This window comes from Enterobacter mori (genome assembly GCF_025244905.1).
Lineage (GTDB): Bacteria > Pseudomonadota > Gammaproteobacteria > Enterobacterales > Enterobacteriaceae > Enterobacter > Enterobacter mori_A.
In genome coordinates, this window is sequence record NZ_CP104285.1 from 3,449,398 (window position 1) to 3,680,083 (window position 230,686).

Consider the following 230,686-nt stretch of genomic DNA (forward strand, 5'->3'; position numbering starts at 1 on the left):
GCGCAGCGCAAAGCGCGCCAGAGAGCGGCAGTCCTGCACCAGTTCGCGTTCGCCTTGCATCACGTGGATGGACATCGCGGTCTGGCCGTCTTTGAAGGTGGTGAACTCCTGCGCACGCGCCACCGGAATGGTGGTGTTACGCGGGATCACTTTCTCCACCAGGCCGCCCATGGTTTCTAAACCCAGCGACAGCGGGATCACGTCCAGCAGCAGCATTTCACTGTCCGGCTTGTTCCCGACCAGAATGTCGGCCTGGATTGCGGCGCCCACGGCAACCACTTTATCCGGGTCGATGGAGGTCAGCGGCGTGCGGTCAAAGAACTCGCCCACGCGCTCGCGCACCAGCGGCACGCGGGTCGAACCGCCCACCATGACCACTTCCAGCACCTCGTTCGCCTCAACGCCCGCGTCTTTCAATGCGCGACGGCAGGCCAGCAGGGTGCGTTTCACCAGCGGGGCAATCAGATCGTTGAACTGGTCGCGGGTGATATCACCCTGCCAGCCCGCAACATTGACGGTAACCGTCTGCGCATCGCTCAGGGCGATTTTGGCGTCGATGGCAGCATCCAGCAGTTCGCGCTGTACGCGCGCATCGCTGCGATCGCTGATGCCCGCCTGCTCGCGAATGTAATCTGCCAGCAGATGGTCGAAGTCATCGCCGCCGAGCGCGGAATCCCCGCCGGTCGCCAGCACTTCAAACACCCCGCGGCTCAGGCGCAGGATAGAGATATCAAAGGTGCCGCCGCCGAGATCGTAAACCGCTATCACCCCTTCCTGACCGGAATCAAGACCGTAGGCAATGGCCGCCGCAGTGGGTTCATTCAGCAGACGCAGCACGTGCAGGCCAGCCAGACGCGCGGCGTCTTTGGTGCCCTGACGCTGTGCATCGTCAAAATAGGCCGGAACGGTGATCACCACGCCGTCTAAATCGCCGCCGAGCGTTGCCGTAGCGCGCTCAGCCAGCGCTTTGAGGATGTCGGAGGAAACACGAATCGGGTTCAGCAAACCGGCCGCGGTCGCGATCATCGGCAGGCCGTTTTCACTGGCCTGGAGCTGATACGGCAGATGCGGGTAGCGGGTCTGAATATCGGTCAGCGAGCGGCCCATCATGCGCTTGACGGAGCTGATGGTGTTGGCCGGATCGCGCGCGGCGTTGGCGCGAGCGTCATAGCCGACCGCGTGACCCTGCTGCTGGTAGTGGACCACGGAAGGCAGCAGATGGCGGCCCTGCTCGTCGGCCAGCGTTTCCGCCTGGCCGCTGCGCACGGTCGCCACGAGGGAATTGGTGGTGCCCAGATCAATACCCACCGCCAGACGACGCTGGTGCGGTGCGGCACTTAAGCCAGGCTCACTAATTTGTAATAAGGCCATAATTGCTTCCGAAATTAAAAATCGAGCAGCTTTTCTTCGAGTTGTTCAGCACTGCTTCGCAGTTTATCGAGAAAACGGAGTTTGCGCACAGTGTCTGCCGCCACGTCCCAGGTCTCGTTGTTCAGTTGCTCCACCATCTGCTGATGGCGGGTATCGAACATGCCCTTCACGCGCGTGATAAAACTTTCCAGACGCGCTTCGTCTTTGGCCTGTTCAATCTCATCCAGCTCTTCGCGAAGCTCCAGCTGTTCCATCAGAAACGCGGTGTCGCGCACGGTATGCTGTTCACTCGCCAGGTCGAAACCGTGCAGTGAAAGCAGGTACTCGGCACGGCTCAGCGGATGGCGCAGCGTCTGCCAGGCCTGGTTGATAGTCGCGGATTGCGACACCGCAGCCAGTTGCTCTGCCTGAGTACCACTGGCGAATTTATCCGGATGGTACTGCCGCTGCAGATCCTGAAAACGGATCGTCAGCGCCTGAAGATCGATCGGGTATTGAGCGGGTAGTCCGAAGAGAGTGAAGTAATCCATAACAATCTCAGGGGTAGCCTGTTAGAACAAACCCCACGCGTAGCGGGTAACGCCACGGTGGGGTTTCGGATGACGCGCGGTTAAACGTGGAAGCTTTCGCCGCAACCACACTCGTCTTTGACGTTCGGGTTCGTGAATTTGAACCCTTCGTTCAGGCCTTCTTTGACGAAGTCCAGCTGAGTGCCGTTGAGGAATTGCAGGCTTTTGCCATCGACCACCACCTTCACGCCCTTGTCTTCAAACACGGTGTCGTCAGACGCCGGTTCATCAACAAACTCCAGTACGTAAGCCATACCAGAACAGCCGGAGGTACGTACGCCCAGTCGCAGGCCAAAGCCTTTACCACGGTTCGCCAGAAAAGAGCTTACTCGCGCGGCAGCGCTGTCGCTAAGGGTAATCGACATACTCAAACCTCAATTATTTTGCTTCACGTTTGCTTTTGTAATCCGCAATGGCGGCTTTGATCGCGTCTTCTGCCAGAATTGAGCAGTGAATTTTCACCGGTGGCAGTTCGAGTTCTTCAGCAATATCCGTGTTCTTGATTGCCTGTGCTTCGTCCAGAGACTTGCCCTTCACCCACTCGGTGACCAGGGAGCTGGACGCGATAGCAGAACCGCAGCCGTAGGTCTTGAAGCGCGCGTCTTCAATGATACCTTCATTGTTGACTTTAATCTGCAACTTCATCACGTCGCCACACGCCGGTGCGCCAACCATGCCGCTACCGACAGATTCGTCGCTGTTGTCAAATGAGCCAACGTTGCGCGGGTTCTCGTAATGATCGATGACTTTTTCGCTGTATGCCATGATTGAATTCTCCTTATGTACCGATTAGTGATGTGACCATTCAATGCTGTTCAGATCCACGCCCTGCTTGAACATTTCCCACAGCGGAGAAAGGTCGCGCAGACGGCCGATGGAGTTGCGAACCAGCTTGATGGTGTAGTCAATCTCTTCTTCGGTAGTGAAACGACCTAAAGAGAAACGGATAGAGCTATGTGCCAGCTCGTCGGTCATACCCAGCGCGCGCAGCACGTAGGATGGCTCCAGGCTTGCAGACGTACAGGCAGAACCGGAAGAAACGGCCAGGTCTTTCAGCGCCATGATCAGCGATTCGCCTTCAACATAGTTGAAGCTGACGTTGAGGATATTTGGTGCGCCCTGCTCGAGATCGCCGTTCAGATACACTTCTTCCATATCTTTCACGCCGTCCCACAGACGGTTACGCAGCGTGCGCAGGCGCGCCATCTCGGTTTCCATCTCTTCTTTCGCAATGCGGTACGCTTCGCCCATGCCCACGATCTGGTGAACAGGCAGCGTACCGGAACGCATGCCGCGCTCGTGACCGCCGCCGTGCATCTGTGCTTCGATGCGAATACGTGGCTTACGACGAACGTACAGCGCGCCGATCCCTTTCGGGCCATAGATTTTGTGGCCGGAGAAGGACATCAGGTCCACTTTCAGCTGGCTCAGGTCGATAGGCAGTTTGCCCACGCTCTGGGTCGCATCAACGTGGTAGATGATGCCGCGCGCACGGCACATTTCGCCGATGGTCGCGATGTCCTGAACAACGCCGATTTCGTTGTTAACGTGCATGATGGAGACCAGAATGGTGTCATCACGCATCGCCGCTTCGAGCTCTTTCAGGTCGATGATCCCGTTGCTCTGCGGCGCCAGGTAAGTCACGTCGAACCCTTCACGCTCCAGCTGACGGCAGGTGTCCAGCACGGCTTTGTGTTCGGTTTTGCTGGTGATGATGTGCTTGCCTTTTTTCTGATAAAAGTTGGCTGCACCTTTGATCGCCAGGTTGTCGGATTCGGTCGCACCGGAGGTGAAAACAATTTCACGCGGGTCGGCACCGACCAGGTCAGCAATCTGATTACGGGCGATATCAACCGCCTCTTCAGCATGCCAGCCAAAACGGTGTGAACGGGAAGCTGGGTTACCAAAGTTTCCGTCCAGGGTCAGACACTGCATCATTTTCTCGGCAACACGCGGGTCCACCGGCGTGGTTGCGGAGTAGTCGAGATAAATCGGTAATTTCATTGCTCTTTAAACTCCGTACATCGCTTCAATGCAAGGAATCAGGCAACCGGCTGGATGTACGACCGAGTACACGGGGCGTGACCGCCCCGGCCTGATTCTGAAATACTTATCTTTTTATTACGCGCGCAGTTTGACGTCGATAGCGTCCTGCGCGCGGGTGCTGCGTTGTGATTCATGGCTTTGCTGACGACCCGACACGTCCAGAACTTCCTGGTTATTCACCAGTTCACCCAGGGTGATATTGTTCAGGAAGCCGGTCAGACGGTCGCTCAGATCGCGCCACAGCGCGTGGGTCAGGCACTTATCGCCGCCCTGGCAGCCGCCTTTACCCTGGCAACGGGTCGCGTCAACGGATTCGTCAACGGCGCTGATCACTTCGCCAACTGCAATACTGCCCGCGTCTTTACCCAGCAGATAGCCGCCGCCTGGGCCACGAACGCTGGAAACCAGTCCATTTTTACGCAGTCTGGAGAACAGCTGTTCCAGATAAGAGAGGGAGATCCCCTGTCGTTCAGAAATATCAGCCAACGGAACCGGGCCCGCTTCGGAGTTGAGCGCAACGTCCAGCATCGCGGTCACGGCATAACGCCCTTTAGATGTCAGTCTCATGTCTTACTTAACCTCAAACTCGCCCCTGCCCGGGGTTTTTTATTGTAAAATGGGGGTATTGCATAGCAGGGCCAAGTCTGACATTCCTGACTAAAATGGTCAACTATTTACTTGACTGTTTTAGTCAGGTATTTAACCTTCTGTGCCGTTTATTGTCGGGTGGCGCTTCGCTTACCCGACCTACGGTTTTGTAGGCCGGGTAAGCGAAGCGCCACCCGGCGAACAGACGACACTACTCTTTATTCTTCTGCTCAATCGACGCCAGGATCCCGCGCAGGATGTTCAGCTCCTGGCTTTCCGGGCGCGCACGGGTAAACATACGGCGCAGCTTATTCATCACCTGTCCCGGGTGACCTTCGCGGATAAAGCCGGTTGAGAGCAGCGTCTGCTCCAGGTGACCGTAGAAGCGCTCAAGGTCGTCCACCAGCGGATAGGCGCTCTCTTCCTGAGGTTCGGTACGCTCTTTCTCCTGCGTCGCCAGCCACGCCATACGCACTTCATAGGCAATCACCTGCACCGCCATCGCCAGGTTCAGCGAGCTGTATTCCGGGTTCGCCGCGATGGCGACGTGATAGTGGCACTTCTGCAGCTCATCGTTGGTCAGGCCAACGCGCTCGCGCCCGAACACCAGCGCAACCGGTGCCTGTTCCGCTTCTGAGACACTTTTCAGGCCGCATTCGCGCGGGTCCAGCATCGGCCACGGCAACGTGCGGGAGCGCGCGCTTGTGCCGACAACGAGGCTGCAACCGGCCAGGGCTTCATCAAGGGTATCGACGATCTGGGCGTTGCCGATCACGTCGCTGGCACCGGCCGCCAGGGCGATGGCCTGCGAGTCTGGTTTCACCAGCGGGTTAACCAGCCACAGGTTCGTTAAGCCCATGGTTTTCATAGCGCGGGCAACGGAGCCCATGTTGCCGGTGTGCGATGTTTCGACCAGCACGATTCGAATGTTTTGCAGCATAATTTTAGATGTCTGGATTCTGTGTCTGAAGAATATTCGGGCATATTATCATAAACGGGAGACATAATCCGATCCCGCTGCTATACTCTGCGCCGATTTTCCTGTTCTTTAACATCCAGTGAGAGAGACCGATGCATCCGATGCTGACCATCGCCGTGCGCGCAGCGCGCAAGGCGGGTAATGTAATTGCCAAACACTACGAAACCCCAGACTCCGTAGAAACCAGCCAGAAAGGCAGCAATGATTTCGTGACTAACGTCGATAAAGCCGCAGAAGCGATTATTATCGAAACAATCCGCAAATCTTACCCACAGCACACCATCATCACCGAAGAAAGCGGTGAACATGAAGGTACCGATCAGGATGTTCAATGGGTTATCGATCCACTGGATGGCACCACCAACTTTGTCAAACGCCTGCCACACTTCTCTGTGTCTATCGCTGTACGCATTAAAGGCCGTACTGAAGTCGCCGTTGTCTACGATCCAATGCGTAACGAACTGTTCACCGCTACCCGCGGTCAGGGCGCTCAGCTGAACGGCTACCGTCTGCGCTGCAGCAACGCACGCGATCTGGACGGCACCATCCTGGCGACCGGTTTCCCGTTCAAGGCGAAACAGCACGCAACTACCTATATGAATATCCTGGGCAAACTGTTCACCGAATGCGCAGATTTCCGTCGCACCGGTTCTGCTGCGCTGGATCTGGCCTACGTTGCGACCGGTCGCGTTGACGGTTACTTCGAACTGTCACTGAAGCCGTGGGACTTTGCTGCGGGCGAGCTGATTGCACGTGAAGCAGGCGCGATCGTTTGCGACTTCACCGGCGGCCACAACTACATGACCACCGGCAACATCGTTGCAGGTAACCCACGCGTTGTTAAAGCCATGCTGGCAAACATGCGTGAAGAACTGAGCGATGCGCTGAAACGCTAATCCAGCGTGTTATGCCCGGTGGCGCTACGCTTACCGGGCCTACAAATTCCCTCAGGTACGGCTAAAAAGGCCTTAATCCCCGCCCCACCGGCACCGCGCTCATCCACATCGTTACCGCTGCCACCAGCAGAATCACCCCGCCCGCCAGCGCGAGCGTAGTCCACCCTACCTGTCGCCACAGCACCGGCGTTTTGTTGCCGCTGAGTTTCACCGCCAGCTGACGGAAGCTGTGTACCAGCAGCGCTAAAGACGAAATGGTGAGAGACGTTCCTGCCGCCATCGCCAGCGCGGACAGCATTCCCCAGCCAAACACGCCGATTACCTTACTGAACAGCAGCACCATGATCGCCCCCGAGCACGGACGCATACCCATCGAAAGCACAATCATCAGCCGCGCGCGCCAGTCGTCGCCGTTCTGTAATTGTTCCTGCGTGGGCAGATGCTGATGCCCGCATCCGCAGTTTTCATCATGAACGTGGTGCGGCGTAAAGGTCTTAAATTTCGGCTTTTGCAGCAGCACGCGCAGCTTTTTGAGCGCCCGCCAGCAGAGGATTAGCCCCAGCACGCCTACCAGCGCATAGCTCCCTTTTTCCAGCCAGAAGCTGCTCATGTGTAGCTGACGGGCAGGCAGCTGTAAGAGTGAAAGGACTATCACGACGAGCGCAATCGCCACGCCGCCCTGCAGCAGCGAGGAGGCCAGCGTCAGGCCAATGCTCGATCTCAACTTCGACGGATGGGTAGCAAGCCAGGTGGTAATGACGATTTTGCCGTGCCCCGGCCCCAGCGCGTGCAGAACGCCATAGATAAAGCTGAACGCCAGCAGGGAACCGCCCGCTTTGGTCGGGTTCTCCGCTACCGCCTTCAGCAGCCCGCTCATCTGTTGATTGACTTCACGCTGCCAGATAATGCTTTTCATCATCACCTGCGGCCAGGCCTGCCACAGCCAGAGCGAACCGCAAACGGCGAGCAGGAGAAAGAGCGCCAGCGGCCAGAGATGAAGCCAGCGACGCGGTTTTTGGTGCGAAGAGGAGATCACTGACATTGTAACGTCACCTCCTGCGCAAACTGTTTACCCAACTCCATGTCCTCCGGTGGCGCATCTTCTTTGTCGAGAGAGACCGCAAAGTTCAGCGTCTCTTCGCTGGGCTTTGGCGTGTGGACGGTAAGCTTGCAGGTTTTTTGCAGGGCAGCCGGTAACGTTACGTCGCTGTCCTCGGCATAGCTCATATCAACATAGTAAGTTGGGTCAAAGGTGGAAAAGGTGTATTTCTGCCCCGCCAGCGGCTGGGGGTGCGCCAGCGGGAGGATAAACGTCAGCACCGCCTGGTGACCGTCGCGCGTCATACCATACTCCGTGGGACGGTTAAGGAATTTTACCTTCTGCCCGTTATGCCAGAACTCGGTGAAGTAGTGCTGACCGAGCACGTTGGCCATCACTTCTGCCGCCAGCTTTTTCCAGATCTCATCGCCGGGCTTTGCGTTTCCCGCATCATAGAGCAGATCCGCCGAGGTGATTTCATCCATCGTCCAGCGCATTTTCAGGCCGCTAAGCTGCGTGCCGTCCGTCACAAGCTCGGTTTTCAGACTGATAAAACTGTGAGGATGTGCGCTGGCGGTAAAGGTGATAACCGCCAAAAATAACGCCACCGCGCTTTGTTTAACTATTTGCATCAATTCCTCACGTCAAAAATTCTGTGATGTTCCCCAGCAATCCTGAGTGAAAGGCCTGCCGGTGCGCTTTTCAGCATCCATCCTTTAGCTATTCTTATCAAACATTCACACTGGATACCCGACAGATGATGACGACGCTTGAAATTCCATCTGTGCTTTCCAGTTCGCAGCGCCGCTGCCAGGTGCTTTTAATGCTTTACCTGCCCGATGCTGCCGTCACCGCACAGAGCATAATCGCTGCCAATGGCGTGGACGACGCAATGGCACGGCAAGATATAGCCGAGACGCGCGATGAAATCCAGCGCTATCATCGGCTTGATATTGTCACGCACCTCGACGGCTGCTACCGAATTGAAGGTTCTGTCCTGAATCAGCGTTTATGCCTGCTGCACTGGCTGCGCAGGGCGCTCCGGCTTTGCCCGCAGTTCGTCTCGCACCAGTTTACTCCCGCGCTTAAAACCGCACTTAAACAGCAGGGCATCGCCCGACCACTCTATGACGACACCAACCTGCGAGCATTGATCAACTTCTGTTCGCGAAAGCTTCAGCGTCCGTTTGACTGCCGCGACGTACAGTTTTTACAGCTGTTTTTGCAATACTGTCTTATCCAGCATCATCTGGGCAATACGCCACAGTTTTCCCACGTTCAGCGCAGCTGGACGCAATCGAGAGGGGAATATTTCACGGCGCAGGAAATCGTGCGCCACTGGAAACGGCGCGTTCCGCAGGGAACGCACAGCGATGAACAGCTGTTCCTCGCGCTGCTGTTTATGATGCTGCGCACCCCCGATCCGGTTCTGGACAGACATCAGCAGGATCAACGCCTGCGTCGTACCATAGTGCGGATGATCGCGCGCTTTCGGGCCCAAACCGGGATGAATTTTAGCGATGAACAGGGGCTGACCGATCAGCTTTATATCCATCTTGCTCAGGCGTTAGATCGCTCACTGTTTGAAATCGGCATCGATAACAGCCTGCCGGAAGAGATCCATCGTCTCTATCCCCGGCTGCTACGCACCACCAAAGAGGCGCTGTTTGAGCTGGAAGCGGAGTTCGAGCTGCGTTTTTCCGATGAAGAGATGAGCCTGGTGGCGGTGATTTTTGGTGCCTGGCTGATGCAGGAGACCGACCTGCATGAAAAACAAGTTGTACTGCTGACCGGGGAAGATAAAGCATGTGAAGCGTTGATTGAGCAGCAGCTGCGCGAGCTGACGCTGTTGCCGCTCAATATTCGTTATCTGACCCTGCACGCGTTTCAGAAAGAAGGTGCTCCCCGTGAAGCGGCGCTGGTGATCACCCCTTACCCAACCGCCCTGCCGTTGTTCTCGCCGCCGCTGATCCATGCCGTTGAGACATTGAACGCGCAGCAGCAAGAACATATTCGCGCGATGCTGGAATCCTAGTTACGCGCGTGCCGTCACGTTGGGGCGAACGATCATTGCGGGTAGCGCAACGAGCGCCATCACCCAGAATACGCCGTGCCCCAGGTGCTGATACAGGAAGCCTGCAAAGACCGTCATCACGGCTATACTGCCGCCCATTGCCACCGCAGAGTAGACCGCCTGCAGCCGAATCACATCCCCACCCTCACGCGCAGAGATGTAGCGCATCGCCGCCAGGTGGCACACGGTAAAGGTACCGCAGTGCAGAATCTGCGCCACAATCAGCCACGGCAGTTCGGTCGTCCAACCCATAATTCCCCATCGTGCCACGCCGCACACGGCAGAGAGCAGCAGGAGGTCTCGCGCGCCGAAGCGACGGAACAGCTTTTTACTGAGCGCAAAGATGATCACTTCCGCCACTACGCCGAGCGACCACAGGTAGCCTACCGCAGAAGCAGAGTAGCCCGCCCCCTGCCAGTAGATGGCGCTGAACCCATAGTACGCCGCATGCGCCCCCTGAAGCAGACAGACGCATGCCAGAAAACGCCAGCTTTGTGCCACCAGGCTCCGCCAGGCTGGCCAGCCTGCGCTCTCCTGGTGACGGCTTTCACCCTGCGGCATTACCGACGGACGCAGCAGCATCCCCAGCAGCATGGAGGCAATACCCACGCTCAGTAACGCAAGGATGGCGTGATAGTCGTACAGGCTGACCAGCTTACCCACCAGCGCCGAGCCGATCACGAACGCAATCGATCCCCACAGACGCACGCGGCCATAGTCCATGGTGATCTGCTTTTGCCAGGTGTTCGCCAGGGCATCCGTCAGCGGCACCAGCGGTGAGAAGAACAGGTTGAAGCCAACCATCACCACCATCAGCCAGGCAAACTGCTGGCTCACCCAGAAGCAGGCAACAAAGACCAGAGTGAGCAGCGCAAGTATGCGCACGGCCTTGATCAGTAAGGAGGGATCGCTGACGCGCGGCGCAATCAGCAGACTGCCAAGGAAACGCGCCACCAGTCCTGCGCCAAGCAGAACGCCGATGGTCTCAGGCGTGAGACCAATTCCCTTGAGCCAGACGCTCCAGAAAGGCAGAAAAATACCGTAGCTAAAGAAGTAGGTGAAGTAGCTGAGCGCCAGCCAGCGCGTGGAATGCAAGACCATGAATCCCTCCCGAAATGGAGGCGATAGTCTGGCGTTTATCCTGCACTTTAGCAAGTCGTTAGCGCGCTATAAATTAACGATAAATTAACATCATGGACAGCCGGTCGGCGTATGGCGAGAGCGGCAAAATTGTATTACGTTTAAAGAACATCGCCTGAAGAGGTCGTTTGCCATGAACAGCTTACGTTATTTCGATTTCGGCTCCTCACGTTCTTTCCTGCTTTTGATTGCCCGTATTGCTATCGTTGTCCTGTTTATTATTTTTGGTTATCCCAAACTCACGGGGTTTAGCGGCACCGTTCAGTATATGACGTCCCTCGGCGCCCCCATGCCCATGCTGGCCGCGATTATTGCGGTGGTGATGGAGGTTCCCGCGGCAATTCTGATCGTGCTGGGCTTTTTCACCCGCCCCATCGCGGTGCTCTTTGTCTTTTATACGCTGGGAACGGCGGTGATAGGCCACCATTACTGGGATATGACCGGTGATGCGGTTGTGCCGAACATGATTAACTTCTATAAGAATGTGAGTATTGCTGGCGCGTTTATTTTGCTGGCGATTGTGGGGCCGGGTGCCATATCTCTTGACCGACGTTAGCCCATAAAAAAAAGGCCGCAAACGCGGCCTTTTTTATTTCTGCAAAGCAGTGGAATTATGCATATACCGGGAAGCGTGCGCAGATATCCAGAACTTTACCTTTGACGCGCTCGATAACCGCTTCGTCATTGATGTTGTCCAGAACGTCACACATCCAGCCAGCCAACTCTTTCACTTCCGCTTCTTTGAAGCCGCGGCGAGTCACGGCCGGAGAACCGATACGGATCCCGGAGGTCACGAACGGGCTCTTCGGATCGTTTGGCACGCTATTTTTGTTCACGGTGATGTTGGCGCGGCCCAGGGCTGCGTCCGCTTCTTTACCGGTCAGATTCTTATCAACCAGATCCAGCAGGAACAGGTGGTTCTCAGTACCGCCAGACACCACTTTGTAGCCACGTCTCAGGAACACTTCCACCATCGCTTTGGCGTTCTTAGCAACCTGCTGCTGATAAACTTTGAACTCTGGCTCCATCGCTTCTTTCAGCGCTACCGCTTTTGCCGCGATAACGTGCATCAGCGGGCCGCCCTGCGCGCTTGGGAACACGGCAGAGTTCAGTTTCTTATACAGATCTTCGTCACCGCCCTTCGCCAGGATCAGGCCACCGCGTGGACCCGCAAGGGTTTTGTGGGTGGTGGTGGTCACAACGTGAGCGTGTGGAACCGGGTTCGGGTAAACGCCTGCCGCGATCAGACCCGCAACGTGCGCCATATCAACGAACAGGTAAGCACCGATGCTGTCTGCGATTTCGCGCATTTTTGCCCAGTCAACGATACCGGAGTAAGCAGAGAAGCCACCGATGATCATCTTCGGTTTGTGCTCTTTGGCCTGCTTCGCCATGTCTTCGTAGTCAATTTTACCGGACTCATCAATACCGTAAGGGATGATGTTGTACAGTTTGCCGGAGAAGTTAACCGGGGAGCCGTGAGTCAGGTGGCCGCCCTGCGCCAGGTTCATACCCAGAACGGTATCGCCCGGCTGCAGCAGCGCGGTGTAGACCGCGAAGTTAGCCTGAGAGCCAGAGTGCGGCTGTACGTTCGCGTAGTCTGCGCCAAAGAGTTCTTTCGCACGGTCAATCGCCAGTTGCTCAACGATATCAACGTACTCGCAACCGCCGTAGTAGCGCTTGCCCGGATAACCTTCAGCGTATTTGTTGGTCAGCTGAGAACCCTGCGCCTGCATCACGCGCGGGCTGGTGTAGTTTTCGGAGGCGATCAGTTCGATGTGCTCTTCCTGACGTACTTTTTCCTGCTCCATAGCCTGCCACAGTTCGGCATCATAATCGGCAATGTTCATTTCACGCTTTAACATCCGCATCTCCTGACTCAGCTAACAAGTAAATTTTGGCCTGAAAAGGCAGTCCTGTTGGACGACGGGCAACAGTATAACTGAATAGTTCTGCGATAACAGGTCTTGACAAACGATTTTACGCAAACGTTTCCCTCCACGCCACGCAAGGGTTTGAGGAATAAAGCTCTCATCATTTTCAGCGGATTTCTTTTCAGGTTTGTGATGCATATTTTTCATCTTGCAAAGAACCATTTACAACGCAGGGTTATTTTTTATAAGATGCATTTAAAATACATCATTAAATGTGACATCAGAAGGACGCGCTCATGCTCGACGCTCAAACCATCGCTACCGTTAAATCCACCATTCCCCTGCTGGTCGAAACCGGCCCTAAACTCACCGCGCATTTCTACGATCGCATGTTCTCGCACAACCCGGAGCTCAAAGAAATTTTCAACATGAGCAACCAGCGCAACGGCGACCAGCGTGAAGCGTTGTTTAACGCCATCGCGGCGTACGCCAGCAACATTGAAAACCTGCCAGCGTTGTTGCCTGCGGTAGAAAAGATTGCGCAGAAACATACCAGCTTCCAGATCCAGCCAGAGCAGTACAATATCGTTGGCGGCCACCTGCTGGCCACGCTGGACGAAATGTTCAGCCCGGGCCAGGAAGTACTGGACGCGTGGGGTAAAGCCTACGGCGTGCTGGCGAACGTATTCATCAACCGTGAAGCGCAAATCTACAGCGAAAACGCCTGCAAAAATGGCGGCTGGGAAGGCACGCGCGCGTTCCGCATCGTTGAGAAAACACCGCGCAGCGCGCTGATTACCAGCTTTGAATTTGAGCCGGTGGACGGTAACCCCGTGGCCGACTATCAACCGGGCCAGTATCTGGGCGTGTGGCTGAAGCCTGAAGGTTTCCCGCATCAGGAAATTCGCCAGTATTCCCTCACCCGCAAACCAAACGGTAAAGGCTATCGCATTGCGGTGAAACGCGAAGATGGCGGTCAGGTCTCAACCTGGCTGCACAACGAAGCCAGCGTAGGCGATGTGGTTCATCTGGCCGCGCCGGCGGGCGATTTCTTTATGGCCGTTGACGGCAATACGCCAGTGACGCTGATCTCTGCGGGTGTGGGCCAAACGCCAATGCTGGCGATGCTCGATACGCTGGCAAAAGCAAACCATGGCGCGCAGGTTAACTGGTTCCACGCCGCAGAAAACGGCGACGTGCACGCCTTTGCGGAGGAAGTGAAAACGCTCGGGGCGCCCCTGCCGCGTTTCACCGCGCACACCTGGTATCGTCTGCCGACTGACGCAGACCGCGCAGCCGCACGCTTCGACAGCGAGGGTCTGATGAATTTGAGCCAGCATGAAGGGGCGTTTAGCACGCCGGACATGCAGTTCTACGTCTGCGGGCCGGTGGCGTTTATGCAGTATGCCGCGAAGCAGCTGGTGGAGCTGGGCGTGAACAAAGACAACATTCATTACGAATGTTTCGGGCCGCATAAGGTGCTGTAATGAAAAAGCCCCTCGTTTGAGGGGCTTTTTTTCGCCGGGTGGCGGCTGCGCCTTACCCGGCCTACAAAACCGTTGGCAATGTTAAATCGCGGCGTCGTCTTCTTCGCCGGTACGGATACGGATCACGCGCGCCACGTCAAAGACGAAGATTTTCCCGTCGCCAATTTTGCCCGTCTGCGCGGTACGGATGATGGTATCTACGCAGGTATCCACGATATCGTCGCTGACCACGATTTCAATTTTCACTTTCGGCAGAAAGTCGACCATGTACTCCGCGCCACGGTAAAGCTCGGTGTGGCCCTTCTGACGACCAAAACCCTTCACTTCCGTTACTGTCATCCCGGTGATGCCGACTTCCGCCAGCGCTTCACGTACATCATCCAGTTTGAAAGGTTTAATAATCGCATCAATCTTTTTCATGGTGGGTCCTTAAACTCTTGCCTGTAAGCTGCCTCGTAATCGATTGCTCACAGTACCATACGGCATTACTCTTTAAAATCGTTTGCTTCCAGCTCGTGGCGCGACAGCAGCTTGTAGAACTCGGTGCGGTTGCGTCCGGCCATGCGCGCCGCGTGGGTCACGTTACCCTTAGTAATCTGCAGCAGTTTGCGCAGATAGTTCAGTTCGAACTGGTTACGCGCTTCGGCAAAGGTCGGCAACGCCGTGTTTTCCCCTTCCAGCGCCTGCTCCACCAGCGCGTCGCTGATAACGGGCGACGACGTCAGCGCCACGCACTGCTCAATCACGTTGACCAGCTGGCGCACGTTGCCAGGCCACCCGGCGGTCATTAGCCTTTTCATTGCATCAGTGGAAAACGCGCGCACGAAGGGTTTATGGCGATCCGCGGACTGGCGCAGCAGATGGTTTGCTAGCAGTGGAATATCTTCCGCACGCTCGGCCAACGCAGGAATTTTCAGGTTCACCACGTTCAGGCGGTAGTAGAGATCTTCACGAAACTCGTTGCGCGCCATCACTTTTGGCAGATCCCGGTGGGTGGCTGAAATAATACGCACGTTAATGTCGATATCGCGGTTGCTGCCGAGCGGACGTACCTTTCTCTCCTGCAACACGCGGAGCAGTTTCACCTGCAACGGCGCAGGCATATCGCCAATCTCGTCGAGGAACAGCGTGCCGCCTTCCGCCGCCTGGAACAGCCCTTCCCGGCTGCTCACCGCGCCGGTGAAGGCGCCCCGAGCGTGACCAAAGAGCTCGGATTCGAGCAGTTGCTCCGGAAGCGCACCGCAGTTAATGGCGATAAACGCATTTTTACTGCGCGGGCTGGCGTTGTGGATCGCCTGCGCCAGGATCTCTTTCCCGGTACCGCTCTGGCCGTTGATCAAAACGCTGACGTCAGATTGCGCCACCATTCGCGCCTGCTCAAGCAGACGCAGCATGACAGGGCTTCGCGTCACGATGGACTCCCGCCAGGCATCATCACCAGAAGGCGCTGCATGCTCCAGCGCGCTGTCGATGGCTTTATAGAGCGCGTCTTTGTCCACCGGTTTGGTGAGGAAGCTGAACACCCCTTGCTGGGTTGCCGCGACCGCATCCGGGATCGAGCCGTGGGCGGTCAGGATGATAACCGGCATGCCGGGCTGCTGTTTTTGGATTTCGGCAAAAAGCTGCAGGCCATCCATTTCGTCCATCCGCAGGTCGCTGATCACCAGATCAATCTTCTCGCGACTGAGCACTTTCAGCCCCTCCTGCCCGCTTTCCGCCGTCACAACGCTGTAGCCTTCACTGACCAGGCGCATACCCAGCAGCTTTAACAGCCCGGGATCGTCATCGACCAGTAAGAGATGGGCAGGTTTACGGCTTGTCATGGCTTCACATCCTCTTCTTTCTGCGCGTCACCGTCCGGCGACACTGCAGAATTTCCTTTCGACGGATCGGGCAGATAGCTGCCTGCAGGTTTACGCGTCGACAGTTGCCTTTCAATATCGGTCAGATTTTCAAGCTTGCGCGTGGTGGTTTCAAGCTGGGTGCGTAGATAATTCTGCTGCTGGCGAAGCGTATCAAGTTCGCCGTCCGTTGACTGCTGTAATTTGCTGTAGCGGGAACGCTCTTCAGACAGCTGAAGCTGTAATGCCTGGCCGTCCCGCCAGAGTTGATATATCGGCCGCACCTGCGCAGGAATGTTGGCGCTGAACGTGTCCAGACGCGTGATATTCGTGCGACGCTCCACGGGCGTGATTTTGGCATCGCCAAGCAGAATGGCACGTTTAAAGGTCGCCTGCCATGCGTTGTCGCCCCACATCGTGGCTTGCGCCCGTGCCTCAACGGGTTCCAGACGCTGCGCACAATCGATGCCACGTAGCCAAAACAGCGGGTTGGTATCAACGTCATGTCCTGATAAGTGCCAGATGCCCTCGCAGGGGGTGGTCAGGAAATCCGCCAGCTGATTTTCAGGCCATTTTTCTTCCGGTTTTTCACTGATTGCGCTCTTCGGGGCATGAGTAACACACCCTGCCAGCAGTAAACACGGCAGGCTCAGACGTACGGTATTGCGGGAAAACATCGCGCGTGCGGCGCGGAAAAAAACGTGTGACATACTCACCAGACTTAGATTCATTTTATTGATTTTCCGGCTTAAGAGGCAGTTCGATACGAAAGCACACATCCGACCGTTCATCACTGACGATATTAAGTTCGCCGTGCATGCGTCGTATGCCGTCGCGGGCAATACTGAGACCCAGACCACTTCCTTTTACCGCACCTTTTCGCTGATGACTGCCCTGGAAAAAGGGTTCAAAAATCATCGTTTTTTCTTCATCCGGAATTGGGGTGCCCGTATTCGCTACATCGATAAACACCCGGGAACCCGCCCTGTAGCTTCGGATATAAATGTTACCGGATTCAGTACCATAGTGCACCGCATTGGAATAAAGATTATCCAGAACGCTCATAAACAGCATGGGCTCTGCAAGACAAGCGGGCTCGCTAAGATCGACCTGGGTATGCATCATTTTAGCTCTTGCTGGCAGGCTATGGGCGGAGATCACCATATCCACTATCGGTGCAATCTCCACATTCTCCAGTACCACTGCCCCGTCCGCCAGCTTACGGTTGTAGTCCAGCAGTTGCTCAATCAGCTTTTGCAGATTGCGGCTGCTGTCATCGAGGATCTCGACAATCTCTTTTTGCTCAGAGGTCAGCGGGCCAGCCACTTCGTCCGCCAGCAGCTCCGTGCCTTCGCGCATGCTGGCAAGCGGCGTTTTAAGTTCATGGGAAATGTGACGCAGGAACTGATGGCGCTGTGTTTCCAGCCACGCCAGACGTTCGGAAAGCCAGATGATCCGCTGACCAACTGAACGCAGCTCGCGCGGCCCGGTGAAAACAACCGTATCACCGAGAGACTTCCCCTCACCCAGACGGTTAATCATCCGCTGTATGCCCTTAACCGGACCGATAATCATGCGGGTGAACAGCAGAACCAGAGCAAGACTGACCAGGAACAGGACCAGCGCCTGCCAACCGAAGAATTGACCGCGCTCGGCGATTTCCTGTTGCAGCTGCTGACCGCGAGAAAAGATCACCGTGCGTGTAGACTGGACCATTTCCGTATTGGCATTAGCAAAAGCTTCCAGCCGCGCGGCGGCGGCGGCATCCGGGCCGCTATTTTTACACTGTAACTGAGCCAGATCGTTCAGGTCCTGACGTAATGCCTGGTAGAGTTTGTCGTCCGGCAGCACGCCCGCGTGGGCATCCAGCATTTCGCTGTAGCGTTTACGCTGATTCTGGTAAACCCGCTCCAGGGTGCGATCGTCCAGCACGCAATACTGGCGATAGCTACGCTCCATCTCCAGCGCGGCGTTAGTCATTGCTTCGCTTCGCCTTGCATCAATGAGCGTCGTGCGATTCGTCAATGCCGCCTGCGCGCTTAGCGCATTAAGACTTTGCCAGGCCTGCCACGCCAGTATCAGTAAAGGGAGCAGGATCAGCAGGAATGCCATCATGACGAGCTGTCGCAGGGAGCGAGGGAAAACAGACCAGCGTTTCAACGCATTACTCTCTTAATGGGGGTTTACGCAGAGCGTAACTGAGTCTGCCCTTCAGATACAACAAAGCCGGGTAAAAACCCGGCTTTGTTGTGGAATGAGGCGGTGCCTAACTCGACGTTTCGCCCTGTCCTGATAAAGCATCGCTATGATCAGTAGTTGGACGGCAGGCACCTTTTTGTGCGTCATTCTAAGTTTATGTAGCGCGTCCCGAAGGGGCTGACATAAGAAGGTGAATGAGCCACTGATTAATATTATGCAACAGCCGTGCCAGTTTGAAAAACAATAAATTAACATGATGAATTAAAAAGATTTTATACATTCAACCTATTACTTGTTGGCAGAATGATTTCCAGGCTAAGTGTCGCTATTTAACAACACCTTTAGACCACGATTTTTCTACCCATATAAATCAACAAATTAAGTGTCACCTTTTGGAGACGCCTGCAGGGCAGGATTGTCGCAATTTTGCGACACGCATAAAAAAGCCCGGTGGCGCTTACGCTTACCGGGCCTACAAGGGTCAGGGTACTAAAACTTAACCCAGCTGCTTACGCGCGTTGCGGAAGATGCGCATCCACGGGCTGTCTTCGCCCCAGTTTTCCGGGTGCCAGGAGTTGCTCACGGTGCGGAACACGCGTTCCGGATGCGGCATCATGATGGTCGCACGACCGCTTTCGCTGGTCACCGCCGTAATACCGTTTGCCGAACCGTTCGGGTTAGCCGGGTAGGTTTCTGTCACCTTGCCGAAGTTATCAACAAAGCGCAGCGCCACCAGACCTTTGCTCTCCAGCTGAGCCAGATGGGCAGCATCACGTACTTCAACCTGACCTTCACCGTGGGAAACGGCGATTGGCATCTGAGAACCCACCATCCCCTGCAGCAGCAGCGACGGGCTTTGGGTCACTTCCACCAGGCTGAAGCGCGCTTCGAAGCGGTCAGACTGGTTGCGCACAAAGCGCGGCCAGGCTTCGCTGCCCGGGATCAGCTCGCGCAGATTAGACATCATCTGGCAGCCGTTACACACGCCCAGCGCCAGCGTTTGCGGACGGTGGAAGAAGGTTTCGAACTCATCACGCACGCGGCTGTTGAACAGGATGGACTTCGCCCAGCCTTCGCCCGCGCCAAGCACGTCGCCGTAGGAGAAACCGCCGCACGCCACCAGCGCCTGGAAATCGTCCAGACCGGTACGTCCGGCCAGCAGGTCGCTCATGTGGACGTCGATGGCGTCAAAGCCCGCACGGTGGAAGGCAGCCGCCATCTCAACGTGGGAGTTAACGCCCTGCTCGCGCAGCACGGCTACCTTTGGACGCGCACCTGTCGCAATGTACGGCGCGGCAATGTCTTCGTTGATGTCGAAGGAGAGCTTCACGTTCAGGCCGGGATCGTTGTCGTTAGCCTTGGCGTTGTGTTCCTGGTCAGCACATTCCGGGTTATCACGCAGGCGCTGCATCTGCCAGGTGGTTTCAGCCCACCACATACGCAGAGTGGTACGGCTTTCGCTGAACACCGCGTGGCCGTCTGCTTCAATGACGAAGCGGTCGCCCTGAACGGCTTTGCCCAGATAGTGGACGCAGTCTGCCAGACCGTGCTTCGCCAGAATCGCTTCAACCGCATCGCGATCCGCCGCACGTACCTGAATGACCGCGCCTAGCTCTTCGTTAAACAGCGCCGCCAGACGGTCTTCACCAAGCGTTGCAATGTTCGCTTCAACGCCGCAGTGGCCGGTGAAGGCCATCTCTGCCAGCGTCACCAGCAGGCCGCCGTCAGAACGGTCATGGTAGGCCAGCAGCTTACGCTGCGCCACCAGCGCCTGAATCGCGTCGTAGAAGCCCTTTAACTGCGCCACGTCGCGCACGTCGGCTGGCTTGTCGCCGAGCTGGCGGTAAACCTGCGCCAGCGCGGTGGCACCCAGCGCGTTGTGGCCTTTACCCAGGTCAATCAGCAGCAGGGCGTTGTCTTCGATAGAAAGCTGCGGCGTAACGGTGTGGCGCACGTCTTCCACGCGCGCAAACGCGGTGATCACCAGCGACAGTGGAGAGGTCATCTCGCGCTGCTCGCTGCCTTCCTGCCAGCGGGTTTTCATCGACATGGAGTCTTTACCCACCGGAATGGTCAGGCCGAGGGCAGGACACAGCTCCTCGCCCACCGCTTTCACGGCTTCATACAGGCCAGCATCTTCGCCCGGGTGACCTGCTGCGGCCATCCAGTTTGCGGAGAGCTTGATACGTTTGATATCGCCAATCTGCGTCGCGGCGATATTGGTCAGCGCTTCACCGACCGCCAGACGGGCAGAGGCCGCAAAGTCCAGCAGCGCCACCGGGGTGCGTTCGCCGAGAGCCATCGCTTCGCCGTAGTAGCTGTCGAGGCTCGCGGTGGTCACGGCGCAGTTAGCGACCGGGATCTGCCACGGACCGACCATCTGATCGCGCGATACCATACCGGTCACGGTGCGGTCGCCGATGGTCACGAGGAAGGTTTTCTCTGCCACAGCAGGCAGGTGCAGCACGCGGTTGACCGCTTCTGCCACGGTGATGCCCTGACGATCCAGCGCTTTGCCCGCCGCTTTGCGGGTTGTCACGTCGCGGGTCATCTTCGGCGTTTTACCGAGCAGGACGTCCAGCGGCAGATCGATCGGCTGATTGTCAAAGTGAGTGTCGCTCAGGGAGAGGTGCTGCTCTTCGGTCGCCTCACCGATGACGGCATACGGCGCACGCTCGCGGCGGCACAGCTCGTCAAACAGCGGCAGCTGATCCGCGGCAACCGCCAGCACGTAGCGCTCCTGGGATTCATTACACCAGATTTCCAGCGGGCTCATGCCCGGCTCATCGCTCAGGATATCGCGCAGGTTGAAGCGGCCACCGCGGCCACCGTCACTCACCAGCTCCGGCATGGCGTTGGACAGACCGCCCGCGCCCACGTCGTGGATGAAAAGGATCGGGTTGGCATCGCCCAGCTGCCAGCAGCGGTCGATCACTTCCTGGCAGCGACGCTCCATCTCAGGGTTGTCACGCTGCACGGAAGCAAAATCGAGGTCCGCATCAGACTGGCCGGAGGCCATAGATGAAGCCGCCCCGCCGCCCAGGCCGATGTTCATCGCCGGACCACCGAGCACGATCAGCTTCGCGCCGACGACGATCTCGCCTTTCTGCACGTGATCGGCACGAATGTTGCCGATCCCGCCCGCCAGCATGATCGGTTTGTGGTAACCGCGCAGCTCTTCGCCGTTGTGGCTGTCCACTTTTTCTTCATAGGTGCGGAAGTAACCGTTCAGCGCCGGACGACCAAACTCGTTGTTAAACGCCGCGCCGCCCAGCGGGCCTTCGGTCATGATATCCAGCGCGGTCACGATGCGCTCTGGCTTGCCGAAATCTTCTTCCCACGGCTGTTCAAAGCCCGGGATGCGAAGGTTGGAGACGGAGAAACCGACCAGACCCGCTTTTGGTTTCGCGCCGCGACCGGTCGCACCTTCGTCACGGATTTCACCGCCGGAGCCGGTCGCCGCACCCGGCCACGGAGAAATCGCCGTCGGGTGGTTGTGGGTTTCCACTTTCATCAGAATATGCGCGGGCTCCTGATGGTAGTCATAGCGCCCTGCTTCGCGATCGGCGAAGAAGCGGCCCACCTCGGAACCTTCCATTACCGCGGCGTTGTCTTTATAGGCAGACAGCACGTGGTCAGGGGTTTGCTCCATGGTGTTTTTGATCATTTTGAACAGCGACTTCGGCTGCTGTTCGCCGTCGATAATCCAGTCGGCGTTGAAAATCTTGTGGCGGCAGTGCTCAGAGTTAGCCTGCGCGAACATGTAGAGTTCGATGTCGTTCGGGTTACGGTTGAGCTTAACAAACGCATCCTGCAGGTAGTCGATTTCATCTTCAGCCAGCGCCAGGCCGAGACGCAGGTTAGCGTCAATCAGCGCCTGACGGCCCTGCCCCAGCAGGTCTACGCTCTGTACCGGCGCAGGCTGATGGTGTGAGAACAGCTTCTGCGCGTCGTCGAGAGAGGCGAATACGCTCTCCATCATGCGGTCGTGCAGCTCAGCCGCAACCGCCTGCCACTGTGCGTCGCTCAGGGTGGAGGCTTCAACATAGTACGCTACGCCGCGCTCCAGACGGTTAATCTGGCTTAGACCACAGTTATGGGCAATGTCGGTGGCTTTGGAAGACCAGGGGGAGATGGTGCCCGGACGCGGCGTCGCGAGGATCAGTTTGCCGGTTGGCGTATGGCTGCTCAGGCTTGGACCATACTTGAGCAGGCGTTCCAGCTGTACGCGCTCCTCTGCATTCAGGGGGGCATTCAGGTCAGCAAAATGGACATACTCAGCGTAAATATTGCTTACCGGAAGGTCGGCCGCCTGAAAACGTGCCAGCAGTTTGGTAATACGGAAGGCAGACAGTGCAGGCGAACCACGCAGAATTTCCATCATAAGTCTCTCGTCTTCGAAGCGCCGGGGCGCTTACAGTGTGCGCAAGGGGGGAAAACGGGCGTCATTATAGAGAATCCTGAGCGCCGACGAAACCGTTTGCGTCGAAATAAAATTTGCACGGCGGTTTAACAATAGGTGTGACCTGTCTCTCTAATTTGTTGCCAAGTGGCGTAACTTTGCGCAAAATGCCGCTCATTCAATGGCAAACCTTATTCTTAACATGGCTACAGCATACTGAGGCAACCGGCGTCGCAGAGAATTAACTAATTGAAAAAATTAAAGATTAATTATCTGCTCATCGGCATTGTTACGTTGCTGCTGGCAGTGGCCCTCTGGCCTTCTATCCCCTGGTTCGGTAAAGCCGAAAACCGTATCGCCGCCATTCAGGAGCGGGGGGAATTGCGCGTCAGTACCCTCTCCTCTCCGCTGATTTACAGCGACATCAACGGCAAAACCATTGGTCTGGATTATGAACTGGCCCAGCAGTTTGCCGACTATCTGGGTGTTAAGCTCAAAATTACCGTGCGTCAGAACATCAGCCAATTGTTCGATGACCTGGATAACGATGACGCCGATATCCTTGCCGCCGGGCTGGTGTACAACAGCGAGCGCAGCAAGAACTACCAGCCAGGCCCGACCTACTACTCTGTTTCCCAGCAGTTGGTTTACCGCGTGGGAAGCGTGCGCCCTCGATCGCTCGCCACCATTAATGAGCAACAGCTGACAATTGCCCCCGGCCATGTCGTGATTGACGACCTGCGCGCCCTCAAAGAGAAAAAGTATCCTGACCTGAGCTGGACGGTTGACCCAAAACTGGGCACGACAGAACTGCTTGATCGGGTTAAAGACAAAAAGCTGGCCTATACCATTGCGGATTCGGTGGCGATCAGCCTTTTCCAGCGCGTGCACCCTGAAATCGCCGTGGCGCTGGATGTGACTGACGAACAGCCTGTGACCTGGTTTACCCAACTGGATAACGATCAGACCCTCTCTGCGGCCATGCTCGATTTCTATAACGCCATCAATGAAGACGGCACGCTGGCGCGCCTGGAAGAAAAATACCTCGGCCATGGTGATGACTTCGATTATGTCGACACCCGAAGCTTCCTGCGTGCAGTTGATAGCGTCCTGCCGGACCTGCAGCCGTTGTTCGAAAAATACGCCCAGGAGATTGACTGGAAGCTACTGGCGGCAATCTCGTATCAGGAATCCCACTGGGATACTCAGGCTACTTCTCCAACCGGTGTGCGTGGTCTCATGATGCTGACGAAAAATACCGCGCTGAGCCTGGGCGTCAATGACCGTACCGATGCGGAGCAAAGCATCAGCGGCGGCGCGCAGTATTTACAGGATATGATGGCCAAAGTACCGGAGACCGTGCCGGAAGAAGAGCGGATTTGGTTCGCACTGGCCGCCTACAACATGGGTTATGCGCATATGCTGGACGCGCGCGCGCTGACGGCAAAAACCAAAGGTAACCCGGACAGCTGGTCTGATGTAAAACAGCGTCTGCCGCTGCTGAGCCAGAAACCGTGGTACAACAAGCTGACCTACGGTTATGCGCGCGGGCATGAAGCCTACGCTTACGTGGAAAATATTCGTAAGTATCAGATAAGCCTGGTGGGATACCTGCTGGAGAAAGAGAAAGAAGCGGCGGAAGCTAAACAGCTGGCTCAGAGCTACCCGGTGGTTGCACCGGACGAACTTAATCGTCCACCTGCTTCAATTCTGCCTTTTGTTGCTTTTTCTGCTGCCGGCGCATTCGAAAGAAGTCACTCAGCAGACCCGAACACTCTGGTGCAAGTACCCCACCGATAGTCTGCACCTGGTGGTTCATCCCTGGATGGCCCAGCACGTCCATTAGCGAACCGGCCGCGCCTGTTTTTTCATCCCGCGCACCAAACACCAGCGTACCGATACGGCTGTGCACCATCGCGCCGGAACACATGACGCAGGGTTCAAGGGTGACGTACAAAGTGGTATCGAGCAGACGATAGTTTTGCAGTACCAGCCCCCCCTGGCGAAGCGCCATGATTTCGGCGTGCGCGGTAGGATCGTGGCGGCCAATCGGACGGTTCCACCCTTCGCCAATCACCTGATTATTATGAACCAACACCGCGCCCACGGGCACTTCGCCCTCATCCCAGGCACGTTGAGCCAGCGTGAGCGCGTGGCGCATCCAGTATTCATGATTGTATTCAGGGTTGGACAAGGGCTGATACTCCAGTCGAAAAGCGGGCGGCATTATACACGCCCGTTTTAGAGAAGACTATTCGAGTTGCTGAAGTTCACCTGATGGCGTGACGCGCCAGCGGTGCTGGCAAAAATAGAGCAGCGGGTTGTCCTGCTTGCTATCGCTGTAGCCGCTGTACAGGCGCAGCGGTGTGCCGATGCGCTTCTCCAGCTGGACCACCTTCTCGTGCCCCAAACAGCGCATAGTCAGCACCCAACCGCCGTAAGCGCGGGAAATTTGCGTGGCGATAAGATTTACGCGCGGCAGCCATGGCGTATCAAAATAAACTTGCTCTACCAGCGTCTGTGGGGAGCCGGTAATCAGCCAGATGTCGGCATCGTTGGCGTCGAGGTAGCTGGTGAGACGCGCCTGCACCACGGGAAACGCGGCGACATGGCCGCGAAACCAGTGCGCAAAATCCTGTTCGAGCTGTTTAAGCCGTGCTTCGCTGTGACCAAAGGTGCATCCCCAAAGCAGCAGGCTCATCGGCCAGCGCGCTGCACGGCCTTTTACCAGCAGCGCGATGCCAATCACGGGTAAGAGCGGTAAGACGAGCAGCGCATTCAGAGGCTGACGCCGCAGCAGGTAGCGCATAAACGTGCCAAACATATCCTGCTGGTGCAGCGTTCCATCCAGGTCGAAAAAGACAACGCGACGCGCGTGATTTGCCAAACCTTACTCCTCTGGGTCGTTGAATCCTAACAGCCAGGTAAACAGGAACCCGGCGATTACCGCTACTAAATAGCCTAACAGATAGAGCATCACTTTTCCGGTCACGATGGTTAATGCCAGCGGTAAACCGGAAAGTCCAAAGGTGATCACCGTCGCCACTTTCCAGTAGCTAATGAGCGCCCCGCCCACCGCGCCCCCCAGGCAGGCTGCGAGGAAAGGTTTACCCAGCGGCAGCGTAACGCCGAAAATCAGCGGCTCGCCGATGCCGAGCAGTCCGACCGGAAGTGCGCCTTTAATCACTTTTTTCAGTCGCGCGTTGCGGGTTTTCATCAGTACGGCAATCGCCGCGCCGACCTGCCCCACGCCCGCCATCGACAGGATAGGCAGCAGCGCGTTATAGCCGTGCGCCTGCACCAGCTCGACGTGGATCGGCACCAGCCCCTGATGCAGGCCGGTCAGCACCAGCGGCAGGAAGGTACCAGAGAGCACCGCGCCCACCAGCAGGCCACCACGGTCGATAGCCAGAGACGCACCGTGGGCGATGGCGTCAGAGATCCACCCGCCTAACGGCTGAAGAACCACAATCGCTACGCTACCGGTAATCAACGTGGTCAGCAGCGGGTTGAGAATCAGCTCAATCGAACCGGGCAGAACCGCACGGAGTCTTTTCTCGATCCAGCACATCAGGATGACCACCAGCAGCACGGCGATCACCCCACCGCGTCCAGGCTGGAGCGCCTCACCAAACAGCGTGATCTGCGCCAGCTGCGGGCTGGACAAGATGCCCGCCATTACCCCGCCCATGGCCAGCGATCCGCCAAACACCTTCGCGGTATTCACCCCGACCAGAATGTTCATGATGGCGAACACTGCGCTGCCGAAGATCCCGAGGATCCCCAGCAGGTTTGGATACTGCGTGGCAAAATCCCCGACGATATCCGGCCGCTTGAGAATATTGATGATACCGGTGATCAAACCCGAAGCAATAAACGCCGGGATCAGCGGGATAAAGACGTTTGCCAGCTGTCGCAGCGCGTCGCTCATTGGCGCCTTGTATTTGGCTTTTGCCTGCGCTTTGGTGCTTTCGGCATCGTCAAATGAGGCCGTCGCCTCACCGCCCACCATCAACGCGCGCATGGCATCAACAACCTGCGCCGCTTTCCCCGGCCCGACGATGAGCTGGTGCTGCTGCCCCTGTTTGACGTATCCACTTACGCCGGGGAGTTGCTTCAGGCGCGGTAGATCAAGATCGTCGTCGTTATGCACCTCGACGCGCACGCGCGTCATGCAGTTTTCCAGACGCTGGATATTCTTTTCTCCGCCGATCCCCTGCAGGATACCGCTGGCGAGCGCTGCTGTTTTTTCCATACACGCCTCTGTTAGTTTTCCAATGCAGCCCGTAAGAACCCATTATGCGCATCGAGTCTGGCTCTCGCCGCCGCGGCGTCCAGCCCGCTTAAGATCATCAGAATGGCCGGTTTAACATCATGATCGGTTTGTTTCAGGACCGCTTCCGCCTCTTCACGGTCTGCGCCTGTCGCCTCCATCACCATGCGGCAGGCTCTGTCCACCAGCTTGACGTTGGTGGCCTGCATATCGACCATCAGATTCTGATAGACCTTGCCAAACTTCACCATCGCGCCGGTGGAGATCATATTGAGCACCAGCTTTTGCGCGGTCCCGGATTTCAGACGCGTGGAGCCGGTCAGCGCTTCCGGCCCGACAACCGGAGAGATAGCGATAGCGGCCACCTGCGCAATCGGCGAGCCCGGGTTGCAGGAGATGGCAATTGTCGTGCAGCCTGTCTGGTTGGCGTATTCCAGGCCGCCAATGACGTACGGCGTGCGCCCGGATGCCGCCAGCCCAACTACCAAATCTTGCGCGGTCAGGTTCAGGGCTTTGAGATCATCTTCACCGAGCTGTTTATTGTCTTCCGCCCCTTCTACCGCTTTCAGCAACGCACCTGGACCACCGGCAATCAGCCCGATCACCAGACCGTGCGGAACGCCAAAGGTTGGCGGACATTCGGAGGCATCCAGAACCCCCAAACGTCCGCTGGTGCCCGCGCCCATGTATATAATGCGTCCACCGGCCTTTAACGCAGCAGCGGCCGCATCAACCGCTTTCGCCACCTCAGGTAATGTCTCTTTCACTGCCTGCGCGACCAGCGTATCCTGTTGATTAAAGCGGTTAACCAGCTCCAGCGTGGAGAGTGCGTCAAGATCCATGGTTTGCGGGTTACGCGTTTCAGAAACAAGTGAGCCAAGATTCATTTTTGTACCTCAAGAATTTTTAATTCATAATAATCACACTATAGTGGAATATAAAATTCATTCAGGCGAGCAAAATTCGTATTTGAGCAGATAATCACATTTTCGCCAGGAGACCGTATGAACTGTTTAATTCGCATTCGCCAGCGTTATGCAGGCTTTGCCCAAAGCGACAAGAAGCTGGCGGATTTTCTCCTTTCTCAACCCGACCACGCGCGCCATCTTAGCTCGCAACAGCTGGCGAGTGAGGCAGGTGTGAGCCAGTCCAGCGTGGTGAAGTTTGCCCAGAAGATTGGGTTTAAGGGCTTTCCGGCCCTCAAGCTTGCGATCAGCGAAGCGCTGGTGAGTAACCCCAATCCGCAGTCGATGCCGGTGCATAATCAGATCCGGGGCGATGACCCGATGCGTCTGGTGGGCGAAAAGCTGATCAAAGAGAACGTGGCTGCCATGCATGCGACGCTTGATGTGAATACCGAAGAGAAGCTGCTGGAAAGCGTGGCGATGCTGCGCGCGGCACGGCGCATTATTCTGACCGGGATAGGTGCATCCGGGCTAGTGGCGCGTAACTTTGGCTGGAAGCTAACGAAGATCGGTTACAACGCGATAGTGGAGCAGGACATGCACGCCCTGCTCGCCACCGTTCAGGCAATGGATCCTGACGATTTGCTGCTGGCGATCTCTTATTCCGGTGAACGTCGAGAGATCAATATGGCGACCGATGAAGCGCTGCGCGTCGGCGGTAAAATTCTGGCGATCACCGGTTTTACGCCAAATGCGCTCCAGCAGCGGGCAACGCGCTGTTTATATACCATTGCCGAAGAGCAGGCCACGCGCAGCGCGGCTATTTCGTCCACCAGCGCGCAAATGATGCTGACGGATCTGCTGTTTATGGCGCTGGTGCAGCAGGATCTTGAGCACGCGCCAGAGCGCATTCGTCACAGCGAAGAACTGGTAAAGAAGCTGGTTTGACGCGTATAATGCCCGCCCAGTTTGTGTTGTTTCTGAGAATTTCCTGATGGCGCTGTTAATTACCAAAAAATGTATCAATTGCGATATGTGCGAGCCCGAATGCCCTAACCAGGCTATTTCGATGGGCGACAGCATTTATGAGATTAACAGCGACCGCTGCACCGAATGCATCGGCCACTATGAAACGCCGACCTGTCAGAAAGTGTGCCCGATCCCGAATACTATCCTGAAGGATCCGGCCCACGTCGAGAACGAAGAGCAGCTATGGGATAAGTTTGTCCTGATGCATCATGCAGACAAACTCTAGCTTTCAATGATCACCGTCGCGCACGCGTAGTAGCGTTCATCGGCGAGCGTCACGTGCATGTGATTTACACCCAGCTTCTCTGCCAGCTTTTGCGCCTCGCCCCATAAACGCAGGCGCGGCTTACCCAGCTCATCGTTAAACACTTCAAACTGGTTAAACGCCAGGCCGTTGCGAATTCCGGTTCCGAAGGCTTTAGCAGCCGCCTCTTTAACCGCAAAGCGCTTCGCCAGAAAACGCACCGGCTGCTGATGCGCTTCCCAGATAGCCCACTCGTTATCGCTCAGCACGCGTCTTGCGAGGCGATCGCCGCTCCGGGCGATCACCGCTTCAATGCGGGCTATTTCAACGATATCGGTGCCTAAGCCCAGAATAGCCATTACTGACGCGCTTCCAGCATCAGGCGTTTCATCTCAGAGACCGCCTCTTTCAGGCCGCTCATCACCGCACGGCCAATAATGGCGTGGCCGATGTTCAGCTCGTGCATTTCCGGCAGCGCGGCAATAGCTTTCACGTTGTGGTAGGTCAGGCCATGACCGGCATTGACCTTCAGGCCCAGGCTTGAGGCATACGTGGCCGCTTTGGCAATGCGATCCAGCTCTTTGGCCTGTTCGGCATCATTTTTGGCATCGGCATAGCAGCCGGTGTGAATTTCGATATAGGGTGCGCCCACGTCGGCCGCCGCTTTAATTTGGGCGAAATCGGCGTCGATAAACAGAGAAACCAGAATACCGGCATCCGCCAGACGTTTGCAGGCATCGCGCATTTTGTCGAGCTGCCCGGCCACATCCAGACCGCCTTCGGTGGTCACTTCCTGGCGTTTTTCCGGCACCAGACAGCAGAAATGCGGTTGAGTCTCGCAGGCAATAGCGAGCATTTCTTCAGTGACCGCCATTTCCAGATTCATACGGGTGTCCAGCGTCTGGCGCAGAATGCGCACGTCGCGGTCAGTAATATGGCGGCGGTCTTCACGCAGGTGAACGGTAATGCCGTCAGCGCCAGCCTGTTCAGCGATAAACGCCGCCTGAACCGGATCGGGATACGCCGTGCCGCGCGCATTACGCAGCGTGGCGATATGATCAATGTTGACGCCTAACAGTAATTCAGCCATGACAATCCTCGGTATTTTGGTTCATTTCTCTTCCCCCTCTCCCTCCGGGAGAGGGCTGGGGTGAGGGGTAAAACGTTAGCGTTTCGGCACAAACTGCCTGAATAATTCGCGGCTCTTTAAGGGCTTGCCGCCAAGATACGGCTTGAGGGCAATCCGGGTAAAGCGTTTTGCTGCGCGCAGGGTGTCCTGATCGGGAAATTCGCGCTCATACAGCGCCCGGAGCTGGCGACCGGTAAAGGTGCTGTTGTCTATCACGATACTGGCAATGAAGCCCTTTTCCTCGCGGTAGCGGTAGGTCATGGTGTCTTCCACTTCGTCACCGCTACCCGCACAGTGCAGAAAATCTACGCCGTACCCGAGATGGCCCAGCAGCGCCAGTTCGAAGCGGCGCAGCGCAGGCTCGGGCGTGCCCGTTGCGCCAGCAAGTGCCTGGATACAGTGCAGATAATCGAAGAAAAGTTCCGAGAAGCGAGTCTCATGTTCAAGGACGCGAGAAATGAGTTCGTTGACATACAGACCGCTGTAGAGCGTGATGCCAGAAAGAGGAAGTGCCAGGGAGACGGCTTCAGCGCTGCGCAGAGTTTTGACTTCGCCTCTCCCGCCAAAGCGGACCAGCAGCGGGGTGAAAGGCTGCAGAGCGCCTTTCAGATTAGAGCGTTTGGAACGTGCGCCTTTCGCAACAAGGCGCACGCGGCCCGACTCTTCCGTGAAGACGTCCAGCATAAGGCTGGTTTCGCTCCAGGGACGACTATGGAGAACGAAGGCGCGCTGCCAACCTTCCATTATACTCGTCGTCTTGAGTTACTGATCTTCGCCGTAACCGAGGCTGCGCAGAGCACGCTCATCATCGGCCCAGCCAGATTTCACTTTCACCCACAGTTCGAGGTGAACCGGTGCTTCAAACATCTCCATCATGTCCTTACGGGCTTCGATACCGATGGTTTTGATCTTGGCCCCTTTGTTGCCGATCACCATCTTCTTCTGCCCTTCACGCTCAACGAGGATCAGGCCGTTGATGTCGTAGCCACCGCGCTCGTTGGTCTGGAAACGCTCGATCTCCACCGTCACAGAGTACGGCAGTTCAGCGCCCAGGAAACGCATCAGCTTTTCACGGATGATTTCAGACGCCATAAAGCGCTGAGAGCGATCGGTGATGTAATCTTCCGGGAAGTGATGAATCGCTTCCGGCAGATGCTTACGCACGATCCCCGCGATGGTATCAACGTTCAGGCCGGTCTCAGCAGACAGCGGAACAATGTCGAGGAAGTTCATCTGGCTACCGAGCCACTGCAGATGCGGCAGCAGGTCGGCTTTTTCCTGTACGTTGTCAACTTTGTTGACCGCGAGGATAACCGGCGTTTTACCGTCACGCAGCTTGTTCAGCACCATCTCGTCGTCCGGCGTCCAGCGGGTGCCTTCCACAACGAAAATCACCAGCTCAACGTCGCCAATGGAGCTGCTCGCCGCCTTGTTCATCAGACGGTTAATCGCACGCTTCTCTTCCATGTGCAGGCCGGGGGTATCGACGTAGATCGCCTGATATGCGCCTTCAGTATGGATGCCGACGATGCGGTGACGCGTGGTTTGCGCCTTACGCGAGGTGATTGAAATCTTCTGCCCGAGCAGATTATTCAGCAGGGTGGATTTGCCGACGTTCGGACGTCCGACGATGGCAATAAATCCGCAATAGGTCTTTTCTTCGCTCATTCCAGCTCCAGCATTTTCAACGCCTGTTCGGCGGCAGCCTGTTCAGCCTTACGACGGCTTGAACCTGTGCCCACCACCGGTTCACTCAGGCCACTGACCTGGCAATGGATGGTAAATTCCTGATCGTGCGCTTCGCCACGTACCTGCACCACCAGATAGGACGGCAGCGGCAGATGACGACCCTGCAAATATTCCTGCAGACGCGTTTTCGGATCTTTTTGTTTATCGCCCGGGCTGATTTCGTCCAGACGGGTCTGATACCAGTTGAGGATCAGCTTTTCTACGGTCTGGATATCGCTGTCCAGGAACACACCACCAATTAATGCTTCGACCGTATCGGCAAGAATAGATTCACGACGGAAGCCGCCGCTTTTCAATTCACCCGGTCCAAGACGCAGACATTCGCCCAGTTCAAATTCACGCGCGATTTCCGCAAGGGTATTACCCCGAACCAGCGTGGCACGCATGCGGCTCATATCACCCTCGTCCACACGCGGGAAACGATGATAAAGCGCATTCGCAATCACGAAACTTAAAATAGAGTCACCTAAAAACTCGAGGCGCTCATTATGTTTGCTGCTGGCACTGCGGTGGGTTAATGCCTGTTGCAACAACTCCTGATGATGAAAAGTGTAGCCCAGCTTCCGTTGAAGCCGATTAATTACGATGGGGTTCATGCGATACCAATAAATGAATGCGTCAAAAATGCAGCACACGAAACCGACCTGAGAAAACCAACGCGGTTTCGTGTGCCGTGGCTCCCTTGCAGGGCCAACCTTAAACTTCGGGGGAATATTCTATACGCAACGACAAGGGATGTCGTTAGTTCGAAGAGATTTATCGCTTAAATAATTCACGTAGCCGCAAAATAACGCGGCTACGTGTTCTTTATGTGAGAATTAATGAATTCCGCCAATACGATTCAGGCGTACCCCGGTCGGCCATTCGCCTTCCTGCTTCTCAAAACTCATCCAGATCGCAGTCGCTTTACCCACCAGATTCGCTTCCGGCACAAAGCCCCAGTAGCGGCTATCGGCAGAGTTATCGCGGTTATCGCCCATCATGAAGTAATGACCTGGCGGTACGATCCAGCTGGCAAGCTGCTGACCCGGCTGCTGGTAATACATACCCACTTGATCCTGCGCGATTGGCACTGTCAGGATACGATGGGTGACATCACCCAGCGTCTCTTTACGCTCAACCAGGCGGATACCGTTCTCTTTGGTCTCGCCTTTCGGTACCTGGAAGAAGCCGCTGGTCGCTTCGCCGCCGTTACGACGGGCAAAGGTCTGCACAAAATCACTTGGCTCAACGTTTGAGTAGGTGATGGGCAGCGCGTTTTCACATGCGGTACCGGAGCTGCATCCAGGCTGAACGGTGACTTCCTTCGTGGCCGGATCGTAGGTGACTTTATCACCCGGCAGACCCACCGCGCGCTTGATGTAGTCCAGGCGCGGATCTTCCGGATATTTGAACACCACGATGTCGCCACGTTTCGGATGACCGGTTTCGATCAGCGTTTTCTGGTAGATCGGATCTTTAATGCCGTAGGCAAACTTCTCAACCAGAATAAAATCGCCAATCAGCAGCGTTGGCATCATTGAACCTGATGGGATCTGGAACGGTTCGTAAATAAACGAACGTACCACCAGCACAATCGCCAGCACCGGAAACACCGAGGCGCCGGTTTCCAGCCAGCCCGGTTTCGGGCCAACTTTCTTCAGGGTTTTCGCATCAATAGCATCGCCAGTGGCTGCCTGTGCGGCAGCCTGACGTTCACGGCGTTTTGGGGCGAAGATAAACTTATCCAGACACCACAGCAGACCTGTCACCAGGGTAGCGATGACCAGGATCAGGGCAAACATGTTCGCCATGCCAACTCCTTAAGGGTTATTTGCCGTCTTTACCAACATGAAGAATGGCAAGGAATGCTTCCTGCGGCAGCTCAACGTTACCGACCTGCTTCATACGCTTCTTACCGTCTTTCTGCTTCTGCAGCAGCTTTTTCTTACGGCTGACGTCACCGCCGTAGCATTTCGCCAGAACGTTTTTACGCAGCTGTTTCACGGTTGAACGCGCGATGATGTGGTTACCAATAGCCGCCTGAATCGCGATGTCAAATTGCTGACGTGGGATCAGCTCTTTCATCTTCTCAACCAGCTCGCGGCCACGGTATGGCGCGTTGTCGTTGTGGGTGATCAGCGCCAGTGCATCGACGCGCTCGCTGTTGATCAGCACGTCCACACGCACCATGTTAGAGGCCTGGAAGCGCTTGAAGTTATAATCCAGTGACGCATAGCCACGGGAGGTCGACTTCAGACGGTCGAAGAAGTCGAGTACCACTTCCGCCATCGGGATTTCGTAGGTCAGCGCCACCTGGTTACCGTGGTAAACCATGTTGGTCTGCACGCCACGCTTCTCAATACACAGCGTGATGACGTTGCCCAGGAACTCCTGCGGCAGCAGCATGTGACACTCAGCAATAGGCTCACGCAATTCGTGAATATTGTTCAGCGGCGGCAGCTTGGACGGGCTGTCGACGTAGATCACTTCTTTCGAGGTGGTTTCCACTTCATACACAACGGTCGGTGCGGTGGTGATCAGATCCAGGTCGTATTCACGCTCCAGACGTTCCTGAATGATCTCCATGTGCAGCAGGCCGAGGAAGCCACAGCGGAAGCCGAAGCCCAGCGCCGTTGAACTTTCTGGTTCGTAGAACAGGGAAGCATCGTTCAGGCTCAATTTACCGAGCGCATCGCGGAAGTTTTCGTAGTCGTCAGAGCTGACCGGGAACAGACCCGCGTAGACCTGCGGTTTTACCTTTTTGAAGCCTGGCAGCGCTTTGTCCGCCGGGTTACGCGCCAGCGTCAGCGTATCGCCCACCGGGGCACCGAGGATGTCTTTAATGGCGCATACCAGCCAGCCTACCTCGCCGCATTTCAGCTCGGTACGGTCAACCTGTTTTGGCGTAAAGATACCCAGACGGTCAGCGTTGTAGACCTGGCCGGTACTCATCACCTTGATTTTGTCGCCTTTCCGCATGGTGCCGTTTTTAATACGCACCAGCGAAACAACGCCCAGGTAGTTATCGAACCAGGAGTCGATGATCAGCGCCTGCAGCGGCGCTTCCGGGTCACCTTCCGGTGGCGGAATATCACGTACCAGACGTTCCAGCACATCTGGTACACCGACGCCGGTTTTCGCCGAGCAGCGTACCGCGTCGGTCGCATCAATGCCGACGATGTCTTCAATCTCTTCCGCTACGCGCTCAGGATCGGCGGCAGGCAGGTCAATTTTGTTCAGAACCGGCACGACCTCGAGATCCATTTCCATCGCGGTGTAGCAGTTCGCCAGGGTCTGGGCTTCTACGCCCTGCCCGGCATCGACCACCAGCAGCGCGCCTTCACAGGCCGCCAGCGAGCGTGAAACTTCATAGGAGAAGTCAACGTGGCCAGGGGTGTCGATAAAGTTCAGTTGGTAGGTTTCACCGTCGGTCGCTTTATAGTCGAGCGTCACGCTCTGCGCTTTAATGGTGATACCGCGTTCGCGTTCCAGGTCCATGGAGTCCAGTACCTGGGCTGCCATTTCACGATCAGACAGGCCACCGCAAATCTGGATAATACGGTCAGACAGCGTCGACTTACCGTGGTCAATGTGAGCAATGATCGAAAAGTTACGTATGTTCTTCATATAGTTAAATAATTATGCCTTACGAATTCCTGGAGGCCGCTGTTCTTAGCCTGACGTTTTTCAGTGCGAAAACGCAGCATTCTACACTACATCCCCGCAACCTGGAAATGCACTTAGAGCCAAGCATAGCGCGAAGAAACGGCGTTTTCTTTTTTGAGATGTAAATAATGATAAAGCCCGGTGGATCACCGGGCTTCAGAAGAGAGCGTCTCGACACGAAGCTGGTCAGGCGCGAGCGCAACATTGAGGATAACGGGTTGCCACTCTTCACGTGCAGCAAGCTTTGGCGACAGGCCTTTGGCAAGCCAGAATCCGCCTACACCACCCAGTGCAGCACCACACATGGCAGCCACATCGGTGCCAAACAACATCTGGAAAATACCGCCCATGGCAAACAAACCAACCAGTGGGGAGAGATAAACCAGCATCGCGGAGGTCAGCAGACTGCCTTCTGCAATGCCCAGTTCCACCTTCTGCCCTGCCACCAGCGGCTGTTCGCTCGGAACGGCGATCGTATGCGACGTCTGCGGCCCCAGCTTGTTGAGCACGCGACTGCCGCAACCCGCTCTGGACGCGCAGCTGTTGCAGGATGCCTTCACGTCACAGCTCACCAGCGCAACGCCATCCTGCCACGATACGACCGTAGCCCACTCTTTAATCATTGCGCAGCCCTGAATTTAATGCTGTCGGAAATGCGCTTCGCCGTTTGCGGCGGCAATTCCCCGACGATGGTGATCTCGGCGTTATCACGTACCGTGGTACTCACCGTGCGGCGCCCGGTACGAAGCATTTGTTCTGAACTGTTTGCCGTTGCACGGTTGATGTTCACCGAGAAGCTGAACAACCCATCGGAATAAAGACGCGATTCGACCGGCGTTTCAATGGTCGGCAACTGGCGACGGCTACTGGAGACTTCGCTAAATCCTTGCGGGATCCAGGAAGGAACCCAGTTGAAGTTCACAGAATCACCGGCAGGAACAGAAAGCAGCGGCGGCAGGCTGGCTTTGGCCAGATTTTGCATGCTATTGCCCACCTGATTATTCACGCTGAAGGAGATGACGCGGAACTGTTCCAGCGTTTCACCGTCACGGTCGAGCAGGTCAACGCGCATTGGCAGCTTGGTTTCTGCATCAATCCAGACGATGTAGCTGTAACGCGTACCGTCTCTGGCAACAACGCGGATAACCTCGCAGAGTCTGTCGGCAATACGGGTTTTACCCACCGCGATAAAATCGTAGAAAGGGGCAAGTCGCTTGAAATCGGTATAGATAAGCGATGGCAAAGAATCAACGATGTAGTCGCCATTCAGAGTGAAAGGTTCCAGGCCAGGCTCAAAGTAGCTGATTTCGTTGCCACGCTGAACCACTTCCCGACGTGGACCATCCATCTGTAAAAGCTGGGCGAGCGGCTGGTTATCAAGACGGGCGTGGCGATAGCGTAACGATTCGACGCCCTGCTTATTAATGCTGATAAATGCCAACTCGTAATTGAGTGACTGGCTGGCCAGATTCATTTGCTGCAACAACGCCCCGGATGAAACATCAGCCGAGGCGTTGGCAGAGAAGAACAGGCTACCTGTCATCAGAGACATGGCGAACCAAAGTTGCTTCATTACTGCGATTGCGTTCCTAAAGTTTGGTTTCCGGGCACTTGCACAGCAGCCTGCTGGGTTTGTGCCTGCTCAAACTGAAGCTGTTCGGAGTGCAGACGACGCTGCAACTCATAATCCTGCAACATCGCATTGATGCGACGGCGCTGCTCTTGTACCTGCTGTTGCTGACCGCCGCTTGCGGAAGCATCTGCCGGTACGCCCAGGCTAACCGGGCTGGCTTTGCCCATCATCGGCAGTGTATTAAACACTGGCGCTTCAGGCTGCTGATTGGCTTCAGACTGAGTGTTATAGTGCTGGACGCCAACGATAACTGCAAGCGATACGCAAGCAGCCACACCCATTTGGGTAAGCTGGCTGGCCCACGGACGCACCTTTTGCCAGAACGGCATTTTCTGCCACTGGTGAGGCGCGGGCTGAGCTTCAGGAATCAGCGGAGTGGTCTGATGTACTGGCTCGTTCTCGATGGCCGCCATGACGCGAGCCGAGATATCGAAATGGAGAACCTCGCCGGTATCACCACGTAGGGTGTCACGGATGAGATGATAGCTCTCCCAGGTCTCTTGCATTTCGGGAGAATGAGACAGCTCATTGAGCAGCTCACTATCCAGCGTTTCACCATCCATTAAAGCGGAAAGTTGTTCTTTCTGCATGCCTAATACCTTTTCCAGTATCCCGCTATCGTCAACGCCTGATAAGCGGTTGAACTTTATTATCAATTGCTTCTCGCGCACGGAAAATTCGTGAACGAACCGTGCCGACCGGACAATCCATAATGGCCGCTATCTCTTCATAGCTTAGGCCATCCAGCTCCCGTAACGTAATTGCCATGCGTAAATCTTCCGGGAGCGACTCGATCGTGCGAAAAACGATTTGTCTCAGTTCTTCTGACAACATTAAGTTCTCAGGGTTCGAAATTTCTTTCAACGCGCCGCCACTTTCGAAGTTTTCGGCGTCGATTGCGTCCACATCACTAGAAGGCGGACGACGTCCCTGAGCGACCAGATAATTTTTTGCTGTATTCACGGCAATGCGATACAGCCAGGTATAAAAAGCACTATCTCCCCGGAATGAATCCAGCGCACGATAGGCCTTAATAAAAGACTCTTGTACCACATCAGGAACGTCTCCCGAGGGTACATAGCGAGAAACCAGACTCGCCACCTTATGCTGGTAGCGAACCACCAGTAGGTTAAAGGCTTTCTGATCTCCCTTTTGGACCCGTTCAACCAGGACCTGGTCCGTTAACTGCTCGCTCATCCGAGGTAATGTCTCCCCAAACCTAAATTCCACGCGCTATCGAAACGCCACTCTAACAGCATTGTACTTTGAGCAAGCACTGGCTTAGAGCGTCTATTCTTCAATAAGTTCCGTCACGCTTTTGTTTTTGTTCATCGCGCCGCAGACCGATCATTTTCTCTCATTATAAGTCTGATCACGATACGCACCCACTTTCTGACAAGAATCATCAACTTTATCGCCTGAAGAGTAACGCAACACTGGCTTTATTTCACCACAAAATCTGAAGCTAACGATCTGCTTCGCAAAATATTTTCGTTCATTTACCTCTCGTTTACGCCGCGCGTTAAGTTTAGCCACCATAACAGCAGATAAAAAAAACGTGCGAAACCTCTCAGTCGGGTGCTATTCTGGCCAAACACTGTTTAGTAAATTAAACAAACATCATGAACACAACGCCAGAACTTCATTGTGATGTACTGATCATCGGCAGCGGTGCTGCTGGTCTCTCCCTTGCGCTGCGCCTTGCTGAGCATCAGAACGTGATCGTCTTGAGTAAAGGCCCGATGAGCGAAGGTTCAACTTTCTATGCGCAAGGCGGGATTGCGGCCGTGTTTGACGAAACGGACAGCATTGCCTCACACGTTGAAGACACCCTCATTGCCGGGGCGGGGATTGTAGATGAACATGCCGCAGAGTTTGTCGCCAGCAACGCCCGTCACTGCGTCCAGTGGCTTATCGATCAAGGGGTGCTGTTTGATACCCATGTCCAGCCTAACGGTGAAGAGAGCTACCATCTAACCCGTGAAGGCGGACATAGCCATCGTCGGATCCTTCATGCGGCAGACGCGACCGGAAAAGCGGTTGAAACCACACTGGTCAGTAAAGCGCTTAGCCATCCTAATATTCGCGTCCTTGAGCGTAGCAATGCGGTTGACCTGATTATCTCCGATAAAATTGGTCTACCGGGCACGCGACGCGTTGTCGGCGCCTGGGTGTGGAATCGTAATAAAGAGAAGGTGGAAACCTGTCGGGCAAAAGCGGTCGTGCTGGCGACAGGCGGAGCCTCTAAGGTGTATCAGTACACGACAAACCCGGACATTGCCTCCGGGGACGGTATAGCCATGGCCTGGCGTGCCGGTTGTCGCGTGGCGAACCTTGAGTTCAATCAGTTCCATCCAACAGCCCTGTTCCACCCTCAGGCGCGTAATTTCCTGCTGACGGAAGCCCTGCGCGGAGAAGGCGCTTACCTGAAGCGTCCCGACGGCTCCCGCTTTATGCCTGACTTTGACGTCAGGGGCGAACTGGCCCCGCGCGATATTGTCGCTCGCGCAATCGACCATGAAATGAAACGCCTTGGCGTGGATTGCATGTATCTGGATATCAGCCATAAGCCAGCTGAATTCATTCGTCAGCACTTCCCGATGATTTATGAAAAACTGCTTGGCCTGGGCATCGATTTAACCCGCGATCCGGTGCCCATTGTACCCGCAGCCCACTATACCTGTGGTGGCGTGATGGTTGACGATCACGGCCGCACCGACGTGGACGGCCTGTACGCCATTGGAGAAGTGAGTTATACCGGCCTGCACGGCGCGAACCGCATGGCATCAAACTCGCTGCTGGAGTGTCTGGTATACGGATGGTCTGCGGCAGAGGATATTACCCGCCGTATGCCGTATGCCCGTGAAACAGAGCGTTTGCCGGCCTGGGATGAAAGTCGTGTAGAGAATCCGGACGAACTGGTTGTTATCCAGCATAACTGGCACGAATTGCGGCTGTTTATGTGGGACTACGTTGGGATTGTACGGACGACAAAACGTCTTGAACGCGCTTTGCGCCGCATCACGATGCTACAGCAGGAGATTGATGAGTATTACGCCAATTTCCGCGTCTCCAATAACCTGCTGGAACTGCGCAACCTGGTACAAGTTGCGGAGCTTATCGTTCGCTGCGCAATGATGCGTAAAGAGAGCCGCGGGCTGCACTACACCCTGGACTATCCCGATCAGCTGGAAGCGTCCGGCCCGTCGGTCTTGTCTCCTCACGCTCACATAAACAGATAGAACGCCTGGGTCAGAGCAGTGTAATCTTCGGAGTAACGCTGGTCTGGCCCACGGATGACCATTCTGTCATTGAAACACTCCCCTTCTTTCGGTGAGAGTGCCAACAACACACGATGCGGCAACCGCCCTTCAGTGTCCGAAATGTCGGTGCGCAAACGCAGACTCCAGCCAATCTCCCGGGCAATCTCAATAAAGTTATTGCCGGTACTTTCTGGCAGCACCACGCAGAAAAAACCTTCTTCAGAGATCAGCTCAGCCGCACTGGTTAACAGCGCCTTATGATCGAGTGAGCCGGTATAACGAGCCCGTTCGCGCTCGGGCGTACCGCACTCCACGCCGGGTTCGTAGTAAGGAGGGTTGCTGACGATGAGATCGTAACGTGAAGTTTGCTCAGGCGCCCAGGCAAGAATATCCGCACACTCAACGGAAAGGCGTGGCGCCCAGGGGGATTCCGCAGCATTTTCACTCGCCTGCCCTGCGGCTTGCGCATCCAGTTCGACGGCATCAATGGTGACATGTTCTTCCGTGCGCTGCGCCAGCATCAACGCCACCAGCCCGCTGCCCGTACCGATATCAAGAATACGCTTAACACCTGCGACAGGTGCCCAGGCACCAAGTAAAATACCGTCTGTACCGACTTTCATCGCACAGCGATCGTGCGCCACAAAAAACTGCTTAAACGTAAAACCATCGCGGCGCAGCTGCGCTTTGAGTTGAGACATGTCAGGGCAACCTTCTAAGTGAAACTGGAGTAGCATAGGGGAAAGCGAAGTGGTCGAAAAGCGATATCCATACAAACAGATGAAGATTACAGCCGTAACGTCTATAATCAGCGCCCCACACAGAGGTAGAACATGACTGTAACGACTTTTTCCGAACTTGAACTCGATGAAAGCCTGCTCAATGCACTTGAGAGCAAAGGCTTTACACGCCCGACCGCCATTCAGGCCGCGGCCATTCCGCCTGCGCTTGAGGGCCGCGATGTGCTCGGTTCTGCGCCAACCGGCACGGGGAAAACAGCAGCCTACTTGCTGCCTGTCTTGCAGCACCTGCTCGATTTCCCACGTAAAAAATCAGGCCCACCGCGTATTTTAATTCTGACGCCTACGCGCGAACTGGCAATGCAGGTTGCCGATCACGCGCGTGAACTCGCGGCAAATACTCATCTGGATATCGCCACCATAACCGGCGGCGTTGCGTACATGAACCACGCCGAAGTGTTCAGCGAAAACCAGGACATCGTCGTTGCGACGACCGGCCGTCTGCTGCAGTACATCAAAGAAGAGAACTTCGACTGCCGCGCGGTTGAAACGCTGATCCTCGACGAAGCCGACCGCATGCTGGACATGGGCTTCGCGCAGGATATTGAACACATTGCGGGTGAAACGCGCTGGCGTAACCAAACAATGCTGTTCTCTGCCACTCTCGAAGGGGAAGCGATCAAAGACTTCGCGGAGCGTCTGCTGGAAGATCCGGCGGAAGTCTCGGCGACGCCGTCCACCCGTGAGCGTAAGAAGATCCACCAGTGGTACTACCGCGCGGACAACCTCGAGCACAAAGTTGAATTGCTGAAACACCTGCTGAAGCAGGAAGACGCTTTGCGCACAATCGTGTTTGTGCGTAAGCGCGAGCGCGTGCACGAGCTGGCTGAAATGCTGCGTAACGCCGGGATCAACAACTGCTATCTTGAAGGCGAGATGGCGCAGATCAAGCGTACTGAAGGTATTAAGCGTCTGACCGACGGTCGCGTAAACGTGCTGGTTGCGACTGACGTTGCCGCACGCGGGATCGACATCCCTGACGTCAGCCACGTCATTAACTTCGATATGCCGCGCAGCGGAGATACCTATCTGCACCGTATTGGCCGTACCGGTCGCGCGGGCCGTAAAGGGATTGCTATTTCACTTGTTGAGGCGCATGACTACCTGCTGCTGCAGAAGATTGGCCGCTATGTTGATGAGCCGCTGAAAGCGCGCGTCATTGATGAGCTTCGCCCGACCACCCGTGCGCCGAGCGAAAAAATGACGGGCAAGCCGTCCAAAAAAGCGCTCGCGAAACGTGCTGAGAGAAAAGAGAAAGAAAAAGAGAAGCCGCGCGTTAAGCAACGCCACCGCGACACCAAAAATATTGGTAAACGTCGCAAGCCAAGCGCTGCCGCGCCAGAAACGAAAACTGAAGAGTAAAAAAAAGCCGGGAAATTTCCCGGCTTTTTTATTCCACCCCCGTGGCTGAAACCCTTACAGGCTTTCAGTGAACGTACGCGCAATCACGTCACGCTGCTGTTCTGGGGTCAGAGAGTTGAAGCGTACCGCATAGCCAGAAACACGAATGGTCAGCTGCGGGTATTTTTCAGGGTGCTCAACGGCATCCATCAGCGTTTCGCGACGCAGCACGTTAACGTTCAGGTGCTGACCACCTTCAACGCGCACTTCTGGTTTCACTTCCATTGGGATTTCACGGTATTCGATTTCGCCCAGCTTGCTCACCGGAACGATTTCGTCTTCTGCAAAACCCGCTTTCGCTACGACACAGCGCGCTTCGTTTTTCTCGCTGTCCAGCAGCCAGAAAGAGTTGAGCAGATCGTCATTTGCAGCTTTAGTAATCTGGATACCTGTAATCATGTGTTGCCTCCCTTAGGCTACATTAACTGATGTCGGCCTCTCACGGCCAATTGGTAAAACCATTGTTTCTTGTGTGTATATATATCATTCACACCCCGGTGATTTATTGATTTAAATCAACAAAAACACCAACCACATAAAGAGTGTGGTTTGAGTTTATTGTTTTAGATCAATTTCACACCTTTACCAATTCAACTTATTCAGTATGTTTTCAAAACAAATTTAGCCACTTAGCGCTCTTTTCAGCGTGTAATTTTGCTCACCGGTGTTAAACGGGTAAGCTAGTCACAGATTGAGATTCGCAGGAGAGCGAGATGACAACACCTTTAACCTGGCATGACGTGCTGGCAGAAGAAAAGCAGCAGCCTTATTTTATCAATACGCTCAGCACTGTTGCTGCTGAGCGCCAGTCCGGACAGACGATTTACCCGCCGCAGAAAGATGTGTTCAACGCCTTTCGCTATACCGAACTGAGCGATGTAAAAGTGGTTATTTTGGGCCAGGATCCCTATCACGGCCCAGGACAGGCGCATGGACTGGCGTTTTCCGTACGTCCGGGCGTGGCTATCCCCCCTTCTCTGCTCAACATGTATAAAGAGCTGGAGGGAACCGTGCCCGGGTTTACCCGGCCAAACCACGGCTACCTGGAAAGCTGGGCGCATCAAGGTGTGCTGCTGCTGAATACCGTCCTGACCGTACGCGCGGGTCAGGCCCACTCGCACGCCAGCCTTGGCTGGGAGACCTTTACCGATAAAGTCATCAGCCTGATCAACGAGCATCGTGAAGGTGTGGTGTTTTTACTCTGGGGTTCTCACGCGCAGAAGAAAGGGGCGATTATCGATCGTCAGCGCCACCACGTGTTGAAAGCACCGCACCCGTCACCGCTGTCTGCACATCGCGGTTTCTTTGGCAGTAATCATTTTGTTCTGGCGAATGAATGGCTGGAAAAACGTGGCGAAACGCCGATTGACTGGATGCCGGTGTTACCGGCAGAGAGCGAGTAGGATTTGAATGTGCCGGGCCAGGCCCGGCACATAAGAGGCTTATGCCTTATTCTGACGCCACCATTCAGCCAGCAGCACGCCGGTTGCAACGGATACGTTCAGACTCTCCACATTGCCTGTCCCGTCAATAGAGACGCTCAGATCCGCACTGGAGAGCGCCGCATCAGACAGACCATCGCATTCCTGACCTAATACCAGCACCATCTTGCGTGGCAACGTCGCTTTAAACAGCGGCGTACCGGCGTGGCTCGAGGTGGTCACGATGGCGTATCCCGCTTTACGGAACTGCTCAAGGGCATCCAGAACGCTGTCGCCAGTGATCGGCTGTACGTGCTCGGCTCCGCCTTCCGCAGTACGGATCGCGGCGCCGGATTCCAGCAGCGCGGCATCCTGCAACAGTACGCCTTTCACGCCAAAGTGCGCGCAGCTACGCATCATCGCCCCCAGATTGTGCGGGTTGCCCACGTCTTCCAGCGCCAGCACGCAGTCATCGGCATCCGCCTGGCTGACCCACTGCTGCACGGTCGTGCCATTACGTTTTTTGATCAGGAAGCAGACGCCACCGTGGTGTTCGGTACCAGACGCTTTGGTCAGCTCGGCATCATCCACGACGTGGTAGGCTTTACGGTTCGCGGCCATCCAGCGCAGCGCTTCTTTGAAGCGCGGAGTCACGCTCTGGATAAACCAGGCGCGGACGATACAGTCAGGACGGCTCTGGAACAGGGCCTGGCAGGCGTTCTCGCCATACACGCGGGTCTCTTCCGCACGCTGACGGCGCAGCACTTCCGGATCGATAAAGCTTTTACCGCTGATACCGCCGTGATCGGCTTTTTCCGGGGTCTCATCGCCAGGGGCGCGAGAAACGGTGCGCCACGGTGAGGCGTTATCACGTGAGAAGTCATCACGCGGACGGTCATTACGTGGGCGGTCGGAACGCGGACGGTCATCACGTTTGCGGTCATCACCGCGGTTATTTCTGTCATCGCGGGCGGGGCGACGGCCACCGTCTGCACGAGAAGACGCCGGACGCCCGCCACCTTTTCCGGTACGCGGATTTTGGGTGCGTTTATCAGAGTCATCATCACTGCGGACATACATCACTTTGACCTTGCCGCTTTTGTTTTTCATTTCGTCGTTCATGCTTTTCTCCACCAGCGCTGCGCGAAGCGCGCAGATTACCCGATGTGCCAGCGCATAGCCATAATTTCGTACAAAAGCCTGTGACTATTGTTCTCATTGAATAAAACGCATTGTTGTTTCAAACAGGCTCATTGATAATATGTAACATATTAGAAACATTATCGGCGTTCTGCCGCTGTCCCACGGCTCTATCAGAGGTTAGTTATGAATACCGTATGTGCCAACTGTCAGGCTCTTAATCGCATTCCGGACGATCGGATGGAAGATGGTGCGAAATGCGGACGTTGTGGCCATGAATTGTTTGATGGCGATGTCATTAACGCGACGGGTGCTACGCTGGACAAACTCCTCAAGGACGATCTTCCTGTGGTGGTCGATTTCTGGGCACCGTGGTGCGGCCCCTGCCGCAGCTTTGCGCCGATCTTCGAAGATGTGGCCGAAGAACGCAGCGGAAAAATGCGTTTCGTTAAGGTGAACACCGAAGCCGAGCGCGAACTGAGCGCACGTTTCCGCATTCGCAGCATCCCGACCATTATGATTTTCAAAAATGGTGAAGTGATCGACATGCTCAACGGCGCAGTGCCGAAGGCACCATTTGAAAGCTGGTTAAACGAGTCGCTGTAACAATCGCGGGGCACATCTTGTGCCCCGTTCTCGCCTCTGCGAAAATAGGGTTTTTCCTGCATTTCGCCCATGACTGATAACGCTGTTCTCCAATTACGCGCCGAACGCCTTGCGCGCGCCACGCGCCCGTTTCTTGCCCGCGGCAACCGTGTCCGCCGCTGTCAGCGCTGCCTGCTGCCGCTGAAGGTTTGCCTCTGCGAGACGCTTACCCCCAGTACGGCGGAAAGCCGTTTTTGTCTCGTCATGTTCGATACCGAGCCGATGAAGCCCAGCAATACGGGGCGTCTTATCGCCGATATTTTGCCGAATACCGCCGCGTTTCAATGGTCTCGTACAGAACCCCCTCAGGCGTTGCTCGATTTAGTCACAAACCCTGACTATCAGCCAATGGTGGTTTTCCCGGCCTCCTACGCGGGAGAGCAGCGTCAGGTTCTTTCTGCGCCGCCATCCGGTAAACCGCCGCTGTTTATTATGCTGGACGGCACCTGGACCGAAGCGCGAAAAATGTTCCGCAAAAGCCCCTATCTGGATGCTTTACCGGTGATTTCGGTCGATTTGTCTCGCGTCTCGGCCTATCGTCTGCGTGAAGCCCATGCTGACGGGCAATATTGCACAGCGGAAGTGGCAATTGCGCTACTGGATCTGGCCGGAGATACCCTGGCTGCCAGCGCGTTAGGCAGCCATTTTTCCTGTTTCCGCGAGCGTTACCTGGCAGGAAAAACCGTTCATAAGGGCAGCGTCACAGCAGCCGAGGCAGAAAGCGTTTAAAATCATCAGGCCGCTTGCATTCACAGGAGAGTTGCATGAGCCAGCGAGGGTTAGAAGCGCTACTACGACCTAAATCCATTGCCGTTATTGGCGCCTCCATGAAACCGGATCGTGCGGGTTACCTGATGATGCGTAACCTGCTGGCTGGCGGATTTAATGGCCCTGTTATGCCCGTCACCCCTGCTTATAAGGCCGTTCAGGGAGTGCTTGCGTGGCCAGATGTTCAGAGCCTGCCGTTCGTTCCCGACCTCGCCATCATCTGTACACATGCGAAACGGAATCTGGACTTACTGGAGTCGCTTGGCCAAAAAGGGTGTAAAACCTGCATTATCCTCTCCTCTCCTCCTGAACAGCAGCCAGAACTCCTGGCCTGTGCCGGTCGCTTTCAGATGCGTATTCTGGGGCCAAACAGTCTGGGACTACTCGCACCATGGCAAGGACTGAATGCCAGCTTCTCCCCGGTGCCTATCCGTAAAGGTAAACTCGCCTTTATCTCGCAGTCGGCAGCCGTATCGAACACCATTCTCGACTGGGCGCAGCAGCGTGAGATGGGATTCTCCTACTTCATCGCTCTGGGTGATAGCCTCGATATCGACGTAGATGAGCTACTGGATTTCCTGGCCAGAGACAGTAAAACCAGCGCGATTCTTCTCTACCTTGAGCACTTAAGCGATGCCCGTCGTTTTGTGTCAGCTTCGCGTAGCGCATCGCGCAATAAACCGATCCTGGTCATCAAAAGTGGACGTAGCCCGGCGGCGCAGCGTCTGCTGAATTCGCATTCAGGTATGGATCCCGCGTGGGATGCCGCGATCCAGCGTGCCGGTTTACTTCGGGTGCAGGATACGCACGAGCTTTTTTCCGCCGTTGAAACGCTGAGCCATATGCGTCCGTTACGCGGTGAAAAGCTAATGATTGTCAGCAATGGCGCGGCACCTGCAGCGCTGGCACTGGATGAGCTCTGGCTACGCAACGGTAAGCTGGCTACGCTCGGCGAAGAGACACTGCAGCGCCTGCGTGAGGTATTACCCGTCAGCGTCGCACCAGGCAACCCGCTGGATTTACGCGATGATGCCAGCAGCGAGCGCTATATAAAGGCCATTTCAATTTTGCTGGACAGCCAGGATTTCGACGCGCTCATGATCATCCACTCGCCCAGTGCGGTTGCGCCTGGTACTGAAAGCGCGCGGGCGCTCATTGATGCTGTGCGTAATCATCCGCGCGGCAAATACGTTACCGTACTCACCAACTGGTGCGGTGAATTTTCCTCGCAGGAGGCACGACGGCTGTTTAGTGAAGCCGGGTTGCCGACGTATCGCACACCAGAAGGCACTATCACCGCATTTATGCATATGGTGGAATACCGTCGTAACCAAAAGCAACTGCGTGAAACCCCGGCTTTACCGGGTAATCTGACTGCGAATGCCGTCGACGTCCACCGACTGCTGCAGCAGGCTATCGAAGAGGGGGCGACCTCGCTCGACACGCATGAGGTACAGCCCGTTCTCGGCAGTTACGGCATTCAAACGCTGCCGACATGGATTGCCAGCGACAGCGCGGAGGCCGTCCATATCGCTGAGCAAATTGGCTACCCGGTTGCCCTGAAGCTTCGCTCGCCGGATATCCCACATAAGTCGGATGTTCAAGGCGTAATGTTGTACTTACGCACGGCAGCGGAAGTGCAGCAAGCAGCAGATGCCATTTTCGACCGCGTCAAAATGGCCTGGCCGCAGGCCAGGATCCACGGTCTTCTCGTGCAAAGCATGGCTAACCGAGCAGGCGCCCAGGAGCTACGCGTGGTGGTTGAGCACGATCCGGTCTTTGGGCCGCTGATTATGCTGGGTGAAGGCGGTGTGGACTGGCGACCTGAAGAGCAGGTGGTGGTGGCATTACCGCCATTGAATATGAATCTGGCACGCTATCTGATAATCCAGGCGATAAAGAGCAAAAAAATCCGTGGCCGGAGCGCCCTGCGCCCGCTTGATATTGCCGGACTAAGCCAGTTCCTGGTGCAGGTGTCTAACCTGATTGTGGATTGTGCGGAGATTCAGCGGCTGGATATTCACCCGCTGCTCGCCTCCGGCAATGAGTTTATCGCGCTGGATGTAACGCTGGATATTGCGCCATTCACAGGAGACAGAGAGAGCCGTCTGGCGATCCGCCCTTATCCTTTACACCTCGAAGAATGGGTGGAGATGAAAAACGGCGAACGCGCGCTCTTTCGCCCTATTTTGCCGGAAGATGAGCCGCAGCTGCGCACGTTCATTTCTCAGGTGACCAAAGAAGATCTTTACTACCGCTACTTTAGCGAGATCAATGAATTCACTCATGATGATTTAGCCAATATGACGCAGATCGACTACGATCGAGAAATGGCGTTTGTGGCCGTACGGCGTTCCGGGCAGAGTGATGAGATCCTCGGCGTGACGCGTGCTATTTCAGATCCGGATAATATCGATGCGGAGTTTGCCGTGCTGGTACGCTCTGATCTGAAAGGCCTGGGCCTGGGGAGACGGCTGCTGGAAAAACTCATCAGTTATACGCGAGATCACGGATTGTTACGCCTGAATGGCATTACTATGCCCAACAATCGCGGTATGGTCACTCTGGCGCGCAAACTTGGTTTTGACGTGGATATTCAGCTGGACGAAGGGATCGTGGCCTTATCGCTCCCCCTGATATCAGCAGATAAACAAGAGTAACCTACTGGAAATGTTACCCACTTTTGATAGCACTGGGGTATCATTGTCCGCTTATGTTGTTTGCATGCTACAGACAACCCTTCAATGAACAGAGAAGAAACGCACTGTGATGTTGTCAAAATTCAAGCGTAATAAACATCAACAACACCTTGCTCAACTACCGAAGATTTCTCAGTCAGTTGATGATGTAGAGTTCTTTTACGCTCCCGCTCATTTTCGGGAGACGATCCTGGAAAAGATCGCCAGCGCTACGCGACGTATTTGTATTGTGGCGCTGTATCTTGAACAAGATGAAGGCGGGCGCGCGATCCTGAACGCGCTCTATGAAGCTAAGCGTCAACGTCCGGAGCTGGATGTTCGCGTTCTGGTTGACTGGCACCGTGCGCAGCGCGGCCGCATTGGTGCGGCCGCGTCTAACACGAATGCTGACTGGTATTGCCGCACGGCGCAGGAGAACCCTGGCGTCGATGTGCCGGTTTATGGCGTACCGGTCAATACACGTGAAGCACTCGGCGTTCTGCATTTCAAAGGCTTCATTATTGATGATAGCGTCCTCTACAGCGGCGCGAGTCTGAATGACGTTTACCTCCATCAGCTCGATAAATATCGATATGACCGCTACCATCTGATTCGCAATGCGCAGATGGCGGATATCATGTTTAACTGGGTTGATAGACACCTGGTCCATGGCCGTGGCGTGAACCGTCTCGACGATCCCCATCGGCCTAAAAGCCCCGAAATCAAAAACGATGTTCGCTCTTTCCGCCAGGAGCTGCGCGATGCGGTGTATCATTTTCAGGGCGATGCCAATAACGAAGAGCTTTCCGTTACGCCATTAGTCGGTTTAGGAAAATCGAGCCTGCTGAACAAGACCATTTTCCATTTGATGCCGTGTGCGGAGCAGAAACTGACCATCTGCACGCCGTACTTTAACCTTCCCGCGGTGCTGGTACGCAATATTATCCAGCTGCTGCGTGATGGTAAAAAAGTGGAAATCATTGTCGGGGATAAAACGGCAAACGACTTCTTTATTCCGGAAGATCAGCCGTTCAAGATTATCGGCGCGTTACCTTATCTCTATGAGATCAACCTGCGTCGATTCCTGAGCCGTTTGCAGTATTATGTGAATACCGACCAACTGGTTGTGCGTCTCTGGAAAGATGAAGACAACAGCTATCACCTTAAAGGTATGTGGGTCGACGATGAGTGGATGCTGCTGACAGGCAATAATCTTAACCCACGCGCCTGGCGCCTGGATCTGGAAAATGCCATTTTGATCCACGATCCGCAGCACGAATTAGCCGCGAAACGCGAGCGCGAGCTGGAATTGATTCGTACTCATACCACCGTCGTTCGCCATTACCGCGATCTGCAGAGCATTGCCGATTATCCTGTGAAAGTCCGTAAACTTATTCGTCGTTTACGTCGGATCCGGATAGACCGCCTTATCAGCCGTATTCTGTAATGTTCAGGCCCTGTCATTAACAGGGCTTTTTTATGGAGTTCGTTAATGCGTATCCCTCTCTTATTCGCCCTCTTTTGCCTGACAGGATGTAGCCACACGGCTAACGATAGCTGGTCAGGTCAGGATAAAGCCCAACACTTTATCGCTTCTGCCATGTTGTCCGCTGCCGGTAATGAGTATGCGCAACATCAGGGATACAGCAGGGATCGGAGTGCGGCAATCGGCCTGATGTTCTCAGTAGGCCTGGGGGCATCAAAAGAGCTTTGGGACAGCCGCCCCGCAGGGAGCGGCTGGAGCTGGAAAGATTTCGCCTGGGATGTAGCCGGCGCAACGACCGGCTTTGCCGTGTGGCAGATGGCGCATTATTAAAGTCGAATACCTTTGCCCTTGCGGTGCAACATCAGGGACACGATGAAAGCCAGAGCCCCCATCACCGTGACATACCAGAAAAACGTTGTTTCACTGCCCCATGATTTAAGCGACAGGGCAACGTATTCCGCAGACCCGCCAAAAATCGCATTCGCCACTGCATACGAAAGCCCAACTCCCAGCGCACGAACCTGAGCCGGGAACATTTCTGCCTTGAGTATGCCGCTGATCGAGGTGTAGAAACTGACGATCACCATCGCCACCATCACCAGCGCAAATGCCGCATACGGTGAGGAAACATGCTGAAGCGCAGTCAAAATGGGGACGGTACATAATGCAGATAATCCGCCAAAAATGAGCATTGACGTACGTCGACCTATCTTATCCGAGAGCGCTCCGATTAGCGGTTGTATGAGCATAAAGACAAATAAAGCCACTGTCATGACAACGCTGGCGACATTCGCATGCATACCTGTAGTGTTCACCAGATACTTCTGCATATAAGTGGTGAAAGTGTAAAAACTGAGAGAACCGCCCGCAGTAAAGCCCAGCACCATTAGAAAAGCTTTGCGGTTACGCCATAACCCTTTGAACGTTCCCGCCTCCTTCAGCGTTCTGACTTCCTTCTGAGAGGTCTCATCTAACTGACGACGCAGCCAAAGTGCTACGACAGCTAGTACAGCGCCCATGGCGAAAGGGATCCGCCATCCCCAGGTGTGAAGCTGTTCATCCGTCAAAATCTGCTGCAGGATCACCACGACAAGGATGGCCAACAGTTGGCCACCAATTAGCGTGACGTACTGGAATGAGGCGTAAAAACCTTTACGGCCCTCCAGTGCAATCTCACTCATGTAGGTCGCACTGGTACCATATTCCCCGCCGACAGATAGTCCCTGGAATAAGCGAGCCAGCAAAAGTAGCGCCGGTGCCCATGTACCAATCGTTTCATACCCTGGCAAGCAGGCGATCACCAGCGAACCAAAGCACATCATACAAACCGATATCAGCATGGATGCCTTACGACCACGACGATCCGCAATGCGGCCGAACAGCCAGCCACCGATTGGTCGCATTAAGAATCCTGCAGCGAATACCCCTGCCGTTTGTAGCAACTGTGTTGTGGTGTTTCCCGAAGGAAAGAAGATATGTGCGAAATAAAGTGAACAGAATGAGTAGACGTAAAAGTCGAACCATTCAACCAGGTTCCCTGAAGAGGCACTGACAATTGCCCATACCCTTCTGCGGGTATCACTGTTAGCCAGCGTCCCGTTTGATGCAATGCTTTCTGTCATTGTGATTATGCTCCAGCTTTAAACAGCGGCGTGTTGAGTCCAGAAAGACTCGAACGCCTCGTAAATGAAATGTTATAATTTTGTTATAACTGACATTGCGATGAAGATCACACATTCCATTAGCAGGATAAGCGATTTGGGGAAAGGCGAATGAAGAGAAAATCCAAAAGCAAAAAACCCCGCACCTTACGGTACGGGGTTCTTCTAATTGATGCCTGGCAGTTCCCTACTCTCACATGGGGAGACCCCACACTACCATCGGCGCTACGGCGTTTCACTTCTGAGTTCGGCATGGGGTCAGGTGGGACCACCGCGCTAAAGCCGCCAGGCAAATTCTGTTAATCTGTATCAGGCTGAAAATCGTGTCTGTCTCTTCGCCAAAACACCTTCGGCGTTGTAAGGTTAAGCCTCACGGTTCATTAGTATCGGTTAGCTCAACGCATCGCTGCGCTTACACACCCGACCTATCAACGTCGTCGTCTTCAACGTTCCTTCAGGAGACTTAAAGTCTCAGGGAGAACTCATCTCGGGGCAAGTTTCGTGCTTAGATGCTTTCAGCACTTATCTTTTCCGCATTTAGCTACCGGGCAATGCCATTGGCATGACAACCCGAACACCAGTGATGCGTCCACTCCGGTCCTCTCGTACTAGGAGCAGCCCCCCTCAATTCTCCAGCGCCCACGGCAGATAGGGACCGAACTGTCTCACGACGTTCTAAACCCAGCTCGCGTACCACTTTAAATGGCGAACAGCCATACCCTTGGGACCTACTTCAGCCCCAGGATGTGATGAGCCGACATCGAGGTGCCAAACACCGCCGTCGATATGAACTCTTGGGCGGTATCAGCCTGTTATCCCCGGAGTACCTTTTATCCGTTGAGCGATGGCCCTTCCATTCAGAACCACCGGATCACTATGACCTGCTTTCGCACCTGCTCGAGCCGTCACTCTCGCAGTCAAGCTAGCTTATGCCATTGCACTAACCTCCTGATGTCCGACCAGGATTAGCTAACCTTCGTGCTCCTCCGTTACTCTTTGGGAGGAGACCGCCCCAGTCAAACTACCCACCAGACACTGTCCGCAACCCGGATCACGGGTCTACGTTAGAACACCAGCCATTAAAGGGTGGTATTTCAAGGATGGCTCCACGCAGACTGGCGTCCACGCTTCAAAGCCTCCCACCTATCCTACACATCAAGGACCAGTGTTCAGTGTCAAGCTATAGTAAAGGTTCACGGGGTCTTTCCGTCTTGCCGCGGGTACACTGCATCTTCACAGCGAGTTCAATTTCACTGAGTCTCGGGTGGAGACAGCCTGGCCATCATTACGCCATTCGTGCAGGTCGGAACTTACCCGACAAGGAATTTCGCTACCTTAGGACCGTTATAGTTACGGCCGCCGTTTACCGGGGCTTCGATCAAGAGCTTCGCGTTGCCGCTAACCCCATCAATTAACCTTCCGGCACCGGGCAGGCGTCACACCGTATACGTCCACTTTCGTGTTTGCACAGTGCTGTGTTTTTAATAAACAGTTGCAGCCAGCTGGTATCTTCGACTGATTTCAGCTCCACCCGCAGGGGCTTCACCTACATATCAGCGTGCCTTCTCCCGAAGTTACGGCACCATTTTGCCTAGTTCCTTCACCCGAGTTCTCTCAAGCGCCTTGGTATTCTCTACCTGACCACCTGTGTCGGTTTGGGGTACGATTTGATGTTACCTGATGCTTAGAGGCTTTTCCTGGAAGCAGGGCATTTGTTACTTCAGCACCGTAGTGCCTCGTCATCACACCTCAGCGTTAATAAGGTACCGGATTTACCTGGAACCTCCGCCTACATGCTTAAACCGGGACAACCGTCGCCCGGCTAACATAGCCTTCTCCGTCCCCCCTTCGCAGTAACACCAAGTACAGGAATATTAACCTGTTTCCCATCGACTACGCCTTTCGGCCTCGCCTTAGGGGTCGACTCACCCTGCCCCGATTAACGTTGGACAGGAACCCTTGGTCTTCCGGCGTGCGGGCTTTTCACCCGCATTATCGTTACTTATGTCAGCATTCGCACTTCTGATACCTCCAGCAACCCTCACAGGCCACCTTCAACGGCTTACAGAACGCTCCCCTACCCAACAACGCATAAGCGTCGCTGCCGCAGCTTCGGTGCATGGTTTAGCCCCGTTACATCTTCCGCGCAGGCCGACTCGACCAGTGAGCTATTACGCTTTCTTTAAATGATGGCTGCTTCTAAGCCAACATCCTGGCTGTCTGTGCCTTCCCACATCGTTTCCCACTTAACCATGACTTTGGGACCTTAGCTGGCGGTCTGGGTTGTTTCCCTCTTCACGACGGACGTTAGCACCCGCCGTGTGTCTCCCGTGATAACATTCTTCGGTATTCGTAGTTTGCATCGGGTTGGTAAGCCGGGATGGCCCCCTAGCCGAAACAGTGCTCTACCCCCGAAGATGAGTTCACGAGGCGCTACCTAAATAGCTTTCGGGGAGAACCAGCTATCTCCCGGTTTGATTGGCCTTTCACCCCCAGCCACAAGTCATCCGCTAATTTTTCAACATTAGTCGGTTCGGTCCTCCAGTTAGTGTTACCCAACCTTCAACCTGCCCATGGCTAGATCACCGGGTTTCGGGTCTATACCCTGCAACTTAACGCCCAGTTAAGACTCGGTTTCCCTTCGGCTCCCCTATACGGTTAACCTTGCTACAGAATATAAGTCGCTGACCCATTATACAAAAGGTACGCAGTCACACCACGAAGGTGCTCCCACTGCTTGTACGTACACGGTTTCAGGTTCTTTTTCACTCCCCTCGCCGGGGTTCTTTTCGCCTTTCCCTCACGGTACTGGTTCACTATCGGTCAGTCAGGAGTATTTAGCCTTGGAGGATGGTCCCCCCATATTCAGACAGGATACCACGTGTCCCGCCCTACTCTTCGAGTTCACAGCAAGTGTGCTTTCGTGTACGGGACTATCACCCTGTACCGTCGGACTTTCCAGACCGTTCCACTAACACACAAGCTGATTCAGACTCTGGGCTGCTCCCCGTTCGCTCGCCGCTACTGGGGGAATCTCGGTTGATTTCTTTTCCTCGGGGTACTTAGATGTTTCAGTTCCCCCGGTTCGCCTCGTTAACCTATGTATTCAGTTAACGATAGTGTGTCGGAACACACTGGGTTTCCCCATTCGGACATCGCCGGGTCAAAGGTTCATATCACCTCGCCGGCGCTTTTCGCAGATTAGCACGTCCTTCATCGCCTCTGACTGCCAGGGCATCCACCGTGTACGCTTAGTCGCTTAACCTCACAACCCGAAGATGTTTCACTTCTGATTGCGAAAATTTGAGAGACTCGAACACACATAACATGTGTGTCGTTTCAATTTTCAGCTTGATCCAGATTTTTAAAGAGCAAATATCTCAAACATGACTCGCAAGTCAGTTTTGAGATATGACGGCAGGTGACTTTCACTCACGAACCAGCAAGTGGCGTCCCCTAGGGGATTCGAACCCCTGTTACCGCCGTGAAAGGGCGGTGTCCTGGGCCTCTAGACGAAGGGGACGTGTCAGTCTCAATCGCAAGACGCCTTGCTATTTACTTTTCATCAGACAATCTGTGTGGACACTACAAAGGCAGGTTCTTTAAGGTAAGGAGGTGATCCAACCGCAGGTTCCCCTACGGTTACCTTGTTACGACTTCACCCCAGTCATGAATCACAAAGTGGTAAGCGCCCTCCCGAAGGTTAAGCTACCTACTTCTTTTGCAACCCACTCCCATGGTGTGACGGGCGGTGTGTACAAGGCCCGGGAACGTATTCACCGTAGCATTCTGATCTACGATTACTAGCGATTCCGACTTCATGGAGTCGAGTTGCAGACTCCAATCCGGACTACGACGCACTTTATGAGGTCCGCTTGCTCTCGCGAGGTCGCTTCTCTTTGTATGCGCCATTGTAGCACGTGTGTAGCCCTACTCGTAAGGGCCATGATGACTTGACGTCATCCCCACCTTCCTCCAGTTTATCACTGGCAGTCTCCTTTGAGTTCCCGGCCGGACCGCTGGCAACAAAGGATAAGGGTTGCGCTCGTTGCGGGACTTAACCCAACATTTCACAACACGAGCTGACGACAGCCATGCAGCACCTGTCTCAGAGTTCCCGAAGGCACCAATCCATCTCTGGAAAGTTCTCTGGATGTCAAGAGTAGGTAAGGTTCTTCGCGTTGCATCGAATTAAACCACATGCTCCACCGCTTGTGCGGGCCCCCGTCAATTCATTTGAGTTTTAACCTTGCGGCCGTACTCCCCAGGCGGTCGACTTAACGCGTTAGCTCCGGAAGCCACGCCTCAAGGGCACAACCTCCAAGTCGACATCGTTTACGGCGTGGACTACCAGGGTATCTAATCCTGTTTGCTCCCCACGCTTTCGCACCTGAGCGTCAGTCTTTGTCCAGGGGGCCGCCTTCGCCACCGGTATTCCTCCAGATCTCTACGCATTTCACCGCTACACCTGGAATTCTACCCCCCTCTACAAGACTCTAGCCTGCCAGTTTCGAATGCAGTTCCCAGGTTGAGCCCGGGGATTTCACATCCGACTTGACAGACCGCCTGCGTGCGCTTTACGCCCAGTAATTCCGATTAACGCTTGCACCCTCCGTATTACCGCGGCTGCTGGCACGGAGTTAGCCGGTGCTTCTTCTGCGGGTAACGTCAATTGCTGAGGTTATTAACCTCAACACCTTCCTCCCCGCTGAAAGTACTTTACAACCCGAAGGCCTTCTTCATACACGCGGCATGGCTGCATCAGGCTTGCGCCCATTGTGCAATATTCCCCACTGCTGCCTCCCGTAGGAGTCTGGACCGTGTCTCAGTTCCAGTGTGGCTGGTCATCCTCTCAGACCAGCTAGGGATCGTCGCCTAGGTGAGCCGTTACCCCACCTACTAGCTAATCCCATCTGGGCACATCTGATGGCAAGAGGCCCGAAGGTCCCCCTCTTTGGTCTTGCGACGTTATGCGGTATTAGCTACCGTTTCCAGTAGTTACCCCCCTCCATCAGGCAGTTTCCCAGACATTACTCACCCGTCCGCCACTCGTCACCCGAGAGCAAGCTCTCTGTGCTACCGTTCGACTTGCATGTGTTAGGCCTGCCGCCAGCGTTCAATCTGAGCCATGATCAAACTCTTCAATTTAAGTTTGATGCTCGTGAATTAAACTTCGTAATGAATTACGCATGTTCACTCAGAGACTTGGTATTCATTTTTCGTCTTGCGACGTTAAGAATCCATGTCACTTTGAGTGCCCACACAGATTGTCTGATAAATTGTTAAAGAGCAGTGCCGCTTCGTTTTCGCTGCGGCGCGGGGTGTGCATATTACGCTTTCCCGCTTCAGAGTCAAGCGTTTATTTCGCTATTCTCTGCTGACCCGGCGGCGTGTGTGCCGTTGTTCCGTGTCAGTGGAGGCGCATTATAGGGAGTAATTCCGAAGCTGCAAGGATAAAGTGAAAATTATTTACTGACTGCTCACTTTCCAGGCAAAACGCATCCCAGACCTCAATTTTCGCCTGGTTTTTAAACAAAAACGAGCCGCAAGCGGCTCGTTTTTGCGTTTTGTGACTTACTGCACTGCAACAATACGATCGTCGTTGGCTTCAAGACGGATAACTTTGCCCGGAATCAGTTCTCCGGAGAGGATCTGCTGCGCCAGCGGGTTTTCGATCTGCTGCTGAATAGCACGTTTCAGTGGACGCGCACCATAAACCGGATCGTAACCATTCTCGCTCAGCAGCTTCAGCGCATCGTCGGAGATGTGAATTTCATATCCACGCTCTTCCAGACGTTTGTACAGACGCTGCAGCTGGATCTGCGCAATCGACGCAATGTGTTTCTCACCCAGAGGATGGAATACCACCACTTCGTCAATACGGTTAATGAACTCCGGACGGAAGTTATGGCTCACCACACCGAGCACCAGATCCTTCATATGGCTGTAGTCCAGCTCACCGAAACGTTCCTGAATCAAATCGGAACCCAGGTTCGAGGTCATGATGACGACCGTATTACGGAAATCGACCGTTCTCCCCTGCCCGTCCGTCAGACGACCATCATCCAGCACCTGAAGCAGGATGTTGAACACATCCGGATGCGCTTTTTCCACCTCATCCAGCAGGATGACGGAATAAGGACGCCGGCGCACCGCTTCGGTCAGATAGCCGCCCTCTTCATAACCAACATATCCCGGAGGCGCACCGACCAGGCGCGAGACGGAGTGTTTCTCCATGAACTCGGACATGTCGATACGCACCATCGCATCGTCGCTGTCGAACATAAAGTTTGCCAGCGCTTTACACAGTTCGGTTTTACCGACACCGGTCGGCCCCAGGAACAGGAACGAACCGATCGGGCGATTTGGATCGGACAGCCCAGCACGGCTACGGCGAATAGCGTTGGAGACCGCTTCAACCGCCTCGTCCTGACCAATCACCCGCTGATGCAGATCCTGCTCCATACGCAGCAGCTTATCGCGTTCGCTTTCCATCATGCGCGCCACCGGAATACCGGTCCAGCGAGCGAGCACTTCGGCAATTTCGGCATCCGTCACTTTATTACGTAACAGACGCATGGTTTTGCCTTCAGACTGCGTGGCGATCTCAAGCTGTTTCTCCAGCTCAGGGATTTTGCCGTACTGCAGTTCAGACATACGTGCCAGGTCACCCACACGGCGAGCCTGCTCAATGGCAATTTTGGCCTGTTCGAGTTCCGCTTTAATGGTCTGCGTGCCAGAGAGGGAGGCCTTCTCGGCTTTCCACTCTTCTTCCAGCTCAGAATACTGGCGCTCTTTATCGTCCAGCTCTTCATTGAGCATATCCAGGCGTTTCTTACTGGCTTCATCAGACTCTTTTTTCAGCGCCTGCTGTTCCAGCTTGAGCTGAATGATGCGGCGGTCGAGTCGGTCCAGTTCTTCCGGCTTCGAGTCAATCTGCATACGAATGCTCGACGCCGCTTCATCGATCAGGTCGATTGCTTTATCAGGCAACTGACGATCGGCGATATACCGATGCGAAAGCGTCGCCGCCGCAACGATGGCCGGGTCAGTAATCTGTACATGGTGGTGCAGTTCATAACGCTCTTTCAGACCACGCAGGATCGCGATGGTATCTTCAACGCTTGGCTCAGCAACAAACACTTTCTGGAAGCGACGTTCCAGAGCGGCATCTTTCTCAATGTACTGACGATACTCATCAAGCGTAGTGGCACCGACACAGTGAAGTTCACCACGCGCCAGGGCAGGTTTCAGCATGTTCCCGGCATCCATTGCGCCGTCAGCTTTACCGGCCCCGACCATGGTGTGCAGTTCGTCGATAAACAGAATGACGTTGCCTTCCTGTTTCGCCAGGTCGTTCAGCACGCCTTTCAAACGCTCTTCAAACTCACCGCGGTATTTCGCACCGGCCACCAGCGCGCCCATATCCAGCGCCAGTACGCGGCGGCCTTTCAACCCTTCCGGCACTTCACCGTTTACGATACGCTGCGCAAGCCCTTCAACGATGGCGGTTTTACCGACCCCCGGCTCACCAATCAGTACCGGGTTGTTTTTGGTACGACGCTGCAGTACCTGAATCGTACGACGGATCTCTTCGTCACGGCCGATAACCGGGTCAAGTTTGCCCTGCTCGGCACGTTCGGTCAGATCGACCGTAAATTTCTTCAAAGCCTGACGTTGGTCTTCGGCTCCCTGATCGTTCACGCTTTCACCTCCGCGCATTTTCTCAATCGCCTGAGTCACATTGGCGGTGGTTGCACCGGCAGATTTCAGCAGGTCGGTCAAGGTACCGCGTGATTCAAGCGCTGCCAGAACAAACAGTTCTGACGAAATAAAGTTGTCCCCACGTTTTTGCGCCAGCTTGTCGCAAAGGTTCAGCACGCGCACCAGATCCTGCGACGGTTGAACGTCGCCGCCGGTACCTTCTACCTGCGGTAAACGGCTCAGCGCCTGATCGATAGCGGTGCGTAACTGGCCAGCATTAATGCCAGCAGACGTTAATAAAGGACGTACCGATCCCCCTTCCTGATTCAGCAAGGCGCTCATTAAATGAAGAGGTTCGATGAATTGGTTGTCGTGCCCCAGTGCAAGGGACTGGGCATCGGCGAGAGCAAGCTGGAATTTATTAGTAAGACGATCCAGACGCATAACTCCTCCCATAACAGGTCAAATTTGCTACTGGAGATTAAATGAGGTCATCCCTCAATTATTCAAGGTTAATGACCTGAATTATGTGAAAAGAAAACGGCACGTGCCGGATCGTCTTGATTCTTTAGGTTATATCAGCCAAATGAAACTTGCCATACGACCCGTCGTCTTGTCGCGGCGATAGGAGAAAAAATCACCCTTTTCGGTGAACGTACAGCGATCGCCGCCGAAGATCTGCGTTACGCCAATATTATTCAGACGCTGGCGGGCAAGCTGGTAAATATCCGCCAGATATTTTTCCCCGGCAGGCAGGAAGGCCTCAATGGCTTGCGGATCTTTTTCCATGAATGCTTCGCGAACCTCCGGCCCCACTTCAAAAGCACGAGGGCCAATCGCCGGACCTAGCCAGGCCATGATATTGGCGGGATCATCATTGAAGCAGGCGACGGTCTCTTCCAGCACGCCCTCGCATAAGCCACGCCAGCCCGCGTGCGCTGCTGCCACCTCCGTACCGGCACGGTTACAAAACAGAACCGGCAGACAATCGGCGGTCATTACGGCACAAACCGTGCCCGGCGTATTACTGTAAGAAGCATCGGCGCGTTTGGAAGCGTAAGGTTCTCCCGTCAGCTTCAGTACCGCTTTGCCGTGAACCTGCTCCAGCCAAACCGGCTTCGACGGCAGATTTCCCGCAGCAAACAGACGCGTGCGGTTCTCTTCAACGTGTTCCAGGCTGTCGCCGCAGTGTGCGCCGAGGTTTAAAGACTCCCACGCGCCCTGGCTCACGCCGCCAATACGGGTCGAACTACAGGCGGCCACGCCTGCAGGCAGCGGCCACTCCGGGACAATCAGTTTGGTCATAACCAGTCCACTTGATCCTTATGTTCTTCGAAATCGGCACGCATGGCATCAATGAGTTCCACCATATCCTGCGGGATAGGCGCATGCCATTCCATCTGGATACCACTGATTGGGTGATAAAGACGCAGCATGGTCGCGTGCAGCGCCTGACGATCGAATTTACGCAATACGCTGATGAACTCATCCGACGCGCCTTTTGGCGGACGCGGACGACCGCCGTACACCTGATCCCCCACCAGCGGATGGGTAATGTGCGCCATGTGAACGCGGATCTGGTGAGTACGACCGGTTTCCAGGCGCAGGCGCAGGCGGGTATGAATACGGAAGTGCTCCATAATGCGATAGTGCGTCACAGCCGGTTTACCCATCGGATGCACCGACATATGGGTACGTTTCGTCGGGTGACGGCTGATCGGCTCTTCTACCGTGCCGCCAGCGGTCATGTGTCCAATCGCCACCGCTTCATATTCGCGAGTAATCTCACGCAGCTGCAGCGACTCCACCAGACGGGTCTGAGCGGGAACGGTCTTCGCCACCACCATCAGGCCGGTAGTGTCTTTATCCAGACGGTGAACGATGCCTGCACGTGGGACATCCGCAATCGGCGGATAATAATGAAGAAGTGCGTTAAGTACCGTGCCGTCTGGATTCCCCGCGCCCGGATGAACAACCAGGTCGCGCGGCTTGTTGATCACCAGAATGTCATCATCTTCATAGACGATGTCCAGTGGGATATCCTGCGGCTCGAAGCGGATTTCCTCTTCAATTTCAGCATTGATGGCGACAGCTTCCCCACCTAACACTTTCTCTTTTGGTTTGTCCCAGATCTTGCCGTTTACCATCACGCGCTGGTCAAGGATCCATTCTTTTATGCGTGAACGCGAATAATCAGGGAACAATTCGGCCAAAGCCTGATCTAAGCGTTGACCGAGCTGATTTTCGGAGACTGTTGCGGTGAGTTCTACTCGTTGTGCCATAAACTGCTTCTTCGTTTAACGTTGGGTTTTACGGCTTTGCCGTTTAATATAGTGTGCTATTGTAGCTGGTCTTAATCGGGAGCAGGAACAGAGTTTCTCCCGGACAAACATTTGAGGAAAGTCAAAACGTCATGACGCGCATGAAATATCTGGTGGCAGCGGCCACGTTGAGCCTGGCTTTGGTGGGCTGCTCCGGTTCAAATGAACAGGTCCCTGACAATCCGCCGAATGAAATCTATGCGACTGCACAACAAAAGTTGCAGGACGGTAACTGGAAACAGGCGATAACGCAACTGGAAGCGTTGGATAATCGCTATCCATTTGGTCCCTATTCACAGCAGGTACAGTTAGATCTTATCTACGCGTACTATAAAAATGCCGATCTACCGCTGGCTCAGGCCACCATCGATCGCTTCATGCGTCTGAACCCAACTCATCCTAACATCGATTATGTCATGTATATGCGCGGACTGACCAACATGGCGTTGGATGACAGTGCGCTACAGGGCTTCTTCGGCGTGGATCGTTCTGACCGTGACCCGCAGCACGCGCGTGATGCCTTCAATGACTTCTCCAAGCTGGTGCGCGGCTACCCGAACAGTCAGTACATTACCGATGCCACCAAACGTCTGGTGTTCCTGAAAGATCGTCTGGCGAAATATGAATACTCCGTGGCGGAATATTATACGCGCCGTGGCGCATGGGTTGCCGTGGTTAACCGTGTTGAAGGCATGCTGCGTGACTACCCGGACACTCAGGCAACGCGCGATGGCCTGAAGCTGATGGAAAATGCGTATCGTCAGATGCAGATGACTTCGCAGGCTGAAAAGGTCGCGAAAATCATCGCCGCGAACAGCAGCAACACCTGACAGAAGCGTCAATGCAAATCGGCAGCCTCAGGGCTGCCGATTTTTTATTCATTCTGTAACACGCTGAAGCGCTTTAGCCTCAACACATCCAGTCAACTATGGCCTCAATTTTTATCTTCGACAAGGTAAATCTCACCTCTTCCTGCCCTGCCTCACAAAAAAGATTCCCTGACAAAAACCGACAAAATAACGTGATATAAATCACACATTTTGACATTAGGTTGGGTATGCTGGAATCACCAAGACGGAAAGACAAGAGGTAAAATTTATGACAATGAACATTACCAGTAAACAAATGGAAATTACTCCGGCAATCCGCCAGCACGTCGCAGACCGTCTCGCCAAACTGGATAAATGGCAAACACATTTGATTAACCCACATATCATTCTGTCCAAGGAACCGCAGGGTTTCATCGCTGACGCAACTATCAATACTCCAAACGGCCATCTGGTCGCCAGCGCAAAACATGAAGATATGTACACCGCTATTAACGATTTGATCAACAAGCTGGAACGGCAGCTCAATAAAGTGCAACACAAAGGTGAAGCCCGTCGCGCCGCAACATCGGTGAAAGACGCCAGCTTCGCGGAAGAAGTTGAAGAAGAGTAATCCTTTAAATTGAGTGTACCGCCAACGCGCCTTCGGGCGCGTTTTTTATTGACAGGGTGAAAACAGTACGGGTACTTTAACGGTATCAATCACAGGATGACTTTATGAAACACACGCAGTTCTTCTTCGCATTCTTTTTTACCTTCCCCTGACTGGGAGGCGTTTCGTCGTGTGATAAAGAATGCGAAGACGAACAACAAGGCCTCCCACAGCGGGAGGCCTTTTTTATTGATAACGATAAAACGAGACAGGCAACACTATGACACCGGAAAACCCGTTACTGGATCTGCGCGTAAAAATCAGCGCGCTGGACGAGAAATTACTGGCGCTGCTGGCAGAACGCCGCGCCCTCGCCGTCGAGGTGGGTAAAGCCAAGCTGGACTCTCACCGTCCCGTGCGGGATATCGACCGCGAGCGCGATTTACTGGAACGGTTGATTCAGCTCGGGAAAGCGCATCATCTTGATGCCCACTACATCACCCGTCTGTTCCAGCTCATCATTGAAGACTCCGTTCTCACCCAGCAAGCGTTACTCCAGCAGCATTTGAACAAAACCAACCCGCACTCTGCACGCGTCGCGTTCCTTGGTCCAAAAGGCTCCTATTCCCACCTGGCTGCGCGCCAGTACGCAGCCCGCCATTTTGAAGAGTTCATTGAGAGCGGCTGTGCGAAGTTTGCTGATATTTTCAACCAGGTAGAAACCGGCCAGGCGGATTACGCCGTGGTGCCTATTGAGAACACCAGTTCCGGCGCCATTAATGATGTCTACGATCTGCTCCAGCACACCAGCCTGTCGCTGGTTGGCGAGCTGACAATCCCAATCGACCACTGCGTGCTGGTCTCCGGCTCAACGGATTTAAGCAAAATTGAGACGGTTTACAGCCATCCTCAACCGTTCCAGCAGTGCAGCCAGTTCCTGAACCGCTATCCGAACTGGAAAATTGAGTACACCGAAAGCACCTCAGCGGCGATGGAAAAAGTGGCGCAGGCTAACTCCCCAACCGTCGCCGCGCTCGGCAGCGAAGCGGGTGGTGCGCTGTATGGGCTGCAGGTGCTTGAACGCAATCTGGCAAACCAGACGCAAAACATCACCCGTTTCGTGGTGCTGGCGCGTAAAGCTATTGATGTCTCTGATCAGGTTCCGGCAAAAACGACCCTGCTCATGGCCACCGGCCAGCAGGCAGGCGCACTGGTTGAAGCGCTACTGGTACTGCGCAATCACAACCTGATCATGACGAAGCTGGAATCACGTCCGATCCACGGTAATCCGTGGGAAGAGATGTTCTACCTCGATATCCAGGCCAATCTGGAATCTGCATCCATGCAGAAAGCCCTTCGCGAACTCGGCGAGATCACGCGCTCCATGAAAGTGCTGGGCTGCTATCCGAGCGAAAACGTCGTCCCGGTCGATCCGATCTAACGTTCGATAAACCGACTTTTCTTCATCCCTGCCACGCTGACAGGCAGGGTGAAGATGGCACCGGAGAGGGGGTACTTTGCCACCTCCTCCGCATCCATATTTTCCCGCGTGGTGGTAATAAACAACGTTTTCATGTCATCACCGCCAAAACAAACCATCGTCGGGCAACGTACCGGCATGCGGTATTCTTCCAGCTGCTCCCCTTGCGGTGAAAAACGAGCAATACGCCAGCCGTCAAACAGCGCGCTCCAGTAGCAGCCTTCTTCATCCATTGCCGCACCGTCGGGTATACCTTCCCCCTCGTTAAACCGACGAAACGCCTCGCGCCTGCCGGGTTCGCCCTGTTCATCAAGCGGCGTACGGTAGATCACGCCGTTTGGGGTGTCTGAGGTAAACATCCACTGCTTGTCCGGACTAAACGCTAAACCGTTATGCCCGTGAATATCACACTGGATCACTTTCGGCGTCAGGTCGTTATCGATACGCATCAGCATGGCACCGTTATAATCTCCCGGGCCCCAGAAGGTGCCTGCATAAAACCGTCCCTGATGGTCGGTGCCCCCGTCATTAAAACGAGCAAGCTGCGGGTTGGACGGGTTATCGCACACCTTGCGCCGGAGCAGGCCATGTTTATCGGTCAGCCAGATCCCCGTACGCATCGCCACAATAAACCCGCCACGCTCGCGCAGCGCGAAACAGCCCACCTCTTCGTGAAAAGAGAGCACGGTGTGTTCTGCCGTGGGCAGATGATAACGATGGATCTCCCCTTCCAGAATATCCGCCCAGTAGAGTGCATTCTCTTCCGCACTCCACGTCGGGCACTCTGGCAAATGTCCGGTGTAATTCAACAGCAGCTGCGGTTCAGCCATGACAGGTCCTCAAAATGAAAAAGCCAGCAATGCTGGCTTTCAGTATATACATCATCGCATTACTGGCGACTGTCATTTGCCTGACGCAACAGCGTCCGGCTTTCACTCTGGAAACGCGTGGCGTAATCGCCGAACCAGTGCTCTACCTTACGGAAGCTGTCAATAAACGCCTGCTTGTCGCCGTGCTCCAGCAGCGTAATCGCTTCGCCAAAGCGCTGATAGTAGCGCTTGATCAGCGCCAGGTTGTTTTCGGAGGACATAATAATGTCCGCGTAAAGCTGTGGATCCTGAGCAAACAGGCGCCCGACCATCGCCAGTTCCAGACGATAGATAGGTGACGAGAGCGCCAGCAGCTGCTCTAACTGCACGTTCTCTTCCGCCAGATGCAGACCGTAAGCAAAGGTCGCAAAGTGGCGCAGCGCCTGAATGAAGGCCATATTCTGGTCGTGCTCAACCGCGCTAATGCGGTGAAGTCGCGCACCCCACACCTGAATCTGTTCCAGGAACCACTGGTATGCCTCCGGCTGACGCCCATCACAGTAGACGACTACCTGCTTCGCCAGGCTGCCGCTGTCCGGGCCAAACATCGGGTGCAGACCCAGTACCGGGCCCGTATGCGCAGCCAGCATTGCCTGCAGCGGACCATTTTTGACGGAAGCCAGATCCACCAGGATGCAATCATCCGGTAAAGCAGGAAGCTTTCCGATGATCTGCTCCGTCACGTGGATCGGGACACTGACAATAACCATTCCGGCATCTTTCATGAGTTCCGGGGCATGCCCCCAGCCCTCTTTTTCCAGAATGCGTACCTGGTAGCCAGAAAGCGTCAGCATTTTTTCAAACAGACGGCCCATCTGACCGCCGCCGCCGACAATCACCACGGGGCGCAGGGAAGGACAAAGGGTTTTGAAGCCTTTGTCATTTTCGCTTGAGTAAGATTCGCGCATCACGCGGCGCAGGACATCTTCAATCAAATCAGGAGAAACGCCCAGCGCCTGAGCCTCTTTGCGGCGGGAGGCCAGCATAGAGGCTTCGCGCTCCGGGACGTAAATCGGCAGGCCGTATTTGCTTTTGACCTCACCGACTTCGGCGACCAGCGCCATGCGGCGCGCCAGCAGGTCCAGCAGCGCCTTATCCACTTCATCAATTTGATCGCGTAATGCGGTCAATTCAGCAACCATAACTACCCTCTTAAGCCAGACGCGTCGCCAGCTGGCCGTTCAAATCTTTGTGGATCTCACGCAGCAGCGCATCGGTGGTTTCCCAACTGATGCAGGCATCCGTTACGGAAACGCCATGCTTCATTGCGCTACGCGGTTGTTCCGATGACTGATTGCCTTCATGAATATTACTCTCAATCATCAGACCGATAATGGAACGGTTGCCATCTTTAATCTGCGCGATCACCGATTCCGCAACCGCAGGCTGGCGACGGTAATCTTTATTCGAATTACCATGACTGCAATCTACCATCAGCGCCGGGCGCAGTCCTGCCTGTTCCATCTCTTTTTCACACTGCGCGACATCCGCCGGGCTGTAGTTTGGCGCTTTACCGCCACGCAGGATCACATGGCCATCGGGGTTGCCTTGCGTTTGCAGCAGGCACACCTGGCCCGCCTGGTTGATACCGACAAAACGGTGCGGCATTGCGGCAGCGCGCATCGCGTTAATCGCCGTCGCCAGGCTGCCATCGGTACCGTTTTTAAAACCGACCGGCATCGACAGGCCAGACGCCATCTCGCGGTGAGTTTGTGATTCCGTGGTACGCGCACCAATCGCAGACCAACTGAACAGATCGCCCAGGTACTGCGGACTATTCGGATCCAGCGCTTCGGTAGCCAGCGGCAGCCCCATACTCACCAGTTCCACCAGCAGGCGACGCGCAATCTTCAGGCCTGCTTCCACATCAAACGAGCCATCCATGTGCGGATCGTTAATCAACCCTTTCCAGCCGACGGTAGTACGTGGCTTCTCAAAATAGACGCGCATCACGAGATAGAGGCTATCGCTGACCTCCTCCGCTAATGCTTTAAATCGACGAGCGTACTCAATGGCGGTTTCAGGATCGTGAATGGAGCAAGGACCGCAAACCACCAGCAGACGCGGATCGCGGCCAGCGATGATGTCAGAAATGGTCTGACGCGAGTGCTCGATTTGAGCTTCCTGCGCAATGCTCAGCGGGAATTCCGCTTTCAGCTGATCCGGAGTGATTAAAACCTGTTCGTCAGTGATATGTACGTTGTTCAGCGCGTCTTTTTGCATGATGGCGATCCTGTCAAGCTCGTTTGCGATAGTTGTTTTCCTCGAAGAGGTGAAACCACCATACCATAAAAAGTAAACATTTCAATCCAAAATACGTACACAATTGTTTACACTGGTAGATTAACTGCAAAAATCACCCTATAAAAACGTAAACTTTAAATTACACACAGACTTTCTCTAGCCAGGCTATGCTGAAGAAAAAGGAGAATGGCTATGCGTTCAATTGCTCTCACGCTGTTGTCACTGTTTTTATCAGGCTGCCAGATCAATCCTTACACCTTCCAGCCTGACTGGACCAGCCCGAGTTGGTTTGATGCAGGTAAAGAAGACGCCATGAATGGCCTGCCGGTTAAAGATAATCAAACCCTGGCCGATAGTTTTAACGACCCCCATGTCGACCGGAGTGAATATCTCCGGGGTTATACTGACGGTCAGAAGAAAGTATGTGAAGAGGGTTTTATTCACGCATGGGGATTAGCAGGAAAATCTTTTCCTGCCAGTTGTGATACTGCCGAAAATGCAGCAAAACTGCATGAGTCATGGCAAAAAGGGATGGATGAAAGTATGAGTACCAGCAGACTTAATTGAGTCTAGCTTTTGATGTCCAAATATAAGCAATTGTAGGATTTCGCTTAAGTCTGGCTTGCGATTTTTCTGACATAATGACGGCGTTGATAAACAATGGTATTCTGCCAACAAACCTTAAGGACAACTATTTCCAGAGCAGTGTGGCGGAATCTGGTGAGAAATTTATTCTTGATCTCTTTGTTCCGATTCACTCTGGTGATAATGCTGCTCTTTACGGCAGGTCCCGCGACGGCAGCGCCGTTCACAGATACCGATAAATCGGTACGTTCGATTGTTTCCGGTATTGTGAGCTATACCCGATGGCCTTCTCTCTCAGGGCAGCCTAAACTCTGTATTTATGCTTCATCTCACTTTACGCAAGTACTCAGCAGTGAAGATGCGCAAAACCAGTTACCTTATACTCCTGTTATTGTACGTAACGATCGGGAAGCACTCTCCGCGACGTGCGATGCTATTTATTTCGGGGCTGAATCGCCTGCAAAACAACTTGAATTAATTAGTCAATATCAGGGCCGAGCGTTGCTATTAATCTCAGAGCAAAATCCTGAATGTGTTATTGGCAGTGCGTTTTGCCTGATAACAGAACAGAACCAGGTCAGATTTTCCGTCAATCTGGATGCACTGACGCGCAGTGGCGTACGCGTCAATCCAGATGTATTAATGCTCGCACGGAATAAAAAGCATGAATAAGGATTTCGCCTCTACACCGCGTCCGACGTTTAAAAGAACGTTGCGCCGGATCAGCATGATAAGCGTCATTATTACAATGACATTTATATGGTTGTTGCTGTGTTTCGCTTCCGTGGTGACATTAAAGCAATACGCGCAAAAGAATCTCGAACTCACCGGCGCCACCATGAGCCACAGCCTTGAAGCCTCGCTGGTTTTCAATGATTCACTCGCGGCCAATGAAACACTCGCCACCCTGGGTAAACAGGGGCAATTTGCCGTGGCGGAGGTTCTCAATGCCCACCAAAAACGATTCGCTTACTGGTCATGGGATCCGGAAGACAACACCGACACCCTGGGTGCGCTGGTCAGCCGCTGGCTGTTTCCGGTCCCTGTTGCACAACCGATCATGCATAACGGTACGGTGATCGGCGAAATTCGCCTGACCGCACGAGACAGCCTTATCAGCCACTTTATCTGGCTGTCGTTTGCTGTCCTGACCGGCTGCATTCTGTTTGCTTCTGCCGTTGCGCTCACCATTACACGTTCCCTGCATCACGGCATGGTTACGGAGATGCAGAATATTACCGACGTCGTCCATGACGTGCGCGCCAACCGTAATTTCTCCCGTCGGGTGACGGAAGGCCGTATTGAGGAATTCCACCAGTTTGGCGAAGACTTCAACAGCCTGCTGGATGAGATGGAAGAGTGGCAGCTTAAGCTCCAGGCGAAGAATGCCCAGTTACTGCGTACTGCCATGCACGACCCTTTAACCGGGCTGGCTAACCGCGCCGCGTTTCGTAATAGCATTGCGGCACTGATGAATGATTCATCGGCAAAGGCAAACTCGGCCCTGCTTTTCCTCGATGGGGATAACTTCAAGTTCATCAACGATACCTGGGGACATGCGGCAGGCGATGGCGTGCTGATAGAAGTCGCCAGCAGGATGGTTGAGTTTGGTGATAAACGTCATCAGTCATACCGCCTCGGCGGCGACGAGTTCGCCATGGTGCTGTACGGCGTCCATTCTGAGCGTGAAGTTCAACATATTTGTGCTGCGCTGTCTCAGCAGTTTATCCGTCCGTTTGATCTGCATAACGGGCAAACCGCATCATTGTCACTCAGCATTGGCTTCGCTCTGGCGTGGGAAAATGCCTCCGTGGAAGCATTACTGGAGCAAGCCGACCGCAATATGTACCTGGTCAAGAATCAGCGTACAAAAACAATAACTTAAAAAGGAATGTAATATGTTAAAGCGATATATCGCGCCCTTGTTACTTGGATCGCTCGCCCTGGCAGGCTGCCAGACACCGCCGGGTAAATTTACACCAGAACAAGTTGCGGCGATGAAGTCTTACGGCTTTAACGAACTGAATGGCGACTGGTCCCTGGGGCTGTCGGATAAAATCTTATTTGATAAAAATGACGCAAGACTGCGCCCGGAGAGCGAAACACAGATTCAGACCATGGCCTCGCGTCTGGCGGCAACCGGACTGAACCACGCCCGGATGGACGGTCACACGGATAATTATGGTGAGGATAGCTATAACGAAACGCTCTCGTTAAAACGCGCGAATGCCGTTGCAGACACCTGGGCGAAAGGGGCAAACATCCCACGCAGTAACCTCACCACGCGGGGGTTAGGCAAAAAATATCCCATTGCCAGCAACAGCACCGCGCAAGGGCGCGCTGAAAACCGTCGGGTTGCGGTGGTTATCAGCACGCCATAAGTTATTTAACGGAGGATTCGGCGAGCGACGCGACTGAAGCCGCTCGCCAGCGCAGCCAGTCGACAAGTACAAACAATGCCAGACTGATGCCCATCACCGGTAACGCCAGCCCCAGCAGAACGCTGACCATCACTGTGACCATTCTTCCCCAGGATGACAACGCCAGCCAGCTCTGACAAAGCGTTTGCACCGGGTTCGTTGCAGACTTCGCCGGACGACGCATCCACCACATCCGATACCCCCAGATAATGAGCACGCAAAGGGCAAGTCCGAACGCAACAAGCAGCAGTTGATTCACCAGCCCGAATAAGATCCCCATATGGAAATCCACGCCCCAGCGCGTCAGTTTTGCCATTAACGGGAAATCCTCAAAGCGGGTTCTGTCCATAACCTGCATCGTATTGGGATCAACCGCAACGGCATCAACCTGCGTTGGCCAACTGCGATCGATTTCCGTTACCGTCCAGGCTCGATCGGACGTACTGGCGGGGCGGATCTCAAGCTTGTTCGCATCAATTCCCGCCTTTCGCGCAGCGCTCAGCACGCCATCAAACTGCGTCAGATCCATCGCCATCTCCGGCATGATCATTCCCCTATGATGACCGCGATGTTCGGCGTGTTCGTCCATGACCATTGGCGTACCGGAGAGCATTGTATTAACCTGCGGCGTCAGCCAGTTCATCTCAGCACGCAGCTTATCAACGTTACCTCCGGCCCACTGAGACCAGGTCAGGCCGGTTGCTGAGAATAACAACATTCCGCCCAGCAGCGTCCAGCCTAACGCCACATGCACTCGACGTCGGTTCTGAAAAGGGTTGTTAATGCGCCGTTTGGGTCGGGTATAAAACCACAGGGCGATGCCACCCAGCGCGGCGACCCACATCCACGATGCCGCCAGCTCGCTGTATAGCCGCCCGACATCGCCCAGCATCAGCGACGTGTGCAGGTAATCAATATTTTGGCGCAGCGGTAAAATCCCGCTGGTGCCGTACACCGTCATATCCCCCAGCACCGTCAGGCTTATCGGATCGACAAAGATAGCCCGATGTTCCGATGGACCCAGCGACGGATCAGCAAACATCACGCGGGTGGTTTCACCTTCAACCAGCCCCGGACGCACGGCGTGCAAACGTAGACCTGATCCAACGGTTTTTTCCGCTACGGCAATTTGTTCCGCCAGCGGCTGCCGTTCGCCCAGGCTATCCGTGTGGAGGGCGTGTCGGTACAGTGCATTTTCCAGCTGCGGAGTCGCCACATACAGCGTACCGGTCAGCGCGGCGAAGAAGATAAACGGGCCTACAAACAGCCCGACGTAGAAATGAAGGCGACGCAGCAGGTTTCCCCATGCCGCGCGCGGAGTGCAGGTAGTCATACTTTTCCTTTCTAAGGCAAAAAGTTATCGGTTTAGTTTTAAAGGGAAAAAGCAGACTGCCGCGGTGGCGCGCGGGTATCAGGGTAAAGCCAGGGGAAAAAGTGCCAGTGGCTGACCGCCTGACGCGGCGGCTTAACGCGAAGCCTTTGCAGCACCGCACTGAGCAGGACGATCAGCGCCAGCATCACGCCAGGAACATGCGCTAACAGCACGCAGTAGCCGCAGGCTTCCGCATGGTCAACAGGCATGGAATGCTGCATATCACCATGATGGTCATCCATCGACATCATGCTCATATCATGATGCATGCCCGGCATGGCGCTCATGGGAACTTTTTGCAGCGAGACAGAGATAAGCGGCGCGACCACGATCAGCAGGATCGCAAACAGCGCGGTCAATGCCGCTGCGCGTTTCCCATTATGCTGGTGCAGTACGTTATCCACTTCCCCTCCATTCAAGAGCAAGCATTGTAAATGATTTATGACGAAAGGGTTAACGCGAGAGGTACGATGGAATAAAAAAAGGGCCAGCCTTTCGGCCAGCCCTTTCTAACAGGATGTCGCTTAAGCGAATCTTAGTTCAGACGCTCTTTAATACGAGCTGACTTACCAGTACGCTCACGCAGGTAGTACAGTTTAGCTTTACGTACAGCACCACGACGTTTAACAGCAATGCTGTCAACTACCGGAGAGTGAGTCTGGAAGACACGCTCAACGCCTTCGCCGTTGGAAATTTTACGAACAGTGAATGCAGAGTGCAGACCGCGGTTACGAATAGCGATAACCACGCCCTCGAATGCCTGCAGACGTTTTTTGGAACCTTCAACAACCCATACTTTCACTTCCACGGTGTCACCTGGACGGAAGGAAGGTACGTCCTGCTTCATCTGCTCTTGTTCAAGTTGCTTAATAATGTTGCTCATAATTTAATCTCTTATCCTGGGTAAACTGATATTCGGGAGCGTATTACGCATTCCCATCATGTTCATGTTGCTGGTGCGCATGTTCAGTTTTGAACTCGGCCAGCAACTTTGCTTGCTCTTCAGTCAGAGCCAGGTTTTCCAGAAGTTCAGGTCTTCTAAGCCAGGTTCGGCCCAGCGACTGCTTCAAACGCCAGCGACGTATCTCGGCATGGTTTCCAGACAGTAACACTGCCGGGACGTCCATCCCTTCTAACACTTCAGGACGAGTATAGTGTGGACAGTCCAGCAATCCATCGGCAAAGGAATCTTCCGTTGCCGAAGCTTCATGGCCCAGAACACCCGGAATAAACCGGGCGACAGAGTCAATCAGCGTCATTGCCGGTAACTCACCACCGCTGAGAACGTAATCGCCGATAGACCATTCTTCGTCAATCTCGGTTTGAATTACGCGCTCATCTATCCCTTCGTAGCGACCACAGACCAGAATCAGCTTTTGATTCGTCGCCAGTTCGCTCACGCCCGCTTGATCAAGCTTGCGTCCCTGAGGTGACAGATAAATCACCTTTGCGCCTTCACCTGCCGCGGCTTTTGCTGTGTGAATGGCGTCCCGTAAGGGTTGCACCATCATTAACATCCCCGGTCCGCCGCCGTAAGGACGATCGTCCACGGTACGGTGCCGGTCATGAGTGAAGTCACGAGGACTCCAGCTCTGGATGTTCAGCAGGCCATTTTTTACTGCCCGGCCAGTTACCCCGTAATCGGTAATCGCGCGGAACATTTCAGGAAACAGGCTAATTATGCCAATCCACATAGCGCCGTCTTTTACCGTTTATCCGGAGAATTTAAAAACCAGGATCCCAATCTACTTCAATGGTTTGAGTAGTGAGATCGACTTTCTTGATAACCTGTCCATCGAGGAACGGAACCAACCGCTCCTTGATGCCAAATGCATCTTTCAGGTTTGCCTTAATGACGAGAACGTCATTTGACCCGGTTTCCATCATATCGATGACTTTCCCCAGGCTGTAGCCTTCGGTAGTGACTACCTGGCAACCCATAAGGTCTTTCCAGTAGTAGTCGCCCTCTTCCAGCTGTGGCAACTGCGACGAATCCACGACAATTTCACAATTAGTCAGGGCATTCGCGGCATCACGATCGTCAACGCCTTTCAGCTTGATGATGATGTCCTGATTGTGGTGACGCCAGCTTTCCAGCTCGACCTCTTCCCACTTACCGCCTTTCTGGATAAACCAGGGCTGGTAATTAAAAATGCTATCAGCGTCTTCAGTGGAGGAAAACACTCTGAGCCAACCACGGATACCGTAGCAAGAACCCATTTTTCCCAATACGATCGGTTCAACAGGTGCTTTATTGCTCATCATGACCACCGTGACAGATTAAGCTGCTTTGTTTGCTGCTTTGATCAGCGTAGCAACGCGATCGGAAACAGTAGCGCCCTGGCCAACCCAGTGAGCGATACGATCCAGATCCAGACGAGTTTCTTCTTCTGCGCCAGCGGCCAGTGGGTTGAAGAAACCAACGCGCTCGATGAAGCGACCGTTGCGTGCATTACGGCTGTCAGTCACAACAACCTGGTAGAACGGACGCTTTTTAGCGCCGTGACGAGCTAAACGAATAGTAACCATAACATCCTCTTGTGTGAATAAAACAACCGGGCCCCATCGAGGAACGGAGCCCGGGTGTCATATTAAAAGCCCGAAAATTTTACTCATTTTCGGGCAAAAAGCAATCTCAAAAGCGATTAACGCCCTGGAAAACCGGGTGGCATCATCCCTTTCATGCCGCGCATCATCTTCGCCATGCCGCCTTTCTTCATTTTCTTCATCATGCGCTGCATGTCGTCGAACTGTTTCAGAAGGCGGTTTACGTCCTGCACCTGCATGCCGCAACCGGCCGCGATACGGCGTTTACGGGAACCTTTGATGATTTCTGGCTTCGCACGCTCTTTCAGCGTCATCGAGTTGATGATCGCCTCCATACGGACCAGCACCTTGTCATCCATCTGGGATTTTACGTTGTCAGGGATCTGGCCCATGCCCGGCAGTTTGCCCATCAGGCTGGCCATGCCGCCCATGTTTTTCATCTGACGCAGCTGCTCAAGGAAGTCGGTCAGGTCGAAACCGTCGCCTTTTTTCAGCTTGCTGGCGAGCTTTTCAGCCTGCGCACGGTCAACCTTGCTTTCGATATCTTCGATCAGCGACAGCACGTCGCCCATGCCAAGAATTCGGGAGGCAATACGGTCCGGATGGAACGGCTCCAGCGCTTCGGTCTTCTCACCGACGCCGAGGAACTTGATTGGCTTACCGGTAATATGACGAATGGAGAGCGCCGCACCGCCGCGGGCGTCGCCGTCCACTTTGGTCAGCACCACGCCGGTTAACGGCAGCGCTTCGTTGAAGGCTTTCGCGGTATTCGCCGCATCCTGACCGGTCATGGCGTCAACAACAAACAGGGTCTCTACCGGGTTGATAGAGGCATGAACCTGCTTGATCTCGTCCATCATCGCTTCGTCGACGTGCAGACGACCGGCGGTATCCACCAGCAGCACGTCGTAGAATTTCAGCTTCGCTTCTTTCAGCGCCGCGTTAACGATGTCGACTGGCTTCTGCGCCACGTCTGACGGGAAGAAATCCACGCCAACCTGCTCTGCCAGTGTTTCCAGCTGTTTGATCGCCGCCGGACGATAGACGTCCGCAGACACCACCAGCACTTTTTTCTTGTGCTTTTCGCGCAGGAATTTACCCAGCTTTCCAACGCTGGTCGTTTTACCCGCCCCCTGCAGGCCCGCCATCAGCACCACGGCCGGAGGCTGAGCCGCCAGGTTAAGCACCTGGTTCTCTTCGCCCATCGCCGAAACCAGCTCGTTACGAACGATTTTGACGAACTCCTGACCCGGGGTCAGGCTCTTGTTAACTTCATGTCCAACCGCTTTTTCTTTTACGCGGTTGATAAAATCACGCACGACCGGTAACGCAACGTCTGCTTCGAGCAGCGCCATGCGCACTTCGCGCAGCGTTTCCTTGATATTCTCTTCGGTGAGGCGTCCGCGGCCGCTGATGTTGCGCAGCGTGCGCGACAAACGATCGGTTAAATTATCAAACATTGTCTTTCGCCTGGGGTAGAAACGTTGGGTCGCATAAGCGACACATACACAGAATTTTGCCGGAGTATAACATGAAGGCAGCTTTGTTGTTATGCAACGGTTGGAGCACGCGTCACGTAACGTTATACTGCTTATCTTTCTTATTAAGACAACTGTCGACGCCTATATGCCTGTTTTCGCACTGATCGCCCTTGTTGCCTACTCTGTCAGCCTCGCGCTGATCATTCCTGGCCTGCTGCAAAAAAACAGCGGCTGGCGGCGCATGGCTGTTCTCTCGGCGGTGATAGCACTGATAAGCCACGCCTTTGCGCTGGAATCTCGCATTATTCCTGGCGACGGCAGCGTGCAAAACCTGAGCGTATTGAATGTCGGCTCACTGGTCAGCCTGATGATTTGTACGGTGATGACCATTGTTGCGTCCAAAAACCGCGGCTGGCTTCTGCTCCCGATTGTTTATGCCTTCGCGCTAATCAATCTGGCGTTAGCCACGTTTATGCCCAATGAGTTCATTACCCATCTGGAAGCGACGCCGGGGATGCTTGTGCATATCGGCCTGTCGCTGTTTGCCTACGCGACGCTGATTATTGCGGCGCTTTACGCCATGCAGCTCGCCTGGATTGATTACCAGTTGAAGAACAAAAAGCTGGCCTTTAATCACGAAATGCCGCCGCTGATGGTCATTGAGCGTAAGATGTTCCACATCACTCAGGTCGGCGTGGTGCTGCTCACGCTCACGCTCTGCACCGGTCTGTTTTACATGAAGAACCTGTTCAGCGTGGAGAATATCGATAAAGCGGTGCTCTCCATCATCGCGTGGTTTGTCTATATTGTCCTGTTATGGGGCCATTATCATGAAGGCTGGCGCGGTCGTCGCGTAGTCTGGTTCAACGTCGCGGGCGCGGGCATTCTTACCCTTGCCTATTTTGGAAGTCGCTTCATACAGCAATTTGCTGGCTAAGTAACAAAGGAGTTCCCCCTGGAACACATCTCCACCACCACGCTGATCGTCACCCTGATCATCATGGTGGTCATCTCCGCCTATTTCTCAGGCTCGGAAACCGGCATGATGACGCTCAACCGCTACCGGTTACGTCATCGCGCCAAACAGGGTAACCGTGCCGCCCGTCGTGTCGAAAAGCTGCTGCGTAAACCGGATCGCCTGATTAGCCTTGTGCTTATCGGTAACAACCTCGTCAACATTCTCGCCTCGGCACTGGGCACCATTGTCGGCATGCGCCTGTATGGCAACGCTGGCGTCGCGATTGCCACCGGGGTACTAACGTTCGTCGTGCTGGTGTTTGCTGAAGTACTGCCCAAAACCATTGCCGCACTTTACCCGGAGAAGGTCGCCTACCCGAGCAGCTTCCTGCTGGCACCGCTGTTGATCCTGATGATGCCGCTGGTCTGGCTGCTGAATATGGTGACTCGCCTGCTGATGCGCATGGTCGGCATCAAAGCAGACGTCACCATCAGCAGCGCGCTCAGCAAAGACGAGTTGCGCACCATCGTGAATGAATCCCGCTCGCAGATCTCCCGGCGCAATCAGGACATGCTGTTATCGGTACTTGATCTGGAAAAAGTCAGCGTGGACGACATCATGGTGCCGCGTAACGAAATCGTTGGGATTGATATCAACGACGACTGGAAAGCCATCGTCCGACAGCTGACGCACTCCCCGCACGGGCGCATCGTGCTGTATCGCGATTCTCTGGATGACGCCATCAGCATGCTGCGCGTGCGTGAGGCGTATCGTCTGATGACCGAGAAAAAAGAGTTCACTAAAGAGGTGATGCTACGCGCCGCAGATGAAATTTACTACGTGCCGGAAGGGACACCGCTCAGCATACAGCTGGTGAAGTTCCAGCGTAACAAGAAGAAAGTCGGTCTGGTGGTTGATGAGTACGGCGATATTCAGGGATTAGTGACGGTCGAAGATATTCTGGAAGAGATTGTCGGTGACTTTACCACATCCATGTCGCCTTCCCTTGCCGAAGAAGTCACCCCGCAAAATGACGGCTCGGTGCTGATCGACGGCAGTGCGAACATCCGTGAACTCAATAAAGCTTTCAACTGGCATTTACCGGAAGATGAAGCGCGAACCGTAAATGGAATGATTCTGGAAGCGCTGGAAGAGATCCCAGCAGCAGGAACGCGTGTGCGTATTGAACAATATGATATCGATATACTGGACGTGCAGGACAATATGATTAAGCAGGTGAAAGTCCTGCCCGTTAAGCCTCTACGCGAAAGTATCGCCGAATAAAATGTAGGCCGGGTAAGGCGAACGCCGCCACCCGGCACTACAGGCAGCACATTACGCTTTCGCTTTCGCCACGGTCACCATTGCCGCACGAATGGTACGGCCGTTCAGGGTATAACCTTTCTGCATCACACCCAGCACCTTACCGGCTTCAATCTCTTCAGATTCCACCATTGCGATCGCCTGGTGTACGTTCGGATCCAGCGGTACATTGGTATCGGCAATCACTTCCACGCCAAACTTACGCACCACGTCCAGCATCGACTTCAACGTCAGTTCGATACCTTCGATCATTGGCGCGTTATCCGGATTCGCTTTGTCAGCCACTTCCAGCGCACGATCCAGGCTATCGATGACCGGCAGCAGTTCATTGACGAATTTTTCCAGCGCAAATTTGTGCGCTTTCTCAACGTCCAGCTCGGTACGACGACGCAGGTTTTCCATTTCCGCTTTGATACGCAGCACGCCATCGCGTTCGCGATTTTGCGCTTCTACCAGCTGGGCTTCCAGGTTGGCAATTTTTTCATCGCGCGGGTCCACCTGCTCAGCAGACGCTTCTGGCTCTACAGCCTCAACTTCATCGTGCTGTTCCGTGATAATTTCTTCAGGGGCTTGCCCCTCAGGCGTTTTCTGTTCTTTACTACTCATGAATTTCTCCGCGTTTTTCTGCATTCATCTCGCTAACTTCGCTTATTATGGGGATCAGTTTCCGGGATTCAAGGGAACAAGACAGATTGTCATCATTCATCAGGCACAAGGACCTCCAGAAAATGAATAATCATTTCAGGTGTATTGGGATCGTCGGGCATCCGCGTCACCCTACCGCATTGACGACACATGAAATGTTGTATCGCTGGCTGTGTGGCAAAGGCTATGAAGTGATGGTCGAGCAGCAGATTGCTCAGGAGCTGCTGCTGAAGGGCGTTAAAACCGGCACGCTGGCGGAAATTGGTCAGCAGGCGGATCTCGCCGTGGTGGTGGGCGGCGACGGCAACATGCTTGGCGCGGCCCGCACGCTGGCACGTTATGATATTAAGGTCATCGGCATCAACCGTGGCAATCTCGGGTTTTTGACCGATCTCGACCCGGATAACGCCCAGCAGCAGCTGGCTGACGTGCTTGAAGGGCACTACATCAGCGAAAAACGTTTTTTACTGGAAGCACAGGTGTGCCAGCAGGACTGCCAGAAGCGCATCAGCACCGCGATCAACGAGGTGGTTCTGCACCCAGGTAAAGTGGCGCACATGATTGAGTTCGAAGTGTATATCGACGAAATCTTTGCCTTTTCGCAGCGCTCTGATGGGCTGATTATCTCAACACCGACAGGCTCTACCGCCTACTCGCTTTCCGCTGGTGGCCCAATCCTGACGCCATCACTGGATGCCATTACCCTGGTGCCGATGTTCCCGCACACGCTCTCCGCCCGCCCGCTGGTTATCAACGGCGACAGCACGATTCGTCTGCGTTTCTCACACCGCCGTAACGATCTGGAGATCAGCTGCGACAGCCAGATAGCGCTGCCGATCCAGGAAGGTGAAGATGTCCTCATTCGTCGATGTGATTACCACCTGAATCTGATTCATCCAAAAGATTACAGCTATTTCAACACATTAAGCTCGAAGCTTGGCTGGTCAAAAAAATTGTTCTGATTTTGCATCCAGGACTTTACTGTATATAAAACCAGTTTATACTGTATGAAAACACAGTTATGGTTTTTCATACAGGAAAACAATTATGCTGGCACAACTGACCATCAGCAACTTTGCCATTGTTCGTGAACTTGAGATCGATTTCCACAGCGGCATGACGGCGATCACCGGGGAAACCGGTGCAGGTAAATCTATTGCCATTGATGCCCTCGGCTTGTGCCTTGGGGGCCGCGCAGAGGGTGATATGGTGCGCCGGGGCGCAACCCGTGCCGACCTGTGCGCCCGCTTCGCCCTGAAAGACACCCCTGCAGCCCTGCGCTGGCTGGAAGCGAACCAGCTCGAAGACGGACGTGAGTGTTTACTCCGCCGTGTCATCAGCTGCGACGGTCGTTCCCGCGGTTTTATCAACGGTACAGCGGTCCCCCTCTCCCAGCTTCGCGAGCTTGGTCAACTGCTTATCCAGATCCACGGTCAGCACGCGCATCAGCAGTTAATTAAACACGAGCAGCAGAAAGCCCTTCTTGATGGCTACGCTGGTGAGTACGCGCTTACTCAGCTTATGACAGAGCACTATCGCCAGTGGCACCAGAGCTGCCGTGAACTCGCTCAGCACCAGCAGCAAAGCCAGGAGCGCGCCGCCCGTGCGGAACTGCTGGCGTACCAGCTTAAAGAGCTGAACGAATTCAACCCGCAGGCGGGTGAGTTTGAGCAAATCGACGAAGAGTACAAACGTCTGGCGAACAGCGGCCATTTACTTTCAACCAGCCAAAACGCGCTCAACATGCTGGCAGATGGCGAAGACGTAAATCTGCAGAGCCAGTTGTATAACGTCCGTCAACTGGTTACCGAACTGGTCGGGATGGACAGTAAACTCTCTGGCGTCCTGGATATGCTGGAAGAAGCGGCCATTCAGATCTCCGAAGCGGGTGATGAACTGCGCCACTACTGTGAACGTCTGGATCTCGACCCGAACCGTTTGTTTGAGCTTGAGCAGCGTATATCCCGTCAGATCTCACTGGCACGTAAGCACCACGTCACGCCGGAGGAGCTGCCAGCCTTTTATCAGTCTCTCCTTGATGAACAACACCAGCTCGACGATCAGGCTGATTCACTGGAAACGCTGTCTCTGGCGGTAAACCTGCATCATCAGCAGGCGCTGGCAACGGCGAAACAGCTGCATGATATCCGTCAGCACTATGCGCAGGAGTTAAGCCAGCACATCACCGACAGCATGCACACCCTGGCGATGCCGCACGGCGTGTTCAGTATTGATGTTCGCTTCGAAGAGAGCCACCTGACTGCGGAAGGCGCGGATCGCATCGAATTCCGCGTCACCACGAACCCAGGTCAGCCACTGCAGGCCATCTCTAAAGTCGCCTCCGGCGGCGAACTGTCGCGTATTGCACTGGCGATTCAGGTGATTACCGCGCGTAAAATGGAAACTCCGGCGCTGATTTTCGATGAAGTGGATGTAGGGATCAGTGGTCCGACAGCTGCCGTTGTAGGCAAACTGTTGCGCCAGCTGGGCGAATCAACTCAGGTGATGTGTGTCACCCACCTTCCACAGGTAGCTGGCTGTGGTCATCATCACTTTATCGTCAGCAAAGAGACGGATGGTGAAATGACCGAAACACACATGAAACCGCTCGATAAACGCGCGCGTCTGCAGGAGCTGGCGCGCCTGCTCGGTGGTAGCGAAGTCACCCGCAACACGCTCGCGAATGCGAAAGAACTGCTGGCGGCATAAACTTTTTCGGGATCTCAGAGTCATAGAGAACAACAAAAACGCCGCCAGACCGGTTTCAAAGTGGGGCAAGGTCTATTATCATCGGCATATTACATATGAGCCGCGTTCTGCTCGGGCCCGAAAAGGAATCAAATCACTATGCGTTGTAAAATGCTGACCGCTGCCGCAGCGGTTCTTCTGATGTTGACCGCAGGCTGTTCCACTCTGGAGAAAGTGGTTTACCGTCCTGACATCAACCAGGGGAACTACCTTACCCCTAACGATGTGTCCAAAATCCGCGTGGGGATGACACAACAGCAGGTCGCTTATGCACTGGGAACCCCGATGATGTCCGATCCGTTCGGTACTAACACCTGGTTCTATGTATTCCGTCAGCAGCCAGGCCACGAAGACGTGACCCAGCAAACCCTGACGTTGACCTTCAGCAGCGCCGGTGTCTTAACCAACATCGACAACAAGCCTGCCCTGACCAAGTAATCAGGTGTCAGAAATGCAAAAAGGTGCTCATTGAGCACCTTTTTGTATCTGAGTTCTTACGAAGAATCGTAGCCCCGGTAAGCACAGCGCCACCGGGGAAGAAAGTGCTACTTACCCGATTTCTCCGCACGCTGACGACGCAGCTCTTTCGGGTCAGCAATCAGCGGGCGATAAATCTCTACCCGGTCGCCCTCTTTCAATACGTCGCCAAGTTTCACCGGACGACTGTAAATCCCGACCTTATTCTTCGCCAGGTCGATATCGCTGCGAAGCTCAAGGATGCCGGAAGCGCGAATAGCCGCCTCGACGGTGGCCCCCTCTTCCAGCGTCACGCGCTGCAGATACTGCTTTTCCGGCAGCGCATACACCACTTCCACCGCAATCTTATGCGACACTGTAAACCTCTTTGGCGCGGGTCGTGAACGCCTGAACCATGTTAGATGCCAGCTCTTTGAAGATGCGGCCAAACGCCAGCTCAATAAGCTTATTGGTAAATTCGAAATCCAGCTGGAATTCGATGCGACAGGCATCTGCGCTCAGCGGCGTAAACTTCCAGCCGCCCATCAGGGTCTTAAACGGACCATCCACCAGATGCATCAAAATACTCTGATTATCGGTCAGCGTATTGCGGGTGGTGAACGTCTTGCTGATCCCCGCTTTGGAGACATCCACCGCCGCCGTCATCTGCGTTGGGCCGGATTCCAGAACACGACTCCCGGTGCACCCGGGGATAAATTCAGGATAAGACTGAACGTCGTTCACTAACTGGTACATTTGTTCCGCGCTGTAAGGCACAAGCGCAGTACGGCTAATCTGAGGCATAGCATTTTCCATGGTCACACAACGGACAAATAATAACATTTATCACCTGTTAAAAAAACGCTAAGCCTCATCTCGTGCTAATATAGCGCGTTAGACCTCACAGGACGCAATGAGGTGACTTTTTGAAATCAGATTACCGACGGCTTTACGACACTTATGACGAAGAAAAAAGCACATAAACCAGGATCGGCGACCATTGCGCAAAACAAGCGTGCTCGCCACGAGTATTTCATTGAAGAAGAATTCGAAGCAGGCCTTGCACTGCAGGGCTGGGAAGTAAAATCGCTGCGCGCGGGTAAAGCGAACATTGGCGACAGCTACGTGATCCTGAAAGACGGCGAAGCTTTCCTGTTCGGTGCGAACTTTACGCCGCTGACCGTCGCCTCTTCACACTACGTATGCGACCCAACGCGTACGCGTAAACTGCTGCTGAACAAGCGTGAGCTGGAATCTCTTTACGGGCGTATCAACCGTGAAGGCTTTACCGTTGTTGCGCTCTCTATGTACTGGAAAAATGCCTGGTGCAAAGTGAAAATCGGCGTGGCGAAAGGTAAAAAACAGCACGACAAACGTACTGACCTGAAAGAGCGCGAATGGCAGTTGGATAAAGCGCGTATCATGAAAAACGCAGGACGTTGATTCTGCACACTTATTGTACTATTCAATAAGTTAGCGTTTCGGGCTGGTATCCAGTAAGTGAAATCTGGTATACTCAGTCTAACACTATTGGGGCTGATTCTGGATTCGACGGGATTTGCGAAACCCAAGGTGCATGCCGAGGGGCGGTTTGCCTCGTAAAAAGCCGCAAAAAAATAGTCGCAAACGACGAAAACTACGCTTTAGCAGCTTAATAACCTGCTAAGAGCCCTCTCTCCCTAGCTTCCGCTCTTAAGACGGGGATAAAGAGAGGTCAAACCCAAAAGAGATCGCGCGGATGCCCTGCCTGGGGTTGAAGTGCTAAAACTAATCAGGCTAGTTCGTTAGTGGCGTGTCTGTCCGCAGCTGGCGTGCGAATGTAAAGACAAACTAAGCATGTAGTACCGAGGATGTAGAAATTTCGGACGCGGGTTCAACTCCCGCCAGCTCCACCAAAATTCTCCATCGGCGATCACCAGAGTCGACTGATGAAGTCCTGAAAGCCCGCACGGCGCAAGCCCTGCGGGCTTTTTTGTGTCTGCAGTTACTCTGGATTGATGGTTTACCTTACGAAAAAGAACCTGCCACCTGCGTATGTTACGAAAGCATTCAGGTAGAAGTAGCCTGCTATTTACTTGTGATAAAACAATCTACTTCATCCATAACACCATCACTTCGTGGCAGACCGGTTTTGATGCCAGACCGTTCTACTACCGACCCGAAGGTCGGTAGATGTTATTACTCCCATTACCACGCGTAAGCTTCAGGTGCTTCCCCGCCCGGTCCTGGCCAGATGGCATCCAGTTTTTTCAGCGTTTCAGGGGTCAAGGTTACGCAAAGCGCATTGAGATTCTGGCGAAGCTGTTCAACCGTGCGTGGCCCGCTGAGCACGCTGGTGACGACCGGATTTTGAAGTAACCAGGCAAGCGCAACGTCAGGCGGTGTTTCACCTATTTCATCGCAAAGCTGCTCCCAGGCTTCCAGCTGCGGCCGCAGATGATTGATTCGCGCCTGCATATGCGGTGCGGCCCTGCGCCCCTCCGCCATTTTACGCAGTACGCCGCCCAGCATCCCCATCCCTACCGGGCTCCAGGGAATCAAGCCAATGCCGTAATGGCGCAGTGCCGGAATGACCTCCAGCTCAACCGTGCGCTGGGTCAGATTGTACAGGCTCTGCTCAGATGCCAGCCCCAGCAGGTTACGTGCGTCAGCCTTACATTGTGCGGTAGCAATGTCCCAGCCAGCAAAGTTACTGCTGCCCACGTAGCTGATTTTTCCCTCGCGGATCAACTGTTCCATAGCCTGCCAGATCTCCTCCCAGGGGGTGTTCCGGTCGATATGGTGCATCTGGTAGAGATCGATATGATCTGTTTTGAGCCTTTTCAGGCTGGCTTCACATGCCCGGCGAATATGGTAAGCGGACAGATATTTATCGTTCGGGCCCGTATCCATCGGCTGATAAACTTTTGTAGCCAGCACGATCCGGTCACGCTGGCCGCCGCGCGCCAGCCAGTTGCCGATGATCTCTTCGGATGTCCCGTACCCCTTTGCCATATCCGGCGACTGCGGCCCGCCGTAAACATCGGCGGTATCGAAAAAGTTGATACCCGCATCCACAGCCTCATCCATGATCCTGAAACTGGTTGGCTCATCCGTCAGTTCACCGAAGTTCATGGTCCCGAGACCGATGCGGCTCACCCGCAGGCCAGTTCGGCCCAGATGTTTATAGTTCATGTCGCATACTCCTTAACTGAACGTGTTATTTCAGGTTCTTACGGAAAAAGTCTGTCAGTTTGTCGAAGGGGATCACGTCCGTGCGGTCATACAGATCGACGTGCCCTGCCCCCGGGACGACATACAGTTCTTTAGGCTGAGCAGCGCGTTTGTAAGCGTCCTCGCTGAATTCTTTCGAATGGGCCTGCTCGCCGGTAATAAAGAGCATCGGACGCGGTGAAATGGTTTCAATATCGTTAAACGGGTAGAAGTTCATAAACTTGCCGATACTGCTCAGCATCGGTTTTGTCGTGAGTTCTTCTTTCTCGCCCTGCGGGGTGTAGCCGCCGCGTTCAGTGCGGTAGAAATCAAAGAACTCACGTTGAATTTCCGGCGTGGAAGCGTCCAGTTTGTTCACGGTGCCCGGAATGTACGCAGTCTCTCCCCTCTTAAACTCGGCAAACCGCTGCTCAATGGCCGACTGGATGAAGGCCTTACGCTGTTCCAGCGTCTGGGAATGGTTAAGGCCGTTACGGAACGCGGATCCCATGTCATACATGCTGACGGTGGCGATGGCTTTCATACGCGGGTCAATTTTTGCGGCGCTGACAACGAAGCTCCCACTGCCGCAGATGCCCAGCACGCCGATGTTCTTCGGATCAACAAACGGTTGTGTACTGAGGAAATCAACCGCCGCGCTGAAATCATCTGCGTAAATCTCCGGTGAAATCAGGTGCCCCGGCTTGCCTTCACTTTCTCCCCAGAACGAGAGATCGATAGCCAGCGTGACAAAACCCTGCTCCGCCAGCTTCTGCGCATACAGGTTTGAACTCTGTTCTTTGACCGCGCCCATCGGGTGGCCCACGACGATCGCCGGGGTTTTGGCGTTCTGATCGATCGTTTTCGGGATAAACAAATTGCCGACCACGTTCATCTGATACTGGTTTTTAAAGGCGACTTTCTGCTGCGTCACCTTTTCGCTTTTATAAAAGTTATCCGCGCCTCTGGACATATCCGCCGCGGAGGCGGCAAATGCACTGATGAGCATCCCCAGGGCTAACGAAAATTTATTCATGATGGTTTCCTTGTCAGGACGAGTGTGATGAATGGCCACCGGCAGACGCGTCTGCTCGTGAGGTCAGGAAAATCAATACGGTTGCGGTAATCAGCATCCCTGCGCTGGCCAGGAAGGTACTCTGGTAGCCGTGATGGTCGAAAAGCAGGCCGCCCACCGTCGAACCCAGCGCAATGGAAAGTTGCACCATCGCCACCATCAGCCCGCCGCCCGCTTCGGCATCCTGGGGGAACGTGCGTGGAACCCATGCCCACCATCCCACGGGCGCGGCGGTTGAAATCAGCCCCCACAGCCCGAGCAACGCCGTTACGATGACCGCCTGGCTGCCGAAGGCGATCAGGGCCAGCGCGACGATCGCCATTAGCACCGGGATCGCCATCAGGGTCGGGTAGAATCCGCGCGTCAACACCCGGCCAATCAGCGTCGTGCCGATGAAGCCCCCAATGCCGATGACCAGCAGGATGAGGGTCACCGCTGAGGCGTCCACCTTCGTAATCGCCTCAAGGAAAGGCCGGATATAGGTAAAGAGCGTGAATTGCCCCATAAAGAAGATCCCAACGCCCATCATGCCCAGCGTGACCACCCGGCGGCGAAACAGCGTGAAGACGTTGCCAGTCCCCAGAGGCCGTCGGGTAACCGGCATGGAGGGCAGGCTGAGCAATTGCCAGATAAACGCGACGATGGCTACGGGCAACAGGCAGAAGAAGGCTCCCCGCCAGCCGATGACCGAACCCAGCCAGCTGCCCAAAGGGGCTGCCACAACGGTTGCCAGCGCATTGCCGCCGTTGAAAATAGCCAGCGCCAGCGGAACGCGATGTACCGGCACCAGACGCATAGCCGTCGCCGCCGACATCGACCAGAACCCGCCGACCACAATGCCAATCAGGGCCCGGCCCGTCATATAGGTCAGGTAGTTGTGTGCCAGCGCAATGACGGCTCCGGAAAGCGCCATGATGCACGTCAGGCCGAGCAGCAGAGTTTTCCGGTTAAGCGTGCCAGCCAGCCGGGATATGAACAGGCTGGTCACCACCGCAAACGCGCCGGAAATAGCGATCCCCTGCCCGGCCAAGCCTTCGGTGACGTTCAGGGACTGCGCCATCGGCGTCAGGAGACTGACCGGCATAAATTCGGAGGCGATCAGGACGAAGACGCACAGCGTCATAGCAAACACGCCGCTCCAGTGAGCCTGTTGTTTTTCACTTACTCCGTTTTTGATTCCGGTTTCGGTTTTCTGATTACGCATTTAGCCTTTCTTTTCTGTTGGTAGTGCGATGCCCTCCCCGGGACTCCAGGGATCAGGAACGTCGTAAAATGGAAACGATCGTTATGGCATCAACGGCGCTTCACGATGCATGCTTTGCCTGTCGTTTAGCGTTGACTTTTTCATCGCATAATTGTTACCAATAGGTAGCGGCGAAACTAGCTAATGAATGCTTAATAGCCTTATAAGTAAAATTTATAAATTGACCGGAAACAAACATGGCCAGACGCAACCTCAACGATTTACTCTCTTTCGTCACCGTGGCGCGGGAAGGCAGTTTTACGCGTGCCGCCGCGCAGCTTGGCGTGACGCAGCCCGCGCTGAGCCAGGCAATTTCCGGGCTGGAAGAGCGAATGCAAATCCGCCTGCTGACGCGGACCACTCGCAGCGTCTCCCCGACGGCCGCAGGCGAGCGCCTGCTGCAGTCGGTGGGCCATCGTATTGACGAGATAGAGGCTGAGCTGGACATGCTGACCGAACTGCGGGACAAACCCGCGGGGACGGTGCGCATCACCTGCGGGCCGAACGTGCTGAAAACGACTCTGCTGCCCAAGCTGACGCCGCTACTGCGCGAATATCCGGATATCCATATCGAGTTCGATGCTAACCACGGGTTCCGGGACATCGTGGCGGATCGGTTTGATGCGGGCGTGCGGCTTGGCGATACGATCGATAAAGATATGATAGCGATGCCCATCGGCCCGAAACTGCGTATGGCGGCGGCGGCCTCGCCAGATTATTTCGAGCGATACCCGGTGCCGCAAACGCCTCATGATCTAACGCAGCATCAGTGTATTAATATGCGCATGGTCCGCTCCGGTGGGATTTACGTCTGGGAATTTGATCATAAGGGAGGAGAGCTGAACGTCCGGGTTAACGGACAGCTGACGTTTAATACGTCGGAACATGTTGTCGACGCCGCGCTGGCAGGGTTAGGCATCGCCTTTTTACCCGAAGAGGAGTTCGGCCCACACATCAAAGAGGGCCGTCTCGTACGCGTGCTTGAGTCCTGGTGTCATCCATTTCCGGGCTACTATCTTTATTATCCCAGCCGCAAGCAGCCTTCCCCGGCCTTTTCACTTGTTGTTGATGCGCTGCGCATTAAGCGGAAAAGCTTATTCACTTAACTATTTTTCTTAAAATCTTCTGCAATAAGCTTCGGAATAAATTCACGTACGTCATACCGTGCAAAACCGGGATAATAGCAGTCTTCCTCCAGAATGGACTGTAATTCATCCTTACCGCTTACCTGAGCGAAAATAACCCCCGCATGAGCGTCAGTGTCAATATAGGGGCCAAGCATCAGAAATTTTCCATTATTAAAATATTTTTCCAGCCATCTTACGTGAGCCGGAAACATTTCATTCTGAGTTTGTTCGGTTACATCAGAATTCACCGTGATATTAATTATAAACATTAGTAACCCTTATAAGCTGTCAGTACAGAATTGTTCGAACCGGATCAGGCAATGTTGCTTCTGATAGCCTCAAGCAGGCGGGCAGCATGTTCACGAGCAGAATGTCTTTGGGCAGACCGTTTTTCTTCATCTTCCCGGCCTGTGTAACTCACGCCATGCGTATAGATAGCGCCCGCATAATCAAGATTGCACAGTGCTGCCGTTGTCTCAAACTGGGACAAATATTCTTCAATTGTATGGCCAAAGAAACCGGACGCAGCGTAGGCCACTTCCGGCGCGCCAGTTGTGAAAGAAAGCAGAAGCTTTTTACCGCCAAGCTTTGCCGTTGAGCCGTGTGCAAACCCGTGAACAAATACTTCATCCACCCATAACTTCATAATACCGGGCAGTGAATACCATGAGAAAGGGAACTGCCAGACAATCAAATCGGCGTCTAATAACGCCTGCTGTTCGGCATTAATATCAAACTGGTAGGCAGGATAAAGCGCATCGAGACGTCGAATATTTACGTCCGGTAATGCCCTGGCGACCTCATCAAGGATCGTAGCATTCGCCAGGGAGGCGTTAAGATTCGGATGACCTGAAACAATAAGCACATTTTTCATTAGATTGTTACCTGTAATATGCTGAATAAATACTGAAACCACCGTCCACGGTGATATCAGAACCCGTGATGAAGCAAGCTTCATCGGATGCCTGGCAGGCCACCGCAGGGGCAATATCCTGCGGAGTCCCAAAATGTCCGAGCGGCGCCGGTAGCCAATATAGATAGTTCACGAAAGCGCGAGTAGACTGCATTAGTCACCTAAACTATTAACCAGAAGTTAATAATGGATAACGCAACTTACGGTCAGCTGACCATCTTTCACGTTATTGCCCGCGAGGGGAGCATTTCTGCTGCAGCACGAAAGCTGAGCGTGACGACGCCTTCCGTCAGTAAGTCACTGAGGCTTCTTGAAGCTAAAACCGGCGTTCCGTTATTTACGCGTACCACACGGAGAATCAGTCTTACTGAAGCAGGAAGGAATCTGTTACTGAAAACAAAAGATGCGATCGCCACGCTAGATCTGGCGATGGAAGACATCCAGAGTCTGGGTGAAATTCCTGCAGGGCCAGTCAGGATCACGCTCTCTCGCTTCGCCTACCAACTCATCGTAAAACCCCGACTTGCCGAATTCACCCTGGCCTATCCGGACATACAACTGGAGCTATCCATTAATGACGGCGCGGTCAGTCTTGTTGAGGAGGGCTTCGATCTGGGGGTTCGTTTTGGGGATACGGTCAGCGAAGGGATGGTCGTGAAAAAAATCCATCCGGCATTCAAAATGGGCCTTTACGCTTCAGAAGCTTATCTCAGACAATATGGCCTGCCTGAACAGCCTGGCGATCTCACTGACCACCGGTTAATCACCTACAGGTTTACCACCTCGAATCGCCTTTCACCCTTACAGCTCGTTGAAGATGGCCTGTCCATAACCCCTGAGATCGCGCCAGTGATGATCTGTAACGACATTGACGCCGTATGCGATGCAGTCAGGGCCGGCATTGGTATTGGTCGTATTTTTGAACCCCTGCATGCCGGTATGGCGGACTCCCGGGATCTTAAACCCATACTGCAGGAATACTGGCCAATGTATCCGGCGGTGTATTTTTACTATCTGCAGAATACACAGCGAGTGAAGCGGGTGCAGGCAGTTATCAACTTCTTTGATTGCGCTAAAAAAAATCAGTAAGTATTTCGTCCTGGTACCAGGGGGTTATCATCTGAAAGAAAGTGACATTCAATATCAAATCTGGCACGCAGCATACGACCTACATGAGCCAGGGCCCGAGCGGAAGTTCAATCTTTTTTGTCAGCCCCTCGGGGATTATTTCCGCTGTCCCGAAGATAATAGCGCCTTCGCGGCATCCATTCTTTTACAGTTTTTTCCTAAAGCCGCTTCGCTTCATCTGTGACATGCTGAATCACGCTCATAACCGATAACGTTAAATGAGGATATTATGAAAAAAACAATTATTGCATTATCTGCTGTTCTGCTGGCTTCCCCAGTTTTTGCTGCGACCACACATGCAACTGACGACACTGTCGCTGCGGCGAAAGCGAACGCCAACGACGCGAAGCAAAAACTGCACGAAGAGCAGAACAAAGGTGAAGAACTGAAGCTGAAACAGAAGCATGCTGCGGAAGGTAAAAGCGAAAGCGTTGGCAGCAAGGTCAGCGAAGACACCCAGAAAGCCTGGCATAAAACCAAAGAAGGCACAGAGAAGGGGTGGGATGCCACCAAAGAGGGTGCTGAGAAAGGCTGGAATAAAACCAAAGAAGGTGCCAGCGCTCTTGAAAAAAAAGTGACTGAGTAATTGTCACTCCCACGATAAGGCCGCTTTTGCGGCCTTTTTTATTTACCCCTGTTCCTCTCTGATAATTCACTACGTCGATAGCAGAATTTCAATAAAACACCAGAAAATATTTCCCCGCCTCTTCAGACATAATATATCTTATATCAAAGATGTTACCCTATCTTAAATAACCTTTAAGCATCCATAAATAACCCTGTCAAAATAACTAAATCACACATGACCTATCATTATTTATATGCGAAATAAAAACCGAATAATAAAAGATAAAAAACAAATTAAAAAACAACAAGTTACACAACAAAAAGCATAATAACAAGCACTGAAATAATACTTACCTCACAGACTTTACCTGTATTTAAGGAAGCATGGTTTGCATATCTTTCTTTTTCTGACTATATCATTTTCATGCGTCGAGGATTAAATCCTCTATTAATTACAGGGTTATATAGATTACGAAATACAAATAAACAAGATTCTCTTGAAAATAATTACACTCGCTCTGATGTTGCCACTCTGATCCCTGGCGGGCATCGTACGCGCTAAAAATATTACGGTGAGGGCTGTTTAAACAACATCCACTCCGCCGGGGCGCGTTTCACCCTCCACAGAGAGATGGCTCGTCTTTCACGCGTTCACGACAACTCTGCTGGAGTAATCATTAAATGAGCCAAATCTCTGTTATATCGAAACTTACTGGTGTGGAAACCACCACAGAGGGGTCTCAGGTTACACTGAACCATTCCTCTATCGTTGAGCTTCACGTAGAGCGAGCCAATGTTTCTCATTTCACCCGCAGCGGCAACGATCTGGTGATCACGCTGCACTCTGGCGAGGTCATTACCCTTAAGAATTTCTACGTATCGGATGCTCAGGGAGCAAGCCAGCTGGTCCTTGAGGAGAGTGACGGCGCGTTGTGGTGGATTGAAGACCCTACCGGGGCCGCCACATACGAATCAATCGCCTCCACGGACGTTTTACTTGCCGCGTCAGGGAGTGATGCAGGCGGTGCCGCCGTCTGGCCATGGGTGCTGGGTGGTCTTGCGGTAGCAGGTGGGATTGCCATCGCGGCGGGCACCGGCGGAGGAGGAGGCGGTGACGATGATGACAACAGCAACCCCGGCAATCCGGGCACGCCGACGGATCCCGATACCACGGCGCCCACAGCGCCAACCAACTTACAGTTCTCCTACGATGGCAAAACCGTCACGGGTACCGCGGAGCCGGGCAGCACCGTCACGCTAAAAGATGCCGACGGTAACGTAGTCGGCACCGGAAAAACGGGCAATGACGGCAAATTTACCATCGTGCTGGATAAGCCCCTGACCAACGGCGAGGTGATCACTGCCACCGCGACGGATTCATCCGGTAATACCAGCCAGGCCGGGCACGTCACCGCGCCCGATACCACCGCACCGGATGCGCCCACCAATCTGCAGGTATCGGATGACGGCACCACCGTCACGGGTCGCGCTGAACCGGGCAGCACCGTCACGTTAAAAGATGCCGACGGTAACGTGGTCGGCACCGGGAAAGCGGGCAGCGATGGCGCGTTCACCATCGAGCTGGGTAAACCGCTGACCAACGGCGAGCAGCTTACCGCCACCGCGACGGACACGGCGGGCAACACCAGCCAGCCTGGTCAGGTCACCGCTCCAGACTCCACCGCGCCGGATGCGCCAAACCTTCTCATCGTAAACGATAACGTCGGCACGGAAACGGGCCCACTGGACAATGGCCAGCGCACTGACGACGCCCGCCCTACCCTCAGCGGCATTGGCGAGGCCGGAACCACCCTCACCATTTACGATAACGGCACCCAGATCGGTACCACCAAAGTGGATGCTAACGGCAACTGGAGCTTTACCCCAGCAGGCAATCTCGCCAACGGAAGCCACACCATCACGACCACGGCAACCGATGCGGCGGGCAACACCAGCGCGCCATCGACCGCCGTGACCTTTATCGTCGATACCGTCGCCCCGACGGCGCCGGTCGTCATCAGCGTTGTTGATGATGTCGCCCCCATTACCGGTACGCTGGGCAATGGCAGCAGTACCAACGATCCGCGGCCACAGCTCACCGGTACCGCAGAAGCAGGCTCAACCGTCACCATTTATGACAACGGTATCGCGATCGGTACCGCCTTGGTAGCCGCTAACGGAAGCTGGACGTTTACGCCATCCGTGAACCTCAGCGAAGGCAGCCATCAGCTCACCGTGCGCGCCACCGACGTTGCAGGCAACACCGGCCCAGCCTCCCCTGCGTTTACCCTTACCGTGGATCTCACCGCCCCATCAACGCCGTCTGCATTCGTGGTTAATGATGATACCGGAAGCCTCAAAGGTGCCATCAGCGCAGGACAATTTACGGATGCCTCACAGCCGCGTCTGACGGGCAGAGGTGAACCTGGCAGCACCATTACCGTTTACGATAACGGCGCGCTCGTAGGGACTGCCACGGTGCAGCCTAACGGCACCTGGAGCCTGACCCCGACATCCCCTCTTGCAGAAGGCGCGCACTCGATTACGGTGCGTGAAACCGATGCGGCAGGCAACCAGAGCGGCCTGTCTCAGCCAATTAATTTCATCGTTGACACCACGCCGCCGGATCAACCCGTCATTTCTCTGAATCCAGCAGGCACACAGATTACCGGCACCGCCGAGCCCAACAGCAGCATTGTGATCACCAACAGCGACGGAGACGTCATTGGCCGTACAACCACGGACGGCAACGGTAACTTTGTTGCCACGCTTACCCCTGCGCAAACCAACGGCCAGCTGATCTCCGTGGTGGCGTCTGACGCCGCAGGTAACCAGAGCACGCCAGCGATCGCTACCGCGGCCGATACCACCCCACCAGCCCTGCCCGGCAACCTCGTGGTGTCCGACGATGGTCAAAGCGTCAGCGGGACAGCAGAACCGGGCAGTACCGTGACCATTAAAGCCCCCGATGGCACAGTCATCGGCGAAACGACAGCCAATGGCGACGGGACCTTTAGCACACCAATCAGCCCGGCCCAGACAAATGGCGAAGTGCTGACGGTTATCGCAACCGATGACAGCGGCAACGTTAGCCTGCCGGCTACGGCCACTGCACCTGATTCGACGCCACCTCTCGCGCCGGATAACGTCGTCGTGTCCGGCGACGGCACAACGGTCACGGGCACCGCTGAACCGGGCAGTACGGTGACTATTCGTGAAGGTAACGTCACGGTGGGTCAAGGCAAAGCCAATGATGACGGTAGCTTCAGCGTCACGCTCACGCCGCCAAAAGCCAACGGCGAAAGTTTGACCGCAGATGCCACCGACGCCGCAGGCAACACGGGGCCAACAACCCCTACCGTTGCGCCGGACATCACGCCTGCGCAAACGCCGGTGATTATTTCCGTGGTGGGTGATGTGCAGGCCACCGCGGGTCCTGTCGCACAGAATGGCCTCACTAACGACCGGACGCCCACCATCAACGGGACGGGTGAACCCGGTACAACCATTACCGTTACCAGCGGCAGCACCGTCATCGGTACCGTGACCGTTCCGGCCTCCGGCGAATGGAGCATTACCCCAACGGCACCGCTGCCTGATGGCGGTCACGTCCTGACGGCAACGGCGGTCGATGGAGCAGGTAACCCGAGCGGATCCTCAAATACCTGGAGCATCACCGTTGATGGCACTGCGCCGGTCGCACCGGTCATTACGCAGGTCGTGGATGATGCCCCTGGACGCACCGGCCCGCTCGATGCCGGTGAAACGACAAACGACGCCACCCCGACGCTCAACGGTACCGCCGAGCCAGGTTCAACGGTCACCATTCGTCTTGATGGCAACGCTATTGGTACTGCGCTGGTCGACAGCAGCGGTGCGTGGACCTTCACGCCCACAACGCCGTTGAGCGAGGGGCCGCATACCCTGACCGCCGTCACAACCGACGCGGCGGGTAACACCAGCCCGGCATCCGGCGGCTTTACGCTGACGGTCGACGTTACGCCACCGGCGGCGGCCACCATTGAGACGGCGCTGGATAACGTGGGTCCGGTGCAGAACCCGCTTCAAGACGGTGACACAACGGACGACACCCAGCCTCAGCTGCAGGGGACGGCACCGGCGGACACCATCATTACACTTTATGACGGTAATACCCTGCTCGGCACGGCGACTGTAACGGGGGGAACATGGACCTTTACGCCAACCACCCCGTTAACCAACGGCCCACACTCCCTGACGGTGCACGCCACGGATGATGCAGGTAACACGACGATCTCGCCTCCGTTCGTGCTCACCATTGATACCCTCGCGCCTGATACACCGGCGATACCGGATATCACCGTAAACCCGGACGGCAGCACGCCGGGCACCGCACTGAACCCGGGTGAAACGACCCGCGATACCACGCCAACCCTGAGCGGTACGGGCAACCCGGGTGACGTGGTGAATATTTATGATGGCACGACCAAAATCGGCGAATCTCTGGTGGACGGTGACGGCAACTGGACCTGGACGCCGAACCCACCGCTGGGTAACGGGACCTACGATCTCTCCCTGACGGTCACCAATCAGGATGGCGCAGGCAACGAAAGCGCCCCGTCCACCCCGGTGACGATCACCATTGATACTGAAGCCCCTCTGGCCCCAACGGTGCCGGTTGTGACCGACAGCGTGAGCCAGATCACCGGCCCCGTAGCCGACGGCGAAACCACCAACGATCCGCGCCCGGTATTGAGCGGAACGGGTACGCCAAACGATGTGATCACCATCTATGACAGCCGCGATGGCGGCACAACGACGACAGCCGTAGGCACGGTGACGGTAGACGGAAACGGCAACTGGAGCTGGCGCCCTGAGAGCAACATTGGGGAAGGCACGCATGAATATACCGCCACGGCCACCGATGAGGCGGGCAACGAATCAGATCCGTCAACCGGCATCACCATTACGGTAGACACGCTCGCGCCCGATACACCGGCGATCTCGGCCATCGGTGGTGCACAAAACGGTGGATCTACGACGGATAACACCCCAACGATCGGCGGAACCGGTCCTGACGGTGAAACGGCGATCATTTACAACAACGGTGTTGAACTGGCGCGCGTTGATATCGTCAATGGCGAATGGTCATACACGCTTCCGACGGCCCAAACGGACGGCCCGCTGAATATTACCGTTGCGGCAGTGGATAACGCAGGTAACGTCAGTGCGCCAGGCCCTGTCTTTACCGTGACGATCGATACGCAGGCTCCCGCGACGCCAGCTATCGACGCGGTTTCTGATAGCCAGCTGACAAACGGTACCCTCTATACGCGCGACGGCACCCCGGCTCTCAGCGGTACCGGCGAGCCGGGCTCAACAATCATCGTTTCAGTGGATGGGACGCCATCAACCATTACCGTAACGGTTCCTCAAAACGGAATCTGGACGTGGACCGCCGACAACACCTTACCTGATGGCCCGCACACCTTCTCGGTCTCATCCCGCGATCCCGCAGGCAATATTTCGGGTAGCTCTCCGAACCTGGCGGTAACCGTCGATACGGGTATCCCGGCAGACCCAGCCAACCTCGCCCTTGCTCAGCAAGGCACCCCGCTTACCGGGACCGCTGAAGCGGGAGCCACCATCACCGTGTATGCCGCAGACGGTACGACTGTCCTCGGCACCGGCGTTGCCACCGGTGGCAATTTCTCCATTGCGCTCAGCCCGGCACAGCTGGATGCCACCACGCTGAAGGTGACCGCCACGGATGCCGCGGGGAATACCAGTCCTGGTGCAAGCTATGTCGTCACCGACTCGCCGCTGGACCTTCCGGACGTACCGGTTATTACGGCTATTACCGATAACGTTGGTCCGGTCACGGGTAATGTGAAAGACAAAACCTCTGATGACACCTCGCCTACGCTGACCGGGACAGCAGAACCTAACGCCGTCATCACGATTTATCAGGATGGCATACTGGCAGTGCCGCCAACCGTGGTTGCGGATGGAAGCGGCAACTGGAGTTACACCCCGCTCTTCCCGTTGACAGCAGGTCCACATACCTTTGAAGTCACCGCGACGGATATTGTTAGCGGCGAAACCAGCGGACGCTCTCCTGCCGCAACCGTCACCATTGACCTGACCGCCCCCGACACACCGGCTATCGGCTCCATCATCGATGACGTTGGTCCGGGCATTGGGCCATTGAGCGACGGCCAGACCACCAACGATAACCGCCCAACGCTGAACGGCGTGGGGAACGTGGGTGATACGATTACCATTTACAATAACGGTACTCCGTTAGGCAGCGTGGTCGTCGGCTCAACCGGCACATGGACCTACACCCCGCCAGCGCTGAATGATGGCGATCATACCCTGACGGTCCGGGCCACCGATCCGGCGGGCAACGCGAGCGGACTCTCTGCGGGCATCACCATCACCGTTGACACCGTCTCCACGACGCCGGTGATCACCAGCGTGACCGACGACGCGGGGAATGCCGCGACCGTAGTACCTAACGGTGCGCCAACCAACGACGCCACGCCAACCCTGACCGGGACGGCGGAAGCGGGCAGTGTCGTCGTTATTTATGATGGCACAACGCAGATCGGTATCGTGGCGGCAGACAGCGTCACCGGCGCATGGATCTTTACGCCTGAAACCGCCCTCGTGGAAGGCTCGCACTCCTTCACCGTCAAAGCCACCGATCCGCAGGGCAACGTGAGCCAGACCTCCAACGCCTGGAGCGTTGACATCGACCTGACGGCGCCAACGGTGCCGACGCTCGATACGGTTAACGACAACGTGGCGGGCGGCGTGACCGGTAATCTGACCGCCGGCCAGGTCACCAACGACAATACGCCGACGCTGAGCGGGACAGGTGCGCTGGGCAGTACAATCCACATTTTGAATAATGGGGTGGAGATTGGTACCACCACGGTAGACAGCAACGGCAACTGGACCTTTACGCCTGGCACTGCGCTTGGCGATGGCAACTATAACATTCGCGTCAACGCCACGGATGCCGTAGGCAACGTCTCGGCTAACTCTCCGGTATTCGCCTTCACCGTGGATACCGCAGGCCCTGACGCGCCGGTTGTAACGACTGTCATTGACGATGTCGGGCCGGTCACCGGGACGCTCCTCACCGACAACAGCACCAACGATGCACGCCCAACCTTCAACGGCACGGGCGAAATCGGTGCGACGGTTCACGTGATTGTGGATGGCACTGAAATCGGCACCGCCGTGGTGAACGCTCAGGGGAACTGGACCTTTACCCCGGGCACGGCGCTCGGTGAAGGGCTGCACGCCATCACCTTCAACGCCACCGATACGGCGGGTAACACCGGCGCCACCTCGCCAGCGTTTAACCTGACGGTGGATACCGTCGCACCGCTGGCACCGGTCTTTACGCCAGCAACGGATAACCAGGGTACCGTTCTCAACCCACTCACCTCGGGGCAAAGTACCGACGACACTACGCCAACGCTGAACGGAACCGCAGCGGCTAACGCCACTATCACCCTTTATGAAAATGGTCAGCAGATCGGTACCGCTCAGGCCAACGGCAGTGGCGTATGGAGCTTCACGCCTGCTAACCCGCTCAGCAGCGGCAGCCATACCTGGACCGCCACGGCAACCGACGCGGCAGGCAACGTCAGCCCGGCTTCACCGGCCTTTACGCTGATTGTCGATATCACTCCACCGAACGCACCGGTTATCTCGCAGGCTATCGATGATGTCGGCACGGTGACGGGCGCGCTTGGCTCAGGGCAAAGCACCGACGACACCGTACCGCGTCTTGTGGGCACCAGCGAGCCGTTTGCTACGGTGAACATCTATGAAGGCACAACGCTTGTCGGCACGGGCACTGCAGACGCCAGCGGCAACTGGAGTATCTTGCTCAACACGACGCTGGCGACTGGCCCGCACAGCTTTACGGCACAAGCTACCGATGCGGCTGGCAATACCAGCGCGTCATCAGCCACCTTCACGCTGACCATCGATACCACGCCGCCAGGGCTGCCTGTGCTGACAAGCATCACGGATGACGTCGGTAACGCCGCCACGCCAATCGCCAACGGTGGCTTAACCAACGATGCGCAGCCGACGCTCACGGGCACGGCAGAAGCGGGCTCGACGGTGAAAATCTTCGATAACGGCGTGCAGATAGGCAGCGTCGTTGCGACCGGCGGAAACTGGAGCTTTACTCCTTCTCCGGCGCTAGGCGACGGCTCGCACAGCCTGACCTTCTCGGCGACCGATCCGGTAGGTAACGCCAGTGCGCAAACCCCTGGATATGTGATTAACGTTGACGCAACCGCGCCAACCGCGCCGGTTATCAGCTCTGTTGTCGATGACGTGGGCACCGTCACCGGTCCGGTGACGGGCAGCAACCCGACCAACGACACGCGCCCTACGCTCAACGGCACCGCGGAAGCCAACGCCACCGTTCGCATCTATGACGGTACGACGCTCGTGGGTACCGTGACGGCCGATGCCAACGGGAACTGGACGCTACCGCAAACCAGCACCACGCTGGCGGAGGGGCAACATAACTTCACCGCCACGGCGACCGATGCGGCAGGCAACACCAGCGCACCATCGTCGGTCACCACCATCACCGTTGACCTGACGCCGCCAGCGGTTCCTTCCGGCCTGGCGGTGATCACCAACGGGACGCACGTTACCGGCACCGCCGAAGCGGGCAGCACGGTTACCATCACCACCAGCACCGGTACGGTCCTCGGTACGGCGGTAGCGGACGGTAGCGGCAACTTTAACGCCACGATCTCCCCCGCGCAGACGGGAGGAGAGTCGCTGGTGGTCTACGCCACCGATAAAGCCGGAAACGCCGGTGTGAGCGCATCGGTTACCGCGCCGTTCACGACGCTGCCGATCGCGCCGGTAATCGCCACCATTACCGATAACGTCGGTACCGTCACCGGTAATCTGACCAACGGCAAAACGACCGATGACACCACCCCAACCCTCAGCGGAACGGCGCAGCCTAACGCCACCGTCACGCTCTACAACAACGGCGTCGCAATGGGCAGCGTTGTCGCCGACGGATCGGGCAACTGGACCTTCACCACTCCGGCGATGAGCGAAGGCTCCCATGCGTTTACTGCCACCGCGAGTAACGGCTCGGGAACCGGTCCGTTCTCTTCCGCCACGACGGTGATTGTCGACCTCACCGCGCCAAACACGCCAACCGGAAGCTTTAACGCCGACGGTAGCGTCCTGACGGGTAACGCCGAAGCGGGCAGCACCGTCACCATCCGTCTGGCAGATGGCAGCACGGTGACCACAACGGCAGGCAGCAACGGTACCTACAGCTATACCTTCCTCAATAAACAGACCGAAGGTCAGACGCTGCAGGTCACCGCGACCGATGCTGCAGGTAACGTTTCGCAGCCAGGATCGGCCCTCGCCCCGGTCGTGCCGCTGTCGGCCAGCAGCAACGTTGAAGAGTTGGACCTCACCACAACCGCAACGGTCACCAACTCGCAGTACAGCGATTACGGCTTCCTGCTGGTGGGCGCGCTGGGCAACGCGCTGACGCTGCTCGGCAATGACACCGCGCAGGTCGGCTTTACGGTGGGCAGCGGCGGCAGCGCGGACATCACCGTCAACGCCAACGCCACGGGTGCGGTGCTGTCGCTGCTCAATACCCTTGAACTGGTGGTGCAGCGGTTCGACAGCGTCAACAACACCTGGACAACGGTGGTGGATACCGGCCAGCCGCAGTTTGCCGATCTGCTCACGCTCGGGGCGACCGGCGTTTCGCTGAACCTGAACGGCCTGGCCAACGGTCAGTATCGCGTCCTGAGTTACAACACCAACCTGCTGGCGACGGGCTCTTACACCAGCATTGATGTGGGCGTGAAAGAGACCAGCGCCGGCACCGTCACCGGCGAAACCAGCCTGGGCGGCAACGTCATCCTCGACGTTGACCCGACCACCGGTAGCGATAACGCCCCGGCGGGCACCACGGTTACCGCCGTCACTAACGCGCTGGGGGTAACCACCAGCGTCACCGCCGACGGCACGGCAATTCAGGGGCAGTACGGTACGCTGACCATCAACCGCGACGGCAGCTACACCTATACCCTGACGAATACCAGCGCCTCGGTGATTGGCCGTACGGAGAACTTCACCTACACCATCTCCCACAACGGAACCAGCGCCTCGGCGAACCTGGTGCTGTCGCTGGGAACAGGCACGGCCACCAGCGGCATCGTGGCCGTGGATGACACCGCATCGCTGACCTTCGACACCACGGTGAGCGCCATCAACAACGGCACCTCGTCGCAGGGCGGCTTTACGGTGGTCGGGATTAATCTCGGTAATACCCTGGGCCTGAATCTGCTGGATGATTTGAGCAATCCGATCATTTACAGCGTGGAGGAAGGCACCACCCGCACCATGACCATTCAGGCCTCCGTGGGGGGCGTCGCGCTGGCATCGGTGTTTGACCTGTACATCTATAAGTTCAACGACGCGACCCAGACCTTCGAGCAGATGCGCGTTCAGCCGGGCTGGCTGCGCGCGCCGCTGCTGGGCGGCACCTCGTCCACGCTGACGCTGAATCTGCCGTCTGGGGAGTACCTCTTCCTCCTGAACACGGCGGCGGGGATCACCGCGCTGACGGCCTACACGCTGAACGTGCTGGAAGACCACGTCTATAGCGTGGCAAGCGTCGGTACCAGCACCACCGGGGATGTGCTGGCGGATGACGTCGCGCCATCCGGCACGCTGGTGACGGAAGTAAACGGCGTGGCGGTAAACAGCAGCGGCCTCACCACCATCGTGGGGGAATACGGCACGCTCTCCATTAACGCGTCCGGTCAGTACACCTACACCCTGAAGAGCGGCGTAGGCGCTGACCACATCAGCACGCCGGATACCTTCGTCTACACCATTACCGCGCCGAACGGTGCCAAAGACACGGCCTCGCTCAACATCACCCCAACCGCGCGGGCGATGGATGCGGTGAACGATGTCAGCACCGCGATGGACGTGACCTCTGTACACCATACGACGGCCTACTCGGATACAACCGTAGGGACGGCGAGCTGGAACGCCGCGCTGTTGGCATCAACCCAGGGTAGCGGAAACGGTACCTTCGTGGTGGATCCGAATACGGCCCTGCACAACGTGGTCTTGACCTTTAACGTCGCATCGCTCCTTTCTCTGGGCGGGTTGACGGTGGACTGGACGATTACCAATGGCGCGACCACCGTAAGAAGTGGTTCATTCAACGGCGGGCTGCTGCTGGGCGGCACAGCCACCATCAACCTGACGGGACTGGATCTGGATGCCGGTACCTATACGCTCAGCTACACCGGCAAAATGGGTCCACTGGCTGCGGGGAATATCACCATTACCCCAAGCGTCAGCGGCACCTCCTACTCCCTGACCCAGTTCGACTCCACCAGCGGTCACACCGTCAACGGCAATATCTTCGACGGCACCGACTCCGCCGGGGCAATGGATCAGCTGCACTCCGTTGATACGCGTCTGAGCATTACCGGCTACAACGGCGTGACCACCACCCTGGATCCGTATACCGGTAGCGCCACAGTCAACGTTGTCGGGCACTACGGCACGCTGGCTATTGGTGCGGACGGTCACTACACCTACACCCTGAATACTGGGGTGTCGCTCTCATCCATCACCTCGAAGGAGGTCTTTAACTACACCCTGACCGATGCCGCCGGGAAAACGGACAGCGCCACGCTGACCATCAACATGGCGCCGCAGTTCATCAGCTCTGAACATAACGACGTCATTAGCGGTACGGCCTACGGCGACACGCTGATTTACCAGGTGCTGAACAGCACCGCTGGCAACGCCACCGCAGGCAACGTCAGCAGTACAGCTGGCGATCACTGGACCAACTTCTCGCTGGCGCAGGGAGACAAAATTGACATCGGCGATCTGCTGGTGGGCTGGAACGGTAGCGCTTCTACGTTGGGTAATTATCTGCATGTTACTCAAAGCGGTAGCAACACTGTGATCTCCATCGACCGTGATGGTTCAGGCACCACCTACACTAATACCACGCTCGTTACGCTTGATGGCGTTCAGACCACCTACGACGAGCTTGTTAACCAGCAGCACATCATTACCTGATAGCAAACCAAATGACCCGGGCGCGCAGCAGCGCCCGGGCAAAATAAAGCAGTACTCTTTTATTAGGGATAAGACATGGGAAAGAAGATGCCTTACTGGTGGCTCTCGTGCTGCCTGATATCTGTGCCCGCCGTCGCAGCCAGTCCGGCGGCGACGATCAATACTGAGCAACTCAGCGAAACGCAGGAACTCCCCTCTCTGAACGGCCGCGTGGCCCCTGTCGCCAGCAAAGCCGCGCCCGGCACGCTGCAACTGGATGACGCGGTTAACCGTGCGGTGACCTGGCACCCGGCCATCAGCGAAGCGGTAGGCAAACTCTACCAGCAGAGCGAAAATGTCGACGTCGCCAAATCGAAATACTATCCGCAAATTAATGCTGGCGCGGAGAACGGTTATACCCACGACGGCGACGATAACGGCTTCACGCCGTCGCTGGTGCTCTCCCTCTCGCAAATGCTCTACGACTTCGGCAAAGTGGCGAGCCAGGTGCGGGCCGAAAGCGCGGGCGTCGCCCAGCAGCAGGCTAACGTGCTGGTCAGCATCGACACCATCGCCCACGATACCGCCATCGCCATGGTGCAGGTGCAGACCTGGCAACAGATGGTAGACACCGCCAGAGAACAACTTGATGCCCTCTCCTCCATTGGAAAACTGACGAAACAACGCAATGACGAAGGGGCCACGTCCCTCTCTGACGTGGTGCAGACCGATGCCCGTATCGAAGGCGCGCGCGCGCAGCTGATGCAGTATCAGGCCAGCCTCGACAGCGCCCGCGCCACGCTGATGAGCTTTCTCGGCTGGGACAGTCTGAACACGGTCAGCAACGATTTCCCACAAAGTCTGGCTCGCAGCTGCGACATCGCCGAGCCGGACGATCGCCTGGTGCCCGCCGTATTAGCCGCCTGGGCGCAGGCCAACGTCGCGCAGGCCAACCTTGACTATGCCAACGCGCAGATGACGCCGACCATTTCACTTGAACCGGAAGTGCGCCATTACCTCAACGACCGCTATGCGGGCAACGAAACGCGGGATCGCACCCAGTATTCCGCCTGGGTAAAAGTGCAGATGCCGCTCTATCAGGGCGGTGGTCTGACGGCACGGCGTAACGCCGCCGGACACGCGGTGGAGTCGGCCCAATCCACCATCCAGCGCACGCGCCTCGACGTGCGGCAAAAACTGCTTGAGGCCCGCAGCCAGGTGATGAGCCTGATGACCACGCTGCAAATTCAGGGGCGTCAGGAAGCGCTCAGCGCCCGCACCCGCGAGCTGTATCAACAGCAGTATCTCGACCTCGGCTCGCGTCCGCTGCTCGACGTGTTAAACGCCGAACAGGAGGTTTACCAGGCGCGTTTCACCCAGCAGCAAACCGCCGGACAGCTGCATCAGCTTCAGCTCAACTGCCTGTACAACACCGGGCGCTTACGCCACGCGTTCGAACTTGATAACCGCACCATCCAGACTGTGGAGATCCAGCCATGAAGCAACGCGATATCCCACAGGGTGAAAACATGACGGATGATGCGCTGGAACAGTGGGCGCAGGCGTTTGGCTACGTGGCAACGCGTTATCGCGTAGCCTGTTCACCCGGCGCGCTGATGGCGGGTGCGCCGTGGCTGAAAGGTAAACCGATGGTGCCTGCCCTCACCCAGCTTGCGCGCGAGGCCGGACTGTCATTTCAGCTGCTGACGGCAGATCGGCAGTCCATCAATAGCTGGCGCTTGCCCGTCGTGGTGGAGCTGAGTGAGGGGAAAATCGGCGTCATTGAACATTTTGACGGCGAGGACACCCTGGAGGTCAGCTTTTTCGACGGCACAACGCATACCAACCGCCTGTCGATGACGGCGATGCTGCCGGGTATCCGCCACGTCATCGCCCTGCGTCCCCTGGCCGCCCTGAAAGACAGCCGGGTGGATGCCTACATTTCCAAATATCGCCCGGACTGGCTCTACAGGCTGGTGATGCGCGACCTGCGCCCCTACAGCTGGGTCATGCTCGCCGCGCTGTTTATCAACCTGCTGTCGCTTTCGGGGATCGTTTTTTCCATGCAGGTGTATGACCGGGTGATCCCCGCCCAGTCTTACCCGACGCTCTACGTCCTGACCATCGGGGTGCTGATCGCCACGCTGTTTGGTTTTGTGCTGCGCGTGGCGCGCGGGCACATTATGGATCTGCTGGGCAAGCGCTCGGATCTGCGCGTGTCGGATCGTGTCTTTGGCCATGCGCTACGCCTGCGCAACAGCGCCATCCCCCGCTCCACCGGCAGCTTCATTTCCCAGTTGCGCGAACTGGAGCAGATCCGAGAAATGGTCACCTCTTCTACTATCTCAACGATTGTTGACCTGCCCTTCTTCCTCCTGTTTGTGGTGGTGCTGGCGATCATCGCGCCGCAGCTGGCGTGGATCGCCCCGGTCGCTGCGGTGATCATGGTGCTGCCCGGCCTGCTGCTGCAAAAGCGGCTGGCGGAGCTGGCGAAGCAGTCGGCGCATGAATCCACCCTGCGCAACGCGGTGCTGGTGGAGAGCGTGCAGGGGCTGGAGGACATCAAATTGATGCAGGCGGAAAACCGCTTTTTGCAGCAGTGGAACAGCTACATCCAGATCACCGCCGAGTCCGGCCTGCGCACACGCGAGCTGACCCAGAACCTGATCAACTGGGGGATGACCATTCAAAGCCTGGTATACGCAGGCGTCATCGTGGTCGGCGCGCCGATGGTGATCGACGGGACGCTCACCACCGGTTCAGTGGTGGCCGCCTCGATGCTGGCCTCACGCATGATCGCTCCGATGGCGACCCTCTGCGGCGTGCTGGCCCGCTGGCAACAGGTGAAGGCCGCCAAAGAGGGGCTGGACAGCATCATGCAGCTGCCGACCGAGAACCAGCGCGAAGAGACGCCGATCCGCCAGGACGTGCTGCGCGGCCATTACCTGTTTGAGCAGGCGCAGTTCCGCTATCACCCGGAAGATCCCCGCATGGCGCTGCGCATTAACCGTCTGGAGATCAAACCGGGCGAGAAAGTGGCGATCCTCGGGCGCAACGGCGCGGGTAAATCAACCCTGCTGCAGGCGATGGCGGGCGGGATGGATCTGGCGGGCGGCGAGCTGCGGCTCGACAACTTCAGCCTGCCCCATCTCGACGTGGCGGACGTGCGGCGCAACGTCGGCTTTATGACCCAGAACGCGCGGCTGTTTTACGGCACCCTGCGCGAAAACATCACGCTGGGTATGCCGCGCGCCACCGATGAAGAGATTTTTGAGGCGCTGGAGATGTGCGGCGCGGCGAGCTTTGTGCAGAAGCTGCCGAAGGGGCTGGACTACCCGATTATGGAAAATGGCGTGGGGCTGTCCGGCGGACAGCGGCAGTCCATTCTGCTGGCGCGCATGCTTCTGCGCGATCCGAATATCGTGCTGATGGACGAACCCACGGCGTCGCTTGACGAGCACACCGAGCGGGAATTTATCCAGCGCCTCAACGCCTGGCTTGGCAACCGTACCCTGATTGTCGCCACCCACCGCGTCCCGGTGCTGGAGCTGGTGGAGCGCGTGGTGGTGTTGAAAGAAGGGATGCTGGTGATGGATGCGCCAAAAGCGCAGGCGCTGAGCAACAGCCGTATGCAGCAACAGCAGCAGGCAACCGGACGGGAGTGGAAAAATGAAAATCAGTCAGCGTGACGTTGCCGCAATGGACGATCTGGATAACGCCCTCGACTCCGAAAGCGGTTATACCGGAGCCCGACGCATTGTTTTCTTCTCCCTGCTGATGTTTGTGGTGCTCGGCGTCTGGGCGTGGTTTGGGATGCTGGACGAAGTGTCCACCGGAACCGGCAAAGTGATCCCCAGCTCGCGCGAGCAGGTTTTACAGTCGCTGGACGGCGGGATCCTGACGGAGCTGAACGTGCACGAAGGGGATCAGGTTCAGGCGGGACAGGTGCTGGCGCGACTCGATCCAACGCGATCGGAATCAAACGTCGGCGAAAGTGCGGCGCGTTACCGGGCATCGCTCGCCTCCAGCGTCCGGTTGTATGCCGAAGTGAACGATCTGCCGCTGAAGTTCCCGCCTTCGCTGGCGAAATGGACGGATCTGATCGGGGCCGAAACGCGTCTCTATAACTCACGTCGCGCACAGCTTGAAGATACCCAGCGGGAACTGCGCTCGGCGTTAGATCTCGCCAATAAAGAGCTGGCGATCACCCAGCGGCTGGTGAAAACCGGCGCCGCCAGCCACGTGGAAGTGCTGCGTCTGCAGCGGCAGAAAAGCGATCTGGAACTCAAGCTGACCGACGTGCGCTCGCAGTATTACGTGCAGGCGCGCGAGGCGTTATCCAAGGCCAACGCCGAAGTGGATATGGTCTCGGCCATCCTCAAAGGGCGTGAAGATTCCGTGACGCGCCTGACGGTTAAATCCCCGGTGCGCGGTATTGTGAAAAACATAAAAGTTACCACCATCGGCGGCGTGATCCCGCCCAACGGCGAGCTGATGGAGATTGTGCCCGTGGACGATCACCTGCTGATCGAAACCCGCCTGTCGCCGCGCGATATCGCCTTTATCCACCCGAACCAGGAGGCGCTGGTCAAAATCACCGCCTATGACTACGCCATTTACGGCGGGCTGCATGGCGTGGTGGAGACCATTTCCCCGGATACCATCCAGGACGAAGCCAAACCGGAAGTGTTCTATTACCGGGTGTTTATCCGCACCAGCCAGGATTACCTGGTCAATAAGGCGGGCAGGCATTTCTCGATTGTGCCGGGGATGATTGCGACGGTGGACATTAAGACCGGGGAGAAAACGGTGCTGGACTATATGATCAAACCGTTTAACCGGGCGAAGGAGGCGCTGAGGGAGCGGTAGTCAAACGCCGGGTGGCGGCTTCGCCTGACCCGGCCAACATTCCCGTAGGCCCGTGCAAGCGCAGCGCCGCCGGGCATCAAACCGCACGCCAGAACTGGAAGTCATCTCGGAGAATTAAGCTTTAGCCATACATTCCCCTTCTCTTCGGACATCGCCCTGATAATATTAACGGCAGACATAAATGCACTTGCGCACAGTGCGGGAGTGCACTATCATTCACTCAGCTTCATGGACTGGAGCTCACCAGCAATATGATTAATCATTTTCGGGATCAATGGCTTGAGGATTTTTTTCTTTACGGTAGATCGAGCAATGTTATTCCTGTAAATCTGGAAACAGCGCTTGCGAGAAAGCTCGACATCATCAACTCGGCAACCTCGCACAGGGATTTGCGATCGCCGCCGGGCAACATGTATGAAGCATTGAATCCACCGCTAAAGGGCTATTCCTCGATTCGGGTGAACAGACAATACCGGCTCGTCTTTCGCTGGACAGAGGGTAGGGCAGACGATCTCTACCTCTCGCCACACAAGTACACGCACCACAAATGAGGCATCATTTATGACACTCCAACAGGCACTGCGCAAACCCACCACGCCGGGGGACGTGTTGCAGTATGAATATCTTGAACCGCTCAATCTGAAAATCAGCGATCTGGCGGAGATGCTTAATGTACACCGCAATACCATCAGCGCGCTGGTAAATAACAACCGTAAACTTACTGCCGATATGGCGATCAAGCTGGCGAAAGCCTTTGATACCACTATTGAATTTTGGCTGAACTTACAGCTCAACGTCGATATCTGGGAAGCGCAATCTAGCTCCAGAACGCAGGAGGAGTTGAGCCGTATAAAAACGGTTGCGGATATCATGGCAAAGCGTAAATCCGGTCGACCGGATGTTGCCTGATTCGGCCACGCGCATTACCTTCACCCAAAAGGGGCTTCTTTCATCGCCCACTGCCCCGGCGTTTTACCGGTCCATGCTCTGAAAACCTCAATAAATGCGCTGACGCTGCTGTAGCCGCAGGACAGCGCAATCCACCCTACCGGCTTCCCCGCAGCCAGCCACTCCATTGCCTGCATAACCCGCGCCAGTTGCCGCCAGTTAACGAAGTTCATTCCGGTCTGGGCACTAAACCGACGGTTGAACGTACGTACGCTCATACCCGCCCGGCGAGCATGACTCTCAACCGTCTGGTTATCATCGACAAATTGCAGCAAATGCCTGACCACGTCCTTCAGACGCGGATCCGTCGGCACGGGCAGAGAAAAGTGCACCTGGGGCGCCAGGGCAAGCTCATCCAGCAGCAGGGTAAGCTTTCGCGGATCGTACCCGTTTTCTGCAACGCTTAAGCGGGAAAACAGTGCATGGGTAAGATCGTCGGGCTCAAATAGCGCGGGCACATCAGGAAGCCTTGCGCAGCAGGCGGGGTCAAGATAGATGGCGCAGCCTTCTATCGCGCTTTCAGAAAAGGCAGCGTGCTGATGGCCTGGCGGGATCCAGCCAATGTGTTTTGCCGGTACGACCGAGCGCCCTCGCTGCGACTCAATCACCAGCAGACCCGCTGCAATGCGCCACAGCTGGCCGGCGCGATGACTGTGCCACGGGGTATGGTAGCCGCCGGGATGAGCCAGCCTCTCGATGGTGAACATGCTTTTGACCGAAAATCGTTATTCTTCGGCTTATTACAGAAACTACGCCTTTCGCTGTCAAGCGATAATAGTGGCTCAACGTTAAGAGGAGCCACCATGACTATCATCACGTCCCTGATCAACCATCCCGACAACACCGCGCAGCGCGAGCAGATGGCCCGTCTGTTATCCCGCCTGTTCAAAGGCGAATTAGATCCGGCGGAGATGTTTACGCCTGATTACCAGCAGATCACGGATGGCCACGCGCTGGATTATCAGGGATTTGTGCAGCATCTGAACCACGTCCGTTCGCAGATCCGCGAGATCGCATTCAGGGTAGACGAGCTGGCTTGCCACGAAAACCTTATGGCAGACCGGCACTGGGTTACGGTGACGTATCCCGATGGTCGTCGGGCAGATATCGAGGTGTATATGTTTGCCGCGTTGCGGGAGGGGAAAATTTGTCGGATCCATGAAGTTACGCAGGCGATCGGCGGTCATGCATCTGACCGCGCGCTCGCCCACGCCACACAATAAGCCCCGGTTACAGGGAGATTTTCAGACGTCGTACCGCCTCTTTAAGCTGCTCATCCGTTGGCGTCACAAACGACATGCGCAGCGTTGTCTGGTCCGGCTCGTTGCAGTAGAAAAACTCACCCGGTACAAACACCACGCCGTTGCTCAACGTTTTTTCCAGCCAGCGCGTGGTATTCATGCCGTTGTTCATTTTCGCCCACAGGAACATGCCGCCTTTAGGCTTGTGGAACGACATCACATCGCCCAGTTCGGCCTCCAGCTCAGTTGCGAACGTCTGATATTTCTGGCGATAGGCTTCGCGGATCATTTGAATCTGCCCTGCCAGACGGCCGGTTTTCAGATACTCATACGTCATCAGCTGCGACAGCGTGCTGGTATGCAGATCGGTGGTTTGCTTCAGATTAACCACTGCACGTTTCAGCCACTCGGGGACCAGCACCCAGCCCACGCGGGTTCCCGGCGCGAGGATTTTAGAGAAGGTGGAGGTGTAGACCACGTTCTCTTCATTGCCGATATCTTTGGCGTGAGCAATCAGCGGGCGGAACACGTCGTCGGTGTAATTGATTTCGCTGTACGGGTCGTCTTCGATAATCACGAAATCATAACGCTTTGATAATTCCACCAGCTGTTTACGGCGCGCTTCGGAAAGCGTCACGCCGCCGGGGTTACCAAAGGTCGGCACGATATAAACCGCTTTGATGGTTTTCTTTGCCACCAATGCCTCAAGTTCATCGACCTTCATGCCGTCGCCGTCGGTGCCAACGGATTCAAAGTTGGCCTGCGCCAGGCCAAAAACCTGTAACGCGGCGAGATAGGTTGGACGCTCAACGACGACGGTATCGCCTGGGTTAATTAACGCACGCGCCAGCACGTCGAGAGACTGTTGTGAACCGGACGTCACCACCACATCATCAGCTTTACAGGCGATACCGCGCCCCTCGCAGATGCGTTTAATTTCCTCACGCAGCCCCGGTACGCCTTCCGTCAGGCCGTACTGGAACGCCTCGCCAAAATGCTGTGATAAGACGGCATCGGCGGCAATTTTAAGCCCTTCGTGATCGAACAGATCGGGATTAGGAATACCACCGCCCAGCGAAATCACCCCTGCCATTTTGCTATGTTTTAATAATTCACGGATGGCAGATGATTGCAGGCCCTGCGCGCTGCTGGCGAGTTTGTTTGCAGACATTCTTTGATTACCTTCTTTTTTTATATTGTGCCCAATCTTAGCAGAATATGGGCGATAAATTCCGTAAGCTTAGGCAGTTGACGTAAATCCTGACGCCACAATAAATGCACCGGCCTTGGCGCGGGCGTGTACTGTTCCAGCACCCGCACCAGCCTGCCGCTTGCCAGCTCTTCCGCCACCAGCACCTCCGGTTGCAGCAGTAATCCTGCGCCAGCCCGCGCCGCCATGCGTAATCCGTAGCCATCGTTGCATCTTAAAATCGCATCGCGCTTCCAGCGCACTTCTCCTTCCATACCCGGTAGTCGCCACTCGTTACGCGCGGTCCACACCGTGTGTGAAAGACAGAGATGATTCACCAGATCGGCAGGCGTCTGCGGCGTGCCGTAGCGCGCTAAATAGGCCGGCGCGGCGCAGATAACCATGTTGTAGGGGCAGAGATACTTCGCCACCAGATCGTCGTTTTGAATGTCGCCAATACGAATGGCCAGATCGACCCCCTCTTCCACCAGGTCGACCATCCGGTTGGTGAGATCCAGTTCGATGCGCACCTCCGGGTAGCGCTGCAAAAAGGTTGCCGTCAGCGGGGCAATCACGCAGCCACCAAACGACGTGGGTGCCGTGACGCGCAACGTTCCGGCAGGTGCAGCACGCAGCCGCTCGACTGCATTTTCAGCAATGGAGACCTGCTCCAGCACCCGCTTCGCCTCGTCGAAGTAAACGCGTCCGGCGTCGGTCAAACTTTGACGGCGCGTGTTACGCTCCAGCAGGCGGGTACCAAGCTGTGATTCCAGCAGCGCAACGTACTTGCCCACCATCACCGCCGACATCTCCAGCCGTGATGCTGCTCCGGTAAAGCTGCCGCTTTCCACCACCGCAATAAACGTCTCCATACCGCGAAGCTTATCCATATTCCGAACCTCTGGTTAGTAATCTTCTAACATTAGCCCAGTTTATCTGACTTTTGATTTATTAAAGAATGAAGGCTCACAACATAAGGAGTCGGCTATGAAAATCGTCATTATTGGTGCCAGCGGTACGGTCGGTCGTGCAGTCACAGAAGAGCTGAGCCGTCGCCACGAGGTGATCCGCGTGGGTCGCACGCAGGGCGACCATCAGGTGGATATCACCTCACAGGCGAGCGTCCAGGCGCTGTTTGAGAAAATCGGACCGGTGGATGCCATTGTCTCCGCCAGCGGTGGTCTTTACTTTGGCCCGCTCGCGACCATGAAGGACAGCGACTTCAACCTGGGCCTGCAGGATAAGCTGCTCGGGCAGGTGCGCCTGGCGCTGGCTGGCCAGCATTATCTTAACGAAGGCGGTTCGATTACGCTGATAAGCGGGATAGTGGCGCACGAGCCGATTGCGCAGGGCGTGAATGCCACCACGGTGAATGCGGCGCTGGAAGGGTTTGTCCGCGCCGCAGCCTGCGAGCTGCCGCGCGGGATCCGCATCAACCTGATTAGCCCGACGGTACTCACCGAATCCGCCGAAGCGTATGACGGGTTCTTCCCCGGCTTTGAAAGCGTTCCCGCCGCGACCGTGGCGCAGGCCTACCGCCGCAGCGTGGAGGGCGTGCAGACCGGGCGGGTATACAAGGTAGGCTACTGAGCCTTGCGGGCGGCGATCAGCACCAGCATCGGGCGCTCCGCCTCTTCGGCCAGCGCGGGCCAGGCGTCAACCTGCGCCTGCGTTGGCCCCCATTCGTTGACCTCGCTAATCGTTAATCCGGCCTCGATCAGCGCATTAAGCGTAGTGCCCAGCGTGCGGTGGTATTTAATCACCCCGTCCGCCAGCCAGTTGCTGACGCGCTGGCTCTCGTCCTGATAATGGTTCACGCCCCAGAACCGCTCGCCGCTGTCGTCGGTCAGCCAGCCCTGACGCGAGGCGCAGGTGTAAATCGGATGCTCCATCGAAAAGACCAGGCTGCCGCCGGGTTTAAGCGCGCGCTGAACGTGGGCAAATAAAGTATTCAGTTCCGGCAGATAGTGCAGCGCCAGCGAGCTGTAGACCAGATCGAGGCTGTTTTCACGAAGCTGAAGCGACTCCAGATCGCTACGCTGATAGTGAATCTGCGGGTCATTCGTCAGTTCAGCCGCGCGGGCGAGCATCTTTTCCGAGATATCGACCCCCGTGACGTCAGCTGCGCCCAGCTCGCGCGCCGCGCGGCAGAACCAGCCGTAGCCGCAGCCGAGATCGACAACCGATTTGCCGGTTAAATCCGGCAGCATGCTTTTTAGCGCCGGCCACTCCGGCGCGCCGTCCAGCCCCTGCACCGAGCGCGGAAGCTGAGCGTAGCCTTCGAAAAATGCCGGGTTATCGTAGATATTTTGTGCCATAACGGACTCCTGTATTGCAACAGAGGCGAGGGTAAAGCAGCCCTCGCCCGTTGACAACGTATCCGTCTGATAAATCAGAGCCTGCGCCGGATTTTCTCCACCAGAGCGGCGGTCGAAATCCCGTAGCGGTCGTGCAGGGTGGGCAGCGCGCCGGCGTCCAGGAACGCGTCCGGCAGTGCGACGGTATCGAAATCCACGTTCACGCGGTGGCGCATCAACAGCGACGCGACAGCTTCACACAGCCCGCCAACGCTGCTGTGGTTTTCCGCCACCAGCACCAGACGCCCCGGCTTCGCGGCCTGGGCCAGGATCGTCTCTTCATCCAGCGGCTTAATGGTGGGGGAATGCAGCACCGCCACGCTGACGTTATCCTTACGCAGTTGCTTCGCTGCCTCCAGCGCGCGCATGGTCATCAGCCCTGAGGCGATAATCAGAACGTCGCTCCCCTCCTCCAGCAGCGCGGCTTTGCCAATTCTGAACCGGTAGTCGTACTGGTCCAGCACCACCGGCACCTTGCCGCGCAGCAGCCGCATATAAACCGGACCATCGTGCGCCGCCATCGCCGGTACCGCCTGTTCGGTGTCTATCGCGTCGCAGGGATCGATAATCGTCATCCCCGGAATACCGCGCATAATGGCGATATCTTCCGTTGCCTGGTGGCTCGGCCCGTAGCCGGTGGTGAGCCCCGGCAGCGCCGCGCAGATCTTCACGTTGAGATGCTCCTCAGCAATCACCTGATGGATAAAATCGTAGGCGCGGCGGGTGGCGAAGACGGCATAGGTGGTGGCGAAAGGAATAAAGCCCTCTTTTGCCATGCCGCCCGCGGCCCCCATCAACAGCTGCTCCGCCATGCCCATCTGGAAGAAACGTTCCGGATACGCCTGGGCAAAGATATGCAGATCGGTGTACTTCGACAGATCCGCCGTCATGCCGACAATGTCCGGACGCTGTTCCGCCAGCCTGACCAGCGCGTGGCCGAACGGTGCGGCGCGCGTCGCCTGGCCTTCTTCCGCGATAGAGGCAATCATGGCCGACGTGGTTAAACGCGGTTTTTTCTCCGTGGTCTGGCTCATTACAGCACTCCTTCAGGTTTGTTCGCATCCAGCACGGCGAGCGCCTTTTGCCACTCGTCAGCATCCACGCGAATAAAATGGTTCTTGTCACGCTGTTCGAGGAACGGCACGCCCTTGCCCATCAGCGTATCGCACAAAATCACGCGCGGCTGGTTTTCCGGATAGCGTTTGGCGTTATCAAACGCCGTCACCAGGGCAGAAACATCGTTGCCGTTTACGCGCTGTACGTACCAGCCGAAGGAGGTCCATTTATCCTCCAGCGGCTCAAAGCCAAGGATTGTGTGCGAATTACCGTCTGCCTGCTGGCGGTTAATATCCACCAGCACGATCAGGTTCGACAGCCCATGGTGCGCCGCCGACATCGCCGCTTCCCAGGTGGATCCTTCGTCCAGCTCACCGTCCGACATAGAGTTAACGACCCAGGCTGTGCTCTGCTTATGCTTCAGCCCCAGCGCCATGCCGACCCCAATGCTTAAGCCCTGCCCCAGCGAACCGCCGGAGATCTCCATGCCCGGCGTGTAGGTTGCCATGCCGGACATCGGCAGGCGGCTGTCGTCAGCGCCGTAGGTCTCCAGCTCCTCCTCAGGAACGATCCCCGCTTCAATCAGTGCCGCATAACAGGCAATGGCGTAATGACCGTGGGAGAGCAGAAAACGGTCGCGCGCTTCCCACTCCGGCTCGCCCGGTTTGAGGTTCATCCCATGGGCAAACGCGGTGGCCAGCACGTCGGCATAGCCCAGCGCCTGCCCGATGTAGCCCTGCCCCTGCACTTCGCCCATTCGCAGGGCGTAGCGGCGAATGCGCCAGGCCGCCGCGGCAACCTGTTGAACTGTGGTATCCGTCATCTTCGGGCTCCTTAATGGATCAGCATGCCGCCGTTCACGTCGAGCGTGATACCGGTGGAGTAAGACGAAAGATCGCTGCCGAGGAACAGCGCGGCGCGGGCAACATCCTGCGCGTCGCCAAGGCGATTAAGCGGAATACCCGCCAGGATAGAGGTTTTCATCTCATCGCTCAGCTTGCCGGCGGTGATGTCCGTCTGGATAAGGCCCGGCGTGATGCAGTTCACCCGCACGTTATCCGGCCCCAGCTCGCGGGCCATCGCTTTCGCCAGGCCCAGCACGCCCGCTTTTGCGGCGCTGTAGTGGGGGCCCCCAAAGATGCCGCCGCCGCGCTGGGCGGACACCGACGAAATGCAGACGATGCTGCCCGACTTCTGCGCGCGCATGGTGGGAATAACCGCCTGGGACATCAGCAGCGTGCCGCGCAGGCTCACGTCCAGCACCGCATCGTAGTTCTCCCGTTTAATCTCCATCAGCCCGATCGGCTGGGTAATGCCGGCGTTATTCACCAGAATATCGATGCGCCCGTATTTCCCCAGCACCTGCTCAACCGCAGCATTGACCTGTAGTTCATGGCTGACGTTCGCCGCCAGGCCCAGATGCTCCTCGCCCAGGCTCGCCGCCGCGGCACGGCTGGCTTCGGCATCTAAATCGATAATCACCACCTTCGCGCCCTGTTCAGCATATAATTTCGCCGTGGCGAAGCCTAAACCGCGTGCGGAAGCCGCGCCGGTAATAACGGCGACTTTATCTTTCAGTAGCATATATTTACTCCATTCTTACAAGAGGGATTTTTATTATTTCGGCTCTTCCAGCAGCATAATCATCATTAAGCCAATGGCCGCGCAAATACCGAAATAAATAAACACAGAATTAAAGCTGCCGGTTTTATCCAGCAGATAACCTGCCAGCATGGGTGAAACAAATCCGCCGAGATTACCGCCGCTGTTAATAATGGAGGCGGCAATGGGATAGGTTTTACCGTCTGCAACCGCCATGCCGTAGGCGGTAAATGCAGGCCAGCCGATATTCAGACAGAGGCCGACAAAAAACAGCCCCACGCAAACCGCAACGGTACTTTGCGGAATATTGAGCATAATGAGCATCATCAACACGGTGCTGATGGCGGTAAACATCATGGTCGGTTTACGGCGACGGCCGAGCAGTTTGTCGGATACATAACCGCCAAAGATCGCCCCGATAAATCCGCCGATGCACGGCATGCTGGCGACCAGCCCCATGCTCATAAACGTAAAGCCTTTCTCTTTCACCAGATAGAGCGGGATCCACGTCAGCAGGCCGTAAAGCACGCTGACCATCATGAAATAGGCCAGACAGTCACCGAGAATATTCTTCGAGGTAAACAGGCCTTTCACCGTGTTCACCGGGGCTAACTCCCGCACGCGGATCAGTCGGTCAAGGCGCGCAAAGCGCGGTGAAATGACGATATTTTCCCGTCTGGCGTCCGGCGTCTCCTGACCGGCAGAAATGGTTTCCAGCTCGGCTCTGGAGACGAATGCGCTCTCGGACGGTTTTGTGCGCACCAGCAGATACCACAGAACGGCAATGACCAGCCCGGGGATCGCAAAGGAGAAGAAGACCCAGCGCCAGCCCCAGGTCATGGCAATCCACACCGCCAGCGGCGGCACGAGGATCGGCGCAAACATGGTGGCAGCAATGTAGACGCCGGTAGCCGTGGCTTTCTCCTTTGGCGGAAACCAGTTATTGATGGTGGAGGCCAGCCCGACGGGACACGGCCCCTCCGTTAACCCCAGCCCCAGGCGGATAAACTTCAGACCCAGAACGGAGGTCGCGGTGCCCATCAGCCAGGTAAACGCGGAGAAGCCGAATATCGACAGCGCCACCATGCCGCGTATGCCCTTTTTAGCGATAAAAAAGCCCGCCGGAATTTGGCTCAGGGCGTATCCCAAAAAGAACATGCTGGCGATAGCGCCGGCTTCGAAATTATTGATATGAAATTCGTCAATGATAAACGGGAGTACGGCGCCAATATTTGTTCTGTCGGCATAGTTAATGGCATAAACAATAAAAATTAATGCCAGCACAACGAAACGGTAATTGGTTTTTTTCGTCTTTATGTAGGGGACAGCTTGTTCTATACGAGACATAACTTACCTCATTATTCGAACAACGTGGGTCGTTTTTATTTTGCGTTCAACGTCAATATATCGGCTCATAAATGAAACACCATGCAATAAAACTCATTTATTGCTGAGATAAATTTGATTCGCGATGTAGCTCAAAAAAATAACATCGGGATAAAATTGCCCGCACGTAATCTCAATGGTATGTTTTTTATCAATAAACCTGAAAGGAGTAGGCTATGCCCGCGCAGGATCGCCAGACGCTATCGCTGCCCTCGCTCAGAAATTTGCAGGCGTTTATCGCCGTTGCTAACGCCTTGAGCATCCATCAGGCGGCAGAGCAGCTCAACGTGACCCCCTCCGCGGTGAGTCATCAGATCGCGTCGCTGGAATCGTGGATGGGCAAAAAACTCTTCATCCGCAGCGGGAAGGGCGTTCAGCTTACCCCGACGGGAGAGAAGTATCTGCGGGAGGTTTCAGCGGCGATGAGCGCCATCGGGCGAGCCACCGATCAGATCATCAAAGAGAAAGAGAATGCCGTACTTCGCGTGCACTCTTCGCCCACCTTCGGCCTGTCATGGCTGTTGCGGCGTCTGGGCAAGTTTCGCGCCGAATATCCCGATATCACCATCAATCTCACCTGCTCGTATGAAAACCTGCAATTCGCCAGAGACAATATTGATATTGATATCCGCCACGGCATCCCGGACTGGGATGCTTACCGGGTAATGACCATCAAAAATGACGCGCTGGTGGTGTTGGCCTCACCAGAGTATGTGGAAAAACATCCCATCGGTACCCCCGCCGATCTGCTGCACCAGTCGCTTATCTCGTCCACCAGCACCCTCGTGAACTGGGAAAAATGGTTCGCCTGGCACAATATCGACAGGCCGTGGCTTAACTTCAGCCTCAGCTTCGATCGCTCCTATATGAGTTTTGAAGCGGCGCGCATGGGGCTGGGGTTTATTCTGGAGAGCAAAATGATGGCCACCGATCACCTGAAGGAGGGTTCGCTGGTGCAGGTACTGCCGGATGAGATGGGGATCGCCATTAATGCGCATCATCTGGTGATGCCGCACATGAACGAGCGCGCCTGGAAGATCCAGCAGTTTGTCGAGTGGATTGACAGAGAGCTGCGATTGTCGGGGTATCACCTGTAACGTCGGGTGGCGGCTTCGCCTTACCCGGTCGACAGACGTGCGGCCTGATGCCCTCACCCCAACCCTCTCCCACCGGGAGAGGGAGAAATGCACCTCAGCCCACCGTCCCCCAGACCAGATTACCCTTATGGAACGTCGCGCTGCGCGGTGAAATGCGCGCCACCGCTTCGGCTGAACAGGAGGCATCCACCAGCACGAAGCTGGCGTCGTCCTGCGCTTTTGGCCACACGCGTTCGCCTTTGTCGTTCAGCGGCAGCACGTCGCCGGTGGCGATGCCGAGCGCGCGGGAGAGCGTCTGCTCGTTCGGGCGGATGTAGAGCTGCGCATAAAGATTCGCTTTTTCCAGCATGTCCCCCAGACCGTACGGCGACCAGTGGTCGATCACGCTGTCGGTGCCCGTCATCACGAACACACCCTTCTCACGCAGCTGCTTCAGCGGCATGTGCAGGGTACCAATCGGTACGGTGGAGGCGATGGTCACCTGCTGCGCCGCCATGCGGGTTGCAATCTCATCCACCTGCTGCTCGTTGAGCGTCGCCAGCGCGAAGGCGTGGCTGATGGTCAGCTTGCCCTTCAGCGCCGGCGCTTTCTCCACGGTTTCGACCATATAGTTCACCGCCGCCACGCCCGCCGGGCTGGTTTCGTGCAGGTGAATATCCACCCCTTTGCCGTAGTCCAGCGCAATCTGAAACATCAGATCGAGAGATTTCTCCATCGCGCCGTCAACGTTGGTCGGGTCCAGCCCGCCCACGTAGCGCGCTCCCGCCTGCATCGCCTCGCGCATCAGCGTTTCAGAATTAGACAGCAGCAGGCCGTGCTGCGGGAAGGCAACGATTTCGCAGTCAAAACCCGCTTTGCGGCGCGCCAGTACCGCCTGCAAATTTTCCAGGTTTTTCAGGCCGGAAACCGGCTCAATATTGCAGTGGCTGCGGGCGATGGTAGAGCCTTTCGACTGGATCAGGTCGATAAGCGCCTCCGCGCGTTCCTGGGTGTAGGGCTGTAGCTCCGGCAGCATTTTTTGTTCCAGGCGGATCATGTCCTGAATCGTGGTGCCCGCCGGGCGGTTCAGGGAGCGCCACGGGCCGCCGTAGAAGGTTTTATCCAGGTGGATGTGCATGTCGCGCATCGCCGGGAGCATCAGCTTTTTGCCCGCGTCGAAGTGCGGCAGGGTCGCGTCGGCGTGGCTGTTGTTGTCGCGCAGGGCGACGATTTTCCCGTCTTTGATTTCCAGCGTTTTCAGCTCGGTGCGGGTGCTGGTCGCCACGCTGCCGTCAAAGTTGAATCCGGCCTCCAGCAGCACGTTATCCAGGTAGTAATGTTTCGCGGTGATGTTCATTGGTTTGCCGGTCTCGCAGGTTGGCTTTGCCGAGTCAGCAGCATACGCGACGGATCCGGTCGCGCCAAACAGCGCGCAGGCGGTAACCATTTTGCCGCTCTGGCTAATAAACTCGCGACGGCTTTTGTTTTCACTCATCTTATCTTCCTTCATTAACGATATGGGTGCCGGTTTCTCCGCGCAGCGCCGCGGGCAGGCAGTCCGGCGAGGTGATGATCACCCGCCTGCCGCCGTGTTTTAAAAATTCCAGCGAGGCGACGATTTTCGGCAGCATGCTGCCCGCCGGGAAGTGGCCTTCATCCATATAACGCGTCATCTGCGCCACGTTGACGTGGTCCAGCGCCTGCTGGTTTGGCTTGCCGAAGTTAATGCACACCTTCTCCACGCCGGTGGTGATCACCAGCACGTCGGCGCGGATCTCGCGCGCCAGCAGCGCGGTGGAGAGATCTTTATCAATCACCGCGTCGACGCTCTGGTAGTCGCCCTGCTCACTGCGAACCACGGGAATGCCTCCGCCACCCGCGCCGATCACCACGAAGCCTTTTTGCGTCAGCGTTTTGATGGCGTCGGCCTCAACGATGCGTAGCGGCTGGGGTGAAGCCACCACGCGACGATATCCCCGGCCTGAGTCCTCAACAAAATGCCAGTCCGGGTGCGCTTGCTGCAACTCGTCGCGCTGCGCCTCGCTGAAGAACGCGCCGATCGGTTTCGTGGGGTGCGTAAAGCCGGGATCGTTTTTATCGACTTCGACCTGCGTGACGACCGTGACCGCTTTTTGCTCACCGCGTGCGGCCAGCCGGTTATTGAGCGCCTGCTGGATCAGGTAACCGATGCCGCCCTGCGTATCCGCCACGCAGTTTGCCAGCGGGGTCAGCGGCAGCCCTTCCCGCTCGTGGGCGATTTCGGCACGGCGCAGATCCAGCCCCACCTGAGGGCCGTTGCCGTGGGTGAGCACGATGTCATAGTCGGAGGCCAGCATTTCCAGCACGGAGTCTGCCACCGCTTTCACCGCCTGCGCCTGATGTTCAACCGACTGGCTGGCGTTGTCTTTGATAATGCTGTTGCCGCCGATGGCGACGACCATGAGCTCTTTCATACGTTTTCCTTCGCAACAGTAATTTCAGCGCTCGCCGCTTCCCGGCTATCGAGGAAATGCTTCACCACAAACATGCCGCCCATCATCAGGTAGGCCGTCATGAACATCAGCGAACTGCCTTCGGCAAAGCCCACCACCGGCGCATGGATCACACCAAACAGCGCCAGCAGCGCCCCACCGGCAGCAGCGATAGCCCCGCGCAGCGGTTTGTTAATAATGGCGAAGATGGCGATACAGCCCCAGAGCATGCTGGCGAGCGGTGCACCGTTACCGAGATGCATCAGCCCTTCGTAGTAGATCCCTTTGCTGTGCAGCACGTCGGTGCCGATTTTCCCCGCGCTGGTGCCTGCGGCGCTCATCACGCTGTTCATCATGGTCAGCGCCCAGTTGGCGATCCACGGGAACAGGCAAATAAAGATCACAGGCACCTCCACTTTGGGCGTTTCCCTCACCACCTGGTTGGCGGTGACGACGCCGATAAACACCAGAATCGGCACGATGGCGGTCATCGGAATGATGGCGAGCATAAAGGCTCCCAGCCCGAACAGCGGCACGATGAACATGGTCACGCCGGAAGCCAGCGTGTAGCCGATGCTGGCGCCCATCGCTTTCCAGCCAGGATGACCGACATAGACGGTGACCGGGAACGGGTTCCCCATCAGGCAGCCGAGCATGGAGGCCAGACCGTTCGCCAGCATGACCTTGCGGGTCGGGTACTCATCCCCCGCCGCGTGGGCGCTTTCGATGTTCTCCAGGTCAAAGATGTAGTTCGCCAGCCCCAGCGGTACGGCAGAGGCCAGATACGGCAGCGCGTGCGGCAGCCCCTGCATAAAGCTGTCCACGTGCACTTCCGGCGGGTTAAAGCCGAAGGAGGACATGGACGCTTTAATCGCATCCGGGCTTTGCAGGCCGGAGATCCACGCTAATGCCGTACCGGCAATCAGCAACAGCAGGCCGGTCGGGATACGGGCGAAGATCGGCTTTTTACCGAACCAGTTAATGAAGATCAGCAGCAGGACGATAAACGACACGGTGGGCGCTTCGAACGCCTGCAGCATGGGGTTCATCGCCAGCAGCAGCAGGCCCAGGCCGGAGAGGCACGACAGCAGCACGGTGCGCGGGATCATCTTGCGGATGGTTTCCCCTAAAAACGAACCGCCAGCGAGGATCATCGCCTCCACGAAGCACCACACCAGGCCAATCTGGATCGCGAAATCCGCATCGCCCGTTTGCTGATAAACCGGCATTAAGACCAGGAAGGTCACGGTAAAAATTGACGGCGCGCTCGGGCCGGACGGCAGCGCGGTGACGTCCGTTCGTCCGGTGGCGCGCGCCATTTGCAGGCCAAACCACGTATAGCAAAGACTCGCCACCAGCACCGCCAGCCCGAAGGCCGGTGCAATGCGTCCATAAACAATCTCCTTCGGGATGCCGACGACAAAAATGAGCAACCCCATCATGGTCAGCAAATTGGTCAGGTTGTTGGTCATCAACCCGAAATACGCCGCCCAGTCACCTCTTTTCCACTCCAGTTTCATGTTTTTCATGGATGCTTGCCTTATAAAAAGTAGCGATCGCGGAAGGTCAACAGCGCCTTTTCAAAACAGCTAAACGGCGGGTGAACGATGCCCGCCCCAATCATGCCGATGCCCGCGTCTTTGTGGGCAATGGCGGTGTTAATCACCGGCAGAATGCCGCTGCCCGCGACTTTGGTAATGTCGATGGCGGTCGGAATGCCCATGAACGACAGCAGCGGAATGGTGACGTTCGGGTTTTCGCCGAGGGTGATTTCGCGCATCTGGCGAGAAAAATCGATAGCTTCATCCACCGTCCCCCCCACCAGCGCAACAATCGCCGGAGCCGTCGCCATCGCAAAGCCGCCGATGCCGTAGGTCTCGGTGATGGCGCTGTCGCCGATGTCCAGGCCGGAGTCCTCCGGCCTGTAGCCCGCGAACATCGGGCCAATCACCTGCTGCGCCGGGCCGGTGAACCATTGTCCCGGCAGGCCGGAAATGCGCAGGCCGAACTCGTAGCCGTTGCGCGCCATGGTGGTGACGACGGTGCTGTACTCAATGCCGTGAGCGGCATCCAGCGCGGCCTTACACATCGCCATCCACGTCGGGCCGGAGAAGTAGTCGCTGCTGGCGACAAACTCAAACACCTCGCGCTGCTGCGCCACCGGGTAGCCCGCCTGGATCAGCCCCGGCGTCAGCGCCTGAATAAGAAGCGTGGTGCCCGCGTTGTTGCGGTTGTGGCACTCGTCGCCCATGTGCAGCGCCTGGGCCAGCATCAGGCGCAGGTCGATTTCACCGATGATCTTCATCGCATCGCGGAGCATCGGGCCGAGCACGTCGCGCATCCAGTTCAGCCGGTCAATCACGCTCTGGTCGTTAGCGCCCATGCGCAGGATCTTCGCCATCTGCTCGCTGAGATTGGTGAACGCCCGGTTGCCGTAGGTTTTGTTTTCAACGATGTGCATAAACATCGACGCGGAGGTCACACCCGCCATCGAGCCGACGCAGTCGTGCTCGTGGCACGGCGAGAAGGTGATGTCGCCTGAAGCCGCCAGCCTTGCCGCGTCGTCCAGATCTTTCGCCAGCCCTTCAAACACCAGCGCCCCGGTGACCGCGCCCTTCATGGCGCCGCACATGTTTTCCCAGGAGACAGGCGGACCGGCGTGCAGAATGGTGGTGCGGGTCATCCCCGGCACAACGTTAATGGCCTGGTCATAGCCCACCAGCACCGGATGGGACTGAATAATGCGCTCAAGGGCGATCTTGTTGGCGGCGGCGATCTTCTCCGCCAGCGGTTTTTCCGCCAGCTGGTCGAGCGCCTCAACGACCTGCATATTGCCCTGCCCCGGCGGCGTCCAGTCGAGTTGGGTCACGGGTACGTGCTGTTTTTTAAGATCGTCGCTGAACATCGCAATGCCGACGTTAATGACGTTCAGCGGCTGGTTGAATAAGGTCGTCATTATGCTTTCTCCCCTTTGCAGACAAATTCGCGTGCCAGTAATCCGGTGTTGGTGCTGCTGCTGGCCCAGATGACGCCTGCGTCGGTCAGCCGCTGGCACTGCTGCGCCAGCGACTGCGGATCCTGGTCGGTGCCGAGCACGTAGCCGAGGATCTCAAGCGGACGGTTATCGGCCTTCGCGATCGCCTGCGCCTCATGGATAGCGTCGAGCATGACGCCCACCGGATCCTCATGTGCGCCAAAGCCCAGCACGAAGTCCATCACGATAACGCCCACCTCCGGATCGCGCGCCTCCTGCAGCAGGCGGCTGATGCGGTTGGTCGGGTCGATCATCGGGTGCGGCTTGCCGTTGGTGAAGTCGTCGTCGCCAAAGTCGAGGAAGGTATGGGCTTTACTGACGTTGATGTCGCTCAGGCGCCTGGCCGGATCCGGCTGAATGTTGCTGTAGACGTCGTCGAATTTCTCCAGCGCCGCGAACATCGCCTCATCGCACAGGGTGCCGCCGCAGAACAGGCCGCGAATGTACTTTTGCTGCGAAGTCAGGCGGGTGCGCACCTCTTCAATCAAAGGCCAGTTGAGCGGATGCAGATCGAGGGACTCTTTTTTGATGCCGGTGAGCAGGACCGCCTTCAGGGCCGCCTCTTTGGTGCCGCGGGCAAACTGCAGGCCGTCTTCATCAGCGGGCGGTTCGCTGCGGCCGAGGAAGCAGACGACCACCGGTTTACGGCAGGCGCGGGCGCGGGCCAGCACTTTCTCCGCCACGGCGGGGGCCGGTGGCTTGGAGATGAGTGCAATCACCTGGGTACCCTCGTCGGCTTCCAGCATCTCAATGGCGTCGAGCATCATCAGGCCACCGATTTTCTCGCTCAGATCGCGCCCACCGGTGCCAATCAGCTGCGACACGCCGCCGCCGAATTCATGAATGCGCACGCTCAACTCCTGGCTGCCGGTGCCGGAAGCGCCGATGATGCCAATCGGGCCGCGGCGCACCGCGTTAGCAAAGCACAGTCCGGCGCCGTTGATGATGGCGGTGCCGCAATCCGGCCCCATCATCAGCAGCCCTTTCTGGTGCGCGAGCTGCTTCAGCGCCAGCTCGTCGTCAAGTGATACGTTATCGGAAAACAGCATCACGTTAAGATCGTTTTCCAGCGCCTGGCGCGCTTCGCGGGCGGCGAAAGTACCGTTCACGGAAATCACCGCGAGGTTTGCGTCAGGACGATGGGTTTTGGCGCTGGCAATGGTGGCGTAGCGCGCTTCATGGGAGCCCGTGCTCTCTTTACGGGTGAACAGCGCTTCGATGGCCGCCAGCGTTTCATCATTCGCCGCGTCGCCTTTAATCACGATCATCAGGTCGCCGTTTTTGGCTTCCGCTAATTCCGGCGTTAATAGCCCGAGGTTTTTTAATACGCCTTTGTTCATTTCCGTTGCCATGGCGACAAAGGCCTGCTCGACGCCCGGCAATTTATTGGCTTTGGTGGAAACCGACATGAGGGAAACCGAATCGAAATACGTATTCTTTTTTATGACGATTTTCGTTGGCATTATTTTCTCCTGAACGCGGATAAAAGGGGGCCGCCGTCGTGCAAAATGCACGTCGGTAAAAATACTTTTTGAATTAACGGCCAGCCGGAAAAAGCTGGCCGAATGCGTTATGCGCCTGCCGCCAGCAGCAGGCCGGCTATCGCATCGAAGCCTTTTTCACGCGCCAGCTCGAGCGGGGTTTTGCCGTATTTGTCGGTCATGTGCGGGTTTGCACCGTTGTCCAGCAGCAGCTTGACGATCTCCTGCTGCTTTGCGCCGCCGTCGTTGAGCACAATCGCTTCCAGCAGCGGCGTCCAGCCGACAAAATTGGTGTGGTTGACATTGATATCGGTTTTTTCCAGCAGCTCGCGCACAATCTCCACGTGGCCCTTTTCGCTGGCAGGCGTAATGCCCACCCCGCCGAAGCGCGTCAGGCGGTCGAGATCGGGATTCGCCGGAAGCACAATGCGCAGCAGGGTTAAATCGTTGGTCAGGCAGCTAATCAGGAAGGGGTTAAAGCAGGTCTGATCCTGCTTATCAATATCCGCCCCGGCGGCAATTAATAACTCCACACAGGAATAGTGCTTTTTCAGGCTGGCAATAATAACCGCAGTTCTTTTCTGACGGTTGGTGGCGTTAATATCCACGCCTTTCTCCAGACAGGCTTTTAGCGCATTGCTATTGCCCTCTTCTGCCGCCAGCAGAAATTCAGTAACGAGTTCGTTCGCAGACATATTCAGACTCCCGATGTTTTTATTTCTGTTGACCTGAGAATAGCAACAGCCTGGTCATAAAAGAATCCGCTTAAAAATGATTCATCGACAGTCAATTCATTGTTGAAGTAAATTCAACAGTCCGGCTAAAACGTGCGTCTGTGCAACCTTTTTCTTATGTTTCACCGCTTTTTAGCGCGCCATACTGCATTATGCTTATGCCTGATAAAGCCTTGCTGAGTGCGGCTTGTAGCAAATAGTCAGAACTGTGACCGGCTTCAAATACGTTGTAACGGCGCTGTTAAAATATGTTCAAAACTGATGGCTGAAGGACGTGAGATATGAATTCCATCTTTACTGAAGAGAACCTGCTGGCCTTCACCACCGCGGCGCGCTTCGGCAGCTTCAGCAAAGCCGCCGCCGAGCTGGGCGTGACAACCTCCGCTATCAGTTACACCATTAAGCGCATGGAGACCGGGCTGGACGTTGTGCTGTTTGTCCGCAACACGCGCAGCATCGAGCTGACCGAGTCCGGCTTTTACTTTTACCGTAAGGCCACCGACCTGCTAAACGACTTTCACGCCATCAAGCGCGGGATTGATACCATTTCACAGGGCATTGAGGCGAGGGTGCGCATCTGTATCAATCAGCTTTTGTACACGCCTCGCCACACCGCCCGACTGCTGCAGGTGCTGAAAAAACAGTTTCCCACCTGTCAGATCACCGTCACCACCGAGGTGTATAACGGCGTTTGGGATTCAATCATTAATAACCAGGCCAATATCGCGATTGGCGCGCCGGACACGCTGCTGGACGGCGGCGGGATTGATTACACCGAAATTGGGGCTATTCGCTGGGTCTTTGCCATCGCGCCGGAACATCCGCTCGCCTTTGTTCCTGAACCAATAGCGGAGAGCCAGCTGCGCCTGTATCCCAACATCATGGTGGAAGATACCGCGCATACCATTAACAAAAAGGTTGGCTGGCTGCTGCACGGGCAGGAGGCGATTCTGGTCCCGGATTTCAACACCAAATGCCAGTGTCAGATCCTGGGGGAAGGGATTGGCTTTTTGCCGGAATACATGGCGAGAGAGGCGGTGGAGGATGGACTCCTGGTGACGCGACGTATTAACAACCCACGTCAGGATTCACGCATGCTGCTTGCCACGCAGCATGCGGCAACCGGTCAGGTCACGCGCTGGATCAAACAGCAGTTTGGACCAGCAGGTGTGCTGACCGGGATCTACAGCGACTTACTCTGGCGCGCTTAGCTTTTGGTTTGCACCCAAAACGCGTGAATAAGACCCGGGAAGTAGCCCAGCAGGGTCAAAAGGATATTAATAATAAACGCCCAGCCAAAACCTTTACCCAGTAATACGCCCAGCGGCGGAAGGATGATCGTAAAAACAACACGCCAAAAACCCATAAGAACTCCGTGCAAGCTAACCAATTGAAAATAAAAAAGAGACTATCTCTAAGCATAGTCAGTTTACCGTTTGCCGCCACGCTGCTCTCGCGCTTTTACCTGCCTTTACCCTCTTTACACTGGCTTAAGCGATCCCCACTCGGGGGTAGAAAGAGGAAAGTATTTGTGCCCCGTACCGGACGTGGACTATGGTGAAGATCGTTAAACGATGAGGAGGTACTATGTTTTCTGTCGGTGATTATGTGCAACCGCGCCAGGGCGGTCCGAAACTGAAAGTGCTCGACGTGAAGGACGACAGCATTGTGGTCGTGCAGGCCAGCAATGAACAGGGCGAGACATTTACCCTGAAAGCCGCAGATGTGACGTTATATACCGAAGCGGGTGATTTCGGCGTCTGCTGATCGTGTAACCGGGCGGATACGTCCGCCCGGCTCAAGGCTTAAATCAGGAAATCATCCAGTGTTTTACCATTTGCCAGCGCATTGGCAATTGGCTTTGGCGTGCGGCCCTGGCCGGTCCACGTTTTCTCTTCGCCATTCATATCAATAAAGCGATATTTCGCTTCACGCACTTTGCGTTTTTTCGCCGGTTTGCCCGCCTGCACGCGTTCAGTACCGAGCAGATCGGAAGGTGAAATACCGTCGGCTTTCATCCGTTCCAGCAACGCATTAATTTTATCCTGCTGCTCTGCACGTTGCTGCTCCAATTCCGACTGTTCGTGTTGTTTTTCTTCAACAACGATCCTGACCTTCTCCAGCATTTCTTCAAGAATGTCGACGGATAATTCACGTGCCATTGCACGCAGCGTACGGATATTATTAAGATTCTGTAACGTCAAAGACATAATAATTAAAAACCTTTTCTTTGGAGTAAACCGGAAATCAGCCGACAGAATAATTCATTTTGCACGCAATATCTACCCATCAGCGCGACAGGACAATTTTGTAAATATTTTAAAATAAATAATTTATATTTCTGCCGAGAGAGCGCATGCGTCTCAGGTATTAATTGCCGCATCAAAATATACGGTTACCTTTGAGCCAAATTGAAGAATATCACGCGGTTCTCAGAGAAGCGGTTACGGCCCTTGAAAGGATTACACATAACCAATTGATTTTTAAATACAAAAACAGATCAAGGAGAGAAAATAACGAAGCGAGCAAAAAACAGGCAGGTTTAGAGCATTTCGTGGAAAAAACGCCATTAAATAAAAATTTATCACTAGTTGCTAGCTCAAAGCCAGAGATATACGCTATACGCGTCAAACAAACCAATCTAAATCACTAAGATTTACCGATAAAACATCACCTTTTGTGCTTCTCAAGGAGTTCAGACATGTTCTCACCGCAATCACGCCTGCGCCATGCGGTAGCGGATACCTTCGCGATGGTAGTCTACTGTTCCGTCGTCAACATGCTGATTGAAATATTCCTCTCCGGAATGACCTTCGAGCAGTCACTTTCATCTCGTCTGGTGGCCATCCCGGTCAACATCGTTATTGCCTGGCCTTACGGATTATATCGCGATGTGATTATGCGCTTTGCCCGTCGCATTAGCCCGGCAGGTTGGGTTAAAAATCTGGCCGACGTGCTGGCGTATGTCACATTCCAGTCCCCGGTTTATGTGGCTATTCTGCTGACTGTGGGCGCAGACTGGCATCAAATCGCGGCGGCGGTCAGCTCAAATATCGTTGTTTCGATGTTGATGGGTGCGGTCTACGGCTACTTTCTCGACTACTGCCGCCGTCTGTTTAAAGTCAGCCAGTACAGCCAGGCGAAAGCATGAGGTGGGGCGACTGGCTCATGCCAGTCGCAGACTTACTGAATGTCGCCAAACAGTCCCTTCAGAAAACGCTCCAGCGCCATACGTGAACTGAAACCGTGCGGAATACCATAATGCTCATGCGTCTCACCGCCTAAATAGAGCGGAAATTGCTGATAATGATCGCAGGTTTTAATATCCGAGGCAGGCTCAGCAAAGGACAAACTTCTGTCTTTCAGGGTCGGGTGAATAATGAGAGCGGTGCGCCCCATTCTCGCTTCACGGTTCACGTAAACATAATTCTCGCCACGGCGATATCCATACGCTTTAGATGTCACCTCATCCATGGTGAATCCCTCTTTTTCAAGAACGCGCGCCACCTCATCGGGTCGTAAATACATATCTCTTCCTCGTTATCTTTTCCTGCCCGGCAACCTTACAGTATTCAGCATTAGCAGGGCTTTCAGAATATTCCATAAACTGTTCAATAAGCCGTGACTCGCTTCAGATATTAAATTTCTGAACTAGACTGAACGGGAACACAAAATTAAGGAGGATCCTATGTTTAACAGACCGAACCGAAACGATATTAATGATGATGCGCAGGACATTCGTAATGATGTCAGCCAATTAGCGGACACGCTAGAGGAAGTGCTGAAGTCCTGGGGAAGTGACGCGAAGGATGAAGCAGATGCCGCAAAACGTAAGGCTCAGTCTCTGTTGCGTGAAACGCGTGCCCGGATGCATGGTCGCTCTCGCGCCACGCAGGCTGCCTGCGACGCGGTGAGCTGTGCCAATACCTTCGTCCGTGAAAAACCACTTTGTGCACTGGGTACGGTTGCCGCCGTCGGTATTTTTGTGGGTGCCCTGCTCAGCCTGCGTAAGTAAACACGACTTATCAGCTCCGGTTGCCTCAGGCGCCGGGGCTTTTCTTTGTCCGAACGCCTGTAAAACCCGTAAAGCACGCCCTGCCCCGTTGTGCTCATCACCCGGGCATTATCAATCTAAATTTCCCATATCTTGTATGGTTGATAATTATCACAACTACATCTAGTATTCCTTTAGCAACAGAGACACAACCTGACGCGTTCAATCGCGCCGTTTTCTTATTCTAAATGGAAATACGAATCATGAGCATTATTATTTACACTCGTAACGATTGTGTTCAATGCCACGCAACCAAACGTGCAATGGAGAGCCGTGGCGTGGCGTTTGAGATGGTGAATATCGACCTGGTGCCCGATGCCGCCGATACCCTGCGTGCGCAAGGTTTCCGGCAGCTTCCGGTGGTCGTTGCCGGAGAGACCAGCTGGTCTGGCTTTCGCCCGGACATGATTAACCGCCTGAGCGCGCAGGCCACCCGGGCATGAGTGGGCTGGTCTACTTTTCCAGCAGTTCGGAAAACACGCTCCGCTTTATCGAGCGCCTCGGGCTGCCTGCGGTGCGCATTCCACTTAACGAGCGGGAGCGAATTCAGGTAGACGAACCTTACATACTGGTGGTGCCCAGCTATGGCGGCGGGGGTACGGCGGGGGCAGTTCCCCGTCAGGTGATCCGCTTTCTCAACGATCAGCGTAACCGGGCGCTGATCCGCGGCGTTATTGCGGCGGGGAATCGTAATTTTGGCGATGCCTTTGGTCGCGCCGGGGATGTCATCTCTCAAAAATGCGGCGTGCCGTATCTCTATCGCTTTGAGCTGATGGGGACACAGCAGGACGTAGAAAACGTGCGTAAAGGAGTGAACGAATTTTGGCAACGACAACCGCAGAACGCGTAATGCAGACAACGCCTGATTACCACGCATTAAATGCGATGCTCAACCTCTATGACCGCGAGGGGCGCATCCAGTTTGGCAAAGACCATGATGCGGTGGACGCCTTTTTTGCCGCCCACGTCCAGCCTAACACAGTGATGTTTGGCAGCCAGCATGAGCGTCTCGACTATCTGGTCAAAGAAGGCTACTACGAAGAACGCGTGCTGACCCGCTATGACCGCGCCTTTGTGGTGAAGCTGTTTGAACGCGCTCATGCCAGCGGTTTTCGATTCCAGACGTTTCTTGGCGCGTGGAAATACTACACCAGCTATACCCTCAAGACCTTTGACGGCAAACGCTACTTAGAGAGCTTTGAGGATCGCACCGTGATGGTGGCTCTGACGCTCGCCCAGGGCGATGAAGCGCTGGCGGAGCAGCTAACCGATGAGATCCTCTCCGGACGCTTCCAGCCCGCCACGCCGACCTTCCTCAACTGCGGTAAAGCCCAGCGCGGCGAGCTGGTTTCCTGCTTCCTGCTGCGTATCGAAGACAATATGGAGTCGATTGGCCGCGCGGTGAACTCGGCGCTGCAGCTTTCCAAGCGCGGCGGCGGCGTGGCGTTTCTGCTCTCGAACCTGCGTGAAGCGGGCGCGCCGATCAAGCGCATCGAAAATCAGTCTTCCGGCGTCATCCCGGTGATGAAGATGCTGGAGGATGCCTTCTCCTATGCCAACCAGCTTGGTGCGCGTCAGGGCGCGGGCGCGGTTTATCTGCATGCCCACCACCCTGATATTCTGCGCTTTCTGGATACCAAGCGCGAAAACGCCGACGAAAAAATTCGCATAAAAACCCTGTCGCTCGGCGTGACGATCCCGGATATCACCTTTAAGCTCGCTAAAGAGAATGCCGACATGGCGCTCTTCTCGCCGTATGACATCGAGCGTATTTACGGCAAAGCCTTTGGCGACGTGGCGATAAACGACCTGTACAACGAGCTGGTTGCCGACGATCGCATTCGCAAGACGTACATCAACGCCCGCGATTTCTTCCAGCGGCTTGCGGAAATTCAGTTTGAGTCCGGCTATCCGTACATCATGTTTGAGGATACGGTGAACCGCTCGAACCCGATTGCCGGGCGCATCAACATGAGCAACCTGTGCTCGGAGATTTTGCAGGTCAACAGCGCCTCCACCTACGACGAAAACCTGGACTACGCGGACATCGGGAAAGATATCTCCTGCAATCTCGGGTCGCTGAATATTGCCCATACCATGGATTCTCCTGACTTTGGCAGCACGGTGGAGACCGCCATTCGCGGGCTGACGGCGGTGTCCGACATGAGCCACATCCGCAGCGTGCCGTCCATTGAGGCGGGCAACGCCGCGTCCCACGCCATCGGCCTTGGGCAGATGAACCTGCACGGGTATCTGGCGCGGGAAGGCATCGCTTACGGCAGTCCGGAAGGGCTGGATTTCACCAACCTCTATTTCTACACCATCACCTGGCACGCGCTGCATACCTCGATGATGCTGGCGCGCGAGCGCAACCAGCGGTTCGCAGGCTTTGAGCAGTCGCGCTACGCCAGCGGAGAGTATTTTAGCCAGTACCTAGAAGGCGACTGGCAGCCGAAAACCGAAAAAGTGCGCGAACTGTTTGCCCGCGCGGGGATCACCCTGCCGACGCGCGAGATGTGGCAGCAACTGCGTGATGACGTGATGCGCTACGGCATTTATAACCAGAACCTGCAGGCCGTCCCGCCGACCGGATCGATTTCCTACATCAACCACGCCACGTCGAGCATTCACCCGATCGTGTCGAAAATCGAAATTCGTAAGGAAGGCAAAACCGGGCGCGTTTACTATCCGGCTCCGTTTATGACCAATGAGAACCTGGCGCTCTATCAGGATGCGTATGAGATCGGTCCGGAAAAAATCATCGATACCTACGCGGAGGCAACAAAACACGTGGATCAGGGGCTGTCGCTGACGCTGTTCTTCCCGGACACCGCCACCACGCGGGATATCAACAGAGCGCAGATCTACGCCTGGAAGAAAGGCATCAAAACGCTCTACTACATTCGCCTGCGCCAGCTTGCGCTGGAAGGCACCGAAATTGAAGGCTGCGTGTCCTGCGCGCTGTAAGGAGAAAGGATGAAACTGTCACGCGTGAGTGCCGTTAACTGGAACAAGATCCAGGACGACAAAGACCTGGAGGTGTGGAACCGCCTGACCAGCAACTTCTGGCTGCCGGAAAAGGTGCCACTCTCAAACGATATTCCGGCCTGGCAAACGCTGAGTCACGCCGAGCAGCAGCTGACGATCCGTGTCTTTACCGGCCTGACGCTGCTGGACACCATTCAGAATACCGTCGGTGCGCCAGCGCTGATGAGCGACGCGCTGACGCCGCACGAAGAGGCGGTGATGTCGAACATCAGCTTTATGGAAGCGGTGCATGCCCGTTCCTACAGCTCGATTTTCTCGACGCTGTGCCAGACCAAAGACGTGGACGCCGCCTACACCTGGAGCGAAGAGAGCGACTCATTACAGCGCAAGGCCGAATTGGTGCTGGCGTATTACCGCGCCGACGAGCCGCTGAAGAAGAAGATCGCCAGCGTATTCCTTGAATCCTTCCTCTTCTATTCCGGCTTCTGGCTGCCGATGTACTGGTCGAGCCGGGGCAAGCTCACCAACACCGCCGATTTGATTCGTCTCATCATTCGTGATGAAGCGGTACACGGGTATTACATCGGCTATAAGTACCAGAAAGGGCTGGAGAAAGTCAGCGAGGCGAAGCGCGAGGAACTCAAAGGTTTTGCCCTCGATTTGCTGATGGATCTGTACGACAACGAGCTGAGCTATACCGAAGAGCTGTACGCCGGAACGGGCTGGGAGGACGACGTGAAGGCGTTCCTCTGCTACAACGCCAACAAGGCGCTGATGAACCTCGGTTACGAGGCATTATTCCCACCGGAGATGGCGGAGGTGAATCCGGCTATCCTCGCGGCGCTGTCGCCCAATGCCGACGAAAACCACGATTTCTTCTCAGGATCTGGCTCATCGTACGTCATGGGTAAGGCGGTAGAGACCGAAGATGAGGATTGGGATTTTTAATAAACGATAACGTTCGTTAATTTAATATAAATCCCACAATTTCCGCTCTGATATTTACAAAGCAACTACACTGTAATTTCCACGTCATATTCGCCTGAATCACTCCGATTCAGGCGAAATTTCCCGATGCAGCAGCAAAAAATTGAGAAAAATTCAAACTGCCCGCAGCCCTTTATTCATGGGAAATTCAGCCGTTTCGTTTGCGTCAAAATTCCAGCATTAGCTCGACTCAGGGTTGTCTCAGATTCTCAGTATGTTAGGGTTATGCCCGTTAACAATTTACCATGGTAATCATATCGACATAAACAAATAACAGGACACTCTCTATTGCATGGCAATTAAATTAGAAGTGAAAAATCTTTATAAAGTATTTGGCGAGCATCCGCAGCGCGCATTCAAATATATTGAGAAAGGCCTTTCGAAAGAGCAAATTCTGGAAAAAACCGGGCTATCGCTTGGCGTTAAAAACGCCAGTCTGGCCATTGAAGAAGGCGAGATTTTTGTCATCATGGGGTTATCCGGTTCGGGTAAATCCACTATGGTTCGCCTTCTCAATCGCCTGATTGAACCCACCCGCGGGCAGGTGCTGATTGACGGCGTGGATATCGCCAGAATATCAGACGCTGAACTTCGCGAGGTGCGCAGAAAGAAGATCGCGATGGTGTTTCAGTCTTTCGCACTGATGCCGCATATGACGGTGCTGGATAATGCCGCCTTCGGTATGGAATTAGCCGGTACGCCCGCTCAGGAACGGCAGGAAAAAGCCCTCGACGCACTGCGTCAGGTTGGGCTGGAAAATTATGCCCACGCGTATCCGGATGAACTTTCCGGCGGTATGCGTCAGCGTGTAGGATTAGCCCGCGCGTTAGCCATTAATCCAGACATATTATTAATGGATGAAGCCTTCTCGGCGCTCGATCCGTTAATTCGCACCGAGATGCAGGATGAGCTGGTAAAATTACAGGCTAAACATCAACGTACCATTGTCTTTATTTCCCACGACCTCGATGAAGCCATGCGTATTGGCGACCGTATTGCCATTATGCAAAACGGGGAAGTGGTACAAGTCGGCACACCGGATGAAATTCTCAATAATCCGGCGAATGATTATGTCCGCACCTTCTTCCGCGGCGTGGATATTAGCCAGGTGTTTAGTGCCAAAGATATTGCCCGTCGAACCCCGAACGGCATTATCCGTAAAACGCCAGGCTTCGGCCCGCGCTCGGCGCTGAAGCTGCTGCAGGACGAAGACCGTGAATACGGTTATCTGGTTGAACGCGGCAATAAATTTGTCGGCGTTGTCTCCATCGACTCCCTGAAAACGGCGCTCACTGAGAACCAGGGAATCGATGCGGCGTTAATCGACGCTCCGCTTGCCGTGGACGCCGAAACGCCGCTCAGCGAGTTGCTCTCTCACGTGGGCCAGGCGCCGTGCGCCGTGCCGGTCGTCGGAGAGGAACAACAGTACGTCGGCATCATCTCAAAACGGATGCTGCTGCAGGCTTTAGATCGCGAGGGGGCAAACAATGGCTGATCAATCTAACCCGTGGGGCACCACTGAAGCAGCGGACAGCGCGGCGCAATCTGCTGACGCGTGGGGTTCTACGCCAGCGCCAACCGATGGCGGTGGTGCCGCAGACTGGCTGAACAGCGCACCCGCGCCTGCGCCAGAACATTTCAATATTATGGATCCGTTCCACAAAACGTTGATCCCACTCGACAGCTGGGTTACGGAGGGGATCGACTGGGTGGTCACCCACTTCCGTCCGGTCTTCCAGGGGATCCGCGTCCCGGTGGATTACATCCTGAACGGCTTCCAGCAGCTGATGCTGGGCATGCCGGCACCGGTGGCGATTATTCTGTTCTCGCTGATCGCCTGGCAGTTCGGCAGCGCGGGAATGGGGGTTGCCACGCTGATCTCGCTGATTGCCATTGGCGCGATTGGCGCGTGGTCGCAGGCAATGATCACCCTGGCACTGGTGCTGACCGCCCTGCTCTTCTGCGTTGTCATCGGCTTACCGATGGGGATCTGGCTGGCGCGCAGTCCGCGGGCCGCGAAGATAATTCGCCCGCTGCTGGATGCGATGCAGACCACACCCGCGTTCGTCTATCTGGTGCCTATCGTGATGCTGTTCGGCATCGGTAACGTGCCGGGGGTGGTAGTGACCATTATCTTCGCCCTGCCGCCGATTATCCGTTTGACTATTCTGGGGATTAACCAGGTGCCAGCGGATCTGATCGAAGCCTCACGTTCCTTCGGCGCCAGCCCGCGTCAGATGCTGTTCAAAGTTCAGCTTCCGCTGGCGATGCCGACCATCATGGCGGGCGTTAACCAGACGCTGATGCTGGCCCTGTCGATGGTGGTGATCGCCTCGATGATCGCCGTTGGCGGACTGGGCCAGATGGTGCTGCGCGGTATTGGCCGTCTCGACATGGGGCTGGCTACCGTCGGCGGCGTCGGGATTGTGATCCTCGCTATTATTCTTGACCGCCTGACCCAGGCCGTCGGTCGTGATTCACGCAGTCGCGGCAACCGTCGCTGGTATACCACCGGCCCTGTCGGGTTACTCACCCGCCCTTTCACGAAATCAAAATAAGGAACAACGATGCGACATAACGTACTTTTTGCCACAGCGTTTGCCACCCTTGTCTCCACCAGCACGTTTGCGGCTGAGCTGCCTGGCAAAGGCATTACCGTACAGCCGGTGCAGAGCACCATTTCGGAAGAGAGCTTCCAGACGCAGATCGTCAGCCGCGCGCTGGAGAAGCTGGGCTATACGGTCAACACGCCGAGTGAAGTGGATTACAACGTGGGCTACACCTCGATTGCCTCCGGTGACGCCACCTTTACCGCAGTGAACTGGCAACCGCTGCACGACGACATGTATGCCGCCGCCGGTGGTGACAAGAAATTCTACCGCGAAGGCACCTTCGTGACGGGCGCAGCGCAGGGGTATCTGATCGACAAGAAAACCGCCGACCAGTACCACATCACCAATATTGAACAGCTGAAAGATCCGAAGATCGCCAAACTGTTCGACACCAACGGTGACGGTAAAGCCGACATGATGGGCTGCTCGCCGGGCTGGGGCTGTGAAGCGGTGATTAACCACCAGAACAAAGCCTTCGATCTGGCGAAAACCGTCGACGTGAGCCACGGCAACTATTCCGCGATGATGGCCGATACCATTGCCCGCTTTAAGGAAGGCAAACCGGTGATCTACTACACCTGGACGCCATACTGGGTGAGCGACGTGCTTAAACCGGGTAAAGACGTGGTGTGGCTGCAGGTGCCGTTCTCCTCTCTGCCGGGCGAGCAGAAAGATATCGACACCAAACTGCCGAACGGCATGAACTATGGCTTCCCGGTGAACACCATGCACATCGTGGCGAACAAAGCCTGGGCCGAGAAGAACCCGGCGGCGGCGAAGCTGTTCTCGGTGATGAAACTGCCGCTGGCGGACATCAACGCCCAGAACGCCATGATGCATGAGGGCAAATCGTCTGAAGCCGATGTGAAAGGCCACGTGGACGGCTGGATCAAAGCCCACCAGCAGCAGTTTGACGGCTGGGTGAAAGAGGCGCTTGCGGCGCAGAAGTAAAAACAGAAGCCTTACCCCTCACCCTAACCCTCTCCCCAAAGGGGAGAGGGCCGGAGTGAGGGGCCTAAACCACACAAACCCACACATAACAATCCCCCAACTTTCACAATCATTAGCTATTATGGTTTCCGGAAAAATAATCACTCAATTAACGATTCCTGAAACTAATGACAAAAACCACTCAAGGGCTTAGCCCGGCACTCATTCTTTTAATGTCCGTGGCAACGGGTCTGGCCGTCGCCAGCAACTATTACGCACAACCACTTCTCGACACCATCGCCCGCGCGTTCAACCTTTCTGCCAGCTCCGCAGGCTTTATCGTCACCGCTGCACAGTTAGGCTATGCCGCCGGGCTGCTGTTCCTGGTGCCGCTCGGCGATATGTTTGAACGCCGGATGCTGATCGTCTCCATGACCCTGCTGGCGGCAGGTGGGATGTTGATCACCGCCAGCAGCCAGTCGCTGACGATGATGATTATCGGTACCGCCCTGACGGGGCTGTTTTCCGTGGTGGCGCAAATTCTGGTGCCGCTGGCGGCAACGCTCGCTTCACCGGAAAAGCGCGGCAAAGTGGTAGGCACCATCATGAGCGGCCTGCTGCTGGGGATTTTACTGGCGCGAACCGTCGCTGGGCTGCTGGCTAGCCTCGGCGGCTGGCGTACCGTTTATTGGGTGGCGAGCGTGTTGATGGTAGTGATGGCACTGGCGCTGTGGCGCGGGCTGCCGAAAGTGAAGCAAGAGAACCATCTTAACTACCCTCAGCTTCTGGCCTCCGTGTTCAGCCTGTTCACGCAGGATAAACTGCTGCGCACCCGCGCTCTGCTGGGGTGCTTCACCTTCGCCAACTTCAGCATTCTCTGGACGTCGATGGCCTTTCTGCTGGCCGCACCGCCGTTTAACTATTCCGAAGGGGTGATTGGTCTGTTTGGTCTTGCCGGTGCGGCGGGCGCGCTGGGCGCACGTCCGGCGGGTGGACTGGCTGACAAAGGCAAATCACACATGACCACGACTGCCGGGCTGGTATTACTTCTGCTCTCCTGGGCGGCTATCTGGTATGGGCACGTCTCCGTGCTGGCGCTGATCGTCGGTATTCTGGTGCTCGATCTGACCGTTCAGGGCGTGCATATCACCAACCAGACCGTCATTTACCGCGTGAAGCCAGAAGCGCGAAACCGCCTCACGGCCGGGTACATGACTAGCTACTTTATCGGTGGCGCTGCAGGTTCGTTAATTTCTGCTTCCGCATGGCAACATGCGGGCTGGACAGGCGTGTGCGCCATCGGCGCCATCATGGCGATACTGAATCTGCTAGTCTGGCGGCGTGGCTATCACCGCCAGGAGGCAATTCACTAACATTTACACTGCTTTAGGCCTCCTGGGGTGTAAAGGGGGCCTGCATCTGTTAATGTTAACGCAATCATTTATTCCAGAAATTTTAATGTGGGTGACATATTTACAATCAGTATGAATAGTTCAGACCCCCACCCTCACATCCCCTCTTCAGCGGGTTCATACCCTACGCTTTCTGTGCTCACCGGGTCACGGACTTACCCGGCGCTTTCTGACGGTGACATACGTTTGGCGGATATAACCGCACAAATAATTCATTTACATTATTTGTCACTGTCGTTACTATATCGGCTGTAATTAATGAGGTTATGCCCAAAATGGATAGTTCGTTTACGCCCATTGAACAAATGCTTAAATTCCGCGCCAGTCGTCATGAGGACTTCCCTTATCAGGAAATCTTGCTGACTCGCCTGTGCATGCATATGCAGGGTAAGTTGCTGGAAAACCGTAATAAAATGCTGAAAGCTCAAGGGATTAACGAGACGTTGTTTATGGCGTTAATTACGCTGCAGTCTCAGGAAAACCACAGCATTCAGCCGTCTGAGCTGAGCTGCGCGCTGGGTTCATCCCGCACCAATGCGACCCGTATCGCTGATGAGCTGGAAAAACGCGGCTGGATTGAGCGCCGTGAAAGCGACAATGACCGCCGCTGTCTGCATCTGCAACTGACCGATAAAGGTCACGAATTCCTGCGTGAGGTGCTGCCACCTCAGCACAATTGCCTTCACAAACTCTGGTCTGTCCTCAGCACTGCCGAGCGCGACCAGCTTGAGCACATCACTCGCAAGCTGCTTACCCGTCTGGACCAGATGGATGAAGACGGTGCCATTCTTGAGGCGCTGCGCTAACGCGACGACACGCTCGAACATCCTGATTTAAAAAAGAAAACTGACAGGCCAGCACGTCACACTGCTGGCCTTTCTGACAACAGGTCGGCTCAGCCGATGTGAAAATAAGAAGATCGTGGAGAACAACAATGAGCGCAAATGCGGAGAATACCAACCCGCAGCAACCGGCCAACAAGAAAGGCAAACGTAAGAGCGCCCTTCTTCTGTTGACCTTGCTCTTTATTATTATTGCCGTGGCATATGGGATCTATTGGTTTTTAGTATTGCGTCATGCTGAAGAGACTGACGATGCATACGTGGCAGGGAACCAGGTTCAAATTATGGCGCAGGTGTCGGGCAGCGTGACGAAAGTCTGGGCTGACAATACCGACTTTGTGCAAAAAGGGGATGTGCTGGTCACGCTCGATCCGACTGACGCCCAACAGGCATTCGAAAAAGCACAGACAGAGCTGGCCTCCAGCGTCCGTCAAACTCGCCAGCTGATGATCAACAGCAAACAGCTTCAGGCCAGCATCGACGTGCAGAAAACCGCACTGGCGCAGGCGCAGAGCGACCTCAATCGTCGTGTTCCTCTCGGCACCGCCAACCTGATTGGCCGAGAAGAGCTGCAGCACGCCCGCGACGCCGTTGCCAGCGCGCAGGCTCAGCTGGACGTGGCGATCCAACAGTACAACGCGAACCAGGCGATGGTGCTGGGCACCAGTCTGGAAAACCAGCCAGCCGTTAAGCAGGCGGCGACCGAAGTGCGTAACGCCTGGCTTGCCCTGCAGCGTACCAAAATCGTCAGCCCGATGACCGGCTACGTCTCCCGTCGTTCCGTGCAGCCAGGTGCGCAGATTGGTACCACGACGCCACTGATGGCGGTCGTTCCCGCGAACAATCTGTGGGTGGATGCGAACTTCAAAGAGACGCAGCTTGCGCATATGCGTATCGGCCAGACCGCGACCGTTATCAGCGACATCTACGGCGATGACGTGAAGTACACCGGTAAAGTGGTCGGTCTGGATATGGGGACCGGCAGCGCCTTCTCCCTGCTGCCTGCGCAGAACGCCACCGGTAACTGGATCAAAGTGGTTCAGCGTCTGCCGGTGCGTATTGAGCTGGATGCTAAACAGCTGGCGGATCACCCGCTGCGTATCGGTCTTTCTACGCTGGTGACGGTCGATACCGCCAACCGCGACGGTCAGATCCTCGCAAGCCAGGTGCGCAGCAGCCCGGCTTATGAAAGTAACGCCCGTGAAATTAGCCTCGATCCGGTCAACAAGCTGATCGATGACATCGTGAAGGCAAACGCCGGTTAATCCGAAGGTGAGCGTTATGCAACAGCAAAAGCCGCAAAAACCGCTGGAAGGCGCGCAGCTGGTCATTATGACCATTGCGCTGTCGCTGGCGACATTCATGCAGGTGCTGGACTCCACCATCGCAAACGTGGCGATCCCGACTATCGCCGGGAACCTTGGCTCATCGCTGAGCCAGGGAACCTGGGTCATTACCTCGTTCGGGGTGGCAAACGCCATCTCCATTCCAATCACCGGCTGGCTGGCGAAGCGCGTCGGTGAAGTGAAGCTGTTCCTGTGGTCAACGGTATTGTTTGTTCTCGCCTCCTGGGCGTGCGGCATGTCCAACAGCCTGACGATGCTGATTTTCTTCCGCGTCATTCAGGGGATTGTGGCAGGGCCGTTGATTCCGCTGTCGCAGAGTTTACTGCTGAACAACTACCCGCCCGCCAAACGCTCCATTGCGCTGGCGCTGTGGTCAATGACCGTGATTGTCGCGCCGATTTGTGGACCGATTCTCGGTGGCTACATCAGCGATAACTACCACTGGGGCTGGATCTTCTTTATCAACGTACCCATTGGTGCGCTGGTCGTGTTGATGACCCTGCAGTCTCTGCGCGGTCGCGAAACGCGTACCGAGCAGCGGCGAATTGATGGCGTGGGGCTGGCGTTGCTGGTCGTCGGCATTGGTAGCCTGCAGATCATGCTCGACCGGGGTAAAGAGCTGGACTGGTTTGCCTCGTCGGAAATCATCGTCCTCACGGTAGTTGCCGTGGTCGCTATCAGCTTCCTGATTGTGTGGGAACTGACGGACGACAACCCGATAGTCGATCTCTCGCTGTTTAAATCGCGAAACTTCACCATTGGCTGTCTGTGTATCAGCCTTGCCTATATGCTCTACTTCGGCGCGATCGTTCTGCTGCCTCAGCTATTGCAGGAGGTGTACGGCTACACCGCGACCTGGGCGGGGCTGGCCTCTGCACCTGTGGGGTTAATACCGGTTCTGCTGTCGCCCATTATTGGCCGCTTTGCTCACAAGCTCGACATGCGCAGGCTGGTAACGTTCAGCTTCATCATGTATGCCGTCTGCTTCTACTGGCGTGCATATACCTTTGAACCGGGGATGGACTTTGGTGCCTCCGCATGGCCGCAGTTTATTCAGGGCTTTGCCGTGGCGTGCTTCTTTATGCCACTGACCACCATTACGCTTTCCGGCTTGCCGCCTGAGCGCATGGCGGCGGCATCAAGCCTGTCGAACTTTACTCGAACGCTGGCAGGCTCGATTGGGACATCCATCACCACCACGCTATGGACCAACCGGGAATCACTGCACCATGCGCAGTTGTCCGAAGCGGTGAACCCGTTCAACCCAAATTCTCAGCAGATGTACAATCAGCTTCAGGGCATGGGGATGACGGAGCAGCAGGCGTCAGGCTGGATTGCTCAGCAGATCACCAACCAGGGGCTGATTATCTCGGCAAACGAGATTTTCTGGATATCGGCGGGGATCTTTATTGTTCTGCTGGGGCTGGTGTGGTTCGCCAAACCACCGTTTGGTGCCGGTAGCGGAGGTGGGGGGGCGCACTAACCCTCTGCAACGGTTGCCCGGTGGCGCTACGCTTACCGGTCCTACGAACGTAGGCCGGATAAGGCGTAGCCGCCATCCGGCAAAACACCGCACTGTGTCCAAAACGCAACAGCGATTGTCCGTTCCGATAAAGCAGCGCGCCTGAAATCGATTCACGATAGTGAAAAGACAACAGGAGCGCATCATGCTGAACACACCCGCCGACAAATACCAACCTTATCCCACCGTTTCGTTGCCCGACCGCCGCTGGCCGGAGCAACGCATCACCCGCGCACCGCGCTGGCTCTCAACCGACTTACGCGACGGCAACCAGGCGCTTGCCGAGCCGATGGACAGCGCACGCAAGCTGCAGTTCTGGAACCTGCTGCTAGGCTGCGGATTCAAAGAAATTGAGGTGGCCTTCCCTTCCGCCTCCCAGACCGACTTCAACTTTGTGCGTCAGCTGATTGAAGAGAATCGCATTCCGGATGACGTCACGATTCAGGTGTTAACCCAGGCGCGGGAAGATCTCATCCGCCGCACTTTCGAATCCCTGCGCGGCGCGAAACAGGCCACCGTCCATCTGTATAACGCCACCGCCCCGCTGTTCCGCCGCCTGGTGTTCGGCATGGAGAAAGCGCAAATCGTCGAGCTGGCAACGCGCGCCACGCGCCTTATTCGTCAGCTGTGTGAAGAGAACCCGGATACCCGCTGGCAGTACGAGTACTCTCCGGAAACCTTCTGCTTTACCGAGCCGGAGTTTGCGCTGGAGATTTGTGAAGCGGTGGCGGAGATCTGGCAGCCGTGCGATGCGCGGCCAATGGTGATCAATTTACCCGCTACCGTCGAAGTGAGCACGCCGAACGTCTACGCCGATCAGATCGAGTATTTCTGCCGCCACTTCAGCCGCCGCCGCGATGTCTGCATCAGCGTGCATCCGCATAACGACCGCGGCACCGGCGTCGCCAGCGCGGAGCTGGCCGTGATGGCGGGCGCAGACCGCGTGGAGGGCTGCCTGTTTGGCAACGGCGAGCGCACGGGCAACGTCTGCCTGGTGACGCTGGCGATGAACCTCTACAGCCAGGGCGTTAGCCCGAATCTGGACTTTAGCGATATGAACCGGGTGGTGGAAGTGGTGGAAACCTGTAACCAGTTGCCTGTGCACCCGCGCCATCCGTGGGCGGGTCGGCTGGCGTACACCGCCTTCTCCGGCTCGCACCAGGACGCAATCAAAAAAGGCTTTGATGCCCGTAAGCCTGGCGAGCGCTGGGAGATGCCCTATCTGCCCGTCGACCCGCAGGATATCGGCTGTACCTATGAAGCGGTGATCCGCGTGAACAGCCAGTCGGGCAAAAGCGGCAGCGCGTGGCTCATCGAACAGAACCATGGCCTGAAATTACCCCGCGCCCTGCAGCAGGATTTCAGCCAGCACGTTCAGCAGGAAACCGATCGCCACGGAAAAGAGATGACGCAAAATGCACTGTGGCAGCTGTTCCGCACCCGCTACGGCCTGATAGCGACACCGCAGTATGCGCTGCAATCCTACCGCAGCGACAGCCAGCATGATGGCCAACTGCACTTAACGGCAAGCGTCGCCACGCAGGGAGGAACGCGCAAGCTGGAGGGTCAGGGTAACGGTCTGCTTTCTGCTGCAGCTCAGGGTCTGAGCCGCTGGGTTAGTACACCGTTTGTGATTAAGGACTATCACGAGCATACCCTGGGCGAGCGCAGCGACAGCCGTTCGGTGACGTATATCCGCTGCCTGTTCCAGGACGGGAGCAGCCGCTGGGGCGTGGGCATTGACAGTGACGTGGCGCGCGCGTCGCTTCAGGCGCTCTTTAACGCCGTCAGTCGTTCCTGAAGTAATCGCTGGGTGAGATGCCCATCACCCGGCGAAACATTGCCGTAAAGGCGCTATGGCTGCCGTACCCCAGATCCAGGGCAACCCGCAGTACCGGCTGGCCCTGCGCCAGCCGTACTAAGGCTTCCAGCAGGCGCGCCCTTCTCAACCACTCGCCGTAGCTTAATCCCGTCTGCTGCTGAAAATGGCGATTCAGCGTGCGCTCGCTCATCCCTACCGTGCTCGCTGCCTGCGCGCTGCTCCAGCTTTCCCCCGCATGTTGCCGGATTTGCAGACACAGATGACGTAATGCCTCACTTTCTGGCTCCGGCAGATGAAACGGTAATACCGGCATCATGCGGATTTCATCGAGGATCAGCTCATAGACCCGTTCATCGCGGCTGCCAGGTGCGTAGGATTCCGGCAGCGTCAGGGAAGTGAGGATCAGCTCGCGCAACAGCGGTGAGATCTGCACGATCTGACAGGTTGCCGGGAGATCGGCGCGCGCCAGCGGGTCAATAAACAGCGTGCGGGCGGCAACGTTGCCAGTGATGCGCAGGGCGTGCTGCGTACCCGCAGGTAGCCAGACGCCGCGACCGGGCGGCACCACCCAGTAGCCGGATGCGGTATCGACCCGCACCACACCAGTCAGGCTGTGCAGGAGCTGCGCGCAGTCGTGCTGGTGCCACGGCTCACTGTCGCCGTGAACGTAATCATGGGCAAACGGAACGAGGGGACGATGGGTAAAGGAGAAGGCTGCGGTTGTGGTCATGGCATTAAACAACCCTCACCCTACCCTCTCCCTGAGGGAGAGGGAAAAGGTGCACTAGATGTGCAGTTCCTGCAGTTTTTCTTTTGGCAGGGCCAGCTCGTCGTTGCTGTTCACACGAACGTCGCGTTCGATGATGTGACGCGCGATCTCCTGCGCTTCTTCCAGAGAGTGCATCTGGTAAGTCCCGCACTGGTAAACGTTTAGCTCAGGGATCTGGTTCTGCTCTTTCACCTTTAGCACGTCTTCCATCGCCGCTTTCCACGCATCTGCGACGCGTTTCTCTTCAGGCTGACCAATCAGGCTCATGTAGAAACCGGTACGGCAGCCCATCGGAGAGATATCGATGATCTCAACGCCGTTGCCGTTCAGGTGGTCACGCATGAAACCAGCGAACAGGTGCTCCAGCGTATGAATGCCTTTCTCCGGCATCACTTCTTTGTTTGGCACGCAGAAACGCAGATCGAAGACGGTGATCGTGTCGCCGTGCGGGGTGTGCATGGTCTTCGCCACGCGGACTGCAGGTGCTTCCATACGGGTATGGTCGACAGTAAAGCTATCTAATAACGGCATACGTCACCTCCGACAGTGATTTTTTTTAAAATAAACTGAACTCTTCTACAGAATGCGCGTCTGAGTATATGAAAGACGCGCATTTGTTATCATCATCCCTGAATTCAGAGATGTATATTTTGGCCACAGCGATGTGGCCTTTTTCTTTTTCAGCTCAAGCCTGCTTCGCCAGAAACGCCTCAAACGGCTCGGTATCCGCCGCTTCAACCTCTTTCTGACGCACAACGGACGCATCGCGTTCCGCTACAAAATCCGCTTCGCTCAGCACTTCTAACGGCTCCTGCATCAGCATCTCACGGTACTCCGCTGAGAGTGAACGCCCCGTGCCGCCAATGCCCTGATCAATCATAGAACGCAGAATGCGTGCTGAGAACGTCAGTTCAGGATTATCAAAGCTTTCAACCAGCTGGTCGCAAACGGCCTGATACGCGTTACCACCGTATACGCTGTCCATCGTCTGGGCCACGCGCTTCAGGTCGTGGAACAGATCTTTACCCACTTTAGCCAGCGGGAACTGTGCCGTTTCACAGCCGATGCCTAACGTCAGGCCAGGCTTGCGCCCTTCCAGAATCACGCGATTCCAGTTGGTACGGGTACAAAGCAGTTCGTCTGAACTCATTTCCGGCGCATCCGCCAGCACGCACCAGACCATAAACAGATCGAGGAAGCGAACCTGCTGCTCGTCAACGCCAATCGGCGAGAACGGGTTGATATCCAGCGAGCGTACTTCAATGTATTCAATCCCGCCGCGCTGCAGAGCGTCCGACGGCGTTTCACCGCTGCGGGTAACGCGTTTCGGACGAATCGGCGCATACAGCTCGTTTTCAATCTGCAGCACATTGCTGTTGATTTGCAGACGCTTGCCGTCTTTTTCGAGGCCGATTTTCTCGTACTCTTCCGACGGGGTTTTGATCGCCCGCTTCAATCCTGCCACATACTCGTGCAAATCGTTAAACGTAATACCGAGATTGCTTTGCGATTTATTGGTATAGCCAAGGTCGCTCAGGCGCAGAGAGGTCGCGTACGGCAGGTAATACATTCCGCACTCGGTCTTCTCGAACGGCAGCGTGGTCGGTTTTCCCTGCAGGAAGGAAGAACAGATCGCCGGAGAGGCACCAAACAGATACGGAATGATCCAGCCAAAACGATAGTAGTTGCGGATCAGGCGGAAGTAGCCCGCTGAGATCGCGTCTTTATCGGTTTCACCGCATTTTGCCTGCCAGAACGCCATTGGCAGTGAGAAGTTGTAATGCACGCCTGAAATCGTCTGCATCAACGCGCCGTAGCGGTTTTTCAACCCTTCGCGATAAAGCGTCTTCAGTTGGCCGATATTTGACGTGCCATATTGTGCCAGCTCAATCTCCTGCCCTTGCTCGATATAGCACGGCATGCTGAGCGGCCACATGCGCTCGTCGCCCATGTTACGGGCAGTAAAGCGATGGATGTCACGCAAAATGGAAAGCATATGATCAACATCACCTTCCACCGGCGTGATGAATTCCAGCAGCGCCTCAGCAAAATCGGTTGTGATCCATTTATGTGTCAGCGCCGAGCCTAACGCCTTCGGGTGACCCGTCGTCGCTAAGCTACCGTCCGCGTTAACGCGCAGCGTTTCACGCTCAAGACCACGCTGAATACCCTTCAGAGCCTGAGGGTGGTTTTCCAGCCAGGCCAGCGCCTGAGATACGTCCGGGATCAAATTGACCTCCCGCCTGTCAAAGTAATGTTACTCAGCATAATTGTAATGGTTGACGATTGAAGGTCGCGTATTCATTCCACCAATTAGTGCCACCACGTCATACCCTGTAGTGTTGCCCACGCCACGAGAACATAGCGCAACGCCTTGCCAAGGCACAAAAAAAAGAGCACTGGTCCCCAGGAGATGCGCATCCATCCCGCCAGCAGACACAGTAAATCGCCTATTACAGGCATCCAGCTTAATAACAGCGTGGCAGCGCCATAGCGTTTTAGCCAGCCGACTGCCTTTTCCTGCCAGCGCGATTTTTCGCGCAGCGGAAAGAAACGCCCAAGAATAACGTTAGTCAGCCCTCCAAGGCTATTACCCATTGTTGCTATTAATACCAACAGCCAGGGCTGACTCACGCCGGACAACAGCATCGCCACCAGCACCACCTCCGAATTTCCCGGTAACAGCGTGGCGCTTAAAAAACTGCTGGCGAATAATGAGGCGAGTGACAGCGCGTCACTCACAGTAAGCGCACATCCACCGCATCCATTCCGGCATCACGCGCGGCCTGGATGCCGAAATCGGCATCTTCAAACACGACGCATTTTACCGCCGGGACGCCCATTAATTCTGCGCAGAGCAGGAAGGTGTCCGGTGCGGGCTTGTGATGTTTAACATGATCGGCGGCGACCACGGCAGAAAAATAGTGGCGCAGGCCAAGGTGGTTGAGTAGCGCTTCAGCAATCGCGCTCTCGCTGCCCGTACCGACAGACATAGGACGACACCCGTGCCACTCTTTTACCACATCAATCAGCGGCAGAGGACGTACGGTATCTAAAAGCATGGCTTTTACCGCATCGGTTTTTTCGCGCGCGAGCAGGTGCGGGTCGAGATCGGCCTTATTCAGTTCAATCACGGCCTGTGCAATACGCCAGGTGGGGGATCCATTGAGGGCAATCATCGCCTGAAGGTCGAAACGCATACCGTAGCGGCCCAGAACGTCAGTCCAGGCTTGACGATGCGTAGGTTCGGTATCCAGGAGGGTGCCATCCATATCGAAGATCAAACCGTCATACTGTGCGTACATCGTGCTCTCGCTAACCGATTAACAAAGCATTACTTTATCGTAAATGGTGGTTTTTGTCGCTGATTGCGAAGTGATAACTACGAGAGTGATTAAGAACTAAACATTGAAGGGAAAGACAGAAGAGATGGTGCATCCGGGAGGATTCGAACCTCCGACCGCTCGGTTCGTAGCCGAGTACTCTATCCAGCTGAGCTACGGATGCATCGGGAAATGCTTTTAGAAACAGTAAATGGTGCATCCGGGAGGATTACTCGGCTGCGCCTCGCCCTTCGGGCCGTTGCTAAAGCAACGTTATCCTCCCTGGTGCTTGCGATTAACTCGCAGACCTTGAAACAACAGCATCGCTGTTATCTCGGAGAATATGGTGCATCCGGGAGGATTCGAACCTCCGACCGCTCGGTTCGTAGCCGAGTACTCTATCCAGCTGAGCTACGGATGCATCAGGGAACTGCTTTCAGAAATAGTAAATGGTGCATCCGGGAGGATTCGAACCTCCGACCGCTCGGTTCGTAGCCGAGTACTCTATCCAGCTGAGCTACGGATGCATCAGGGAACTGCTTTCAGAAATAGTAAATGGTGCATCCGGGAGGATTCGAACCTCCGACCGCTCGGTTCGTAGCCGAGTACTCTATCCAGCTGAGCTACGGATGCATCGGGATTTACTACTGTACTGCTCGATATTCATATCACTTCTAAAGCAATATGAAGTAATAGATGGTGCATCCGGGAGGATTCGAACCTCCGACCGCTCGGTTCGTAGCCGAGTACTCTATCCAGCTGAGCTACGGATGCAAAATGGCGGTGAGGCGGGGATTCGAACCCCGGATGCAGCTTTTGACCGCATACTCCCTTAGCAGGGGAGCGCCTTCAGCCTCTCGGCCACCTCACCACACAACGCCTCTTTCGAGTGCTTCGAGTATCTCGTTAAGAGCTTCTCGTCGCTGCGTGGCGCATATATTACTTTCTGGGACTTATAAGTCAAACAATTTTCCACAACCTTTTATCGTTTGCACAAATCGCACGCAATTCGCATGTAAAAGCTGCAAAGAGGGTGTTTTATAAGCGGATTTTGCAGACATCTTCACAGAAAACTCTTGTGAGAAACACGCAGTCAGGGCGAGATAAGAGTGAGGGAGAGGTTAAAAACAGAGCGATTGAAATAGAACGGTAACTTTATGCAGGAAAAATGGCAGGAGGGTTGCGTCTCGCCCGACAGCGAGACGCGACAATATCAGTAACTGGACTGCTGGGATTTTTCAGCCTGGATACGCTGGTAGATCTCTTCACGGTGGACAGATACTTCTTTAGGAGCGTTAACACCAATACGTACCTGGTTACCCTTTACCCCTAAAACTGTCACGGTGACCTCATCCCCAATCATGAGGGTCTCACCAACTCGACGAGTCAGAATCAGCATTCTTTGCTCCTTGAAAGATTAAAAGAGTCGGGTCTCTTGTATCCCGGCATTATCCATCATATAACGCCAAAAAGTAAGCGATGACAAACACGTAAAGTGTAAGCAGTCACGGCATCACATTCTGTTAAACGTAAGTTTAGCCGATATACACAAACTCAACCTGACTTTATCGTTATCGATAGCGCAGTGAACAAGACGCCATAACGTTACCGCTATGGCGTCTGCTTGTGCTTTGTAGTTATTACAGTTTTGCGCTTACCCAGCTTTCAACGCTGGCCAATGCCGCAGGAAGTGCCGCCGCATCCGTACCACCGGCTTGCGCCATGTCCGGACGACCGCCACCTTTGCCACCCACCTGCTGGGCGACCATACCAATCAGTTCCCCTGCTTTGACGCGGTCGGTCACATCCTTAGAGACGCCCGCAATCAGAGAAACCTTACCTTCTGCCACTGTCGCCAGCACGATAACGGTAGAACCAAGCTGGTTCTTGAGATCGTCGACCATAGTACGCAGCATCTTAGGCTCAACGCCCGCCAGATCGCTGACCAGCAGTTTGACGCCCTTAATGTCTACAGCCTTGCTGGAGAGGTTTGCACTCTCCTGCGCCGCAGCCTGCTCTTTCAGCTGCTGCAGCTCTTTTTCCAGCTGACGCGTGCGATCCAGCGCAACGCGCACTTTCTCGCCCAGGTTCTGGCTATCACCTTTCAGCAACTGCGCGATGTCGTGCAGCTGATCGCTCTGCGCATGCAGGCTGGCGATTGCGCCTTCACCGGTCACCGCTTCAATACGACGCACACCTGCCGCCGTACCTGATTCGGATACAATGCGGAACAGGCCGATGTCACCGGTGCGCGATGCGTGCGTACCACCGCACAGCTCGGTAGAGAAGTCGCCCATGCTCAGCACGCGAACGCGGTCGTCGTATTTCTCGCCAAACAGCGCCATCGCACCTTTTTTCTTCGCGTCCTCGAGCTCCATGATGTGAGTCTCGATTGGCAGGTTACGACGGATCTGCGCGTTCACCAGATCTTCCACCGCGCGGATTTCAGACGGTTTCATCGCTTCAAAATGCGAGAAGTCGAAACGCAGCACTTTGTCGTTAACCAGAGAACCTTTCTGAGCAACGTGCGTACCCAGCACGTCGCGCAGGGCGGCGTGCATCAGGTGCGTTGCTGAGTGGTTCAGACGAATGCGCGCGCGGCGTGCTTCATCAACGTTAGCCTGTACGCCCTCTCCCACTTTCAGAGAACCGGAAACCAGTTTGCCCTGGTGACCAATCGCCTGACCGTATTTCTGAGTGTCGCTGACGCTGAAGCTAAAGCCGTTGCCTTTCAGCTCGCCTTTATCACCAACCTGACCGCCGGACTCCGCGTAGAACGGAGTTTTGTCCAGAATGACAACCGCATCCTGACCCGCGCTGATGCTGTCCACGGCTTTACCGTCAACAAACAGGGCGGTCACTTTGCCGGTCAGTTCCAGCGCGTCATAACCTTTGAATTCTGATGCGCTATCAACGCGGATCATCGCGTTGTAGTCCGCACCGAAACCGCTGGATTCACGCGCACGACGGCGCTGCTCTTCCATCGCGGCTTCGAAGCCCGCTTCGTCAACTTTGATGTTGCGCTCGCGGCAAACGTCCGCTGTCAGGTCAACCGGGAAGCCGTAGGTGTCGTACAGGCGGAAAGCGGTTTCGCCATCCAGCGTGTCGCCCTTAAGCTTCGCCAGCTCCTCGTCCAGTAGCGCCAGGCCGCGCTCCAGCGTACGCGCAAACTGCTCTTCTTCGGTTTTCAGAACTTGCTCAACCTGCGCCTGCTGACGTTTCAGCTCGTCACCGGCTGAACCCATCACGCCAACCAGTGGCCCAACGAGTTTATAGAAGAAGGTGTCCTTCGCGCCCAGCATGTTGCCGTGACGGATGGCACGACGAATGATACGACGCAGCACGTAGCCACGGTTTTCATTCGACGGGATAACGCCGTCGGCAATCAGGAACGCACAGGAACGAATGTGGTCTGCGATAACGCGCAGCGATTTGTTGCTGAGATCGGTCGCACCGGTCACCTCCGCGACGGATTTGATCAGCGTGCTGAACAGGTCAATGTCATAGTTGGAGTTAACGTGCTGCAGTACTGCGGCAATACGTTCCAGACCCATACCGGTATCAACGGACGGCTTCGGCAGCGGCTCCATGGTACCGTCAGCCTGACGGTTGAACTGCATGAAGACGATGTTCCAGATCTCAATATAGCGGTCGCCATCTTCTTCAGCGCTTCCCGGAGGGCCGCCCCAGATGTGGTCACCGTGATCGTAGAAGATCTCGGTGCACGGACCGCAAGGACCGGTATCACCCATCTGCCAGAAGTTGTCAGACGCATAAGGTGCGCCTTTGTTATCGCCAATGCGAATAATACGTTCGCGCGGGATACCAACTTCTTTTTCCCAGATTTCGAACGCTTCGTCATCGGTTTCGTAAACGGTAACCCACAGACGCTCTTTCGGCAGGTTGAACCAGTTTTCACCGGTCAGCAGTTCCCATGCGTACTGGATAGCATCGTGTTTGAAGTAGTCGCCGAAGCTGAAGTTACCCAGCATTTCGAAGAACGTATGGTGGCGCGCGGTGTAACCGACGTTTTCCAGATCGTTGTGTTTACCGCCCGCACGCACGCAACGCTGTGAGGTTGTGGCGCGGGAATAATTACGCTTGTCGAGACCAAGGAAAACATCCTTGAACTGGTTCATCCCGGCGTTGGTAAACAGTAAAGTCGGGTCATTGTTCGGTACCAGGGAGCTGCTGGCAACAACCTGGTGTCCCTTACTATGGAAAAAATCGAGAAACGCCTGACGGATCTCAGCGGTGCTCTTGCTCATAATTATCCTGAAATCAAGCTAACGAAATGTCGTAGCAGGTCTGTATCGGTAAACCGTTGGACAGACCAGCTACTGGAAAAAGTGGGAATAAGATAAGTTTTCTTGGGTGGGAAGTAAAATCCCGCATGCGTTCAATCGGCAAAATTACGCCAGATATCCTGAATATCTTCCATCAGAAAGCCGCGGTAGAGCAAAAAGCGCTGGATTTTGACTTTTTCTGAAAATTCACGCGGCAGCGGTTCACCGTATTTCCGAATCGCCTGTTCTTTTGCCAATTCGCACCAGTCGGTATCGCATTCGCGCATCGCTTTTTCGATGGATTCCCGGGCAACCCCTTTCTGGTTCAGCTCCTGCCGAATGCGCGCAGGTCCGTAGCCTTTGCGGCCACGGCTGGCAAGAAAGCGGGAAGCAAAGCGCTCGTCGTCAAGATAGTGATGCTCATAGCACCAGGCGATCACGCGGTCGTAATCTTCTGCTGAAGCATCAATCTCTTCCGGTCCGTTTTTGCTCATCACGGGTGCGGAAAGTTTTCGCCGCAGCTCCTGCTCACTGTGGTCACGGACAGCAAGGATGCGCACCGCGCGATCGAGCAGTCGTGCGTAGGCGGGTCGGCGTGATGTGGATTCACTCATAAAAAAACCTGCAGATTCAGAAATGCAAAAAGGGCCGCATCAGCAGCCCTTCATCTTTACACGAGAGACTTAAAAGTCTTCGTTGGTTTCTTCAGCATCCGCGGCATCCACCACGAAATCAGGTTTGGAGTCCTGGTTGTTCAGCAGAAGCTCACGTACCTTCTTCTCGATCTCTTTCGCTGCAGCCGGGTTCTCTTTAAGCCAGGAGATAGCATTCGCTTTACCCTGACCAATCTTGTCACCGTTGTAGCTGTACCATGCGCCCGCTTTTTCAATCAGCTTTTCTTTCACGCCCAGGTCAACCAGCTCACCGAGGAAGTTGATGCCTTCGCCGTAGAGGATCTGGAACTCAGCCTGTTTAAACGGCGCGGCGATTTTGTTCTTCACAACCTTCACGCGGGTTTCGCTACCGACCACGTTCTCACCCTCTTTCACCGCGCCGATACGGCGGATATCCAGACGGACAGAGGCGTAGAATTTCAGGGCGTTACCGCCGGTAGTGGTTTCCGGGTTACCGAACATCACACCAATCTTCATACGGATCTGGTTGATGAAGATCAGCAGCGTGTTGGACTGCTTCAGGTTACCGGCCAGCTTACGCATCGCCTGGCTCATCATACGTGCCGCGAGGCCCATGTGAGAGTCACCGATTTCACCTTCGATTTCCGCTTTTGGCGTCAGTGCCGCGACGGAGTCGACGATGATGACGTCAACCGCACCAGAACGTGCCAGCGCGTCACAAATTTCCAGCGCCTGCTCACCGGTGTCCGGCTGGGAACACAGCAGGTTGTCGATATCAACACCCAGTTTACGGGCATAGACAGGGTCCAGCGCGTGCTCAGCATCGATAAACGCACAGGTTTTACCTTCGCGCTGCGCCGCTGCAACAACCTGCAGGGTCAGGGTGGTTTTACCCGAGGATTCCGGTCCGTAGATTTCTACGATACGGCCCATCGGCAAACCGCCAGCGCCCAGTGCGATATCCAGAGAAAGCGAACCAGTGGAGATAGTTTCCACGTCCATGGAACGGTCTTCACCCAGGCGCATGATGGAGCCTTTACCGAATTGCTTTTCGATCTGGCCCAGTGCTGCCGCCAACGCTTTCTGTTTGTTCTCGTCGATAGCCATTATTACTCCTGTCATGCCGGGAGAAGCGACTGCGCTTCACCGTGGATTTCTGTTCTGTTGGTGCAATTATACTGTATAGTCATACAGTATCAAGTATTTTGTAGAAATTGTTGCCAGAGCGTTTTCAATGCGTATTCCGTTGCCTGGCGGCGTACGCTTTCGCGGTCGCCACTGAAGCACTCCCGACGGGTGATCCCTTCCCCTTTGGACGTGGCAAACCCAAACCAGACGGTGCCGACAGGCTTCACATCGCTGCCGCCATCCGGCCCTGCGATACCGCTGATGGAAATGGCGTAATCTGCACGCGCCTCTTTCAGCGCACCAATGGCCATCTCAATCACCACCGGTTCGCTCACCGCGCCATGCTGTTCGAGTGTCGATTCACGGACGCCAATCATCTGTGCTTTAGCTTCGTTACTGTAGGTCACAAAACCGCGTTCAAACCAGGCGGAACTTCCGGCAATGTCCGTAATCACTTTGGCAACCCAACCGCCAGTACAGGACTCCGCCGTTGTGAGGGTCGCCCCACGCTGTTTAAGCGCCAGCCCTACCACTTCGCTAAGCTGCATCAATTCATGGTCAGTCATTCTCGCTCCAGGCATCAGAAAAACGTGCTGCACAAGATAGCACTTTCTCGTCAGATATGGGGATGAGCTTGCGGTTTTACGAGGGGACTTCAGAAAAAAGCCGATGCAGGCGCACCGGCTCTGGGCACGTTATTTCATGCTGTTCGCAATCGTATCGACATTGTGACGAAACGCCTTAACGTAGGTGTCCGCTACGCCGCCTTTTGACGACAGCGCTTCCGGGTAGAGTTCGCCTCCCGGCTGCGCACCCGTGGCGCTGGCAATCTGTTTCACCAGTCGCGGGTCAAGCTGGTTTTCCATGAACCAGGTTTTTACGCCGTCGGCTTTAATCTGATTAATGATCTCAGCCACCTGTGCCGCACTGGCCTCGCTCTCTGACGACAGCCCCTGCGGGGCCATAAACGTCACGCCGTAGGCGCGGCTGAAATAACCGAACGCGTCATGGCTGGTCAGCACCTTGCGCTTATCCTTCGGGATCGCGCTAAAACGCGTTTTGGCCCAGCTATCCAGCTGGTTAAGCTGTGCGATATACGGTTTTCCGGAAGCTTCCAGCGCAGCTTTATCTTCCGGGTCAGCGTTCACCAGCCCGTCCAGAATATTTTGTGCATACAGCGCCCCGTTCGCCGCGCTGTTCCACGCGTGCGGATCGGTCACGGTTTTACCGTCCTCTTCCAGCGTGTGGGTTTTCACCCCGGTAGAGGCCACCACCAGTTGCCCCTTAAATCCGGAGGCCTTCACCAGCCGGTCGAGCCAGCCCTCCAGTCCCAGACCGTTGACCACCACCACATCAGCCTTATTCAGCGCCGCGCTGTCTTTCGGTGACGGTTCGAAGGTATGCGGGTCGCCGTCCGGCCCTACCAGCGTCGTCACTTTCACGTGGTCCCCTCCCACTTCCTGAGTTATGTCACCCAATATTGAAAAACTGGTCACCACGTTGAGCGTTTTCGCCATCACACCGTGCGACATCATCCCCAGCGCGAGCGCCACAGCTAACCCTGTACGTTTCATCATTTCTCCTTGCGTTAAAAAAGCGCCCGCAGGCTGCCAGCCAGCCTGCTGCGCGTGCCAAATAAAACAGAGATAAAGAACAGCGCGCTGGCGGTGAGCACGATGGATGGCCCCGCAGGCAAACTCGCCGCCCAGGAGAGGCTTAAGCCCAGCCACGCACAGAAAATACCGCTGATACCCGCCGTCAATAACAACCCAGGTAACGTGCGTACCCAGCAGCGTGCGGCCACCGCGGGGAGCATCATCAGCCCGACGGCCATCAGCGTGCCAAGTACCTGAAACCCGGCCACAAGGTTAAGCACCAGCAGCGCCAGAAACAGGCCATGCAATAAGCCAGGTAACCCGCGAGCATTCACCTGCAGCCAGGCGGTATCAAAGGCTTCTGTCACCAGCCCGCGGTAGAAAATCGCCAGCGTGATAAGAGTGACGATGCACACACCGGTGACAAACAGCGCGGCGTTGTTGTCCACCGCAAGAATGGAGCCAAACAACAGATGCAGCAGATCGACATTCGACCCGCGCAGCGACACCAGCGTGACCCCCAGCGCCAGCGAGCCAAGATAAAACCCGGCAAAGCTGGCATCTTCTTTCAGCGGCGTGCGTCGACTGACCAGACCGGCCAGCAGCGCCACGGTAATTCCCGCGATAAAACCGCCAATACTCATCGCCAGCAGCGACATACCGCTGAGCAAATACCCCACGGCGACACCCGGCAAAATGGCGTGAGAAAGGGCGTCGCCCATCAGGCTCATCCGGCGCAGCTGAAGAAACACGCCGAGCGCGGTGGTGCTGACGGAGAGCGCCAGGCAAACCACCAGCGCGCGACGCATAAAGCCGTACTCAATAAACGGCTGAAAAAAGAGATGCCAGATCATGCCACCCTCACCCGCTCGGTTTTCCACTGGGGAACGTCAGCATCCAGCCGTAACGTCTGCGGGAAATGGCGCGACACGCGCTCGCTGTCGTGCAGTACCGCGAGCAGCGTTTGCCCCTGCATATACATCTCCAGCATCAGGTCCATCAGCACGTTGCAGGTGGCTTCATCGACCCCGGTAAAGGGTTCATCCAGCATCACCAGCGGTGCCTGCTGTACCAGGACGCGGGCAAACAGCATGCGCTGAAACTGTCCGCCGGAGAGTTCATCGATGGTGGATAACGCCATGGATCCCAGCCCCACACGCTCAAGCGCGCCACTTATGCGCAGACGCGCTTCGCGGCGAAAACCGGCGAAAAGGGAAATACCGGGCCAGCAGCCCATGCTTACCACGTCCTGTACGGTCAGCGGAAACTGCGCCTCCAGCGCGTGACGCTGTGCCAGCCAGCCGATTACCGGGCGCTTACCCTGCCAGCGGAAGCCGCCGCTGACGGGAGGGATAAACCCCGCCAGCGTTTTCAGCAGCGTGGATTTTCCGCAGCCGTTAGCCCCGATAATGGCGGTCATGCTTCCGCGCTCAATCGTGCCCGAGAGGGGCCACGTAACGGGCTGGCGGTCATAGCCCGCGACCAGTTCGTTCATCACAATCATGGCAATGCCACCGCCCAGCGCACGGCCAGCCCGATAAAGACAACAAGCACCAGCGCCAGCAAAAGCCGAACCAGGGCAGAGAGAGAAAAAAGGGACGTTGACATCTCGACATCCATTAAACGTTATAACATAACAATAATAAAAGGTAGTTAAGATGTAAATGGCCGGTTTGAAAAGGGAGTATGGCGAAATGTTTCTACAAACTTCCCTCTCCCGTGGGAGAGGGTTAGGGTGAGGGCATCAGGCCGCACCGTGCGTGCAGCCATGCCGGGTGGCGGCGTTGCCTTACCCGGCCTACCCGCTGGTACGACTTACTGACTAAACGGCGATGCCGCCGGCACCCGGGCCTGCGATACCGCCAGCCCCAGCTGCCACACCGCCATTGCATAGTGGGTGCTGTGGTTATAACGGGTGATGGTGTAGAAGTTCGGCATGCCGTACCAGTACTGATAACCGGTTCCCACATCCAGACGCAACAGACTCACCTGATCGACATTGCCCAGCGGCTGCGTTGGCGTTAAGCCTGCCGCCGTCAGCTGTGCAACGCTGTATTTGGTTTTGAAACCGTTTTCCAGACCAAACGCCTCGCCGTTTGCCTGCACCGCAACTTGTCCACCCGGCGTCCAGCCGTGCGCTTTGAAGTAGTTCGCCACGCTGCCGATGGCATCCACCGGATCCCACAGGTTGATGTGACCATCACCGTTAAAGTCGACGGCATATTGCTTATAGGAGGACGGCATAAACTGACCGTAGCCCATCGCACCGGCAAACGACCCTTTCAGATCCAGCGGGTCGTCCTGTTCGCTGCGCGCCATCAGCAGGAAGGTTTCCAGCTCGGAAGAGAAATACTCCGCGCGGCGCGGGTAGTTAAAGGAGAGCGTCGCCAGCGCATCCAGGATGCGGGTTTTACCCATCACGCGGCCCCAGCGGGTTTCCACGCCAATAATCCCGACGATGATTTCAGGCGGTACGCCGTAGGTCTGCCACGCGCGGTTAAGCGCATCTTCATACTGATTCCAGAACACCACGCCGTTTTGCACGTTGTCCGGGGTAATAAACTGTTTACGATAGCGCAGCCACGCACCGTTTGGTCCGGTCGGCACTTGTGCCGTCGGTGCCTGGCGGTCCATCAGGCGCAGCACGTAGTCCAGACGCTTGGCCTGAGACAAAATTTCATGCAGCTGCTGTCTGTCAAAGCCGTGTTTGCTCACCATTTTATCGATGAACTGCTCGGCCGCCGGGTTATTCGCGAAGTCGCCGCCCATCTGCATCATATTGTGCTGCGGCTCCAGCAGGAATCCTCCGGATGGCGCACCCGCCGTTTGCTGAACGGCTTCGGTCTTAGGTTTACTACTACAGGCAGACAGCAGAATAAGCGCTGGCAACAGCGCTGCATAACGACGCTTGAACATGAGACATCCATTTAACGGGTTCGATAAGAACCCAGTATGGTAAAGCATCCGCAACACCTCAAGGAAGTGGTACGCACCTCCCCAACCCAAATCCGCGCTTTTTTCCACCGAAAACCATTGACCCCATCAATAAACTTTCAAAATAATCTATTTTTCTTTCATTGTGAGATCTAACTAACACTTTAAAACCTTTCAAAGTGATTATTATTAACCGCAGTTATACAAAACAAAAAAGCCCCACAGGAGAGAAGAATGATAGAAACCATCACCCACGGCGCCGAGTGGTTCATCGGGCTGTTTCAGAAAGGCGGAGAAGTGTTCACCGGCATGGTGACCGGGATCCTGCCCCTGCTGATCAGCCTGCTGGTGATCATGAACGCGCTGATCAACTTTATCGGCCAGCAGCGCATTGAACGCTTCGCCCAGCGCTGTGCCGGGAATCCTCTGTCCCGCTACCTGGTATTACCGTTCATCGGCACCTTCGTGTTCTGTAACCCGATGACCTTAAGCCTCGGTCGCTTCATGCCGGAAAAGTACAAGCCGAGCTACTATGCCGCCGCCTCCTACAGCTGCCATTCCATGAACGGCCTGTTCCCGCACATCAACCCCGGTGAACTGTTTGTCTATCTCGGGATCGCCAGCGGTCTCACGACCCTTGGCCTGCCGCTCGGCCCGCTGGCAGTGAGCTACCTGCTGGTCGGCCTGGTCAGCAACTTCTTCCGCGGCTGGGTGACGGACCTCACCACCGCCATTTTTGAGAAAAAAATGGGCATCCAGCTTGAACAGAAAGTCCATCTGTCAGGAGCCACAGCATGAACCGGATCCGCATTGAGAAAGGCACGGGCGGCTGGGGCGGCCCGCTGGAGTTCGACGCCACCGAAGGCAAAAAGATCGTCTACATCACCGCAGGCACGCGCCCGGCGATCGTCGACAAGCTGCGCGAGCTAACCGGCTGGGAAGCGGTCGACGGCTTCAAAGAAGGCGAACCGCCGGAGGCGGAAATCGGCGTGGCGGTGATCGACTGCGGCGGCACGCTGCGCTGCGGTATCTATCCGAAGCGCCGCATTCCGACGGTGAATATTCACTCCACCGGAAAATCCGGCCCGCTGGCGCAGTACATCCTTGAGGACATTTATGTCTCAGGCGTGAAGGAGGACAACATCACTCTGGTGAATGGGACGCCTGCGCCGCAAAAAGCGGCCCCGCGCGAGTACGACACCAGCAAGAAAATCACCGAGCAGAGCGACGGCCTGCTGGCAAAGGTCGGGATGGGCATGGGTTCCGCCGTGGCGGTGCTGTTCCAGTCCGGGCGCGACACCATCGACACCGTGCTGAAAACCATCCTGCCGTTTATGGCGTTCGTCTCGGCGCTGATCGGCATCATCATGGCGTCCGGCCTGGGCGACTGGATTGCCCACGGCCTCGCCCCGCTCGCCAGCCACCCGCTCGGGCTGGTGACGCTGGCGCTGATCTGCTCCTTCCCGCTGCTGTCGCCGTTCCTCGGCCCGGGCGCGGTGATTGCTCAGGTCATCGGCGTGCTGATTGGGGTGCAGATTGGTCTGGGGAACATTCCTCCGCACCTCGCCCTGCCCGCTCTGTTTGCCATTAACGCCCAGGCGGCGTGCGACTTCATCCCCGTTGGGCTTTCGCTGGCCGAAGCGCGCCAGGACACCGTGCGCGTGGGCGTACCATCGGTGCTGGTCAGCCGCTTCCTGACGGGCGCGCCGACGGTGCTGATTGCCTGGTTTGTCTCCGGCTTTATTTATCAATAAGAGGTTCCTGCGATGACCGTCATTTACCAGACCACCATTACCCGCATCGGCCAGAGCGCGGCCGACGCGCTCAGCGACCAGATGCTGATCACCTTCCGCGAAGGCGCCCCGGCGGATATCGAAGAGTTTTGTTTTATCCATTGCCACGGCGAGCTGAACGGTGAGCTGAAGGCCGGAAGCCAGCTGGAGCTGGGCGAGGCGCGCTATGCCGTCACCGCCGTTGGCGACGTGGCCGAGCAAAACCTGCGCGAGCTGGGGCACATCACCCTGCGTTTCGACGGCCAGCCGCAGGCCGAGTATCCCGGTACAGTTCACGTCGCGGGCCCGGTTCCGCAGGCTGTCACCCCAGGCTGTACGTTAAAATTTGTTGCGTAATTAAGGAGAAACACATGAGTCAGGTTGCCGTTGTCATTGGTGGAGGACAAACCTTAGGCGAGTTCCTCTGCCGTGGGCTTGCCGCAGAGGGTTACCACGTGGCGGTAGTGGACATCCAGAGTGAAAAAGCTGCCCGCGTGGCGGACGCCCTCAACACCGAGTTTGGCGAAGGAATGGCGTACGGGTTTGGCGCCGACGCCACCAGCGAGCAAAGCGTGATGGCGCTGGCCCGCGGCGTGGACGAGATTTTTGGCCGCACCGACCTGCTGGTCTACAGCGCGGGCATTGCGAAAGCGGCCTTTATCAGCGATTTTGAGCTGGGGGATTTTGACCGCTCGCTGCAGGTGAATCTGGTGGGCTATTTCCTCTGCGCCCGCGAGTTTTCCCGCCTGATGATCCGCGACGGCATTCAGGGGCGCATCATTCAGATCAACTCGAAATCCGGGAAAGTGGGCAGCAAGCACAACTCCGGCTACAGCGCGGCGAAGTTTGGCGGCGTGGGGCTGACGCAGTCTCTTGCGCTGGATCTGGCCGAGTACGGCATTACGGTGCATTCGCTGATGCTGGGCAACCTGCTGAAATCGCCGATGTTCCAGTCCCTGCTGCCGCAGTATGCCACCAAGCTCGGCATCAAAGCGGAAGAAGTGGAGCAGTACTACATCGATAAAGTGCCGCTGAAGCGCGGGTGCGATTATCAGGACGTGCTGAATATGCTGCTGTTTTACGCCAGCCCGAAAGCCTCGTACTGCACCGGGCAGTCGATTAACGTCACCGGTGGGCAGGTGATGTTCTGATCGAGCGGCCTGATGCCCTCACCCTAACCCTCTCCCACAGGGAGAGGGAATACAATAAGGAGCCGATATGGTCACCGCACTCATCACCGTTGCCGCCCTCGCCTGGCTTTGCCAGATGGCGTTTGGCGGCTGGCAAATCCATCAATTTAACCGCGCGTTTGATGCCCTGTGCCAGAAAGGCCGCGTGGGCGTCGGGCGTTCCGGCGGACGCTTTAAGCCACGCGTCGTGGTGGCAATCGCGCTGGATGAAAACAATAACGTCTGCGATTCCCTCATCATGCGCGGCATGACCGTCTTCGCCCGTCCGGTGAAAATCCAGGCAATCAACGGCATTTCGCTGCAGGAATTACGGCCTGATGTGATCTTTCCCCATGATCCACTCTGTCAGAATGCACTATCATTAGCGCTTAATCTGAAACATGGATAATTTCGTTGTGAAAGCTATAGACTTGCGAAATTATCATTTCGCAACCTAAGGAACGAAGCGCCTATGAAACCTCGTCAGCGGCAGGCGGCCATTCTCGAACATCTGCAAAAGCAGGGAAAATGTTCGGTAGAGGATCTGGCCCACTACTTTGACACCACCGGCACGACAATACGCAAGGACCTGGTATTGCTCGAAAACTCTGGCGCCGTCATTCGAACCTACGGCGGCGTGGTGCTCAATAAAGACGAAGCGGACCCGCCAATCGATCACAAAACGCTGATCAATACCCACCAGAAAGCGCTCATTGCCGAAGCCGCCGTAAAATTTATCCAGGACGGTGATTCCATCATTCTGGATGCAGGCAGTACCGTCCTGCAGATGATCCCGCTACTCAGCCGCTTTAACAACATCACGGTGATGACCAACAGCCTGCACATCGTCAACGCCCTGTCGGAGTTCGATAGCGAGCAGACCATTCTGATGCCCGGCGGCACTTTCCGCAAAAAATCGGCGTCATTTCACGGTCAGCTGGCGGAGAATGCCTTCGACCACTTCAGCTTTGATAAACTGTTTATGGGTACCGACGGCATCGACCTGAACGCGGGCGTTACGACGTTCAACGAGGTATTCAGCGTCAGTAAAGCCATGTGCAACGCCGCGCGGGAAGTGATTTTGATGGCAGACTCGTCGAAGTTTGGCCGCAAAAGCCCCAACATTGTCTGTAGCCTTGAAAGCGTTGATAAGCTGATTACCGACGCGGGTATCGATCCGGCGTTCAAGAAAGCGCTGGAAGAGAAAGGAATCGACGTGATCGTAACCGGAGAGAGAGATGAGTGATTTTCTGTTAGAAACGGGCCGCCAGACGCTGATGCTGGAGCTGCAGGAAGCCAGCCGCCTGCCGGAACGTCTGGGCGAAGATTTTGTCCGCGCCGCCAACACTATTATCCACTGCGAAGGCAAAGTGATCGTGGCGGGCATCGGTAAATCCGGCCATATCGGCAAAAAGATTGCCGCGACGCTCGCCAGCACCGGCACCCCGGCATTCTTCGTGCATCCTGCCGAAGCGCTGCACGGCGATCTGGGGATGATTGAAAACCGCGACGTGATGCTGTTTATCTCCTACTCCGGTGCGGCCAAAGAGCTGGACCTGATTATTCCACGACTGCAGGAAAAATCGGTCGCCCTGCTGGCAATGACCGGCAAATCTCGCTCGCCGCTGGCGCTGGCCGCCAAAGCGACGCTGGATATTTCCGTTGAGCGTGAAGCCTGTCCGATGCACCTCGCTCCGACCTCCAGCACCGTTAACACCCTGATGATGGGCGACGCGCTGGCAATGGCGGTGATGCAGGCGCGCGGCTTTAACGAAGAAGATTTCGCCCGTTCGCATCCGGCAGGTGCACTCGGGGCACGCCTGCTCAACAAGGTTCACCACCTGATGCGCACCGACGATGCCATTCCGCAGGTCAAACTCGATACCAGCGTCATGGACGCGATGCTGGAGCTGAGCCGCACCGGTCTGGGGCTGGTTGCGGTGTGCGATGACAACGGGAGCGTTGAGGGCGTGTTCACCGACGGCGACCTGCGCCGCTGGCTGGTGGGCGGTGGCAGGCTGGAAACCAAAGTGTCGGACGCCATGACCAAAGGCGGGCTGACGCTCAACGCCGGGAGCCGCGCCATTGAAGCCAAAGAGGTGCTGATGAAGCGCAAAATCACCGCCGCACCGGTGGTGGATGATGCCGGCAGGCTGTGCGGCGCCATCAACCTGCAGGACTTCTACCAGGCCGGAATTATCTAACCCTTCAGTCCCAGACGTTTCGCCAGCCTGTGCAGGTTGGCGACGTCCATCTCCAGCGCCCGGGCGCACGCCGCCCAGCTGCGGTTATTCTGCTCCAGCGCGCGGGTAATCCTCTGACGCTGAAATGCCTCCGTGGCTTCACGCAGATTTTCATTCGCTATCTCTGGCGCAGCCTGCGCGACAGCCGGTGCGGTTTCATCCTGGAGCGCAAAATGACGCGCGTGGATCACCACTTCGTCACCCGAACGCGTCGCCCGCGCCAGCACCACCGCGCGGTGGATCGCATGCTCCAGCTCGCGCACGTTGCCCGGCCAGCCGTAGCTTAGCAGATGCGACCTTGCCCCCGGGCTCAGCACCACGCGGGAAAGCCCCATCCTGAGACGGCACTGCTCGCAGAAAAAGCCCGCCAGCAGCACCACGTCGTCCCCGCGCTCGCGCAGCGGCGGCACGGTAAGCGGGAACACGCTCAGGCGATGAAACAGGTCGGCGCGGAACTGCCCTGCCAGCACCGCTTCACGCAGATCGCGGTTGGTTGCCGCCAGTACGCGCACGTCCACGCGTAAGCTACGATCGTCACCCACGCGTTGAATATCGCCATACTGCAACACGCGCAGCAGCTTGGCCTGCAGCGACAGGGAGAGCTCGCCGATTTCATCCAGAAACAGCGTGCCGTTATCGGCCATTTCGAACTTGCCGCTGCGGTTGCTGATGGCCCCGGTAAACGCCCCTTTGACGTGACCAAACAGCTCACTTTCCGCCACGCTTTCCGGCAGCGCGGCGCAGTTGAGGTACACCAGCGGGTTCACCGCGCGAGGCGAGGCTTCGTGAATGGACTTCGCCACCAGCTCCTTACCGGTGCCGGTTTCCCCGAAGATCAGCACGTTCAAATCTGAGGCGGCAACAATCTCAATCTCTTTTTTGAGCTGCGCCATGCCCGGCGAAAGACCGATCATTTCGGTATGCGCCACCTGCTCAAACGCCGCCGGGCTGCCGGGAAGAATGTTCTGGCTTTCCAGCTGTTCTATCAGCAGGGCGTTGTTCAGCGCCCCGGCCGCCAGCGCGGCAATCAGCCGTAGCTCTTCGTCGCTGAAGGTATCGAACCGATCCGGCGACATGCCGTCGAGGGTTAACGCGCCAATCAGGTTCTGCCCGGCAAACAACGGCAGGCCGATACAGGCGTGCACTTTCAGGCTCTCCTGTCCGGGAATAAGCCCGTCGTACGGGTCGGGCAAGTCGCTGTCCGCCGGGAAGCGCACCACGTCACCCGCGCGGGCGATGGTTTCCAGACGCGGATGGCCTTCAAGAGTAAAACGCCGTCCGAGCACGTCCTTCGCCAGCCCGTCGATAGCCAGCGGAATAAACTGCCGTCCCTCGTAGCGCAGCAGCGCCGAGGCGTCGCACGCCAGCACGTGCCGCAGCGTGGAGATCAGCCGCTGAAAGCGGTCCTGATGGCCGATACCGGTCTGCAGCTCAATGGCGATCTTCGCCAGCACGTCTACGGAAAAGCTCATTTTGACCTCGCTGTCATTTTGACAACCTATGTTGTCATATTGACACTGTTATTGATAGTCATAATGACTACCCATTACGGATCATGAAAAAATTAATTAAGCAAAATCAATACCTTAAAAGTTGGCACGCAACTTGATATAAGCAAAACATCTTATTTGAAAATGCTGTATTACGTAGAGGTTGCTATGTCTATTCTGGTTAAAAATAACATTCATTGGGTGGGTCAACGTGACTGGGAAGTGCGCGATTTCCACGGGACGGAATACAAAACGCTGCGCGGCAGCAGCTACAACAGCTATCTCATCCGCGAAGGAAAAAACGTGCTGATCGATACCGTCGATCACAAGTTCAGCCGCGAGTTCGTGCAAAACCTGCGCAGCGAAATCGACCTGGACGCCATCGACTACATCATCATCAACCACGCGGAAGAAGATCACGCCGGTGCGCTGACCGAACTGATGTCTTACATTCCGAACACGCCTATCTACTGCACCACCAACGCGATTGACTCTATTAACGGCCATCACCACCACCCGGAGTGGAATTTCCACACCGTGAAAACAGGTGATTCCCTGGATATCGGCAACGGCAAACAGCTGATCTTCGTGGAAACCCCGATGCTGCACTGGCCAGACAGCATGATGACCTACATGACCGGCGACGCGGTGCTGTTCAGTAACGACGCCTTCGGCCAGCACTACTGCGATGAGCGTCTGTTCAACGACGAAGTGGATCAGACCGAACTGTTCGAGCAGTGCCAGCGCTACTACGCCAACATCCTTACGCCGTTCAGCCGTCTGGTGACGCCAAAAATTACCGAAATCCTCGGCTTCAACCTGCCGGTTGACATGATTGCCACCTCCCACGGCGTGGTGTGGCGTGAGAACCCGACCCAGATCGTCGAGCTGTACCTGAAGTGGGCGGCGGACTATCAGGAAGATCGCATCACTATTTTCTACGACACCATGTCCAACAACACCCGCATGATGGCGGACGCTATTGCCCAGGGCATCAACGAGGTTGATCCGAACGTGGCGGTGAAAATCTTCAACGTGGCGCGCAGCGATAAGAATGAGGTATTGACCAACGTGTTCCGCTCTAAGGGCGTGCTGGTGGGCACCTCCACCATGAACAACGTGATGATGCCGAAAATTGCCGGCCTGGTGGAAGAGATGACCGGCCTGCGTTTTCGCAACAAGCGAGCCAGCGCCTTCGGCTCCCACGGCTGGAGCGGCGGCGCGGTAGACCGTCTTTCTACCCGTCTGCAGGATGCGGGTTTTGAAATGTCCCTGAGCCTGAAGGCGAAATGGCGTCCGGATATCGACGCCCTGGAGATCTGCCGCCAGCATGGCCGCGACATTGCCCGTCAGTGGGCGCTCGCTGCGCTGCCGGAAGTGGCGGCAGCACCAACCGAACAGCAGGAAGCCTGCGCCTGTGCCGCCGCGGCAGCCGCCGATCTCGGCCCGCGCATGCAGTGCAGCGTCTGCCAGTGGATCTACGACCCGGAACTGGGCGAGCCATTGCAGGATGTTGCCCCGGGCACGCCGTGGCGCGACGTGCCGGACAACTTCCTCTGCCCGGAATGTTCCCTCGGTAAAGACGTCTTTGACGAACTGGGTACGGAGGCAAAATGAACAACGGTATCGTCATCATCGGCTCGGGCTTTGCCGCTCGGCAGCTGGTGAAAAATATCCGCAAGCAGGATGCCAGCGTGCCGCTGACGGTGATTGCCGCCGACAGCATGGACGAGTATAACAAGCCTGATCTAAGCCACGTCATTAGCCAAAATCAGCGCGCCGACGATCTCACCCGCCAGACGGCGGGGGAGTTCGCAGAGCAGTTTAACCTGCGCCTGTTCCCGTACACCTGGATCACCGATATCGACGCCGAAGCCCACGTAGTGAAAGCAAAAGAGAAAACCTGGCAGTACGACAGGCTGGTACTGGCCACGGGTGCCTCTGCGTTTGTGCCGCCGATTGAGGGGCGCGAGCTGATGATCACCCTCAACAGCCAGCAGGAGTATCAGGCCAGTGAAACCCTGTTGCGCGATGCGCAACGGGTGATGATTGTCGGCGGCGGGCTGATAGGCACCGAGCTGGCGATGGATTTCTGCCGGGCGGGCAAATCCGTCACCCTGGTTGACCACGCGGCGAGCATTCTGTCGGCGCTGATGCCCGCAGAAGTAAGCAGTCGCTTACAGCATCGTCTGACCGACATGGGCGTCCATCTGCTGTTGAAATCACAGTTGCACACCCTGAGCAGAACCGAAGGCGGCATTCGTGCCACGCTCGACCGCAGCCGCAGCGTTGAGGTGGATGCGGTTATCGCGGCGACGGGCCTACGCCCGGAAACCGCGCTGGCGCATCGCGCCGGGGCCGAAACAGGCCGTGGCGTGAAGGTAAATAGCTACCTGCAAACCACGCAGCCCGATATTTACGCGTTAGGCGACTGCGCTGAAATTAACGGTCAAGTGCTGCCTTTTTTACAGCCGATTCAATTAAGCGCGATGTATCTGGCGAAAAACCTGCTCGGCGGAAGCGCGCCGCTGAAATTACCCGCCATGCTGGTCAAAGTAAAAACGCCGGAATTACCGCTGCATCTCGCAGGCGAAACGCAGCGTCAGGATCTGAACTGGCAAATCACCCTCGAGCCGCAGGGAATGATCGCGCGCGGTGTGGATGTCGACGGTCAGGTACACGCCTTCGTGGTCAGCGAGGATCGGATGAAGGAGGCTTTCGCTCTGCTGAAATCGCTGCCCGCTTAACCCGGAGTCTTCTGCCACGCTGACTTAACCTTTGGATTTTATTGTCCGCAGCCCCGATGTCCCGGGGCTTTTTTTTGCGCAATCTATTAGCAAGATAAATACAAATAAGGTAAATCATCGCCATAATCCATTAAATGATAATTTATATGAACATTCGAAATCTATAATTAAGATAAACAAAAAGATACGAATTTCATTTCCATGCTCAAAATCAATGCTTACTCGCTTATTTTGAACATCATCATGGCGATTTTTATTAATAAACTCAATTTATTTAGCGACAACTCAGGAATGTACGACCAGCGCGTCGTAGCCGCGCCAGCGGTAGTTGACCATGGAGACCAGCCAGCAGGCGACAAACAACCCGACCACCACAAACCCGGCGTTGCCCAGGTTGTCGTTCACCGCGCCAATCAGATCCCAGACGCCGCCGCTGAGGGCGAATTTGTCCATCAGCAGACCCAGCGCTTCCAGCCCGCCGATAAACAGCGCCACCACCACGGAGGTGCCGGTGATGGTCATGTTGTAGTAGAGCTTGCGCTGTGGTTTGTTAAACGCCCAGCCGTAGGCACCGACCATCAGCAGGTTGTCGAGCGTATCCACCAGCGCCATGCCGCTGGCGAAGAGCGCCGGGAAGATCATGATTGACCACACCGACATCCCGTTGGAAGCGCTGGCAGCAGAGATCCCGAGCACGCCGATTTCCGTCGCAGTATCAAACCCGAGGCCAAACAGGAAGCCTACCAGATACATCTGCCAGCTTTTATTGACCAGGCGGAAGGTTTTGCCGAACAACCAGTTCATGACGCCGCCCTGCGCAGGCAGCGTAATATCGCCCTGTACCGGCCTGCCGTTTTTCAGCGCCTGAAAACTGCGCCACACGCCGCGCAGGATCACCATGTTTACCAGCGCCATCGCCAGCAGGAAAGTGGCTGAAACGGCGGTGCCAATCAGGCTGCCGGTTTCGTGGAACCATTCCATGTTTTTTTGAAACGCGGTTGCGGTGGCGGCGATGGCAATGGAGGCCAGCACCACGATGGTGGAGTGCCCCAGCGAGAACCACGCCCCCACGCCGGACGGGCGTTTGCCCTGCTGCATCATCTTACGCGTCACGGTATCAATGGCCGCGATGTGATCGGCGTCCACCGCGTGACGCAGCCCGTAGCACCACGCCAGCAGGCTCGCGGCCATCAGCGCCGTGCTGCCGCTAAAGGTGTGCCATGCCCATCCCCAGGCCAGCAGGTTTGCCATTACCAGAGCCAGCAGCAGAAGCGCGGCGCGAGGTTCATTGCGTAAGAGTCGTAACATTTTAAGTCCTTTGTGAACATGACCGGGCAGCGGCGATCACCGCCTGCCCGAAGGAGATCGCTCCGTCACCTGCAGGCAGGTGCGAAGGAAAAAGAAGCGTAAAGTCAGAAAGATAATGACGCAGGCGCGCGCGCAGCAAACGGTTGTGCAACACGCCGCCGCTGAGACAGATTGTCGACAGCGATAAGCGTCGGGCATGGAGCGCGGCGAGTTCTGCCAGCCCTTTTGCCAGCGCGTCGTGAAACGCCCACGCGCGCTCGCACGGCTCAGCCTGCCAGGCCAGCCACTGCTGCCAGAAAAGCGCGAGGTTACCCGCATCCAGCGTCACCGGATGGTCGACGCCCGCGCACTGCGATGCCAGCGCTTCCAGTCTGCAGGCGGCTTCACCCTCCCAGGATTGCGCATTGATACCAATCGCACAGGCGACGGCATCAAACAGGCGACCACAGGATGAGGCTCGCGGCGCGTTGATACCGCGCTGGATCGCCGTCGCCAGCAGCGGCCAGTTCTGGCACTGTACCGCGCGCGTTTCCGGATACTGTTGCCAGTCAGGGACAAACGCCAGGCAGTGGGCGAGTAAATTGCGCCACGGCTGCCGCGCCGCCAGATCGCCGCCCGGCAGCGCAACGGCAGGCAGCCCGCCCAGACGCTCGCATGCGAGATAGTTGACCCGCAGGCACTCCCCGCCCCACAGCGCGCTGTTTTCACCCATGCCGATCCCGTCCAGCGTCAGGGCAATAACGTCTCCGCCCTCACGCGGCCAGCCGTTTTCGGCCAGGCACGCCGCCGCGTGGGCGTGATGGTGGAGCACGGTTTCGACGGGCAGCGCCTGTTCCTGCGCCCACCGGCGGGCGCGATACCCCGGATGGGCATCGCACACCACGCGCTCCGGCCGGAAGGCGTAAACGTCCTGCATCACCGACAGCGCGGAACGCCACTGCGCTTCGACACCCTCGTCGCTGAGATCGCCAAAATGCTGGCTCAGCACCGCCTGGTTCCCACGCACCAGGCAGAAGGTGTTTTTCATCTCCGCCCCGGCGCATAACATGGCGGGGATATTCTCGAAACCCGCAGGCAACGTGATGGCATCCGGTACAAAACCGCGTGCGCGGCGCAGCATCGCACCGTCCCGATCCATCACCGAATCGTCCATCCGCTGAAGAATATCGCGATTGTGCAGCAGGAAGCCGTCCGCGATGTTGCCCAGTTCATCCAGCACCTGTTGATTACGGATGGCAGGCGGTCTGCCGCTGAGGTTGCCGGAGGTCATCACCAGCGGGCGCTGGCAGTCCATCATCAGAAGGTGCTGCAGCGGGTTCGCAGGAAGCATGATGCCTAGGGTATCCAGACCGGGCGCGATACCTTCCGGCAACGCGGGCAGCCAGGCTTTTGGCGTGAGCACAATGGGTGCTGCAGGTGAGCGTAGCAGCGCCTGAACCGTCTCCGGCAGGTCATCCGCATGTGGGATCATCACCGCCAGCGGCTTCGACGGGCGCTGCTTGCGTGACCGAAGCGTCGCGACCGCCTGCGGATTACGCGCATCGCAGACGAGGTGAAAGCCGCCCAGCCCTTTAACCGCGACAATACCGCCGTTTTTCAGCATCGCTACCGCCGCGCGCAGCGCAGCCTCGCGGTCAGCGGTCATGTCACCTGCACGCCACTCAAGCGCGGGCCCGCAGTCCGGGCAGGCTACCGGCTGGGCGTGAAAACGACGGTCGGCAGGATTGCGGTACTCTGCTTCACACGGTCCACAGAGCGGGAATGGCGCCATTGCCGTGGCCGGGCGGTCATAGGGCATGGCGCGGATAATGGTAAACCGCGGCCCGCAGTGGGTGCAGTTGATAAACGGGTAGCGATAGCGGCGCTCGCGGGGGTTGCGCATTTCAGCCAGACACGCCGGACAGGTGGCAGCATCCGGCACAATCTGGGTGTCCATCGCGCCGCCCGCGCTGTGGCGGATAACAAACGCGTCCGGCAGGTTCGTCCAGGTGAACGGCTGCGTTTCAACGTGGTCAATGCGTGCCAGCGGTGGGCAGTCCTGATGCAGCCTCGCGGTAAAGGCCCCCCCATTACCCGCGAGGCGCACCAGCACGCCCTCTCCGTCGTTGCAGACATCGCCCGTTAGCTGAAGCTGATGCGCAAGCTGCCAGACGAAGGGCCGAAACCCCACGCCCTGCACCTTGCCACGCACGCGCAGCTGTACGCCGTTACTGCTCATGGCGGATCAGAACAGCAGCGATGCTGAAGTATCGAACGCCGCACGACGGCGCTTTTCGGCACTCATCTGTTCAAGCTTGTCGCGATCCACGCAGACCAGCGCGTGCGTCGGACAGGCTTCCATGCAGGCCGGGCCAGCGTCGCGGTGGTAGCACAGGTCACATTTGTTGGCTTCGGCTTTCTCCGCCCGCACGCTCAGCCCCATACCGCTGTTGCGCACGACCGGACGGACAACCACCTCCATCGCGCCATACGGGCAGGCGACCACGCAGGTTTTGCAGCCAATGCAGCGCTCCTGCATCACGTGCACAAAGCCCTTCTCGCGTTTAATCGCCCCGTTCGGGCAGACGTTCGCGCAGGGTGCGTCTTCGCACTGGCGACAGATGGCGGCGGTGGAAATATTCACGCCTTTAATGACGTGGATGCGCGGCAGGAAAGTGTCAGGCGTCAGTGAGGCGCAGTCCTGCTCCGCCTGATGGGAAACTACGCACGCCACTTCACAGGTACGGCAACCAATGCACTTACTGGCATCGGCCATAATAAAACGGTTCATCTGCTTCTCCAGCATTACAGTTATGCGCGGAGATATTCATAAACCGTGCCAATTATTAATCCTTTGATTTTTAACGGCTTTTAAAATTAGCGTGGCGCTGTCATCGTCACTTATGACGATAACAGCTGTCGACGTCACCGATACGGTCCGTCGATCACGGAGTCGCGCAGGATAAGCTCACCGGAAAAGGTTTGCTGGTATTTGAACTCACCGCCGTCAAGCATGAAGATCAGGCGGCTGATGGTCTCCTTGATCATCTCCGTCACCGGAATGCGCACGCTGGAAAGAGACGGCACCATGTACGGCGCGATTGCCACATCATCGAAGCCAATCACCGACACCGCGTCCGGCGTGGCGACACCGCTGTCGTGCAGCTGCTTCATGGCACCGATCGCCATATCGTCGTTGCTCGCCACCAGCGCCGTAAAGCGTTCACCACGGGATAACAGCTCGGCCACTGCCGCCGCACCGCTGGCCGGGTTCCATTTCCCCTGCGCAATCAGCTCCGGGCGCAGGGGAATGCCGTGCTGCATCAGCGCCGCCCGGTAACCCGAAAGACGCTCAACGCCGGTCGGGGAATCGAGTGAGCCGGTGATAAACGCAATATCCCGGTGGCCTTTCGCAATCAGCTTAGACACGGCGTCCTGGCAGGAGGCGTTATGATCGGACCAGACGCTGTGGCTGCTGTTTTTCCGCAGGCGGCGGTTGAGCACCATAATTGGCTGCTCGCATTTTTCGACGATCTCGTCCATCTCCTCAACGCTCAGGAAACGCGGGTAGATGATCACCGCGTCGCAGCGCATGTCGAGCAGATACTGAATTGCCTCGCGCTCCTCGTCGGCGCTGTGCTTACCGTCCGCGAGGATCAGCTGACGCCCTTTTTCTTCCGTCATGCGCGCGGCGTGGAACAGCAGTTCGCTAAAGTAGACGCCGTGGTAAAGGGTGTTCGTCACCACCAGCCCCAGCGTCTGGGTACGTTTGGTCGCCAGGTTGCGCGCCAGTAAATTCGGGCGATAGCCGCTCTCTTCAATGGCCTGAAACACCCGGTCTTTGGTCTCCTGGCTGACGTAGCCATTTCCCGACAGCACCCGGGAGACCGTCGCTTTCGAAACGCCTGCCCGCTTCGCCACTTCCAGCATCGTGGTCATGTTGTTATTCCGTTTGAAACTGATTAGCGCAGTGTACTGCACTGCAAAAAAATTGTCGCAGCGGCGAAATCACGCTTTGACTTACGATAGGTGATCGTCATCACGAATGTGAAAAATGTACAAAAAGCGATCTTGTTTCATTCAAAGAAACTCATGATGATTATGTGAAACCGGTTTCCTACATTTCTCACAACGATAACAGGATCACATCCGATGGCCAAAAATTACGCCGCGCTGGCGAACGACGTTGTTAGCGCGCTGGGCGGCAAAGAGAACATTGTCGCCGTCACCCACTGCATGACGCGCCTGCGCTTCGTCCTGAAAGACGAAAGCCTCACCGACGCCGCTCGCCTGAAAAGCATCAGCGGCGTGCTCGGCGTGGTGCGCAATGACAACCAGTGTCAGGTGATCATCGGCAACACCGTGTCTCAGGCATACCGTGAAGTGGTGAGCCTGCTGCCCGCTAACCTGCAACCTGTCGTACCGGAGGGCCCGCAGAAGCTCACGCTGCGCCGGATTGGTGCCGGGATCCTCGACGCGCTGATCGGCACCATGTCTCCGCTGATCCCGGCGATCATCGGCGGTTCGATGGTCAAGCTGCTGGCGATGATCCTCGAGATGACCGGCGTGCTGGGCAAGGGCGACCCAACGCTGACTATCCTGACGGTCATTGGCGACGGCGCGTTCTTCTTCCTGCCGCTGATGGTGGCGGCCTCGGCGGCGGTGAAGTTCAAAACCAACATGTCGCTGGCGATTGCCATCGCGGGCGTGCTGGTGCACCCGAGCTTTATCGAACTGATGGCGAAAGCGGCACAGGGCGAGCACGTTGAGTTCGCCTTTATCCCGGTGACGGCGGTGAAATACACCTACACCGTCATCCCGGCGCTGGTGATGACCTGGTGCCTGTCGTACATCGAACGCTGGGTGGATCGGATCACCCCGGCGGTGACGAAAAACTTCCTCAAGCCGATGCTGATCGTGCTGATTGCCGCCCCGCTCGCCATCGTGCTGATTGGCCCGCTGGGGATCTGGATCGGTAGCGCCATCTCCGCGCTGGTCTACACCATTCACGGCTATCTGGGCTGGCTCTCCGTCGCCATCATGGGCGCGCTGTGGCCGCTGCTGGTGATGACCGGGATGCACCGCGTGTTTACGCCGACCATCATTCAGACCATTGCCGAAACGGGTAAAGAAGGGATGGTCATGCCGTCGGAAATCGGCGCCAACCTGTCGCTCGGCGGCTCGTCGCTGGCGGTGGCGTGGAAAACCAAAAACCCGGAGCTGCGCCAGACGGCGCTGGCAGCGGCGGCCTCCGCCATCATGGCGGGGATCTCTGAACCGGCGCTGTACGGTGTGGCGGTACGGCTGAAACGTCCGCTGATTGCGAGCCTGATCAGCGGCTTTATCTGCGGCGCGGTTGCCGGCATGGCCGGTCTTGCCAGCCACTCGATGGCGGCACCGGGGCTGTTCACCAGCGTGCAGTTCTTCGACCCGGCCAACCCGATGACCATCGTATGGGTGTTTGGCGTGATGGGGCTGGCAGTAGTGCTGTCGTTTGTTCTGACCCTGATCTTAGGCTTTGAGGATATCCCGGTCGAAGACGAGGCTGAAAAAGCGCGCGCCCTGCAAACCGCACCGGTTCAGAACAAAGCAGCAGAAGCATAAATTGAAAGCGAGGTAAGAATGTCTGTTTTTCCACAAGGATTTTTATGGGGCGGCGCGCTTGCCGCCAACCAGAGTGAAGGTGCTTACCGTGAAGGCGGAAAAGGGCTAACCACGGTCGATATGATCCCCCACGGCGCGAATCGCCTGGCGGTGAAGGTCGGTAAGGAAAAGCGTTTCTCGCTGCGTGACGACGAGTTCTACCCGAGCCACGAGGCGATTGATTTTTACCATCGCTATAAAGAGGACATCGCCCTGATGGCGGAGATGGGCTTTACGGTGTTCCGCACCTCAATTGCCTGGAGCCGCCTCTACCCGAACGGCGACGAGCCGCTGCCGAACAAAGAGGGTATTGCCTTCTACCGCGCGGTGTTCGAGGAGTGCAAAAAGTACAACATTGAGCCGCTGGTGACCCTCTGCCACTTCGACGTGCCGATGCACCTGGTGACGGAGTACGGCTCGTGGCGCAACCGTAAGATGGTCGATTTCTTCGTCCGCTATGCCCGCACCTGCTTTGAAGAATTTAACGGGCTGGTGAAATACTGGCTGACCTTCAACGAAATCAACATCATGCTGCACAGCCCGTTCTCCGGCGCGGGGCTGGTGTTTGAGGAAGGTGAAAACGAAGATCAGGTGAAATACCAGGCCGCACACCACGAGCTGGTGGCGAGCGCGCTGGCAACCAAAATCGCCCACGAGGTGAACCCGGAAAATCAGGTCGGCTGCATGCTGGCGGGAGGAAACTTCTACCCGTACTCCTGCAAGCCGGAAGACGTGTGGATGGCGCTGGAGAAAGACCGCGAGAACCTGTTCTTTATCGACGTGCAGGCGCGCGGCAGCTATCCGGCCTACTCCGCCCGCGTGTTTCGCGAAAAAGGGGTGGTGATTGTGAAAGACCCGGGCGATGACGAACTGCTGAAAAACACCGTCGACTTTGTCTCGTTCAGCTATTACGCCTCGCGCTGCGCCTCGGCGGATATGAACGCGGGCAACACCAGCGCGGCGAACATCGTCAAATCTCTGCGCAACCCGCACATTCAGGTAAGCGAATGGGGCTGGGGCATCGACCCGCTCGGCCTGCGCATCACCATGAACATGATGTACGACCGCTACCAGAAGCCGCTGTTCCTGGTGGAAAACGGCCTCGGGGCGAAAGACGTCATTGATGAAAACGGCGAGATCAACGACGACTACCGTATCAGCTACCTGCGCGAGCACATCCGCGCGATGGGCGACGCGATTGAAGACGGCGTGCCGCTGATGGGCTACACCACCTGGGGCTGCATTGACCTGGTCTCGGCCTCCACCGGGGAGATGAGCAAGCGCTACGGGTTTGTGTACGTCGACCGAGATGACGCGGGGAACGGCACGCTGGACCGCAAGCGCAAGAAATCGTTCGGGTGGTATAAGAAGGTAATTGCGAGTAACGGAGCGGATCTTGCGTAGCCTGTTTTGCCGGGTGGCGGCTTCGCCTTACACGGCCTACAAAACCGTAGGCCCGGTAAGCGTAGCGCCACCGGGCGCTGTTCAGAGCCGGGAAAATTCCCCGTCCCCAACCCACTCCGCTAGCCGTGAATACACCACGTCCACCGCCGCTTTCACCGGCGGCGTCATCGGATAATAAAACCCAACGATGTCCGGCTGAATGCCCAAAAACAGCACCTCCCCCACGTCGTCCCGGATCTGATCCACAAGATAATTGAGCGGCATATTGTGGGTGGTCATCATAAACATCTCGGCGATATCGTCCGGATCAATCAGGCGGACCTCACCGGGGTTGAGCCCCATATCGGTGGCATCGACGATTAATAGCCTGTCAGGGCGTAATTCGCGGATGGCGACCACGTCATTTTCTGGCGCGCTGCCGCCGTCAATCACCACCCAGCTGCCCTGCGGGTTCGCGGCGCACATCTCTGCCAGCAGCGGGCCCGCGCCGTCGTCACCCATCATGCTGTTGCCGACACACAGTAAAACGTCAGTCACGTAATCTCCTCACCATCAGGTAGATGGCGCTCTCCTGATGAATATCGTGCAGCATGCCGAGCAGCGTTTTGCTCCACGCCTGCTGCGCAGGGGTTTGCCTGCCGAGCGCCGCGTCAAAGGCGTTGGCGAGCATCGCAATGTGGTTGGCGTCGATGACGATCTCCCCGTACTTCGGCACGCCCTCCATTTTGCGCCGCGCCGCGCTGCCCTCCTCCAGCGTGGCAATCCACGCCAGATATTCCGGCCACGGGCAGCTCAGCGCCGTTTCAAGGCAGTCGATCACCCCGAGGTGATGCCCAATCGCCAGGCTGTAATAGACCACCTGCTGCGCCGCATCCGGCGTGGCATCGTTCTCATCAATAAACTTACGGCTCAGCTGGCTGAACACCACCGTCTCACTCATCGGATACGCGCCTCCTCTACGATGCTGTTCAGGTTCGCCACGATCTCATTAAGACGCGGATCGTTCTCCGCCTCCAGCCAGCGTGCGACCTGATGCTCGCCCTGGCTCAGCAGGCGCAGGTAGTCGTCAGCAATCTGACGGCCGTAGCGGTACCCCGCCAGCCTGCGCGCCGTGCGGTCAACCTTCACGCGCAGGGGCTGCACCATGTCCGGGTGCAGAATGGCGGCAGGCTGGTTGTCCAGCTCGCCCGGCTCGCGCGCGTGGATTTTCTGCTCCAGCAGGCCAAGCGCCATCGCGAAGCCGTACAGCGTCGCGGCGGGCGTCGGCGGACAGCCCGGAATGTAGACATCCACCGGCACGATTTTGTCGGTCCCGCCCCAGACGCAGTAGAGGTCATGGAAGATGCCGCCGCTGTTGCCGCAGGCGCCGTACGAGATGCAGATTTTCGGGTCCGGCGCGGACTGCCAGGCACGCAGCGCGGGCGAGCGCATGGCGCGGGTGACGGCTCCGGTAAACAGCAGGATGTCCGCGTGGCGCGGGGACGGCACCACTTTGATACCGAAGCGCTCGGCGTCAAACAGCGGTGACAGGGTGGCGAAGATCTCGATCTCGCAGCCGTTGCAGCCGCCGCAGTCCACGCGGTAGACGTAGGCCGAGCGTTTGATTTTTTTCAGCAGCGACGCCTTCATGCTGGCGATGGATTCGTCCACCGTCATCGGCACCGGAATGCCGTTAGCGTCGCGCGGGCCCAGTAGGTTTTCCATCAGCTGGCCTCTCTCATATGGCGGGTAATATCAATACGGTCGGACGGCAGCAGGCACTTCTGACGCTTGCACTCCGGGCAGGTTTCAAAGCTTTCACGGTGATGCTCCGCGCGGGCGTCGCCGTTGTGCTGCAGCAGCGCGATGGCGTAGTCGATCTCTTTCTGCACGGCGAACGGGCGCTTGCAGACGCGACAACTGCACAGCGCAAAGCGCGACTGCTGCAGAAAATCGGCTTTCTTCCACACCGCCAGCTCGAATTCCTGCGACAGGCGAATGGCCACAGTCGGGCAGACCTCCTCGCAGCGGCCGCAGAAGATGCAGCGCCCGAGGTTAAACTGCCAGGCCAGCTCGCCGGTTTTGAGATCCGTTTCCACCGTTAAGGCGTTCGACGGGCAGGCGTTGACGCAGGCCGCACAGCCGATGCACTGCTGCGGGTTGTGCTCCGGCTTGCCGCGAAAGTTTTTATCCACCGGCATCGGCTCCAGCGGATAACTGCTGGTCTGCGCGCCGGTTTTGATCACTTTTTTGATAAAGGTAAACATCGCGAGTCCTTATTTCAGCGGCGAGTTCTTACGCTCGATGCTGTAGCGCTCAAGCTCTTTGTACGGCACCACCTGGCTTTTCTTCTTGCGCACGTCCACGACGGTCATGCGGTCGGTGCAGGAGTAGCACGGGTCGAGGCTGCCGATGATCAGCGGCGCATCGGAAACCGTGTTACCGCGCAGCATGTAGCGCAGGGTTGGCCAGTTGGCGTAGGTCGCCGCGCGGCAGCGCCAGCGGTAGAGCTTCTGGTTGTCGCCGGTCATGCTCCAGTGGATATCGTCCCCGCGCGGCGCTTCGGCAAAGCCGAGGGCAAAGCGGTTCGGAATGTAGGTGAAGCCCTCCACCATCAGCGGGCCACCCGGCAGGTTATCAAGGCCAAAGTCGATCATGTTCAGGGCGGTGTATACCTCGTTGATACGCACCTTGAGGCGCGAAATGACGTCGCAGCCCTGCTCGCTGTGTACGGTCATCGGCAGCAGGCCGTAGCCGACGAACGGGTGATCGGCACGCGTGTCGCGGGCGTGGCCGCTGGCGCGCACCATCGGGCCGACGTTGCTGAAGTCGCGGGCGATTTCCGGGTCAAGACGGCCGATGCCGACGGTGCGCTGCTCGATGTTTGGCGTGCTGAGCAGCATGTCTACCAGCTCCTGCACGTCGCGGCGCATCTGCTGCGCCAGCAGGCGGGTTTGGATCATGTCGTCCTTCAGCAGGTCGCGGCGGATCCCGCCGATCAGGTTCAGGCCGTAGGTTTTACGCGCCCCGGTGAGGATCTCCGCCATCTTCATCGACGCTTCGCGCACGCGGAAGAACTGCATAAACCCGGAGTCAAAGCCGACGAAGTGGCAGGCCAGGCCGAGGTTGAGCAGGTGCGAGTGCAGGCGCTCCACCTCCAGCAGAATGGCGCGGATCATCTGCGCGCGCTCCGGCACCACGATCCCCATGCCGTTCTCCACCGAGGTGGTGTAGGCGGTGCTGTGGGCAAATCCGCAGATGCCGCACACGCGGTCAGAGAGGAACGTCACCTCGTTGTAGCCCATGCGGGTTTCCGCCAGCTTTTCCATACCGCGGTGGACGTAGAACAGGCGGTAGTCGGCGTCGATGATGTTCTCGCCATCAACGAACAGGCGGAAATGGCCGGGTTCGTCAGAGGTGACGTGCAGCGGGCCAATCGGCACCACGTTGTTCTTCTTGCTACCCAGCTCGTTGATAAACTCGTAGGTTTCGCTGTCGGTGGTCGGCGCCGGGCGCTGGCGGTAGTCCATGCTGTCTTTGCGCAGCGGATAGAGTTCGTCCGGCCAGTCGTCCGGCAGCACCAGACGGCGCTCGTCAGGCAGCCCCACCGGCACCAGACCGTACATATCACGCACTTCGCGCTCGCCCCAGACCGCGGCAGGCACGCGCGGCGTGACGGACGGGTATTCCGGCTTATTCGGATCAACCTCGACGCGCACGGTGAGCCAGCACTTCTCCACCTGCTCCATCGACATCACGTAGTACACCGCGTAGTTGCCGCACAGCTGGCGCTCGTCGTTACCGAACAGCACGGAGAGCCAGCCGCCCTGCTGGTAATAGAGAAACTCCACCACTTCCGGCAGATAGTTCACCTTCACGGTGACGGTAATCTGGTCTTTGGTCTGCCAGGACTCTTCCAGCACCACGCCGGGGAAAGCCTGATGCAACGCGGCGAGATACTGCTGACCTTTCTTTTCTTCAGACATAAATACTCTCTTTAATCACGCCACCAGCAAGGAGACGAACGCTAAAAATGCAAAACCAAAACCGGCCCAGGTGATGCGTGACGTTTCCACAAAACGCAGGCGAGCCATGCTGTTTTCAAACAGGGCAATCACCAGCACGCCGACCAGCAGCTTGAGGGCGGCAACAACAGCCGCCAGCACCAGGCCGCCCGCGGAGAAGTGCGTCATCTGCCCCCACGGGAAGAAGACGCCGACAAACATCTGCAGCACCACCAGCTGTTTGAGGCTGATGCCCCACTTCAGCACCGCAAAGCCGTAGCCGCTGTATTCGGTGAGCGGCCCTTCCTGCAGCTCCTGCTCGGCTTCCGCCAGATCGAACGGCAGTTTGCCCATCTCAATAAAGGTGGCGAACGCGCAGGCGCAGAGCGCCAGCACCAGTGGGATCGAGCGCGCCACAGGCCAGTGATAAACGGTGTCGGTGATAAAACTGATATGGGTTGAACCGGCGACCTGCGCGGCGACCCACAGCCCCAGCAGCAGGATGGGCTCAACCAGCACGCCCAGCATCGCCTCGCGGCTGGCACCGATGCCGGTAAACGGGCTACCGGTGTCCAGGCCCGCAATCGCAAAGAAGAAGCGGGCGATGGCGAAGAGGTAAATCAGCGTAATCAGATCGCCGAGCGCAGGCAGCGGCGATGCCACCGTGACCACCGGCAGCGCGGTGGCAATGGTCAGCATCACGCCCACCATCACGAACGGGGTCAGGCGGAAGACCCAGCCTGCGGCATCCGGGGCCACGCTCTGACGAGAAAGCAGCTTGAAGAGATCGCGGTACTCCTGAAGCACCCCAGGTCCGCGGCGGTTGTGCATCCGGGCGCGCGCCACGCGGCTCACCCCGGAAAGCAGCGGCGCAGCGGCGAACAGCACCAGCGCCTGAAGAATGGCCAGTAACAAACTCATGTCAGGCTCCTCGTGAAATCACAATGATCATCAGCACCGCCAGCTCGATCAGCGCCAGACGACGGAACAGCGCGGGCGCGGCGGCACTCTGCCAGCCCGGCACCCACCCCTGCGGGTTCAGCCACTGCCGCAGCTTCAGCACGACGGCGAAGTTCTCCTTTACCGGCATAGCAAAACCGTGAGCGGTGATGACCATCGACTGTTCGTGTTCGTAGCCGCAGGCCCACGCCGCCCCGTGCGAACGGGAGGTGAGCCGGTCGCGTTTGAAGAACAGCATCAGCACGAACGGCAGCAGCGGCGCGGCAATCAGAAGCAGTGCAATCATCGGCTGGGAAACGACGGTGTGCGCCGTCGCGAGCGGCAGTGGAATAGCGTTGCCCAGCAGCGGCAGCAGCCACGGCGCGGCTACCCCGCCTGCGATGCAGCACAGCGCCAGCGCGACCACGCTGGCACACATCAGCACCGGTGCGCAGCAGGCGTTTTCCGCTTCGCGGGTACGCGGCGCGCCCAGGAAGGTGACGCCGTAGACTTTCGCCATACACATCACCGCCAGCGCCCCGGTAATCGCCAGTCCGACCGCCAGCAGCGGGCCGAGCAGGCGTGCGATAAATGCGTCGCTCTGGCCGAGCGCGAAGAAGGACTGGTAGATCACCCACTCACCTGCAAAGCCGTTCAGCGGCGGCAGCGCGGCCATTGCCATCAGCCCGACCAGCATGGCGAGCGAAATGACGGGCATTTTTTTACCAATCCCGCCGAGCTTTTCGATATCCCGATGGCCGGTACGGAACCAGACACTGCCCGCCCCGAGGAACAGAGTGCTTTTAAACAGGCTGTGGTTGACGAGGTGATACAGACCGCCGATAAACCCGGCGGCAATCAGCGCCGGCTGGTTGAGCGCCAGCCCGGTAACGCCCGCGCCAATACCGAGCAGAATGATGCCGATGTTTTCCAGGGTGTGGTACGCCAGCAGGCGCTGGATGTTGTGCTCCATCAGCGCGTACAGCCCGCCGACGAACGCGGTGATCATACCGGCAATCAGCAGCACCACGCCCCACCACAGCGGCGGTTGTCCGCCGGTCAGCGTAATCACCATGATGCCGAACAGCCCCACTTTCATCACCACCACAGAGAACAGCGCGGCGGCGGGCGCGGAGGCATTCGCATGCGCCTGCGGCACCCAGCCGTGCAGCGGGATGATCCCGGCGAGCAGGCCAAAGCCAACGACGCCCAGCAGCCAGACGTCGTTCCCCAGCGGATGCCCGTTGAGCGCAGAGAAATCCAGCGTGCCAAAGCGTTGCCACACCCGCCAGCAGGCCAGCGCCAGCAGCAGCGTGCCGAGGCGACCCAGCGCAAACCACAGCTTGCCGGAGGCGCTGCAGCCCGTCAGGAACACGCCGCACAGCGCCATGATCTCCGCCATCACTACCAGCGCGCCGAGGTTGCTGGCGACAACGGTACAGACTGCCGTTGCCATCAGCAGGTTAACCAGCAGGCCGTTGGCTTTGGCGTGCGGATGGCGGTGCCAGTCGACATTGAACAGGCTGATAAACAGTCCGCACAGGCCAAAGGTCACCAGCCAGATGGCATTCAGCGGAGTAATAGCCACGGTATGACGAATCAGCGGCATGAGTGTTTCAACAGATTGCCCGCCGATCAGGACGACACCGCCTGCAGCGAGCGTCATCACGCTACCAACCGCCCCGCCGATACCGGCGATCCCGCCGCTCAGGGTTTTATGGAAAGAGAACACCAGCGCCAGCACGGCGGCGGCAGTGAAGCACGCCACGGCGCTGTTAATCATGAATATCGCGTTCATTTCGCCCCCTCGTTAAGCGCCTGCAATAGCGAAAGATCGCCAAAATCGCTGTTGATGGTCAGCTCGCGCTTGCGCTTGCTGGTGCGGGCGATGTCGCGAATGTTGACCAGAATCAGTGCCCTGGTCGGGCAGGTGCGCACGCAGGCCGGGCCCTGCTCATCGAAGCTGCATAGATCGCATTTCACCGCGACGGCGCGGATGCCGGGCACCCAGTCCAATAGCGTGCTCACCTTCGCCGGAGCGGGTGGCGCGGGCGGCGCTTTCGGGGTATTTGCGTTCGCCGGAATATGCAGCGGGCGGCTGCCGGAAAATTCAATCGCGCCGAACGGGCAGGCAATGCCGCACAGCTTGCAGCTGACGCACAGGCTTTCGTTGAGCTGGACAGCGCCATCAACGCGGGTGATGGCATTCACAGGGCAGACACCTGCGCAGGGGGCGTCTTCACAGTGGTGGCAGAGCTGCGGAGCAGACTCCTTTTCATTACGCATAACGCGCAGACGCGGCATGGACTGCAGCCCATGCAGGCGGTGGGTTTCCGAACACGCCGCCTCACAGGTTCGACAGCCAATACAGACCGTCGAGTCAGCAATTACAAAACGGTTCACCGGGCAATCCTCAGGTGATGGTCATTTTTGACGAAGAAAAACTGTCTTATCGACACTTTCGACACTTGGTTATCAGGCAACGTTTGCGGATGCATTTCCCGCTGTCAGCTGTTTCAGATCGACCGGTAGGTCGTGTTCAACCGCGGTATAAAGCCCGTTATAAACCGGCGCGATTTTCTCCAGATAGTGCTCGAGCACCTGCTGGCGATCGCGGTTGCTGACGTAGCCATCAACCATGCCGTCAGCCATCAACTGCGCTTTCGCAATACATTGTTTTTCACCCTCTTTGTTCTCCACGTAGTACTCAATGGTGTGGCTGTTAAAGCTGTCCGCCAGGGTGACAAAGACGGTGAAGTGGCCGAAAAGGACAAAACGCATATCGCCCTGTGCCGCGCAGCTCATCGCATGATGCAGACGGGCCTTTGACAGAGTGATCCCCTGAACCAGGGAGTTGCAGTAGAGGTGCCACTGCTCCTGGAGCTGCTGGTGACGCTGCGCGATGTAATCCGCTTTTTCGCTGATTTCCCAAATAGTCATAAAAGGTATCCGGTTAATGGAGATAGCGGCTGTTAAGCAGATTCCATGCCAATTATTAAGGTAATGTTTTTTATAAGTTTTAATCGTTTTCGCACTGTCAACCGCACGGTGTCGACGTGTCATTTCGACAGCGTTGACATCGACACGCCCTAACAAAAATCAAGCTGGCACCGTTATTGCATTCAATGGCGCAATTCATTGAGGAGGCGTCATGCACGAAATCACCCTCTGCCAGCGGGCCCTGGAGCTTATCGAACAGCAGGCAGTGCAAAACCACGCGAAGCGCATCACCGGCGTCTGGCTGAAGGTCGGGGCGTTTTCCTGCGTCGAGACCAGCGCCCTGACCTTCTGTTTTGAGCTGGTGTGTCGCGGCACGCTGGCAGAAGGCTGCGAGCTTCATATTGAAGAGCAGCAGGCGGAGTGCTGGTGCGAGCAGTGTCAGCAGTACGTGACCCTGCTGTCATCAAAGGTTCAGCGCTGCCCGCTGTGCCAGAGTACCGGGCTGCGGATCGTGGCGGATGACGGTATGCAGATCCAACGCCTCGAAATCGAGAAGGAGTAATGTATGTGTAGCACCTGCGGTTGCGCCGAAGGCAACCTGTATATCGAAGGGGATGAACATCGCCCCCACTCCGCGTTTCGCTCCGCGCCCTTTTCACCGGCCCCGCGTCCTGCTGCTGCGCTAACTGGTATCACCTTTGCGCCGCAGCAATCCTCTGAGGGCGATCTGCACTATGGCCACGGCGAAGCGGGTACCCACGCGCCGGGCATGAGCCAGCGCCAGATGCTGGAGGTGGAGATCAACGTACTGGACAAAAATAACCGGCTCGCCGCCCGCAACCGCGCCCGCTTTGCCGCCCGCAAACAGCTGGCTCTGAACCTGGTCTCCAGCCCCGGTTCCGGCAAAACCACGCTGTTAACGGAAACGCTCAAACGCCTGAATCAGCGCGTTTCCTGCGCCGTCATTGAAGGCGACCAGCAAACCGTTAACGACGCGGCGCGCATTCGCGAAACCGGCACTCCGGCGATTCAGGTCAACACCGGCAAAGGCTGCCATCTGGATGCGCAGATGATTGCCGACGCCACGCCGCGTCTGCCGCTGGCGGATAACGGGATCCTGTTCATTGAAAACGTCGGCAACCTCGTGTGCCCGGCGAGCTTTGACCTTGGCGAACGGCATAAAGTCGCGGTGCTCTCCGTCACCGAAGGGGAAGACAAACCGCTGAAGTACCCCCATATGTTTGCCGCCGCCTCCATCATGCTGCTGAACAAAGTTGACCTGCTGCCGTACCTGAATTTCGACGTGGATAAATGCCTGGCGTATGCCCGCGACGTGAACCCGGAGATTGAGATCCTGCTGGTCTCCGCCACGCGCGGCGACGGGATGGATGCATGGCTGAACTGGCTGGAGAGCGAACGATGTGCATAGGTGTCCCCGGACAAATTCATACCATCGACGGTCATCAGGCCAAAGTTGAAGTCTGCGGCATCCTGCGCGACGTCGATCTCACGCTGGTGGGCAGCACCGATGAAACAGGCGCATCGCGTCTCGGCCAGTGGGTGCTTGTCCACGTGGGGTTTGCCATGAGCGTGATTAACGAAGCGGAAGCCCGCGACACGCTCGATGCCCTGCAAAATATGTTCGACGTGGAGCCTGACGTGGGCGCGCTCTTGTACGGCGAGGAGCGATAGCCTATGCGTTACGTTGATGAATACCGCGCGCCGGAACAGGTGATGCAGCTTATCGGGCATCTGAACACGCGCGCGGCGCTGCTGGACTACACCAAAGAGAGACCGCTGCGGATCATGGAAGTGTGCGGCGGCCATACTCACGCCATCTTCAAATTTGGCCTCGACCAGCTGCTGCCGGAAAACATTGAGTTTATTCACGGCCCCGGCTGTCCGGTCTGCGTTTTGCCGATGGGGCGTATCGACAGCTGCATCGAAATTGCCAGCCAGCCCAACGTCATTTTCTGCACCTTTGGCGACGCGATGCGCGTGCCGGGGAAAAATGGCTCGCTGCTACAGGCGAAAGCACGCGGGGCCGACATCCGGATCGTCTATTCGCCGATGGATGCCCTGACGCTGGCAGCGGACAACCCCGCACGCAAGGTCGTGTTTTTTGGCCTGGGGTTTGAAACCACCATGCCCGCCACCGCCATCACGCTGCAGCAGGCTAAAGCACGCAGCGTCGATAACTTTTTCTTTTTTTGCCAGCACATTACGCTCATTCCCACGCTGCGCAGCCTGCTGGAGGAGCCGGAAAACGGCATTGACGCCTTTCTGGCACCGGGCCACGTCAGCATGGTGATTGGCACAGACGCCTATGGTTTTATCGCTGAGCAGTACAATCGTCCGTTAGTGGTGGCTGGTTTCGAGCCACTTGATCTACTGCAAGGCGTAACCATGCTGGTTGAGCAGAAAATAGCGGCCCGGAGCGCGGTGGAAAATCAGTATCGCCGCGTGGTGCCCGATGCGGGTAATGAACGAGCGCAGCAGGCGATAGCCGACGTGTTTAGCGTTGAGGGCGACAGCGAATGGCGCGGTCTGGGGGTGATTGCTGAATCCGGCGTGCGCCTGACTCCCGCGTATCACTCCTTCGATGCAGAGGCGCATTTTCGCCCGCAGCCGCAGCAGGTCTGCGACGATCCGCGCGCGCGCTGCGGTGAGGTGCTCACCGGCAAATGCAAACCTCATCATTGCCCGTTATATGGCAACACCTGTAACCCGCAAACCGCGTTTGGTGCGCTGATGGTCTCCTCCGAAGGAGCCTGCGCCGCGTGGTATCAGTTCCGCAATCAGGAGTGTGAAGCATGAACACGGTTGAAATGGCGCACGGAAGCGGTGGTCAGGCGATGCAGCAGCTCATTAATCAGCTGTTTATGGACGCATTCAACAACCCCTGGCTCGCCGAGCAGGAAGACCAGGCGCGCATTGACCTGTCAACGCTCACCGCCCACGGTGACAGACTGGCGTTTTCGACCGACAGCTACGTCATCGACCCGCTGTTCTTTCCCGGCGGTGATATCGGCAAGCTCGCCATTTGCGGTACGGCCAATGATATCGCCGTCAGCGGCGCGGTTCCGCGTTACCTCTCGTGCGGGTTTATTCTCGAAGAGGGTTTACCGATGGCAACGCTTAACGCAGTGGTCAGCAGCATGGCGCAGACCGCACGCGAGGCGGGCATTGCTATCGTCACCGGTGATACCAAAGTGGTGCAGCGCGGCGCGGCGGATAAACTTTTCATCAATACTGCAGGAATGGGGGCGATACCGGCCGACATTCACTGGGGCGCACAGCAGCTTGGCGCAGGCGACGTACTGATCGTGACCGGAACGCTGGGCTGCCACGGGGCAACCATTCTTAACCTGCGCGAAGGCTTAGGGCTGGACGGCGAACTGAGCAGCGACTGCGCGGTACTCGCGCCGCTCATTCAAACCCTGCGTCCCCTTCCTGGCGTAAAGGCCCTGCGGGACGCCACCCGAGGCGGCGTGAATGCCGTCGTGCACGAGTTTGCGGCAAGCTGCGGATGCGGCATTGAGCTGACCGAGCGCGATCTACCCGTCAAGCCTGCCGTGCGCGGGCTGTGCGAACTGCTGGGACTTGATCCGCTTAACTTTGCTAACGAAGGTAAACTGGTGATCGGCGTGGAACGTACCGCTGCAGAAGCGGTGCTGGAACAGCTTCGCGCCCATCCCTCAGGAAAAAACGCCGCGATCATTGGCGAAGTGGTTGAGCGCAAAGGGGTGCGCCTGACCGGGCTGTATGGCGTTAAGCGCACGCTGGATTTGCCGCACGCGGAACCCTTACCCCGAATTTGCTAGAACCGCGCCATAAGCGGTCAGCACTGAATCTCTTTTTGCCAGTTTCTATTGGAAAGCAATATGCCGTATACACCGATGAGCGATCTTGGACAGCAGGGCCTGTTTGATATCACGCGCACACTTTTACAGCAGCCCGATCTCGGCGCGCTGAGCGATGCCCTGACCCGGCTGGTCAGGCAATCTGCGCTGGCGGACAGCGCCGCGATTGTGCTGTGGCATAGCGGAACGCATCGCGCGAGCTACTACTCAACGCGTGATAACGGCAAAGCGTTTGAGTACGAGGACGAAACGTACCTCGCGCATGGCCCGGTGCGCCGTATTCTCTCCCGTCCGGAAGCGCTGCACTGCAACTTTGAGGAGTTCCGCACGGCGTGGCCGCGGCTCGCGGAGAGCAACCTCTACCAGCCGTTCGGCCACTACAGCATGCTGCCGCTGGCGGCGGAGGGACATATTTTTGGTGGCTGCGAGTTTATTCGCACGACCGACCAGCTCTGGAGCGAGGCGGAATACGAGCGTCTGCACACCTTTACCCAGATTGTGGCCGTCGTCGCAGAGCAGATCCAAAGCCGCGTCACCAATAACGTGGATTACGACCTGTTGAGCCGCGAGCGCGACAACTTCCGCATTCTGGTCGCCATCACCAACGCCGTGCTGTCACGGCTTGACATGGATGAGCTGGTCAGCGAAGTCTCGAAAGAGATCCACCACTATTTCAAAATCGACGCCATCAGCATTGCGCTTCGCGGCCATCGCAAGGGCAAGCTGAATATCTACTCCACACACTACCTCGATGAGGCCAATCCGGCACACGAGCAGAGTGAAGTGGACGAAGCGGGCACCCTTTCTGAACGGGTCTTCAAAAGTAAAGAGATCCTCCTGCTCAACCTGAACGAGCAGGATCCGGTAGCGCCGTACGAGCGAATGCTGTTCAACACCTGGGGCAATAAAATTCAGACCCTGTGCCTGCTGCCGCTGATGTCCGGCAATACCATGCTGGGCGTGCTGAAGCTGGCGCAGTGCGAGGAAGGGGTGTTCACCACCGCCAACCTGAAACTGCTGCGCCAGATTGCCGAGCGTATCTCTATCGCGCTGGATAACGCCCTGGCCTATCAGGAGATCCACCGACTGAAAGAGCGGCTGGTGGATGAAAACCTCGCCCTGACTGAACAGCTCAACAACGTGGACAGCGAGTTTGGCGAAATCATCGGGCGCAGCGACGCCATGTACAGCGTGCTCAAGCAGGTTGAGATGGTGGCGCAAAGCGACAGCACGGTACTGATCCTTGGCGAAACCGGTACGGGTAAAGAGCTGATTGCCCGCGCCATCCACAACCTGAGCAACCGCAACAGTCGCCGGATGGTGAAGATGAACTGCGCGGCGATGCCAGCAGGTCTGCTGGAAAGCGATCTGTTCGGCCACGAGCGCGGCGCCTTTACCGGAGCCAGCAGCCAGCGTTTGGGCCGTTTTGAACTGGCGGACAAAAGCTCGCTGTTCCTCGACGAAGTGGGCGATATGCCGCTGGAGCTACAGCCGAAACTGCTGCGCGTGTTGCAGGAGCAGGAGTTTGAGCGCCTTGGCAGCAACAAGCTTATCCAGACTGACGTGCGGCTGATTGCCGCGACCAACCGTGACCTGAAAAAAATGGTCGCTGACCGCGAATTTCGAAGCGATCTCTATTACCGCCTGAACGTCTTCCCGATCTTCCTGCCGCCGCTGCGCGAACGCCCGGAAGATATCCCCCTGCTGGTCAAAGCGTTTACCGCAAAGATTGCGCGGCGGATGGGCAGAAACATCGACAGCATTCCTGCCGAAACGTTACGTACGCTCTCGTCAATGGAGTGGCCGGGCAACGTCCGCGAGCTGGAAAACGTCATCGAACGCGCGGTGCTGCTGACGCGCGGGAATGTGCTGCAGCTTTCCCTGCCTGAGGTTACTCTTCCTGACGTGACCGTGCCCGCCGCCGAGATAGCGAAAGAGGGAGAAGATGAGTATCAGCTCATTATGCGCGTGCTGAAAGAGACCAACGGCGTGGTTGCCGGGCCAAAAGGCGCAGCGCAACGACTGGGGTTAAAACGCACCACCCTGCTGTCACGTATGAAGCGCCTGGGGATTGATAAAGAGAGCCTGATGTAAGTCCGCACTCCGGCGGTGTTTCTCTGACACCGCCTTTCGTCACCCTGCGCAATTGTCCCTCATTGACACAAAATCCTTTCCTCTGTATAAAATTCCGCCTTAATAATGAGTTTCATTTGCATCAAAAAAATAATATTAATGAAGGGTAGCGTTTAATGAAAAAGGTCATCTTCGCGTTCGGCCTGGCGTTTGCGTCGGTCAGTTCTGCTCTGGCAACCACATATCCTCTGACCATTGAAAACTGTGGTTATAAAGAGACCTTCACCAAAGCGCCGGAACGCGTGGTGGCCCTGGGTCAGAATACCGTTGAGATCCTGCTTCTGCTGGGTCTGGAGGATAAGGTGAAGGCTAGCGCCTTCTGGCCAACCAAAGTGTTGTCGCAGTTGGCTGAACAGAACGCAAAAATCAAAACCCTGACGGTAGAAATTCCAACCCTTGAATCCATTCTTGCGCAAAACCCCGATTTTGTTCCTGCTCAGCTCCCGCTGCTGCTCGGACCAGAAAGTAAGGTTGCAAAACGTGAAGATCTGGCGACCGTTGGCGTAAACAGCTATTTATCACCGGGAATGTGCGCCACCAAAAAATCCGCAGGCGACATGTACGGTAGCCGCCAGAAGCTGTGGGATATGACCTACCTTTATAAAGAGATTGAAGATTTCGCTAAGATTTTTAACGTGGAAGCGCGTGGCCAGGCCGTTATCGCCGACTTCAAAAAACGTGAAGCCGACCTGCGCCAGGAGTTTGGCAAAAACAAAAAAGACCTCTCCTTTGTTTTCTGGTTCTCAAGCTCCTCGCCTTCGGCTGATGCCTATGTAGGCGGTAAAAACAGCGCATCCGGCTTTATTGCTAACGTGCTTGGCGGCCACAACGCCATTACTTCTGAAACCGAATGGCCAACCGTGGGCTGGGAAAGCATTATTGCCGCTAATCCGGACGTGATTGTGGTCTCCAGCCTGGATCGTAACCGCTGGGCGCTGGACAACGCCGAAGAAAAAATCAAATTCCTGAAGAGCGATCCGGCGGTCAGCCAGCTGGACGCGGTGAAAAAAGGCCATATCGTGGTGATGGACGGCCAGGCAATGAACCCGACGATCCGCACGATTTACGGGGCTGAGCAGGTCGGCGAACAGCTCAGAAAACTGGGGCTGAACTGATGACCACCGCCGTACTTCAGGCCCGGCAGAGCCTGGTTCTGACGACCTCGGCTTTGCTCGCCCTGGTACTGCTGTTTCTGGTGATAGCGCTCAGCGTCAGCGTCGGCGAGCTGTCCATCCCGCTGGATAACGTGTTTTACGCCATCAGCAATAAAATGGGGCTCACCGCGGTCCCGCTCACTCGCATCTATGAGAGCGTAATCTGGGACTTTCGCCTGAGCCGCGCGCTGGTGGCGGCCTGCTGCGGCGCGGGGCTGGCCATCTGCGGTGCCGTACTGCAGAGCCTGCTAAAGAACGCGCTGGCGGAGCCGTACGTGCTTGGCGTGTCCGCGGGCGCGTCAACCGGGGCGGTTTCCGTCGTGGTGTTGGGGATCGGCACCGGCGCGGTGTCACTTTCCGCCGGCGCCTTTGCCGGGGCGTTCGCCGCCTTTGCGTTCGTCGCCTTCCTGACGAACGGCGCGCGCGGAGGGAACGAACGTACTATTCTGGCAGGCGTTGCCGCCTCGCAGCTTTTTAACGCCATTACCGCCTACACCATCAGCACCTCCGCCAGTGCGCAGCAGGCGCGCGACGTGATGTTCTGGCTGCTGGGCAGCTTCAGCGGCGTACGCTGGCCTGAATTCCAGCTGGCACTGGTCGTAGTGCTGACTGGATTAGCCGTTTGCCTCTACTATTCCCGGGCGCTGGATGCCTTCACGTTCGGTGATGACGCCGCCGCCTCTTTAGGTATTGCCGTCCCGTGGGTGCGCCTGACGCTCTTTACCACTACCGCGCTGATTACCGCGACGATTGTCAGCATGGCGGGTTCAATCGGCTTTGTCGGGCTGGTGGTGCCGCACGTGATGCGTTTCCTGTTCGGGCCGCTGCACCGCACGCTGTTGATTGCCAGCGCACTGGCAGGGGCGATCCTGATGGTGCTGGCCGACATTGCCTCGCGTATGCTGATTGCGCCGCAAAGCCTGCCCGTCGGCGTAGTAACCGCGCTGGTTGGCGTCCCCTTCTTTGCCGTGATTATCTACCGTTCAAGGAATAAGTGATGAGTATCTGCGCTGAGAATATTACCTGGAAGGTGGGTAAAAAAGTCATCGTTAATGACGTCTCGCTGAAGGTTTCCCAAGGGGAAACGGTAGGGCTACTTGGACCAAACGGCTGCGGTAAATCATCGCTTCTGCGCATTCTGGCTGGTTTGCGCCGCCCGGATGCAGGCAGTGTGACGCTGGACGGCCAGGACATCTCTCGTATCGCCAAAAAGCAGCTTGCGCGCCGGGTCGCCTTCGTTGAACAGCACGGGATGACCGACGCCAATATGCGCGTTCGCGATGTGGTAAAACTGGGGCGTATTCCGCACCATTCTCCCTTCTCGAACTGGAGCGTGCAGGATGACGAGACCGTCACCGCCGCTCTGCAGCGCGTGGATATGCTGGATAAAAGCGACCAGGGCTGGCTAAGCCTCTCCGGCGGTGAGCGCCAGCGCGTACACATTGCCCGCGCGCTGGCTCAGACCCCAACGGAAATCCTGCTGGATGAACCGACTAACCACCTGGACATTCATCATCAGATGCAGTTGATGCATTTGATCAGTGAATTACCGGTCACCAGCATTGTCGCAATCCACGATCTCAATCACGCCTCGATGTTCTGCGACTCGCTGATTGTGATGCAGAAAGGGCAAATTGTGGCGACGGGAGCTCCGCAGGAAATCTTATCCGAAGAGCTGCTCTGGGAGGTCTTCCGGGTGAAAACCAAAATTGAGATCTCACCTTTCCATGGTAAAAAACACATCCATTTCATGGTGTAGGGGCGAATAAACAGTATGCCTCTGCGACCAGCCACCGCGCTCTGGCCTCCTGTCTTACTGGGAAGCCAGTTTGTCTTTAACATTGGCTTTTATGCCGTCGTTCCCTTCCTGGCCATATTTTTGCGCGATGACATGCTGCTCTCCGGCGGGCTTATCGGACTGATTTTGGGCCTGCGCACCTTCTCGCAGCAGGGGATGTTTATCGTCGGTGGTGCGCTCTCGGACCGGTTTGGCGCGAAAGTGATTATCCTCAGCGGCTGTATTGTTCGTGTATCAGGTTATCTGCTGCTGGCCTTCGGGGGATCCCTGTGGCCGATTATTCTGGGCGCGTGTCTGACGGGCGTTGGCGGGGCATTGTTTTCTCCCTCTATTGAGGCATTGCTGGCAAAAGCGGGCACCCGCAGCGAGGCGAAAGGCAAACGAAGCCGCGCCGAGTGGTTTGCGCTCTTTGCCGTCTGTGGAGAACTCGGCGCGGTACTGGGTCCGGTTGCTGGTGCCCTGCTCACCGGCCTCGGTTTTCGTCAGGTGGCACTGGCGGGGGCAGGCGTCTTTATCATTGCGTTAGTGGTGCTCTACTTTTGCCTGCCTGCTGCTGGCCATCGTTCACAGACGCTGAAAATACAGCCCTGGTGGACAACATTCCACCAGCCGCGTTTTGTCGCCTTTATCATTGCCTACAGCTCGTGGCTGTTAAGCTATAACCAGCTCTATCTGGCGCTGCCGGTGGAGATCCAGCGCTCTGGCGGCAACGAGAAAGATCTCGGTCCGCTTTTTATGCTGGCCTCTGTGCTGATCGTTGCATTACAGCTGCCGCTGGCGCGTTTTGCCCGACGCGTGGGCGCGGTAAGGATCCTGCCGCTGGGCTTCTTACTTCTCTCAGCCGCCTTTGCGAGCGTGGCGATATTTGCCCCGATGGCGCCGCCGGAAGGCTGGCTCCGCCTGCTTCCTTCAGTCTGTTTTGTAACGCTGTTGACGCTCGGACAGATGCTGCTGGTACCATCGGCTAAAGATCTGATCCCTCGGTTTGCGGAGGAATCCACGCTTGGCGCACACTACGGCGCACTCGCCACCGCCGGAGGCATTGCGGTACTGGCAGGAAACTTGTTGTTTGGCAGCCTGCTGGATCGCGCGCTGGTGCCCTCAACGCAGGCAATGTATCCCTGGCTACTGCTGGCCCTTTTCCCACTCTGCAGCGCGCTGGCCCTGACCGTGATTTGCCGCCCGCTGAGACACTGAAGCGATCATTTTTTCGGACGGTACTTCTCGGGCAGTTCCGGCACGGGATGCCGGTCGTCAATCAGATGACGAACGGTCAGTATGGGGTGACGCCAGAGCATTCGCGGGCCAGCCCAGCGCATAATCTGCTTCATCTCTTCGCGTTTTGCAGGCTGGTAGCAGTGTACCGGACACTGCTTGCAGGCAGGCTTTTCCTCACCGAAAACGCACTTATCAAGGCGCTTATCGGCATACGCATTGAGCGCCTGATAATGTCCTTCCTCCTGAGATGCCTGCGGGCACTGCTTTTCATACAACGCGATCATTTTCGCGATGGTCTTTTTTTCTCGTGAGATGCGTTTACCGGACATAACAGCTTACCGAATAATAAAGTGCATTAATAATACACCTTTATGCACTGGATTTCAGCGGTTGCATTTCGTTTTCTGAAGCCTGATTCCAGTTTTAGCCCTGCACCGGCCGATAATCACTGGTATTTTATACAGGCATCAGAAATAACCTCTATCCGCGTTGTCCGGAGACCCTATGCAAGAGCTCACAATCAGCAAACCCTACCGCCATTTAAAAGTGGGATATTTTAGAAAGCGCCATGAAGACCGCAACACCAAGATACCGAAGCGCTACAGCGTGCACGCGGCGCTGAGCTTAAAAGGTGACTGGCTTGAAAAGGCTGGGTTTACCACTCATTCCCGGGTTCGAGTGGGCGTAGAGCATGGAAAAATAGTCATTGAGTTAATGTCGGAAGAGGCCTCGTAAAGCGACGACATTTTTCTGCGCCGGACCTTTTTTTCATGCGACAATAGAAGGAACAAACGGCCAATGAGCCGATCAAAACGGTTTATTTTCAAAGAAATGGACATCATAACTCCATGAGCACACTCGACAATTTCGACGCACATACGCCGATGATGCAGCAGTATCTGAAGCTGAAAGCACAGCATCCGGAAATCCTGCTGTTTTACCGTATGGGTGATTTTTACGAGCTGTTTTATGACGATGCTAAGCGTGCATCGCAGCTGCTCGACATCTCGCTGACCAAACGTGGTGCATCGGCAGGCGAACCCATCCCTATGGCAGGTATCCCCCACCACGCGGTAGAAAACTACCTGGCGAAACTGGTGAATCAGGGTGAGTCCGTCGCCATCTGCGAACAGATCGGCGATCCGGCGACCTCAAAAGGCCCGGTGGAACGCAAAGTCGTGCGCATCGTCACGCCAGGCACCATCAGTGATGAAGCCCTGTTACAGGAGCGCCAGGATAACCTGCTGGCAGCGCTGTGGCAGGACGGTAAAGGCTTTGGCTACGCGACGCTGGATATCAGCTCCGGGCGTTTTCGCCTGAGTGAACCGGCTGACCGTGAGACGATGGCTGCCGAACTGCAGCGTACTAACCCGGCAGAGCTGCTCTACGCCGAAGATTTCGCCGAAATGGCGCTGATTGAAGGTCGTCGTGGCCTGCGTCGCCGCCCGCTGTGGGAATTCGAAATTGATACTGCGCGCCAGCAGCTCAACCTACAGTTTGGCACGCGCGACCTGATTGGCTTTGGCGTGGAAAACGCCCCGCGCGGACTGTGTGCGGCAGGTTGCCTGCTGCAATATGTAAAAGATACCCAACGTACTGCCCTGCCGCATATCCGCTCTATCACCATGGAGCGTCAGCAGGACAGCATCATCATGGACGCCGCCACGCGCCGTAACCTGGAGATAACTCAGAATCTGGCGGGTGGCGTCGAAAACACCCTGGCTTCCGTCCTCGACAGTACCGTTACGCCGATGGGCAGCCGCATGCTCAAGCGCTGGCTGCATATGCCGGTTCGCGATACCGATACGCTGGTTTGCCGTCAGCAGACGATTGCTGCCCTGCAGGATCGCTATACCGAACTGCAGCCTGTCCTGCGTCAGGTGGGCGATATGGAGCGTATTCTTGCCCGTCTGGCATTGCGCACCGCGCGCCCGCGCGATCTCGCCCGTATGCGTCATGCTTTCCAGCAACTGCCGGAACTGCGTGCTCAGTTGAGTGACGTTGACAGCGCGCCAGTTCAGAAACTCCGCGAAACCATGGGTGAATTTACCGAACTTCGCGAACTGCTGGAGCGCGCCATCATTGATGCGCCTCCGGTTCTGGTGCGCGATGGCGGCGTGATTGCCCCGGGCTACAACGAGGAGCTGGACGAATGGCGCGCGCTGGCAGACGGCGCAACGGACTACCTGGATAAGCTGGAGATCCGTGAACGTGAGCGTCTTGGGCTCGACACCCTGAAAGTAGGGTATAACGCGGTTCACGGTTACTACATTCAGATCAGCCGCGGGCAGAGTCACCTGGCACCGATTCACTATGTGCGCCGCCAGACGCTGAAAAACGCTGAGCGCTACATTATTCCCGAACTGAAAGAGTACGAGGACAAAGTTCTCACCTCGAAAGGAAAAGCGCTGGCGCTGGAAAAGCAGCTGTATGACGAGCTGTTCGACATGCTAATGCCGCACCTGGCCGACCTGCAGCTGAGCGCCAGCGCGCTGGCGGAGCTGGACGTGCTGGTGAATCTGGCAGAACGTGCTGAAACGCTGAACTATACCTGCCCGACCTTTACCGACAAGCCGGGCATTCGCATTACCGAAGGGCGTCATCCGGTGGTGGAGCGCGTGCTGAACGAACCGTTCATCGCTAACCCGCTCAGCCTGTCGCCGCAGAGACGAATGCTCATCATTACCGGACCGAACATGGGCGGTAAGAGTACCTATATGCGTCAGACGGCGCTGATTGCGCTGCTCGCGTATATCGGCAGCTACGTTCCGGCGCAAAACGTGGAGATTGGCCCTATCGACCGCATCTTCACCCGCGTCGGTGCTGCGGACGATCTGGCGAGCGGTCGCTCAACCTTCATGGTCGAGATGACCGAAACGGCTAACATTCTGCATAACGCGACTGAGCACAGCCTGGTGCTGATGGATGAAGTGGGACGCGGGACGTCTACCTATGATGGTTTGTCCCTGGCATGGGCCTGTGCGGAAAGCCTCGCGAATAAAATCAAGGCTATGACGCTGTTCGCCACCCACTATTTCGAGCTGACGCAACTGCCGGAGAAAATGGAAGGGGTGGCTAACGTCCATCTTGATGCGCTTGAGCACGGCGATACCATTGCGTTTATGCACACGGTGCAGGATGGCGCAGCAAGCAAGAGTTATGGTCTGGCCGTAGCGGCGCTGGCAGGCGTACCGAAAGAGGTGATCAAGCGGGCGCGTCAGAAACTGCGTGAACTGGAAAGCCTGTCGCCGAACGCAGCGGCTACACAGATAGATGGTACGCAGATGTCGCTGCTGGTGCCTGCGGAAGAGACGTCACCCGCCGTGGAAGCGCTGGAGAACCTCGACCCGGATTCGCTGACGCCGCGTCAGGCGCTGGAGTGGATTTATCGGTTGAAGAGTCTGGTTTAGTTCTCTGCGGTCTTTTGCCCGGTGGCGCTGCGCTTACCGGGCCTACGGGTCTTGTAGGCCAGGTAAGGCGAAGCCGTCACACGGCAAAACAGACCGCACGATGTTATCGCCCGGTAAGGCGAAGCTGACACCGGGCTTTTTTTATAACAGCGGCGGGATCGTCGGCACCTGCGGTGCCTCATCAATATCCTTCTGCGTCATACGGAACGCTTCCGGGTAGTGCTCGCGGCTGGTACGCCGCAGCGGTTCGGTATCGCGCCAGGTATACAAACAATGCTGGCACTGGTAAACGGTCCAGACCCCTTTCACCGGTGACGTCGCCATCACTTCAATATGTTCATCGGCACAACGTGGACAAATCATCTTTTCCTCCTTATTGGCGTGCTGCCAGCATCGCGGTCAATTTTTCAGCCCAGGCTTTAGTTTCAGGCAGATCCTGTACCGGCTGGCTGTAGTGGCCACGGGTGTCCGGTGCGACGGGCGTGGTGGCATCAATAATCAGCTTGTCGGTAATGCCCGCCGGGCTGGAGCCAGGGTCAAGTTCAAGCACCGACATGTTCGGCAGTTGTACCAGATCCCCAGCCGGGTTCACTTTCGACGACAGCGCCCACATCACCTGCGGGAGGTTGAACGGATCGACGTCTTCATCCACCACGATCACCATCTTCACGTAGCCCAGACCGTGCGGCGTGGTCATGGCGCGTAAACCAACCGCGCGAGCAAAACCACCGTAGCGTTTTTTGGTGGAGATAATCGCCAGCAGACCGTGGGTGTACATCGCGTTCACCGCCTGTACTTCCGGGAATTCTGCTTTTAGCTGCTGGTAAAGCGGTACGCAGGTGGCTGGCCCCATCAGATAATCAATCTCGGTCCACGGCATGCCGAGGTAGAGCGACTCAAAAATTGGTTTGGTGCGGTAAGAAACTTTGTCGATACGTACAACCGTCATGTTACGGCCACCGGAATAGTGCCCGGTAAACTCGCCGAACGGCCCTTCGATTTCACGCTTGCGGCCTTCAATGACCCCTTCAAGGATCACTTCAGAACCCCACGGCACATCGAAGCCAGTCAGCGGCGCAGTGGCAATCGGGTACGGGCTTTCACGCAGTGCGCCCGCCATTTCATACTCGGACTGATCGTATTTCAGCGGCGTCGCACCCATTAGCGTGATGATCGGATCGTTGCCGAGGGTAATCGCAATCGGCAGATCTTCACCGCGCTCTTCCGCTTTATGCAGATGCAGAGCGATATCGTGCATCGGAACCGGCTGCAGCCCGAGCTTACGCTTGCCCTTCACTTCCATGCGGTAGATGCCGACGTTCTGCTTGCCGAAGTGATCCGGGTCGAGCGGATCGCGCGAGACGACGCACGCTTTATCGAGGTAAAAGCCGCCGTCACCGTCGTTCAGGCGAAACAGCGGCAGAATGTCGAACAGGTTGATTTCTTCACCGTCCACCGTATTCTGCGCCCAGGCCGGGTTGGCGCGGCGCTCTGGCGTAACGGGAAATTTATCCCAGCGGCGAATAAACTCGTCGATCTGTTTTTTCACCGGGGTGTTCGCAGGCAACCCCATCGAAATGGCGTGGTTCTGCCAGGAGCCGATGGTGTTCATCACCACGCGGGCATCGGTAAAGCCACGAATGTTGTCGAACCACAGCGCGGGCGCGCCGTCGCCTATGCGGCCAGTCGCGTTGGCGGCCGCCGCCAGATCCGGCTCGGCGTTAACTTCTTCCTCAATTTTCAGCAGTTGCCCTTGCTCATCGAGCGCCTGCAGGAAGCTTCTCAGATCATCAAATGCCATCGTTATTCTCCTGTGAAAAATGTTTCGCCTCCCGCAAGCCGTTCCAGCGACGTGCCTTTTTATGCTCCAGGCCAAACTGGTCGAGCACGCGGGTCACGATATGCTGGGTGATGTCATCAGCGGTTTGCGGGTGGTTGTAATACGCTGGCATGGGCGGCACCATCGCCACGCCCATGCGGGAAAGTGCAAGCATGTTCTCAAGATGAATGGTGCTGAGCGGCGTTTCACGGGGGACCAGCACCAGCTTTCGCCCCTCTTTCAACACCACATCCGCCGCACGCCCCACCAGCCCCTCGGCGTAGCCCGCGCGGATCCCGGCCAGCGTTTTCATGCTGCAGGGAATGACGATCATGCCGTCGGTGCGAAACGAGCCGGAGGAGATGGTGGCGGCCTGGTCAGCCGGGCTGTGAACAACGTCAGCCAGTGCGGCAACGTCCTGCGCTGTGTAAGGCGTTTCCAGCTCAATAGTGGTTTTTGCCCACTTCGACATCACCAGATGGGTTTCCACTTCCGGCATTTCACGCAGAGCCTGCAGCAGCGCCACGCCCAGTGGAGCGCCCGTTGCCCCCGTCATACCTACTATTAATCTCATTCAGCACCTCAATTATTTTGTTCGTACACGAACATAATAATTAAACTACTCTCGGATCCAATTCATGACAAGATCGTTCGTACACGATCACACTAATTGCTAAAAATTGATGCGTTAAAATCCAGGACGTTAGCGGCTATCATAGAGAGTGATTTTTTTCGTCGGAGTGTTCATGGAACTAAGACAAGAAGCGTTCCACCTGTTGCGCCAGCTTTTTCAACAACATACTGCGCAATGGCAGCATGCTTTGCCTGAACTGACCAAGCCGCAATATGCGGTTCTGCGCTCAATTGCCGAACATCCGGGCATCGAACAGGTGGCATTGACCGAAGTGGCAGTCAGCACGAAAGCGACGCTGGCAGAGATGCTCAGCCGCATGGAGGCGCGTGGGCTGGTAAAACGCGAGCACGATCCCGCAGATAAGCGCCGCCGATTTGTCTTCCTGACGCCAGAAGGTGAAGCCCTGCTTGAAGGCTGTAAACCGGTCGGCAATGAGGTGGATGAGGCGTTTTTAGGACGCCTGAGCAAGGCCGAACGCGAGCAATTTTCTGCGCTTATCAAAAAGATGATGCACGACTAATTAACCCTTGCACGCATAAAATCGATAAACTTTCTGACTTTCGCGGGCACGTGTTGGGCATCGGGATAAACCGCATAGATGCCCTGCTGTGCAAAGGTGTAGCCCGGTAATACCGACGCCAGTTGCCCTGCATCCAGCGCATTTCGCACCAGCCATTCAGGCAGTAACGCCACGCCGCTTCCGGCACGTGCGAAAGCCATCAGCGCCTGAGCACTGTCAGCATACAGACGCGGGGCTTTCGTGATTTCAAACGAGACAAGCTCTCCGCTGCTCGCTTTCACCTGCCAGCGCAGCGGAGAGGGCAAACGCTCGTGAATGATCCAGTCGGCTTTCGCCAGCTGTTCAAGGGTCTCTACCGGATGGTTAGCCAGCCAGTCCGGCGCTGCCACCGGCAATATGGCGAAAGAGGTAATCATCGCGGCGTGGTAGCGTGAATCGGCAAGCGTTCCCAGCCGGATGGCGACGTCAAAGCGCTCAGAGATAAGGTCGGCATGCAAAGAGGACGAAACGTGGCGCACGCGAAGTTCCGGGTGCTGCTGACTAAATTCCGCCAGCAAAGGCACCACAACCTGCGAGCCGTACTCGGGCGTGGTGGTTATCCGCAATTCTCCGGAGAGTCCCGCATGATTCGCGCGGACATCATCCTGCAGTTGTTCTGCATCCTTCAGAAGCGCGACGCTTCGCTGATGAAAAAGCGCGCCCGCCTCGGTTAACGTCAGACGGCGGGTCGACCGCAGCAGCAGCGTAACGCCCAGCTCGTCTTCAAGCTGGCGAATGTTGAAACTCACCACGGCTTTTGTCAGCCCCATTGCCTCTGCCGCGGCGGTGAAGCTGCCCGCCTCCGCGACTGCGATAAACATCGCTGTACGCTGTAGAGTAAACATCGTTAACCTTTATCACTGTCAAAAATATTTTGACAGTATATCGCTGTTTGTCGCGTTTATTCGTAGCTTGCGGGCCGATACGATACGCTACCTCACCGGAGGATCCACCATGACGTATCGCAGCAAAGTCGCCGTTGTCTATCTGCTCGGCTTTTTCCTTGATTTGATTAATATGTTTATTGCCAGCGTCGCCTTTCCGGCCATGGCACGCGCATTCAACACGACTCCCTCAGCGCTTGCCTGGGTCAGTAACGGGTACATTGCCGGTCTGACGCTTGCAATTCCTTTCGGCAGCGCGCTAACGCGCCGCATCGGGCCAAAGCGCGTTATCCTCCTCTCGTTGGCTCTCTTTAGCGCGGCCTCCGCTGCTGCGGGACTCTCCTCCTCGCTGGAAAGCCTGATTGCCTGGCGAGCACTGCAAGGGATTGGCGGTGGATTGCTGATCCCGGTGGGACAGGCGCTGACCTGGCAACAGTTTAAGCCTCACGAACGCGCCAGACTCTCTTCGGCGGTGATGCTGGTCGCGTTGCTTGCCCCTGCCTGCTCCCCGGCGGTGGGTGGCGTACTGGTTCAGGCGTTAAGCTGGCGCTGGATCTTTTTTGCTACGTTGCCCGTCGCCATCGTCACCTTTGTTTTAGCCTGCATATGGCTTAACGCTGAAATGCCGCCGAAGAAAACAGCCAGGCTGTTAAACCTCTCCTTGCTGACCGACCCACTTTTACGTTTTTCCATGCTTGTCTACGTGTGCGTGCCCGGCATCTTTATCGGGGTAAACGTAACGGGCATGTATTATCTTCAGAGCGAAGCAAGCATGACGCCCGCCGCAACGGGCATGCTTATGCTGCCATGGTCCGCGGCATCGTTTATGGCCATTATGGTAACAGGACGCTATTTTAACCGCGTCGGGCCCCGGCCTCTGGTTGTTATCGGGTGCCTTTTGCAGGCGACGGGCATTCTGCTTTTACTGAACGTCAGTTCGGCAACGCCAGCGCTGTTATCTGTCGCGGCTTTTGTGTTGATGGGGGCCGGAGGCAGTCTTTGCAGCAGCACGGCGCAGAGCAGCGCGTTTCTGACGACAGCCCGGGACGATATGCCTGACGCCAGCGCCCTGTGGAATCTAAATCGTCAGCTAAGCTTTTTTGCGGGAACCCTGCTACTGGCGCAGGTGCTGAGCATTGCGCAGGTTTATCTTGCGCCGCTCGTCGCCTGGCACGGGATGTTTATTTTTGCCGCAGGCATCACTTTACTGCCTGTATTGTACGTTTCTCGTCTTAACACGATGCAGGTGCTCACCCGCTTTCGACCGGATTTTCTGATGATACCGCCGGGCGGCGCACATCTAGACCATCACGCCCTTGCCCATTTTCTCGACACCCAGCGTGGAATCCGACCCGGCCTGAAAATCGTCATTGATGAACTCACCACGATAGAAGCCTGGGATAACGGTGCTGTACTTCACTATCGCGAGACACAAACCCGCCCCGATATGCCGGTAAACATACGCTGGTCGACGGCGGTGCTGAATCAGGAAGGCGACAGAATTACGTGGCGTCTGCTGCACGAGACGGCGACGCAGTCGTAACACAAAAGAAAAAGGCCCGTCTCACGACGGGCCTTTTTTGACGAAAGGATGCTTATTCGCGGAACAGCGCTTCGATATTCAGACCTTGCCCCTGCAGGATTTCACGCAGGCGACGCAGACCTTCAACCTGAATCTGACGAACACGTTCACGGGTCAGGCCAATTTCGCGGCCGACGTCTTCCAGTGTCGCAGCTTCATACCCCAGTAAACCGAAACGACGTGCCAGCACTTCACGCTGTTTGGCGTTCAGTTCGAACAGCCATTTGACGATGCTCTGTTTCATGTCATCGTCCTGCGTGGTGTCTTCCGGGCCGTTATCTTTTTCATCGGCCAGGATGTCCAGCAGCGCTTTTTCGGAGTCGCCACCCAGCGGGGTGTCAACCGAGGTAATGCGCTCGTTGAGACGCAGCATACGGCTTACGTCATCAACCGGTTTATCAAGCTGTTCGGCAATCTCTTCCGCGCTTGGTTCGTGGTCCAGTTTATGGGACAACTCGCGCGCGGTACGCAGATAGACGTTCAACTCTTTGACGATGTGGATCGGCAGTCGAATCGTACGGGTTTGGTTCATAATAGCCCGTTCGATGGTCTGGCGAATCCACCAGGTCGCGTAGGTTGAGAAGCGGAACCCGCGTTCCGGGTCAAATTTCTCAACTGCGCGGATGAGACCTAAGTTGCCCTCTTCAATCAGGTCCAGCAGAGCCAGACCACGATTGCCGTAACGGCGGGCAATTTTCACGACCAGTCGCAGGTTACTTTCAATCATGCGACGGCGCGAGGCAACATCACCACGCAAAGCACGACGTGCGAAATAGACTTCTTCTTCGGCCGTTAACAGTGGGGAGTAACCAATCTCCCCAAGGTAAAGCTGAGTCGCGTCCAGTACACGCTGTGTGGCGCCCTGCGATAACAGCTCTTCTTCAGCCAAATCGTTATCACTGGGTTCCTCTTCTACTAAGGCTTTTTCGTCAAAAGCCTCTGCTCCGTTCTCATCAAATTCCGCATCTTCATTTAAATCATGAACTTTCAGCGTATTCTGACTCATAAGGTGGCTCCTACCCGTGATCCCTGAACGAGACACCCTGGCTGGCATGCCCCGTCAAATTATCGCTGCGGCAGATACTGCAGCGGGTTTACGGATTTCCCCTTGTAACGAATTTCAAAATGCAAGCGTGTAGAACTGGTTCCGGTGCTACCCATGGTAGCGATTTTTTGCCCCGCCTTAACTTCTTGTTGTTCCCGGACCAGCATTGTGTCGTTATGGGCGTAGGCACTCAGGTAATCATCGTTGTGTTTGATGATAATAAGATTACCGTAACCGCGCAGAGCGTTACCGGCATAAACAACGCGTCCGTCTGAGGTCGCGATGATAGCCTGTCCCTTACTCCCTGCGATATCGATCCCTTTATTTCCTCCCTCGGAGGAAGAGAAGTTTTCGATAACCTTGCCGTCAGTCGGCCAGCGCCATGCAGAGATAGGCGAACTGGTGGAGGTACTGCTGGCAGTCGGTTCAGTAGAGCTAACCACAGGTGCCGTAACCGGTGCCGTGACAGCTGTCGCAGTACCTTTATTATTCGGCAACATTTTGTTAGCACTCTGATCACCTGAATCCTCAGAATACGTAATTACAGGTTGTGAAGCAACCACCGTGGTGGATTTTTGTGCAGGCATAACGCTGTTATTTTGCGCGGTCACATCCGCCGCAGAAACAGTGTTCCCCGGCGTGAGTGGCGTACCCGTCGCGTTGCCCACCTGGAGCGTTTGGCCGACTTCCAGTCCATACGGGGCCTGCACGTTATTGCGTTGTGCCAGGTCACGGAAATCGTTCCCGGTGATCCAGGCAATATAGAACAGCGTATCGCCGCGCTTCACGGTGTAGGTGCTGCCGCCGGTATAGCTCCCTTTCGGAATGTTCCCATACTTGCGGTTGTATACTATGCGGCCATTTTCCGTCTGAACAGGTTGTTCAACTGGCTGAATCTGTGTTGGCTGCGTGGTTGGACGCTGAACCGGCTGGATCTGCGGAGTTTGCTGCGCCGTAGAGGTGCCCATTTTAGGCGGAGGAGTGATCAACATTCCGCTGGACGTGTTACCCGAGCCGCTGTTCCCGCCGACGGAGCTTACAGGCGCAGGTGCGTTATTCGAACTTGTACAGCCTGCCAGCCAGAGCGAAACCAGTGATAATGCCGCAACACGGCTGATGGTGAATTTTGGGCTTCCCGCGCTCATTTATCCCCCAGGAATGTGTTAACTACCAGTGACTTAATAATAACCGTGATGGCACGAACCTTTTGCGCCACACAATACGCTGAATTTGCCTTAATAACCCTGGATAAATCCGAGTCTCAGGCCAGCTCTCCCTTAACCAGGGGCACAAAGCGTACGGCTTCTACGGTATCGATAATAAACTCGCCGCCACGCCGACGAACACGCTTCAGGAGCTGGTGTTCATCACCCACGGGCAAGACGAGAATGCCGCCTTCATCCAGCTGCGACAAGAGTGCTGCCGGGATCTCCAGCGGTGCGGCCGTGACGATAATGGCATCAAACGGGGCGCGAGCCTGCCAACCCTGCCATCCATCACCGTGACGTGTTGAAACATTATGTAAATCAAGTTGTTTCAGGCGACGGCGCGCCTGCCACTGTAAACCTTTGATGCGTTCGACGGAACAAACATGGCGAACAAGATGCGCGAGGATCGCGGTTTGATACCCCGATCCGGTGCCAATCTCCAGCACGCGGGACTCCGGCGTTAACTCCAGCAGTTCCGTCATGCGCGCCACCATGTAGGGCTGAGAAATGGTCTGGCCTTGCCCAATAGGCAGCGCCACGTTTTCCCACGCTTTGTGCTCAAACGCCTCGTCTACAAACTTCTCGCGCGGAACCTGGGCAAGCGCATCCAGCACATGCTCGTTGGTGATCCCCTGAGCGCGAAGTTGTTCCAGAAGAGTTTGTACACGTTTGCTTACCATTGCACGTTCACCCCGACCCGATCTAACCAGTCCGACACCACATCATGCGCGCTATACGCGGTTAAATCTACGTGCAGTGGCGTAACGGAAACATACCCTTCATCTACTGCAGCGAAGTCCGTATCTGGACCGGCATCGCATTTTTCGCCCGGAGGCCCAATCCAGTAGAGGGTATTGCCGCGCGGATCCTGCTGCGGAATAACCTGGTCAGCTGGATGACGGCTGCCACAGCGCGTCACACGGATCCCCTTGATCTCATTGAGCGGGAGGTCAGGCACATTGATATTCAGGATACGGCCCGTACGCAGGGGTTCGCGCCCCAGCGCGCGGAGAATCGAACAGGTGACCGACGCCGCCGTGTCGTAATGCGTGTGGCCGTTTAACGAGACCGCCAGCGCCGGGAACCCCAGATGGCGCCCTTCCATTGCGGCCGCCACGGTACCGGAGTAGATCACGTCATCGCCGAGATTGGGTCCGGCATTGATACCCGACACCACAATGTCCGGGCGCGGGCGCATCAACGCATTCACACCGAGGAACACGCAGTCGGTCGGCGTGCCCATCTGTACAGCGATATCGCCATTATCAAAGGTAAAGGTGCGAAGCGACGACTCGAGCGTCAGTGAGTTAGACGCTCCACTGCGGTTACGATCGGGAGCCACAACCTGCACATCCGCAAATTCGCGAAGGTGTTTCGCCAGAGTCTGTATACCTGGCGCGTGGATCCCGTCATCGTTACTCAGCAATATTCGCATAATCACCCGAGGTGTTGATAAGTTCCCTGACAACACTGGTGGCAAAGCTACCTGCAGGTAGCCAGAAGCGTAACTCAACGGTCACGTCATCCCACCAGTTCCAGCTTAACTGCTGCGGGTAGAGCAGCATCGCGCGGCGTGCTGCTTCGACTTTTTCCCGCACCAGCAGTGATTGTAATTCTGGCGCGTCCGCGACGGCTGACTGCTCAGCAGCCAGCGCATCGCCCTGCGTGCCCCAGTCGCCCGTTCCGGGCATCGCGGCAGTAATCATCAGCGCTTTGGCGTCCACACGAGACTGGACATCGGCCATTTCATCGGCCGTTGCCACAAACCAGCTTCCGCGTCCCGCTAATTGTAGCGCATCGCCGACAACAACTTGATTAGCGTCCGATTTTTTCAGACGTTCGCTCACAATCTGATTAAACAACGCACTGCGGGCCGCAGACAACCAAAAACTGCGTTTATTCCTGTCGCGCACCGGTGCATCACTCTGCGCCCAGCGCAGTGCGCCCTGCAGGTTGCTGCCACCGATTCCAAAACGCTGTGCGCCAAAGTAGTTCGGTACGCCGCGTTCATTGATCGCGTTTAGACGCTTTTCAACGTCTTCGCGGTCAGTCACTTCACGCAGCACCAGGGTAAAGGCGTTGCCTTTCAACGCGCCCAGACGCAGTTTGCGCTTGTGACGGGCGTACTCCAGCACTTTACAGCCTTCAAGCTCAAACTGGCTTAAATCCGGCATCGTATTGCCCGGGACGCGCGCGCAGATCCACTGTTCAGTGACCGCATGTTTATCTTTCTGTCCGGCAAAGCTCACTTCACGAGCATGAATTTTCAGGAATTTTGCCAGCGCGTCGGCCACAAACCGTGTGTTGCAGCCGTTTTTCAGAATGCGCACCAGAATGTGCTCGCCTTCGCCATCCGGCTCAAAGCCCAGATCCTCCACCACGAGGAAATCTTCCGGGCTGGCTTTCAGCACCCCGTTCCCCTGCGGTTTACCGTGCAGGTATGTCAGGTTGTCAAAGTCTGTCATTTGCTCGCCTTAACCAGCAGCGCCACGGCTTCACAGGCAATGCCTTCGCCACGGCCCGTGAAGCCCAGCTTCTCGGTGGTGGTCGCTTTGACGTTGACGTCATCCATATGGCAGCCCAGATCTTCCGCGATAAACACGCGCATCTGCGGAATGTGCGGCAGCATTTTCGGTGCCTGAGCGATGATTGTCACATCCACGTTACCCAGGGTGTAGCCTTTAGCCTGAATGCGGCGCCACGCTTCGCGCAGCAGTTCACGGCTGTCTGCCCCTTTAAATGCCGGGTCGGTGTCCGGGAACAGCTTGCCGATATCCCCCAGCGCGGCGGCCCCCAGCAGCGCGTCGGTCAGCGCATGCAGCGCCACGTCGCCATCAGAATGCGCCAGCAGTCCTTTCTCGTAAGGAATACGCACGCCGCCAATGATAATTGGGCCTTCTCCGCCAAAGGCGTGTACATCAAAACCGTGTCCAATTCGCATTATGCCTTCTCCTGATGGGTCGAACGGGTAAGATAAAATTCCGCGAGCTGTAAATCTTCCGGGCGCGTCACTTTTATATTATCAGCGCGCCCTTCAATAAGCTCAGGGTGAAAACCGCAATACTCCAGCGCCGAGGCTTCGTCCGTGATGGTCGCACCTTCTTTAAGCGCACGCGTTAAGCAGTCATGGAGCAGTTCGCGGGGGAAAAATTGTGGCGTCAGCGCGTGCCATAAATCAACGCGCTCAACGGTGTGGGCGATAGCCTGTTTGCCCGGCTCGCCGCGTTTCATGGTATCACGCACAGGGGCAGCCAGAATCCCGCCAACCTTGCTTGTTTCGCTCAGGGCCAGCAGGCGAGCAAGATCGTCCTGATGCAGACACGGACGCGCCGCGTCATGTACCAGTACCCACGAGGCGTTTCCGGCAGCCTGAATGCCCGCCAGCACGGAATTGGCGCGCTCGGCGCCACCGTCAACGACGGTAATCTGTGGGTGATTTGCCAGCGGGAGCTGCGCGAAGCGCGCATCGCCAGAGCTGATGGCGATGACCACGTGCGTCACCCTCGGGTGCGCCAGCAGCGCCGCCACGGCGTGCTCAAGGATCGTTTTATCGCCAATTGAAAGGTACTGCTTGGGACATTCTGTCTGCATGCGCCGGCCAAAACCTGCGGCCGGCACCACGGCACAGATGTCCGAAAAAGTTGCTGCCATGTCGTAATCCTGGGCCTGATTATCGATTGTTTTGTGCTGAGCCCTGATTGCGTTTAGACGCATCCGGAACCAGACGATAAAACGTTTCGCCCGGCTTAGTCATACTGAGTTCATTGCGTGCGCGTTCCTCAATCGCTTCTTGGCCGCCATTGAGGTCATCAATTTCAGCAAAGAGTTGATCGTTTCGCGCCTTGAGTTTGGCGTTAGTTGCCTGCTGAGCCGCGACGTCATCGCTTACCCGGCTATAGTCGTGCAGTCCGTTCTTACCGAACCACAGCGAATATTGCAGCCAGACCAGCAAAGCCAGCAACAGCAGCGTTAGTTTACCCATCCTGCCCCCTGAAAAAACGGCATCATCATCCCATAACTTTCCGTTCGACTCTACTCCGGGGTTTTAATTATGTCGCAAGTTAGCCCATCAGCCATAAAAACAGCAGGCCAAACATCACCACAACGGTCACAATCGTGATAACCGTACTATACAGAAGTCGGCCATTGAAGAGGGAATGCAGCGCAATACCCACCACGACCGCCACGGGCATCAGCGCCAGGAAGAAAGGCCAGGTATAGAGGAAGAAGAACAGCGTGTTACCGCCGTAAATGAGAAACGGGATGCCCAGCGCCAGTAACCACGAGATAAAGCCGACAATGGCCCCGGGGAAGGACCAGGTCGTCTCGTCGTAGGTCGTTAACGGCTCCGACCCGGTGGTGATAATGTAGTTTTCACTGTTGCGCATAGCTGATCCTGTGACCGTGACTCATCGTTCGGGAAGACAGCTCCCGAACGATACCGTCTCAGGATCTGATAATATCGTCCCGTCTGAGGAGGTCTAATAATTGGCTTACTAAATTTGTTACCAATTGTTGACCTTCCAGGTGAATATCAGGGGATTCAGGCGCTTCGTAGACCGCGTCAATTCCGGTGAAGTTACGCAGTTCTCCGGCACGCGCTTTCTTGTACAGCCCTTTCGGATCGCGCGCTTCGCAAATCTCCAGCGGCGTATCGACAAAAACCTCGATAAAGCGATCCTGACCCACGCGTTCGCGCACCGTCTGACGCTCGGCACGGTGAGGCGAAATAAACGCGGTCAGCACCACCAGCCCGGCGTCAGCCATCAGGCTGGCGACTTCGCCCACCCGGCGGATGTTCTCTTTGCGGTCATCGTCGCTAAACCCCAAATCGCTGCACAGGCCGTGACGCACATTGTCACCATCCAGCAGGTACGTGCTTACGCCCTGCTGATGTAACGCCTCTTCCAGCGCGCCCGCCACTGTCGATTTACCCGAGCCGGACAGCCCGGTAAACCACAGCACAACCCCACGGTGGCCGTGGAGCTGTTCGCGCTGGGCGACGGTGACCGGATGAGGATGCCAGACGACGTTCTCATCATGGGCAGCCATTACTTGCCTCCCAGCAGATCGCGTGCGCCCCAGTGCGGGAAGTGCTTGCGCACCAGCGCGTTCAGTTCCAGCTCGAAGGCGCTGAATTCAGACGCCACGGCAGCGTGCTCTTTAGGCTCGCGCACCATACCGGCCCCGACGGTAACGTTGGTCAGCCTGTCGATAAAGATAAGCCCTCCCGTGACCGGGTTCTGCTGATACGGATCCAGCACCAGCGGTTCGTCGAAGGTCAGATCGACCAGACCGATGCCGTTCAGCGGCAGCTCGGTGACGTCACGCTGGGTCAGGTTGTTGATATCCACCTGGAACTGAATACCGTCCACGCGGGCGCGGGTTTTCTTTCCGGCAATTTTGATGTCGTAGCTCTGGCCAGCGGTCAGCGGCTGTTCGGCCATCCACACGACATCTACGGACGCGCCCTGCACTGCCGCCAGCGTTTCGTGGGCATCCACCAGCAGGTCACCCCGGCTGATATCAATTTCGTCTTTCAGCACCAGCGTTACGGCTTCACCGGCGCCCGCTTCCTGCAGGTCACCGTCGAAGGTGACGATGCGGGCGATGGTGGATTCCACGCCGGATGGCAGCACCTTAACGCGCTGGCCGACCTTCACGAAGCCTGACGCGAGGGTGCCGGAGAAGCCGCGGAAATCGAGGTTAGGACGGTTCACGTACTGTACCGGGAAGCGCATCGGCTGGGTGTCGACCACGCGCTGAATTTCAACGGTTTCCAGCACTTCCAGCAGCGTAGGACCGCTATACCAAGGCATGTTCGCGCTCTGGGAGGCGACGTTATCCCCTTCCAGCGCCGAAAGCGGCACAAAACGAATATCCAGGTTGCCCGGCAGCTGTTCGGCAAAGGTCAGGTAGCTCTGGCGGATCTCCTCGAACTTCTCTTCGCTGAAGTTCACCAGATCCATCTTGTTGACCGCCACCACCAGGTGTTTGATCCCCAGCAGCGTCGAGATAAAGCTGTGACGACGGGTCTGATCCAGCACGCCTTTACGCGCGTCCATCAGCAGGATCGCCAGGTCGCAGGTAGACGCCCCGGTCGCCATGTTACGGGTGTACTGCTCGTGCCCCGGGGTGTCTGCAATAATAAATTTGCGCTTCTCGGTAGAGAAGTAACGGTAGGCCACATCGATGGTAATGCCCTGCTCGCGCTCCGCCTGCAGGCCGTCCACCAGCAGGGCCAGGTCGAGTTTTTCGCCCTGGGTGCCGTGACGCTTGCTGTCGTTATGCAGGGAAGAGAGCTGATCTTCGTAGATCTGGCGCGTATCGTGCAGCAGGCGGCCAATCAGGGTACTTTTCCCATCATCCACGCTGCCGCAGGTCAGAAAACGCAGCAGGCTTTTATGTTGTTGCGCGTGCAGATACGCTTCCACGCCGCCTTCGTTAGCAATTTGTTGAGCAATAGTGGTATTCATGGCGGCTCCTTAGAAATAACCCTGACGTTTCTTCAGCTCCATGGAGCCTGCCTGGTCGCGGTCAATCACGCGCCCCTGTCGCTCGCTGGTGGTGGAGACCAGCATCTCTTCGATGATCTCCGGCAGCGTCTGCGCGTTGGATTCCACCGCGCCGGTCAGCGGCCAGCAGCCGAGGGTACGGAAACGCACCATCTGTTGTTTGATTACCTCACCCGGCTGCAGGTCGATGCGATCGTCGTCGATCATCATCAGCATGCCGTCGCGCTCCAGCACCGGGCGCTCAGCGGCCAGATACAGCGGAACGATTTCGATGTTTTCCAGGTAGATGTACTGCCAGATATCCAGCTCGGTCCAGTTAGAGAGCGGGAAGACGCGAATGCTTTCGCCTTTGTTGATCTGACCGTTGTAGTTGTGCCACAGCTCAGGGCGCTGGTTTTTTGGGTCCCAGCGGTGGAAGCGGTCGCGGAAGGAGTAGATACGCTCTTTGGCGCGGGATTTCTCCTCGTCACGGCGCGCGCCGCCGAAGGCCGCGTCAAAACCGTATTTATTCAGCGCCTGCTTCAGCCCTTCGGTTTTCATGATGTCAGTATGTTTGGCGCTACCGTGCACGAACGGGTTAATGCCCATCGCCACCCCTTCCGGGTTTTTATGCACCAGCAGCTCGCAGCCGTAGGCCTTCGCGGTACGGTCGCGGAACTCGTACATTTCGCGGAATTTCCAGCCGGTATCCACGTGCAGCAGCGGGAACGGCAGCGTACCCGGATAAAACGCTTTACGCGCCAGATGCAGCATGACGCTGGAATCTTTACCGATGGAGTACATCATCACCGGGTTAGAAAACTCGGCGGCCACTTCGCGGATAATATGGATACTCTCCGCTTCAAGCTGCCGCAGGTGTGTAAGACGTTTTTGGTCCATAACCGTTCCTTAAGCCAAATTTACGACAGAAGAACCAAAGCCTTCTGTATCGGTTGTGTTCTGAAACCAGGCGAGCGTGCTGTGCAGCTGCACCACTTCCCCCACCACGATCAGGGCGGGCATCGGGGCGTCTTTCGCCAGGGTTGCAAGGTGTTCCAGCGTGCCCGTCGCAACGTGCTGATCGACGCGCGTGCCTCGAGAAATAACGGCAACGGGCGTCGTCGCCTCGCGACCGTGCTGAATGAGTTGTTCGCTGATTTCTGCCGCCTTCATCGTGCCCATGTAGATCGCCAGCGTTTGTCGGCTCTGGGCAAGATGCGACCAGTCAAACGGCGTACTGTCGGCCTTGTAGTGTCCGGTCACAAAGGTCACGCTCTGGGCGTAATCGCGGTGGGTTAACGGGATACCGGCGTAGGCCGTCACCGCAGAGGCCGCCGTGATGCCGGGCACCACCTGGAACGGTATGCCCGCTTCGGCTGCCGCCTGCAGCTCTTCGCCGCCGCGACCGAAAATAAACGGATCGCCCCCTTTCAGGCGCACCACGGTTTTACCCGCTTTGGCGGCGTCAACCAGCATCTGATTGGTGTCGTGCTGCGGCACCGAATGCTCGCCAGCCCGTTTGCCGACGCAGATTTGCTCCGCGTCGCGACGGATCAGCTCACGCACGCCGTCGGTAACCAGATGGTCGTAAAACACGACGTCCGCGTCCTGCAGCACCTGCAGGCCGCGCAGCGTCAGGAGCCCGGCATCACCCGGCCCGGCTCCCACCAGAATGATCTCCCCGCTCGTACTGCCGGGGTTATCCAGTTCGTCCTCGAGGATTTTCTGCGCCGCCGTCTCATTACCGGCCTGCATCAGGCTGGCAAAGCGGCCGCGAAACACGCGTTCCCAGAAGCGACGGCGTTCCGTCACGCTGGTCAGGCGGGTTTTGAGGTGATTGCGCCAGTAGCTGGCTTTTTCCGCCATGCGCCCGAGGCTGGTCGGCAGCAGCGCTTCGATTTTTTCCCGCAGTACGCGCGCCAGCACCGGTGCGGTACCGCCGGAGGAGATCGCCACCAGCAGCGGCGAGCGGTCAACAATCGACGGGAAGATAAACGAGCACAAAGGCTGGTCGTCCACCACGTTCACCAGGCGGTAACGGGCTTGCGCCGCGTCAGAAATTCGGCGGTTGAGTTCACGATTTTCGGTTGCCGCAATCACCAGCACCACGCTGTCGATTTGCGACTCCTCGAAATCCGCCTCTTCGACTACCCGTACCTGCGCGCCTGCCCGTTGCAGGAACGCGATTTTGCGATCGGCAATTTCACCCGTACCCACAACCAGCACTGGCTTCTCTTTTATCGCGGCAAATAAGGGCAGATAGTCCACAGGCAACAACTCACTAACAACAGGAATAGTGGGACTATAGGGGGCGGCTTAGACCGAATGAAATTACGAATTGGAATGAGTAGTTACTCAATGGAATAACGCCGTGAAAAAGCTAATATCAAAAAGTGCTTAACACGCGAAATTTCGGGCATTTAAGAGCAATTCAAATTGTGTATGCACGATCACAGTTTCATACTAAGCGGGTTAAAAATTTGCTCTGTTTTTAAGGACTCACTATGTTTTCCGCAACGCGCCACCGTATTGCTGCCCTGGCGCTCGGCGTTTGCTTCATCCTTCCGGTTCAGGCAAAAAACCAACCTTATGGTGAAATCGCCAATATGCAGGCGCGGCATATTGCCACGGTCTTCCCTGGACGCATGACCGGTACACCGGCCGAGATGCTCTCCGCAGACTATATTCGCCAGCAGTTTGCCGATATGGGCTACCAGAGCGATATCCGCTCGTTTCACAGCCGCTACATCTATACCTCACGTAATAAAACAAAAAACTGGCACAACGTGACGGGCAGTACGGTCATTGCCGCACACGAAGGGAAAGCGGCTGAGCAGATCATTATCATGGCGCATCTCGATACCTTCGCCCCGATGAGCGACGCCGACACCGACAATAACCTCGGCGGTTTGACGTTGCAGGGATTGGACGACAACGCGGCGGGTCTGGGCGTTATGCTTGAACTGGCCGAGCGAATGAAAAATATCCCAACGAAATACGGGATCCGCTTTATTGCCACCAGCGGAGAAGAAGAAGGAAAGCTTGGCGCTGAGAATCTCCTGAAACGCATGAGCAATGAGGAGAAAAAAAATACGCTGCTGGTGATCAATCTCGATAATTTGATCGTCGGCGATAAGCTCTATTTTAATAGTGGACAGAGCACCCCCAGCAGCGTGCGTAAATTAACGCGCGACCGGGCATTAGCCATTGCCCGTAGCCACGGTGTGTATGCCACCACCAATCCCGGCGGCAACCCGGATTATCCGAAAGGAACGGGCTGTTGTAACGACGGCGAAGTATTTGATAAAGCGGGAATTCCGGTTTTGTACGTTGAGGCGACGAACTGGGGTCTTGGCAAGAAAGATGGGTATCAGCAGCGGGCGAAAACGAAAGCGTTCCCGGAGGGGACAAGCTGGCATAACGTGATGCTGGACAATCAGCAGCACATTGACAGCGCGCTGCCTCAGCGAATTGAACACCGCAGCCGTGATGTGGTGAAGGTGATGCTGCCGCTGGTGAAGGAACTGGCGAAAGCGGGGAAAGTCTGAGGTCGTTAAGCATAGTGCGTCCTGATGCCCTCACCCCAACCCTCTCCCACGGGGAGAGGGAGAATTAAGCCTTTGTAGGCCCGGTAAGCGCAGCGCCACCGGGCAAAAAGGTTATCACCCTTCGTGCAGCCCGCACTCGCGCTTCAGCCCAAAGAATCGTGTCTCTTCCTCCGCCATTCCCGGTTCCCATTTGCGCGTGGTGTGTGTATCCCCCACTGACAGATAGCCCTGGTCCCACAGCGGATGGTACTTCAGCCCGTGCTTTTGCAGGTACTGGTACACGGTGCGGTTATCCCAGTCAATGATAGGCAGCACTTTGAACACGCCGCGTTGAACCGCCAGCACCGGTAGCGTAGCGCGGCTTCCTGACTGCTCGCGGCGCAGACCCGCAAACCAGGTCTGAGCCTTCAGATCTTTCAGCGCGCGGTTCATCGGCTCGACTTTGTTGATCTCATTGTATTTCTCAATGCCCTCAACGCCCTGCTCCCAGAGCTTGCCGTAGCGCGCTTCCTGCCAGGCCGCACTTTCCTTCGCGCGGTAGACTTTCAGGTTCAGCTTGAGCTTGTCCGTAAGCTCGTCGATAAACTGGTAGGTTTCCGGAAACAGGTAGCCGGTATCGGTGAGGATCACCGGAATGTCCGGGCTGATCTGATTCACCAGATGCAGGCTGACCGCCGCCTGAATACCAAAGCTCGACGACAGCACATAGTCTCCCGGCAGGTTTTCCAGCGCCCACGCCACACGCCCTTCGGCGTCCAGCTTTTCAAGGTGGGCATTGGTTTCTGCCAGCGCCAGAATGCGTTCGACTTTTGGCAGGTCATTAAGGGCGTTTAGATCGAGTACGGACATAAGAACCTCGTTTGCCTGTTTTGCCGGGCGGCACTGCGTTTGCCCGGCCTACAAAACCCGTAGGCCCGGTAAGCAAAGCGCCACCGGGCAAAGGATGGGTTACTCCCAGAAATCCCTTGCGGGATCGAGCACCGGGCGAATGATGCCCGCACGCACCGTAAAGTCGCCGAAGCCTTCACCCGCTTCGCGCTCTTTCGCCCAGCGCCCGACAAGCTCGTCAATGGAATCGAGAATTTCCGGTTCCGTAATATTTTCACGGTACATACGCGGAATGCGCGTCCCCATACGATTGCCGCCAAGGTGCACGTTGTAGCGACCCGGCGCTTTGCCGACCAGCCCCAGCTCGGCAAGCATCGCACGACCGCAGCCGTTCGGGCAGCCGGTGACGCGCATAACAATATGCTCGTCCGGAATACCGTGTTTTTCCAGAATCGCTTCTATCTTGTCAGTAAATGACGGCAGGAAACGTTCCGCTTCCGCCATCGCCAGCGGGCAGGTCGGGAACGACACGCAGGCCATGGAGTTTTCACGCTGCGGTTTAACCGCATTCATCAACCCATGATCGCGCGCCAGCTTCTCGATCTTCGCCTTCTGGCTCTCCGGCACGCCAGCAACGATCAGATTCTGGTTGGCGGTAATACGGAATTCGCCTTTATGGATCTTAGCAATTTCCAGCAGACCGGTTTTCAGCGGGCGGCCCGGATAATCCAGAATACGACCGTTTTCAATAAACAGCGTCAGGTGCCATTTATTGTCGATACCTTTAACCCAGCCAATGCGATCGCCGCGACCGGTGAATTCGTAAGGGCGGATCGGCTCAAACTTGATGCCTGCGCGACGCTCCACTTCCTCTTTGAACGTCTCTACGCCAACGCGCTCCAGGGTGTATTTGGTTTTCGCGTTTTTACGGTCGGTACGGTTGCCCCAGTCGCGCTGAGTCGTCACAACCGCTTCCGCCACCGCCAGCGTATGCTCAAGCGGCAGGAAGCCGAACTCGCTCGCCGTGCGGGCATAGGTTTTCTTGTTACCGTGCTCGATGGACAAACCGCCGCCCACCAGCAGGTTAAAGCCCACCAGCTTGCCATTTTCCGCAATCGCCACGAAGTTCATGTCGTTGGCGTGCAGATCGATATCGTTCTGCGGCGGGATCACCACTGTGGTTTTGAACTTACGCGGCAGATAGGTCTGGCCGAGGATCGGTTCTTCGTCAGTGGTGGCTACTTTTTCCTGATCGAGCCAAATCTCCGCATAGGCGCGGGTGCGCGGCAGCAGGTGCTCAGAGATCTTCTTCGCCCACTCATAGGCTTCGGCGTGCAGCTCGGACTCATACGGGTTCGAGGTGCAGAGCACGTTACGGTTCATGTCGTTGGCGGTTGCCAGCGCGTCCAGCCCAACCGAGTGCAGCATCTGGTGCACCGGCTTCACGTTCTTCTTCAGAATGCCGTGGAACTGGAAGGTCTGACGGTTGGTCAGGCGGATGCTGCCATAAATCGTGTTTTCACCCGCAAACTTGTCGATGGCCTGCCACTGTTTGGTGGTGATCACCCCACCCGGCAGGCGGCAGCGCAGCAGCATCGCATGACGCGGCTCCAGCTTCTGTTCAGCACGCTCGGCGCGGATATCGCGGTCATCCTGCTGATACATACCGTGGAAACGGATCAGCAGGAAGTTGTCGCCTTTGAAACCGCCGGTCAGACCGTCATTCAAATCTTCGGCAATGGTACCGCGCAGGTAGTTGCTCTCTACCTTCATGCGCTCGGCATCAGTCAGTTTGCCTTCGACCACCAGTGGGCCGGGATGTTTTTCGCTCATTAGTAGACATCTCGCTGATAACGGCGCTCTACGCGCAGCTCACTTAAAAATTCATCCGCCGTTTCGGCATCCATACCGCCGAATTCGGCAATCACTTCCAGCAGTGCCTGCTCAACGTCCTTCGCCATGCGATTGGCGTCGCCGCAGACATAAATGTGGGCACCGTCATTGATCCAGCGCCACAGCTCTGCGCCCTGTTCGCGCAGTTTGTCTTGTACGTATACTTTTTCTTTCTGGTCGCGGGACCAGGCCAGGTCGATACGGGTCAAAACGCCTTCTTTAACATAGCGCTGCCACTCAACCTGGTAGAGGAAATCTTCCGTAAAGTGCGGGTTGCCAAAGAACAGCCAGTTTTTACCCGGCGCGTCGTCTGCCGCGCGCTGCTGCATAAAGGCGCGGAACGGCGCGATGCCGGTGCCCGGGCCAATCATGATCACCGGAGTTTCCGGGTTCGCCGGCAGGCGGAAGTTGTCGTTGTGCTCAATAAAGACGCGCACCTCGCCCTCTTCTTCCACGCGGTCCGCCAGGAAGCTTGATGCCCCACCCGCGCGGGCGCGGCCTTCGACGTCGTAGCGCACCACGCCGACGGTAACGTGAACTTCGCTTTCCACTTCCGCCTGGGAAGAGGCGATAGAGTACAGGCGCGGGGTCAGCGGACGCAGCAGACCGATCAGCGCATCGGCATCCAACTGAGCCGGAGAGAAGCGCACCATATCAACAATTGGCGTCGTCGCGGCGTAATGCTGCAGTTTCGCTTTGTCGCCCACCAGCGGCAGCAGGGATTCGCTGCGCGTTAAGGTGGCGTAATTTTCGACGATATTCGGGGTGTTCACCGTCAGCTCGAAATGCCACTGCAGCGCGTCTGAAAGCGGCTGGGTTTTGCCGTCAACGGTGACAGGCTCGTCGCCTTTCAGCCACAGCAGCTCGACCAGCTCTTTCACCAGCGCCGGGTCGTTCTGATACCAGATACCCAGCGCATCGCCAGGCTGATAGCGCAGGCCAGAGTCGCCGAGATCGATTTCAATATGGCGGACGTCTTTTTCCGAGTCGCGTCCGGTGATTTTCTGGTTTACCGACAGGCTCGCCGTCAGCGGTGCCTCTTTGGTGTACGGGCTGGTGTGGATGTCGTTAACAGCCCCCGTCGCGGTGAAGGCAGCCTGCGCCGACGTCTCTTTCGGCACGCGCGCTTTCAGCACCTCAACAATGCGGGCACGCCATTCGGCGGCGGCGGTCTGGTACTCGACATCCGCATCCACGCGGTCCAGCAGGCGCTCTGCGCCCAGCTCCGCCAGCCTGCTGTCGAAGTCTTTGCCGGACTGGCAGAAGAATTCATAGGAGGTATCGCCCAGGCCAAAGACGGCAAACGCCGTGCCATCCAGCTTCGGCGCTTTTTTCGAGAACAGGAACTTATGCAGCGCCACCGCTTCTTCCGCGGGTTCACCTTCACCCTGCGTAGAAGCCACCACCACCAGCAGTTTTTCTGACGCGATTTGCTTAAATTTATAATCCCCGGCGTTCACCAGGTTCACGTTCAGTTTGGCAGCGAGGAGGTCGTCACGCAGCGCTTCGGCCACGCGACGGGCATTACCCGTTTGCGAGGCAGAAATGAGCGTAATGGCAGGAATTTCAACGGCCGTTGCCGGTGCACCCGCCACAGCGCCAGGCTGCTGATTGAGCATTCCCCAGAAATAACCGGAGACCCAGGCAAGCTGAGTGGGAGAAAAATCAGAAGTGGCAGCCTGAAGGCGCGCCAGTTGTTCCGGGTTCAGGGGAAGCAAATTTGAAGGTGGGGCCTGTGTTGTCATGCGTCGTTATGTTCCAGTAGCCAAGCGGACTTTAAGCGAATAAATCCAAACTGAAGATAAGGTTAACGGCGAGGATAATAACAATTAAAGAAGGGATGGAAATAATAAATAACCAAATGGACTAACCTGTTTTACTTATCGTTCTTAACAGTAAAAGTGATTAATTAAGATATTGAAATATAACCATAAAATCAACAAAAAAAGAGCATATCGCGGCTCAGCACCTATTGAGCCGTTTTAGTTAATGCTAAAAATTGTGCTTTCCGGTACTATGCGGCGGTTTTTTCCGCATTACTGAGAGCGATCATGTCCACCACACTGTTTAAAGATTTCACCTTCGAAGCCGCCCACCACCTTCCGCATGTCCCTGAAGGGCATAAATGTGGCCGTCTGCACGGGCATTCGTTTATGGTGCGTCTTGAGATCACCGGTGAAGTTGATCCGCATACCGGTTGGATCATGGATTTTGCCGAGCTGAAGGCGGCGTTTAAGCCGACCTACGACCGTCTGGATCACTACTACCTGAATGAGATCCCGGGCCTTGAAAACCCGACCAGCGAAGTGCTGGCGAAATGGATTTGGGATCAAATGAAGCCGCTGGTGCCGCTGCTGAGCGCGGTGATGATCAAAGAGACCTGCACCGCGGGCTGCATCTATCGCGGGGAGTGATGCCTGCCGGGTGGCGCTGACGCTTACCCGGCCTACAGACGCCTCGAACCCTAGGCCCGGTAAGCGCTAGCGTCACCGGGCTTTTTTTCTAGGCAATGTTCAGGTATTTGTGCGTCTGCATCGACAGGCGCCAGTTGCGGGCGATACAGGTTTCAATGCACAGGCGGGTCGCATCGTCTTTCTGGCTGATAGGCTGTAGCGCAATGACGCGCTGCTTTTCATCCGTCAGCGTTGCCAGCAGTTCATCCAGCGCTTCGATATCACGCACGCGCCCTACCGGGTGCTTAATCTCATCCGCGCGTTCCAGCGCCTGAGACAGCACGTCATACCCGCCGCGCATATTCACTTTTGGCGAGACCGTTACCCAGGTTGAATGGGAGCAGCGAACTTCATGAGTACCGCTGGTTTCAATCTGGCAGCTATAGCCATTTTGCTCAAGCAGCTCGGTCAGCGGCGTCAGATCGTGGATGCAGGGTTCACCACCGGTGATCACCACGTGGCGCGCCGTCCAGCCCTGACGACCAATAATGGCCAGCAGATCTTCTGAACTGCCCGCGCCCCACTTATCGCTCTCTTTGGTTTTCGCCAGTATGCTAAACAGCGATACTTCCCGATCTGCGAGCTTATCCCACGTATGTTTGGTATCACACCAGGCACAGCCAACCGGGCATCCCTGTAAACGAATGAAAATAGCGGGAACGCCGGTAAAGTAACCCTCGCCTTGCAGGGTCTGGAACATCTCGTTAATCGGGTACTGCATAGTCATCTCAGTAAAGGGGATAAACGATAAGTATCGCAGATCCCCGCCGGATGGTCATGCTCCATCGGTGCTTTGCGCGCCAATCGCCGCCATAAACCGTTCCGTAATTTGCTGCGGTCGGGTGATCGCGCCGCCGACGACAACCGTATGCGCGCCCAGCGCCAGACATCTGGCCGCGCGCTCGGGCGTATCCACGTTGCCTTCGGCAACCACGGGCACCGTCACGGCCGCCAGCACCGCTTTCAGGAACGCACAGTCATTTTCCGGAAGTGAATGGCCCGCCGTTTCCGCCGTGTAGCCGTAAAGCGTGGTGCCGACGCAGTCAAAGCCAAGCGCCTGCGCCGTCACGGCTTCGCCCACGGAGGCGATATCCGCCATCAGCAGTACCGCGGGATAGCGCGAGCGGATGCACGTAACCAGCGTTTCCAGTGATTCCCCACCGGGACGCTCCCGCGCCGTCGCATCAAGCGCAATGATTTCCGGCGAGACGGTCATCAGCTCATCCACCTCTTTCATCGTGGCGGTGATAAACACCTCGCTTTCCGGGTAATCCCGTTTGATGATGCCGATAACAGGCAAAGACACCTGCTGCTTAATGGCCTCGATATCCACCACGCTGTTGGCACGAATGGCGGCGGCTCCGCCCTGCGCCGCCGCCAGAGCCATTCGCGACATAATAAACGGGCTGTGCAGCGGTTCATTCTCCAGCGCCTGACAGGAGACGACCAGTTTTCCCTTCAGGTTATCCAGTACAGTTTTCATTACGATAAGATCTCTTCCACTTCGTTTTTGATAATCGTGACATGGGGGCCATAAATGACCTGAACGCCGTTACCGCGCACGATAACGCCGCGCGCCCCGGTGGCTTTCAGTGCCGACTCATTCACTTTGCTGCCGTCCTTGACCGTGACGCGAAGACGCGTGGCGCAGCAGTCCACCTCTTCCAGATTGTCTTTTCCGCCTAATCCAGCGATCACCGCCGCGGCGCGCTCGCTCTGCGAGAAGGTCACTTCATTGGCCATCGCCTCCTTTTCCCGACCAGGCGTAGCGAAATCAAAGCGATTAATCAGATAGCGGAAGGTGAAGTAGTAGAGGAAGAACCACGGCACGCCCACCAGCGGGACGAACATCCAGTTGGTTTTGGCCTCCCCCTGCAAAATGCCGAACAGTACGAAGTCGATAAAACCGCCGGAGAAGGTTTGCCCGATGGTGATATGCAGCATGTGTGCGAGCATAAACGCCAGCCCGTCAAACAGCGCATGAATGACGTAAAGCACCGGCGCAATAAACAGGAAGGAGAACTCGATAGGCTCGGTAATCCCGGTCAGGAACGAGGTTAACGCCGCAGAGAGCAGCAGCCCGGCAACACGCTTTTTGTTCTCCGGTTTTGCCGTGTGGTACATCGCCAGACACGCGCCGAGCAGGCCAAACATCATCGTAATAAAGCGCCCGGACATGAAGCGTGATGTGCCTTCGTAAAACTGACGCGTTGTGGGATCGGCCAACTGGGCGAAGAAGATCCGCTGTGTACCCTCAACCAGGTGACCGTTGACAATCTCACTACCGCCGAGCGCGGTTGTCCAGAACGGCAGATAGAAGATGTGGTGCAAACCAAACGGGCCCAGCATGCGTAAAATGAAGCCGTACAGCAGGGTGCCCAGATAACCGGTGGCATCCACCAGCCCGCCGAGACCAAAAATCAGTTTCTGGAAATGCGGCCAAACCACGGTCATGAGCACGCCGACGAGTATCGCCGCCAGGGAGCTGATTATGGGAACAAAGCGCGAGCCGCCAAAGAACCCGAGGAACTGCGGAAGCGCAATTTTATTAAACCGATGATGGAGCGCGCAGGTCACCAGACCAATCACCACGCCGCCAAACACGCCGGTTTCCAGCGTCTGAATCCCAAGCGTCATGCCCTGCCCCACAGCGCCCGGGTTCTCGTGCGCCAGTTTGCCGGTGAGGATCAGCAGCGCGTTGATGGTGGCATTCATCACCAGAAACGCGAGTAGCGCCGCCAGCCCAGCCGTGCCCTTATCGCTTTTTGCCAACCCGACGGCAACACCAACCGCAAACAGCACCGAGAGGTTCGCAAACACAATTGAACCGGCGCTGCTCATGATGGTGAAAATGGCCTGAAGCCAGCCCACATCTAAAAACGGATAAGCCGCCAGCGTGTTGGGGTTCGATAACGCACCGCCTATCCCCAGCAGCAGACCCGCCGCGGGCAACACGGCGATGGGCAACATAAAGGATTTACCAAAGCGCTGCGCCTTTTCAAACCATCCCCCCGAAGAAGCGCCACTGAACATTTGCATCATTTTTTCATATCCCCATTAATAGATGAAAATTTTTACCACATAAATATTATGTAGTGAAAATTACCACCAAAAACCAGGAAGCCGATCATACTTTTTCAAAATAACTGGCATCTTTCCCCTCCTTTCCGCCACACTAGTCGCAGCGAAACACATTAAGGACGTGGCATGTCGGACCATGAAAATCTGCTGCTGAAGCTCCGCCAGGAGGCTTCCGGGTACAGCCCAACGCAACAAAAACTCGGCGAGTTTGTCCTAAGCGATCCTGCCCGGGTGCTCTACCTGACGATCACTGAACTGGCGCGCGAGAGCCACACCAGCGAGGCCAGCGTAACGCGCCTTTGCCGGACGCTGGGCTGCAAGGGTTATAACGAATTTAAAATGGCGCTTGCGCTGGATATTCAGCAGGGGCAGCCCGCGCGTCAGGCGGGGGATGAGATTGATAACGTCGTGGATGAGTCGGTGCAGGCTTTGCAGGATACCGCCAGACTCCTCGACCGCGTGCTGCTTGAAAAGGCGGCGCTGGCGCTACACCAGGCACATTCCGTGCAGATTTATGGCGTCGCGGCCAGCGCGATCCTCGGGGAGTATCTGCATTACAAGCTGTTGCGGCTGGGCAAACCCGCGCAGCTGTTTAGCGATATGCACCGCGCAGCCATGAATGCGACAACGCTTTCGAAAGAAACGCTGGTCGTTGCCATCTCCAGCTCGGGTTCAACGCGGGATCTTCTCCACGTGGTGAAGCTTGCTCGCAAGCGCGGCGTTAAGGTTCTGGCACTCAGCAATACGCCCCGCAGCCCGCTGGCTTCCCTCAGCGATTTGCAGCTTGTTGCGGCCAAGCCCGAAGGCCCGCTGAGTGCCGGAGCACTAAATGCCAAAGTGGGCGTTATGCTGCTGGTTGAATTGCTTACCACTTCCCTGATTGCACTGGACAGCCATTACGGCGACGTCAGCCAGCAAACGGCAAGCGCCACGCTGCCGCTTCTGCTTTAGAAAATAAAAAACCCGCCGAAGCGGGTTTTGAGAAGAACGAAAGTTCAGGCTTATGCCTGGCCTTTGATCTCTTTACGGCCGTTGTACGGTGCTTTTTCGCCCAGCGCTTCTTCGATACGAATCAGCTGGTTGTATTTAGCAACACGGTCAGAACGGCTCATAGAACCGGTTTTGATCTGGCCTGCAGCGGTACCCACAGCCAGGTCGGCAATGGTCGCGTCTTCAGTTTCGCCAGAACGGTGAGAGATGACAGCGGTGTAGCCAGCGTCTTTCGCCATTTTGATCGCAGCCAGAGTTTCGGTCAGAGAACCGATCTGGTTGAATTTGATCAGGATGGAGTTAACGATGCCTTTCTCGATGCCTTCTTTCAGGATCTTGGTGTTGGTTACGAACAGATCGTCACCAACCAGCTGGATTTTGTCGCCCAGCACTTTGGTCTGGTATGCGAAGCCAGCCCAGTCAGACTCGTCCAGACCGTCTTCGATAGAAACGATTGGGTACTGTTTGGTCAGGTCTTCCAGGAAGTGAGTGAACTCTTCGGAGGTGAATGCTTTGTTGCCTTCGCCAGCCAGAACGTATTTACCGTCTTTGTAGAATTCAGATGCTGCACAGTCCATCGCCAGGGTGATGTCTTTGCCCAGCTCGTAGCCTGCTGCTTTAACTGCTTCAGCGATTACAGCCAGAGCTTCTGCGTTAGAACCCAGGTTTGGCGCATAGCCACCTTCGTCACCCACAGCAGTGTTCATACCTTTAGCTTTCAGAACTTTAGCCAGGTTGTGGAACACTTCAGAACCCATACGTACTGCTTCTTTCAGGGATTTCGCGCCAACTGGCTGAATCATGAATTCCTGAATATCAACGTTGTTGTCTGCGTGCTCACCACCGTTGATGATGTTCATCATTGGTACAGGCATGGAGTATTTGCCTGGGGTGCCGTTCAGTTCAGCGATGTGCTCGAACAGTGGCTGGCCTTTCGCTGCAGCTGCTGCTTTGGCGTTAGCCAGGGAAACCGCCAGGATTGCGTTCGCACCGAAGTTAGATTTGTTTTCAGTACCGTCCAGATCGATCATGATCTTGTCGATGCCAGCCTGGTCTTTGGCGTCTTTGCCAAGGATTGCCTGTGCAATCGGACCGTTTACAGCGCCAACCGCTTTCAGTACGCCTTTGCCCAGGAAGCGGGATTTGTCGCCATCGCGCAGTTCCAGCGCTTCGCGGGAACCAGTAGAAGCACCTGATGGAGCAGCAGCCATACCAACGAAACCACCTTCCAGGTGAACTTCGGCTTCAACGGTCGGGTTACCACGGGAGTCGATGATTTCACGACCGATGACTTTAACGATTTTGGACATTAGATTTTCCTCAGTACAAGTTAAACTAAAACTCCAGACAAACAACGCGTACCAAAGGTACGCGTTGCCGTTCTAACTTTTTTACTTCGCCTGACGCTTCTGGTAGTCGCTGGCGGCCTTCACAAAGCCTGCAAACAGCGGATGCCCATCACGCGGCGTAGAAGTAAATTCCGGGTGGAATTGGCAGGCAACGAACCACGGATGGTTAGGCACCTCGATGATCTCGACTAACTGATCATCCCCGGAACGGCCCGCAACACGCAGACCCGCAGCTTCAATTGGTTTCAACAACATGTTGTTGACTTCATAGCGGTGACGATGGCGCTCGGTGATGGTTGATTCGCCATACAGCTTGCGAACCACGCTATCGTCGGACAGCTGGCAGGCCTGTGCGCCAAGACGCATAGTGCCACCCAGATCGCTCTTCTCGGTACGGACCTCGACGTTACCTTCTTCGTCGCGCCATTCAGTGATAAGCGCCACTACAGGGTACTTACAGTCTGGCACAAATTCCGTAGAGTTTGCGTTTTCCATCCCCGCTACGTTGCGCGCAAATTCGATCAGCGCAACCTGCATACCCAGGCAGATGCCGAGGTATGGAATATTGTTTTCACGCGCATAGCGTGCAGTGGCGATCTTGCCTTCTACACCACGGTAGCCGAAGCCGCCAGGGATGAGAATCGCATCCAGATCTTTCAGAATTTCGACGCCACGCGTTTCAACATCCTGCGAATCAATCAGCTTGATGTTCACGGAGACGCGGTTCTTCAGACCGCCGTGCTTCAGCGCTTCGATGACTGACTTATAGGCGTCCGGCAGTTCAATGTACTTGCCGACCATACCGATAGTCACTTCACCAGCCGGATTGGCTTCTTCGTAAATAACCTGTTCCCATTCAGACAGGTTAGCTTCCGGACAGTTCAAGCTGAATCGTTTACAAATATAATCGTCCAGGCCCTGTGATTTCAACAGGCCCGGGATTTTATAAATGGAATCGACGTCTTTCATTGAAATAACGGCTTTTTCAGGCACGTTACAGAACAATGCAATTTTCGCACGTTCGTTCGCCGGAACCGCGCGATCGGAGCGGCAAACCAGGATATCTGGCTGAATACCGATGGAGAGCAGCTCTTTCACAGAGTGCTGCGTCGGTTTGGTTTTCACTTCACCTGCGGCGGCCATGTACGGCACCAGGGTCAGGTGCATGAACAGCGCGTGCTCACGACCAATATCGACAGCCAGCTGACGAATCGCTTCCAGGAATGGCAGGGATTCGATATCCCCCACGGTTCCGCCGATTTCGACCAGCACCACGTCGTGGCCTTCGCCACCCGCAACGATGCGTTCTTTGATTGCGTTAGTGATGTGTGGGATAACCTGAACGGTTGCCCCCAGATAGTCACCACGGCGCTCTTTACGCAGAACGTCAGAGTAGATGCGGCCAGTCGTGAAGTTGTTACGACGGGTCATTTTGGTGCGGATGAAACGCTCGTAGTGGCCAAGATCCAGATCGGTTTCAGCGCCGTCTTCAGTAACGAACACTTCCCCGTGTTGGATTGGGCTCATGGTGCCCGGATCGACGTTGATGTACGGATCCAGTTTCATCATGGTCACATTGAGGCCACGGGCTTCAAGAATGGCTGCGAGGGAGGCTGCGGCAATGCCTTTACCCAGAGAGGATACGACCCCGCCGGTCACAAAAATATAGTTCGTTGTCATGCTGAACCTGAGAAGTTAGGGTGAAACGATGGAATAACCAGGACGGGAAAGTAGTATACCCGAACACGGCGAGCGCCACAAACTTTCATTCTCCGTCTCCATTCCAGGCCATGACAAACATAAGGAGTGAGAAAATAGCCCCTTTTGGGTAAATGTTTTTGACGCAAATCAAGCGCTTGTCATTTAAAAAATCACACAAATTGCGCTTGATCGCAAAATCTCGTTAGAGATCAGATTCCTGGCGTTTTACTTCCTGCCAGACTTCTTCCATGGCCTCGAGGTCAATTCCGGTCATTTCCAGGCCACGCGAAGCCACAATCCGCTCAACTTCGCGAAAACGTCGCTCGAACTTAATGTTGGCTTTTTGCAGGGCGGTTTCCGCTTTTACCCCTAAATGGCGTGAAAGGTTGACGGTCGCGAAAAGCAGGTCGCCCATCTCCTCTTCCAGCTTTGCTTCATCCACAACCGCCTGCTGCGCTTCATGCATCACTTCGTCTATCTCTTCATGCACTTTATCCAG

At 56.3% G+C, this 230,686-nt stretch carries 216 protein-coding genes, 7 tRNA genes, 3 rRNA genes, 1 other RNA gene, 1 pseudogene and 1 other annotated feature (2 of these 229 running past the window's edge); of the genes and pseudogenes, 88 read left to right on the forward strand and 140 right to left on the reverse strand.

The genetic code is table 11. The features are described from left to right. From hscA to trmJ, 7 genes are all read right to left on the reverse strand, one after another. Positions 1–1,371, reverse strand: the 5' portion of a protein-coding gene (gene hscA / locus N2K86_RS16200) for a Fe-S protein assembly chaperone HscA (protein ID WP_260659288.1). Its footprint begins 480 nt before the window's first position; the window shows 1,371 of its 1,851 coding nt (coding positions 1–1,371); the start codon lies at positions 1,369–1,371; its stop codon lies beyond the left edge, outside the window. A 14-nt stretch (positions 1,372–1,385) separates the two neighbouring features. Continuing rightward, a complete protein-coding gene (hscB, locus tag N2K86_RS16205; protein WP_260659289.1) occupies positions 1,386–1,901 on the reverse strand; it encodes a co-chaperone HscB in 516 nt (171 codons plus the stop codon). Between the two features lie 80 nt (positions 1,902–1,981). Further along, on the reverse strand, positions 1,982–2,305 hold the full coding sequence (iscA, locus tag N2K86_RS16210) for an iron-sulfur cluster assembly protein IscA (RefSeq protein WP_003860659.1): 324 nt from the start codon (positions 2,303–2,305) through the stop codon (positions 1,982–1,984). Positions 2,306–2,318: 13 nt separating this feature from the next. Continuing rightward, positions 2,319–2,705, reverse strand: coding sequence for a Fe-S cluster assembly scaffold IscU (iscU, locus tag N2K86_RS16215; RefSeq protein WP_003860661.1), 387 nt, complete (start codon positions 2,703–2,705; stop codon positions 2,319–2,321). Positions 2,706–2,729: 24 nt separating this feature from the next. After that, the gene (iscS, locus tag N2K86_RS16220) at positions 2,730–3,944 is read right to left on the reverse strand and encodes a cysteine desulfurase (protein ID WP_020883022.1); all 1,215 of its coding nucleotides are present in this window, start codon (positions 3,942–3,944) and stop codon (positions 2,730–2,732) included. Between the two features lie 117 nt (positions 3,945–4,061). Further along, positions 4,062–4,553 (reverse strand): Fe-S cluster assembly transcriptional regulator IscR, encoded by a 492-nt coding sequence (gene iscR, locus N2K86_RS16225; protein WP_089597799.1) that lies wholly within the window; start codon positions 4,551–4,553, stop codon positions 4,062–4,064. A gap of 232 nt (positions 4,554–4,785) precedes the next feature. Next, positions 4,786–5,514 carry a tRNA (cytosine(32)/uridine(32)-2'-O)-methyltransferase TrmJ gene (gene trmJ / locus N2K86_RS16230; RefSeq protein WP_010434012.1) on the reverse strand — a complete coding sequence of 243 codons (729 nt, stop codon included), beginning with the start codon at positions 5,512–5,514 and terminating at the stop codon, positions 4,786–4,788. 131 nt (positions 5,515–5,645) lie between these two features. Here trmJ and suhB point away from each other — a divergent pair, with 131 nt between their 5' ends. Further along, positions 5,646–6,449: an inositol-1-monophosphatase gene (gene suhB, locus N2K86_RS16235; RefSeq protein WP_010434013.1), complete on the forward strand. Its 804-nt coding sequence runs from the start codon at positions 5,646–5,648 to the stop codon at positions 6,447–6,449. A gap of 61 nt (positions 6,450–6,510) precedes the next feature. Here the strand turns inward: suhB and N2K86_RS16240 are convergent, their stop codons facing one another. Next, positions 6,511–7,491 carry a nickel/cobalt transporter gene (locus N2K86_RS16240; RefSeq protein ID WP_260659290.1) on the reverse strand — a complete coding sequence of 327 codons (981 nt, stop codon included), beginning with the start codon at positions 7,489–7,491 and terminating at the stop codon, positions 6,511–6,513. Next, positions 7,482–8,120 carry a DUF1007 family protein gene (locus tag N2K86_RS16245; RefSeq protein WP_260659291.1) on the reverse strand — a complete coding sequence of 213 codons (639 nt, stop codon included), beginning with the start codon at positions 8,118–8,120 and terminating at the stop codon, positions 7,482–7,484. The genes N2K86_RS16240 and N2K86_RS16245 overlap by 10 nt, the downstream gene beginning before the upstream one ends. A gap of 125 nt (positions 8,121–8,245) precedes the next feature. Between N2K86_RS16245 and csiE the strand changes: the two genes are divergently transcribed. Next, a complete protein-coding gene (gene csiE / locus N2K86_RS16250; protein WP_260659292.1) occupies positions 8,246–9,523 on the forward strand; it encodes a stationary phase inducible protein CsiE in 1,278 nt (425 codons plus the stop codon). On the opposite strand, the gene N2K86_RS16255 is transcribed toward csiE, so the two are convergent. Beyond that, positions 9,524–10,663 carry a 3-phenylpropionate MFS transporter gene (locus N2K86_RS16255; RefSeq protein WP_260659293.1) on the reverse strand — a complete coding sequence of 380 codons (1,140 nt, stop codon included), beginning with the start codon at positions 10,661–10,663 and terminating at the stop codon, positions 9,524–9,526. Positions 10,664–10,835: 172 nt separating this feature from the next. Between N2K86_RS16255 and N2K86_RS16260 the strand changes: the two genes are divergently transcribed. Beyond that, positions 10,836–11,258, forward strand: coding sequence for a DoxX family protein (locus N2K86_RS16260; protein ID WP_032653045.1), 423 nt, complete (start codon positions 10,836–10,838; stop codon positions 11,256–11,258). A 55-nt stretch (positions 11,259–11,313) separates the two neighbouring features. Here N2K86_RS16260 and glyA read toward each other — a convergent pair whose 3' ends face one another. Beyond that, positions 11,314–12,567 (reverse strand): serine hydroxymethyltransferase, encoded by a 1,254-nt coding sequence (gene glyA, locus N2K86_RS16265; RefSeq protein WP_260659294.1) that lies wholly within the window; start codon positions 12,565–12,567, stop codon positions 11,314–11,316. A gap of 305 nt (positions 12,568–12,872) precedes the next feature. Here glyA and hmpA point away from each other — a divergent pair, with 305 nt between their 5' ends. Next, positions 12,873–14,063: an NO-inducible flavohemoprotein gene (gene hmpA, locus N2K86_RS16270; RefSeq protein ID WP_260659295.1), complete on the forward strand. Its 1,191-nt coding sequence runs from the start codon at positions 12,873–12,875 to the stop codon at positions 14,061–14,063. Between the two features lie 81 nt (positions 14,064–14,144). On the opposite strand, the gene glnB is transcribed toward hmpA, so the two are convergent. The 5 genes from glnB to purL all read right to left on the reverse strand — a co-directional run bounded on the left by glnB (position 14,145) and on the right by purL (position 22,487). Then, complete coding sequence (gene glnB, locus N2K86_RS16275; protein ID WP_003860685.1) at positions 14,145–14,483, reverse strand: nitrogen regulatory protein P-II; 339 nt, start codon at positions 14,481–14,483, stop codon at positions 14,145–14,147. Positions 14,484–14,548: 65 nt separating this feature from the next. Further along, the gene (gene glrR / locus N2K86_RS16280; RefSeq protein ID WP_238459963.1) at positions 14,549–15,886 is read right to left on the reverse strand and encodes a two-component system response regulator GlrR; all 1,338 of its coding nucleotides are present in this window, start codon (positions 15,884–15,886) and stop codon (positions 14,549–14,551) included. Further along, positions 15,883–16,635: a two-component system QseEF-associated lipoprotein QseG gene (gene qseG, locus N2K86_RS16285; protein ID WP_260659296.1), complete on the reverse strand. Its 753-nt coding sequence runs from the start codon at positions 16,633–16,635 to the stop codon at positions 15,883–15,885. The genes glrR and qseG overlap by 4 nt, the downstream gene beginning before the upstream one ends. A gap of 1 nt (position 16,636) precedes the next feature. Next, a complete protein-coding gene (gene qseE / locus N2K86_RS16290) occupies positions 16,637–18,064 on the reverse strand; it encodes a two component system sensor histidine kinase QseE/GlrK (RefSeq protein WP_108416744.1) in 1,428 nt (475 codons plus the stop codon). A 535-nt stretch (positions 18,065–18,599) separates the two neighbouring features. Then, complete coding sequence (gene purL, locus N2K86_RS16295) at positions 18,600–22,487, reverse strand: phosphoribosylformylglycinamidine synthase (protein ID WP_260659297.1); 3,888 nt, start codon at positions 22,485–22,487, stop codon at positions 18,600–18,602. Positions 22,488–22,754: 267 nt separating this feature from the next. Between purL and mltF the strand changes: the two genes are divergently transcribed. After that, the gene (gene mltF / locus N2K86_RS16300; protein ID WP_260659298.1) at positions 22,755–24,305 is read left to right on the forward strand and encodes a membrane-bound lytic murein transglycosylase MltF; all 1,551 of its coding nucleotides are present in this window, start codon (positions 22,755–22,757) and stop codon (positions 24,303–24,305) included. On the opposite strand, the gene tadA is transcribed toward mltF, so the two are convergent. From tadA to murQ, 4 genes are read right to left on the reverse strand one after another with little or no spacing between them, the layout of a single operon-like run. Then, complete coding sequence (tadA, locus tag N2K86_RS16305) at positions 24,193–24,732, reverse strand: tRNA adenosine(34) deaminase TadA (RefSeq protein ID WP_260659299.1); 540 nt, start codon at positions 24,730–24,732, stop codon at positions 24,193–24,195. The genes mltF and tadA overlap by 113 nt on opposite strands. Before the next feature lie 24 nt (positions 24,733–24,756). Then, complete coding sequence (gene yfhb / locus N2K86_RS16310; protein ID WP_042715843.1) at positions 24,757–25,392, reverse strand: phosphatidylglycerophosphatase C; 636 nt, start codon at positions 25,390–25,392, stop codon at positions 24,757–24,759. A gap of 3 nt (positions 25,393–25,395) precedes the next feature. Further along, positions 25,396–26,760 (reverse strand): PTS transporter subunit EIIC, encoded by a 1,365-nt coding sequence (locus N2K86_RS16315; protein WP_260659300.1) that lies wholly within the window; start codon positions 26,758–26,760, stop codon positions 25,396–25,398. A gap of 11 nt (positions 26,761–26,771) precedes the next feature. Next, positions 26,772–27,665 carry an N-acetylmuramic acid 6-phosphate etherase gene (murQ, locus tag N2K86_RS16320; protein WP_260659301.1) on the reverse strand — a complete coding sequence of 298 codons (894 nt, stop codon included), beginning with the start codon at positions 27,663–27,665 and terminating at the stop codon, positions 26,772–26,774. Positions 27,666–27,782: 117 nt separating this feature from the next. Here murQ and N2K86_RS16325 point away from each other — a divergent pair, with 117 nt between their 5' ends. After that, a complete protein-coding gene (locus tag N2K86_RS16325) occupies positions 27,783–28,631 on the forward strand; it encodes a MurR/RpiR family transcriptional regulator (protein WP_049005961.1) in 849 nt (282 codons plus the stop codon). Positions 28,632–28,677: 46 nt separating this feature from the next. Next, complete coding sequence (locus tag N2K86_RS16330) at positions 28,678–28,938, forward strand: YfhL family 4Fe-4S dicluster ferredoxin (RefSeq protein WP_010434061.1); 261 nt, start codon at positions 28,678–28,680, stop codon at positions 28,936–28,938. On the opposite strand, the gene acpS is transcribed toward N2K86_RS16330, so the two are convergent. From acpS to rseD, 12 genes are all read right to left on the reverse strand, one after another. Further along, complete coding sequence (acpS, locus tag N2K86_RS16335; RefSeq protein ID WP_260659302.1) at positions 28,935–29,315, reverse strand: holo-ACP synthase; 381 nt, start codon at positions 29,313–29,315, stop codon at positions 28,935–28,937. The two genes, N2K86_RS16330 and acpS, sit on opposite strands and share 4 nt — an antisense overlap. After that, positions 29,315–30,046, reverse strand: coding sequence for a pyridoxine 5'-phosphate synthase (gene pdxJ, locus N2K86_RS16340; protein ID WP_260659303.1), 732 nt, complete (start codon positions 30,044–30,046; stop codon positions 29,315–29,317). Before pdxJ ends, acpS begins: the two co-directional genes overlap by 1 nt. 75 nt (positions 30,047–30,121) lie before the next feature. Next, positions 30,122–30,829 carry a DNA repair protein RecO gene (recO, locus tag N2K86_RS16345; protein WP_089598411.1) on the reverse strand — a complete coding sequence of 236 codons (708 nt, stop codon included), beginning with the start codon at positions 30,827–30,829 and terminating at the stop codon, positions 30,122–30,124. Between the two features lie 18 nt (positions 30,830–30,847). After that, complete coding sequence (gene era, locus N2K86_RS16350) at positions 30,848–31,753, reverse strand: GTPase Era (protein WP_006176722.1); 906 nt, start codon at positions 31,751–31,753, stop codon at positions 30,848–30,850. Continuing rightward, positions 31,750–32,430 (reverse strand): ribonuclease III, encoded by a 681-nt coding sequence (rnc, locus tag N2K86_RS16355; RefSeq protein WP_003860711.1) that lies wholly within the window; start codon positions 32,428–32,430, stop codon positions 31,750–31,752. Before rnc ends, era begins: the two co-directional genes overlap by 4 nt. A 222-nt stretch (positions 32,431–32,652) precedes the next feature. Next, positions 32,653–33,627 (reverse strand): signal peptidase I, encoded by a 975-nt coding sequence (gene lepB / locus N2K86_RS16360; RefSeq protein ID WP_260659304.1) that lies wholly within the window; start codon positions 33,625–33,627, stop codon positions 32,653–32,655. Positions 33,628–33,643: 16 nt separating this feature from the next. Then, complete coding sequence (lepA, locus tag N2K86_RS16365; RefSeq protein ID WP_089598413.1) at positions 33,644–35,443, reverse strand: translation elongation factor 4; 1,800 nt, start codon at positions 35,441–35,443, stop codon at positions 33,644–33,646. Between the two features lie 185 nt (positions 35,444–35,628). Then, positions 35,629–36,105 (reverse strand): SoxR-reducing system protein RseC, encoded by a 477-nt coding sequence (gene rseC / locus N2K86_RS16370; RefSeq protein WP_126546406.1) that lies wholly within the window; start codon positions 36,103–36,105, stop codon positions 35,629–35,631. Then, complete coding sequence (gene rseB / locus N2K86_RS16375; RefSeq protein ID WP_010434078.1) at positions 36,102–37,055, reverse strand: sigma-E factor regulatory protein RseB; 954 nt, start codon at positions 37,053–37,055, stop codon at positions 36,102–36,104. Before rseB ends, rseC begins: the two co-directional genes overlap by 4 nt. Next, positions 37,055–37,705 (reverse strand): anti-sigma-E factor RseA, encoded by a 651-nt coding sequence (gene rseA / locus N2K86_RS16380; RefSeq protein WP_010434079.1) that lies wholly within the window; start codon positions 37,703–37,705, stop codon positions 37,055–37,057. The genes rseB and rseA overlap by 1 nt, the downstream gene beginning before the upstream one ends. Before the next feature lie 31 nt (positions 37,706–37,736). Next, entirely contained in the window at positions 37,737–38,312 is a 576-nt protein-coding gene (gene rpoE / locus N2K86_RS16385) for an RNA polymerase sigma factor RpoE (RefSeq protein ID WP_006176728.1), read from the reverse strand. Continuing rightward, a complete protein-coding gene (gene rseD / locus N2K86_RS16390) occupies positions 38,309–38,374 on the reverse strand; it encodes a rpoE leader peptide RseD (protein ID WP_226348011.1) in 66 nt (21 codons plus the stop codon). The genes rpoE and rseD overlap by 4 nt, the downstream gene beginning before the upstream one ends. A 363-nt stretch (positions 38,375–38,737) precedes the next feature. Between rseD and nadB the strand changes: the two genes are divergently transcribed. Next, positions 38,738–40,357, forward strand: a complete 1,620-nt coding sequence (gene nadB, locus N2K86_RS16395; protein ID WP_260659305.1) for an L-aspartate oxidase — start codon at positions 38,738–38,740, stop codon at positions 40,355–40,357. Here nadB and trmN read toward each other — a convergent pair. Beyond that, positions 40,342–41,079, reverse strand: coding sequence for a tRNA(1)(Val) (adenine(37)-N(6))-methyltransferase TrmN (gene trmN, locus N2K86_RS16400; RefSeq protein ID WP_260659306.1), 738 nt, complete (start codon positions 41,077–41,079; stop codon positions 40,342–40,344). The genes nadB and trmN overlap by 16 nt on opposite strands. A 132-nt stretch (positions 41,080–41,211) precedes the next feature. On the opposite strand from trmN, the gene srmB reads away from it, so the two are divergent. Then, a complete protein-coding gene (srmB, locus tag N2K86_RS16405) occupies positions 41,212–42,540 on the forward strand; it encodes an ATP-dependent RNA helicase SrmB (protein ID WP_042715662.1) in 1,329 nt (442 codons plus the stop codon). A gap of 54 nt (positions 42,541–42,594) precedes the next feature. Here srmB and grcA read toward each other — a convergent pair whose 3' ends face one another. Next, on the reverse strand, positions 42,595–42,978 hold the full coding sequence (grcA, locus tag N2K86_RS16410; RefSeq protein WP_008502190.1) for an autonomous glycyl radical cofactor GrcA: 384 nt from the start codon (positions 42,976–42,978) through the stop codon (positions 42,595–42,597). 314 nt (positions 42,979–43,292) lie between these two features. Between grcA and ung the strand changes: the two genes are divergently transcribed. After that, positions 43,293–43,982, forward strand: coding sequence for a uracil-DNA glycosylase (ung, locus tag N2K86_RS16415; RefSeq protein WP_089598417.1), 690 nt, complete (start codon positions 43,293–43,295; stop codon positions 43,980–43,982). Between the two features lie 39 nt (positions 43,983–44,021). On the opposite strand, the gene N2K86_RS16420 is transcribed toward ung, so the two are convergent. Continuing rightward, on the reverse strand, positions 44,022–45,122 hold the full coding sequence (locus tag N2K86_RS16420) for a tRNA/rRNA methyltransferase (RefSeq protein ID WP_260659307.1): 1,101 nt from the start codon (positions 45,120–45,122) through the stop codon (positions 44,022–44,024). A gap of 204 nt (positions 45,123–45,326) precedes the next feature. Here N2K86_RS16420 and trxC point away from each other — a divergent pair, with 204 nt between their 5' ends. From trxC to N2K86_RS16450, 6 genes are all read left to right on the forward strand, one after another. Then, positions 45,327–45,746, forward strand: coding sequence for a thioredoxin TrxC (gene trxC, locus N2K86_RS16425; RefSeq protein WP_089598419.1), 420 nt, complete (start codon positions 45,327–45,329; stop codon positions 45,744–45,746). A 69-nt stretch (positions 45,747–45,815) separates the two neighbouring features. Beyond that, positions 45,816–46,514 (forward strand): tRNA-uridine aminocarboxypropyltransferase, encoded by a 699-nt coding sequence (gene tapT, locus N2K86_RS16430; RefSeq protein WP_260659308.1) that lies wholly within the window; start codon positions 45,816–45,818, stop codon positions 46,512–46,514. Between the two features lie 35 nt (positions 46,515–46,549). Next, on the forward strand, positions 46,550–49,213 hold the full coding sequence (locus N2K86_RS16435) for a bifunctional acetate--CoA ligase family protein/GNAT family N-acetyltransferase (RefSeq protein ID WP_260659309.1): 2,664 nt from the start codon (positions 46,550–46,552) through the stop codon (positions 49,211–49,213). Positions 49,214–49,297: 84 nt separating this feature from the next. Then, positions 49,298–49,345 carry a hypothetical protein gene (locus N2K86_RS16440; protein WP_214594211.1) on the forward strand — a complete coding sequence of 16 codons (48 nt, stop codon included), beginning with the start codon at positions 49,298–49,300 and terminating at the stop codon, positions 49,343–49,345. Next, the gene (gene pssA / locus N2K86_RS16445) at positions 49,326–50,678 is read left to right on the forward strand and encodes a CDP-diacylglycerol--serine O-phosphatidyltransferase (RefSeq protein WP_238460925.1); all 1,353 of its coding nucleotides are present in this window, start codon (positions 49,326–49,328) and stop codon (positions 50,676–50,678) included. Before N2K86_RS16440 ends, pssA begins: the two co-directional genes overlap by 20 nt. Before the next feature lie 45 nt (positions 50,679–50,723). Then, entirely contained in the window at positions 50,724–51,047 is a 324-nt protein-coding gene (locus N2K86_RS16450; protein WP_260659310.1) for a YfiM family lipoprotein, read from the forward strand. Here the strand turns inward: N2K86_RS16450 and N2K86_RS16455 are convergent. The 8 genes from N2K86_RS16455 to rluD form a co-directional block, all read right to left on the reverse strand. After that, entirely contained in the window at positions 51,044–52,339 is a 1,296-nt protein-coding gene (locus tag N2K86_RS16455; RefSeq protein ID WP_260659311.1) for an MFS transporter, read from the reverse strand. The genes N2K86_RS16450 and N2K86_RS16455 overlap by 4 nt on opposite strands. Positions 52,340–52,552: 213 nt before the next feature. Then, positions 52,553–52,668: ribosomal RNA gene (gene rrf, locus N2K86_RS16460) — 5S ribosomal RNA — on the reverse strand. A 69-nt stretch (positions 52,669–52,737) separates the two neighbouring features. Beyond that, positions 52,738–55,643: ribosomal RNA gene (locus N2K86_RS16465) — 23S ribosomal RNA — on the reverse strand. A gap of 182 nt (positions 55,644–55,825) precedes the next feature. Further along, positions 55,826–55,901, reverse strand: a tRNA-Glu gene (locus N2K86_RS16470). Between the two features lie 85 nt (positions 55,902–55,986). Next, a 16S ribosomal RNA gene (locus N2K86_RS16475) occupies positions 55,987–57,526 on the reverse strand. The 16S, 23S and 5S rRNA genes sit together here with 1 tRNA gene alongside, the layout of an rRNA operon. A 426-nt stretch (positions 57,527–57,952) precedes the next feature. Continuing rightward, positions 57,953–60,526 carry an ATP-dependent chaperone ClpB gene (clpB, locus tag N2K86_RS16480; protein WP_041908644.1) on the reverse strand — a complete coding sequence of 858 codons (2,574 nt, stop codon included), beginning with the start codon at positions 60,524–60,526 and terminating at the stop codon, positions 57,953–57,955. Between the two features lie 129 nt (positions 60,527–60,655). Further along, positions 60,656–61,387, reverse strand: a complete 732-nt coding sequence (gene yfiH, locus N2K86_RS16485) for a purine nucleoside phosphorylase YfiH (RefSeq protein WP_041908642.1) — start codon at positions 61,385–61,387, stop codon at positions 60,656–60,658. Beyond that, complete coding sequence (gene rluD, locus N2K86_RS16490; protein WP_260659312.1) at positions 61,384–62,364, reverse strand: 23S rRNA pseudouridine(1911/1915/1917) synthase RluD; 981 nt, start codon at positions 62,362–62,364, stop codon at positions 61,384–61,386. Before rluD ends, yfiH begins: the two co-directional genes overlap by 4 nt. A 131-nt stretch (positions 62,365–62,495) precedes the next feature. Here rluD and bamD point away from each other — a divergent pair, with 131 nt between their 5' ends. The 4 genes from bamD to pheA all read left to right on the forward strand — a co-directional run bounded on the left by bamD (position 62,496) and on the right by pheA (position 65,263). After that, entirely contained in the window at positions 62,496–63,233 is a 738-nt protein-coding gene (bamD, locus tag N2K86_RS16495; RefSeq protein WP_010434129.1) for an outer membrane protein assembly factor BamD, read from the forward strand. A 268-nt stretch (positions 63,234–63,501) separates the two neighbouring features. Next, positions 63,502–63,843, forward strand: coding sequence for a ribosome-associated translation inhibitor RaiA (raiA, locus tag N2K86_RS16500; RefSeq protein ID WP_003863162.1), 342 nt, complete (start codon positions 63,502–63,504; stop codon positions 63,841–63,843). Between the two features lie 103 nt (positions 63,844–63,946). Then, positions 63,947–64,072, forward strand: a sequence feature (Phe leader region). Next, complete coding sequence (gene pheL, locus N2K86_RS16505; RefSeq protein ID WP_260661707.1) at positions 63,948–63,995, forward strand: pheA operon leader peptide PheL; 48 nt, start codon at positions 63,948–63,950, stop codon at positions 63,993–63,995. (Overlaps the previous feature by 48 nt.) A 30-nt stretch (positions 64,073–64,102) precedes the next feature. Beyond that, a complete protein-coding gene (gene pheA, locus N2K86_RS16510; RefSeq protein ID WP_260659313.1) occupies positions 64,103–65,263 on the forward strand; it encodes a bifunctional chorismate mutase/prephenate dehydratase in 1,161 nt (386 codons plus the stop codon). On the opposite strand, the gene N2K86_RS16515 is transcribed toward pheA, so the two are convergent. From N2K86_RS16515 to aroF, 3 genes are read right to left on the reverse strand one after another with little or no spacing between them, the layout of a single operon-like run. Then, on the reverse strand, positions 65,260–66,132 hold the full coding sequence (locus tag N2K86_RS16515; RefSeq protein ID WP_260659314.1) for an SMP-30/gluconolactonase/LRE family protein: 873 nt from the start codon (positions 66,130–66,132) through the stop codon (positions 65,260–65,262). The two genes, pheA and N2K86_RS16515, sit on opposite strands and share 4 nt — an antisense overlap. Before the next feature lie 59 nt (positions 66,133–66,191). Next, on the reverse strand, positions 66,192–67,313 hold the full coding sequence (tyrA, locus tag N2K86_RS16520) for a bifunctional chorismate mutase/prephenate dehydrogenase (RefSeq protein ID WP_260659315.1): 1,122 nt from the start codon (positions 67,311–67,313) through the stop codon (positions 66,192–66,194). Between the two features lie 10 nt (positions 67,314–67,323). Beyond that, positions 67,324–68,394 carry a 3-deoxy-7-phosphoheptulonate synthase AroF gene (aroF, locus tag N2K86_RS16525; protein WP_010434135.1) on the reverse strand — a complete coding sequence of 357 codons (1,071 nt, stop codon included), beginning with the start codon at positions 68,392–68,394 and terminating at the stop codon, positions 67,324–67,326. A 213-nt stretch (positions 68,395–68,607) separates the two neighbouring features. Between aroF and N2K86_RS16530 the strand changes: the two genes are divergently transcribed. The 4 genes from N2K86_RS16530 to N2K86_RS16545 all read left to right on the forward strand — a co-directional run bounded on the left by N2K86_RS16530 (position 68,608) and on the right by N2K86_RS16545 (position 71,381). After that, positions 68,608–68,982 (forward strand): DUF2799 domain-containing protein, encoded by a 375-nt coding sequence (locus N2K86_RS16530; protein ID WP_089600696.1) that lies wholly within the window; start codon positions 68,608–68,610, stop codon positions 68,980–68,982. Positions 68,983–69,135: 153 nt separating this feature from the next. Then, on the forward strand, positions 69,136–69,672 hold the full coding sequence (locus tag N2K86_RS16535; RefSeq protein WP_407065242.1) for a YfiR family protein: 537 nt from the start codon (positions 69,136–69,138) through the stop codon (positions 69,670–69,672). Continuing rightward, the gene (dgcN, locus tag N2K86_RS16540; protein ID WP_260659317.1) at positions 69,665–70,885 is read left to right on the forward strand and encodes a diguanylate cyclase DgcN; all 1,221 of its coding nucleotides are present in this window, start codon (positions 69,665–69,667) and stop codon (positions 70,883–70,885) included. The genes N2K86_RS16535 and dgcN overlap by 8 nt, the downstream gene beginning before the upstream one ends. Positions 70,886–70,898: 13 nt before the next feature. Further along, positions 70,899–71,381: an OmpA family protein gene (locus tag N2K86_RS16545; RefSeq protein WP_260659318.1), complete on the forward strand. Its 483-nt coding sequence runs from the start codon at positions 70,899–70,901 to the stop codon at positions 71,379–71,381. A gap of 1 nt (position 71,382) precedes the next feature. On the opposite strand, the gene N2K86_RS16550 is transcribed toward N2K86_RS16545, so the two are convergent. From N2K86_RS16550 to ffh, 7 genes are all read right to left on the reverse strand, one after another. Next, on the reverse strand, positions 71,383–72,753 hold the full coding sequence (locus N2K86_RS16550; RefSeq protein WP_260659319.1) for a PepSY-associated TM helix domain-containing protein: 1,371 nt from the start codon (positions 72,751–72,753) through the stop codon (positions 71,383–71,385). A gap of 38 nt (positions 72,754–72,791) precedes the next feature. After that, a complete protein-coding gene (locus N2K86_RS16555; protein WP_260659320.1) occupies positions 72,792–73,196 on the reverse strand; it encodes a DUF2946 domain-containing protein in 405 nt (134 codons plus the stop codon). A 131-nt stretch (positions 73,197–73,327) separates the two neighbouring features. Continuing rightward, positions 73,328–73,675 carry a 50S ribosomal protein L19 gene (gene rplS, locus N2K86_RS16560; protein ID WP_002914145.1) on the reverse strand — a complete coding sequence of 116 codons (348 nt, stop codon included), beginning with the start codon at positions 73,673–73,675 and terminating at the stop codon, positions 73,328–73,330. Positions 73,676–73,718: 43 nt separating this feature from the next. Then, a complete protein-coding gene (trmD, locus tag N2K86_RS16565) occupies positions 73,719–74,486 on the reverse strand; it encodes a tRNA (guanosine(37)-N1)-methyltransferase TrmD (RefSeq protein ID WP_125914974.1) in 768 nt (255 codons plus the stop codon). Positions 74,487–74,517: 31 nt separating this feature from the next. Next, on the reverse strand, positions 74,518–75,057 hold the full coding sequence (gene rimM / locus N2K86_RS16570) for a ribosome maturation factor RimM (protein WP_021241995.1): 540 nt from the start codon (positions 75,055–75,057) through the stop codon (positions 74,518–74,520). A gap of 15 nt (positions 75,058–75,072) precedes the next feature. Then, on the reverse strand, positions 75,073–75,321 hold the full coding sequence (gene rpsP / locus N2K86_RS16575; protein ID WP_003863133.1) for a 30S ribosomal protein S16: 249 nt from the start codon (positions 75,319–75,321) through the stop codon (positions 75,073–75,075). 116 nt (positions 75,322–75,437) lie between these two features. After that, on the reverse strand, positions 75,438–76,799 hold the full coding sequence (ffh, locus tag N2K86_RS16580; protein WP_003863132.1) for a signal recognition particle protein: 1,362 nt from the start codon (positions 76,797–76,799) through the stop codon (positions 75,438–75,440). Between the two features lie 166 nt (positions 76,800–76,965). Between ffh and N2K86_RS16585 the strand changes: the two genes are divergently transcribed. Beyond that, complete coding sequence (locus tag N2K86_RS16585; protein WP_041951454.1) at positions 76,966–77,757, forward strand: cytochrome C assembly family protein; 792 nt, start codon at positions 76,966–76,968, stop codon at positions 77,755–77,757. Between the two features lie 18 nt (positions 77,758–77,775). Further along, positions 77,776–79,062, forward strand: coding sequence for an HlyC/CorC family transporter (locus N2K86_RS16590; protein WP_089600713.1), 1,287 nt, complete (start codon positions 77,776–77,778; stop codon positions 79,060–79,062). 51 nt (positions 79,063–79,113) lie between these two features. On the opposite strand, the gene grpE is transcribed toward N2K86_RS16590, so the two are convergent. Then, positions 79,114–79,707: a nucleotide exchange factor GrpE gene (gene grpE, locus N2K86_RS16595; protein WP_148102930.1), complete on the reverse strand. Its 594-nt coding sequence runs from the start codon at positions 79,705–79,707 to the stop codon at positions 79,114–79,116. Positions 79,708–79,829: 122 nt separating this feature from the next. Here grpE and nadK point away from each other — a divergent pair, with 122 nt between their 5' ends. The 3 genes from nadK to bamE all read left to right on the forward strand — a co-directional run bounded on the left by nadK (position 79,830) and on the right by bamE (position 82,932). Next, positions 79,830–80,708, forward strand: coding sequence for an NAD(+) kinase (nadK, locus tag N2K86_RS16600; RefSeq protein ID WP_260659321.1), 879 nt, complete (start codon positions 79,830–79,832; stop codon positions 80,706–80,708). Positions 80,709–80,793: 85 nt separating this feature from the next. Beyond that, the gene (recN, locus tag N2K86_RS16605; protein WP_260659322.1) at positions 80,794–82,455 is read left to right on the forward strand and encodes a DNA repair protein RecN; all 1,662 of its coding nucleotides are present in this window, start codon (positions 80,794–80,796) and stop codon (positions 82,453–82,455) included. 138 nt (positions 82,456–82,593) lie between these two features. Further along, entirely contained in the window at positions 82,594–82,932 is a 339-nt protein-coding gene (gene bamE, locus N2K86_RS16610) for an outer membrane protein assembly factor BamE (RefSeq protein WP_014884883.1), read from the forward strand. 107 nt (positions 82,933–83,039) lie between these two features. On the opposite strand, the gene N2K86_RS16615 is transcribed toward bamE, so the two are convergent. Together N2K86_RS16615 and N2K86_RS16620 are read right to left on the reverse strand one after the other, a co-directional pair. Beyond that, positions 83,040–83,327, reverse strand: coding sequence for an RnfH family protein (locus tag N2K86_RS16615; protein WP_025759268.1), 288 nt, complete (start codon positions 83,325–83,327; stop codon positions 83,040–83,042). Further along, entirely contained in the window at positions 83,317–83,754 is a 438-nt protein-coding gene (locus tag N2K86_RS16620; RefSeq protein WP_010434164.1) for a type II toxin-antitoxin system RatA family toxin, read from the reverse strand. The genes N2K86_RS16615 and N2K86_RS16620 overlap by 11 nt, the downstream gene beginning before the upstream one ends. Positions 83,755–83,910: 156 nt before the next feature. Here N2K86_RS16620 and smpB point away from each other — a divergent pair, with 156 nt between their 5' ends. Beyond that, positions 83,911–84,393: an SsrA-binding protein SmpB gene (gene smpB, locus N2K86_RS16625; RefSeq protein WP_006178063.1), complete on the forward strand. Its 483-nt coding sequence runs from the start codon at positions 83,911–83,913 to the stop codon at positions 84,391–84,393. Positions 84,394–84,482: 89 nt separating this feature from the next. Next, positions 84,483–84,845, forward strand: a transfer-messenger RNA (tmRNA) gene (ssrA, locus tag N2K86_RS16630). A 292-nt stretch (positions 84,846–85,137) separates the two neighbouring features. Here ssrA and N2K86_RS16635 read toward each other — a convergent pair. Genes N2K86_RS16635 through N2K86_RS16645 form a run of 3 tightly spaced genes read right to left on the reverse strand, consistent with a single transcriptional unit; the run spans position 85,138 to position 88,421 of the window. Beyond that, positions 85,138–86,124 carry an aldo/keto reductase gene (locus N2K86_RS16635; RefSeq protein ID WP_260659323.1) on the reverse strand — a complete coding sequence of 329 codons (987 nt, stop codon included), beginning with the start codon at positions 86,122–86,124 and terminating at the stop codon, positions 85,138–85,140. A gap of 25 nt (positions 86,125–86,149) precedes the next feature. Then, on the reverse strand, positions 86,150–87,178 hold the full coding sequence (locus N2K86_RS16640) for an alpha/beta hydrolase (protein WP_260659324.1): 1,029 nt from the start codon (positions 87,176–87,178) through the stop codon (positions 86,150–86,152). A gap of 13 nt (positions 87,179–87,191) precedes the next feature. Beyond that, on the reverse strand, positions 87,192–88,421 hold the full coding sequence (locus N2K86_RS16645) for an MFS transporter (RefSeq protein ID WP_260659325.1): 1,230 nt from the start codon (positions 88,419–88,421) through the stop codon (positions 87,192–87,194). Between the two features lie 236 nt (positions 88,422–88,657). Between N2K86_RS16645 and N2K86_RS16650 the strand changes: the two genes are divergently transcribed. Further along, positions 88,658–89,566 carry a LysR family transcriptional regulator gene (locus tag N2K86_RS16650; RefSeq protein ID WP_260659326.1) on the forward strand — a complete coding sequence of 303 codons (909 nt, stop codon included), beginning with the start codon at positions 88,658–88,660 and terminating at the stop codon, positions 89,564–89,566. Here N2K86_RS16650 and N2K86_RS16655 read toward each other — a convergent pair. The 3 genes from N2K86_RS16655 to N2K86_RS22675 are packed head-to-tail and all read right to left on the reverse strand — an operon-like array spanning position 89,563 to position 90,654. Beyond that, the gene (locus tag N2K86_RS16655) at positions 89,563–89,856 is read right to left on the reverse strand and encodes a YciI family protein (protein WP_260659327.1); all 294 of its coding nucleotides are present in this window, start codon (positions 89,854–89,856) and stop codon (positions 89,563–89,565) included. The two genes, N2K86_RS16650 and N2K86_RS16655, sit on opposite strands and share 4 nt — an antisense overlap. 44 nt (positions 89,857–89,900) lie before the next feature. After that, positions 89,901–90,461 carry an NAD(P)H-dependent oxidoreductase gene (locus tag N2K86_RS16660; RefSeq protein WP_260661708.1) on the reverse strand — a complete coding sequence of 187 codons (561 nt, stop codon included), beginning with the start codon at positions 90,459–90,461 and terminating at the stop codon, positions 89,901–89,903. Between the two features lie 7 nt (positions 90,462–90,468). Further along, positions 90,469–90,654, reverse strand: coding sequence for an SDR family oxidoreductase (locus tag N2K86_RS22675; RefSeq protein WP_407065243.1), 186 nt, complete (start codon positions 90,652–90,654; stop codon positions 90,469–90,471). Positions 90,655–90,686: 32 nt separating this feature from the next. Between N2K86_RS22675 and N2K86_RS16665 the strand changes: the two genes are divergently transcribed. From N2K86_RS16665 to N2K86_RS16700, 8 genes are all read left to right on the forward strand, one after another. Next, the gene (locus tag N2K86_RS16665) at positions 90,687–91,589 is read left to right on the forward strand and encodes a LysR family transcriptional regulator (protein ID WP_260659328.1); all 903 of its coding nucleotides are present in this window, start codon (positions 90,687–90,689) and stop codon (positions 91,587–91,589) included. Positions 91,590–91,857: 268 nt separating this feature from the next. Next, a complete protein-coding gene (locus N2K86_RS16670) occupies positions 91,858–92,214 on the forward strand; it encodes a hypothetical protein (RefSeq protein ID WP_260659329.1) in 357 nt (118 codons plus the stop codon). Between the two features lie 662 nt (positions 92,215–92,876). After that, positions 92,877–104,318, forward strand: coding sequence for a BapA/Bap/LapF family large adhesin (locus tag N2K86_RS16675; protein WP_260659330.1), 11,442 nt, complete (start codon positions 92,877–92,879; stop codon positions 104,316–104,318). A gap of 75 nt (positions 104,319–104,393) precedes the next feature. Beyond that, positions 104,394–105,797 (forward strand): TolC family outer membrane protein, encoded by a 1,404-nt coding sequence (locus N2K86_RS16680; protein WP_260659331.1) that lies wholly within the window; start codon positions 104,394–104,396, stop codon positions 105,795–105,797. Further along, positions 105,794–107,986, forward strand: coding sequence for a type I secretion system permease/ATPase (locus N2K86_RS16685; RefSeq protein WP_260659332.1), 2,193 nt, complete (start codon positions 105,794–105,796; stop codon positions 107,984–107,986). The genes N2K86_RS16680 and N2K86_RS16685 overlap by 4 nt, the downstream gene beginning before the upstream one ends. 10 nt (positions 107,987–107,996) lie before the next feature. Further along, positions 107,997–109,166 carry an HlyD family efflux transporter periplasmic adaptor subunit gene (locus N2K86_RS16690; RefSeq protein WP_260661710.1) on the forward strand — a complete coding sequence of 390 codons (1,170 nt, stop codon included), beginning with the start codon at positions 107,997–107,999 and terminating at the stop codon, positions 109,164–109,166. Positions 109,167–109,417: 251 nt separating this feature from the next. Continuing rightward, positions 109,418–109,717, forward strand: a complete 300-nt coding sequence (locus tag N2K86_RS16695) for a type II toxin-antitoxin system RelE/ParE family toxin (RefSeq protein ID WP_260659333.1) — start codon at positions 109,418–109,420, stop codon at positions 109,715–109,717. 10 nt (positions 109,718–109,727) lie between these two features. After that, positions 109,728–110,075 (forward strand): HigA family addiction module antitoxin, encoded by a 348-nt coding sequence (locus tag N2K86_RS16700; RefSeq protein WP_260659334.1) that lies wholly within the window; start codon positions 109,728–109,730, stop codon positions 110,073–110,075. 20 nt (positions 110,076–110,095) lie between these two features. Here N2K86_RS16700 and N2K86_RS16705 read toward each other — a convergent pair whose 3' ends face one another. Further along, positions 110,096–110,821, reverse strand: coding sequence for a helix-turn-helix domain-containing protein (locus N2K86_RS16705; protein ID WP_260659335.1), 726 nt, complete (start codon positions 110,819–110,821; stop codon positions 110,096–110,098). A 96-nt stretch (positions 110,822–110,917) separates the two neighbouring features. Here N2K86_RS16705 and N2K86_RS16710 point away from each other — a divergent pair, with 96 nt between their 5' ends. Continuing rightward, entirely contained in the window at positions 110,918–111,337 is a 420-nt protein-coding gene (locus tag N2K86_RS16710; protein WP_260659336.1) for a nuclear transport factor 2 family protein, read from the forward strand. 7 nt (positions 111,338–111,344) lie between these two features. Here N2K86_RS16710 and N2K86_RS16715 read toward each other — a convergent pair whose 3' ends face one another. Continuing rightward, positions 111,345–112,526, reverse strand: a complete 1,182-nt coding sequence (locus N2K86_RS16715; protein WP_260659337.1) for an aminotransferase-like domain-containing protein — start codon at positions 112,524–112,526, stop codon at positions 111,345–111,347. A gap of 20 nt (positions 112,527–112,546) precedes the next feature. Continuing rightward, entirely contained in the window at positions 112,547–113,434 is an 888-nt protein-coding gene (locus N2K86_RS16720) for a LysR family transcriptional regulator (RefSeq protein WP_260659338.1), read from the reverse strand. 97 nt (positions 113,435–113,531) lie between these two features. Here N2K86_RS16720 and N2K86_RS16725 point away from each other — a divergent pair, with 97 nt between their 5' ends. Continuing rightward, complete coding sequence (locus N2K86_RS16725) at positions 113,532–114,134, forward strand: short chain dehydrogenase (protein ID WP_260659339.1); 603 nt, start codon at positions 113,532–113,534, stop codon at positions 114,132–114,134. On the opposite strand, the gene N2K86_RS16730 is transcribed toward N2K86_RS16725, so the two are convergent. The 5 genes from N2K86_RS16730 to N2K86_RS16750 form a co-directional block, all read right to left on the reverse strand. Next, positions 114,128–114,862: a class I SAM-dependent methyltransferase gene (locus tag N2K86_RS16730; RefSeq protein WP_260659340.1), complete on the reverse strand. Its 735-nt coding sequence runs from the start codon at positions 114,860–114,862 to the stop codon at positions 114,128–114,130. The genes N2K86_RS16725 and N2K86_RS16730 overlap by 7 nt on opposite strands. Positions 114,863–114,936: 74 nt before the next feature. Continuing rightward, a complete protein-coding gene (locus tag N2K86_RS16735; protein ID WP_260659341.1) occupies positions 114,937–115,935 on the reverse strand; it encodes a transketolase family protein in 999 nt (332 codons plus the stop codon). Continuing rightward, on the reverse strand, positions 115,935–116,780 hold the full coding sequence (locus tag N2K86_RS16740) for a transketolase (protein ID WP_260659342.1): 846 nt from the start codon (positions 116,778–116,780) through the stop codon (positions 115,935–115,937). Before N2K86_RS16740 ends, N2K86_RS16735 begins: the two co-directional genes overlap by 1 nt. An 11-nt stretch (positions 116,781–116,791) precedes the next feature. Then, positions 116,792–117,541, reverse strand: coding sequence for an SDR family NAD(P)-dependent oxidoreductase (locus tag N2K86_RS16745; RefSeq protein ID WP_260659343.1), 750 nt, complete (start codon positions 117,539–117,541; stop codon positions 116,792–116,794). Between the two features lie 33 nt (positions 117,542–117,574). Further along, entirely contained in the window at positions 117,575–118,906 is a 1,332-nt protein-coding gene (locus tag N2K86_RS16750) for an MFS transporter (protein WP_260659344.1), read from the reverse strand. Between the two features lie 215 nt (positions 118,907–119,121). Here N2K86_RS16750 and N2K86_RS16755 point away from each other — a divergent pair, with 215 nt between their 5' ends. Next, positions 119,122–120,042 carry a LysR substrate-binding domain-containing protein gene (locus tag N2K86_RS16755; RefSeq protein ID WP_260659345.1) on the forward strand — a complete coding sequence of 307 codons (921 nt, stop codon included), beginning with the start codon at positions 119,122–119,124 and terminating at the stop codon, positions 120,040–120,042. Between the two features lie 94 nt (positions 120,043–120,136). Here the strand turns inward: N2K86_RS16755 and N2K86_RS16760 are convergent, their stop codons facing one another. From N2K86_RS16760 to N2K86_RS16785, 6 genes are all read right to left on the reverse strand, one after another. Beyond that, positions 120,137–121,516: an amidohydrolase family protein gene (locus tag N2K86_RS16760; RefSeq protein ID WP_260659346.1), complete on the reverse strand. Its 1,380-nt coding sequence runs from the start codon at positions 121,514–121,516 to the stop codon at positions 120,137–120,139. A 1-nt stretch (position 121,517) separates the two neighbouring features. Further along, on the reverse strand, positions 121,518–122,474 hold the full coding sequence (locus N2K86_RS16765; protein WP_260659347.1) for a carbamate kinase family protein: 957 nt from the start codon (positions 122,472–122,474) through the stop codon (positions 121,518–121,520). Then, positions 122,471–124,021, reverse strand: coding sequence for a xanthine permease (locus N2K86_RS16770; protein WP_260659348.1), 1,551 nt, complete (start codon positions 124,019–124,021; stop codon positions 122,471–122,473). Before N2K86_RS16770 ends, N2K86_RS16765 begins: the two co-directional genes overlap by 4 nt. Positions 124,022–124,032: 11 nt before the next feature. Next, the gene (locus N2K86_RS16775; RefSeq protein ID WP_260659349.1) at positions 124,033–125,448 is read right to left on the reverse strand and encodes a DUF1116 domain-containing protein; all 1,416 of its coding nucleotides are present in this window, start codon (positions 125,446–125,448) and stop codon (positions 124,033–124,035) included. Beyond that, positions 125,448–126,989 (reverse strand): acyl-CoA synthetase FdrA, encoded by a 1,542-nt coding sequence (fdrA, locus tag N2K86_RS16780; RefSeq protein WP_260659350.1) that lies wholly within the window; start codon positions 126,987–126,989, stop codon positions 125,448–125,450. The genes N2K86_RS16775 and fdrA overlap by 1 nt, the downstream gene beginning before the upstream one ends. A gap of 107 nt (positions 126,990–127,096) precedes the next feature. Beyond that, a complete protein-coding gene (locus N2K86_RS16785) occupies positions 127,097–127,702 on the reverse strand; it encodes an ankyrin repeat domain-containing protein (RefSeq protein WP_260659351.1) in 606 nt (201 codons plus the stop codon). 320 nt (positions 127,703–128,022) lie between these two features. Between N2K86_RS16785 and N2K86_RS16790 the strand changes: the two genes are divergently transcribed. Further along, positions 128,023–128,952 carry a LysR substrate-binding domain-containing protein gene (locus N2K86_RS16790; protein ID WP_260659352.1) on the forward strand — a complete coding sequence of 310 codons (930 nt, stop codon included), beginning with the start codon at positions 128,023–128,025 and terminating at the stop codon, positions 128,950–128,952. On the opposite strand, the gene N2K86_RS16795 is transcribed toward N2K86_RS16790, so the two are convergent. Continuing rightward, positions 128,949–129,107, reverse strand: a complete 159-nt coding sequence (locus N2K86_RS16795; protein ID WP_260659353.1) for a YqaE/Pmp3 family membrane protein — start codon at positions 129,105–129,107, stop codon at positions 128,949–128,951. The two genes, N2K86_RS16790 and N2K86_RS16795, sit on opposite strands and share 4 nt — an antisense overlap. Before the next feature lie 221 nt (positions 129,108–129,328). On the opposite strand from N2K86_RS16795, the gene N2K86_RS16800 reads away from it, so the two are divergent. Beyond that, entirely contained in the window at positions 129,329–129,508 is a 180-nt protein-coding gene (locus N2K86_RS16800) for a hypothetical protein (protein ID WP_260659354.1), read from the forward strand. Positions 129,509–129,546: 38 nt separating this feature from the next. On the opposite strand, the gene stpA is transcribed toward N2K86_RS16800, so the two are convergent. Beyond that, entirely contained in the window at positions 129,547–129,951 is a 405-nt protein-coding gene (gene stpA / locus N2K86_RS16805; RefSeq protein WP_260659355.1) for a DNA-binding protein StpA, read from the reverse strand. 191 nt (positions 129,952–130,142) lie between these two features. On the opposite strand from stpA, the gene N2K86_RS16810 reads away from it, so the two are divergent. Then, positions 130,143–130,394, forward strand: coding sequence for a hypothetical protein (locus N2K86_RS16810; protein ID WP_260659356.1), 252 nt, complete (start codon positions 130,143–130,145; stop codon positions 130,392–130,394). A gap of 48 nt (positions 130,395–130,442) precedes the next feature. Then, positions 130,443–130,892, forward strand: a complete 450-nt coding sequence (gene alaE, locus N2K86_RS16815) for an L-alanine exporter AlaE (RefSeq protein WP_260659357.1) — start codon at positions 130,443–130,445, stop codon at positions 130,890–130,892. A 32-nt stretch (positions 130,893–130,924) separates the two neighbouring features. Here the strand turns inward: alaE and N2K86_RS16820 are convergent, their stop codons facing one another. Beyond that, complete coding sequence (locus N2K86_RS16820; RefSeq protein WP_010434335.1) at positions 130,925–131,269, reverse strand: DUF2002 family protein; 345 nt, start codon at positions 131,267–131,269, stop codon at positions 130,925–130,927. Positions 131,270–131,429: 160 nt separating this feature from the next. Here N2K86_RS16820 and N2K86_RS16825 point away from each other — a divergent pair, with 160 nt between their 5' ends. From N2K86_RS16825 to leuA, 13 genes are all read left to right on the forward strand, one after another. Continuing rightward, a complete protein-coding gene (locus N2K86_RS16825) occupies positions 131,430–131,756 on the forward strand; it encodes a DUF883 domain-containing protein (protein WP_010434339.1) in 327 nt (108 codons plus the stop codon). A gap of 242 nt (positions 131,757–131,998) precedes the next feature. Then, a complete protein-coding gene (gene nrdH / locus N2K86_RS16830) occupies positions 131,999–132,238 on the forward strand; it encodes a glutaredoxin-like protein NrdH (protein ID WP_260659358.1) in 240 nt (79 codons plus the stop codon). Next, positions 132,235–132,645 (forward strand): class Ib ribonucleoside-diphosphate reductase assembly flavoprotein NrdI, encoded by a 411-nt coding sequence (gene nrdI / locus N2K86_RS16835; RefSeq protein ID WP_260659359.1) that lies wholly within the window; start codon positions 132,235–132,237, stop codon positions 132,643–132,645. Before nrdH ends, nrdI begins: the two co-directional genes overlap by 4 nt. Beyond that, a complete protein-coding gene (gene nrdE, locus N2K86_RS16840) occupies positions 132,618–134,762 on the forward strand; it encodes a class 1b ribonucleoside-diphosphate reductase subunit alpha (RefSeq protein ID WP_260659360.1) in 2,145 nt (714 codons plus the stop codon). Before nrdI ends, nrdE begins: the two co-directional genes overlap by 28 nt. A gap of 9 nt (positions 134,763–134,771) precedes the next feature. After that, a complete protein-coding gene (nrdF, locus tag N2K86_RS16845; protein WP_260659361.1) occupies positions 134,772–135,731 on the forward strand; it encodes a class 1b ribonucleoside-diphosphate reductase subunit beta in 960 nt (319 codons plus the stop codon). Between the two features lie 331 nt (positions 135,732–136,062). After that, complete coding sequence (gene proV / locus N2K86_RS16850) at positions 136,063–137,265, forward strand: glycine betaine/L-proline ABC transporter ATP-binding protein ProV (RefSeq protein WP_120159322.1); 1,203 nt, start codon at positions 136,063–136,065, stop codon at positions 137,263–137,265. Then, positions 137,258–138,328 (forward strand): glycine betaine/L-proline ABC transporter permease ProW, encoded by a 1,071-nt coding sequence (proW, locus tag N2K86_RS16855; protein WP_089601292.1) that lies wholly within the window; start codon positions 137,258–137,260, stop codon positions 138,326–138,328. Before proV ends, proW begins: the two co-directional genes overlap by 8 nt. Positions 138,329–138,337: 9 nt before the next feature. After that, entirely contained in the window at positions 138,338–139,333 is a 996-nt protein-coding gene (gene proX, locus N2K86_RS16860; protein WP_260659362.1) for a glycine betaine/L-proline ABC transporter substrate-binding protein ProX, read from the forward strand. Positions 139,334–139,500: 167 nt separating this feature from the next. Continuing rightward, positions 139,501–140,685, forward strand: a complete 1,185-nt coding sequence (locus N2K86_RS16865; protein WP_260659363.1) for an MFS transporter — start codon at positions 139,501–139,503, stop codon at positions 140,683–140,685. Between the two features lie 314 nt (positions 140,686–140,999). Further along, positions 141,000–141,530: a transcriptional repressor MprA gene (gene mprA, locus N2K86_RS16870; RefSeq protein WP_089601288.1), complete on the forward strand. Its 531-nt coding sequence runs from the start codon at positions 141,000–141,002 to the stop codon at positions 141,528–141,530. 128 nt (positions 141,531–141,658) lie between these two features. Further along, a complete protein-coding gene (gene emrA, locus N2K86_RS16875; protein ID WP_042714077.1) occupies positions 141,659–142,831 on the forward strand; it encodes a multidrug efflux MFS transporter periplasmic adaptor subunit EmrA in 1,173 nt (390 codons plus the stop codon). 16 nt (positions 142,832–142,847) lie between these two features. After that, a complete protein-coding gene (gene emrB, locus N2K86_RS16880) occupies positions 142,848–144,395 on the forward strand; it encodes a multidrug efflux MFS transporter permease subunit EmrB (RefSeq protein WP_260659364.1) in 1,548 nt (515 codons plus the stop codon). A gap of 184 nt (positions 144,396–144,579) precedes the next feature. Beyond that, positions 144,580–146,235, forward strand: coding sequence for a 2-isopropylmalate synthase (gene leuA, locus N2K86_RS16885; protein ID WP_260659365.1), 1,656 nt, complete (start codon positions 144,580–144,582; stop codon positions 146,233–146,235). Here leuA and N2K86_RS16890 read toward each other — a convergent pair. From N2K86_RS16890 to mltB, 20 genes are all read right to left on the reverse strand, one after another. Next, on the reverse strand, positions 146,222–146,986 hold the full coding sequence (locus N2K86_RS16890) for an AraC family transcriptional regulator (protein ID WP_260659366.1): 765 nt from the start codon (positions 146,984–146,986) through the stop codon (positions 146,222–146,224). The two genes, leuA and N2K86_RS16890, sit on opposite strands and share 14 nt — an antisense overlap. Before the next feature lie 54 nt (positions 146,987–147,040). Continuing rightward, entirely contained in the window at positions 147,041–147,556 is a 516-nt protein-coding gene (gene luxS / locus N2K86_RS16895; protein ID WP_260659367.1) for an S-ribosylhomocysteine lyase, read from the reverse strand. A 154-nt stretch (positions 147,557–147,710) separates the two neighbouring features. Continuing rightward, on the reverse strand, positions 147,711–149,255 hold the full coding sequence (gene gshA / locus N2K86_RS16900) for a glutamate--cysteine ligase (RefSeq protein ID WP_260659368.1): 1,545 nt from the start codon (positions 149,253–149,255) through the stop codon (positions 147,711–147,713). An 83-nt stretch (positions 149,256–149,338) separates the two neighbouring features. Then, positions 149,339–149,767: a YqaA family protein gene (locus N2K86_RS16905; protein WP_008499541.1), complete on the reverse strand. Its 429-nt coding sequence runs from the start codon at positions 149,765–149,767 to the stop codon at positions 149,339–149,341. Continuing rightward, on the reverse strand, positions 149,764–150,330 hold the full coding sequence (gene yqaB, locus N2K86_RS16910; protein ID WP_260659369.1) for a fructose-1-phosphate/6-phosphogluconate phosphatase: 567 nt from the start codon (positions 150,328–150,330) through the stop codon (positions 149,764–149,766). Before yqaB ends, N2K86_RS16905 begins: the two co-directional genes overlap by 4 nt. Before the next feature lie 125 nt (positions 150,331–150,455). After that, positions 150,456–150,532 (reverse strand) — tRNA-Arg (locus N2K86_RS16915). A gap of 160 nt (positions 150,533–150,692) precedes the next feature. Next, positions 150,693–150,769: transfer RNA gene (locus N2K86_RS16920), tRNA-Arg, on the reverse strand. Between the two features lie 29 nt (positions 150,770–150,798). Further along, positions 150,799–150,875 (reverse strand) — tRNA-Arg (locus N2K86_RS16925). Between the two features lie 29 nt (positions 150,876–150,904). Next, positions 150,905–150,981, reverse strand: a tRNA-Arg gene (locus N2K86_RS16930). Between the two features lie 64 nt (positions 150,982–151,045). After that, a tRNA-Arg gene (locus tag N2K86_RS16935) sits at positions 151,046–151,122 on the reverse strand. Between the two features lie 4 nt (positions 151,123–151,126). Then, positions 151,127–151,219: transfer RNA gene (locus N2K86_RS16940), tRNA-Ser, on the reverse strand. Between the two features lie 342 nt (positions 151,220–151,561). Further along, on the reverse strand, positions 151,562–151,747 hold the full coding sequence (gene csrA, locus N2K86_RS16945) for a carbon storage regulator CsrA (RefSeq protein WP_000906486.1): 186 nt from the start codon (positions 151,745–151,747) through the stop codon (positions 151,562–151,564). 241 nt (positions 151,748–151,988) lie between these two features. After that, positions 151,989–154,616 (reverse strand): alanine--tRNA ligase, encoded by a 2,628-nt coding sequence (gene alaS / locus N2K86_RS16950; RefSeq protein WP_260659370.1) that lies wholly within the window; start codon positions 154,614–154,616, stop codon positions 151,989–151,991. A 131-nt stretch (positions 154,617–154,747) separates the two neighbouring features. Beyond that, complete coding sequence (recX, locus tag N2K86_RS16955; RefSeq protein ID WP_042713545.1) at positions 154,748–155,248, reverse strand: recombination regulator RecX; 501 nt, start codon at positions 155,246–155,248, stop codon at positions 154,748–154,750. Positions 155,249–155,317: 69 nt separating this feature from the next. Further along, on the reverse strand, positions 155,318–156,376 hold the full coding sequence (recA, locus tag N2K86_RS16960) for a recombinase RecA (protein ID WP_028014189.1): 1,059 nt from the start codon (positions 156,374–156,376) through the stop codon (positions 155,318–155,320). 89 nt (positions 156,377–156,465) lie between these two features. Then, positions 156,466–156,963 (reverse strand): nicotinamide-nucleotide amidase, encoded by a 498-nt coding sequence (pncC, locus tag N2K86_RS16965; protein WP_260659371.1) that lies wholly within the window; start codon positions 156,961–156,963, stop codon positions 156,466–156,468. 129 nt (positions 156,964–157,092) lie between these two features. Then, entirely contained in the window at positions 157,093–157,971 is an 879-nt protein-coding gene (locus N2K86_RS16970) for a metal ABC transporter substrate-binding protein (protein ID WP_260661711.1), read from the reverse strand. A 14-nt stretch (positions 157,972–157,985) separates the two neighbouring features. Continuing rightward, positions 157,986–158,846 (reverse strand): metal ABC transporter permease, encoded by an 861-nt coding sequence (locus N2K86_RS16975; protein ID WP_260659372.1) that lies wholly within the window; start codon positions 158,844–158,846, stop codon positions 157,986–157,988. Then, positions 158,843–159,496: a metal ABC transporter ATP-binding protein gene (locus N2K86_RS16980; protein WP_260659373.1), complete on the reverse strand. Its 654-nt coding sequence runs from the start codon at positions 159,494–159,496 to the stop codon at positions 158,843–158,845. Before N2K86_RS16980 ends, N2K86_RS16975 begins: the two co-directional genes overlap by 4 nt. 311 nt (positions 159,497–159,807) lie before the next feature. Beyond that, positions 159,808–160,908 carry a lytic murein transglycosylase B gene (gene mltB / locus N2K86_RS16985; protein WP_260659374.1) on the reverse strand — a complete coding sequence of 367 codons (1,101 nt, stop codon included), beginning with the start codon at positions 160,906–160,908 and terminating at the stop codon, positions 159,808–159,810. Between the two features lie 252 nt (positions 160,909–161,160). On the opposite strand from mltB, the gene srlA reads away from it, so the two are divergent. The 7 genes from srlA to gutQ all read left to right on the forward strand — a co-directional run bounded on the left by srlA (position 161,161) and on the right by gutQ (position 166,071). Beyond that, the gene (gene srlA, locus N2K86_RS16990; RefSeq protein WP_260659375.1) at positions 161,161–161,724 is read left to right on the forward strand and encodes a PTS glucitol/sorbitol transporter subunit IIC; all 564 of its coding nucleotides are present in this window, start codon (positions 161,161–161,163) and stop codon (positions 161,722–161,724) included. Continuing rightward, a complete protein-coding gene (srlE, locus tag N2K86_RS16995) occupies positions 161,721–162,680 on the forward strand; it encodes a PTS glucitol/sorbitol transporter subunit IIB (protein WP_059312440.1) in 960 nt (319 codons plus the stop codon). Before srlA ends, srlE begins: the two co-directional genes overlap by 4 nt. 12 nt (positions 162,681–162,692) lie before the next feature. Next, positions 162,693–163,055 (forward strand): PTS glucitol/sorbitol transporter subunit IIA, encoded by a 363-nt coding sequence (gene srlB / locus N2K86_RS17000; protein WP_008499554.1) that lies wholly within the window; start codon positions 162,693–162,695, stop codon positions 163,053–163,055. Positions 163,056–163,069: 14 nt separating this feature from the next. Continuing rightward, positions 163,070–163,849, forward strand: coding sequence for a sorbitol-6-phosphate dehydrogenase (gene srlD, locus N2K86_RS17005; RefSeq protein ID WP_260659376.1), 780 nt, complete (start codon positions 163,070–163,072; stop codon positions 163,847–163,849). A gap of 67 nt (positions 163,850–163,916) precedes the next feature. Then, positions 163,917–164,276 carry a transcriptional regulator GutM gene (gene gutM, locus N2K86_RS17010; protein ID WP_260659377.1) on the forward strand — a complete coding sequence of 120 codons (360 nt, stop codon included), beginning with the start codon at positions 163,917–163,919 and terminating at the stop codon, positions 164,274–164,276. A 63-nt stretch (positions 164,277–164,339) separates the two neighbouring features. Beyond that, a complete protein-coding gene (gene srlR, locus N2K86_RS17015) occupies positions 164,340–165,113 on the forward strand; it encodes a glucitol operon DNA-binding transcriptional repressor SrlR (RefSeq protein ID WP_010434430.1) in 774 nt (257 codons plus the stop codon). Beyond that, positions 165,106–166,071, forward strand: coding sequence for an arabinose-5-phosphate isomerase GutQ (gutQ, locus tag N2K86_RS17020; protein WP_260659378.1), 966 nt, complete (start codon positions 165,106–165,108; stop codon positions 166,069–166,071). Before srlR ends, gutQ begins: the two co-directional genes overlap by 8 nt. Here the strand turns inward: gutQ and norR are convergent. Continuing rightward, complete coding sequence (norR, locus tag N2K86_RS17025; protein WP_260659379.1) at positions 166,068–167,582, reverse strand: nitric oxide reductase transcriptional regulator NorR; 1,515 nt, start codon at positions 167,580–167,582, stop codon at positions 166,068–166,070. The genes gutQ and norR overlap by 4 nt on opposite strands. A 186-nt stretch (positions 167,583–167,768) precedes the next feature. Between norR and norV the strand changes: the two genes are divergently transcribed. Next, positions 167,769–169,217, forward strand: coding sequence for an anaerobic nitric oxide reductase flavorubredoxin (gene norV, locus N2K86_RS17030; protein WP_260659380.1), 1,449 nt, complete (start codon positions 167,769–167,771; stop codon positions 169,215–169,217). Next, entirely contained in the window at positions 169,214–170,347 is a 1,134-nt protein-coding gene (gene norW, locus N2K86_RS17035) for an NADH:flavorubredoxin reductase NorW (protein ID WP_260659381.1), read from the forward strand. The genes norV and norW overlap by 4 nt, the downstream gene beginning before the upstream one ends. 285 nt (positions 170,348–170,632) lie before the next feature. On the opposite strand, the gene N2K86_RS17040 is transcribed toward norW, so the two are convergent. The 4 genes from N2K86_RS17040 to N2K86_RS17055 all read right to left on the reverse strand — a co-directional run bounded on the left by N2K86_RS17040 (position 170,633) and on the right by N2K86_RS17055 (position 175,573). After that, entirely contained in the window at positions 170,633–171,655 is a 1,023-nt protein-coding gene (locus N2K86_RS17040) for a HoxN/HupN/NixA family nickel/cobalt transporter (RefSeq protein WP_260659382.1), read from the reverse strand. Position 171,656: 1 nt separating this feature from the next. Continuing rightward, a complete protein-coding gene (hypF, locus tag N2K86_RS17045) occupies positions 171,657–173,873 on the reverse strand; it encodes a carbamoyltransferase HypF (RefSeq protein WP_260659383.1) in 2,217 nt (738 codons plus the stop codon). 6 nt (positions 173,874–173,879) lie between these two features. Then, positions 173,880–174,425, reverse strand: a complete 546-nt coding sequence (hydN, locus tag N2K86_RS17050; RefSeq protein WP_174340997.1) for an electron transport protein HydN — start codon at positions 174,423–174,425, stop codon at positions 173,880–173,882. Positions 174,426–174,559: 134 nt separating this feature from the next. After that, positions 174,560–175,573 carry a LacI family DNA-binding transcriptional regulator gene (locus N2K86_RS17055; RefSeq protein ID WP_260659384.1) on the reverse strand — a complete coding sequence of 338 codons (1,014 nt, stop codon included), beginning with the start codon at positions 175,571–175,573 and terminating at the stop codon, positions 174,560–174,562. Between the two features lie 213 nt (positions 175,574–175,786). Between N2K86_RS17055 and ascF the strand changes: the two genes are divergently transcribed. Both ascF and N2K86_RS17065 read left to right on the forward strand, forming a co-directional pair. Further along, positions 175,787–177,238, forward strand: a complete 1,452-nt coding sequence (gene ascF / locus N2K86_RS17060; RefSeq protein ID WP_260659385.1) for a PTS cellobiose/arbutin/salicin transporter subunit IIBC — start codon at positions 175,787–175,789, stop codon at positions 177,236–177,238. An 18-nt stretch (positions 177,239–177,256) separates the two neighbouring features. Continuing rightward, positions 177,257–178,681, forward strand: coding sequence for a 6-phospho-beta-glucosidase (locus tag N2K86_RS17065; RefSeq protein WP_260659386.1), 1,425 nt, complete (start codon positions 177,257–177,259; stop codon positions 178,679–178,681). Between the two features lie 81 nt (positions 178,682–178,762). Here N2K86_RS17065 and hycI read toward each other — a convergent pair whose 3' ends face one another. The 9 genes from hycI to hycA all read right to left on the reverse strand — a co-directional run bounded on the left by hycI (position 178,763) and on the right by hycA (position 186,543). Continuing rightward, positions 178,763–179,218 (reverse strand): hydrogenase maturation peptidase HycI, encoded by a 456-nt coding sequence (gene hycI / locus N2K86_RS17070; RefSeq protein WP_260659387.1) that lies wholly within the window; start codon positions 179,216–179,218, stop codon positions 178,763–178,765. Next, positions 179,211–179,621 carry a formate hydrogenlyase maturation HycH family protein gene (locus tag N2K86_RS17075; protein ID WP_260659388.1) on the reverse strand — a complete coding sequence of 137 codons (411 nt, stop codon included), beginning with the start codon at positions 179,619–179,621 and terminating at the stop codon, positions 179,211–179,213. Before N2K86_RS17075 ends, hycI begins: the two co-directional genes overlap by 8 nt. Next, complete coding sequence (gene hycG, locus N2K86_RS17080; RefSeq protein WP_032648040.1) at positions 179,618–180,385, reverse strand: formate hydrogenlyase subunit HycG; 768 nt, start codon at positions 180,383–180,385, stop codon at positions 179,618–179,620. The genes N2K86_RS17075 and hycG overlap by 4 nt, the downstream gene beginning before the upstream one ends. Continuing rightward, positions 180,385–180,927, reverse strand: a complete 543-nt coding sequence (locus tag N2K86_RS17085; protein ID WP_260659389.1) for a formate hydrogenlyase complex iron-sulfur subunit — start codon at positions 180,925–180,927, stop codon at positions 180,385–180,387. Before N2K86_RS17085 ends, hycG begins: the two co-directional genes overlap by 1 nt. 9 nt (positions 180,928–180,936) lie before the next feature. Next, entirely contained in the window at positions 180,937–182,646 is a 1,710-nt protein-coding gene (gene hycE, locus N2K86_RS17090) for a formate hydrogenlyase subunit HycE (protein WP_260659390.1), read from the reverse strand. 15 nt (positions 182,647–182,661) lie between these two features. Beyond that, positions 182,662–183,585: a respiratory chain complex I subunit 1 family protein gene (locus tag N2K86_RS17095; protein WP_260659391.1), complete on the reverse strand. Its 924-nt coding sequence runs from the start codon at positions 183,583–183,585 to the stop codon at positions 182,662–182,664. A gap of 1 nt (position 183,586) precedes the next feature. After that, a complete protein-coding gene (gene hycC / locus N2K86_RS17100) occupies positions 183,587–185,401 on the reverse strand; it encodes a formate hydrogenlyase subunit 3 (protein WP_260659392.1) in 1,815 nt (604 codons plus the stop codon). Continuing rightward, positions 185,398–186,006: a 4Fe-4S dicluster domain-containing protein gene (locus N2K86_RS17105; RefSeq protein ID WP_089601242.1), complete on the reverse strand. Its 609-nt coding sequence runs from the start codon at positions 186,004–186,006 to the stop codon at positions 185,398–185,400. Before N2K86_RS17105 ends, hycC begins: the two co-directional genes overlap by 4 nt. A gap of 72 nt (positions 186,007–186,078) precedes the next feature. Further along, positions 186,079–186,543 carry a formate hydrogenlyase regulator HycA gene (gene hycA, locus N2K86_RS17110; RefSeq protein WP_260659393.1) on the reverse strand — a complete coding sequence of 155 codons (465 nt, stop codon included), beginning with the start codon at positions 186,541–186,543 and terminating at the stop codon, positions 186,079–186,081. 211 nt (positions 186,544–186,754) lie between these two features. On the opposite strand from hycA, the gene hypA reads away from it, so the two are divergent. The 10 genes from hypA (at position 186,755) to N2K86_RS17160 (ending at position 196,688) form a co-directional block, all read left to right on the forward strand. Continuing rightward, the gene (gene hypA / locus N2K86_RS17115; protein ID WP_260659394.1) at positions 186,755–187,105 is read left to right on the forward strand and encodes a hydrogenase maturation nickel metallochaperone HypA; all 351 of its coding nucleotides are present in this window, start codon (positions 186,755–186,757) and stop codon (positions 187,103–187,105) included. A gap of 3 nt (positions 187,106–187,108) precedes the next feature. Continuing rightward, complete coding sequence (gene hypB, locus N2K86_RS17120) at positions 187,109–187,972, forward strand: hydrogenase nickel incorporation protein HypB (protein WP_260659395.1); 864 nt, start codon at positions 187,109–187,111, stop codon at positions 187,970–187,972. After that, positions 187,963–188,235 (forward strand): HypC/HybG/HupF family hydrogenase formation chaperone, encoded by a 273-nt coding sequence (locus N2K86_RS17125; protein ID WP_260659396.1) that lies wholly within the window; start codon positions 187,963–187,965, stop codon positions 188,233–188,235. The genes hypB and N2K86_RS17125 overlap by 10 nt, the downstream gene beginning before the upstream one ends. Positions 188,236–188,238: 3 nt before the next feature. After that, positions 188,239–189,360 carry a hydrogenase formation protein HypD gene (gene hypD / locus N2K86_RS17130; RefSeq protein ID WP_260659397.1) on the forward strand — a complete coding sequence of 374 codons (1,122 nt, stop codon included), beginning with the start codon at positions 188,239–188,241 and terminating at the stop codon, positions 189,358–189,360. Continuing rightward, a complete protein-coding gene (gene hypE, locus N2K86_RS17135; RefSeq protein WP_260659398.1) occupies positions 189,357–190,367 on the forward strand; it encodes a hydrogenase expression/formation protein HypE in 1,011 nt (336 codons plus the stop codon). The genes hypD and hypE overlap by 4 nt, the downstream gene beginning before the upstream one ends. A 60-nt stretch (positions 190,368–190,427) precedes the next feature. Next, positions 190,428–192,500 (forward strand): formate hydrogenlyase transcriptional activator FlhA, encoded by a 2,073-nt coding sequence (flhA, locus tag N2K86_RS17140; RefSeq protein WP_260659399.1) that lies wholly within the window; start codon positions 190,428–190,430, stop codon positions 192,498–192,500. Between the two features lie 155 nt (positions 192,501–192,655). Beyond that, positions 192,656–193,654, forward strand: a complete 999-nt coding sequence (locus N2K86_RS17145) for an ABC transporter substrate-binding protein (protein ID WP_260659400.1) — start codon at positions 192,656–192,658, stop codon at positions 193,652–193,654. Further along, a complete protein-coding gene (locus N2K86_RS17150; RefSeq protein ID WP_260659401.1) occupies positions 193,654–194,691 on the forward strand; it encodes a FecCD family ABC transporter permease in 1,038 nt (345 codons plus the stop codon). The genes N2K86_RS17145 and N2K86_RS17150 overlap by 1 nt, the downstream gene beginning before the upstream one ends. Continuing rightward, a complete protein-coding gene (locus tag N2K86_RS17155; protein WP_260659402.1) occupies positions 194,691–195,452 on the forward strand; it encodes an ABC transporter ATP-binding protein in 762 nt (253 codons plus the stop codon). Before N2K86_RS17150 ends, N2K86_RS17155 begins: the two co-directional genes overlap by 1 nt. Positions 195,453–195,467: 15 nt before the next feature. Next, complete coding sequence (locus N2K86_RS17160; RefSeq protein ID WP_260659403.1) at positions 195,468–196,688, forward strand: MDR family MFS transporter; 1,221 nt, start codon at positions 195,468–195,470, stop codon at positions 196,686–196,688. Positions 196,689–196,693: 5 nt separating this feature from the next. On the opposite strand, the gene N2K86_RS17165 is transcribed toward N2K86_RS17160, so the two are convergent. Further along, entirely contained in the window at positions 196,694–197,038 is a 345-nt protein-coding gene (locus tag N2K86_RS17165) for a nitrous oxide-stimulated promoter family protein (RefSeq protein WP_260659404.1), read from the reverse strand. A 175-nt stretch (positions 197,039–197,213) separates the two neighbouring features. On the opposite strand from N2K86_RS17165, the gene N2K86_RS17170 reads away from it, so the two are divergent. Together N2K86_RS17170 and mutS are read left to right on the forward strand one after the other, a co-directional pair. Then, positions 197,214–197,444, forward strand: a complete 231-nt coding sequence (locus tag N2K86_RS17170) for a type I toxin-antitoxin system SymE family toxin (protein WP_260659405.1) — start codon at positions 197,214–197,216, stop codon at positions 197,442–197,444. A gap of 113 nt (positions 197,445–197,557) precedes the next feature. After that, the gene (gene mutS / locus N2K86_RS17175; protein ID WP_260659406.1) at positions 197,558–200,119 is read left to right on the forward strand and encodes a DNA mismatch repair protein MutS; all 2,562 of its coding nucleotides are present in this window, start codon (positions 197,558–197,560) and stop codon (positions 200,117–200,119) included. Between the two features lie 141 nt (positions 200,120–200,260). Here mutS and N2K86_RS17180 read toward each other — a convergent pair whose 3' ends face one another. The 3 genes from N2K86_RS17180 to N2K86_RS17190 are packed head-to-tail and all read right to left on the reverse strand — an operon-like array spanning position 200,261 to position 202,512. Beyond that, positions 200,261–200,482: a non-oxidative hydroxyarylic acid decarboxylases subunit D gene (locus N2K86_RS17180; protein ID WP_003862116.1), complete on the reverse strand. Its 222-nt coding sequence runs from the start codon at positions 200,480–200,482 to the stop codon at positions 200,261–200,263. Positions 200,483–200,492: 10 nt separating this feature from the next. Beyond that, the gene (locus tag N2K86_RS17185; RefSeq protein ID WP_157189657.1) at positions 200,493–201,920 is read right to left on the reverse strand and encodes a non-oxidative hydroxyarylic acid decarboxylases subunit C; all 1,428 of its coding nucleotides are present in this window, start codon (positions 201,918–201,920) and stop codon (positions 200,493–200,495) included. Further along, positions 201,910–202,512 (reverse strand): non-oxidative hydroxyarylic acid decarboxylases subunit B, encoded by a 603-nt coding sequence (locus N2K86_RS17190; RefSeq protein ID WP_260659407.1) that lies wholly within the window; start codon positions 202,510–202,512, stop codon positions 201,910–201,912. Before N2K86_RS17190 ends, N2K86_RS17185 begins: the two co-directional genes overlap by 11 nt. A gap of 172 nt (positions 202,513–202,684) precedes the next feature. Here N2K86_RS17190 and N2K86_RS17195 point away from each other — a divergent pair, with 172 nt between their 5' ends. Further along, positions 202,685–203,092 (forward strand): MarR family winged helix-turn-helix transcriptional regulator, encoded by a 408-nt coding sequence (locus N2K86_RS17195; protein WP_260659408.1) that lies wholly within the window; start codon positions 202,685–202,687, stop codon positions 203,090–203,092. On the opposite strand, the gene N2K86_RS17200 is transcribed toward N2K86_RS17195, so the two are convergent. Continuing rightward, on the reverse strand, positions 203,089–203,976 hold the full coding sequence (locus tag N2K86_RS17200) for a LysR family transcriptional regulator (RefSeq protein WP_260659409.1): 888 nt from the start codon (positions 203,974–203,976) through the stop codon (positions 203,089–203,091). The two genes, N2K86_RS17195 and N2K86_RS17200, sit on opposite strands and share 4 nt — an antisense overlap. A gap of 109 nt (positions 203,977–204,085) precedes the next feature. Between N2K86_RS17200 and N2K86_RS17205 the strand changes: the two are divergent. Further along, positions 204,086–205,285: pseudogene (locus N2K86_RS17205) on the forward strand (MFS transporter); the annotation flags it as partial. Between the two features lie 325 nt (positions 205,286–205,610). Here the strand turns inward: N2K86_RS17205 and rpoS are convergent. From rpoS to cysG, 13 genes are all read right to left on the reverse strand, one after another. After that, positions 205,611–206,603, reverse strand: a complete 993-nt coding sequence (gene rpoS, locus N2K86_RS17210) for an RNA polymerase sigma factor RpoS (RefSeq protein WP_013098493.1) — start codon at positions 206,601–206,603, stop codon at positions 205,611–205,613. Between the two features lie 59 nt (positions 206,604–206,662). Continuing rightward, complete coding sequence (gene nlpD, locus N2K86_RS17215; RefSeq protein WP_010434532.1) at positions 206,663–207,787, reverse strand: murein hydrolase activator NlpD; 1,125 nt, start codon at positions 207,785–207,787, stop codon at positions 206,663–206,665. 116 nt (positions 207,788–207,903) lie between these two features. Next, entirely contained in the window at positions 207,904–208,530 is a 627-nt protein-coding gene (locus tag N2K86_RS17220) for a protein-L-isoaspartate(D-aspartate) O-methyltransferase (protein WP_010434533.1), read from the reverse strand. After that, positions 208,524–209,285 carry a 5'/3'-nucleotidase SurE gene (gene surE / locus N2K86_RS17225; protein WP_260659410.1) on the reverse strand — a complete coding sequence of 254 codons (762 nt, stop codon included), beginning with the start codon at positions 209,283–209,285 and terminating at the stop codon, positions 208,524–208,526. The genes N2K86_RS17220 and surE overlap by 7 nt, the downstream gene beginning before the upstream one ends. Next, positions 209,266–210,315 carry a tRNA pseudouridine(13) synthase TruD gene (truD, locus tag N2K86_RS17230; RefSeq protein ID WP_260659411.1) on the reverse strand — a complete coding sequence of 350 codons (1,050 nt, stop codon included), beginning with the start codon at positions 210,313–210,315 and terminating at the stop codon, positions 209,266–209,268. The genes surE and truD overlap by 20 nt, the downstream gene beginning before the upstream one ends. Beyond that, a complete protein-coding gene (gene ispF, locus N2K86_RS17235; RefSeq protein WP_008499607.1) occupies positions 210,312–210,791 on the reverse strand; it encodes a 2-C-methyl-D-erythritol 2,4-cyclodiphosphate synthase in 480 nt (159 codons plus the stop codon). Before ispF ends, truD begins: the two co-directional genes overlap by 4 nt. Further along, entirely contained in the window at positions 210,791–211,501 is a 711-nt protein-coding gene (ispD, locus tag N2K86_RS17240; RefSeq protein ID WP_260659412.1) for a 2-C-methyl-D-erythritol 4-phosphate cytidylyltransferase, read from the reverse strand. Before ispD ends, ispF begins: the two co-directional genes overlap by 1 nt. 19 nt (positions 211,502–211,520) lie before the next feature. After that, positions 211,521–211,832, reverse strand: coding sequence for a cell division protein FtsB (gene ftsB / locus N2K86_RS17245; RefSeq protein WP_003862095.1), 312 nt, complete (start codon positions 211,830–211,832; stop codon positions 211,521–211,523). A gap of 79 nt (positions 211,833–211,911) precedes the next feature. Then, on the reverse strand, positions 211,912–212,238 hold the full coding sequence (locus tag N2K86_RS17250; protein ID WP_260659413.1) for a DUF3561 family protein: 327 nt from the start codon (positions 212,236–212,238) through the stop codon (positions 211,912–211,914). Between the two features lie 58 nt (positions 212,239–212,296). Further along, positions 212,297–212,902: an adenylyl-sulfate kinase gene (cysC, locus tag N2K86_RS17255; RefSeq protein WP_260659414.1), complete on the reverse strand. Its 606-nt coding sequence runs from the start codon at positions 212,900–212,902 to the stop codon at positions 212,297–212,299. After that, positions 212,902–214,326, reverse strand: a complete 1,425-nt coding sequence (gene cysN, locus N2K86_RS17260; protein ID WP_260659415.1) for a sulfate adenylyltransferase subunit CysN — start codon at positions 214,324–214,326, stop codon at positions 212,902–212,904. The genes cysC and cysN overlap by 1 nt, the downstream gene beginning before the upstream one ends. A 9-nt stretch (positions 214,327–214,335) precedes the next feature. Further along, positions 214,336–215,244 carry a sulfate adenylyltransferase subunit CysD gene (gene cysD, locus N2K86_RS17265; RefSeq protein WP_045888083.1) on the reverse strand — a complete coding sequence of 303 codons (909 nt, stop codon included), beginning with the start codon at positions 215,242–215,244 and terminating at the stop codon, positions 214,336–214,338. A gap of 9 nt (positions 215,245–215,253) precedes the next feature. Next, entirely contained in the window at positions 215,254–216,612 is a 1,359-nt protein-coding gene (gene cysG / locus N2K86_RS17270) for a siroheme synthase CysG (protein WP_407065244.1), read from the reverse strand. A 236-nt stretch (positions 216,613–216,848) separates the two neighbouring features. Between cysG and N2K86_RS17275 the strand changes: the two genes are divergently transcribed. Beyond that, a complete protein-coding gene (locus tag N2K86_RS17275; protein ID WP_260659416.1) occupies positions 216,849–217,892 on the forward strand; it encodes an aminopeptidase in 1,044 nt (347 codons plus the stop codon). A gap of 114 nt (positions 217,893–218,006) precedes the next feature. Here the strand turns inward: N2K86_RS17275 and cysH are convergent, their stop codons facing one another. The 3 genes from cysH to cysJ form a co-directional block, all read right to left on the reverse strand. After that, positions 218,007–218,741: a phosphoadenosine phosphosulfate reductase gene (cysH, locus tag N2K86_RS17280; RefSeq protein ID WP_260659417.1), complete on the reverse strand. Its 735-nt coding sequence runs from the start codon at positions 218,739–218,741 to the stop codon at positions 218,007–218,009. A 99-nt stretch (positions 218,742–218,840) separates the two neighbouring features. Beyond that, entirely contained in the window at positions 218,841–220,553 is a 1,713-nt protein-coding gene (gene cysI / locus N2K86_RS17285) for an assimilatory sulfite reductase (NADPH) hemoprotein subunit (RefSeq protein WP_260659418.1), read from the reverse strand. Then, positions 220,553–222,358, reverse strand: coding sequence for an NADPH-dependent assimilatory sulfite reductase flavoprotein subunit (gene cysJ / locus N2K86_RS17290; RefSeq protein WP_260659419.1), 1,806 nt, complete (start codon positions 222,356–222,358; stop codon positions 220,553–220,555). Before cysJ ends, cysI begins: the two co-directional genes overlap by 1 nt. A 306-nt stretch (positions 222,359–222,664) precedes the next feature. On the opposite strand from cysJ, the gene queD reads away from it, so the two are divergent. Continuing rightward, complete coding sequence (gene queD, locus N2K86_RS17295) at positions 222,665–223,027, forward strand: 6-carboxytetrahydropterin synthase QueD (protein ID WP_111965448.1); 363 nt, start codon at positions 222,665–222,667, stop codon at positions 223,025–223,027. A gap of 88 nt (positions 223,028–223,115) precedes the next feature. Here the strand turns inward: queD and queE are convergent, their stop codons facing one another. The 3 genes from queE to N2K86_RS17310 are packed head-to-tail and all read right to left on the reverse strand — an operon-like array spanning position 223,116 to position 226,108. Then, positions 223,116–223,787, reverse strand: coding sequence for a 7-carboxy-7-deazaguanine synthase QueE (queE, locus tag N2K86_RS17300; RefSeq protein ID WP_260659420.1), 672 nt, complete (start codon positions 223,785–223,787; stop codon positions 223,116–223,118). Between the two features lie 54 nt (positions 223,788–223,841). After that, positions 223,842–224,549 carry an N-acetylmannosamine-6-phosphate 2-epimerase gene (locus N2K86_RS17305; protein ID WP_260659421.1) on the reverse strand — a complete coding sequence of 236 codons (708 nt, stop codon included), beginning with the start codon at positions 224,547–224,549 and terminating at the stop codon, positions 223,842–223,844. Further along, on the reverse strand, positions 224,549–226,108 hold the full coding sequence (locus N2K86_RS17310) for a maltose/glucose-specific PTS transporter subunit IIC (protein WP_260659422.1): 1,560 nt from the start codon (positions 226,106–226,108) through the stop codon (positions 224,549–224,551). The genes N2K86_RS17305 and N2K86_RS17310 overlap by 1 nt, the downstream gene beginning before the upstream one ends. A gap of 165 nt (positions 226,109–226,273) precedes the next feature. On the opposite strand from N2K86_RS17310, the gene N2K86_RS17315 reads away from it, so the two are divergent. Then, positions 226,274–227,098, forward strand: a complete 825-nt coding sequence (locus tag N2K86_RS17315) for a MurR/RpiR family transcriptional regulator (protein WP_260659423.1) — start codon at positions 226,274–226,276, stop codon at positions 227,096–227,098. Positions 227,099–227,148: 50 nt separating this feature from the next. Here N2K86_RS17315 and eno read toward each other — a convergent pair whose 3' ends face one another. From eno to mazG, 3 genes are all read right to left on the reverse strand, one after another. Further along, complete coding sequence (gene eno / locus N2K86_RS17320; RefSeq protein ID WP_237844744.1) at positions 227,149–228,447, reverse strand: phosphopyruvate hydratase; 1,299 nt, start codon at positions 228,445–228,447, stop codon at positions 227,149–227,151. Positions 228,448–228,528: 81 nt separating this feature from the next. Further along, positions 228,529–230,166, reverse strand: coding sequence for a glutamine hydrolyzing CTP synthase (gene pyrG / locus N2K86_RS17325; protein WP_260659424.1), 1,638 nt, complete (start codon positions 230,164–230,166; stop codon positions 228,529–228,531). A gap of 223 nt (positions 230,167–230,389) precedes the next feature. Beyond that, positions 230,390–230,686: the 3' end of a nucleoside triphosphate pyrophosphohydrolase gene (mazG, locus tag N2K86_RS17330; protein ID WP_260659425.1), read on the reverse strand. It continues 495 nt past the right edge of the window; the window shows 297 of its 792 coding nt (coding positions 496–792); its start codon lies off the right edge, out of view — the gene reads right to left on this strand; the stop codon is at positions 230,390–230,392.

Excerpts from the sequence above, each read along its gene's own strand:
- hscB (WP_260659289.1), bottom strand. The coding sequence starts at position 1,901 with ATGGATTACTTCACTCTCTTCGGACTACCCGCTCAATACCCGATCGAT.
- iscA (WP_003860659.1), bottom strand. The coding sequence starts at position 2,305 with ATGTCGATTACCCTTAGCGACAGCGCTGCCGCGCGAGTAAGCTCTTTT.
- iscU (WP_003860661.1), bottom strand. The coding sequence starts at position 2,705 with ATGGCATACAGCGAAAAAGTCATCGATCATTACGAGAACCCGCGCAAC.
- iscS (WP_020883022.1), bottom strand. The coding sequence starts at position 3,944 with ATGAAATTACCGATTTATCTCGACTACTCCGCAACCACGCCGGTGGAC.
- iscR (WP_089597799.1), bottom strand. The coding sequence starts at position 4,553 with ATGAGACTGACATCTAAAGGGCGTTATGCCGTGACCGCGATGCTGGAC.
- trmJ (WP_010434012.1), bottom strand. The coding sequence starts at position 5,514 with ATGCTGCAAAACATTCGAATCGTGCTGGTCGAAACATCGCACACCGGC.
- suhB (WP_010434013.1), top strand. The coding sequence starts at position 5,646 with ATGCATCCGATGCTGACCATCGCCGTGCGCGCAGCGCGCAAGGCGGGT.
- N2K86_RS16240 (WP_260659290.1), bottom strand. The coding sequence starts at position 7,491 with ATGTCAGTGATCTCCTCTTCGCACCAAAAACCGCGTCGCTGGCTTCAT.
- N2K86_RS16245 (WP_260659291.1), bottom strand. The coding sequence starts at position 8,120 with ATGCAAATAGTTAAACAAAGCGCGGTGGCGTTATTTTTGGCGGTTATC.
- csiE (WP_260659292.1), top strand. The coding sequence starts at position 8,246 with ATGATGACGACGCTTGAAATTCCATCTGTGCTTTCCAGTTCGCAGCGC.
- N2K86_RS16255 (WP_260659293.1), bottom strand. The coding sequence starts at position 10,663 with ATGGTCTTGCATTCCACGCGCTGGCTGGCGCTCAGCTACTTCACCTAC.
- N2K86_RS16260 (WP_032653045.1), top strand. The coding sequence starts at position 10,836 with ATGAACAGCTTACGTTATTTCGATTTCGGCTCCTCACGTTCTTTCCTG.
- glyA (WP_260659294.1), bottom strand. The coding sequence starts at position 12,567 with ATGTTAAAGCGTGAAATGAACATTGCCGATTATGATGCCGAACTGTGG.
- hmpA (WP_260659295.1), top strand. The coding sequence starts at position 12,873 with ATGCTCGACGCTCAAACCATCGCTACCGTTAAATCCACCATTCCCCTG.
- glnB (WP_003860685.1), bottom strand. The coding sequence starts at position 14,483 with ATGAAAAAGATTGATGCGATTATTAAACCTTTCAAACTGGATGATGTA.
- glrR (WP_238459963.1), bottom strand. The coding sequence starts at position 15,886 with ATGACAAGCCGTAAACCTGCCCATCTCTTACTGGTCGATGACGATCCC.
- qseG (WP_260659296.1), bottom strand. The coding sequence starts at position 16,635 with ATGAATCTAAGTCTGGTGAGTATGTCACACGTTTTTTTCCGCGCCGCA.
- purL (WP_260659297.1), bottom strand. The coding sequence starts at position 22,487 with ATGATGGAAATTCTGCGTGGTTCGCCTGCACTGTCTGCCTTCCGTATT.
- tadA (WP_260659299.1), bottom strand. The coding sequence starts at position 24,732 with ATGCCGCCCGCTTTTCGACTGGAGTATCAGCCCTTGTCCAACCCTGAA.
- N2K86_RS16315 (WP_260659300.1), bottom strand. The coding sequence starts at position 26,760 with ATGGAAAAAACAGCAGCGCTCGCCAGCGGTATCCTGCAGGGGATCGGC.
- murQ (WP_260659301.1), bottom strand. The coding sequence starts at position 27,665 with ATGAATCTTGGCTCACTTGTTTCTGAAACGCGTAACCCGCAAACCATG.
- N2K86_RS16325 (WP_049005961.1), top strand. The coding sequence starts at position 27,783 with ATGAACTGTTTAATTCGCATTCGCCAGCGTTATGCAGGCTTTGCCCAA.
- N2K86_RS16330 (WP_010434061.1), top strand. The coding sequence starts at position 28,678 with ATGGCGCTGTTAATTACCAAAAAATGTATCAATTGCGATATGTGCGAG.
- acpS (WP_260659302.1), bottom strand. The coding sequence starts at position 29,315 with ATGGCTATTCTGGGCTTAGGCACCGATATCGTTGAAATAGCCCGCATT.
- pdxJ (WP_260659303.1), bottom strand. The coding sequence starts at position 30,046 with ATGGCTGAATTACTGTTAGGCGTCAACATTGATCATATCGCCACGCTG.
- recO (WP_089598411.1), bottom strand. The coding sequence starts at position 30,829 with ATGGAAGGTTGGCAGCGCGCCTTCGTTCTCCATAGTCGTCCCTGGAGC.
- era (WP_006176722.1), bottom strand. The coding sequence starts at position 31,753 with ATGAGCGAAGAAAAGACCTATTGCGGATTTATTGCCATCGTCGGACGT.
- rnc (WP_003860711.1), bottom strand. The coding sequence starts at position 32,430 with ATGAACCCCATCGTAATTAATCGGCTTCAACGGAAGCTGGGCTACACT.
- lepB (WP_260659304.1), bottom strand. The coding sequence starts at position 33,627 with ATGGCGAACATGTTTGCCCTGATCCTGGTCATCGCTACCCTGGTGACA.
- lepA (WP_089598413.1), bottom strand. The coding sequence starts at position 35,443 with ATGAAGAACATACGTAACTTTTCGATCATTGCTCACATTGACCACGGT.
- rseC (WP_126546406.1), bottom strand. The coding sequence starts at position 36,105 with ATGATTAAAGAGTGGGCTACGGTCGTATCGTGGCAGGATGGCGTTGCG.
- rseB (WP_010434078.1), bottom strand. The coding sequence starts at position 37,055 with ATGAAGCAACTTTGGTTCGCCATGTCTCTGATGACAGGTAGCCTGTTC.
- rseA (WP_010434079.1), bottom strand. The coding sequence starts at position 37,705 with ATGCAGAAAGAACAACTTTCCGCTTTAATGGATGGTGAAACGCTGGAT.
- rpoE (WP_006176728.1), bottom strand. The coding sequence starts at position 38,312 with ATGAGCGAGCAGTTAACGGACCAGGTCCTGGTTGAACGGGTCCAAAAG.
- nadB (WP_260659305.1), top strand. The coding sequence starts at position 38,738 with ATGAACACAACGCCAGAACTTCATTGTGATGTACTGATCATCGGCAGC.
- trmN (WP_260659306.1), bottom strand. The coding sequence starts at position 41,079 with ATGTCTCAACTCAAAGCGCAGCTGCGCCGCGATGGTTTTACGTTTAAG.
- srmB (WP_042715662.1), top strand. The coding sequence starts at position 41,212 with ATGACTGTAACGACTTTTTCCGAACTTGAACTCGATGAAAGCCTGCTC.
- grcA (WP_008502190.1), bottom strand. The coding sequence starts at position 42,978 with ATGATTACAGGTATCCAGATTACTAAAGCTGCAAATGACGATCTGCTC.
- ung (WP_089598417.1), top strand. The coding sequence starts at position 43,293 with ATGACAACACCTTTAACCTGGCATGACGTGCTGGCAGAAGAAAAGCAG.
- N2K86_RS16420 (WP_260659307.1), bottom strand. The coding sequence starts at position 45,122 with ATGAACGACGAAATGAAAAACAAAAGCGGCAAGGTCAAAGTGATGTAT.
- trxC (WP_089598419.1), top strand. The coding sequence starts at position 45,327 with ATGAATACCGTATGTGCCAACTGTCAGGCTCTTAATCGCATTCCGGAC.
- tapT (WP_260659308.1), top strand. The coding sequence starts at position 45,816 with ATGACTGATAACGCTGTTCTCCAATTACGCGCCGAACGCCTTGCGCGC.
- N2K86_RS16435 (WP_260659309.1), top strand. The coding sequence starts at position 46,550 with ATGAGCCAGCGAGGGTTAGAAGCGCTACTACGACCTAAATCCATTGCC.
- N2K86_RS16450 (WP_260659310.1), top strand. The coding sequence starts at position 50,724 with ATGCGTATCCCTCTCTTATTCGCCCTCTTTTGCCTGACAGGATGTAGC.
- N2K86_RS16455 (WP_260659311.1), bottom strand. The coding sequence starts at position 52,339 with ATGACAGAAAGCATTGCATCAAACGGGACGCTGGCTAACAGTGATACC.
- clpB (WP_041908644.1), bottom strand. The coding sequence starts at position 60,526 with ATGCGTCTGGATCGTCTTACTAATAAATTCCAGCTTGCTCTCGCCGAT.
- yfiH (WP_041908642.1), bottom strand. The coding sequence starts at position 61,387 with ATGACCAAACTGATTGTCCCGGAGTGGCCGCTGCCTGCAGGCGTGGCC.
- rluD (WP_260659312.1), bottom strand. The coding sequence starts at position 62,364 with ATGGCACAACGAGTAGAACTCACCGCAACAGTCTCCGAAAATCAGCTC.
- bamD (WP_010434129.1), top strand. The coding sequence starts at position 62,496 with ATGACGCGCATGAAATATCTGGTGGCAGCGGCCACGTTGAGCCTGGCT.
- raiA (WP_003863162.1), top strand. The coding sequence starts at position 63,502 with ATGACAATGAACATTACCAGTAAACAAATGGAAATTACTCCGGCAATC.
- pheA (WP_260659313.1), top strand. The coding sequence starts at position 64,103 with ATGACACCGGAAAACCCGTTACTGGATCTGCGCGTAAAAATCAGCGCG.
- N2K86_RS16515 (WP_260659314.1), bottom strand. The coding sequence starts at position 66,132 with ATGGCTGAACCGCAGCTGCTGTTGAATTACACCGGACATTTGCCAGAG.
- tyrA (WP_260659315.1), bottom strand. The coding sequence starts at position 67,313 with ATGGTTGCTGAATTGACCGCATTACGCGATCAAATTGATGAAGTGGAT.
- aroF (WP_010434135.1), bottom strand. The coding sequence starts at position 68,394 with ATGCAAAAAGACGCGCTGAACAACGTACATATCACTGACGAACAGGTT.
- N2K86_RS16530 (WP_089600696.1), top strand. The coding sequence starts at position 68,608 with ATGCGTTCAATTGCTCTCACGCTGTTGTCACTGTTTTTATCAGGCTGC.
- dgcN (WP_260659317.1), top strand. The coding sequence starts at position 69,665 with ATGAATAAGGATTTCGCCTCTACACCGCGTCCGACGTTTAAAAGAACG.
- N2K86_RS16545 (WP_260659318.1), top strand. The coding sequence starts at position 70,899 with ATGTTAAAGCGATATATCGCGCCCTTGTTACTTGGATCGCTCGCCCTG.
- N2K86_RS16550 (WP_260659319.1), bottom strand. The coding sequence starts at position 72,753 with ATGACTACCTGCACTCCGCGCGCGGCATGGGGAAACCTGCTGCGTCGC.
- rplS (WP_002914145.1), bottom strand. The coding sequence starts at position 73,675 with ATGAGCAACATTATTAAGCAACTTGAACAAGAGCAGATGAAGCAGGAC.
- trmD (WP_125914974.1), bottom strand. The coding sequence starts at position 74,486 with ATGTGGATTGGCATAATTAGCCTGTTTCCTGAAATGTTCCGCGCGATT.
- rimM (WP_021241995.1), bottom strand. The coding sequence starts at position 75,057 with ATGATGAGCAATAAAGCACCTGTTGAACCGATCGTATTGGGAAAAATG.
- rpsP (WP_003863133.1), bottom strand. The coding sequence starts at position 75,321 with ATGGTTACTATTCGTTTAGCTCGTCACGGCGCTAAAAAGCGTCCGTTC.
- ffh (WP_003863132.1), bottom strand. The coding sequence starts at position 76,799 with ATGTTTGATAATTTAACCGATCGTTTGTCGCGCACGCTGCGCAACATC.
- N2K86_RS16585 (WP_041951454.1), top strand. The coding sequence starts at position 76,966 with ATGCCTGTTTTCGCACTGATCGCCCTTGTTGCCTACTCTGTCAGCCTC.
- grpE (WP_148102930.1), bottom strand. The coding sequence starts at position 79,707 with ATGAGTAGTAAAGAACAGAAAACGCCTGAGGGGCAAGCCCCTGAAGAA.
- nadK (WP_260659321.1), top strand. The coding sequence starts at position 79,830 with ATGAATAATCATTTCAGGTGTATTGGGATCGTCGGGCATCCGCGTCAC.
- recN (WP_260659322.1), top strand. The coding sequence starts at position 80,794 with ATGCTGGCACAACTGACCATCAGCAACTTTGCCATTGTTCGTGAACTT.
- bamE (WP_014884883.1), top strand. The coding sequence starts at position 82,594 with ATGCGTTGTAAAATGCTGACCGCTGCCGCAGCGGTTCTTCTGATGTTG.
- N2K86_RS16620 (WP_010434164.1), bottom strand. The coding sequence starts at position 83,754 with ATGCCTCAGATTAGCCGTACTGCGCTTGTGCCTTACAGCGCGGAACAA.
- smpB (WP_006178063.1), top strand. The coding sequence starts at position 83,911 with ATGACGAAGAAAAAAGCACATAAACCAGGATCGGCGACCATTGCGCAA.
- N2K86_RS16635 (WP_260659323.1), bottom strand. The coding sequence starts at position 86,124 with ATGAACTATAAACATCTGGGCCGAACTGGCCTGCGGGTGAGCCGCATC.
- N2K86_RS16640 (WP_260659324.1), bottom strand. The coding sequence starts at position 87,178 with ATGAATAAATTTTCGTTAGCCCTGGGGATGCTCATCAGTGCATTTGCC.
- N2K86_RS16645 (WP_260659325.1), bottom strand. The coding sequence starts at position 88,421 with ATGCGTAATCAGAAAACCGAAACCGGAATCAAAAACGGAGTAAGTGAA.
- N2K86_RS16650 (WP_260659326.1), top strand. The coding sequence starts at position 88,658 with ATGGCCAGACGCAACCTCAACGATTTACTCTCTTTCGTCACCGTGGCG.
- N2K86_RS16655 (WP_260659327.1), bottom strand. The coding sequence starts at position 89,856 with ATGTTTATAATTAATATCACGGTGAATTCTGATGTAACCGAACAAACT.
- N2K86_RS16660 (WP_260661708.1), bottom strand. The coding sequence starts at position 90,461 with ATGAAAAATGTGCTTATTGTTTCAGGTCATCCGAATCTTAACGCCTCC.
- N2K86_RS22675 (WP_407065243.1), bottom strand. The coding sequence starts at position 90,654 with ATGCAGTCTACTCGCGCTTTCGTGAACTATCTATATTGGCTACCGGCG.
- N2K86_RS16665 (WP_260659328.1), top strand. The coding sequence starts at position 90,687 with ATGGATAACGCAACTTACGGTCAGCTGACCATCTTTCACGTTATTGCC.
- N2K86_RS16670 (WP_260659329.1), top strand. The coding sequence starts at position 91,858 with ATGAAAAAAACAATTATTGCATTATCTGCTGTTCTGCTGGCTTCCCCA.
- N2K86_RS16675 (WP_260659330.1), top strand. The coding sequence starts at position 92,877 with ATGAGCCAAATCTCTGTTATATCGAAACTTACTGGTGTGGAAACCACC.
- N2K86_RS16680 (WP_260659331.1), top strand. The coding sequence starts at position 104,394 with ATGGGAAAGAAGATGCCTTACTGGTGGCTCTCGTGCTGCCTGATATCT.
- N2K86_RS16685 (WP_260659332.1), top strand. The coding sequence starts at position 105,794 with ATGAAGCAACGCGATATCCCACAGGGTGAAAACATGACGGATGATGCG.
- N2K86_RS16690 (WP_260661710.1), top strand. The coding sequence starts at position 107,997 with ATGGACGATCTGGATAACGCCCTCGACTCCGAAAGCGGTTATACCGGA.
- N2K86_RS16695 (WP_260659333.1), top strand. The coding sequence starts at position 109,418 with ATGATTAATCATTTTCGGGATCAATGGCTTGAGGATTTTTTTCTTTAC.
- N2K86_RS16700 (WP_260659334.1), top strand. The coding sequence starts at position 109,728 with ATGACACTCCAACAGGCACTGCGCAAACCCACCACGCCGGGGGACGTG.
- N2K86_RS16705 (WP_260659335.1), bottom strand. The coding sequence starts at position 110,821 with ATGTTCACCATCGAGAGGCTGGCTCATCCCGGCGGCTACCATACCCCG.
- N2K86_RS16710 (WP_260659336.1), top strand. The coding sequence starts at position 110,918 with ATGACTATCATCACGTCCCTGATCAACCATCCCGACAACACCGCGCAG.
- N2K86_RS16715 (WP_260659337.1), bottom strand. The coding sequence starts at position 112,526 with ATGTCTGCAAACAAACTCGCCAGCAGCGCGCAGGGCCTGCAATCATCT.
- N2K86_RS16720 (WP_260659338.1), bottom strand. The coding sequence starts at position 113,434 with ATGGATAAGCTTCGCGGTATGGAGACGTTTATTGCGGTGGTGGAAAGC.
- N2K86_RS16725 (WP_260659339.1), top strand. The coding sequence starts at position 113,532 with ATGAAAATCGTCATTATTGGTGCCAGCGGTACGGTCGGTCGTGCAGTC.
- N2K86_RS16730 (WP_260659340.1), bottom strand. The coding sequence starts at position 114,862 with ATGGCACAAAATATCTACGATAACCCGGCATTTTTCGAAGGCTACGCT.
- N2K86_RS16735 (WP_260659341.1), bottom strand. The coding sequence starts at position 115,935 with ATGAGCCAGACCACGGAGAAAAAACCGCGTTTAACCACGTCGGCCATG.
- N2K86_RS16740 (WP_260659342.1), bottom strand. The coding sequence starts at position 116,780 with ATGACGGATACCACAGTTCAACAGGTTGCCGCGGCGGCCTGGCGCATT.
- N2K86_RS16745 (WP_260659343.1), bottom strand. The coding sequence starts at position 117,541 with ATGCTACTGAAAGATAAAGTCGCCGTTATTACCGGCGCGGCTTCCGCA.
- N2K86_RS16750 (WP_260659344.1), bottom strand. The coding sequence starts at position 118,906 with ATGTCTCGTATAGAACAAGCTGTCCCCTACATAAAGACGAAAAAAACC.
- N2K86_RS16755 (WP_260659345.1), top strand. The coding sequence starts at position 119,122 with ATGCCCGCGCAGGATCGCCAGACGCTATCGCTGCCCTCGCTCAGAAAT.
- N2K86_RS16760 (WP_260659346.1), bottom strand. The coding sequence starts at position 121,516 with ATGAGTGAAAACAAAAGCCGTCGCGAGTTTATTAGCCAGAGCGGCAAA.
- N2K86_RS16765 (WP_260659347.1), bottom strand. The coding sequence starts at position 122,474 with ATGAAAGAGCTCATGGTCGTCGCCATCGGCGGCAACAGCATTATCAAA.
- N2K86_RS16770 (WP_260659348.1), bottom strand. The coding sequence starts at position 124,021 with ATGAAAAACATGAAACTGGAGTGGAAAAGAGGTGACTGGGCGGCGTAT.
- N2K86_RS16775 (WP_260659349.1), bottom strand. The coding sequence starts at position 125,448 with ATGACGACCTTATTCAACCAGCCGCTGAACGTCATTAACGTCGGCATT.
- fdrA (WP_260659350.1), bottom strand. The coding sequence starts at position 126,989 with ATGCCAACGAAAATCGTCATAAAAAAGAATACGTATTTCGATTCGGTT.
- N2K86_RS16785 (WP_260659351.1), bottom strand. The coding sequence starts at position 127,702 with ATGTCTGCGAACGAACTCGTTACTGAATTTCTGCTGGCGGCAGAAGAG.
- N2K86_RS16790 (WP_260659352.1), top strand. The coding sequence starts at position 128,023 with ATGAATTCCATCTTTACTGAAGAGAACCTGCTGGCCTTCACCACCGCG.
- N2K86_RS16795 (WP_260659353.1), bottom strand. The coding sequence starts at position 129,107 with ATGGGTTTTTGGCGTGTTGTTTTTACGATCATCCTTCCGCCGCTGGGC.
- N2K86_RS16800 (WP_260659354.1), top strand. The coding sequence starts at position 129,329 with ATGTTTTCTGTCGGTGATTATGTGCAACCGCGCCAGGGCGGTCCGAAA.
- stpA (WP_260659355.1), bottom strand. The coding sequence starts at position 129,951 with ATGTCTTTGACGTTACAGAATCTTAATAATATCCGTACGCTGCGTGCA.
- alaE (WP_260659357.1), top strand. The coding sequence starts at position 130,443 with ATGTTCTCACCGCAATCACGCCTGCGCCATGCGGTAGCGGATACCTTC.
- N2K86_RS16820 (WP_010434335.1), bottom strand. The coding sequence starts at position 131,269 with ATGTATTTACGACCCGATGAGGTGGCGCGCGTTCTTGAAAAAGAGGGA.
- N2K86_RS16825 (WP_010434339.1), top strand. The coding sequence starts at position 131,430 with ATGTTTAACAGACCGAACCGAAACGATATTAATGATGATGCGCAGGAC.
- nrdH (WP_260659358.1), top strand. The coding sequence starts at position 131,999 with ATGAGCATTATTATTTACACTCGTAACGATTGTGTTCAATGCCACGCA.
- nrdI (WP_260659359.1), top strand. The coding sequence starts at position 132,235 with ATGAGTGGGCTGGTCTACTTTTCCAGCAGTTCGGAAAACACGCTCCGC.
- nrdF (WP_260659361.1), top strand. The coding sequence starts at position 134,772 with ATGAAACTGTCACGCGTGAGTGCCGTTAACTGGAACAAGATCCAGGAC.
- proV (WP_120159322.1), top strand. The coding sequence starts at position 136,063 with ATGGCAATTAAATTAGAAGTGAAAAATCTTTATAAAGTATTTGGCGAG.
- proW (WP_089601292.1), top strand. The coding sequence starts at position 137,258 with ATGGCTGATCAATCTAACCCGTGGGGCACCACTGAAGCAGCGGACAGC.
- proX (WP_260659362.1), top strand. The coding sequence starts at position 138,338 with ATGCGACATAACGTACTTTTTGCCACAGCGTTTGCCACCCTTGTCTCC.
- N2K86_RS16865 (WP_260659363.1), top strand. The coding sequence starts at position 139,501 with ATGACAAAAACCACTCAAGGGCTTAGCCCGGCACTCATTCTTTTAATG.
- mprA (WP_089601288.1), top strand. The coding sequence starts at position 141,000 with ATGGATAGTTCGTTTACGCCCATTGAACAAATGCTTAAATTCCGCGCC.
- emrA (WP_042714077.1), top strand. The coding sequence starts at position 141,659 with ATGAGCGCAAATGCGGAGAATACCAACCCGCAGCAACCGGCCAACAAG.
- emrB (WP_260659364.1), top strand. The coding sequence starts at position 142,848 with ATGCAACAGCAAAAGCCGCAAAAACCGCTGGAAGGCGCGCAGCTGGTC.
- leuA (WP_260659365.1), top strand. The coding sequence starts at position 144,580 with ATGCTGAACACACCCGCCGACAAATACCAACCTTATCCCACCGTTTCG.
- N2K86_RS16890 (WP_260659366.1), bottom strand. The coding sequence starts at position 146,986 with ATGACCACAACCGCAGCCTTCTCCTTTACCCATCGTCCCCTCGTTCCG.
- luxS (WP_260659367.1), bottom strand. The coding sequence starts at position 147,556 with ATGCCGTTATTAGATAGCTTTACTGTCGACCATACCCGTATGGAAGCA.
- yqaB (WP_260659369.1), bottom strand. The coding sequence starts at position 150,330 with ATGTACGCACAGTATGACGGTTTGATCTTCGATATGGATGGCACCCTC.
- csrA (WP_000906486.1), bottom strand. The coding sequence starts at position 151,747 with ATGCTGATTCTGACTCGTCGAGTTGGTGAGACCCTCATGATTGGGGAT.
- alaS (WP_260659370.1), bottom strand. The coding sequence starts at position 154,616 with ATGAGCAAGAGCACCGCTGAGATCCGTCAGGCGTTTCTCGATTTTTTC.
- recX (WP_042713545.1), bottom strand. The coding sequence starts at position 155,248 with ATGAGTGAATCCACATCACGCCGACCCGCCTACGCACGACTGCTCGAT.
- recA (WP_028014189.1), bottom strand. The coding sequence starts at position 156,376 with ATGGCTATCGACGAGAACAAACAGAAAGCGTTGGCGGCAGCACTGGGC.
- pncC (WP_260659371.1), bottom strand. The coding sequence starts at position 156,963 with ATGACTGACCATGAATTGATGCAGCTTAGCGAAGTGGTAGGGCTGGCG.
- N2K86_RS16970 (WP_260661711.1), bottom strand. The coding sequence starts at position 157,971 with ATGAAACGTACAGGGTTAGCTGTGGCGCTCGCGCTGGGGATGATGTCG.
- N2K86_RS16975 (WP_260659372.1), bottom strand. The coding sequence starts at position 158,846 with ATGATCTGGCATCTCTTTTTTCAGCCGTTTATTGAGTACGGCTTTATG.
- N2K86_RS16980 (WP_260659373.1), bottom strand. The coding sequence starts at position 159,496 with ATGATTGTGATGAACGAACTGGTCGCGGGCTATGACCGCCAGCCCGTT.
- mltB (WP_260659374.1), bottom strand. The coding sequence starts at position 160,908 with ATGTTCAAGCGTCGTTATGCAGCGCTGTTGCCAGCGCTTATTCTGCTG.
- srlA (WP_260659375.1), top strand. The coding sequence starts at position 161,161 with ATGATAGAAACCATCACCCACGGCGCCGAGTGGTTCATCGGGCTGTTT.
- srlE (WP_059312440.1), top strand. The coding sequence starts at position 161,721 with ATGAACCGGATCCGCATTGAGAAAGGCACGGGCGGCTGGGGCGGCCCG.
- srlB (WP_008499554.1), top strand. The coding sequence starts at position 162,693 with ATGACCGTCATTTACCAGACCACCATTACCCGCATCGGCCAGAGCGCG.
- srlD (WP_260659376.1), top strand. The coding sequence starts at position 163,070 with ATGAGTCAGGTTGCCGTTGTCATTGGTGGAGGACAAACCTTAGGCGAG.
- gutM (WP_260659377.1), top strand. The coding sequence starts at position 163,917 with ATGGTCACCGCACTCATCACCGTTGCCGCCCTCGCCTGGCTTTGCCAG.
- srlR (WP_010434430.1), top strand. The coding sequence starts at position 164,340 with ATGAAACCTCGTCAGCGGCAGGCGGCCATTCTCGAACATCTGCAAAAG.
- gutQ (WP_260659378.1), top strand. The coding sequence starts at position 165,106 with ATGAGTGATTTTCTGTTAGAAACGGGCCGCCAGACGCTGATGCTGGAG.
- norR (WP_260659379.1), bottom strand. The coding sequence starts at position 167,582 with ATGAGCTTTTCCGTAGACGTGCTGGCGAAGATCGCCATTGAGCTGCAG.
- norV (WP_260659380.1), top strand. The coding sequence starts at position 167,769 with ATGTCTATTCTGGTTAAAAATAACATTCATTGGGTGGGTCAACGTGAC.
- norW (WP_260659381.1), top strand. The coding sequence starts at position 169,214 with ATGAACAACGGTATCGTCATCATCGGCTCGGGCTTTGCCGCTCGGCAG.
- N2K86_RS17040 (WP_260659382.1), bottom strand. The coding sequence starts at position 171,655 with ATGTTACGACTCTTACGCAATGAACCTCGCGCCGCGCTTCTGCTGCTG.
- hypF (WP_260659383.1), bottom strand. The coding sequence starts at position 173,873 with ATGAGCAGTAACGGCGTACAGCTGCGCGTGCGTGGCAAGGTGCAGGGC.
- hydN (WP_174340997.1), bottom strand. The coding sequence starts at position 174,425 with ATGAACCGTTTTATTATGGCCGATGCCAGTAAGTGCATTGGTTGCCGT.
- N2K86_RS17055 (WP_260659384.1), bottom strand. The coding sequence starts at position 175,573 with ATGACCACGATGCTGGAAGTGGCGAAGCGGGCAGGCGTTTCGAAAGCG.
- ascF (WP_260659385.1), top strand. The coding sequence starts at position 175,787 with ATGGCCAAAAATTACGCCGCGCTGGCGAACGACGTTGTTAGCGCGCTG.
- N2K86_RS17065 (WP_260659386.1), top strand. The coding sequence starts at position 177,257 with ATGTCTGTTTTTCCACAAGGATTTTTATGGGGCGGCGCGCTTGCCGCC.
- N2K86_RS17075 (WP_260659388.1), bottom strand. The coding sequence starts at position 179,621 with ATGAGTGAGACGGTGGTGTTCAGCCAGCTGAGCCGTAAGTTTATTGAT.
- hycG (WP_032648040.1), bottom strand. The coding sequence starts at position 180,385 with ATGGAAAACCTACTGGGCCCGCGCGACGCTAACGGCATTCCGGTGCCG.
- N2K86_RS17085 (WP_260659389.1), bottom strand. The coding sequence starts at position 180,927 with ATGTTTACCTTTATCAAAAAAGTGATCAAAACCGGCGCGCAGACCAGC.
- hycE (WP_260659390.1), bottom strand. The coding sequence starts at position 182,646 with ATGTCTGAAGAAAAGAAAGGTCAGCAGTATCTCGCCGCGTTGCATCAG.
- N2K86_RS17095 (WP_260659391.1), bottom strand. The coding sequence starts at position 183,585 with ATGAGTTTGTTACTGGCCATTCTTCAGGCGCTGGTGCTGTTCGCCGCT.
- hycC (WP_260659392.1), bottom strand. The coding sequence starts at position 185,401 with ATGAACGCGATATTCATGATTAACAGCGCCGTGGCGTGCTTCACTGCC.
- hycA (WP_260659393.1), bottom strand. The coding sequence starts at position 186,543 with ATGACTATTTGGGAAATCAGCGAAAAAGCGGATTACATCGCGCAGCGT.
- hypA (WP_260659394.1), top strand. The coding sequence starts at position 186,755 with ATGCACGAAATCACCCTCTGCCAGCGGGCCCTGGAGCTTATCGAACAG.
- hypB (WP_260659395.1), top strand. The coding sequence starts at position 187,109 with ATGTGTAGCACCTGCGGTTGCGCCGAAGGCAACCTGTATATCGAAGGG.
- N2K86_RS17125 (WP_260659396.1), top strand. The coding sequence starts at position 187,963 with ATGTGCATAGGTGTCCCCGGACAAATTCATACCATCGACGGTCATCAG.
- hypD (WP_260659397.1), top strand. The coding sequence starts at position 188,239 with ATGCGTTACGTTGATGAATACCGCGCGCCGGAACAGGTGATGCAGCTT.
- hypE (WP_260659398.1), top strand. The coding sequence starts at position 189,357 with ATGAACACGGTTGAAATGGCGCACGGAAGCGGTGGTCAGGCGATGCAG.
- flhA (WP_260659399.1), top strand. The coding sequence starts at position 190,428 with ATGCCGTATACACCGATGAGCGATCTTGGACAGCAGGGCCTGTTTGAT.
- N2K86_RS17145 (WP_260659400.1), top strand. The coding sequence starts at position 192,656 with ATGAAAAAGGTCATCTTCGCGTTCGGCCTGGCGTTTGCGTCGGTCAGT.
- N2K86_RS17150 (WP_260659401.1), top strand. The coding sequence starts at position 193,654 with ATGACCACCGCCGTACTTCAGGCCCGGCAGAGCCTGGTTCTGACGACC.
- N2K86_RS17155 (WP_260659402.1), top strand. The coding sequence starts at position 194,691 with ATGAGTATCTGCGCTGAGAATATTACCTGGAAGGTGGGTAAAAAAGTC.
- N2K86_RS17160 (WP_260659403.1), top strand. The coding sequence starts at position 195,468 with ATGCCTCTGCGACCAGCCACCGCGCTCTGGCCTCCTGTCTTACTGGGA.
- N2K86_RS17165 (WP_260659404.1), bottom strand. The coding sequence starts at position 197,038 with ATGTCCGGTAAACGCATCTCACGAGAAAAAAAGACCATCGCGAAAATG.
- N2K86_RS17170 (WP_260659405.1), top strand. The coding sequence starts at position 197,214 with ATGCAAGAGCTCACAATCAGCAAACCCTACCGCCATTTAAAAGTGGGA.
- mutS (WP_260659406.1), top strand. The coding sequence starts at position 197,558 with ATGAGCACACTCGACAATTTCGACGCACATACGCCGATGATGCAGCAG.
- N2K86_RS17180 (WP_003862116.1), bottom strand. The coding sequence starts at position 200,482 with ATGATTTGTCCACGTTGTGCCGATGAACATATTGAAGTGATGGCGACG.
- N2K86_RS17185 (WP_157189657.1), bottom strand. The coding sequence starts at position 201,920 with ATGGCATTTGATGATCTGAGAAGCTTCCTGCAGGCGCTCGATGAGCAA.
- N2K86_RS17190 (WP_260659407.1), bottom strand. The coding sequence starts at position 202,512 with ATGAGATTAATAGTAGGTATGACGGGGGCAACGGGCGCTCCACTGGGC.
- N2K86_RS17195 (WP_260659408.1), top strand. The coding sequence starts at position 202,685 with ATGGAACTAAGACAAGAAGCGTTCCACCTGTTGCGCCAGCTTTTTCAA.
- N2K86_RS17200 (WP_260659409.1), bottom strand. The coding sequence starts at position 203,976 with ATGTTTACTCTACAGCGTACAGCGATGTTTATCGCAGTCGCGGAGGCG.
- rpoS (WP_013098493.1), bottom strand. The coding sequence starts at position 206,603 with ATGAGTCAGAATACGCTGAAAGTTCATGATTTAAATGAAGATGCGGAA.
- nlpD (WP_010434532.1), bottom strand. The coding sequence starts at position 207,787 with ATGAGCGCGGGAAGCCCAAAATTCACCATCAGCCGTGTTGCGGCATTA.
- N2K86_RS17220 (WP_010434533.1), bottom strand. The coding sequence starts at position 208,530 with ATGGTAAGCAAACGTGTACAAACTCTTCTGGAACAACTTCGCGCTCAG.
- surE (WP_260659410.1), bottom strand. The coding sequence starts at position 209,285 with ATGCGAATATTGCTGAGTAACGATGACGGGATCCACGCGCCAGGTATA.
- truD (WP_260659411.1), bottom strand. The coding sequence starts at position 210,315 with ATGACAGACTTTGACAACCTGACATACCTGCACGGTAAACCGCAGGGG.
- ispF (WP_008499607.1), bottom strand. The coding sequence starts at position 210,791 with ATGCGAATTGGACACGGTTTTGATGTACACGCCTTTGGCGGAGAAGGC.
- ispD (WP_260659412.1), bottom strand. The coding sequence starts at position 211,501 with ATGGCAGCAACTTTTTCGGACATCTGTGCCGTGGTGCCGGCCGCAGGT.
- ftsB (WP_003862095.1), bottom strand. The coding sequence starts at position 211,832 with ATGGGTAAACTAACGCTGCTGTTGCTGGCTTTGCTGGTCTGGCTGCAA.
- N2K86_RS17250 (WP_260659413.1), bottom strand. The coding sequence starts at position 212,238 with ATGCGCAACAGTGAAAACTACATTATCACCACCGGGTCGGAGCCGTTA.
- cysC (WP_260659414.1), bottom strand. The coding sequence starts at position 212,902 with ATGGCTGCCCATGATGAGAACGTCGTCTGGCATCCTCATCCGGTCACC.
- cysN (WP_260659415.1), bottom strand. The coding sequence starts at position 214,326 with ATGAATACCACTATTGCTCAACAAATTGCTAACGAAGGCGGCGTGGAA.
- cysD (WP_045888083.1), bottom strand. The coding sequence starts at position 215,244 with ATGGACCAAAAACGTCTTACACACCTGCGGCAGCTTGAAGCGGAGAGT.
- N2K86_RS17275 (WP_260659416.1), top strand. The coding sequence starts at position 216,849 with ATGTTTTCCGCAACGCGCCACCGTATTGCTGCCCTGGCGCTCGGCGTT.
- cysH (WP_260659417.1), bottom strand. The coding sequence starts at position 218,741 with ATGTCCGTACTCGATCTAAACGCCCTTAATGACCTGCCAAAAGTCGAA.
- cysI (WP_260659418.1), bottom strand. The coding sequence starts at position 220,553 with ATGAGCGAAAAACATCCCGGCCCACTGGTGGTCGAAGGCAAACTGACT.
- cysJ (WP_260659419.1), bottom strand. The coding sequence starts at position 222,358 with ATGACAACACAGGCCCCACCTTCAAATTTGCTTCCCCTGAACCCGGAA.
- queD (WP_111965448.1), top strand. The coding sequence starts at position 222,665 with ATGTCCACCACACTGTTTAAAGATTTCACCTTCGAAGCCGCCCACCAC.
- queE (WP_260659420.1), bottom strand. The coding sequence starts at position 223,787 with ATGCAGTACCCGATTAACGAGATGTTCCAGACCCTGCAAGGCGAGGGT.
- N2K86_RS17305 (WP_260659421.1), bottom strand. The coding sequence starts at position 224,549 with ATGAAAACTGTACTGGATAACCTGAAGGGAAAACTGGTCGTCTCCTGT.
- N2K86_RS17310 (WP_260659422.1), bottom strand. The coding sequence starts at position 226,108 with ATGATGCAAATGTTCAGTGGCGCTTCTTCGGGGGGATGGTTTGAAAAG.
- N2K86_RS17315 (WP_260659423.1), top strand. The coding sequence starts at position 226,274 with ATGTCGGACCATGAAAATCTGCTGCTGAAGCTCCGCCAGGAGGCTTCC.
- eno (WP_237844744.1), bottom strand. The coding sequence starts at position 228,447 with ATGTCCAAAATCGTTAAAGTCATCGGTCGTGAAATCATCGACTCCCGT.
- pyrG (WP_260659424.1), bottom strand. The coding sequence starts at position 230,166 with ATGACAACGAACTATATTTTTGTGACCGGCGGGGTCGTATCCTCTCTG.